Annotated in this window: 212 protein-coding genes, 13 tRNA genes, 1 other RNA gene and 3 pseudogenes (2 of these 229 only partly in view); 117 read left to right on the forward strand and 112 right to left on the reverse strand. The window is 66.3% G+C overall.

From position 1 onward, the window contains the following. Positions 1-1,921, forward strand: partial view of a glycoside hydrolase family 97 protein gene (locus K5K93_RS07355; RefSeq protein ID WP_222390402.1) — the 3' portion only. Its footprint begins 134 nt before the window's first position; the window shows 1,921 of its 2,055 coding nt (coding positions 135-2,055); the start codon falls outside the window, past its left edge; it ends in the stop codon at positions 1,919-1,921. A 196-nt stretch (positions 1,922-2,117) separates the two neighbouring features. After that, positions 2,118-4,877: a TonB-dependent receptor gene (locus K5K93_RS07360; protein ID WP_222390404.1), complete on the forward strand. Its 2,760-nt coding sequence runs from the start codon at positions 2,118-2,120 to the stop codon at positions 4,875-4,877. 405 nt (positions 4,878-5,282) lie between these two features. Here K5K93_RS07360 and K5K93_RS07365 read toward each other — a convergent pair whose 3' ends face one another. Further along, positions 5,283-6,896 (reverse strand): alpha-glucosidase family protein, encoded by a 1,614-nt coding sequence (locus K5K93_RS07365; RefSeq protein WP_222390405.1) that lies wholly within the window; start codon positions 6,894-6,896, stop codon positions 5,283-5,285. Positions 6,897-7,099: 203 nt separating this feature from the next. Here K5K93_RS07365 and K5K93_RS07370 point away from each other — a divergent pair, with 203 nt between their 5' ends. Further along, a complete protein-coding gene (locus tag K5K93_RS07370; RefSeq protein ID WP_080149467.1) occupies positions 7,100-8,098 on the forward strand; it encodes a polyprenyl synthetase family protein in 999 nt (332 codons plus the stop codon). 71 nt (positions 8,099-8,169) lie between these two features. On the opposite strand, the gene K5K93_RS07375 is transcribed toward K5K93_RS07370, so the two are convergent. Beyond that, on the reverse strand, positions 8,170-8,961 hold the full coding sequence (locus K5K93_RS07375; RefSeq protein WP_099783146.1) for a dienelactone hydrolase family protein: 792 nt from the start codon (positions 8,959-8,961) through the stop codon (positions 8,170-8,172). Positions 8,962-9,090: 129 nt separating this feature from the next. On the opposite strand from K5K93_RS07375, the gene K5K93_RS07380 reads away from it, so the two are divergent. Beyond that, positions 9,091-9,678, forward strand: coding sequence for an SMI1/KNR4 family protein (locus K5K93_RS07380; RefSeq protein ID WP_093817577.1), 588 nt, complete (start codon positions 9,091-9,093; stop codon positions 9,676-9,678). A 103-nt stretch (positions 9,679-9,781) separates the two neighbouring features. Here K5K93_RS07380 and murD read toward each other — a convergent pair whose 3' ends face one another. From murD to K5K93_RS07395, 3 genes are all read right to left on the reverse strand, one after another. Then, positions 9,782-11,191 carry a UDP-N-acetylmuramoyl-L-alanine--D-glutamate ligase gene (murD, locus tag K5K93_RS07385; RefSeq protein ID WP_222390406.1) on the reverse strand — a complete coding sequence of 470 codons (1,410 nt, stop codon included), beginning with the start codon at positions 11,189-11,191 and terminating at the stop codon, positions 9,782-9,784. Then, complete coding sequence (gene murL / locus K5K93_RS07390; RefSeq protein WP_222390407.1) at positions 11,172-12,524, reverse strand: UDP-N-acetyl-alpha-D-muramoyl-L-alanyl-L-glutamate epimerase; 1,353 nt, start codon at positions 12,522-12,524, stop codon at positions 11,172-11,174. The genes murD and murL overlap by 20 nt, the downstream gene beginning before the upstream one ends. Positions 12,525-12,614: 90 nt before the next feature. Next, positions 12,615-15,209: a bifunctional aspartate kinase/diaminopimelate decarboxylase gene (locus K5K93_RS07395; protein WP_093817574.1), complete on the reverse strand. Its 2,595-nt coding sequence runs from the start codon at positions 15,207-15,209 to the stop codon at positions 12,615-12,617. A gap of 75 nt (positions 15,210-15,284) precedes the next feature. Between K5K93_RS07395 and K5K93_RS07400 the strand changes: the two genes are divergently transcribed. After that, positions 15,285-16,157: a PhzF family phenazine biosynthesis protein gene (locus tag K5K93_RS07400; protein WP_222390408.1), complete on the forward strand. Its 873-nt coding sequence runs from the start codon at positions 15,285-15,287 to the stop codon at positions 16,155-16,157. A gap of 94 nt (positions 16,158-16,251) precedes the next feature. Beyond that, positions 16,252-17,130 carry a PhzF family phenazine biosynthesis protein gene (locus tag K5K93_RS07405; RefSeq protein WP_222390409.1) on the forward strand — a complete coding sequence of 293 codons (879 nt, stop codon included), beginning with the start codon at positions 16,252-16,254 and terminating at the stop codon, positions 17,128-17,130. Positions 17,131-17,210: 80 nt separating this feature from the next. Here the strand turns inward: K5K93_RS07405 and K5K93_RS07410 are convergent, their stop codons facing one another. Further along, positions 17,211-17,642: an OsmC family protein gene (locus K5K93_RS07410; protein WP_025873972.1), complete on the reverse strand. Its 432-nt coding sequence runs from the start codon at positions 17,640-17,642 to the stop codon at positions 17,211-17,213. A gap of 370 nt (positions 17,643-18,012) precedes the next feature. On the opposite strand from K5K93_RS07410, the gene K5K93_RS07415 reads away from it, so the two are divergent. From K5K93_RS07415 to K5K93_RS07430, 4 genes are all read left to right on the forward strand, one after another. Continuing rightward, a complete protein-coding gene (locus tag K5K93_RS07415) occupies positions 18,013-18,411 on the forward strand; it encodes an HU family DNA-binding protein (protein WP_025873973.1) in 399 nt (132 codons plus the stop codon). A gap of 303 nt (positions 18,412-18,714) precedes the next feature. After that, the gene (locus tag K5K93_RS07420; RefSeq protein WP_025873974.1) at positions 18,715-19,023 is read left to right on the forward strand and encodes a DUF3861 family protein; all 309 of its coding nucleotides are present in this window, start codon (positions 18,715-18,717) and stop codon (positions 19,021-19,023) included. A gap of 181 nt (positions 19,024-19,204) precedes the next feature. Continuing rightward, positions 19,205-19,633 carry a hypothetical protein gene (locus K5K93_RS07425; protein ID WP_314819810.1) on the forward strand — a complete coding sequence of 143 codons (429 nt, stop codon included), beginning with the start codon at positions 19,205-19,207 and terminating at the stop codon, positions 19,631-19,633. Positions 19,634-19,714: 81 nt separating this feature from the next. Next, a complete protein-coding gene (locus tag K5K93_RS07430) occupies positions 19,715-20,311 on the forward strand; it encodes a DUF1439 domain-containing protein (RefSeq protein ID WP_222390412.1) in 597 nt (198 codons plus the stop codon). 101 nt (positions 20,312-20,412) lie between these two features. Here K5K93_RS07430 and K5K93_RS07435 read toward each other — a convergent pair whose 3' ends face one another. Both K5K93_RS07435 and K5K93_RS07440 read right to left on the reverse strand, forming a co-directional pair. After that, positions 20,413-20,955 carry a type 1 glutamine amidotransferase domain-containing protein gene (locus K5K93_RS07435; RefSeq protein ID WP_093817570.1) on the reverse strand — a complete coding sequence of 181 codons (543 nt, stop codon included), beginning with the start codon at positions 20,953-20,955 and terminating at the stop codon, positions 20,413-20,415. Between the two features lie 172 nt (positions 20,956-21,127). After that, complete coding sequence (locus K5K93_RS07440) at positions 21,128-21,595, reverse strand: SET domain-containing protein-lysine N-methyltransferase (RefSeq protein ID WP_010483549.1); 468 nt, start codon at positions 21,593-21,595, stop codon at positions 21,128-21,130. A gap of 210 nt (positions 21,596-21,805) precedes the next feature. Between K5K93_RS07440 and K5K93_RS07445 the strand changes: the two genes are divergently transcribed. From K5K93_RS07445 to K5K93_RS07465, 5 genes are all read left to right on the forward strand, one after another. Then, complete coding sequence (locus K5K93_RS07445; protein ID WP_025873978.1) at positions 21,806-22,261, forward strand: SUF system Fe-S cluster assembly regulator; 456 nt, start codon at positions 21,806-21,808, stop codon at positions 22,259-22,261. A 17-nt stretch (positions 22,262-22,278) separates the two neighbouring features. Beyond that, complete coding sequence (gene sufB, locus K5K93_RS07450; protein ID WP_025873979.1) at positions 22,279-23,754, forward strand: Fe-S cluster assembly protein SufB; 1,476 nt, start codon at positions 22,279-22,281, stop codon at positions 23,752-23,754. A 74-nt stretch (positions 23,755-23,828) separates the two neighbouring features. Next, positions 23,829-24,593 carry a Fe-S cluster assembly ATPase SufC gene (gene sufC, locus K5K93_RS07455; protein WP_025873980.1) on the forward strand — a complete coding sequence of 255 codons (765 nt, stop codon included), beginning with the start codon at positions 23,829-23,831 and terminating at the stop codon, positions 24,591-24,593. Beyond that, positions 24,593-25,855, forward strand: coding sequence for a Fe-S cluster assembly protein SufD (gene sufD, locus K5K93_RS07460; protein WP_222390413.1), 1,263 nt, complete (start codon positions 24,593-24,595; stop codon positions 25,853-25,855). Before sufC ends, sufD begins: the two co-directional genes overlap by 1 nt. Further along, on the forward strand, positions 25,852-27,108 hold the full coding sequence (locus tag K5K93_RS07465; RefSeq protein ID WP_100435925.1) for a cysteine desulfurase: 1,257 nt from the start codon (positions 25,852-25,854) through the stop codon (positions 27,106-27,108). The genes sufD and K5K93_RS07465 overlap by 4 nt, the downstream gene beginning before the upstream one ends. Before the next feature lie 1,129 nt (positions 27,109-28,237). On the opposite strand, the gene K5K93_RS07470 is transcribed toward K5K93_RS07465, so the two are convergent. Genes K5K93_RS07470 through K5K93_RS07480 form a run of 3 tightly spaced genes read right to left on the reverse strand, consistent with a single transcriptional unit; the run spans position 28,238 to position 34,868 of the window. Further along, on the reverse strand, positions 28,238-28,615 hold the full coding sequence (locus K5K93_RS07470) for a hypothetical protein (protein WP_222390414.1): 378 nt from the start codon (positions 28,613-28,615) through the stop codon (positions 28,238-28,240). After that, the gene (locus K5K93_RS07475) at positions 28,605-29,546 is read right to left on the reverse strand and encodes an RHS repeat-associated core domain-containing protein (RefSeq protein ID WP_222390415.1); all 942 of its coding nucleotides are present in this window, start codon (positions 29,544-29,546) and stop codon (positions 28,605-28,607) included. The genes K5K93_RS07470 and K5K93_RS07475 overlap by 11 nt, the downstream gene beginning before the upstream one ends. 3 nt (positions 29,547-29,549) lie before the next feature. Continuing rightward, positions 29,550-34,868, reverse strand: coding sequence for an RHS repeat domain-containing protein (locus K5K93_RS07480; RefSeq protein ID WP_222390416.1), 5,319 nt, complete (start codon positions 34,866-34,868; stop codon positions 29,550-29,552). Positions 34,869-35,110: 242 nt separating this feature from the next. Here K5K93_RS07480 and K5K93_RS07485 point away from each other — a divergent pair, with 242 nt between their 5' ends. The 13 genes from K5K93_RS07485 (at position 35,111) to K5K93_RS07545 (ending at position 48,633) form a co-directional block, all read left to right on the forward strand. After that, positions 35,111-35,650, forward strand: a complete 540-nt coding sequence (locus tag K5K93_RS07485) for a GNAT family N-acetyltransferase (RefSeq protein ID WP_222390417.1) — start codon at positions 35,111-35,113, stop codon at positions 35,648-35,650. Then, a complete protein-coding gene (locus K5K93_RS07490) occupies positions 35,647-35,979 on the forward strand; it encodes a non-heme iron oxygenase ferredoxin subunit (protein WP_025873985.1) in 333 nt (110 codons plus the stop codon). The genes K5K93_RS07485 and K5K93_RS07490 overlap by 4 nt, the downstream gene beginning before the upstream one ends. Before the next feature lie 161 nt (positions 35,980-36,140). Then, on the forward strand, positions 36,141-36,545 hold the full coding sequence (locus tag K5K93_RS07495; RefSeq protein ID WP_222390419.1) for a hypothetical protein: 405 nt from the start codon (positions 36,141-36,143) through the stop codon (positions 36,543-36,545). Between the two features lie 153 nt (positions 36,546-36,698). Continuing rightward, positions 36,699-38,981 (forward strand): TonB-dependent siderophore receptor, encoded by a 2,283-nt coding sequence (locus K5K93_RS07500; RefSeq protein ID WP_222390420.1) that lies wholly within the window; start codon positions 36,699-36,701, stop codon positions 38,979-38,981. Positions 38,982-39,051: 70 nt separating this feature from the next. Next, the gene (locus K5K93_RS07505) at positions 39,052-39,771 is read left to right on the forward strand and encodes a tetratricopeptide repeat protein (RefSeq protein ID WP_222390421.1); all 720 of its coding nucleotides are present in this window, start codon (positions 39,052-39,054) and stop codon (positions 39,769-39,771) included. A 10-nt stretch (positions 39,772-39,781) separates the two neighbouring features. Continuing rightward, positions 39,782-40,459 (forward strand): Fe2+-dependent dioxygenase, encoded by a 678-nt coding sequence (locus K5K93_RS07510; RefSeq protein WP_222390422.1) that lies wholly within the window; start codon positions 39,782-39,784, stop codon positions 40,457-40,459. A 172-nt stretch (positions 40,460-40,631) separates the two neighbouring features. Continuing rightward, positions 40,632-41,027 carry a hypothetical protein gene (locus tag K5K93_RS07515; RefSeq protein ID WP_222390423.1) on the forward strand — a complete coding sequence of 132 codons (396 nt, stop codon included), beginning with the start codon at positions 40,632-40,634 and terminating at the stop codon, positions 41,025-41,027. A gap of 148 nt (positions 41,028-41,175) precedes the next feature. Further along, positions 41,176-43,596 (forward strand): TonB-dependent receptor, encoded by a 2,421-nt coding sequence (locus K5K93_RS07520; protein ID WP_222390424.1) that lies wholly within the window; start codon positions 41,176-41,178, stop codon positions 43,594-43,596. Between the two features lie 282 nt (positions 43,597-43,878). After that, positions 43,879-44,517: a PepSY-associated TM helix domain-containing protein gene (locus K5K93_RS07525; RefSeq protein ID WP_222390425.1), complete on the forward strand. Its 639-nt coding sequence runs from the start codon at positions 43,879-43,881 to the stop codon at positions 44,515-44,517. 40 nt (positions 44,518-44,557) lie between these two features. After that, positions 44,558-45,076, forward strand: a complete 519-nt coding sequence (locus tag K5K93_RS07530; RefSeq protein ID WP_032975835.1) for a DUF2271 domain-containing protein — start codon at positions 44,558-44,560, stop codon at positions 45,074-45,076. A gap of 125 nt (positions 45,077-45,201) precedes the next feature. Beyond that, positions 45,202-46,005, forward strand: a complete 804-nt coding sequence (locus tag K5K93_RS07535; RefSeq protein WP_222390426.1) for a DUF4198 domain-containing protein — start codon at positions 45,202-45,204, stop codon at positions 46,003-46,005. Between the two features lie 55 nt (positions 46,006-46,060). Beyond that, complete coding sequence (locus tag K5K93_RS07540) at positions 46,061-47,032, forward strand: FAD:protein FMN transferase (RefSeq protein WP_222390428.1); 972 nt, start codon at positions 46,061-46,063, stop codon at positions 47,030-47,032. Continuing rightward, positions 47,029-48,633 carry a sulfite reductase subunit alpha gene (locus K5K93_RS07545; protein ID WP_222390429.1) on the forward strand — a complete coding sequence of 535 codons (1,605 nt, stop codon included), beginning with the start codon at positions 47,029-47,031 and terminating at the stop codon, positions 48,631-48,633. Before K5K93_RS07540 ends, K5K93_RS07545 begins: the two co-directional genes overlap by 4 nt. Before the next feature lie 175 nt (positions 48,634-48,808). On the opposite strand, the gene K5K93_RS07550 is transcribed toward K5K93_RS07545, so the two are convergent. The 4 genes from K5K93_RS07550 to K5K93_RS07565 all read right to left on the reverse strand — a co-directional run bounded on the left by K5K93_RS07550 (position 48,809) and on the right by K5K93_RS07565 (position 51,926). Continuing rightward, positions 48,809-49,417: a HutD family protein gene (locus tag K5K93_RS07550; RefSeq protein WP_222390430.1), complete on the reverse strand. Its 609-nt coding sequence runs from the start codon at positions 49,415-49,417 to the stop codon at positions 48,809-48,811. A gap of 34 nt (positions 49,418-49,451) precedes the next feature. After that, entirely contained in the window at positions 49,452-50,177 is a 726-nt protein-coding gene (locus K5K93_RS07555) for a murein L,D-transpeptidase catalytic domain family protein (protein WP_025873996.1), read from the reverse strand. Positions 50,178-50,194: 17 nt separating this feature from the next. Continuing rightward, entirely contained in the window at positions 50,195-51,262 is a 1,068-nt protein-coding gene (locus K5K93_RS07560; RefSeq protein ID WP_093817867.1) for a L,D-transpeptidase, read from the reverse strand. 337 nt (positions 51,263-51,599) lie between these two features. Beyond that, the gene (locus K5K93_RS07565) at positions 51,600-51,926 is read right to left on the reverse strand and encodes a helix-hairpin-helix domain-containing protein (protein WP_261311946.1); all 327 of its coding nucleotides are present in this window, start codon (positions 51,924-51,926) and stop codon (positions 51,600-51,602) included. Positions 51,927-52,124: 198 nt separating this feature from the next. Here K5K93_RS07565 and K5K93_RS07570 point away from each other — a divergent pair, with 198 nt between their 5' ends. The 4 genes from K5K93_RS07570 to murU all read left to right on the forward strand — a co-directional run bounded on the left by K5K93_RS07570 (position 52,125) and on the right by murU (position 55,771). Continuing rightward, complete coding sequence (locus K5K93_RS07570) at positions 52,125-53,618, forward strand: M20 family metallopeptidase (RefSeq protein ID WP_222390432.1); 1,494 nt, start codon at positions 52,125-52,127, stop codon at positions 53,616-53,618. 69 nt (positions 53,619-53,687) lie between these two features. Further along, positions 53,688-53,957 (forward strand): GlsB/YeaQ/YmgE family stress response membrane protein, encoded by a 270-nt coding sequence (locus tag K5K93_RS07575; RefSeq protein ID WP_025874000.1) that lies wholly within the window; start codon positions 53,688-53,690, stop codon positions 53,955-53,957. 66 nt (positions 53,958-54,023) lie between these two features. After that, positions 54,024-55,049 carry a phosphotransferase gene (locus tag K5K93_RS07580; RefSeq protein WP_222390433.1) on the forward strand — a complete coding sequence of 342 codons (1,026 nt, stop codon included), beginning with the start codon at positions 54,024-54,026 and terminating at the stop codon, positions 55,047-55,049. 11 nt (positions 55,050-55,060) lie between these two features. Continuing rightward, positions 55,061-55,771, forward strand: a complete 711-nt coding sequence (gene murU / locus K5K93_RS07585) for an N-acetylmuramate alpha-1-phosphate uridylyltransferase MurU (protein WP_222390435.1) — start codon at positions 55,061-55,063, stop codon at positions 55,769-55,771. Between the two features lie 1,212 nt (positions 55,772-56,983). Here the strand turns inward: murU and hda are convergent. From hda to K5K93_RS07600, 3 genes are read right to left on the reverse strand one after another with little or no spacing between them, the layout of a single operon-like run. After that, positions 56,984-57,691 carry a DnaA regulatory inactivator Hda gene (gene hda, locus K5K93_RS07590; RefSeq protein WP_032977533.1) on the reverse strand — a complete coding sequence of 236 codons (708 nt, stop codon included), beginning with the start codon at positions 57,689-57,691 and terminating at the stop codon, positions 56,984-56,986. Further along, positions 57,691-58,863: an AI-2E family transporter gene (locus tag K5K93_RS07595; RefSeq protein WP_222390438.1), complete on the reverse strand. Its 1,173-nt coding sequence runs from the start codon at positions 58,861-58,863 to the stop codon at positions 57,691-57,693. The genes hda and K5K93_RS07595 overlap by 1 nt, the downstream gene beginning before the upstream one ends. Beyond that, positions 58,860-59,987: a DUF2066 domain-containing protein gene (locus K5K93_RS07600; protein WP_243379943.1), complete on the reverse strand. Its 1,128-nt coding sequence runs from the start codon at positions 59,985-59,987 to the stop codon at positions 58,860-58,862. Before K5K93_RS07600 ends, K5K93_RS07595 begins: the two co-directional genes overlap by 4 nt. 112 nt (positions 59,988-60,099) lie before the next feature. Between K5K93_RS07600 and purM the strand changes: the two genes are divergently transcribed. The 7 genes from purM (at position 60,100) to K5K93_RS07635 (ending at position 65,008) form a co-directional block, all read left to right on the forward strand. Continuing rightward, the gene (purM, locus tag K5K93_RS07605; protein ID WP_222390440.1) at positions 60,100-61,158 is read left to right on the forward strand and encodes a phosphoribosylformylglycinamidine cyclo-ligase; all 1,059 of its coding nucleotides are present in this window, start codon (positions 60,100-60,102) and stop codon (positions 61,156-61,158) included. A 22-nt stretch (positions 61,159-61,180) separates the two neighbouring features. Further along, the gene (locus K5K93_RS07610; protein ID WP_093817553.1) at positions 61,181-61,678 is read left to right on the forward strand and encodes a hypothetical protein; all 498 of its coding nucleotides are present in this window, start codon (positions 61,181-61,183) and stop codon (positions 61,676-61,678) included. Continuing rightward, positions 61,675-62,097 (forward strand): hypothetical protein, encoded by a 423-nt coding sequence (locus K5K93_RS07615; RefSeq protein ID WP_093817552.1) that lies wholly within the window; start codon positions 61,675-61,677, stop codon positions 62,095-62,097. Before K5K93_RS07610 ends, K5K93_RS07615 begins: the two co-directional genes overlap by 4 nt. Positions 62,098-62,191: 94 nt before the next feature. Continuing rightward, positions 62,192-62,803, forward strand: coding sequence for a DUF2238 domain-containing protein (locus K5K93_RS07620; RefSeq protein ID WP_222391012.1), 612 nt, complete (start codon positions 62,192-62,194; stop codon positions 62,801-62,803). After that, positions 62,800-63,456: a phosphoribosylglycinamide formyltransferase gene (gene purN / locus K5K93_RS07625; RefSeq protein WP_093817550.1), complete on the forward strand. Its 657-nt coding sequence runs from the start codon at positions 62,800-62,802 to the stop codon at positions 63,454-63,456. The genes K5K93_RS07620 and purN overlap by 4 nt, the downstream gene beginning before the upstream one ends. A 68-nt stretch (positions 63,457-63,524) precedes the next feature. After that, the gene (locus tag K5K93_RS07630) at positions 63,525-64,322 is read left to right on the forward strand and encodes a DUF3108 domain-containing protein (protein WP_093817549.1); all 798 of its coding nucleotides are present in this window, start codon (positions 63,525-63,527) and stop codon (positions 64,320-64,322) included. A 2-nt stretch (positions 64,323-64,324) separates the two neighbouring features. Next, entirely contained in the window at positions 64,325-65,008 is a 684-nt protein-coding gene (locus K5K93_RS07635; protein ID WP_049470102.1) for a DUF3108 domain-containing protein, read from the forward strand. Between the two features lie 115 nt (positions 65,009-65,123). Here K5K93_RS07635 and K5K93_RS07640 read toward each other — a convergent pair whose 3' ends face one another. Genes K5K93_RS07640 through K5K93_RS07650 form a run of 3 tightly spaced genes read right to left on the reverse strand, consistent with a single transcriptional unit; the run spans position 65,124 to position 66,961 of the window. After that, positions 65,124-65,438, reverse strand: a complete 315-nt coding sequence (locus tag K5K93_RS07640; RefSeq protein WP_222390442.1) for an EF-hand domain-containing protein — start codon at positions 65,436-65,438, stop codon at positions 65,124-65,126. After that, positions 65,435-66,709, reverse strand: a complete 1,275-nt coding sequence (gene murA, locus K5K93_RS07645) for a UDP-N-acetylglucosamine 1-carboxyvinyltransferase (protein ID WP_025874013.1) — start codon at positions 66,707-66,709, stop codon at positions 65,435-65,437. Before murA ends, K5K93_RS07640 begins: the two co-directional genes overlap by 4 nt. Before the next feature lie 21 nt (positions 66,710-66,730). Next, the gene (locus K5K93_RS07650; RefSeq protein ID WP_025874014.1) at positions 66,731-66,961 is read right to left on the reverse strand and encodes a BolA family protein; all 231 of its coding nucleotides are present in this window, start codon (positions 66,959-66,961) and stop codon (positions 66,731-66,733) included. Between the two features lie 54 nt (positions 66,962-67,015). Here K5K93_RS07650 and K5K93_RS07655 point away from each other — a divergent pair, with 54 nt between their 5' ends. From K5K93_RS07655 to K5K93_RS07730, 16 genes are all read left to right on the forward strand, one after another. Further along, the gene (locus K5K93_RS07655) at positions 67,016-68,017 is read left to right on the forward strand and encodes a KpsF/GutQ family sugar-phosphate isomerase (protein WP_093817547.1); all 1,002 of its coding nucleotides are present in this window, start codon (positions 67,016-67,018) and stop codon (positions 68,015-68,017) included. A 66-nt stretch (positions 68,018-68,083) separates the two neighbouring features. Beyond that, entirely contained in the window at positions 68,084-68,632 is a 549-nt protein-coding gene (locus tag K5K93_RS07660) for an HAD hydrolase family protein (RefSeq protein ID WP_093817546.1), read from the forward strand. Further along, the gene (gene lptC, locus K5K93_RS07665; RefSeq protein ID WP_080149498.1) at positions 68,629-69,204 is read left to right on the forward strand and encodes an LPS export ABC transporter periplasmic protein LptC; all 576 of its coding nucleotides are present in this window, start codon (positions 68,629-68,631) and stop codon (positions 69,202-69,204) included. Before K5K93_RS07660 ends, lptC begins: the two co-directional genes overlap by 4 nt. A 105-nt stretch (positions 69,205-69,309) precedes the next feature. Next, the gene (lptA, locus tag K5K93_RS07670; RefSeq protein ID WP_025874018.1) at positions 69,310-69,834 is read left to right on the forward strand and encodes a lipopolysaccharide transport periplasmic protein LptA; all 525 of its coding nucleotides are present in this window, start codon (positions 69,310-69,312) and stop codon (positions 69,832-69,834) included. Continuing rightward, positions 69,834-70,553, forward strand: a complete 720-nt coding sequence (lptB, locus tag K5K93_RS07675) for an LPS export ABC transporter ATP-binding protein (protein ID WP_025874019.1) — start codon at positions 69,834-69,836, stop codon at positions 70,551-70,553. The genes lptA and lptB overlap by 1 nt, the downstream gene beginning before the upstream one ends. Positions 70,554-70,593: 40 nt before the next feature. Then, positions 70,594-72,033, forward strand: a complete 1,440-nt coding sequence (locus tag K5K93_RS07680) for an RNA polymerase factor sigma-54 (protein WP_222390444.1) — start codon at positions 70,594-70,596, stop codon at positions 72,031-72,033. Positions 72,034-72,091: 58 nt separating this feature from the next. Further along, positions 72,092-72,409, forward strand: coding sequence for a ribosome-associated translation inhibitor RaiA (gene raiA / locus K5K93_RS07685; protein ID WP_004147311.1), 318 nt, complete (start codon positions 72,092-72,094; stop codon positions 72,407-72,409). Between the two features lie 21 nt (positions 72,410-72,430). Further along, positions 72,431-72,883, forward strand: coding sequence for a PTS sugar transporter subunit IIA (locus tag K5K93_RS07690; protein ID WP_032977285.1), 453 nt, complete (start codon positions 72,431-72,433; stop codon positions 72,881-72,883). Further along, positions 72,880-73,830, forward strand: coding sequence for an HPr(Ser) kinase/phosphatase (gene hprK, locus K5K93_RS07695; RefSeq protein WP_004147299.1), 951 nt, complete (start codon positions 72,880-72,882; stop codon positions 73,828-73,830). The genes K5K93_RS07690 and hprK overlap by 4 nt, the downstream gene beginning before the upstream one ends. A 26-nt stretch (positions 73,831-73,856) precedes the next feature. After that, on the forward strand, positions 73,857-74,741 hold the full coding sequence (rapZ, locus tag K5K93_RS07700; protein ID WP_177176978.1) for an RNase adapter RapZ: 885 nt from the start codon (positions 73,857-73,859) through the stop codon (positions 74,739-74,741). 429 nt (positions 74,742-75,170) lie between these two features. Then, a complete protein-coding gene (locus K5K93_RS07705) occupies positions 75,171-75,563 on the forward strand; it encodes a PTS fructose IIA component family protein (RefSeq protein WP_025874023.1) in 393 nt (130 codons plus the stop codon). Next, complete coding sequence (locus tag K5K93_RS07710) at positions 75,556-75,825, forward strand: HPr family phosphocarrier protein (protein ID WP_025874024.1); 270 nt, start codon at positions 75,556-75,558, stop codon at positions 75,823-75,825. The genes K5K93_RS07705 and K5K93_RS07710 overlap by 8 nt, the downstream gene beginning before the upstream one ends. 2 nt (positions 75,826-75,827) lie before the next feature. Then, positions 75,828-77,597 carry a phosphoenolpyruvate--protein phosphotransferase gene (ptsP, locus tag K5K93_RS07715; protein WP_093817543.1) on the forward strand — a complete coding sequence of 590 codons (1,770 nt, stop codon included), beginning with the start codon at positions 75,828-75,830 and terminating at the stop codon, positions 77,595-77,597. A 332-nt stretch (positions 77,598-77,929) separates the two neighbouring features. Next, on the forward strand, positions 77,930-79,291 hold the full coding sequence (gene mgtE, locus K5K93_RS07720) for a magnesium transporter (protein WP_025874026.1): 1,362 nt from the start codon (positions 77,930-77,932) through the stop codon (positions 79,289-79,291). Positions 79,292-79,302: 11 nt separating this feature from the next. Beyond that, positions 79,303-79,569 (forward strand): hypothetical protein, encoded by a 267-nt coding sequence (locus K5K93_RS07725; protein WP_025874027.1) that lies wholly within the window; start codon positions 79,303-79,305, stop codon positions 79,567-79,569. Between the two features lie 70 nt (positions 79,570-79,639). Further along, the gene (locus tag K5K93_RS07730) at positions 79,640-80,437 is read left to right on the forward strand and encodes a prolyl oligopeptidase family serine peptidase (protein WP_222390446.1); all 798 of its coding nucleotides are present in this window, start codon (positions 79,640-79,642) and stop codon (positions 80,435-80,437) included. Between the two features lie 54 nt (positions 80,438-80,491). Here the strand turns inward: K5K93_RS07730 and K5K93_RS07735 are convergent, their stop codons facing one another. From K5K93_RS07735 to K5K93_RS07750, 4 genes are all read right to left on the reverse strand, one after another. Next, entirely contained in the window at positions 80,492-80,983 is a 492-nt protein-coding gene (locus tag K5K93_RS07735; protein ID WP_222390447.1) for a transposase, read from the reverse strand. Positions 80,984-81,219: 236 nt separating this feature from the next. After that, the gene (locus K5K93_RS07740) at positions 81,220-82,170 is read right to left on the reverse strand and encodes an aspartate carbamoyltransferase catalytic subunit (RefSeq protein ID WP_089239291.1); all 951 of its coding nucleotides are present in this window, start codon (positions 82,168-82,170) and stop codon (positions 81,220-81,222) included. Positions 82,171-82,186: 16 nt separating this feature from the next. Beyond that, the gene (gene ruvX / locus K5K93_RS07745; RefSeq protein ID WP_093817540.1) at positions 82,187-82,654 is read right to left on the reverse strand and encodes a Holliday junction resolvase RuvX; all 468 of its coding nucleotides are present in this window, start codon (positions 82,652-82,654) and stop codon (positions 82,187-82,189) included. Further along, the gene (locus tag K5K93_RS07750; protein WP_025874032.1) at positions 82,647-83,213 is read right to left on the reverse strand and encodes a YqgE/AlgH family protein; all 567 of its coding nucleotides are present in this window, start codon (positions 83,211-83,213) and stop codon (positions 82,647-82,649) included. The genes ruvX and K5K93_RS07750 overlap by 8 nt, the downstream gene beginning before the upstream one ends. Before the next feature lie 81 nt (positions 83,214-83,294). Here K5K93_RS07750 and K5K93_RS07755 point away from each other — a divergent pair, with 81 nt between their 5' ends. Both K5K93_RS07755 and K5K93_RS07760 read left to right on the forward strand, forming a co-directional pair. After that, positions 83,295-85,106 carry a DUF4153 domain-containing protein gene (locus K5K93_RS07755; RefSeq protein WP_222390448.1) on the forward strand — a complete coding sequence of 604 codons (1,812 nt, stop codon included), beginning with the start codon at positions 83,295-83,297 and terminating at the stop codon, positions 85,104-85,106. Further along, positions 85,103-85,648, forward strand: coding sequence for a DNA-3-methyladenine glycosylase I (locus K5K93_RS07760; RefSeq protein ID WP_025874034.1), 546 nt, complete (start codon positions 85,103-85,105; stop codon positions 85,646-85,648). Before K5K93_RS07755 ends, K5K93_RS07760 begins: the two co-directional genes overlap by 4 nt. 74 nt (positions 85,649-85,722) lie before the next feature. Here K5K93_RS07760 and K5K93_RS07765 read toward each other — a convergent pair whose 3' ends face one another. Both K5K93_RS07765 and K5K93_RS07770 read right to left on the reverse strand, forming a co-directional pair. Continuing rightward, on the reverse strand, positions 85,723-86,430 hold the full coding sequence (locus K5K93_RS07765) for a YitT family protein (RefSeq protein WP_025874035.1): 708 nt from the start codon (positions 86,428-86,430) through the stop codon (positions 85,723-85,725). A gap of 409 nt (positions 86,431-86,839) precedes the next feature. Continuing rightward, entirely contained in the window at positions 86,840-87,052 is a 213-nt protein-coding gene (locus K5K93_RS07770; RefSeq protein WP_222390449.1) for a DUF4287 domain-containing protein, read from the reverse strand. A gap of 384 nt (positions 87,053-87,436) precedes the next feature. Here K5K93_RS07770 and K5K93_RS07775 point away from each other — a divergent pair, with 384 nt between their 5' ends. Next, positions 87,437-88,336, forward strand: a complete 900-nt coding sequence (locus K5K93_RS07775; RefSeq protein ID WP_033830519.1) for a LysR family transcriptional regulator — start codon at positions 87,437-87,439, stop codon at positions 88,334-88,336. Positions 88,337-88,393: 57 nt separating this feature from the next. Here the strand turns inward: K5K93_RS07775 and K5K93_RS07780 are convergent, their stop codons facing one another. From K5K93_RS07780 to K5K93_RS07800, 5 genes are all read right to left on the reverse strand, one after another. Beyond that, a complete protein-coding gene (locus tag K5K93_RS07780) occupies positions 88,394-89,377 on the reverse strand; it encodes an aldo/keto reductase (protein ID WP_222390450.1) in 984 nt (327 codons plus the stop codon). An 88-nt stretch (positions 89,378-89,465) separates the two neighbouring features. Continuing rightward, positions 89,466-90,047, reverse strand: a complete 582-nt coding sequence (locus K5K93_RS07785) for a hypothetical protein (RefSeq protein WP_222390452.1) — start codon at positions 90,045-90,047, stop codon at positions 89,466-89,468. Positions 90,048-90,154: 107 nt separating this feature from the next. Next, positions 90,155-90,808: a PIN domain-containing protein gene (locus K5K93_RS07790; protein WP_222390454.1), complete on the reverse strand. Its 654-nt coding sequence runs from the start codon at positions 90,806-90,808 to the stop codon at positions 90,155-90,157. Between the two features lie 69 nt (positions 90,809-90,877). Then, positions 90,878-91,972: a PilT/PilU family type 4a pilus ATPase gene (locus K5K93_RS07795; protein WP_229291357.1), complete on the reverse strand. Its 1,095-nt coding sequence runs from the start codon at positions 91,970-91,972 to the stop codon at positions 90,878-90,880. 148 nt (positions 91,973-92,120) lie between these two features. Continuing rightward, positions 92,121-93,158, reverse strand: coding sequence for a type IV pilus twitching motility protein PilT (locus tag K5K93_RS07800; protein ID WP_004147099.1), 1,038 nt, complete (start codon positions 93,156-93,158; stop codon positions 92,121-92,123). A gap of 87 nt (positions 93,159-93,245) precedes the next feature. On the opposite strand from K5K93_RS07800, the gene K5K93_RS07805 reads away from it, so the two are divergent. Together K5K93_RS07805 and proC are read left to right on the forward strand one after the other, a co-directional pair. Next, positions 93,246-93,923 (forward strand): YggS family pyridoxal phosphate-dependent enzyme, encoded by a 678-nt coding sequence (locus K5K93_RS07805; protein ID WP_222390456.1) that lies wholly within the window; start codon positions 93,246-93,248, stop codon positions 93,921-93,923. A 16-nt stretch (positions 93,924-93,939) separates the two neighbouring features. Then, complete coding sequence (gene proC / locus K5K93_RS07810) at positions 93,940-94,761, forward strand: pyrroline-5-carboxylate reductase (RefSeq protein WP_222390459.1); 822 nt, start codon at positions 93,940-93,942, stop codon at positions 94,759-94,761. A 54-nt stretch (positions 94,762-94,815) separates the two neighbouring features. Here proC and K5K93_RS07815 read toward each other — a convergent pair whose 3' ends face one another. Next, a complete protein-coding gene (locus K5K93_RS07815) occupies positions 94,816-95,691 on the reverse strand; it encodes a LysR family transcriptional regulator (protein ID WP_222390461.1) in 876 nt (291 codons plus the stop codon). Positions 95,692-95,789: 98 nt separating this feature from the next. Between K5K93_RS07815 and K5K93_RS07820 the strand changes: the two genes are divergently transcribed. Beyond that, a complete protein-coding gene (locus K5K93_RS07820; RefSeq protein ID WP_222390464.1) occupies positions 95,790-96,392 on the forward strand; it encodes a short chain dehydrogenase in 603 nt (200 codons plus the stop codon). A gap of 37 nt (positions 96,393-96,429) precedes the next feature. Here K5K93_RS07820 and soxR read toward each other — a convergent pair whose 3' ends face one another. Further along, on the reverse strand, positions 96,430-96,864 hold the full coding sequence (gene soxR / locus K5K93_RS07825) for a redox-sensitive transcriptional activator SoxR (protein WP_222390467.1): 435 nt from the start codon (positions 96,862-96,864) through the stop codon (positions 96,430-96,432). Positions 96,865-96,893: 29 nt separating this feature from the next. On the opposite strand from soxR, the gene K5K93_RS07830 reads away from it, so the two are divergent. Beyond that, positions 96,894-98,315, forward strand: a complete 1,422-nt coding sequence (locus K5K93_RS07830) for an MFS transporter (protein ID WP_222390470.1) — start codon at positions 96,894-96,896, stop codon at positions 98,313-98,315. A gap of 19 nt (positions 98,316-98,334) precedes the next feature. On the opposite strand, the gene K5K93_RS07835 is transcribed toward K5K93_RS07830, so the two are convergent. Beyond that, positions 98,335-100,377 (reverse strand): alpha/beta hydrolase, encoded by a 2,043-nt coding sequence (locus K5K93_RS07835; RefSeq protein WP_222390473.1) that lies wholly within the window; start codon positions 100,375-100,377, stop codon positions 98,335-98,337. Then, a complete protein-coding gene (locus tag K5K93_RS07840) occupies positions 100,374-101,351 on the reverse strand; it encodes a DUF4105 domain-containing protein (protein ID WP_222391014.1) in 978 nt (325 codons plus the stop codon). The genes K5K93_RS07835 and K5K93_RS07840 overlap by 4 nt, the downstream gene beginning before the upstream one ends. A 164-nt stretch (positions 101,352-101,515) precedes the next feature. On the opposite strand from K5K93_RS07840, the gene K5K93_RS07845 reads away from it, so the two are divergent. Beyond that, positions 101,516-101,920, forward strand: a complete 405-nt coding sequence (locus K5K93_RS07845; protein ID WP_025874047.1) for a GFA family protein — start codon at positions 101,516-101,518, stop codon at positions 101,918-101,920. On the opposite strand, the gene K5K93_RS07850 is transcribed toward K5K93_RS07845, so the two are convergent. From K5K93_RS07850 to K5K93_RS07860, 3 genes are all read right to left on the reverse strand, one after another. Further along, positions 101,917-102,093: a hypothetical protein gene (locus K5K93_RS07850; protein ID WP_167552076.1), complete on the reverse strand. Its 177-nt coding sequence runs from the start codon at positions 102,091-102,093 to the stop codon at positions 101,917-101,919. The genes K5K93_RS07845 and K5K93_RS07850 overlap by 4 nt on opposite strands. Positions 102,094-102,197: 104 nt before the next feature. Next, complete coding sequence (locus K5K93_RS07855) at positions 102,198-105,299, reverse strand: efflux RND transporter permease subunit (protein ID WP_222390474.1); 3,102 nt, start codon at positions 105,297-105,299, stop codon at positions 102,198-102,200. Positions 105,300-105,303: 4 nt separating this feature from the next. Continuing rightward, positions 105,304-106,470 (reverse strand): efflux RND transporter periplasmic adaptor subunit, encoded by a 1,167-nt coding sequence (locus K5K93_RS07860; protein WP_222391015.1) that lies wholly within the window; start codon positions 106,468-106,470, stop codon positions 105,304-105,306. 152 nt (positions 106,471-106,622) lie between these two features. On the opposite strand from K5K93_RS07860, the gene K5K93_RS07865 reads away from it, so the two are divergent. The 3 genes and pseudogenes from K5K93_RS07865 to K5K93_RS07875 all read left to right on the forward strand — a co-directional run. After that, on the forward strand, positions 106,623-107,306 hold the full coding sequence (locus tag K5K93_RS07865) for a response regulator transcription factor (RefSeq protein ID WP_222390476.1): 684 nt from the start codon (positions 106,623-106,625) through the stop codon (positions 107,304-107,306). Next, positions 107,284-108,669 (forward strand): HAMP domain-containing sensor histidine kinase, encoded by a 1,386-nt coding sequence (locus K5K93_RS07870; RefSeq protein ID WP_222390479.1) that lies wholly within the window; start codon positions 107,284-107,286, stop codon positions 108,667-108,669. Before K5K93_RS07865 ends, K5K93_RS07870 begins: the two co-directional genes overlap by 23 nt. A gap of 242 nt (positions 108,670-108,911) precedes the next feature. Further along, a pseudogene (locus K5K93_RS07875) lies at positions 108,912-109,351 on the forward strand (LysR substrate-binding domain-containing protein); the annotation flags it as partial. Positions 109,352-109,867: 516 nt separating this feature from the next. On the opposite strand, the gene K5K93_RS07880 reads toward K5K93_RS07875, so the two are convergent. From K5K93_RS07880 to K5K93_RS07890, 3 genes are all read right to left on the reverse strand, one after another. Continuing rightward, positions 109,868-110,755, reverse strand: a complete 888-nt coding sequence (locus K5K93_RS07880) for a LysR family transcriptional regulator (RefSeq protein WP_222390480.1) — start codon at positions 110,753-110,755, stop codon at positions 109,868-109,870. A 39-nt stretch (positions 110,756-110,794) separates the two neighbouring features. Further along, the gene (locus K5K93_RS07885; protein WP_222390481.1) at positions 110,795-111,676 is read right to left on the reverse strand and encodes an SDR family oxidoreductase; all 882 of its coding nucleotides are present in this window, start codon (positions 111,674-111,676) and stop codon (positions 110,795-110,797) included. A 79-nt stretch (positions 111,677-111,755) separates the two neighbouring features. Beyond that, the gene (locus K5K93_RS07890) at positions 111,756-112,619 is read right to left on the reverse strand and encodes a DMT family transporter (RefSeq protein ID WP_025874055.1); all 864 of its coding nucleotides are present in this window, start codon (positions 112,617-112,619) and stop codon (positions 111,756-111,758) included. A gap of 133 nt (positions 112,620-112,752) precedes the next feature. Between K5K93_RS07890 and K5K93_RS07895 the strand changes: the two genes are divergently transcribed. Then, positions 112,753-114,144 (forward strand): PLP-dependent aminotransferase family protein, encoded by a 1,392-nt coding sequence (locus K5K93_RS07895; RefSeq protein ID WP_222390482.1) that lies wholly within the window; start codon positions 112,753-112,755, stop codon positions 114,142-114,144. Positions 114,145-114,213: 69 nt separating this feature from the next. Here the strand turns inward: K5K93_RS07895 and K5K93_RS07900 are convergent, their stop codons facing one another. Continuing rightward, positions 114,214-114,687 carry a hypothetical protein gene (locus K5K93_RS07900; protein WP_222390483.1) on the reverse strand — a complete coding sequence of 158 codons (474 nt, stop codon included), beginning with the start codon at positions 114,685-114,687 and terminating at the stop codon, positions 114,214-114,216. A 117-nt stretch (positions 114,688-114,804) separates the two neighbouring features. Between K5K93_RS07900 and K5K93_RS07905 the strand changes: the two genes are divergently transcribed. Further along, positions 114,805-115,488, forward strand: a complete 684-nt coding sequence (locus K5K93_RS07905; protein ID WP_222390485.1) for a class I SAM-dependent methyltransferase — start codon at positions 114,805-114,807, stop codon at positions 115,486-115,488. Positions 115,489-115,503: 15 nt separating this feature from the next. On the opposite strand, the gene smqnr is transcribed toward K5K93_RS07905, so the two are convergent. Further along, positions 115,504-116,151, reverse strand: a complete 648-nt coding sequence (gene smqnr, locus K5K93_RS07910; RefSeq protein ID WP_222390487.1) for a SmQnr family pentapeptide repeat protein — start codon at positions 116,149-116,151, stop codon at positions 115,504-115,506. Positions 116,152-116,311: 160 nt separating this feature from the next. Between smqnr and K5K93_RS07915 the strand changes: the two are divergent. Then, positions 116,312-116,668 (forward strand): annotated as a pseudogene (locus K5K93_RS07915) (MFS transporter); the annotation flags it as partial. Here the strand turns inward: K5K93_RS07915 and K5K93_RS07920 are convergent. The 5 genes from K5K93_RS07920 to K5K93_RS07940 form a co-directional block, all read right to left on the reverse strand. After that, positions 116,584-118,179 (reverse strand): PepSY-associated TM helix domain-containing protein, encoded by a 1,596-nt coding sequence (locus K5K93_RS07920; RefSeq protein ID WP_222390488.1) that lies wholly within the window; start codon positions 118,177-118,179, stop codon positions 116,584-116,586. The pseudogene K5K93_RS07915 and the gene K5K93_RS07920 overlap by 85 nt on opposite strands. Before the next feature lie 11 nt (positions 118,180-118,190). Continuing rightward, positions 118,191-120,329 carry a TonB-dependent receptor gene (locus tag K5K93_RS07925; RefSeq protein ID WP_222390490.1) on the reverse strand — a complete coding sequence of 713 codons (2,139 nt, stop codon included), beginning with the start codon at positions 120,327-120,329 and terminating at the stop codon, positions 118,191-118,193. 118 nt (positions 120,330-120,447) lie between these two features. Continuing rightward, the gene (locus tag K5K93_RS07930; RefSeq protein ID WP_222391017.1) at positions 120,448-120,810 is read right to left on the reverse strand and encodes a DUF2946 family protein; all 363 of its coding nucleotides are present in this window, start codon (positions 120,808-120,810) and stop codon (positions 120,448-120,450) included. 227 nt (positions 120,811-121,037) lie between these two features. Next, positions 121,038-121,292, reverse strand: coding sequence for a hypothetical protein (locus K5K93_RS07935; RefSeq protein ID WP_089239227.1), 255 nt, complete (start codon positions 121,290-121,292; stop codon positions 121,038-121,040). Positions 121,293-121,303: 11 nt separating this feature from the next. After that, positions 121,304-121,528, reverse strand: a complete 225-nt coding sequence (locus K5K93_RS07940; RefSeq protein ID WP_222390492.1) for a hypothetical protein — start codon at positions 121,526-121,528, stop codon at positions 121,304-121,306. Between the two features lie 487 nt (positions 121,529-122,015). Here K5K93_RS07940 and K5K93_RS07945 point away from each other — a divergent pair, with 487 nt between their 5' ends. The 23 genes from K5K93_RS07945 to K5K93_RS08055 all read left to right on the forward strand — a co-directional run bounded on the left by K5K93_RS07945 (position 122,016) and on the right by K5K93_RS08055 (position 140,614). Continuing rightward, complete coding sequence (locus tag K5K93_RS07945; RefSeq protein WP_222390493.1) at positions 122,016-124,337, forward strand: VapE domain-containing protein; 2,322 nt, start codon at positions 122,016-122,018, stop codon at positions 124,335-124,337. A gap of 82 nt (positions 124,338-124,419) precedes the next feature. After that, positions 124,420-124,647, forward strand: a complete 228-nt coding sequence (locus tag K5K93_RS07950) for a hypothetical protein (RefSeq protein WP_093817515.1) — start codon at positions 124,420-124,422, stop codon at positions 124,645-124,647. A 41-nt stretch (positions 124,648-124,688) separates the two neighbouring features. Then, positions 124,689-125,225: a hypothetical protein gene (locus tag K5K93_RS07955; RefSeq protein WP_222390495.1), complete on the forward strand. Its 537-nt coding sequence runs from the start codon at positions 124,689-124,691 to the stop codon at positions 125,223-125,225. Positions 125,226-125,403: 178 nt separating this feature from the next. Continuing rightward, positions 125,404-125,787, forward strand: coding sequence for a hypothetical protein (locus K5K93_RS07960; RefSeq protein WP_093817513.1), 384 nt, complete (start codon positions 125,404-125,406; stop codon positions 125,785-125,787). 361 nt (positions 125,788-126,148) lie between these two features. Further along, on the forward strand, positions 126,149-126,577 hold the full coding sequence (locus K5K93_RS07965; protein ID WP_222390497.1) for a Mor transcription activator family protein: 429 nt from the start codon (positions 126,149-126,151) through the stop codon (positions 126,575-126,577). Continuing rightward, positions 126,574-126,924 carry a hypothetical protein gene (locus tag K5K93_RS07970; RefSeq protein WP_093817511.1) on the forward strand — a complete coding sequence of 117 codons (351 nt, stop codon included), beginning with the start codon at positions 126,574-126,576 and terminating at the stop codon, positions 126,922-126,924. The genes K5K93_RS07965 and K5K93_RS07970 overlap by 4 nt, the downstream gene beginning before the upstream one ends. Further along, complete coding sequence (locus tag K5K93_RS07975; RefSeq protein WP_222390500.1) at positions 126,921-127,406, forward strand: glycoside hydrolase family 104 protein; 486 nt, start codon at positions 126,921-126,923, stop codon at positions 127,404-127,406. Before K5K93_RS07970 ends, K5K93_RS07975 begins: the two co-directional genes overlap by 4 nt. A 5-nt stretch (positions 127,407-127,411) precedes the next feature. Beyond that, positions 127,412-127,780 (forward strand): hypothetical protein, encoded by a 369-nt coding sequence (locus K5K93_RS07980; RefSeq protein ID WP_261311949.1) that lies wholly within the window; start codon positions 127,412-127,414, stop codon positions 127,778-127,780. Next, the gene (locus K5K93_RS07985) at positions 127,755-128,033 is read left to right on the forward strand and encodes a hypothetical protein (RefSeq protein ID WP_222390506.1); all 279 of its coding nucleotides are present in this window, start codon (positions 127,755-127,757) and stop codon (positions 128,031-128,033) included. The genes K5K93_RS07980 and K5K93_RS07985 overlap by 26 nt, the downstream gene beginning before the upstream one ends. Before the next feature lie 119 nt (positions 128,034-128,152). Continuing rightward, positions 128,153-128,707 carry a hypothetical protein gene (locus K5K93_RS07990; RefSeq protein WP_222390508.1) on the forward strand — a complete coding sequence of 185 codons (555 nt, stop codon included), beginning with the start codon at positions 128,153-128,155 and terminating at the stop codon, positions 128,705-128,707. Then, positions 128,704-129,294 (forward strand): phage baseplate assembly protein V, encoded by a 591-nt coding sequence (locus K5K93_RS07995; RefSeq protein WP_222390511.1) that lies wholly within the window; start codon positions 128,704-128,706, stop codon positions 129,292-129,294. The genes K5K93_RS07990 and K5K93_RS07995 overlap by 4 nt, the downstream gene beginning before the upstream one ends. Positions 129,295-129,346: 52 nt before the next feature. Continuing rightward, positions 129,347-129,685, forward strand: a complete 339-nt coding sequence (locus tag K5K93_RS08000; RefSeq protein WP_089239202.1) for a GPW/gp25 family protein — start codon at positions 129,347-129,349, stop codon at positions 129,683-129,685. A gap of 2 nt (positions 129,686-129,687) precedes the next feature. Further along, positions 129,688-130,584, forward strand: coding sequence for a baseplate J/gp47 family protein (locus K5K93_RS08005; RefSeq protein ID WP_222390514.1), 897 nt, complete (start codon positions 129,688-129,690; stop codon positions 130,582-130,584). Continuing rightward, positions 130,577-131,356: a phage tail protein I gene (locus tag K5K93_RS08010; protein WP_222390518.1), complete on the forward strand. Its 780-nt coding sequence runs from the start codon at positions 130,577-130,579 to the stop codon at positions 131,354-131,356. Before K5K93_RS08005 ends, K5K93_RS08010 begins: the two co-directional genes overlap by 8 nt. 7 nt (positions 131,357-131,363) lie before the next feature. Further along, a complete protein-coding gene (locus K5K93_RS20275; RefSeq protein WP_261311950.1) occupies positions 131,364-133,469 on the forward strand; it encodes a tail fiber domain-containing protein in 2,106 nt (701 codons plus the stop codon). 1 nt (position 133,470) lies between these two features. Continuing rightward, a complete protein-coding gene (locus K5K93_RS08020; RefSeq protein WP_222390520.1) occupies positions 133,471-134,130 on the forward strand; it encodes a hypothetical protein in 660 nt (219 codons plus the stop codon). 106 nt (positions 134,131-134,236) lie between these two features. After that, positions 134,237-135,439, forward strand: coding sequence for a phage tail sheath C-terminal domain-containing protein (locus tag K5K93_RS08025; protein WP_093817502.1), 1,203 nt, complete (start codon positions 134,237-134,239; stop codon positions 135,437-135,439). Positions 135,440-135,441: 2 nt separating this feature from the next. Continuing rightward, entirely contained in the window at positions 135,442-135,945 is a 504-nt protein-coding gene (locus tag K5K93_RS08030; RefSeq protein ID WP_093817501.1) for a phage major tail tube protein, read from the forward strand. Between the two features lie 83 nt (positions 135,946-136,028). Beyond that, on the forward strand, positions 136,029-136,319 hold the full coding sequence (locus K5K93_RS08035) for a phage tail assembly protein (protein ID WP_093817500.1): 291 nt from the start codon (positions 136,029-136,031) through the stop codon (positions 136,317-136,319). A 189-nt stretch (positions 136,320-136,508) separates the two neighbouring features. Continuing rightward, positions 136,509-138,881 (forward strand): phage tail tape measure protein, encoded by a 2,373-nt coding sequence (locus tag K5K93_RS08040; protein ID WP_261311951.1) that lies wholly within the window; start codon positions 136,509-136,511, stop codon positions 138,879-138,881. A 2-nt stretch (positions 138,882-138,883) separates the two neighbouring features. Then, positions 138,884-139,351, forward strand: a complete 468-nt coding sequence (locus K5K93_RS08045) for a phage tail protein (RefSeq protein WP_093817498.1) — start codon at positions 138,884-138,886, stop codon at positions 139,349-139,351. Then, positions 139,335-139,550, forward strand: a complete 216-nt coding sequence (locus K5K93_RS08050) for a tail protein X (protein WP_093817497.1) — start codon at positions 139,335-139,337, stop codon at positions 139,548-139,550. The genes K5K93_RS08045 and K5K93_RS08050 overlap by 17 nt, the downstream gene beginning before the upstream one ends. Then, positions 139,541-140,614 carry a contractile injection system protein, VgrG/Pvc8 family gene (locus K5K93_RS08055; protein WP_222390524.1) on the forward strand — a complete coding sequence of 358 codons (1,074 nt, stop codon included), beginning with the start codon at positions 139,541-139,543 and terminating at the stop codon, positions 140,612-140,614. The genes K5K93_RS08050 and K5K93_RS08055 overlap by 10 nt, the downstream gene beginning before the upstream one ends. A gap of 82 nt (positions 140,615-140,696) precedes the next feature. Here the strand turns inward: K5K93_RS08055 and K5K93_RS08060 are convergent, their stop codons facing one another. Beyond that, positions 140,697-141,077 (reverse strand): tautomerase family protein, encoded by a 381-nt coding sequence (locus K5K93_RS08060; protein WP_222390526.1) that lies wholly within the window; start codon positions 141,075-141,077, stop codon positions 140,697-140,699. Positions 141,078-141,637: 560 nt separating this feature from the next. On the opposite strand from K5K93_RS08060, the gene K5K93_RS08065 reads away from it, so the two are divergent. Beyond that, positions 141,638-142,066: a hypothetical protein gene (locus K5K93_RS08065; RefSeq protein WP_222390528.1), complete on the forward strand. Its 429-nt coding sequence runs from the start codon at positions 141,638-141,640 to the stop codon at positions 142,064-142,066. Between the two features lie 54 nt (positions 142,067-142,120). On the opposite strand, the gene K5K93_RS08070 is transcribed toward K5K93_RS08065, so the two are convergent. From K5K93_RS08070 to K5K93_RS08135, 14 genes are all read right to left on the reverse strand, one after another. Next, positions 142,121-142,195: transfer RNA gene (locus K5K93_RS08070), tRNA-Val, on the reverse strand. A 114-nt stretch (positions 142,196-142,309) separates the two neighbouring features. Continuing rightward, positions 142,310-142,663, reverse strand: coding sequence for a PilZ domain-containing protein (locus tag K5K93_RS08075; protein WP_025874071.1), 354 nt, complete (start codon positions 142,661-142,663; stop codon positions 142,310-142,312). Then, on the reverse strand, positions 142,660-143,616 hold the full coding sequence (locus tag K5K93_RS08080; RefSeq protein WP_222390529.1) for a DNA polymerase III subunit delta': 957 nt from the start codon (positions 143,614-143,616) through the stop codon (positions 142,660-142,662). Before K5K93_RS08080 ends, K5K93_RS08075 begins: the two co-directional genes overlap by 4 nt. Continuing rightward, positions 143,613-144,278 carry a dTMP kinase gene (tmk, locus tag K5K93_RS08085; protein WP_222390530.1) on the reverse strand — a complete coding sequence of 222 codons (666 nt, stop codon included), beginning with the start codon at positions 144,276-144,278 and terminating at the stop codon, positions 143,613-143,615. The genes K5K93_RS08080 and tmk overlap by 4 nt, the downstream gene beginning before the upstream one ends. Beyond that, positions 144,275-145,336: an endolytic transglycosylase MltG gene (gene mltG, locus K5K93_RS08090; protein ID WP_099841998.1), complete on the reverse strand. Its 1,062-nt coding sequence runs from the start codon at positions 145,334-145,336 to the stop codon at positions 144,275-144,277. Before mltG ends, tmk begins: the two co-directional genes overlap by 4 nt. Positions 145,337-145,545: 209 nt before the next feature. Next, positions 145,546-146,910: an aminodeoxychorismate synthase component I gene (locus K5K93_RS08095; RefSeq protein WP_222390532.1), complete on the reverse strand. Its 1,365-nt coding sequence runs from the start codon at positions 146,908-146,910 to the stop codon at positions 145,546-145,548. A gap of 92 nt (positions 146,911-147,002) precedes the next feature. After that, the gene (fabF, locus tag K5K93_RS08100; protein WP_025874076.1) at positions 147,003-148,265 is read right to left on the reverse strand and encodes a beta-ketoacyl-ACP synthase II; all 1,263 of its coding nucleotides are present in this window, start codon (positions 148,263-148,265) and stop codon (positions 147,003-147,005) included. Between the two features lie 145 nt (positions 148,266-148,410). Further along, entirely contained in the window at positions 148,411-148,650 is a 240-nt protein-coding gene (gene acpP, locus K5K93_RS08105) for an acyl carrier protein (RefSeq protein WP_025874077.1), read from the reverse strand. Positions 148,651-148,802: 152 nt separating this feature from the next. Next, on the reverse strand, positions 148,803-149,546 hold the full coding sequence (gene fabG / locus K5K93_RS08110) for a 3-oxoacyl-ACP reductase FabG (protein WP_222390533.1): 744 nt from the start codon (positions 149,544-149,546) through the stop codon (positions 148,803-148,805). 82 nt (positions 149,547-149,628) lie between these two features. Next, complete coding sequence (gene fabD, locus K5K93_RS08115; protein WP_222390534.1) at positions 149,629-150,573, reverse strand: ACP S-malonyltransferase; 945 nt, start codon at positions 150,571-150,573, stop codon at positions 149,629-149,631. Between the two features lie 166 nt (positions 150,574-150,739). Next, on the reverse strand, positions 150,740-151,522 hold the full coding sequence (locus K5K93_RS08120) for a serine/threonine protein phosphatase (protein ID WP_093817488.1): 783 nt from the start codon (positions 151,520-151,522) through the stop codon (positions 150,740-150,742). A gap of 72 nt (positions 151,523-151,594) precedes the next feature. Next, complete coding sequence (locus tag K5K93_RS08125; protein ID WP_093817487.1) at positions 151,595-152,572, reverse strand: beta-ketoacyl-ACP synthase III; 978 nt, start codon at positions 152,570-152,572, stop codon at positions 151,595-151,597. Positions 152,573-152,663: 91 nt separating this feature from the next. Beyond that, on the reverse strand, positions 152,664-152,858 hold the full coding sequence (rpmF, locus tag K5K93_RS08130) for a 50S ribosomal protein L32 (protein ID WP_025879386.1): 195 nt from the start codon (positions 152,856-152,858) through the stop codon (positions 152,664-152,666). 107 nt (positions 152,859-152,965) lie between these two features. Next, a complete protein-coding gene (locus tag K5K93_RS08135) occupies positions 152,966-153,475 on the reverse strand; it encodes a YceD family protein (protein ID WP_049465184.1) in 510 nt (169 codons plus the stop codon). A 114-nt stretch (positions 153,476-153,589) separates the two neighbouring features. Between K5K93_RS08135 and K5K93_RS08140 the strand changes: the two genes are divergently transcribed. Further along, entirely contained in the window at positions 153,590-154,162 is a 573-nt protein-coding gene (locus tag K5K93_RS08140) for a Maf family nucleotide pyrophosphatase (RefSeq protein WP_093817486.1), read from the forward strand. A 22-nt stretch (positions 154,163-154,184) separates the two neighbouring features. Here K5K93_RS08140 and K5K93_RS08145 read toward each other — a convergent pair whose 3' ends face one another. After that, complete coding sequence (locus tag K5K93_RS08145) at positions 154,185-156,026, reverse strand: glycosyltransferase family 39 protein (RefSeq protein ID WP_093817485.1); 1,842 nt, start codon at positions 156,024-156,026, stop codon at positions 154,185-154,187. Between the two features lie 44 nt (positions 156,027-156,070). On the opposite strand from K5K93_RS08145, the gene K5K93_RS08150 reads away from it, so the two are divergent. Genes K5K93_RS08150 through K5K93_RS08165 form a run of 4 tightly spaced genes read left to right on the forward strand, consistent with a single transcriptional unit; the run spans position 156,071 to position 160,437 of the window. Continuing rightward, on the forward strand, positions 156,071-157,024 hold the full coding sequence (locus K5K93_RS08150) for an AAA family ATPase (RefSeq protein ID WP_093817484.1): 954 nt from the start codon (positions 156,071-156,073) through the stop codon (positions 157,022-157,024). A gap of 2 nt (positions 157,025-157,026) precedes the next feature. Next, positions 157,027-157,971, forward strand: a complete 945-nt coding sequence (locus K5K93_RS08155) for a DUF58 domain-containing protein (protein WP_093817483.1) — start codon at positions 157,027-157,029, stop codon at positions 157,969-157,971. Next, positions 157,964-159,913, forward strand: a complete 1,950-nt coding sequence (locus K5K93_RS08160; RefSeq protein ID WP_222390536.1) for a DUF3488 and transglutaminase-like domain-containing protein — start codon at positions 157,964-157,966, stop codon at positions 159,911-159,913. The genes K5K93_RS08155 and K5K93_RS08160 overlap by 8 nt, the downstream gene beginning before the upstream one ends. Continuing rightward, the gene (locus K5K93_RS08165) at positions 159,910-160,437 is read left to right on the forward strand and encodes a Slp family lipoprotein (RefSeq protein ID WP_025879379.1); all 528 of its coding nucleotides are present in this window, start codon (positions 159,910-159,912) and stop codon (positions 160,435-160,437) included. The genes K5K93_RS08160 and K5K93_RS08165 overlap by 4 nt, the downstream gene beginning before the upstream one ends. Before the next feature lie 121 nt (positions 160,438-160,558). Here the strand turns inward: K5K93_RS08165 and K5K93_RS08170 are convergent, their stop codons facing one another. From K5K93_RS08170 to dnaX, 4 genes are all read right to left on the reverse strand, one after another. Beyond that, the gene (locus K5K93_RS08170; protein WP_222390538.1) at positions 160,559-160,918 is read right to left on the reverse strand and encodes a histidine triad nucleotide-binding protein; all 360 of its coding nucleotides are present in this window, start codon (positions 160,916-160,918) and stop codon (positions 160,559-160,561) included. A 65-nt stretch (positions 160,919-160,983) separates the two neighbouring features. Beyond that, a complete protein-coding gene (recR, locus tag K5K93_RS08175) occupies positions 160,984-161,583 on the reverse strand; it encodes a recombination mediator RecR (RefSeq protein WP_025879377.1) in 600 nt (199 codons plus the stop codon). 111 nt (positions 161,584-161,694) lie between these two features. Then, a complete protein-coding gene (locus K5K93_RS08180) occupies positions 161,695-162,015 on the reverse strand; it encodes a YbaB/EbfC family nucleoid-associated protein (protein ID WP_025879376.1) in 321 nt (106 codons plus the stop codon). Between the two features lie 6 nt (positions 162,016-162,021). Next, positions 162,022-164,100 (reverse strand): DNA polymerase III subunit gamma/tau, encoded by a 2,079-nt coding sequence (dnaX, locus tag K5K93_RS08185; RefSeq protein ID WP_222391019.1) that lies wholly within the window; start codon positions 164,098-164,100, stop codon positions 162,022-162,024. Positions 164,101-164,222: 122 nt separating this feature from the next. Here dnaX and K5K93_RS08190 point away from each other — a divergent pair. Next, a tRNA-Ser gene (locus tag K5K93_RS08190) sits at positions 164,223-164,315 on the forward strand. A gap of 519 nt (positions 164,316-164,834) precedes the next feature. Here the strand turns inward: K5K93_RS08190 and K5K93_RS08195 are convergent. Next, the gene (locus K5K93_RS08195; protein ID WP_314819811.1) at positions 164,835-165,689 is read right to left on the reverse strand and encodes an isocitrate lyase/phosphoenolpyruvate mutase family protein; all 855 of its coding nucleotides are present in this window, start codon (positions 165,687-165,689) and stop codon (positions 164,835-164,837) included. A gap of 63 nt (positions 165,690-165,752) precedes the next feature. Here K5K93_RS08195 and K5K93_RS08200 point away from each other — a divergent pair. Then, positions 165,753-166,195, forward strand: a pseudogene (locus K5K93_RS08200) (GNAT family N-acetyltransferase). Positions 166,196-166,250: 55 nt separating this feature from the next. Here the strand turns inward: K5K93_RS08200 and K5K93_RS08205 are convergent. Together K5K93_RS08205 and sugE are read right to left on the reverse strand one after the other, a co-directional pair. Continuing rightward, on the reverse strand, positions 166,251-175,511 hold the full coding sequence (locus tag K5K93_RS08205; protein WP_222390539.1) for an autotransporter-associated beta strand repeat-containing protein: 9,261 nt from the start codon (positions 175,509-175,511) through the stop codon (positions 166,251-166,253). Between the two features lie 367 nt (positions 175,512-175,878). Further along, positions 175,879-176,196, reverse strand: coding sequence for a quaternary ammonium compound efflux SMR transporter SugE (sugE, locus tag K5K93_RS08210; protein WP_049468377.1), 318 nt, complete (start codon positions 176,194-176,196; stop codon positions 175,879-175,881). Between the two features lie 299 nt (positions 176,197-176,495). On the opposite strand from sugE, the gene ffs reads away from it, so the two are divergent. Beyond that, an RNA gene (ffs, locus tag K5K93_RS08215) (signal recognition particle sRNA small type) lies at positions 176,496-176,592 on the forward strand. 76 nt (positions 176,593-176,668) lie between these two features. Here ffs and K5K93_RS08220 read toward each other — a convergent pair. From K5K93_RS08220 to K5K93_RS08230, 3 genes are read right to left on the reverse strand one after another with little or no spacing between them, the layout of a single operon-like run. Next, a complete protein-coding gene (locus tag K5K93_RS08220; protein WP_222390540.1) occupies positions 176,669-177,058 on the reverse strand; it encodes a nuclear transport factor 2 family protein in 390 nt (129 codons plus the stop codon). After that, positions 177,055-177,822 (reverse strand): MBL fold metallo-hydrolase, encoded by a 768-nt coding sequence (locus tag K5K93_RS08225; protein ID WP_025878163.1) that lies wholly within the window; start codon positions 177,820-177,822, stop codon positions 177,055-177,057. Before K5K93_RS08225 ends, K5K93_RS08220 begins: the two co-directional genes overlap by 4 nt. Then, positions 177,822-178,571 carry a 3-deoxy-D-manno-octulosonic acid kinase gene (locus tag K5K93_RS08230; protein ID WP_025878162.1) on the reverse strand — a complete coding sequence of 250 codons (750 nt, stop codon included), beginning with the start codon at positions 178,569-178,571 and terminating at the stop codon, positions 177,822-177,824. The genes K5K93_RS08225 and K5K93_RS08230 overlap by 1 nt, the downstream gene beginning before the upstream one ends. A 20-nt stretch (positions 178,572-178,591) precedes the next feature. Between K5K93_RS08230 and K5K93_RS08235 the strand changes: the two genes are divergently transcribed. Next, the gene (locus K5K93_RS08235; RefSeq protein ID WP_222390541.1) at positions 178,592-179,638 is read left to right on the forward strand and encodes a glycosyltransferase family 9 protein; all 1,047 of its coding nucleotides are present in this window, start codon (positions 178,592-178,594) and stop codon (positions 179,636-179,638) included. A 118-nt stretch (positions 179,639-179,756) separates the two neighbouring features. Here K5K93_RS08235 and K5K93_RS08240 read toward each other — a convergent pair whose 3' ends face one another. Together K5K93_RS08240 and K5K93_RS08245 are read right to left on the reverse strand one after the other, a co-directional pair. Then, complete coding sequence (locus tag K5K93_RS08240) at positions 179,757-180,161, reverse strand: DUF6165 family protein (protein ID WP_032977378.1); 405 nt, start codon at positions 180,159-180,161, stop codon at positions 179,757-179,759. A 220-nt stretch (positions 180,162-180,381) separates the two neighbouring features. Further along, positions 180,382-180,472: transfer RNA gene (locus tag K5K93_RS08245), tRNA-Ser, on the reverse strand. Positions 180,473-180,641: 169 nt separating this feature from the next. Here K5K93_RS08245 and K5K93_RS08250 point away from each other — a divergent pair. Then, positions 180,642-181,346 (forward strand): protein phosphatase 2C domain-containing protein, encoded by a 705-nt coding sequence (locus K5K93_RS08250; RefSeq protein WP_025878157.1) that lies wholly within the window; start codon positions 180,642-180,644, stop codon positions 181,344-181,346. Between the two features lie 226 nt (positions 181,347-181,572). Here the strand turns inward: K5K93_RS08250 and dnaQ are convergent, their stop codons facing one another. From dnaQ to K5K93_RS08265, 3 genes are read right to left on the reverse strand one after another with little or no spacing between them, the layout of a single operon-like run. Further along, positions 181,573-182,301, reverse strand: a complete 729-nt coding sequence (dnaQ, locus tag K5K93_RS08255; RefSeq protein ID WP_222390544.1) for a DNA polymerase III subunit epsilon — start codon at positions 182,299-182,301, stop codon at positions 181,573-181,575. Positions 182,302-182,305: 4 nt separating this feature from the next. Further along, positions 182,306-182,758 (reverse strand): ribonuclease HI, encoded by a 453-nt coding sequence (gene rnhA / locus K5K93_RS08260; protein ID WP_049468386.1) that lies wholly within the window; start codon positions 182,756-182,758, stop codon positions 182,306-182,308. 12 nt (positions 182,759-182,770) lie between these two features. Further along, complete coding sequence (locus K5K93_RS08265) at positions 182,771-183,415, reverse strand: hypothetical protein (RefSeq protein WP_222390545.1); 645 nt, start codon at positions 183,413-183,415, stop codon at positions 182,771-182,773. Positions 183,416-183,426: 11 nt separating this feature from the next. Between K5K93_RS08265 and gloB the strand changes: the two genes are divergently transcribed. Next, on the forward strand, positions 183,427-184,191 hold the full coding sequence (gene gloB, locus K5K93_RS08270) for a hydroxyacylglutathione hydrolase (protein WP_100551680.1): 765 nt from the start codon (positions 183,427-183,429) through the stop codon (positions 184,189-184,191). Then, entirely contained in the window at positions 184,188-185,390 is a 1,203-nt protein-coding gene (locus K5K93_RS08275) for a lytic transglycosylase domain-containing protein (protein ID WP_222390546.1), read from the forward strand. The genes gloB and K5K93_RS08275 overlap by 4 nt, the downstream gene beginning before the upstream one ends. A 437-nt stretch (positions 185,391-185,827) precedes the next feature. Here K5K93_RS08275 and K5K93_RS08280 read toward each other — a convergent pair whose 3' ends face one another. The 17 genes from K5K93_RS08280 to K5K93_RS08360 form a co-directional block, all read right to left on the reverse strand. Next, the gene (locus K5K93_RS08280) at positions 185,828-187,783 is read right to left on the reverse strand and encodes a peptidyl-prolyl cis-trans isomerase (protein ID WP_222390548.1); all 1,956 of its coding nucleotides are present in this window, start codon (positions 187,781-187,783) and stop codon (positions 185,828-185,830) included. A 184-nt stretch (positions 187,784-187,967) separates the two neighbouring features. Then, a tRNA-Asp gene (locus K5K93_RS08285) sits at positions 187,968-188,044 on the reverse strand. Between the two features lie 107 nt (positions 188,045-188,151). Further along, a tRNA-Asp gene (locus tag K5K93_RS08290) sits at positions 188,152-188,228 on the reverse strand. Between the two features lie 89 nt (positions 188,229-188,317). After that, positions 188,318-188,394 (reverse strand) — tRNA-Asp (locus K5K93_RS08295). A gap of 25 nt (positions 188,395-188,419) precedes the next feature. Beyond that, positions 188,420-188,494: transfer RNA gene (locus tag K5K93_RS08300), tRNA-Val, on the reverse strand. Positions 188,495-188,505: 11 nt separating this feature from the next. Next, entirely contained in the window at positions 188,506-188,778 is a 273-nt protein-coding gene (locus K5K93_RS08305; RefSeq protein ID WP_004146343.1) for an HU family DNA-binding protein, read from the reverse strand. Between the two features lie 218 nt (positions 188,779-188,996). After that, entirely contained in the window at positions 188,997-191,450 is a 2,454-nt protein-coding gene (gene lon, locus K5K93_RS08310) for an endopeptidase La (protein WP_222390550.1), read from the reverse strand. 142 nt (positions 191,451-191,592) lie between these two features. Beyond that, on the reverse strand, positions 191,593-192,882 hold the full coding sequence (clpX, locus tag K5K93_RS08315; RefSeq protein ID WP_025878143.1) for an ATP-dependent Clp protease ATP-binding subunit ClpX: 1,290 nt from the start codon (positions 192,880-192,882) through the stop codon (positions 191,593-191,595). A gap of 126 nt (positions 192,883-193,008) precedes the next feature. Beyond that, entirely contained in the window at positions 193,009-193,635 is a 627-nt protein-coding gene (clpP, locus tag K5K93_RS08320; protein WP_025878142.1) for an ATP-dependent Clp endopeptidase proteolytic subunit ClpP, read from the reverse strand. Positions 193,636-193,711: 76 nt separating this feature from the next. Beyond that, positions 193,712-195,007, reverse strand: a complete 1,296-nt coding sequence (gene tig, locus K5K93_RS08325; protein ID WP_025878140.1) for a trigger factor — start codon at positions 195,005-195,007, stop codon at positions 193,712-193,714. A gap of 191 nt (positions 195,008-195,198) precedes the next feature. After that, positions 195,199-195,283, reverse strand: a tRNA-Leu gene (locus K5K93_RS08330). A 123-nt stretch (positions 195,284-195,406) separates the two neighbouring features. Then, positions 195,407-195,733: a hypothetical protein gene (locus K5K93_RS08335; RefSeq protein WP_222390551.1), complete on the reverse strand. Its 327-nt coding sequence runs from the start codon at positions 195,731-195,733 to the stop codon at positions 195,407-195,409. Positions 195,734-195,988: 255 nt separating this feature from the next. Beyond that, positions 195,989-196,064 (reverse strand) — tRNA-Lys (locus K5K93_RS08340). A gap of 151 nt (positions 196,065-196,215) precedes the next feature. Beyond that, a tRNA-Lys gene (locus tag K5K93_RS08345) sits at positions 196,216-196,291 on the reverse strand. 79 nt (positions 196,292-196,370) lie between these two features. Beyond that, positions 196,371-196,447 (reverse strand) — tRNA-His (locus K5K93_RS08350). 173 nt (positions 196,448-196,620) lie between these two features. Further along, positions 196,621-196,697, reverse strand: a tRNA-Arg gene (locus tag K5K93_RS08355). A 39-nt stretch (positions 196,698-196,736) separates the two neighbouring features. Next, a tRNA-Pro gene (locus K5K93_RS08360) sits at positions 196,737-196,813 on the reverse strand. A gap of 182 nt (positions 196,814-196,995) precedes the next feature. Here K5K93_RS08360 and K5K93_RS08365 point away from each other — a divergent pair. Both K5K93_RS08365 and K5K93_RS08370 read left to right on the forward strand, forming a co-directional pair. Then, a complete protein-coding gene (locus K5K93_RS08365; protein WP_025878135.1) occupies positions 196,996-197,754 on the forward strand; it encodes a Bax inhibitor-1/YccA family protein in 759 nt (252 codons plus the stop codon). A 96-nt stretch (positions 197,755-197,850) separates the two neighbouring features. Further along, positions 197,851-198,483, forward strand: coding sequence for a flavin reductase family protein (locus tag K5K93_RS08370; RefSeq protein WP_222390552.1), 633 nt, complete (start codon positions 197,851-197,853; stop codon positions 198,481-198,483). 4 nt (positions 198,484-198,487) lie between these two features. On the opposite strand, the gene K5K93_RS08375 is transcribed toward K5K93_RS08370, so the two are convergent. The 7 genes from K5K93_RS08375 to grxC form a co-directional block, all read right to left on the reverse strand. After that, positions 198,488-199,258 carry a sulfite exporter TauE/SafE family protein gene (locus K5K93_RS08375; protein ID WP_222390553.1) on the reverse strand — a complete coding sequence of 257 codons (771 nt, stop codon included), beginning with the start codon at positions 199,256-199,258 and terminating at the stop codon, positions 198,488-198,490. A 27-nt stretch (positions 199,259-199,285) separates the two neighbouring features. Then, a complete protein-coding gene (locus K5K93_RS08380; RefSeq protein WP_025878130.1) occupies positions 199,286-200,194 on the reverse strand; it encodes a LysR family transcriptional regulator in 909 nt (302 codons plus the stop codon). A 53-nt stretch (positions 200,195-200,247) separates the two neighbouring features. Continuing rightward, positions 200,248-200,991 carry a cysteine hydrolase gene (locus K5K93_RS08385; protein WP_222390555.1) on the reverse strand — a complete coding sequence of 248 codons (744 nt, stop codon included), beginning with the start codon at positions 200,989-200,991 and terminating at the stop codon, positions 200,248-200,250. Between the two features lie 103 nt (positions 200,992-201,094). After that, the gene (locus tag K5K93_RS08390) at positions 201,095-201,535 is read right to left on the reverse strand and encodes a hypothetical protein (RefSeq protein WP_222390559.1); all 441 of its coding nucleotides are present in this window, start codon (positions 201,533-201,535) and stop codon (positions 201,095-201,097) included. Between the two features lie 127 nt (positions 201,536-201,662). Then, entirely contained in the window at positions 201,663-202,667 is a 1,005-nt protein-coding gene (locus K5K93_RS08395; RefSeq protein ID WP_222390561.1) for an isocitrate dehydrogenase, read from the reverse strand. A gap of 357 nt (positions 202,668-203,024) precedes the next feature. Next, positions 203,025-203,417, reverse strand: a complete 393-nt coding sequence (locus tag K5K93_RS08400; RefSeq protein WP_005408260.1) for a carboxymuconolactone decarboxylase family protein — start codon at positions 203,415-203,417, stop codon at positions 203,025-203,027. Beyond that, positions 203,414-203,704: a glutaredoxin 3 gene (gene grxC, locus K5K93_RS08405; protein ID WP_222390562.1), complete on the reverse strand. Its 291-nt coding sequence runs from the start codon at positions 203,702-203,704 to the stop codon at positions 203,414-203,416. Before grxC ends, K5K93_RS08400 begins: the two co-directional genes overlap by 4 nt. A 92-nt stretch (positions 203,705-203,796) precedes the next feature. Here grxC and K5K93_RS08410 point away from each other — a divergent pair, with 92 nt between their 5' ends. The 9 genes from K5K93_RS08410 to lpxH all read left to right on the forward strand — a co-directional run bounded on the left by K5K93_RS08410 (position 203,797) and on the right by lpxH (position 217,906). Then, positions 203,797-205,497, forward strand: coding sequence for a M48 family metalloprotease (locus K5K93_RS08410; RefSeq protein WP_222390563.1), 1,701 nt, complete (start codon positions 203,797-203,799; stop codon positions 205,495-205,497). A gap of 116 nt (positions 205,498-205,613) precedes the next feature. Beyond that, on the forward strand, positions 205,614-206,303 hold the full coding sequence (phoB, locus tag K5K93_RS08415) for a phosphate regulon transcriptional regulator PhoB (RefSeq protein ID WP_025878121.1): 690 nt from the start codon (positions 205,614-205,616) through the stop codon (positions 206,301-206,303). Positions 206,304-206,408: 105 nt separating this feature from the next. Next, on the forward strand, positions 206,409-207,740 hold the full coding sequence (gene phoR / locus K5K93_RS08420) for a phosphate regulon sensor histidine kinase PhoR (RefSeq protein ID WP_025878120.1): 1,332 nt from the start codon (positions 206,409-206,411) through the stop codon (positions 207,738-207,740). Positions 207,741-207,744: 4 nt separating this feature from the next. Beyond that, a complete protein-coding gene (ppk1, locus tag K5K93_RS08425) occupies positions 207,745-209,832 on the forward strand; it encodes a polyphosphate kinase 1 (protein ID WP_025878118.1) in 2,088 nt (695 codons plus the stop codon). A gap of 669 nt (positions 209,833-210,501) precedes the next feature. Beyond that, entirely contained in the window at positions 210,502-212,028 is a 1,527-nt protein-coding gene (gene ppx, locus K5K93_RS08430; RefSeq protein WP_025878116.1) for an exopolyphosphatase, read from the forward strand. Between the two features lie 312 nt (positions 212,029-212,340). Continuing rightward, complete coding sequence (locus K5K93_RS08435; RefSeq protein ID WP_222390564.1) at positions 212,341-215,310, forward strand: TonB-dependent receptor; 2,970 nt, start codon at positions 212,341-212,343, stop codon at positions 215,308-215,310. 166 nt (positions 215,311-215,476) lie between these two features. Next, positions 215,477-216,622: a glycosyltransferase family 1 protein gene (locus tag K5K93_RS08440; RefSeq protein WP_222390565.1), complete on the forward strand. Its 1,146-nt coding sequence runs from the start codon at positions 215,477-215,479 to the stop codon at positions 216,620-216,622. Further along, positions 216,603-217,142: a phosphatase PAP2 family protein gene (locus K5K93_RS08445; RefSeq protein WP_025878111.1), complete on the forward strand. Its 540-nt coding sequence runs from the start codon at positions 216,603-216,605 to the stop codon at positions 217,140-217,142. Before K5K93_RS08440 ends, K5K93_RS08445 begins: the two co-directional genes overlap by 20 nt. A gap of 17 nt (positions 217,143-217,159) precedes the next feature. Then, entirely contained in the window at positions 217,160-217,906 is a 747-nt protein-coding gene (lpxH, locus tag K5K93_RS08450) for a UDP-2,3-diacylglucosamine diphosphatase (RefSeq protein WP_222390566.1), read from the forward strand. Positions 217,907-217,993: 87 nt separating this feature from the next. Here the strand turns inward: lpxH and K5K93_RS08455 are convergent, their stop codons facing one another. Further along, on the reverse strand, positions 217,994-219,247 hold the full coding sequence (locus tag K5K93_RS08455; protein ID WP_222390567.1) for a zinc-dependent metalloprotease: 1,254 nt from the start codon (positions 219,245-219,247) through the stop codon (positions 217,994-217,996). Positions 219,248-219,473: 226 nt separating this feature from the next. On the opposite strand from K5K93_RS08455, the gene K5K93_RS08460 reads away from it, so the two are divergent. Next, on the forward strand, positions 219,474-220,940 hold the full coding sequence (locus tag K5K93_RS08460; protein WP_222390568.1) for a DUF2235 domain-containing protein: 1,467 nt from the start codon (positions 219,474-219,476) through the stop codon (positions 220,938-220,940). Between the two features lie 74 nt (positions 220,941-221,014). Here the strand turns inward: K5K93_RS08460 and K5K93_RS08465 are convergent, their stop codons facing one another. The 7 genes from K5K93_RS08465 to K5K93_RS08495 form a co-directional block, all read right to left on the reverse strand. Then, complete coding sequence (locus K5K93_RS08465) at positions 221,015-221,839, reverse strand: ferritin-like domain-containing protein (protein WP_222390570.1); 825 nt, start codon at positions 221,837-221,839, stop codon at positions 221,015-221,017. Positions 221,840-221,849: 10 nt separating this feature from the next. Beyond that, positions 221,850-223,316: an amidophosphoribosyltransferase gene (gene purF, locus K5K93_RS08470; protein WP_025878104.1), complete on the reverse strand. Its 1,467-nt coding sequence runs from the start codon at positions 223,314-223,316 to the stop codon at positions 221,850-221,852. A gap of 30 nt (positions 223,317-223,346) precedes the next feature. Beyond that, entirely contained in the window at positions 223,347-224,126 is a 780-nt protein-coding gene (locus tag K5K93_RS08475) for a CvpA family protein (protein ID WP_025878103.1), read from the reverse strand. 46 nt (positions 224,127-224,172) lie between these two features. Continuing rightward, a complete protein-coding gene (locus tag K5K93_RS08480) occupies positions 224,173-225,207 on the reverse strand; it encodes an SPOR domain-containing protein (RefSeq protein ID WP_222390572.1) in 1,035 nt (344 codons plus the stop codon). Positions 225,208-225,288: 81 nt separating this feature from the next. After that, complete coding sequence (gene folC, locus K5K93_RS08485) at positions 225,289-226,560, reverse strand: bifunctional tetrahydrofolate synthase/dihydrofolate synthase (RefSeq protein WP_222390573.1); 1,272 nt, start codon at positions 226,558-226,560, stop codon at positions 225,289-225,291. A 42-nt stretch (positions 226,561-226,602) separates the two neighbouring features. Beyond that, positions 226,603-227,247 carry a histidine phosphatase family protein gene (locus K5K93_RS08490; protein WP_025878100.1) on the reverse strand — a complete coding sequence of 215 codons (645 nt, stop codon included), beginning with the start codon at positions 227,245-227,247 and terminating at the stop codon, positions 226,603-226,605. Positions 227,248-227,469: 222 nt separating this feature from the next. Next, a protein-coding gene (locus K5K93_RS08495; protein ID WP_222390575.1) for a S46 family peptidase crosses the window boundary here: on the reverse strand, positions 227,470-227,626 show its end. 2,006 nt of this gene lie beyond the right edge of the window; only the last 157 of its 2,163 coding nucleotides appear in the window; its start codon lies beyond the right edge, outside the window — the gene reads right to left on this strand; the stop codon is at positions 227,470-227,472.

Below are 227,626 nucleotides of genomic sequence, written 5' to 3' on the forward strand. Positions count from 1 at the left end.
GGTCAGCCTGGTGCTGGACGGCGGTACCGCGCGCTACCGCGTCGAGCGCCTCGGCCAGACCGTGGTGGCCGATTCGAAGCTGGGTTTTGAACTGCGCGATGGTCGCCTCGACCGCGACTTCAGCCTGCTGGCGCAGGAACGGCGCAGTGTCGACGACAGCTGGGAACAGCCCTGGGGCGAGCGCCGGCTCACCCGCAACCACTTCAACGAACTGATCGTGCACCTGGCCGAAACCACCGGCAGCAAGCGCCGGCTGGACCTGGTGTTCCGCGTCTACGACGACGGCCTGGGCTTCCGCTACGTGTTCCCCGAGCAGCCGAACCTGCGCGAAGCGATCATCGATGACGAGCTGACCGAGTTCGCCATCGCGCCGGAGTCCACCGCATGGTGGATACCCGCGGGCGAGCCGATCCATTACGAATACCTGTACCAGCGCACCCCGCTGCGCGAAGTGCCGCTGGTGCACACGCCGATGACCCTGCGCAGCCACGACGGCCTGCACGTGGCCATCCATGAGGCGGCACTGGTCGACTACGCGGGCATGTGGCTGCGCCGCACCGAGGGCCAGCGCCTGCGCGCCCAGCTTTCGCCTTCGGCCGAAGGCTGGAAGGTGCGCCGCGCCCTGCCCTTCGCCACGCCATGGCGTACCCTGCAGATCGCCGACCGTGCCGGCGGCCTGGTCGAGTCCGACCTGATCCTCAACCTCAACGAGCCCAATGCGCTGGGCGATGTGAGCTGGGTGAAACCGGCCAAGTATCTGGGCGTGTGGTGGTCGATGCACCTGGATGAAGAGAGCTGGGCCACCGGACCGAAGCATGCGGCCACCACCGCAAAGACGCGGAAGGTGATCGATTTCGCCGCCGCGCACGGCTTCCGAGGTGTGCTGGTGGAAGGCTGGAACCCTGGCTGGGACGGCAACTGGGTCGGCAACGGTTACGACTTCGACTTCACCCGCGCCACGCCGGATTTCGACATCGAATCATTGTCGGCGTACGGGCGGAAGAAGGGCGTGCACCTGATCGGCCACCATGAAACCGGCTGCGCGATCGAACACTACGAAGACCAGCTGGGTGCTGCGCTGGATCTGTATGCGCGGCTGGGCGTGGACCAGTTCAAGACCGGCTACGTCTGCGACGACGGCCAGGTTGATCGCCGCAATCCGGCCGGTGGCCCGCTGTGGCGCGAGTGGCACGACGGGCAGTTCATGGCCCGCCATCACCTGAAGGTGGTGCAGGAAGCCGCCCGCCGGCACCTGTCGGTGAACCCGCACGAGCCGATCAAGGACACCGGCCTGCGCCGCACCTACCCGAACTGGATTTCCCGCGAAGGCGCACGTGGCATGGAATACAACGCCTGGGGCCAGCCACCGAACCCGCCCGAGCATGAGGTCAACCTGGTATTCACCCGCATGCTGGCCGGGCCGATGGATTACACGCCCGGCATCCTCAGCCTGAAGGGTCGCCACGGCCAGGCCATTCCCAGCACGCTGGCCCGCCAGCTGGCGCTGTATGTGGTGCTGTACAGCCCTATCCAGATGGCTGCCGACCTGCCCGAGCACTACCTGCAGCACCGCCAAGCGTTCCGCTTCATCGAGGACGTGGCGGTGGACTGGGAACAGAGCCGCGTGCTCGATGGCGAGGTCGGCGACTACGTGACGATCGTGCGCCGCGACCGCAACAGCCGTGACTGGTTCCTGGGCAGCATCACCGACGAGAACGGCCGCGTACTGCCGGTGTCGCTGGGTTTCCTGGAGCCGGGCGTGCGCTACCGCGCCGAGGTCTACCGCGATGGCGATGGCGCGGATTTCCGCAGCAGTCCCTTCGCCTTCAAGCGCGAAACACGCGAGGTCAGCAGCACCGATTCACTCACGCTGGTGCTGGCGCCGGGCGGCGGACAGGCCATCCGCTTCACACCGCTGTGAATGCGCAGGTAGTGCCGTAATGATGATCTGGAAGCGATTACAACCCTGCAAACGCCATTGAATACGTATGCAGGGTGATTCCCACGAAGAACGCGCTGCCTACCATAGCGGCGACGACAGCGGCCACCGCGTCGCACGTCCTCGACACCATCGGGACGACCACGAATCGCACTACAACATTGCCTGGGAGGGGAAAATGTTGAACCACAAGCGCAGTGCGCTGAGCATCGCGTTGGCCGTCGTACTGGCGCCATCGCTGGCAGCAGCGCAGTCCACGCAGAGCACGGCAACCCCGCCAACCGGCACCGCCGCCACCAACCTGGACACCGTGCAGGTCACCGGCATCCGTCGCGGCATCGAAAGCGCCATCGCCACCAAGCAGGACGCCACCTCGGTGGTCGAGGCCATCTCCGCCGAGGACATCGGCAAGCTGCCCGACGTCAGCATCGCCGAATCGATCTCGCGCCTGCCTGGCCTTGCCGCACAGCGTGTGGCCGGTCGTGCGCAGGTGATCAGCGTGCGCGGACTGTCGCCGGATTTCGCCACCACCCTGCTCAACGGGCGTGAAGTGGTCAGCACCGGCGACAACCGCGGCGTCGAGTTCGACCAGTATCCGTCCGAGCTGGTCAACGGCGTGACCGTGTACAAGACCCCCGATGCAGCGCTGGTCGGCCAGGGCCTGTCGGGCACCATCGACATGCAGACCGCACGTCCGCTCAGCTTCCCCGACCGCGTCATCGCCGTCAGCGGCCGCTACCAGAAGAGTTCGTTGGGCCGCGCCGCCGACACCGACCCGTACGGCAACCGCTTCAGCGCCAGCTACATCGACCAGTTCCTGGACAAGACCCTCGGCATCGCCATCGGCTACGCGCACAGCGACATGCCGATCCAGGAAAACCAGGTGGGCCTGTACGAGCCGTGGACCACCGAGCACACCACCAACGGCAACCGCCCCGGTGTTGCCGCTGGCACCTACTTCACCGACGGCATCAAGGCGCTGCGCCGCACCGGCAACAACAAGCGCGACGGTGTGATGGCCACGATCCAGTTCCGGCCGAACAACAGCTGGACCAGCACCTTCGACGCGTTCCATACCGAAGCGGAACAGGTCGACACCGCCAACCAGTTCGAGCTCAACCTCAGCAACTACAACGGCGGCTACACCCCGGGACTGCTGGTCAGCAACCCGCAGGTCAACGCCAATGGCACCTTCACCGGTGGCACCGCCAGTGGCGTGTACCCGCTGGTGCGCGGCATGTACAACAAGCGCAAGGACAAGATCGATGCGTTCGGCTGGAACAACGAGTTCACCTTCGGCAGCGTCAAGCTGGTTGCCGACCTGAACTATTCCAAGGCCACTCGCGACGAACTGAACCTGGAAAACAACCTGCAGCTGACCCCGATGCCGCAACTGGATACGGTCGGTGTGCAGTTCCGCCAGGATGGCTTCTCGCAGATCAGCCCCGGCCTGGACTACTCCAACCCGGACGCGCTGTTCCTGACCAACACCATCTACGGTTCTGGTTACGGCAAGGTGCCGCAGGTGGAAGACCGCCTGAAGGGCGGCAAGCTGGCCGCGACCATCGCCCTGCCCGAAGCGATCGCCTCGTGGGCACCGGACCTGGATATCGGCGTGAACCATGCCGACCGCCGCAAGGTGAAGACCCAGTCCGAAGGCAACATCCTGCTGGGCGCGCAGGGCGATGCCAACATCGCATCGGATCTGCAGTACCGCCCGGTCAACCTCGGCTTCGCCGGCCTGGGCACCATCCCGGCCTGGAACGTGCCTGGCGCGGTCGGTCGCTACATGACCTTCAATCCGGTCGACAACCTGGACTACCTGATTCCCAAGTCGTGGACGGTGCAGGAGAAGATCACCACCGCCTGGGCGCGCCTGAACATCAACACCGACATCGGCGTGGTGGGCGTGCGCGGCAACATCGGCGTGCAGATGCAGCACACCGACCAGAGCTCGGACTCGCGCTACTGGGACAGCTCGCAGGCGGCCGGCAACAACATCCAGCCCTACTCGGACGGCCGCAAGTACAACGACTGGCTGCCCAGCTTGAACCTGGCCTTCATGTTCCCGCATGAGCAGACCCTGCGTTTTGCCGCAGCCAAGCAGGTCGCGCGCCCGCGCGTGGACCAGATGCGCGCGGGCCTGGAGTTCGGCGTCGATACCGGTACCGGCCGCCCCGGCGGCAGTGGCGGCAACCCGCGGCTGGACCCGTGGCGCGCCACCGCACTGGACCTGTCCTATGAGAAGTACTTCGGTGAGAAGGCCTATGTGGCTGCCGCGATCTTCTACAAGGACCTGAAGAGCTACGTCTACACCCAGTCGGTGGACAACTACGACTTCACCGGCCTGCTGGGCAACTATGTGCCGCCGCCGGGCATGGTGGTGCCGGTGCTGCCGACCGGCACGTTCTCGACTCCGGTGAATGGCAAGGGCGGCACCCTGAAGGGCCTGGAGCTGACCGCGTCGTTCCCGCTGGAAATGCTGACCGACAGCCTGCGTGGCTTCGGCGTGCAGGCCAGCGCGACCTTCAACAAGAGCGACATCCAGATCCTGGATCCGGAAAGCGCGTCCAGCGTGGGCACCGACCCGATCAGCCTGCCCGGCCTGTCCAAGCGCGTGTACAACTTCACTGCCTACTACGAGCGTAGTGGCTTTGAAGCACGCGTGAGCCAGCGCCGCCGTTCGGACTTCATCGGCGAGATCGGCAACTTCAACGGCAACCGCACCCTGCGCTATGTCGTGGGCGAGAACGTGACCGATGCGCAGATCAGCTACACCTTCAGCGACAGCAGCAGCCTGCGTGGGCTGACCCTGCTGCTGCAGGGAAGCAACCTGACCAACGAGCCGTACCGCACCTACGCCGGCACCAAGGATCGCCCGCTGGAGTACATCGAGTGGGGCCGCACCTACATGCTGGGCGTGAACTACAAGTTCTGAGGTAGCGCCGGGCCATGCCCGGCGACAGGACTCGGTAGTGCCGGCCGCTGGCCGGCACCCCCATCGGTAGCGCCGGGCCATGCCCGGCGACAGGACACAGGGAACAGGACCGGAAACCCGCTGCGCAGGCAGCGGGTTTTCCTTTGTGCGCACAACGCGATGGCCAGTGAAGCGTGATCGGTACGGCCCCATCCACGCATGGCGTGGATCTACCGTTGCATCACTCATCCACGCATGGCGTGGATCTCCCCCACCGCATCGCAATCGATGCGTGGCGGGCATTCATTCGCCCCCCCCCGGTAGATCCACGCCATGCGTGGATACGCTGCACCGGAACCGCACCCACAAAAAAGGGACGGGGCGCTTCGGCCCCGTCCCCGCAAGTACCGCCACCGGAGAAATCGGTCAGCTGCGTCGTGCGCAATACACCGCACGCGGCGGCAGCTGCAGTTCATTGCCCTGCACCGTCCCCGCATCCGGGCCCGGCACAACCACCTGCTGCCAGTTGCCCGCCGGCAGCGGATGGCTCACCGCTTCGGCCGACAGGTTGAAGGCGAGCAGGAGAGTTTCATCTGCAAGCATACGCTCGAACAGCAGCACTGGCTCGGCACTGTCCAGGAACCGGATGTCACCGTGCAGCAGGGCCGGCTGGGTACGGCGCCAGGCCAAGAAGCTGCGGAAGGCCGACAGCACCGAATGCGGATCCTGCGCCTGCACCGCCACGGCCGCCGCCTGGTGCTCGGCCGGGATCGGCAGCCACGGCTTGCCGGTGGTGAAGCCGGCCAGCGGCGCGTCGATCCACGGCAGCGGCGTGCGGCAGCCGTCGCGCCCCTTGAAGTTGGGCCAGAAGGTGATCCCATACGGGTCCTGCAGCGCCTCGAATGGTACTTCGGCCTCGGCCAGGCCCAGTTCCTCCCCCTGGTACAGGCAGACCGAACCGCGCAGTGAACACAGCAGCGCCACCAGCATCCGCGCCAGGCGAGGGTCGGCCGGACGGCCACCCCAGCGGCTGACCGCCCGCTCCACATCGTGGTTGGACACCGCCCAGCACGGCCAGCCTTCGGTCATTGCCGCTTCCAGGCGCGAAACGGTGTCGCGGATGTAGGCCGCGCTGTAATCGTTGACCAGCAGCTCGAAGCTGTAGCCCATGTGCAGGCGGCCATCCTGGGTGTATTCGGCGGTGGTCGCCAGCGAATCCTCCGAGGAGATCTCGCCCAGGCTCACCGCCCCCGGGTACTCGTCCAGCAGGGCGCGCAGCTGCTCCAGGAACGGCAGGTTCTCCGGCTGGGTGTTGTTGTAGTAGTGGTACTGGTAGGCGTACGGGTTGTCCGCGCTGAAACCGCGGCCGACGCGCTTGTCGGCCGGCTTGGGCGGGTTGTCGCGCAGCTGCGCGTCATGGAAGCAGAAGTTGATCGCATCCAGGCGGAAGCCATCCACACCCCTGTCCAGCCAGAAGCGCACGTTGTCCAGGGTCGCCTGCTGCACCTGCGGGTTGTGGAAATTCAGGTCCGGCTGGTCCACCAGGAAATTGTGCAGGTAGTACTGCTCGCGGCGCGGCTCCCACTGCCAGGCGCCGCCGCCGAACAGCGACAGCCAGTTGTTGGGGGGCGTGCCGTCTTCGCGCGGATCCACCCACACATACCAGTCCGCCTTCGGGTTGCTGCGGTCCTGGCGGCTCTCGCGGAACCAGGCATGCTCGATCGAGGTGTGGCTGAGCACCTGGTCGATCATCACCTTCAGGCCCAGGCCGTGGGCCTTGGCCAGCAGCCGGTCGAAGTCGTCCAGGCTGCCGAACAGCGGATCGACATCGCGGTAGTCGGCGATGTCATAGCCGAAATCGGCCATCGGCGATCGGAAGAACGGTGAGATCCAGATCGCATCCACGCCCAGCGCGGCGATATGGTCCAGGCGCTGGATGATGCCGGGCAGGTCGCCTACCCCGTCGCCGTTGGCGTCGAGGAAACTGCGCGGGTAGATCTGGTAGATGACGGCTCCGCGCCACCATGGATAGTGCGACATCGACAGCCCCCCTCCGGGCATGCGGGGCCCGCCGGAAGCGGGCCGAAATCCTGCTCCCGCAAGCTTAGCGGCGGCTCCCCGACGATGGCGCTGCCTGCATACGTATTCACGCCCGGCCGGTCCGGCTCACGCGCCGGTGACGCCATCCGCCCGAATTCACAGGCAACGCCTATAATCAGGGATGAGCCTGAAAGCCTGATCGCATGACCATCACCGAAGACACCCGTCCCGCCCTGGGCCTGTCCCAGATCCAGTCGCTTGCCGCAGCCGACATGGCTGCCGTCGATGCCCTGATCCGCCGCCGGCTGTCCTCGGATGTGGTGCTGATCAACCAGATCGCCGACCACATCATCTCCGCTGGCGGCAAACGCCTGCGGCCGATGCTGGTGATGCTGGCCGGCCATGCGGTCGGCGGCTCCGGCCCCGAGCACCACCAGCTGGCAGCGATCATCGAGTTCATCCACACCTCCACCCTGCTGCACGACGACGTGGTGGACGAATCCAGCCTGCGCCGCGGCCGCAGCACCGCCAATGCACTGTGGGGCAACGCGCCCAGCGTGCTGGTGGGCGACTTCCTGTACTCGCGCAGCTTCCAGCTGATGGTCGAGCTGGACCGGATGCCGGTGATGCAGATCCTGGCAGACACCACCAACCGCATCGCCGAAGGCGAGGTGCTGCAGCTGCTGCACGTGCACAACCCGGATACCGACGAAGCCGCCTACCTGCGCGTGATCGAGCGCAAGACCGCGGTGCTGTTCGCCGCCGGCACGCGCCTGGGCGCACTGGCCAGCGGCGTCGATGAAGCCACCCAGCAGGCCCTGTACGACTACGGCATGCACCTGGGCTACGCCTTCCAGATCGCCGATGACGTGCTGGATTACTCGGCCAACGCCGACGAGCTGGGCAAGAACCTGGGTGACGACCTGGCCGAAGGCAAGGCGACGCTGCCGCTGATCCATGCCATGGCCCACTCCGATGAGGCCACCCGCCAGCGCCTGCGCGCGATCGTGCAGAACGGTGACGCCTCGGCGATGCCGGAAGTGCTGGCGGCGATCCACGCCACCGGCGGCCTGGAATACAGCCGCCGTCGTGCCGAGGAATATGCAGAGGCCGCCGAACGGGCGCTTGACGGCCTGGCCGACAACGATGCCGTCGCCGCCCTGCGCGGCCTGGCCCGCTACGCGGTACAGCGTTCGCATTGATGGAGGAGTGCCGACCAACGGTCGGCACCTGCAAGAACGGGTGGGTGCCGACCGTTGGTCGGCACACCTTTTCAACGCCTCTCGAAACGCTCCTCGAAGAACTCATCCAGTGCCTTCCAGGCGCGCTTGGCGGCGCGTTCGTTGTACTGGCAGCCCGGCGGGCTGTTGGCATCGCGCTCGGCAAAGCAGTGCACCGCACCGCTGTAGTTGGTGAACTCCCAGTCCACCTTGGCCGCATCCATTTCCTTCTGGAAACTGCCGATATCCTCGGCGGTCACGCTCTTGTCGTCGGCGCCGTTCAGCACCAGCACCGACGGGTGGCTGCCGCCGGCCTGCGCCGGCAAGGGGGAGCCGAGCCCGCCATGCAGGCTGACCACGCCCGCCAGCGGCGCGCCGGCGCGGGCCAGTTCCAGCACCGTGGTGCCGCCAAAGCAGAAGCCCACTGCGCCGATCCGGCTGGCGTCCAGCGGCGCCTTGCCCGCCTGCGCCTTCAGTACGTTGACCGCCTCCAGCGCTCGCGCCCGCAGCAGCGGCCGGTCGTTGCGCAGCTTGGTCGCCACCGGTCCGGCCTCGGCATCGGTCTTCGGCCGCACGCCCTTGCCGTACACATCGGCCACCAGCACCACATAGTCATCGCCCGCCAGCTGCTTGGCCTTCTCGATGGCCGATTCGTTCACGCCCTTCCAGTTCGGCACCATCACCAGGCCGGGACGCTTGTCAGCATCTCCATCGTCATAGACCAGCACGCCACTGAAGGTCGTGCCCTGGTGCTTCCACTCCACCGGCTGGGTCTTCATCGCCGCCCACGCTGGCATCGCTGCCAGCCCCAGTACCATCGCCACCCCGCAACGCCAACGGTTCATGCGCCTGCTCCAGAAAAAGGGGACGGAGGGGATTAAGCCGTAATCGCCCCTCCCGCGTCGCATTCTGCATTGGCGGCGTGACGCAGGTGTGGTTGGATACGACTTGATCCCCTCCGTCCCCTTTTCTGCATGAACCTTGTTGATCGCTTTCTGTCTGGATTGATCCCGCGACTGCCCGAGGAAGATGCCCCGCAATGGGCGTGGACCGAAGGCGCCAGCGAGGCCGACCTGCAACGCCTGCGCGCGCAATGGCCGCAGGTGCCCGACAGCCTGGTCGAGCTGCTTTCGCGCGTGGACGGCACGCACTTCCGCGACTATCCGAAGGGCGAGGTCTGCGTGCTGATGCTGGGCTCGGACGTGGGCGACTACCCGTACTACCTGCGCTCCATCGCGCAGATCTTCGAAGACCAGCAGCAATGGGACGACAGCATCCGTTCCATCTACGAGGAATGGCTGGAAGAAGAACCGGAGATCCTCGGTGCCGGCATCGATGCCGACCTGCCGATGAGCCGCCGCCTGTGCTTCTCGCACTGCATGAACAACGGCGGCACCTCGATGCTGTACCTGGATTTCGATCCCGCACCCGGCGGCAGCGTTGGCCAGGTGGTGCGCTACCTGCACGACCCGGACAGCTACGCGGTCATCGCGCCCAGCTTCGATGCGTACCTGCAGCAGCTGATCGATCGCGACTACAGCTTCCTCGACGAGGAACGTTGACCGTGTCGTGGTGACGGCAGCCGGCGTGGGCTCGGCTCTCCAGTAGATCCACGCCATGCGTGGATGAAATCCCCGGGTTGCCGGCCACCGGCCGGCACGGACGTCAGGCGATCCCGATGCCCGGAATCGCGCTGATCGTATCCGGGTCGAACCCGGCCAGCTCGGCGAAATGCCGCCCGCGTGCAACGTAATCGCGGTAGGCGCCATAGCTCGGCGCGCCCGGCGACAGCAGCACCACCCCACCCTGTCCGCCCAGTGCGCGACGCGCCAGCGACATCGCATCAGGCAGATCGGCCGCGGCGTGCAGGCCGAAACGACCGGCGTCGGCCAGCGGCTGCAGCATCGCGTGGATGCGCGGGCCGTTGCTGCCCATCGTCACGATCTCCACCGGCGGCACGTCGTGCGCCATGTGCTGCATGAAATCAGTCCAGTCCAGGCCACGATCGTGCCCGCCCACCAGCAACGCAATGCGCTGGCCGGCAAAGCACTCCAGCGCCGCCAGGCTGGCATGCGGCGTAGTGCTGATCGAATCGTTGACGTAGGTCAGGCCATCGGCCTGGCCGATGCGTTGCAGGCGGTTCGGCAGCGGCCGGAAATCCTGCACCGCCGGCGCCAGCGCCACGGCATCCAGGCCCAGTGCCTCCAGCGCGGCCAGCACCGCGCACAGGTTGCCGCGGTTGTGGCGGCCAGGCAGTGGCGTATTGCGGGTGTCAAATACCGCCTGCCCGCCGCGATGCACGATGTCACCGCGCATGTGCCAGCCCTGCGGCTGGTTGAACCAGACCACCTCGCTGCCGGGCAGCGACAGCGCCGCCAGATGCGGGTCTGCGGCATTGAGCACGGCAACGCGCGGCGCGGCCCCGGTCACCAGCTGCAGCTTGTCTTCGATGTAGCGCTGTTCGCTGCCGTGCCAGTCCAGGTGTTCCGGGAACAGGTTCAGCACCACCGCCACCTGCGGGTGCGCACCACTGCGCGCGACCTCGCCGGTCTGGTAGCTGGACAGCTCCACCGCCCAGTACGCAGGCGCCGGTTGCGGGTCCAGCACTTCCAGCAGTGGCAGGCCGATGTTGCCGACCAGGCCGGTGCGATGTCCCGCTGCGCGCAGCAGGTGCGCGACCAGCGCGGTGGTGGTGCTTTTGCCCTTGGTGCCGGTCACGCAGATCGTGTCGCGCACGGTGCCATCGGCATCGGCATGTTCGGCAAACCACAACGCCGTGCCGCCGATGAATCGGGTGCCCTGCTCCGCCGCCGCCAGCGCGATCGGCAGGTACGGGCTGATGCCCGGCGACTTGATCACCACCTCGAATGCCGCCAGGGCCTCGGCCGACGGTTCACCACGCACGTCCAGCACGCCCTGCGTTTCCGCACGCGCGGCCGCGACCTCGCTGGCCGGGCAGAACAGGCTCAGGCCAAGCGATGGCAGGCGCGCGCGCAGCACCGCATACGCAGCACGCCCCTCACGTCCCCAGCCCCACAGCGCTACGCGCTTGCCTTCAAGCTGCGAAATCTTCACGCACCCGTTCCCACAGCGTCGCCGGAATACGATGGTCGCCCTGCAGCTGCATCAGCGGTGCAAGCTCCAGCTCGGCCGCATCCAGCTGCGGCTGGATTTCATTGCAGAAGCGCTTTACCAGCACGTCTTCCTTCCACTCCGGGCGCTGCGCCAGGGTGGCCATCGCCGCACGCGATTCGCGGCCTTCGCCCACGCATTCGAACGGCTTGTGGTCCTGGAATTCCAGCAGTGCATCGAAGCCACCAGCCTGCTCGATGTCATCCAGCAGGTTGCGCCCGAAGATGCTTACCAGGCGGGTCTTGGGCATGAACGGGGCCAGCGCCAGGAACACGAAGTGGCACTTCGGACAGACGCCGCACCAACGGTTCACCGGGCGCTCGCCGAGGATGTGGAAGTTGCGGTTGCAGCTGGAGAAATGCGCGTCGTAGAAATCACTCTTGGCGAACTGGCGGGCCACCGCCAGCTCCGACATCGGCCGCAGCAGCGAGTAGTACTGCAGGTCAGCGGCCACCTGTTTCTGCAGGTACATGCCGAAGGCCTGCTCGAACGCCCAACCCTTCGACCACTGGTGGTTGACCTCGCCGGTGCCCGGAATCTGGCTGCCGTAGCTGGCCGAACGTTCGTTGGAGAACACCACCTGGTCCACACCCTGCAGCAGCGCCGCCAGTACCATGATCGCCGAGTTCACCGCGGTGACCGGGATATGCCCGTTCCATGCACCCTGGCGGTTGAGCTCGAACAGCTCCGGCGCCAGCGCGCGGCCCAGGTTCAACGTCGGCAGCCCGGTGCGCTCGGCACAGGCACGGATCAACTGCGAACCCCCGATCCAGGTCACCGTCTCGTCCACGCCGGCCCGGCGCAGCGCTTCGATGCTGACCAGCGAATCCTTGCCACCGCCGATGGCCACCAGCGCATGCGCCTGCAGGCCCAGCACCGGCGCCTGCACCGCCTCGCCCTGCACCGGCAGGCGGAAGCGCCCACGCAGGTTCAGGCCGTTGCGGTAGGCGAATTCGCCCAGGCCGTTGAGGTAGATGGTCTCCACCAGCGCTGCGGTATCGGCATCGATGCTGTAGCTGTCGATGCTGACCGTATCGGGCACCCCGGCCTTGTAGTAGCTCACGCCGGCAATCAGGTGCAGCAGCCGCAGCGCGCGCTGCACGGCATCGGCACGGGCCGGTTCCAGCACGAACGGAGCGCCGGGCACGGTAACGGTTTCCACCATTTCCGGGCCGTCATCGAAGGCGTAGACCAGCTTGGCCACGCCGGTGTCCGCGGCGAATTCGCAGCGGACGAAGCGGAAGCGGGAAACCTGGTGTTTATCGAAAGCAGTCATGGTGAATCCAGTTCAAGCACGGTCAGGCACGTGCCCGCGCGCAGGCGCGGGACGTGTCGGTGGGCGGGTGCAGGGCGCGGAAGGCGGCGATCATTCGATCACGTCTTCGCGCGGCATCGCCCGCTGGTTGTAGGTGTTGGACATCACATAGCCGTAGGCACCGGCGTCGGCGATCAGCATCACATCGTCCGGCGCGGTCGACACCGGCAGCTTGCGGCGCTTGCCGAACACATCGCTGGATTCGCAGATCGGGCCGACCACATCGAACGCCGCCTCGGCGTAACCGCCCTGGCGGCTGAGGTTCTCGATGTCGTGCCAGGCGTCGTACAGGGCCGGGCGCATCAGCGTGTTCATGCCGGCATCCAGGCCGACGCGGCGCACGCCATCCTTCTCCACCACCTGGGTGGCGTGGGTCAGCAGCACGCCCGATTCGGCCACCAGGAAGCGGCCCGGCTCGATCGCCAAGCGGAACGCCGGATGCAGCGCCTTGACCTCGGCCAGGCCCTCGGCCCAGGCATCCAGGTCGAACGGCTCGTCTTCCTCGCTGTACGGGATCGGCAGGCCACCACCGATGTCGATGGTGTGCACGCTGCCGATGCGGCGCGCGAAGCCTGCCAGCTCATCGCACATCAGGCGCCAGTGCTGGGCGGTTTCCACGCCGCTGCCAAGGTGCGCATGCAGGCCGACCACGCGGGTGCCCAGCTCGGTGGCCGCGCGCACGAACTCGTCCACGCGCGCGATCGGCAGGCCGAACTTGGATTCCTTGCCACCGGTGCGGACCTTGGCGTGGTGGCCTTCGCCACGGCCCAGGTCCACGCGCAGCCACAGTTCGCGGTTGCGGAACAGGTCCGGCCAGCGTTGCAGGGCTTCGACGTTGTCGACAGTGACGGTCACGCCCAGCGCGAACGCCGCTTCGTACTCGCTGCGCGGGCAGAAGCTGGGGGTGAACAGCACGCGCTTGGGCGACAGTTCCGGAATGGCCTGGAACACATGCTTCAGCTCACCGTGCGACACGCACTCCAGGCCGAAACCTTCGGCCTCCAGCAACTGCAGGATGGCCGGATGGCTGTTGGCCTTGATCGCGTAGTAACGCTGGTCGATCGGCTTGATCGCCGCCAGCGCGCGGGCACGCGCCCGTACCGTCGGCAGGTGGTAGACGTAGCGCGGGGTGCCGGCATCGGCCAGCTGCAGCAGGTGCGCACGCTGGCCGCGCCACCACGGCGTACCACGCGGACGCACGGTGCCGGCGATTTCACGCCAGCGCGGGCCGAACACTTCGGTCTCCTCCACCGGCATCGCGCCGCTGTCGATCAGTTCGGCGTGCAGGATCGGCAGCAGGCCATCGGCATCGGCTTCGTCGATGACGAAGGTCAGGTTCAGGTCGTTGGACGACTGCGAGATCATGTGCACGCGCTCACGACCGAAGGTCGCCCACACGTCCGACAGCTTGTGCAGCAGCGAGCGCATGCCCAGGCCGACCAGGGTGATCGCCGCGCACGGCACGATCACCTTGACCTTGCAGATCTGCGACAGGTCGGCCGACAGCGCGGCCAGCACATCGGTGTTGACCAGGTTCTCGGACGGATCCAGCGATACGGTGACGTTGGTCTCGGCCGAACCGATCAGGTCCACCGACAGGCCGTGCTTCTTGAACAGGCCGAATACATCGGCGAGGAAGCCGACCTGCTGCCACATGCCGATGCCTTCCATCGACACCAGCACGATGCCGTTGCGGCGGCTGATCGCCTTCACTCCGGGCACCGGCGCGGCATTGCCGTCGATGCTGGTACCCGGCAGTTCAGGACGCTCGGTATCGAGGATCGCCATCGGCACGCCCGCATCGCGGCACGGCTTGATCGAGCGCGGGTGCAGCACCTTGGCGCCGGTGGTGGCGATTTCCTGCGCTTCGTAATAGTCCAGGCGGGTCAGTAGACGCGCGTCCGGCACGTCCTTGGGATTGGCGCTGAACATGCCTGGCACATCGGTCCAGATCTCCACGCGGCTGGCGCCGAGCAGCGCACCGAAGTACGCCGCCGAGGTATCCGAGCCGCCGCGGCCGAGGATGGCAGTGCCACCGTCGGCGTGACGGGAGATGAACCCCTGGGTGATCAGCAGGCGCGTGGGCTGCGCGCGGAAGCGCTGCGCCCATTCCGCATCGGCACGCCACTGGCAGTTCACCGACAGGCGCTGCGACCAGTCGCTCTGGTTCGGCTGCGGCGGCAGCGCGTCCAGCCACTGGCGCGCATCCATCCAGCCGAAATCCAGGCCGCTGGCACGCAGGTAGGCCGCGCCCAGGCTGGAAGACAGCAGTTCACCCTGGCCGAGCACTTCGGCCTGCCAGTCCAGAGGTCGGCTGGGCGCACGCGGGTCGTCCAGCAGGCCCTGCAGCGCGGCCAGCCGCTCGGCCAGCACGTCCGCGCCCAGGCCCAGCTCGTCCAGGAAGGCCTGGTGGCGTTCGACCAGCGCCGCCACGCGATCGCGGCTGTCCGGCGCGCCATCGGCAATCGCGGTCAGTTCATTGGTGACCCCGGACAGCGCCGAAACCACCACCAGAACGCGCGAACCGGTCTCTTCGGCCCGTTTTTTCGCCAGCTTCCCGATCGTGTCCCAGCGGTGGCGACGCGACACCGAAGTGCCGCCGAACTTCAGTACGATCCAACGATCGACAAGGGGGGAAGCTGACATGGATAGGCTATGTGTAATGTGGGGAAGCCGCCCTTGGGGGCGGAACCTTCGATTCTAAGCCCAATACACCCGTCAATGACCGCCTACCGCTACCTGCAGCTCGATGTCTTCGCCCACCAGCCCGGTACCGGCAACCCGCTCGGCGTCGTGTTCGACGCGGATGGACTGTCCACCGACCGCATGCAGGCTCTGGCCGCTTGGCTGAACCTGTCCGAGACCGTGTTCTTCCTTCGCCCCACCGCTGCCGGCGCCGACTACCACGTGCGCATCTTCACCCCTGCCAGCGAGCTGCCCTTCGCCGGGCACCCCAGCGTGGGCGCCGCCTGGGCTGCGGTCACCTGCGGCCTGGTGCAGCCACGCGACGGGGCCCTGCTGCAGCAGTGCGCGGCCGGCCTGCTGCCGGTGCAGGTCACCGGGCCGGCCAACGCGCCTACCATCCACCTGGCGAGCCCAGCGGCACGGTCGCTGCCGGCAGTGCCAGACGGCATTCCTGATGCCCTGCACGCTGCTGCCGCCGAGGGCCAGCGCGCCGAGCTGTGGGACAACGGCCCGCGCTGGTGGCTGCTGCCGCTGCGCGACGCCGAGGCCGTACGCACGCTGGCAGCGGACATGGCGGCCCTGCGCGACTGGAGCATTGCCACCAACGCGCTCGGCATCGCCGTGTTCGCGCTCGAAGCCGATAGCGGGCACCACCTGGTGGTGCGCGCGTTCTGCCCCGCCGATGCGCCCAACGTGCCGGAAGACCCGGTGACCGGCAGCGCCAACGCGCTGATCGGCGCCTGGCTTCGGCAGCGAGATGCCCTACCCGGCGAGAACCGGACCTATGTGGCCAGCCAGGGCCGCGAGGTCGGCCGCGACGGCCGCGTCCAGGTCACTGTGGATGCGCAGGACACGGTGTGGATCGGCGGCCAGGTGCAGCTGGTGATAGACGGCAACATCACCTGGTAGCGCCGGGCCACGCCCGGCGGCCTGCCGCGCTGCACGCTCGCGGGGCATGGCCCCGCGTTACCCTATGCCGCCTGTTTCCTGGAGTTCCTGCCCGATGACCACCCGCCGCTTCCTGCAGCTGGATGTGTTTTCCCCGCGCCCGGGCGCCGGCAATCCGCTGGCCGTCGTGCTCGATGCCGAAGGCCTGGACGATGCGACGATGCAGGCCATCGCCCGCTGGACCCGCCTGCCCGAAACGACGTTTGTGTTCCCGGCACAGACGGCCGGCACCAGCTATCGGCTGCGCATGTTCAGTCCGCAGAAGGAAGTGCCGTTCGCCGGCCATCCGAGCGTCGGCACCGCCCACGCGGTGCTGCAGGCGGGCCTGGCCATGCCGGTCGACGGGCTACTGGTTCAGGACGGCATCGCCGGTGCACTGCCGCTGCGCGTAACCGGCGAAGGCGCACAGCAGCGCATCGCCATCCGCACGCCCCGTGCGCAGCTGGCCGAGATCGCCGCCACCGATGACCCACGCCTGCAGGCCGCATTGCGCACCTGGCCGCTGGGTTCGCTGCCGCCGGCCCGCATGCAGGGTGGCCGCAGCTGGTGGGTCGTAGAGGTCGCGGATGAGGCAGCGTTGCGCGCCCTGCACCCGGACTGGGATGCGATCGCCACGCTGGCTGAATCGACCGACAGCATGGGCGTGTTCGCCTATGCCTTTGTCGATGGCAGCGAAGGTTACGACCTGGCCGTGCGCGCTTTCGTCGGCAGTGGGCGCCGCTTCGAGGATGCCGCTTCTGGCGCGGCCAACGCTGTACTGGCGGCCTGGCTGGACCTGCGCGACGCCCTTCCGCGCGGCCGCCAGCCCTTCGACGTCAGCCAGGGACGCGAAGTCGGCCACGATGCGCGGCTGACGCTGCTGGTCGATGAAGAGGGCGAGGTCTGGTCCGGCGGCCAGGTGCAGACGGTGATTTCCGGCACCATCGATTGGTGATCCGTAGGGCGTGGTGGCGCCGGGCCATGCCCGGCGACTCTCCGCTGCGCTCGCCGGGCATGGCCCGGCGCTACCGCCACTCAGCCCAGTTCGGCTTCCAGGCTGATCGGCACCGCGCTCAGCGCCTTGGAAACCGGGCAGTTCTGCTTGGCGTCATCAGCGATCGCGCGGAACTGCGTTGCCTCGATGCCCGGCACCACCGCCTTCACTTTCAGCCGGATCTGCGACAGCTGCGGGCCGCCTTCCATCGACAGATCGACCTTGGCTTCGGTATCCAGCGAGGTCGGGGTAAAGCCTGCTTCGCCGAGCTTGGCCGACAGCGCCATGGTGAAACAACCGGCGTGCGCGGCAGCGATCAGCTCTTCGGGGTTGGTGCCCTTTTCATCACCGAAACGGCTGTTGAAGCCGTAGCGGGTCTTGTCCAGAAGACCACTCTGCGGCGTGCTCAACTGGCCCTTGCCCGACTTCAGGTCGCCTTCCCAATGCGCGGTAGCGTGTCGCGAGATTCCCATGTCCTGCTCCGTTGCGGCTGTGATGAACCGATACCCTGGCACGCGCCGCGTTAGCCCTGCGTCGCCCCGCCGCATGCGGCGCGCCTGTCCCGAGCCAGCGACTGGACACTTCTTCGCCAGCAATCTGGCGATTTTCCCCTTGTTTTCAGTCATTTCGCCCATCCAGGCGAAATCACCGACGTTGCGGTGCAGCGCACCACCGCATCCGCTCCCCCTACTGCCGGCCATGTACTGAATCGGCCTGGATATGAAAAAACATGCACTTTCAGCACTCCAGGCTATTGGCGGCGCCCAAGAGTTGCCCTACATTGCGCTTGCCGACGGGGTTCGGCGCCGACCAAACAACCAACCGTTCACGGAACAGGAAACCATGGCAAAGACCGCTAAGAAGGCTGCCCCGAAGAAGGCAGTGAAGAAAGTCGCGACGAAGGCAGCCGCCAAGCCGGCCGCTCCGAAGCCGATCAAGGAAGTGCTGACCAAGTCGGGCCTGGTTGCACACATCGCTGAAGTCTCCGGCGTTGTCGCCAAGGACGTCCGCGCTGTGCTGGCCTCGCTGGAAGGCGCTGTCGCTTCCTCGGTGCACAAGAAGGGCGCCGGCTCGTTCACCCTGCCGGGCCTGCTGAAGATCACCACCGTCAATGTGCCGGCCAAGCCGAAGCGCAAGGGCATCAACCCGTTCACCAAGGAAGAGCAGTGGTTCGCCGCCAAGCCGGCCACCACCAAGCTCAAGGTTCGCCCGCTGAAGAAGCTCAAGGACGCTGCGCTCTAAGCGCGTGCCCTGCAGCGGATACCTGACGGGACGGCCTTGGCCGTCCCGTTTTTTTTGCCCCGCCTCCGCGCTCGCTCTGCAGTAGATCCACGCCATGCGTGGATGCCGTCCACTGAGCCCCGCAACACAGCGTTTCCCGCGCCTGCGCAATCTCCCGCACAGGCCCGCCGCCCATGGCCGCGCCGCTGTTTTTCCAGCGCAGGAACGAACCGGGTGGAACACTGCGTGCAGCGCCGGCCATCGCCGCCGGCCAACGCCTTGCCTATGGTGGTGCCATTCCTCCCCACCAGCGCGAGCACCCCCATGGCCAGCCCTTCCACCCGCTACCGGATCTCGGTGACCCCGATCGAAAAGGACGGGCACCAGTGCACCGGGCGCTGCACCATCGAACTGGAGCACCGCGCCAGCCGCGACCTGATGCGCCTGCTGGAATCGGCCCCGCGCACGGCAGGCCTGAGCGGTGACGAACGTGCCACCCTGGTGGTGGCCACCCAGCTGCTGCGTGACATCGTGCAGCGCCATGCCGACACCGACGGCCATGCACTGGCAGCGGTCGCCGCGCAGGTCCTGCCGGCGCTGGACGCGCTGGAACAGCTTCCCTCTTCGCGCTGACCACTTCGCGCTGAGCGGCCCCCGGCCGCTACACTGCCGCCTTCCAGGTCGCCTCGGGGAGGAGGCAGACATGCGCGGCTTTATTTCCTTGTTGATCCCGTTGCTTGTGGCGGGGTGTTCCAACCCGGCGCCCCCGGCCGATGACACGGGGCGCGACGCGAGCACCTCCACAACGCCATCAGTGCCAACGACGAAAGCGGCACCGCAGGCCGCTACCGTCGATGCGATCGCCATCGATCCGCTGTATGGCGCCGTTGCCAACGGCAGCGAAACGCCCGCAGCGATGCTCAACCGCTACATGCTGGATCTGCTCAACCGCAACACATCGCGCAGCAATGCGGCCTGGGCCTATGCCCCCGCCGACCCGCGCCGTGCCGACGATGCCGTGCTGCGCCTGCTGCCCGACGTGCGCAACCTGCGCCTGGACAGTGACGTAGCGTTGCCCCGCGACGGTGGGCAGCCACCACGCCTGCTGGAGGTGCCAGTGAAGATCCGCGCGGTGACCGCCAACGGCACCTTCCGCTACCACGGCTGGTACCGCGTGCAGCCCAGCGCCGATGGCCGCAGCTGGCAGATCCAGTCGGCCAGCCTTCAACCAACGCTGGACTGAACCGTTGCAACCGTGTGTACCCGCGATTCAGCGGGCAAAGCTACTCTGTAGGCCTCTTGGATCCTTCTTCCGGTCACCGCCATGCGCCTGCGTTCCCTGATGCCCCGCCTAGCCGCCTCGACCGTGCTGATTGCTGCCGCGATCGGTGCGCAGGCCGCCCCTTCGATCTCCGGTCGTGAACTGGCGGTTGGCGCCAGCGACGTGCAGCAGTATCTGGACGGCAGCTTCCCGCGCACGCAGGACGCGCTGGGCGGCCTGATCGCGCTGACCATGAGCCACCCGCAGCTGAGCCTGCCGGCAGGCGAGCGCTTGAACCTGGGCATGGACGTGGCATTGGCCACCGCCGGCGGCAACCCGGCCAAGCTGGGTACGGTGAAGCTCAGTAGTGGCCTGCGCTATGACGCGCAGACCCAGGGCTTCCACCTGCAGCAGCCGAGCGTGGATGACTTCACCCCGGCCAACCAGGGTGGCCGTCTCGATTCACGGACCCGTGGCCTGCTGAACGCATGGCTGAGCGACTACGCCCAGCGCGAACCGATCTACAAGCTGGACCCGGCCGTGGCCGGACTGCTCGGCGCCCTGCAGGTGCAGTCGGCGCAGGTGAAGAACGGCAAGCTGGTGGTGACCTTCAACCAGAACCTGGGTGACCTGGTGCCGGCGGGCTTCCTCGGCAAATAAGCCCCCGCCAAATACGGTAGCGCCGGGCCATGCCCGGCGGCTTCTGTCATTTCCGCGCTTCGCGCTCGCCGGGCCTGGCCCGGCGCTACCGCATCACAGCATCACGCCGCCAGCGCTTTCACCACCGCCTCGCTGAAGGCTGGAATGTCATCGGGCTTGCGGCTGGTGATCAGGTTGCCGTCCACCACCACTTCCGCGTCGCGCCAGCGAGCGCCGGCATTGGCCAGGTCCTGCTGCAGCGACGGCCACGAGGTGACCTCGTGTCCCTCCGCCAGCCCGCTGTTGATCAGCAGCCAGGGGCCATGGCAGATCGCCGCCACCGGCTTGCCGGCACCGGCCATGCTGCGGATGAAATCCAGTACTGCTTCATTGGTGCGCAGGGTGTCCGGATTGATCACGCCACCGGGCAGCACCAGCGCATCGAAGTGGCCGGCGTCGGCGCCATCCAGTGGTTGATCCACGGCGACCGAATCGCCCCAGTCCTTGTCCTTCCAGCCCTTGATGCTCGCCTCCTTGGCCGGCGACACCACGCTCACGCGCGCGCCCTCGGCTTCCAGCAGGTGCTTGGGTTCGATCAGTTCGGACTGCTCGAAACCATGCGTGGCGAGGATGGCGATCTGTTTGCCGCGTAGACGCTGTGCCATGTCGTGCTCCAGATAGGGGGGAGCGCACAGGGTGGCCGAGTGGCCCTTGAACGGCGGTGACCCTCACGTGCACGGCAGGTGGAGAATCGCCCGGATAGCGCCGGGCCGAGCCCGGCGGCTTCTGGTTCCGCCCGCGCTCCGCGCTCGCCGGGCATGGCCCGGCGCTACCGGATCAGCGCTTGGGCTGCAGCATCGTGCCGGTGCACTTGGGCGAGCCACAGCGGCACTCCCAGATCTTCTTCAGCTTGGCCGTGTGGCGCTCGGCCAGGGTGATGCCGTAGTTGTAGGTCAACTCTTCGCCCGCCTTGATATCGCGCAGCGCCTCGATGAAGACCTTGTCGCCGCGGCTGTCACCGTCTTCGTCTTCCTCGATCACCGCCTCGCAGTTCGGGTCGCAGCTGTGGTTGATCCAGCGCGCGTCGTTGCCCTTGTAGTTGGCATCGATCACCCAGTCGTCGTTGAGGGTGAACAGGAAGGTATGGCCGCTTTCCACGTCGCCACTGTCATCGGCATCGACATCGCCGTGGCTGCGCAGCAGGCCCTTGTACTGGATCACGCGCTCGCCCTGCTTGATCGGGGCCACGGAAAACACACCGTTGCCGTGGATGGCGGACTTGCGGGCTTGGATCTTCTTGGGCATCGGCAAGAGACGTTTGCAGCGGAAGGAACGTTGATTCTCGCCCATTCCGGGTGATTGCGAAAATCACCCCCATGCCGCAGCATGTCGCCCCGATGGCGGCCCTGGGCGACTGCCCTCCGGCCGGGCCCAAGCGCCCGCTGAATGGCCGGGTTGGATGCCGGCGAATAAAAGCGTACAATTTCAGTCCGCTTTAAGAACCACTCGCATCCCATGTTGCGCGTCACCAAGCTCACCGATTACGCCACCGTCGTACTGACCGTACTCGCCGCCCGTCCGGGCGAGGTGCTCAGTGCCACCGAGCTGGCCGAATTCACCGGTCTGGAGCCGCCCACCGTCAGCAAGGTGCTCAAGCCACTGGCCCAGGCCGGCCTGGTCGAAGGCCTGCGCGGCGTCCGCGGCGGCTACCGGCTGACCCGCCCATCAATTGAGATCTCGCTGTTTGAAGTGGTTGAAGCCATGGAAGGGCCGTTGGCCCTGACCGAGTGCAGCCACGACCACCACCAATGCGGCATGGCGCCCAAGTGCGGCGCGCGCAGCAGCTGGCGGCTGATCAACGACGTGGTCTCCGAGGCCCTGCGCGATGTCAGCCTGGCGCAGATCCTGCCCCCTCTTCCCCTTGTCGACGAAGAACAGCGCCGCACCATCGCTGTCGACGTCGTCTCCTGATCCGTAGGCAGCCCCCCATGGCCACCGAAACCATCGAAACCGTCGCCAGCGACGACACCCCCAACCGCGAGATCCATGAGCAGCTCGGCCGCAAGTATTCGGCCGGCTTCATCACGGACATCGAGTCGGACTCCCTTCCCGCCGGCCTGGACGAGGACACCATCCGCGCCCTGTCGGCCAAGAAGGAAGAGCCGGAATGGATGACGCAGTGGCGCCTGGACGCCTACCGCCACTTCCTGACCATGCCGATGCCGAACTGGGCCAAGCTGCAGATCGCCCCGATCGACCTGCAGGCGCTCAGCTACTACTCCGCGCCGAAGGGCCCGAAGTACGCCTCGCTGGATGACGTGCCCAAGGAACTGCTGGACACCTACGACAAGCTGGGCGTGCCGCTGCACGAGCGCGCCAAGCTGGCCGGCGTAGCGGTGGACGCGGTGTTCGACTCGGTGTCCGTCGGTACCACCTTCCGCAAGGAACTGGCCGAAAAGGGCATCGTGTTCTGCTCGATGTCCGAAGCCATCAAGGAGCACCCGGAACTGGTCAAACAGTATCTGGGCACCGTGGTGCCGGTGGGCGACAACTACTTCGCCGCGCTCAATTCTGCGGTGTTCTCCGATGGCAGCTTCGTGTTCATTCCCAAGGGCGTGCGTTGCCCGATGGAACTGAGCACCTACTTCCGCATCAACGCCGGCCACACCGGCCAGTTCGAGCGCACGCTGATCATCTGCGAAGAGAAGGCGTACGTGTCCTACCTGGAAGGCTGCACCGCGCCGATGCGCGATGAGAACCAGCTGCATGCGGCGGTGGTCGAGCTGGTGACGCTGGACGATGCGGAGATCAAGTACTCCACCGTGCAGAACTGGTACCCGGGCGATGAGAACGGCGTCGGCGGCATCTACAACTTCGTCACCAAGCGTGCCGAATGCCGTGGCGCGCGCAGCAAGGTCACCTGGACCCAGGTCGAGACCGGCTCGGCGATCACCTGGAAGTACCCGTCCTGCGTGCTGCTGGGCGACGACTCGGTCGGTGAGTTCCACTCGGTGGCACTGACCCACCATCGCCAGCAGGCCGACACCGGCACCAAGATGATCCACGTCGGCAAGCGCACCAAGAGCAAGATCATCAGCAAGGGCATCAGCGCCGGCCGCGGCCAGAACACCTATCGCGGCCTGGTCAAGGTGGACCGCAACGCAGACGGCGCGCGCAACTACACCCAGTGCGATTCGCTGCTGATCGGCAAGCAGTGCGGCGCCCACACCTTCCCCTACATCGAGGTGAAGAACCCCGGCGCCACCGTCGAGCACGAGGCCACCACCTCGAAGATCTCCGACGACCAGCTGTTCTACTGCCGCGCCCGTGGCATCAGCCAGGAAGACGCGGTGTCGATGATCGTCGATGGCTTCTGCAAGCAGGTGTTCCGCGAACTGCCGATGGAATTCGCGGTGGAAGCCAAGAAGCTGCTGGAAGTCTCGCTGGAAGGTTCGGTGGGCTGATCGCCCACCCTGCCCTCGCACAACGCATTCTCTTTACCGGCGGGCCCCCGGCCCGCACCACGGAAACCCCCACCATGCTGAAGATCGAAAACCTCCACGCCCGCATCGGCGACAAGGAAATCCTCAAGGGCCTGTCCCTGGAAGTGAAGCCCGGCCAGGTGCACGCCATCATGGGCCCCAACGGCGCCGGCAAGTCCACCCTGGGCAATGTCCTGGCTGGCCGCGACGGCTATGAGGTCAGCGAAGGCAGCGTGCAGTTCGAAGGCGTCGACCTGCTCGACCAGGACCCGGAAGCGCGCGCCGCTGCCGGCCTGTTCCTGGCGTTCCAGTACCCGGTGGAAATCCCCGGCGTGAACAACACCTACTTCCTGCGCGCCGCGCTGAATGCACAGCGCAAGGCGCGCGGCGAGGAAGAGCTCGATTCCATGCAGTTCCTCAAGCTGGTGCGGCAGAAGCTGGCCGTGCTGCACCTGAAGGACGAACTGCTGCACCGTGGCGTCAACGAAGGCTTCTCCGGTGGCGAGAAGAAGCGCAACGAGATCTTCCAGCTGGCCGTGCTCGAGCCGAAGCTGGCGATCCTGGACGAAACCGATTCGGGCCTGGACATCGATGCACTGAAGAGCGTGGCCGACGGCGTCAACGCGCTGCGCAGCGCCGACCGCTCGTTCCTGGTCATCACCCACTACCAGCGCCTGCTGGACTACATCAAGCCGGACGTCGTGCACGTGCTGGCCGATGGCCGCATCGTCAAGAGCGGCGGCCCGGAACTGGCGCTGGAACTGGAAGCGCACGGCTATGACTTCCTGAAGGACCGGGTCGTGCCCGAGGCGGCGGTCTGATGAGCGCCCTGCTCGACTCCATGGCCCAGGCCTTCTGCGGCAGCGATGCGCGCCGCGAAGTGCTCGACAGCGTGCTGCGCGACGGCCTGCCCGGCGCACGCAGCGAAACCTGGAAGTACACCTCGCTGCGCCAGCTGGAGCGTCGCAGCTTCGCCGCCGCACCGTTGGCCCCGGCGCTGCTGGATGCCGCCGCGCTGGAGGACATCCCCGCACCGCGCCTGGTGTTCGTCAATGGCCGCCTCAACGACGCGCTGAGCGACGTGCAGGGCCTGCCGGCCGGCGTGCAGCTGGAAACGTTGTCTTCTGCACTGGCCGCTGGCGAGGACGCCGTGCGCTTCCTCGGCCGCCGCTACGATCGCAGCGACGATGTGTTCGCCCGCCTCAACGCCGCCCTCGCCGATGAAGGCGTGGTGCTGCGCGTGGACGACGGCGTGCAGGTCGAGGTGCCGCTGCAGCTGGTATTCGCCAGCGTGGCCGGCGACACCGATCTGGCCTGGCACCACCGCCACCTGATCGAACTGCGTGCCGGCGCCAGCCTGGGCGTGGTCGAGCACCGCTTCAGCGTCGGTGATTCGGCGCATCTGGACAACACGGTACTGCACGCCCACGTCGCCCGCGATGCGGTGCTCAAGCACGCCCGCGTGCATGCCGGCAGCGCGCGCCAGACCAGCTTCCTGCGTACCGACGCGGTGCTGGCCAAGGACGCGCAGTACCACCGCGTGGACCTGGAGCTGGGTGCCGCGCTCAGCCGCCATGAACTGAACGTGCGCCTGGAAGGCGACAACGCCCAGCTGACCGCCAATGGCGTGCTGCTCGGCAACGGTCGCCGCCACGTCGATACCCGCCTGGGCATCGACCACATCGCCCGCGACACCAGCGCCGAGCTGCAGTGGCGTGGCGTGGCCGCCAACCGCAGCCGCGTGGTGTTCCATGGCGGCATCCAGATCCGTGCCGGTGCCGATGGCACCGACGCCAACCTGTCCAACAAGAACCTGCTGCTGTCGGCCGACGCCGAGATCGATACCCAGCCGACGCTGGTGATCGACGCCGACGAAGTGAAGGCCGCACACGGTGCCACCGTCGGCCAGCTCGACGCCAACGCGCTGTTCTACCTGCGCTCGCGCGGCCTGCCGCAGGCCCAGGCGCAGGCGCTGCTGAGCGCCGCGTTCTGCCACGAGCCGCTGAGGGTGCTGCCCGAAGCGCTGCGCGAACAGCTGGCACGCCGGCTGGACAAGGCCCTGGCTGAGGCGGGCGTGGCATGAACCTGTCCACCCCGCGACCGATAGAAGCACCCGCCGACGCCCCCGACTGGGCGCGCGTGCGCCTGGACTTCCCGCTGCTGATGCGCGAAGTGCACGGCAAGCCGCTGGTCTATTTCGACAACGCAAACACCGGCCAGAAGCCGGTGCAGGTGATCGGCGCGGTGGACGAGTTCTACCGCCGCTACAACGCCAACGTCAGCCGTGCCGTGCATGCGCTGGGTACCGAGGCCACCGACGCCTACGAAGGGGCTCGCAACAAGCTGGCCCGTTTCCTCAACGTGCGCAGCAACGACCTGGTGCTGTGCAGCGGCACCACCTTCGCGATCAATCTGGTTGCCTACTCGTGGGCCCTGCCCCGGCTGAAGGCCGGCGACGTGATCCTGGTGTCGCGCATGGAACACCACGCCAACATCGTGCCGTGGCAGCTGGTCGCCCAGCGCACCGGCGCGACCATCCGCGTGGCCGAGATCACCCCCGACGGCGCGCTGGACCTGGACGCACTGCGCGCGGCGATGACCCCCGAGGTCAAGCTGCTGGCCGTGGCCCATGTTTCCAACGTGCTCGGCACCATCAACCCGGTGCGCGAGATCTGCCGCGAAGCGCGCAAGCGCGGCATCGTCACCGTGGTCGACGGCTCGCAGGCCGCCCCGCACCGCAAGGTCGATGTCACCGCGATCGGCTGCGACTTCTACGCCATCACCGGCCACAAGATGTGCGGCCCGACCGGCACCGGTGCGCTGTGGGCGCGTCGCGAGCATCTGGACGCGATGCCGCCGTTCCTGGGCGGCGGCGAGATGATCAAGGAAGTCAGCTTCGACGGCACCGTGTTCAACGACGCCCCGCACAAGTTCGAAGCCGGCACCCCGAACATCGCCGGTTTCATCGGCCTGGGCGTGGCGGCCGACTATCTGCAGAACGTCGGCCTGGACCACGTGGAAGCGCGCGAAGCCGAGCTGCTGGCGCACTTCACCGAAGAGCTGCGCCGGGTCGATGGCCTGCGCATCATCGGCGAGGCACCGGAAAAGGCGGCGGTGGTGTCATTCCTGATCGACGGCGCGCATGCGCACGATCTGGCTACCCTGCTGGATCTGGAAGGTGTGGCCGTGCGCTCGGGCCAGCACTGCGCGCATCCGCTGCTGCAGTACTACGGCGTGGCGGCAACCTGCCGTGCGTCGCTGGCGTTCTACAACACGCATGAAGAGATCGAGCGATTCATGACCGCGTTGACGAAGGTGCGGAAGTTGCTGGGGTAAGGCTTCAGTAACCGCTGGAAAGATACGTACGCCACGGGAGACCGTGGCGTACTTTTTTTCGGCTGACTATGCCGAGCTGCAGCCCCAAGACCGCAAACGTCAGCTGCCCGATCTGGCACTGTGCAGCGCCACGACCTCCGCGATCAATCCGGTGACGTCTGCCGCGGCAGTAGGCCGGGGAGGATCCTGGTCTCGCAAGCCGCAGTCCATGCGACCATATTAGCCCCCGGGCGGCGGTTGCGTGTCCACCCGATCAGCGCATGCCCTTCAAGCATGAAAAAGTACAAGCGCTCGCATTCCTGCAGGCTCATGGACAGTATTCATCCAATGGCCATTTCACAACCCTGCAGTCACTTCAAGTCTTCCAGATCCAGCGCCAATTCCTCGAAAGCGGCACGTGGCACTGGCCCGGGGATCCGCAGAGATCGGACATCAAGCGGAGCATGGATTTCGCCGAGAAGTAGATCGTCAGTCGACTCATCCTTTTTTTCTCAGCCTGAACGCCCCGGCTACGGACACCCACGAATACGCATGCTGATCAAACACGCGGCGCTGTAGATCTACTGGCCCTCGGATTCGAACCCCAGTCTCGTCCGTCACTCCAGCCTCGAACGACTCTTCGCTTGAGCTCAATACAAAGAGTCCCCGACTCACCCCGAGATACCCCTCCACCCGAACGGATTTAACGCAGCGCCTTCGCAGCGGTACACGGGTTCAACAGCGCAAGGAGGCCTTCGGGATGGGGTCCGAGACGAACAACATCCTCGCCATCATCGATCAGATCCGTCCTTGACAATCGCGCATGAAGCACCCATTGCTCAGCCAATAAAACCGCGACGCCTGCGGGCCTTCTTCATCGTCCTCAGGCATCCACCTGATCGAGCACGTCGAGTACCCGAATCGCGCACAGAGGTGTGGTCCCAGCCGCTCTGACGACGTAGAGATCCAGGCATCCCAAGCCACAGTCGGAGCCCTACATCAAACCAGCCGAATAATATCTAGCGCATCGTTAGACCATAGGCAAGCTGCAGCTTGCGGATTCCGCATTAGTTGCAATTCATCATTATGCACAGGTCAAATTTCGACCGCGACACATGCAGATGTGATTTCAGTAAGACCATCAAGCAATTCAATCCAAATCTTCCAAGACGCGGCAAACGCCCCCCCCGATAGCAACCTCCACTCTTACAGCAAGATTATTGGTGAAATACACATCTCCATCACAAACCACCAGCGCATCACCCTCGGCGTAAGAAATCCTCAATGAAGAATCTCCACTCACTTTTGGAGTAACAACCCTACTCCCACCAGCGCCAATCTCGCCCACCTGGATGACGTAACCACCAACTTCCAATTTCACATCATCTATAGAACCAGGCCCAACATTCATCACAGTAACCTTCGAGCTCTCCAGCCAACTACAACCCGACACAACCAACAATAAAAAACCCAAGAAAAACATCACACAAAGAGATTTACAGTGCCGTGAAATATTATCACTTGCCATAATACACCTCAAGAGCGTCATTTTTCGCAGCTTCCAAGCAGTTAGCGGAACACGCTCCAGACATAGAAGACAAATCCCTACCAATCGCATTGTTATTCAGATCCATTTGCCGCCCACCTGGCGAATCAGCACCCCACAACTCATGATTATCCCCAATCAGCCGGGCATTCTCCTCGCCGATATCGCGAGCCATTTGGCAGCTCCAAGTGCAATGCCGCATCGCGTCTCCTCTTCCATGAGACATCCCGGAAAGCCCACTCTTTCTCGCAGATTCCATTGCCTCATCTGCTGCCAACCGAGCTTTTATAGCATCAACTACGCCTACAAGTTTAATGGCGCTACGCGCCTCACTTCCACGACGCTCCCTGCCACCAGCCCCTTCAACTTTTCCAGATATTTTTTGATTGACCCCCGCTTCATCCTTATTATCCAGAGGACTACGAACTGAAGTCCTCAGAATTGCCAATCTAGCGCCTGCAAACCCCCGCCCACCTCGAATCTGGGATCCGGTAACCTTTTCCGACCTCCCATCCGGATCAATGTATCTATAAGGATTGTTCGAAGTATATTTGTAGCGCCCGAATGCGGCCACTGGATCCGCTAGCGCAGATACAGGATCCACACCGAAGAAAATACCCATACTCTGGTCATAATACCGCTGCTGCATGTAACTCAGCCCGGTACCCGAGTCCGTCACATGCCCGGTGTACCCAGGTCCATCCTTCAACGGCCGATTGACCACCGCACCATACGGTTCATATACCGTACGCTCGATGACATTTCCGCTGGCATCGGTGATCGCCACCGGTGAGCCCAGTGCGTCGGTGTGGATGTATTCCACCACTTCCTGGGCCGCAGCCGGAGTAGCACCGGCCAGTGTCGTCACTACAAGAAGCGCTGCGCGAATCAGTAAAGAAGTGATTCCATTCATAGCTCAATCCCAGTTCAGTACGCCTTGCGTGACGGGATGGTCGGCTGACCATGGCGAACAGCCGCCTGCATTGCAGGCGCGCACACGATAGTCACCAGCGCAGTAAGCACCTCCGTTGGCGCTCACATAAGCCTTTGGCCCCGTATACAAACGCTTACCGCCGCCGCCGCTCTCAAGCTGGAACTCGGTGGCATCGGCCACCTGGTTCCAACCCACCGAGCACTGCACCTGATAGGGCGGTTTGCGCGTGGTCAGCCATTCGGCCAGATAGAAGTAAGGCGTCCCGGGAGGAAGTGCGACGACAATAGTCACGATGCCAGAATAAGGGCTACATCCCACGAAGTTGCAGGCACGCACGCGATAGGCGTAGCTGCCTTTGCCACGGTTGGCACCGAAACTATTCGCACCACCGTTATGCACCAGCGTCCATCCACCGCCGTTTGCACTCTCCTCTAGCAGGAAGCTCTCACTATTGGCGGGTACTGACCAGCTGAAGCTGTACTGCGGCACATTCACCAGGCCCGGCGCGCTGATCACCGGCTCGATCGTCGGCGGTCCGATCACTGCGACCCTCACCGTTGCCGACCACGGCCCGCATCCAGCGCCGTTGCAGGCGGCGACGCGGTAGGCATAGCTACCCACTCCACGCGCAGGCGTGGCAAAGGACCCCGCATTGCCATCGAACAGGGTCACCCAACCGCCGCCATTGGTACTTTCCTGAAGTGTGTAACGATCAGCACCGCCAATCCCGTCCCAGCCGATGCCAATGCTGCCGGGTGCCGAACGAGCCGGCGCTGACACGCCTGGAGCGCTGGCTGGCGGGTAAACCACCGCCACCGCAGCATTGCCGCTGTAGCCGGTACACCCCACCGGATTACACGCACGGACACGATAGTTGAAGCTACCTGCCGGTTTGCCACTGAATGCCTTGGATTGGCCCGCCGTATTCTGAACCTGCGTCCAGGCTCCGCCATTGGCACTCTCCTCCAGTTCAAAGCGTTCTGCGCCGGCAGAGGCCGACCAGCTGATGCTGTAGCTGCCGTTGAATGCAGTTGCCGGTACGCTCAGCGCAGGCACTGCAGCCGGCGGCAGCTCGACGGCGACCGTGGCGGTGTTGCTCCACTCGCCACAGACCACGCGGCACCCGCGCACACGGAACTGATAGGTGCCGGTGACCAGACCGCTGCTGGTGAATGCCTGCGCCGCGCCGTCGAAAATCGTGCTCCAGTTACCTGCCTGGGCGCGCTGCAGTTCGTAGCGGTTGGCGCCACCGGCCGGGCTCCACGTCAGGTTGACGCTGCCCTGGGTGATGTAGCCTGGGGCGCTCAGCGCAGGAACACTGGGTGCAGCCTCGCCGTGCACCTGCGCCACCAGACTGCCGGACAGGTACAGATAGTCCGTCTGCTTTCCCGTGCGCTCATTGCGCTGGAAGCGCAGCACGCCGCCATTGTCATAGAACGAGTAGATGACGCCCGACTCGCTATTCCAGGCTTTCAACCGGCGTCCATGCGCGTCATACAGATAGGCCTCCGTCGTTCCCACCGTACGCAGGCGGTTGCCATAGTCGAAACCAAACGTCTGGCCATTGCGGATCGAAAGATTGCCCTGCACGTCATAGCCGAGACCGACAACGGTCGCGCTGCTGCCAGTATCGACAACGTTGACCAGACGATTGGTCGGATCGAAATAATGCGTGCGATCCCGGTTGCCGACCTTGGCCCGGCGCAGGTTGTCCAGTGCGTCGTACTCATACAGCGCGTTGCCAAAGCCCGGCGCGGTAACCGAGCGCAGTCGATCCAGCCCGTCATAGGCCATGTCACGATTGCCTGGCGCACCCGGCAAGCCATCAGAGATGGCCATCACGTTGCCACCCGCATCGTAGTCGTAGCTGTCATCGAGCACTGCGGCCGCAGCTGTGGCATCGCGACTTCGGTCAGGAAGACCGCGAGCATTCTGGCTCATCGTATGGACAATGCCGTTGCCATATACGAAGCGCGCCAAGGCGCCGTTGGCAAAATAGCTGGCCTCCTTCGCATAGCCCCCCACCGATGTGGCGCGGCCGAGGGCGTCCGGGGCATAGCTGACGATGCGCCCGCCCGGGTAGGTGTTGCTGGCAAGCGCGCCGTTGCCATCGTAGCCATAGGCCAGGCTCAGATTGCCGAAGTCTGGATGTTGCAGCGTCTCGCTGCTGAGCAGCCGACGATGGTTGTACTGGTAACGATTGATGACCAGCGGACGGCCGGCATCGTTCTGCGTACTGATTTCTGCGGGCAGGCCATCCGGCGTATACGACCAGGACTGGTTGCCGCGGCCATCGGGGAAGGTCAGCGCCAGCAGTCGATTGGCAGCGTCATAGGTGCGCTGCACGGCGCGGCCAGTCGCGAGTGCTTCGCTGCGGTTGCAGTCTGCGCTGCTGGCAAGGCCCGTGCCGGCAGCCGACCACAGAACATTGCCGGCGGCGTCGTAGTCCTGCACCGTCGCCCCGGTTTCCGGCTCGATGGTCTTGCAGAGTTGCTGGTAATCGTCATAGACATAACGGCGGGTCAGTGCCTGGCTGCCGTCGGCGCTGCGACGGGTGATCGCCAGCGGCTTGCCGAGAGCGTCGCGCTGGATCTCGGTCACTACGCCTTCCGGGTGCTGCAGCGTCAGCGGCATGTCGTAGCTAGGCTGGTCATAGGCCAGATGCCGTGTTGTGGTCGACTGGCCGCGCGGATTGGTCACCTTCACCGACAGGTTGCCCACGTACTCGGTGCGGGTCACCAAGGCACCCAGTTCGGACGACTGGCTGACCATGACCGGTCGGCCCAGCGCGTCGTACTGCGTGGTGGTGCCATCAAACGCCGCATTGATGTCGGAAAGCTGGCGAACCGGATAGGACGCGAACACCGTCTTGCCGGTGGTGTCGTAGCGGGTCACGACTGCGCTATCGAGAGCGTTGTCTGCATTTTCAGTGACCAGCACCGGGCGGAACATGGCATCCAGATAGGTATCGGTCCGTCGCCCGCCCTGGGTTCGTGAATGCTTCCAGGCGCCGGCCGGCACGCCGAACTGCGGCCCGCCCAACCGCTGCAGGTCCATGGTGACCGCATTCCAGCTCACGGTGTCGCCACCGGGGAACTGCTGGCTGCGCAGGCGCCCCATGCTGTCGTAGCTGAAGCTGGTGGTTGCCCCGATTTCATCGGTCAACGAGGTGATCCAGCCGTTGTCATCCACCACAACGGTGCGCGTCGCCCCATTGGGAGATTCAGCCGTGGCCGGCATCCGCAACTGCTGCGGGACACCGCGCTTCCACGCGGACAGGTGGCTGGTGTTGCCACGGGCATCGGCAACCGATGCCACCGTACCATCAGCCGCGTAGGTCACCTGCTGCGCCAACCGGCCGAAGGCATAAGCGCGCAGCGGCAACGCATTGGTCGTGTCGAACTCGGTGCGTGACTGCTCGACACCATTGACTACGCTGCGCGCTGACTGGCCATTCACCCATAGCGCCAGGTTGTCGTAGTAGGTGGTTGTGCTGGCGCGGCTCTGTCCGGCTGAATTGCCCTCGACGACGCTCACCTCGCGTGCAAAGGCATCAAAAGCCTGGACCGTGCGGGTGAACTGCACGCCATCCTGTTCCACCACGGTGGACTGTACGGGCCTGTTGTAGTGTGCCTTGAGGTCGTTCGCACCGTACTTGAAGTCCTTGCCGGCTTCTTTCGGGAATGGCGCCGAGTCAAGCTGGGCGTCGGGATAGTAGTTGTTGCGGTCGATGCGCACGACGGTGCCGCCCGAGCGCGTGGTGGTCGACAGCAGCAGACCGTCGTTGTACGCCACCTCCTTGCCGAATTCATACACACGTACAACGCCGTCAGGCAGAGTCTCGGTGGTGATTTTCGGTTCGGCCTGGCCCGGAGCTATGTCTGGACCGCCCAGATCCTTCGCGTAGGCACCATTCAGATTGGTGTATTGATAGGTCCACTGCGCCGTGGGCATGCCCGGACCACTGATGGTCTTGGCCACCAGAGATTGTGCGTCGCGATAGATGGGCGTGTAGTTCCAACCTTCTGCAATGAGTTGATTGTCGCCGGAAGTCTGGCAATCCAGCTTGACGTTATTGCGTCCATGACGGAACGGCCGGAACAGGAACGTCCCCAAGGCACCCGAAGGATGCTGGACCGTCGCCGTGATTTCGGTTGGCACAATCTTGTTCATGCGTGAACACGTCGCCGGGTAATCCAGGTACTCCCATATGTTCTGACCTGTGTACTCGGGGTACTTGTGCGTGACCCACAGCGGCGGCAGGTTGTAGATCCACTGGGTCCCATCCGGGAGTGTCACCGTACGTAGAATGTTTGCTTCGGTGTAACCGTAGGTCCATGTCCGACCTGCCGCGGTGGCCGAAGCAATCAACCCGTTCGCGGTGTAGGCCAGGCTGATCTCGCGCCCATCACTGGCGACCATGCGCTGCAGCCGGTTGCCGCTCCACTCATAGCGCACCCAGTTGCCAAAGCGATCCACAATCTGCGATGGGTACAGGAACACGCGTTTGCGATTCAGCATCGCATTGCTTTCCGGGCCATACGGTTGCAGGGTTGCTTCGGTGTTGTAGCGGGCGACCATCCAATCGAAGTAGTACTTTGTGCCATCTGGTGCATGGCCAAGAAATCCCTCCCCCGGCTGACCGCTCTTCAATGCGGTCAAGCAGCTGAAGGTCCATCCGCCTTTCGTGTTCCAAGGTGCCGGCTGACCAAACTGCGGCTGCGGCTGGCGCGGGTCGCCGTTGCCGCCGAGCACCGGCTCTCCACCGCCCCCCGGCAGGGAGAGGCGCACGCCGTCCCAGAACGTATGGGTACTGAATGTAACGATCTGGGTGTTGCGGCGATTCCAGACATCGAGCGCCGGCGGCGCGCCTACCGTCGAACAGCGTGCTGCCGGCGCCCAATAGCCGGCAGCAGCAGTTTCCGGCAGGTCGCCGTAGACACCAGACAATGACGGAATATCCAGGCCCCAATCGGAGAACGGGCTCTCGCTACTGCCGTCACCGTCGCTGTAGCTTCGGCTCAGCGTCATCGGCAAGCTGCCATTGCCCGGTATCGAAATATCCGTGGCCTTGAAGCTGATCGAACCGTCATACAGGTTGACCTGCTCGCCAAAGATCTCGCCCTTCAAGGGCTCGACCAGGTCGCCGTACTTCAAGCGTTTGTCGTACTCCTGGCGCCAGGTAGGCACGATCTGGGCGGAGGCGGGAACCGGTGCCAGTACGCAGAAGGCCAGTGCTGTCAGAAACAAGCCCTTGATGGCGTTTGCCGCACGCGGATGAGCAATGAGCCGTGCTTGCATGAAGATCCTCCCTGGATCGACCTTCCTTGAGAGCCCCGCCCACATCGCGCCACTGTCGATGCTCAGATCGGACGTTGCCCACTCAGGCAGACAACCACACGCTTGAACACGGTGGGCGGGCATTGTTTCATTTATGAATGCAAAATGAAGGCCGTGTCAACAAGGCGTATCCGACACACTTGGCAAAGCCAGCCGGATCAGCAACCTCCCCGCCTGCCCCCACGCCACCTAAAATGCCCCTCATGAGCACTCTGACCTTCCGCGCCGCCACGTCGGCCGACATCCCCGCCCTGATCACCCTGGTCACCTCGGCCTACCGCGGCGACGCCAGCCGCGTCGGCTGGACCACCGAAGCCGACCTGCTGGACGGCGCCCGCGTCGATGCCGAAGGCATCCATGGCGACCTGGACCGCCCGCGCTCGACCGTCCTGCTGGCCGAACGCGACGGCCAGCTCGTGGCCTGTGCCCACGTCGCCGACGTCGACGGCAAGGGCTACTTCGGCATGTTCTCGGTCGACCCGGCCCAGCAGGGTGGCGGTGTCGGCAAGCAGTTGATGGACGCGGCCGAAGCCCACGCCGCACGCGAATGGAACGTACCGGTGATGCAGATGACCGTGATCGACATCCGCGACGAACTGATCGCCTTCTATGAGCGCCGCGGTTACCAGCGCACCGGCATCAAGAAGCCGTTCCCGTATGGCGACGAACGTTTCGGCATCCCCAAGCGCGACGACCTGCGCTTCGAGATCCTGGAAAAGCCGCTGGCCGGAGCCACCGCGTGAGCGAGGCCTGGACCTTTGTCTGCGCCGGCGCCGAACTGCTGCCGGGCGAAATGAAGAGCGTCTTCGACGAAGTCACCGGCACGCCGATCGTGGTGTTCAACCTCGACGGCGAACTGTATGCGCTGGAAGACCAGTGCACGCACGAGGAGTTCGAGCTGTCCTCGGGTGAGTTCAACACCGCCGAAGGCAGCGTTGAATGCGTGCTGCATGGCGCGCGCTTCGACGTGCGCGATGGCCGCGCCCTGTGTGCGCCGGCCTATACCGCTGTGCCGAAGTTTCCGGTGAAGCGCGAGCACGACGCCATCTGGACCCGCGACGACCGCGATTGAAGCCCAGGGCATCCACCCATGGGGTGGATCTACTGGAACGGCCTGAGGGCCCTGCCAGGGCCTTTCGGGTCCGCTCCGGGCGGCCTCCCATGCCCGTACATGCGAATCATTATCGTTGATGTTATCCTACGTAACATCTTCGTAACGCCACCGCCTGCGCCATGGCTTCGTCCGCGCCCACTGCCACGCTGTGCCAGCTCGCCCGTCAGGGGTGGCCGCTGCTTGTGGCCGCGCTGCTGACGCTGCTGCTGGGCTGGTCGGCGTTGCACGAAGGGCGTGGCGGCCACGCCACCAACGCCGGCTGGCAGGCGCTTCTGGACAATATGGACCAGGCCGCTCCGCTGCCGGCACCTTCCAGCGACGAATGCCCCCACCACGCTGTGCCGGCCCCGGAACCTCCGCTGGACGGTGAGGGCAGCACGCCCTGTACCGGCGCTGCGCCGCCGCGTGCTGCGCTGGTGGCGCATGTCCCACTGTGGCACTCCGATGCCCTGCGCTGGCAGCGGCACGACCCCTCGCTGCGCCTGAATCCCGGCCACGCACCTCCGGCACCGCACGCCATCTGAGGCGCCCTGCGGCCATTGCCGTGCGCCTCGCCTCGTCTGAACTGCCGCCAGGCATGGCCTGGCACTGCCCGAACCTCACCGCCGCCGTCGCGCCATTGAGTCGTGCTGGCCAGCTCTCGCTCATTCCCGATCCACGCCATCGCCAACCTACCCATGACCCACATCAAGACCCGCAAGTACGCACCTCGCGTTTCCGTACTGGCCACCGCCACCCTCGCCGCCGGCTTCGCGCCGCTGGCCGCGCAGGCCGCCGACGACGCCGGCGCCAGCAAGGCCACCGAGCTGGACAAGGTCCAGGTGCGCGGCAGCTGGTTCAACCCGTCCTCGCCGAAGTTCACCGCCGCGCTGCTGGACACTCCGAAGTCGGTCTCGATCGTCTCGGAGAAGCTGATCGCCGAAACCGGTGCGACCAACCTGCAGGACGCGCTGCGCATGGTGCCGGGCATCACCTTCGGCGCCGGCGAAGGCGGCAACCCGACCGGTGACCGCCCCTTCATCCGCGGCTTCGACTCGCAGAGCAACATGTTCGTCGATGGCCTGCGCGACGTCGGTTCGCAGACCCGCGAGGTGTTCGACCTGGAGCAGGTGGAAGTAGTCAAGGGCCCGAGCTCGGCCTACGGCGGTCGTGACTCCGGTGGTGGCAGCCTCAACCTGGTCAGCAAGACCCCGAAGCTGAAGAACGAGACCAATGCCAGCATGGGCATCGGCACCGACAGCTACGCACGCGGCACCGTGGATGCCAACTACGTGCTGGGCGATGGCATCGCCGCACGCCTGAACCTGATGAAGCACGAGTCGGACATTGCCGGTCGTGACGCGGCCAACGTCAGCCGCTGGGGCATCGCGCCGTCGATCGCGTTCGGCCTGAACGGCCCGGCGCAGCTGATCGCCAGCCACTACCACATGCAGAGCGATGACCTGCCCGACGCTGGCGGCTTCCCGTATGGCAACCCGAACGGCGCGCCGGTGTCGAAGTGGGTCGACGGCCGCCCGATGGTACCCGACCGCAACAATTACTACGGCCTGGTGGACCGCGATTTCCAGCGCACCCGCGCCGACATCAGCACGCTGGACGGCAGCTACGACTTCGGCAGCCACAAGCTGCGCAACATCGCGCGCCTGGGCAACACCAGCAACGATTACCTGTGGACCCAGCCGGACGACAGCCAGGGCAACCCGAACAACTACGGCACCTTGTGGCGTCGTACCAACAGCCGCGCCGTCGACGTCAAGAGCTTCGCCGACCAGCTGAGCCTGACCGGCAGCTTCCAGACCGGTGCACTGAAGCACAGCTACAGCGCCGGCGCGGAATACAGCGACGAGAAGATGACCCGTGGCAGCTACCTGATGACCCCGGGCACCAACAATCCGCTGACCAACAGCAGCAAGTGCCCCACCACCGGCGCGGCCACCGGCTACAACTGCACCAGCTTCGACAACCCGAACCCGAACGATCCGTGGGCGGCCACCCATGCGGTGTACCGCAGCGACAAGGCGCTGGACGTCGAGCAGCGCACCAAGACCAAGTCCGCTTACCTGTTCGACACCATCGAACTGAACGCGCAGTGGATGATCAACGTCGGCCTGCGTTACGACGACTTCTCCACCACCCTGACCACCCCGGTGGCCGGCAAGGCGCCGACCCGCGTGCGCAACGACAATGACTTCCTGAATTACCAGGCCGGCATTGTCTTCAAGCCGGCTGCCAACGGCAGCATCTACCTGTCCTACGGCACCTCCTCCACCCCGCCGGGCATGGACGGTGGCGATGGTTCCGATGGTCTCAGCGCGGCCGTGGCCGACCTCAAGCCGCAGGACACCAAGAACCTCGAAATGGGTACCAAGTGGGACCTGTTCGACAACCGCCTGAACCTGACCGCGGCGATCTTCCACACCGTGATGGACAACGCGCGCGTGACCGTCGACAACGGCACCAGCCAGAACGCCGGCAAGAAGGAAATCAACGGCGTGGAACTGGGCTTCACCGGCCAGCTGACCGACGCCTGGAGCCTGTACGGCGGCTACACCTACCTGGATTCGGAACTGAAGGACAACGGCTTCGTCTGCGCCGTGTCCGGCCGCACCTGCCCGTCCAACATCTACGTGCCCTCGCCGTACAACGGCAACGTGTTCCCGAACACCGCCAAGCACAGCGCCACCCTGTGGACCACCTACCGCTTCCCGTTCGGCCTGACCGTCGGCGCCGGCGCCAACTACTCCGACAAGCAGTACGGTGATGTGGCCAACACCAAGTGGATCCCCAGCTACACCCGCTTCGATGCGATGGCCAGCTACGCGATCCAGGACAACATCAGCCTGCAGTTGAACGTGCAGAACCTGACCGACAAGACCTACTTCACCAAGGCCTACGCGTCGCACTACGCGAGCATCGCCCCGGGTCGTTCGGCCACCCTGGCACTGAACGTGAAGTTCTGATGTAACCCGCAGCACCCACGCGGCGGCAGGATCTCCTGCCGCCGTTTTTGTTTCCGGCGATACTCCGCGCATGGCTTCCAACATCCCCTTTGATTCCGACGCCCTGACCGACCTGCTGCTGCACGACCCGCAGGCTGCCTTCGCGCGCGTGCGCGATGCAGCACAGGCCGGGCAGGTGGAGGCGCAACTGCTGCTGGCGCAGATGCACATGGAAGGCAAAGGCACGCCCCAGGACGCTGCTGCGGCCGTGCTCTGGTACGAGACTGCAGCCAACAACGGCGCGCCGATGGCGATGAACATGCTTGGCCGCTGCCATGAGCTGGGCCAGGGCACCACCGCCAATCCTTCGCTCGCAGCGGTCTGGTACCGGCGCGCCGCCGACACCGGCCTGGACTGGGGCCTGTACAACCTGGCCAACCTGCTGGCCACCGGCCGCGGCGTACCACAGGACCGTGCACAGGCACTGACGCTGTACACCCGCGCGGCCCATCTGGGCCACGCCAAATCGATGAACCTGCTGGCCCGGCATCTGGAAGATGGATTGGACACCGGTCGCGATCCGCAGGCTGCACTGGGCTGGTATCGGCGCGCGGCCGAGGCCGGCGATTTCCGCGGCCAGGCCAACTACGCCGCCATCCTTCTGCAGGCCGGTGAGATCGAACAGGCCGTGCACTGGCTGCAGTTGGCGCTGCAGCACGGCAGTCCCGCGTTCATGGCACATATCGTGCCCGAGCTGGCCGCCTCACCCCACCCGCAAGTGCGCGCGCTGGTCGCACCGTCTGCTTGCTGAGGACTTCCGCATGCTGCTGCACATCCCCGACATCCTCAGCACCGGACAGGTGGCTGACATCCGCCGCAGGCTCGACGCAGCCGACTGGACCGATGGCCGCGAGACCGTCGGCCACCTCGGCGCGCAGGCCAAGCACAACCAGCAGCTGCCTGAAGCTTCGCCGCTGCGCCGCGAACTGGGCGAAACCATTCTGGTGGCCCTGGCACGGCATCCGCTGTTCTTCAGCGCCGCGCTGCCCTTGAAGTACCTGCCACCGCGCTTCAACCGCTACAGCGGCGGCGGCACCTACGGCTTCCACGTCGATGGCGCGGTGATGAACCTGGCCAACGGCGAGCAGCTGCGCTCGGACATCTCCTGCACGCTGTTCCTGTCCGACCCGGACGAGTACGACGGCGGCGAGCTGATCATCAGTGATACCTACGGCGAGCACGAAGTGAAACTGCCGGCCGGTGATCTGATCGTGTATCCCTCCAGCAGCCTGCACAAGGTCAATCCGGTCACCCGCGGTGCGCGCGTGGCCTCGTTCTTCTGGGTGCAGAGCATGATCCGCGACGATGTGCAGCGTCGTCTGCTGTGGGAGATGGATACTTCCATCGAGCGCCTGCGGCAGACCAATGGCGATGCCGATGCAGTGCTGCAGCTGACCGGCGTGTACCACAACCTGCTGCGACGCTGGAGCGAGGTCTGAACCGATCAGGCCACCCCTGCGGCAATTTGGCAATCATTCTCATTTGCAACGGCTAACGGGTCTCATTACAATCACGCCCCGTTGACGCCGGATGTTCCGGCCAGCCAGGGATCTCCGCTTGCGTCGCCCGTTCCGCCCCCGCCCACTTCGGCTTGTACAGCTCGGCACCGCCATGCGCGGCCGTCGGCCTGCGCTGGCCAGCCTGCTGGCGTGGGTGGCGATGTTGACGCTGTTGCTGGGCACCCTGCCGCTGCTGCCGGTCGCCCATGCTGCCGCGCCGCAGGCGCTGCAGCAGCCGCTGGAAGAGCGCGGCGGCGAAGGCCCTTTGCAGGAAGAAGCGCCGGCCAAACTGCGGCGCTGCGCCTCGGCACCGGCCAAGTCCACGGACAAGCCGATACCGCCGCTGTTGCTGGCCAGCCACTGGCTGCGCACCGAACGTGATCTGGTTCCCTCTGCGTCGGTTCCCTCCGGCGCGCGTCCGCACTGGCCGCTGGCCGTACCGGACATGCCCTGGGCCGATGCGCCCGGGCGCCGCCAGCAACGCGGCCAGGCGCCGCCGCTCGCCTGATCCACGGCACGCCGTGACCGCCCGCGCGGTTGCGACGGCTCGCCGCTGCCTGTTTCGCCCCTGCGGCCCCTGACCGGGCCATCCCTGCCCTGCCGTGCGCGCTCCGCGCCCTGCATCGCGCTGCCCTACATCCTTCGAGGTATCTGCCATGGCCCAGCGCCATCGTGTCCGTTCGTCCCTGTCCCGCCATCTGTTGACCAGCGCTGTGCTGGCTGCGGTCGCGGCGCCCGCCTACGCCAATGGTGCCGCCAGCGGCGCGCCGCAGACGCTGGACAAGGTGGTGGTGACCGCCTCCGGTTTCGAGCAGAAGGTAGTCGATGCACCGGCCAGCATCAGCGTGGTCAGCCGCGAAGAGCTGAGCAAGCGCCCTTACACCAGCCTGGTCGACGCCCTGCGCGACGTCGAAGGCATCGACGTCGGCCTGGAAGCCACCGACAAGAACGGCCGCGCCACCATCTCCATGCGCGGCCTGCCGTCGGAGTACACCCTGGTGCTGATCGACGGTCGCCGCCAGAGCAACGCTGGCCAGCTGTATCCGAACAACTTCGGTGGTGGCCAGTTCGCCTACCTGCCGCCGCTGGATGCGATCGAGCGCATCGAAGTGGTGCGTGGCCCGATGTCCACGCTGTACGGCTCGGATGCAATGGGCGGCGTCATCAACATCATCACCCGCCGCAACCAGGACAGTTGGCACGGTGCGGTCACCCAGGGCTTCACCGTGCAGCAGGACGACCAGTTCGGCGACGCGCGCAGCACCGATCTGTACCTGAGCGGCCCGCTGGTCAAGGATCGCCTGGGCCTGGCCGTGCGCGGCAGCTACTACGACGCCAAGGCATCCAATCCCGAATGGGATGCACTGACCCTGCCCGACGGCACGCTGTGGGAACGCAGCATCGGTTTCGGTGGCGGCGGCAAGTCGGTGGCCAACACCAACTGGAACACCGGCGTGCGCCTGAACTTCCATGTCAACGACGACCACGAACTGTGGCTGGACTACGACGTCTCACGCCAGAAGTACGACAACAGCGAAGGCCAGACCGGTACCCTCGACAGCCTGGCCAGCCTGTGGCGCGTGGGCAACGCGGTGGTGCCGAACCCGAATGGAAGCGGCACCGTCACCCGCCGCGTGGTGCAGCCGCGCGTGGGCTACACCGCCTACCAGCGCTATGAGCGCGACCAGCTCTCGCTGACCCATCAAGGCCGCTACAGCTTCGGCACCTGGCAGACTTCGCTGACCCACAGCAAGAGCAACAACCTCGGCCGCTCGCTGCCGCTGACGCTGGACGAGCGCGCCGGCCTGCAGACCCTGTGGAACGACGTCTGCCGCCGCACCGGTGCCGCCAACAACTGTGCCGCCGGCCGCAACAACGGCCTGGCCGCACTCAACGCCAGCGAACAGGCACGCCTGCAGGCGTTCCTGCCGCGGCCGCTGCGTACCATGGAACTGGAAGGCTACGTGCTGGACACGATGCTCGACCTCGACTTCGGTGCGCACAAGCTGACTGTGGGCGGCCAGTACAACGACACCGACATGGTGGACGGCGTGTTCGGCATGGACGGTGCCGGCTACCGCAGCAACACCAAACAGAAGCACCGCATGTGGGCGCTGTTCGCCGAGGACAACTGGTCGCTGACCGACACCCTGACCGCCACCTTCGGCCTGCGCTACGACGACCACAACATCTTCGGCAGCCACCTCAGCCCGCGCGGCTACCTGGTCTGGAATGCCACCGATGCCTGGACCTTCAAGGGTGGCGTCAGCACCGGCTACAAGACCCCGCGTCCGGACCAGCTGTTCCCCGGCATCACCGGCTTTGGTGGCCAGGGCGTGCTGCCGCTGGTGGGCTCGCCGAACCTGAAGCCGGAAACCAGCACCAACTACGAGCTGGCCGCCTATTACGAGGGCCAGCGCTGGGGCTTCAACGTCACCGGTTTCATCAACAAGTTCGAAGACAAGATCGCCAGCGGCGGCACGTTCCCCAACTGTGAAGTCGCCCCGGCCGGCAGTGGCTACTGCGTGGACATCGGCCCGGGCTGGGCGTCGCTGGGCTACAGCACCTTCACCCAGAGCGTGAACATCGACAAGGCCGAGACACGTGGCGCAGAACTGGCCGGCCACGTCGACCTGCTGGACACCCTGCAGCTGCGCGGTAACTACACCTGGACCAAGAGCGAGCAGACCGCCGGTTCCGGCAAGGGCCTGCCGATCACCGGCACCATGCCGGCCAAGCACATGGCCAACGCCAGCCTCAACTGGCAGCTCAACGATGCCATCAGCCTGTCGCTGATCGGCGAAGGCCGCTACGACCGCTACCGCGACACGATCCTTGATGCCGCCGGTGCCAGTCACACCCGTTACTACGATGACTACACCCTCTTCCACCTCGGTGGCAGCTGGAAGGCCACGCAGTGGCTGACGGTCAACGCGCGGGTCAACAACGTGTTCGACAAGAACTTCGTCTCGCAGTCGTGCCTGCTGACCAGCCCCAGCGAATACAACTGCGTGGACGACTACGCCACCAAGGACCAGCGCCGCAGCTACTGGATCTCGCTCAACGCGAAGTTCTGACCTTGCGCTGGTGGATGCCGACCTTGGTCGGCACCGCCCCATCCACGCATGGCGTGGATCTACTGCCGTATTGACCTTGGTCGGCACCTCTCCATCCACGCATGGCGTGGATCTACCGGCCCGTGGTAGTGCCGGCCGCTGGCCGGCCACCACGCGATGCTTGGCATGGGATTGCCGGCCAGCGGCCGGCACTACCCCTTCAGAGATACACAACGACATCTAATTGCGAGCAATTCTCATCAATGATGTAATGGCCAGTATTCATCCGTCCCGAACCGTGCCGTGAGCCGTCCCGCATCTTCCACCGTGCAGCAGCAGCAGAGCCGCGGCTTCTGGCTGCGTACCCTGCACCAGTGGCACTGGATCAGCTCTGCGGTCTGCCTGATCGGCATGCTGCTGTTCGCGGTGACCGGCCTGACGCTGAACCATGCCGCGAAGATCGAGGCCAAGCCACAGGTGCAGAACCAGCACCTGGAACTGCCGGCCGAGCTGCTCGGCGGCCTGGGCTCCCGCGAGGACGGCAATGCACCACTGCCACGCCCGGCCCGGCAATGGCTCGACGATCAGCTGGGCATCTCCATTGGCGGTCGACCCGCCGAATGGTCGGCCGAGGAAATCTATCTGTCACTGCCCCGCCCCGGCGGCGACGCCTGGCTGAGCATAGACCGCGAAACCGGCGCGGTGGAGTACGAATCCACCTCGCGCGGCGCGGTGTCCTATCTCAACGACCTGCACAAGGGCCGCAATGCCGGCCCCGCATGGGGCTGGTTCCTGGACGTGTTCGCCGTCGCCTGCCTGGTGTTCTGCATCACCGGTCTGTTCCTGCTGCACCTGCATGCGCGGCAGCGACGCATGACCTGGCCACTGGTCGGCCTGGGCCTGATGATCCCACTGCTGATCGTCCTGCTGCTTATCCACTGACTTCCACCGTGACTTCCATCCGTTCTTCCGGAGCCGCCCCATGCGCGTCACCCTGACCATCGCCCTCAGCGGCCTGCTGGCCACCTCGCCGGCTTACGCCACCACCCTCGACATCAACGTCGAAGTGCCCAAGCTCAACGTGGCCGAGTACCACCGCCCGTATGTGGCGGTGTGGCTGGAAGGCGCCGACCAGAAGGTCGCCGCCAACCTGTCGGTCTGGTACCAGCAGACCAGCAACAGCGAAGGCCATGGCACCAAGTGGCTGCCCGACCTGCGCCAGTGGTGGCGCAAGAGCGGCCGCACCCTGCAGGTGCCGGTGGATGGCGTGACCGGCCCGACCCGCCCGGCCGGCAAGCACGCGCTGTCGTTCAACGACAAGCAGCCCGCACTGAAGCAGCTGGCCCCGGGCAACTACACCCTGGTGGTGGAAGCGGTGCGCGAAGTCGGCGGCCGTGAACTGCTGAAGATCCCCTTCACCTGGCCGGCCACCGCCGCACAGAACGGCCGCGCGCAGGGCGCCACCGAACTGGGCCAGGTCACCCTCGCCGTCAAACCGTAATTGCCTGAGCCGGGGTCAGAGCCCTTTCCGCTGGAAAGGGATCCGACCCCATCGCAGCACCCCGGGGGTCGGATCACTTCCGCAGGAAGGGCTCTGACCCCATCAATCATCCTGGAGTCTTCCGCATGAAGCGCACGCTCGTCCTCGCCGCCGCTCTGGCCGCTGCCCTTCCCTTCTCTGCCCTGGCCCACAAGGCCTGGCTGCTGCCCTCGCAGACCGTGATCGCCGGCAACGCGCCGTGGATCACCGTCGACGGTGCGGTCTCCAACGACCTGTTCTATTTCAACCACGTGCCGCTGCGCCTGGAATCGGTGGTGATCACCGCCCCGGACGGCAGCACCGTGCAGGCGCAGAACGCGGCCACCGGCAAGTACCGCAGCGTGTTCGACGTCGAGCTGAAGCAGCAGGGCACCTACCGCATCGCCTCGGTCAACGACGGCCTGTCGGCCACCTATGAGCTGAACGGCGAGCGCAAGCGCTGGCGCGGTACCGCCGCCACCTTCGGCGAACTGCCCAAGGATGCGAAGAAGCTGGAAGTGAGCCAGTCGCTCGGCCGCGTGGAGACCTTCGTCACCAACGGGGCGCCGAACGAAACCGCGCTGAAGCCGACCAACCGCGGCATCGAACTGGTGGCCGTCGGTCACCCGAACGACCTGTTCGCCGGCGAGGAAGCCACCTTCCGCGTACTGGTCGACGGCAAGCCGACCGCAGGCCTGGAGTTCGAGATCGTGCGCGGCGGCACCCGCTACCGCAACGCGCAGGACGAGCAGAAGCTGACCAGCGACGCCAAGGGCGAGATCAAGGTGACCTGGCCGGAAGCCGGCATGTACTGGCTGGAAACCGGCACCGAGGACAAGAAGACCTCGGTCAAGCAGGCCGCCAAGCGCCGCCTCAGCTACGTCGCCACGCTGGAAGTGCTGCCGCAGTAAAGACAGCGCTGCGATACCCGGCACGCCCTGGTATCGCAGCCTGCCACGCATGCCCATGACCTCTACCGCACTCGACATCGCCCGGCTGGGCGGCACCACCATGGGCACCACCTGGAGCGTGTCACTGGTCGTACCGCGCCAGCGCGACCTGCATCCACTGCATGCTGGCATCCAGGCACGTCTGGATGAAGTGGTCGCGCAGATGAGCACCTGGGAAGCGGGTTCCAACCTGAGCCGCTACAACCGTGCCGACGCAGGTCAGTACCTCGTGCTTCCCATCGAAACACGCCATGTGTTGGCCTGCGCGCAGGCCATCGCTGCAGCCAGCGGCGGTGCGTTCGACCCCACCGTCGGCCCGCTGGTGGCGCTGTGGGGCTTCGGCGCCCATGCCGGCGCACGGCGCGCACCCGATGCCGCCACGTTGCAGGCAACCCGTGCACGCTGCGGCTGGCAGCGCCTGCACTGGCAGGACGATGCGCTGCTGCAGCCCGGTAGCCTGGAGCTGGATCTCTCGGCGATCGCCAAGGGCTTCGGCGTCGACCACGTCGCCGCCTGGCTGCGCGGCCAGGGTGTCGATGCCGCACTGATTGAAGTCGGCGGGGAACTGGCCGGTTACGGCCGCAAGCCGGACGGCCAGCCGTGGCGCGTGCTGGTGGAGTCGGCGCCGGAAGAAGATGCCCACACCGATACGCCACCGCGTGTCCTGGCGCTGGACGGAAAGGCGGTGGCCACCTCCGGCGATCGCTGGCACCACTATCACGACGATGACGTGGCCTACAGCCACAGCCTTGACCCGCGCAGCGGCACGCCGGTACGGCAGGTCGCAGCCGCCGTCACCGTGGTCGCCAGCGACGCGATGCACGCTGACGCGTGGGCCACCGCGCTGACGGTGCTCGGCCGCGACGCAGGCATCGCGCTGGCAGAGCGTGAGGGGCTGGCCGCACGCTACCTGGAACGCACCACCACCGGCCCACGCGAAACCCTCAGCAGTGCCTTCCAGCAGCTGCTGGATGAGCAGGCTGGATGAGCATGCGTTTCCCGCGCGCGACCGTTGGCAACGTCATGTTGCTGGCCCTGCTGGCCGTGATCGGCGGGGCACTGCTGCGCCTGCACCTGGGCGAAGCGTGGTGGCAGGGTGCACCGCCGGCCCGGCAATGGGGCATCGCGCTGGCCGCCACCGCGCTGTATCTGCTGGCGTGTGGCGTGCTGTGGTGGCGCAGCCGTCCACGCGACGACACGCCCGAAGGCGGCGACCCACCGATGCTGCTGGCCTGGTCCAGCCAGACCGGCTTCGCCCGCGAACTGGCCGAGAGCAGTGCGCAGGCTCTGCGCTCAGCCGGCATGCCGGTGCGCCTGCGCGGACTGCACGAAGTCGATGCCACACTGCTGGCGGACAGCGCGCGTGTACTGTTCATCGTCAGCACCACCGGCGAAGGCGATGCACCCGACCACGCCCTGCCCTTCCTGCGCAAGGTGATGGGCACGCCGCCGCCGCTGCACCACGTGCAGTACGGGGTACTCGCACTGGGCGATCGCAGCTACGGGCATTTCTGCGCGTTCGGCCACCAGCTGCACGACTGGCTGCGCCAGCACGGAGCACATCCGCTGTTCGATGCCATTGAAGTCGACAACGCCGATCCAGCTGCCCTGCGCCACTGGCAGCAACTGCTTGGCCAGCTCGGCGGCGGCGCGAGCGAACTTCCCGATTGGACACCGGCCGAGTATCAGCCGTGGACATTGCTGCAGCGTACCCACCTCAACCCCGGCAGCGCCGGTGGTCCGGTCCATTGGCTGCGCCTGCAGCCCCCGACCGGCAGCGACGCACAGTGGCAGGCCGGTGACATCGCCGAAGTCGGTCCGCAGCATGCCGAACAGAGCACGCGCGACTGGCTGCAGACGCAGGGCTTCGATGCGGACACCGTGTTGGACGACGGCACTACGCTGCTCGCCCGCGTTGCGCGCTCGCACCTGCCGTCATTGGTTGCAGCAGGCGATCTGCCTGGGCTGCTGGCGGCACTGCAGCCCCTGCCCCATCGCGAATACTCCATCGCCTCGGTGATGGACGACGGCGCGGTGGAACTGCTGCTGCGCCGGCAGCTGCGTGCCGATGGCACGCCGGGCATCGGCAGTGGCTGGCTGTGCGACCACGCCGCCATCGGCGGGCCGGTTCAGATGCGCCTGCGCCGCAACGAGAATTTCCATGGCGTCGGCGCCGATGTTCCACTGCTGCTGATCGGCAACGGCACTGGTATCGCCGGCCTGCGCGCACACCTGCACGAACGCGCACGCATTGGCGGTGGCCGCACCTGGCTGTTGTTCGGCGAACGCTCGGCCGCGCATGACTTCCACTTCGGCGATGAACTACGGGCGATGCTCGGCAACGGCACGCTGACCCGCCTGGATACGGTATTCAGCCGTGATGGCGGCACACATCGCTACGTGCAGGATCGCCTGCTGGCCGAAGCATCCACGCTGCGGCAGTGGGTCGATGACGGCGCGACGATCCTGGTGTGCGGCAGCCTGCAGGGCATGGCCCCGGCAGTGGATACGGTGATCGAGCAGGTGCTCGGTGCCGACGGCAAGGAAGCGCTGCTGCTGGCCGGTCGTTACCGGCGCGACGTGTATTGAGCGAACGCGTGGGGCAAATTGCCTCCTGGTGGGTGCGAACCTTGGTTCGCACCCTGCTGCGGCATCGGTTGCCGCATCCACGCATGGCGTGGATCTACGCGGATCCAGGGTGACAACCATGCTGCAGTAGATCCACGCCATGCGTGGATGATTGCTTCCGGGCGCCGACGCTGGCTCAGCCGCCCGCCGCGCTCACCCGTATCGCCAGCAACTCGCCACCGCCCTGCAATGCATGCCGCTGACGCTCACCGGCGGCCAACCACGCGGTATCGCCGGCCTGCATCGCAGGCAATCCGCTGTCCGCGCCGAACATGGCCTGCCCGCCCAACAGGTGCAGGGCCCAGGCCACGCCCGGCTCGCAGAAGAAGAACATCGGCCCGACCAGTGGACGATGCAGCAGCTCGGCCTGCAGCAGCCCGCGCTTCCACATCAGGTTGAAATCGTGGGTGGTGCCGTCCACCAGCTCGCCGTGCAGCGCAGTTTCACCGGCAAAACGCACGCGCCCATGCGGTGGCAGCACCTCGGCTACGCGGCCGTCCTCGAAACGCAGGCGCACGCCATTGCCCTGCAGCAGCACCAGTTCGCGTTCGACGCCCGGGAATGCGGAAAACGCGGCGTCCTGCTCGATCTCGGCCACCGACAGGCGCAACGCCCAATCATCGCCCTGCGCTGGCAACCGCAGGATCTCGCGGGTCCAGCCGAGGCCGTTGCGCCAGCGTTCGCGGCGGTAGTCCAGGCTGGAAATCACCTGGCTCGGGGTCTGCAACAGGGAGTCGATGTTCATGCGCGCATTGCATCATGCCGCGCGCCGCAACGCATCAACGCGTTGCAAGACCCGCAGCCGTACCGCAATCGCCGCCCAGCAGCTGTGAGTGCTTGAGCCAGTCCTTGTCGGGGTAGTACGCAAACACCATCGTGCCGCCTCGCAACGCGTCGATCAGCGGCTTGGCCACCGACAACCGCACCGCCGGGCAGCCCAGACTGCGCCCCAACCGCCCCTGCAACTGCGCAGTGGACGGATTCACATACGGCGCACCGTGGATGACGATGGCGCGCTCGCGTGCACGATCGTTGAACCCCGGCTCCAACCCTGCCAGCCGCAGCGAATAGCCGTTGCCGCCCATGTAGGTTTCCTGCGCGGTGAACGCACCGATGCTGGACATGAAGCTGCCATCGCGGTTGGAGAAATGTTCGGTGCGGTTCTCGCCGCTGTTGCGGCCGTGCGCCACCCACTCCTCGAACAACAGCCGCTGGCGGGCCAAGTCGAAGACCCACATGCGCGGCTCGGTGGACGGCCGCGAGTAATCGATCACGCTCAGGCGTTCACTGCTGACTCCCAGCTCCGGCCGCTGCAGTGCGCAGCGCATGGCGTGGGCAGCCAACTGCAGAACCCGACGGTCGGCCTTGGGCGCGGTGCGTGCCAGCTGCGCGGCGAGGTCGTCGGCGCTGATGGCGGCAATGGGCGTCTGTGCCCCGGCCGGGGCGCTGGCAGTGGTTGCCAGCAGGCCAAGGGCGGCCAGCCGGCACAGGCGGGAAGCAGACATGGGCACGTCGGGAGGTCTCAGGATCCCTTGAGGGTGGACGCTGGCGGCTCCGATTCCAAGACCGGCTGCATTCCCGATTCAGCCGCGCTTGGGCGCACCGCCGGCAGCGACGTCACCAGCAGGGTCGTGCCCGGCACCAGCACCTGGTACAGCTGGCGGGCGAAATCGGCCGGCAGGGCCATCGGCAACGACGGCGTGGCCAGCAGGTCCGGCGTGGCCTGGGCGCGGTCCTGGCCGAGCAACGGATAGGCCGTCCACTGGTGCAGGCGCTGCTGTGCATCAAGCGGGCTGGGCGTATCGCTGTAGCCCTGGCCCATCACGAACAGGGTGGTGCCCTGGAACGCTGGCAGCGCGTCGGCCTTCAACGGCGACTCACCGATCATCACACCGTCGCGCAGCACATACAGGCGCTGGTCGTGCAGGCTGACCAGGATGCCGACCTGGCCACTGGGTGCGGCCGCATCATCCCACCAGGCCTTGTCGGGAGCACCGCCCTCGCTTTCCGGCAGGGCCTGGCCGCGTGCATTCACCGGCGCCAGCACCGCCGGATAGGCCAACGTCATCGGCGCGCTCTTGGCATCGGCCACGACCACCGTATCGCCGCGCTTGGTTTCGCTGAACAGCTTCTGGGCGAAAGCCTGCGGCAGGCGCACGCAGCCATGCGAGGCCGGGTGCCCGGGCAGGCTGCCGCCGTGAAGGGCGATGCCGTCCCAGGTCAGCCGCTGCATGTACGGCATGGGCGCGCTGTTGTAGAGGTTGGAGCGGTGGTCCTTGTCCTTCTGCAGGATGGTGAACACACCGGTCGGCGTCTCATGGCCGGTCTTGCCCGAGCTGATCGTGGTCAGGCCGATGGCAATGCCATTGCGGTACACGTAAGCCCGTTGCTCATCCAGGCTCACCACCAGCACGATCGGACCGGCCGGCGAGACTTCCGGATGCCACAGGTACTCGCCCGGCTTGAGGTCGGTCGGTCCGCGTACTTCGGAGGTCGTGGCCGCAACGGGCCTGGAGGGGGCGGCCGCCTGTGCGGCGCACGGCAGTGCCAAGGCCACGGCGAGCAGCAAGGTCAAACGGTGCAGGTGCATCCAGCCGGTTCCATTCCATGCGAAGTCCCCACCGTACACCATGGGCACGTCGCAGCCGCGCCAAAAGAAATTGCCCGGCGACACAGCCATGTGTCGTACCGGGCAATCGTCACGTCCCTGTCGGCCTGCTGCCACCCCCTCGCATCCTGCGAAGCGGGGGCGGCGTTGCATCCTGCACGCGGCCGCGTCTGTCCTGTTTGTATCTCAGCCCCTTCCACAGGTCTGTGATGCCACCATCCTGGTGATTGGTGCCGCATCCCTGCGACGGTCGGCGGCTGCAGCCATCCTGTCCACAGCCATTGAACCTGCATCCTGCAGATTCCGACGATTCCTGTTGTCAGCGCCTGGGTACGGTTCGCACCGGTACCGATCCGGGTACCGGATCCGCAGGCAACATCGTGTTGCCAACGGTGATCCGTCGTCGATTCCGTTCGACGATCGATGTCCCTATCCCCTTCACCTGCGTCAGGTCCTCGACGCGGTGAAACGGGCCGTGTCTGCGCCGGTGCTCGACGATCGCCGCAGCCTTGGTGGCCCCGACCATCGTCAATCCCTGCTGCAGCGCCTGGGCATCGGCCCGGTTGATGTCGATCGGCTCGGCAGCTTGCGCCGCCGCGATCCACACTCCCAGCACCAGCACCCTAAACACGACAAACCAAGGCACGACGTGTATCTCCTTGTGGTTCTGACCGTCCCGACCGGCAATCCCGTCGGTCGAAACAGTGTCCGTCACCACATGCACACAGCGTATAGGGTTCACGGATTTCTAAAAGCCAGCCAAATACCCGACGTGATGTAGGGAAAACCCTACCCTTGGCCGAGGCGTAGAATGGTCGGATCAGCCATGCAACCGGAGTTTCAGATGGACAGCGCCAAGCTCGGCCAATTCGTCAATGACAAGTGGGACAGCGAAATCGTCCCGCAGTTGGTCGACTACATCCGCATTCCCAACAAGTCGCCGATGTTCGACGCCAACTGGGTGCAGAACGGCTACATGGATCAGGCGGTCACCCTGATGGAAACCTGGGCCAAGGCCCAGGACCTGCCCGGCCTGAAGGTCGAAGTGGTACGCCTGGAAGGCCGTACCCCGCTGATTCTGCTGGAAATTCCGGCTACCGGCGCCGAAACCGGCGACGACACCATCCTGCTCTACGGGCACCTGGACAAGCAGCCGGAGATGACCGGCTGGGACGACGACCTGGGCCCGTGGACCCCGGTCCTGCGTGGCGACAAGCTGTATGGCCGTGGCGGTGCCGATGACGGTTACGCCATCTTCGGCTCGCTGGCCGCCGTACTGGCACTGCAGGCCCAGGGCCTGCCGCATGCCCGCTGCGTGGTGCTGATTGAAGCCTGTGAAGAGTCGGGCAGCTACGACCTGCCGGCCTACGTGGACCATCTGGCTGACCGCATCGGCAAGCCGTCGCTGGTGGTCTGCCTGGATTCGGGCTGTGCCAACTACGACCAGCTATGGTGCACCACCTCGCTGCGCGGCCTGACCGGCGGCAACTTCTCGGTGAAGGTGCTCAACGAAGGCGTGCACTCCGGTGATGCCTCCGGCGTGGTCCCGTCCAGCTTCCGCCTGCTGCGCCAGCTGCTGTCGCGCATCGAGGACCAGGACACCGGCCGCATCCTGATCGACGGCATGAACGTGGAGATCCCGGCCGAGCGCCTGGAACAGGCCAAGCGTGCCGCCGACGTGGTCGACACCGCGATCTTCGAGAAATTCCCGCTGGTCGATGGCCTCAAGCCGATGAACGACGACCTGACCGAGCTGGTGCTCAACCGCACCTGGCGCCCGGCGCTGTCGGTGACCGGCATCGGCGGCATGCCGCCGCTGGAATCGGCCGGCAACGTGCTGCGCCCGCATACCGCAGTGAAGCTGTCGCTGCGCCTGCCGCCCACTGCCGACGGCAAGACCTGCGGCGAGCTGCTGAAGGAAGCGCTGCTGCGCGATCCGCCGAACGGCGCGCAGGTCACCCTGGACCTGGAAAAGGCCTCCACCGGCTGGAACGCGCCGGCGATGGCACCGTGGCTGACCAAGGCCATCGACGATGCCAGCCAGACCTTCTTCGGCAAGCCGGCGATGTACATGGGTGAAGGCGGCTCGATCCCGTTCATGGGCATGCTGGGCGAGAAGTTCCCGGGCGCCCAGTTCATGATCACCGGCGTGCTCGGCCCGCACTCCAATGCCCACGGCCCGAACGAGTTCCTGCACATCCCGATGGGCAAGAAGGTCACCGCGTGCGTGTCCAAGGTGATCAGCGAGCACTACGCGGCCAGCCTGCGTGGCGAGACCAGCGGTTCGCCGGTGGCCGCCGACAGCGGCACCCGCCACGGTGACCACGGCTGCTGCTGATCCATCACGCAGTGACGGACGCAGCCTGGCCTTGCTAGGCTGCGTCCAACCTTCCAGAGCACTGATCGCATGAACGGTCTGTTTGGCAGCACCAGCTGGCTCTACATCATTCTGGTCGGCTTCTTCGTCGGCCTGCTGGGACGCTTCTTCATGCCCGGCAACAACCGCATGGGCTGCCTGCTGACCATCGTGCTGGGCATCATCGGCGCGCTGCTGGCCGGCTGGTTCGGCCAGTACATGGGCTGGTACGCGCCCGGTGAACCGGCCGGCTTCCTCGGCGCGGTGCTGGGTGCGGTGGTCGTGCTGGCGATCCTGCGCCTGTTCAGCGGCCGCCGCTGAGCCGCCCTCTCTTTTTCCCATTCCGCCCCCGACGTTGGCGCGCCCGGCGCGCCCGGATCTGCCTGCATGACCGAACCCGCCTCCGATCCCCAGCGCAGCGCACAGCGCCTGCAGTGGGCCCGTACCCAGCTTGACGATGGCAACGCCGTGGTCGAACGCGCCTCGGTCGACGCCGGCATGCGCAGCTACTGGCGCACCACCAGCCAGCGCGGCAGCCACATCGTCATGGACGCCCCGCCAGGGCTGGAAGACCCCACGCCGTGGCTGCGCATGCGCGGCCTGCTGCACGATCACGGCCTGCGCGTGCCCGCCCTGCTTGCCCAGGACCTCGACGCCGGCTTCCTGCTGCTGGAAGACCTGGGTGGCCCGACGCTGGCCAAGATCCTCGACGAACGCAATGCCGACGCGTGGTTCAGCCGATCCATCGATCAGCTGCTGCGCCTGCAGGCCATCCCGGTGCCGGGCGATTTCGGCCGGTTCGGCGAAGCGCTGCTGCAGCGTGATGCGGGCCTGTTCGACGAGTGGTTCCTGCAACGCCATCTTGGCCTTGAACTGGACTGCGGCGAGATCGAAGGCCTGCAGCTGGTGCACCGTCGGCTGATGGACAACGCGCTGGGCCAGGCCCAGCTGATGACCCACCGCGACTACATGCCGCGCAACCTGATGCCGGTGGATGGCGGCCCGGCAGTGCTGGATTTCCAGGACCTGGTGCGTGGCCCGATCGCCTACGACGCGGTAAGTCTGTTCAAGGATGCCTTCCTGAGCTGGCCGCTGCAGCGCGTGGACGAATGGCTGGCGCAGTATCACCAGCGCGCACGCGATACCGGCCTGCCGGTACCCGACCGTGCCACCTTCCTGCGCGATGCCGACTGGATGGGCATCCAGCGCCACGTGAAGATCCTCGGCCTGTTCTGCCGCCTGCGTTACCGCGACAACAAGGGCCACTACCTGGACGATGCGCCGCGCTTCATCGCCTACCTCGATGAAGTACTGCCGAGGTACCGCGAACTGGCGCCCCTGCAGCAGTTGCTGGAAACGCGCATCAAACCGGCGCTGGCCGAGTTGGCCGCGCCGATGCGCGTGCAGCGCTGAAGGCCGCATCGATGAAGGCACTGATTTTTGCTGCGGGTCTGGGCGAACGCATGCGTCCGCTCACCCTGCACACGCCCAAGCCGCTGCTGGCGGTGGCCGGCAAACCCCTGATCGTGTGGCATCTGGAGCGGTTGGCTGCACTCGGCGTCCACGACGTGGTGATCAACACCGCGTGGCTCGCCGAGCAGTTCCCGGCCGCATTGGGCGATGGCAGCCAGTGGTGCCTGCGCCTGCATTTCATGCACGAAGGCGATACCCCGCTGGAAACCGGTGGCGGCATCCTCAATGCACTGCCGGCGCTGGGGGACGATCCGTTCCTGGTAGTGAACGGCGATATCTGGACCGATTTCGATTTCGCCACGCTGCCGCGTGAACCGGCCGGCCAAGCGCATCTGGTGCTGGTCGACAACCCGGCGCAGCACCCCAATGGCGACTACCGGCTGGACGCGCACGGTGTGCTGCATCATGACCGCGAAGGCCCGTGCCTGACGTATGCGGGCATCGGCGTCTATCGCCCGTCGATCGTGGCCGATTGGCGCGCGGTGATCGGCCAGGCACCGGGCAGCGAGCGTGTGCCACCGAAGTTTTCGGTGGTGCCGTTGCAGAAGCATTTCATGGCACAGGGGTTGATGACGGGGCAGCATCATCGCGGGCGCTGGACCGATGTCGGGACCGTTGATCGCCTGCATGCGCTGGATGCGGAGTTGGCCGCGAACGGCTGAGCCCCTCGTGGTTGGTCGCGCAGAGCGGATCGCGTGCTTGGCCGGACGGGTGGGCCATGCAGGGGACGCTGCAAGTACGCCCATGTAAGCTCGATGGCGCCATCCATGGCGCCAACGCCCCTGCATGGCCCACCCGTCCGGCCTCTGACAGTCTGCGTGTGGGTCCAGCCACGGAAAAGAAGGAAAAGCAGAAGCGGGTCGCATCGCTGCGCTTGCTCTGGTGACGACCAACGGTCGTCACCCACCACAAGCAGAGAACGTCGGATCCAGGGGCAGTCCTTCCCCGGAAAATCTCATCCACGCATGGCGTGGATCTACTTGTCGCCATCCATGGCGCCAACGCCACTGCATGGCCCACCCGCCCGACCTCTGACAGTCTGCGTGGGCGTCCAGCCACGGAAAAGAAGGAAAAGCAGAAGCGGGTCGCATCGCTGCGCTTGCTCTGGTGACGACCAACGGTCGTCACCCACCACAAGCAGAGAACGTCGGATCCAGGGGCAGTCCTTCCCCGGAAAATCTCATCCACGCATGGCGTGGATCTACTTGTCGCCATCCATGGCGCCAACGCCACTGCATGGCCCACCCGCCCGACCTCTGACAGTCTGCGTGGGCGTCCAGCCACGGAAAAGAAGGAAAAGCAGAAGCGGGTCGCATCGCTACGCTTGCTCTGGTGACGACCAACGGTCGTCACCCACCAAAAGCCGAGCACGTCGGATCCAAGGCAGTCCTTCCCCGGAAAATCTCATCCACGCATGGCGTGGATCTACTTGTCGCCATCATGGCGCCAACGCCCCTGCATGGCCCACCCGTCCGGCCTCTGACAGTCTGCGTGTGGGTCCAGCCACGGAAAAGAAGGAAAAGCAGAAGCGGGTCGCATCGCTACGCTTGCTCTGGTGACGACCAACGGTCGTCACCCACCACAAGCAAGACACGTATCGACCAAGGTCGACACCCACCAACAGCAGCGCAGAACGCCGACCCGACAGGTCGCGGGAACCTGTCGAAGGCGGGGTGGCTCAGGTTGCGGGGGCGTGAGCGCCATGGATGGCGCGACCGAGGCTACAGGGACGTACTTGCGCCGTCCCCCGCAACCTGAGCCACCCCGCCATGCCACGGATAGCGAGCTTTTGCTGTTGACGTTGACGTTGACGTTGCCCTGGCTTCGGCGGGTGCAGGGCGCAGCCCTGCCTAACACCCAACACCCAACACCCCTCAGTAACGAGGACGGCCTTCTTCCAGCACCTGGCGCAGGAACGGCACGGTGATCCGCCGCTTCGCCGCCAGCGATTCGCGATCCAGCCAGTCCAGCAACGTGATCAGCCCACCCAGCTCGCGCCCGGTGTGCGACAGCAGCCACTCGATGGCGGCCTCGTCGATGGCCAACCCACGGCGCAGCGCGCGCTCGCGCAACACCGCCGCGCGGCCTTCCTCGTCCAACGGCTGCAGCAGCACGCGCACGCATTGGCCCAGGCGCGAACGCAGGTCCGGCAGCACCAAGCCAAGTTCGCCCGGCGACTTCTGTGCGGTGTACAGCACCGTCACGTCGGCAGCGCGCGCGCGGTTGTGGAAATCGAACAGCGCGATTTCGTCCTCACGATTGCCTGCCACCGCATCCAGGCCATCCAGCGCCACCAGCTCGCGCTGCTCGAGCCCTTCCAGCGCCACCCGCACCCGGCCGACCACGCTGGCCAGCGGTACATAGGTCGGCAGGCGCCCGGCCTGCTCGGCGCTGGAACACATCGCCAGTGCCTGGTGGGTCTTGCCGGTGCCGGCCGCGCCTTCCAGGTACACCCAGTCGTGGCTGGCCCCTACCGCGATGGCATGCAGCTGCGCCAGCGCGCCGTCCGGCGCGCCGATGAAGCTTTCCAGCCGCTGGTCCCGCGGGTAATGCAGGGCCAGCGGAAGTTGCGGCACACCAATCACTTCAGTTCCGGACCCTTGTCATTGCCAGGCACGATGAGATGGGGCTGGTCGATCACCCCGTCAAGCACGATCGTGGGCTTCTCGCCAGCGTACAGCTCACTCTGGCGGTAACGCTGGTGCGCATAGCGCAACAGCACATTGCTCACCGCCGCCACCGGCAGCGCCAGCAGCATGCCCAGGAAGCCGAACAGCTGGCCGCCTGCCATCACCGCGAAGATCACCGCCACCGGGTGCAGGCCGATCTTGTCACCGACGATGCGCGGGGTCAGCACGTAGCTCTCCAGCAGCTGGCCGACGGTGAACACCACGCCCACCAGGATCAGCAGCTTCAGGTCGAACCCCTGCGCCTGTACCAGTGCGGCCACGATCGCCATCAGGATGCCGGTGGTCGCGCCCAGGTAGGGAATGAAGCTGATCAGGCCGGCGATCAGGCCGATCAGCAGGCCCAGCTTGAGCCCGACCAGCGAAAGGCCACCGGCGTAGATCACGCCCAGCGCCAGCATCACCAGGAACTGACCGCGGATGAAGGCGCCGAGCACCTCGTTGGATTCACGCGCCAGCGTAGTGATCGTGCCGATCTGGTTGCGCGGGATCACCGATGCCACGCGCTCGACCAGCTTGTCCCAGTCACGCAGGAAGTAAAACGCCAGGATCGGCAGCAGCAACAGGTTGACCACCCAGGTAACCACCGTGAAGCCCGAGCGCGATACGTAGCCCATGAAGGTCGTGGCGAATCCGCCGGCCTGCTGCCAATGGCTGCGCACCCATTCGATCAGACGGTCCGGATCCATCCACTGCATCACTTCCAGCCCGGTCTTCTGCTCGAACCAGGGAATGCCCCTCTCCATCAGCCAGGCCTGTGCCTGCGGGGCCGCGGCGATCAGGGTGGTGATCTGGCGCTCGATCATCGGCACCAGCACCAGCAGCAGGGCAACGATCACCAGCACCATTGCCACGAACACCAGCACCACGCCGGTCATGCGCGAACGGCCGGTGTCCTCGATGCGGTCCACCAGCGGATCGCCCAGCCAGGCCAGCGCCAGCGCCAGCACGAACGGCGTCAGGATCGGCGCCAGCAGCCACACGACCCAGCCGATCAGGCCGGCCAGCAGGATGAACTTCAGCCGCCGCAGGAACTGCGCGATTTCCGCTTCCGGGGACAGGATCATCGCAGGCGGTACTCGTTGCTGACCGGTGCCGGTGCCGGTGCACCGGTCGTATCGTCGATCGGCGTTGGCAGGGCCGGCAGTGTCGCCGACGGCACCAGCACGCCATTGTCGCCAAGCATGCGGTTGAAGCCGGCCAGGCCGGTGGTCATTTCCAGATTCAGTTCCAGATGGTCGGCGGTCGCGCGCAGCGGGGTGACGTTGCGCACCACCGCCACTTCACGCAGGCCGGCCGCCAGACGCAGGTACTCGTCAGCGCTGTTGATGCCGGTCACCACCACGCGGTAGGTGCCCGCCTGGCCGGTGGCTGCACCGGCCTTGGCATAACGCTTGACCAGCGCGTCGGCAGCGCCATCGGCACCGGCGGCCATCGCGCGCATGGCGTTGGCGTCCTTGCTGGTCCACTTGTTCAGTTCACGGCCGTTGTCGACGAACACCCAGTCCGCCTGCCAGCCGCCATTGGCGCGGTAAAGCTTGCCGATCAGCTGCATTGGCGGCGAATAGCGCGACGAGGCCCGGGCCACAGCGGCGCTGTCCTGGCGCCAGATGGCACCGGCCAGGGCCTGTTCGGCGGCCCCACCGCTGGGCAGGCCGAGCTTGTAGCCGCGCTCGATGGCCCGGCTCAGCAACGGCCTGGCGGCATTGGCCTGCTGCACGCTGACCAGGCGCGGACCACTGCCGTCGTCAACGGCCAGCCACAGCACCGGCTTCGGCCGCGGCTGCGGCCACAGCGGCAGGCCCAAGGCCGACACCAGCCCGTCCACGTCATCCTCGCGGAAGCGCGCGACCAGCAGGGTACGGAAGCTCGGCGCACCGCTGGCGCCCACGCTCTGGTCCTGCTTGTAGTCGTAGCTGGCCACATAGTCCTTGGCATTGCGCAGCGCCTGGACCACGCCAGGGCGCGACATGACGCTGCGATCACCGGACAATTTGCCCAGTACCACGCTCAACGCGCGGGCAAGTGCACCGTTGCGGTCAGCCTCGGCTTGGCTGTTGACGGGCACTTCGGCCTCGTACGCACCACTGGCAGTGGCAACATCCCCCTCGGTTCGCATGCCGCTCTGGGCCATCGTGGCCACCGGCAGGCACAGCGCAAGGAGCAGGGTCAAAAACAGGCTGCGGCGCATCAGGACATCCATTGGCTCGACGTATCCGGGGGGAATTGTTGCCCGAATACGGCCTTTGCGCCAATGCGGCCTGTTAAAATCGGCGATTCAACCCCTGCCAGCGCCGACGCCCGTGACCAACAGCCCGTCTTCCGCCCCTTCTCCCCTCACCTACCGTGACGCGGGTGTCGACATCGACGCCGGCAACGAACTGGTCGAGCGGATCAAGCCCCTGGTCAAGCGCAGCTTCCGTCCGGAGGTGATGGGCGGCCTGGGTGGCTTCGGCGCCCTGTTCGATCTGTCCAACAAGTACCGCGAGCCGGTGCTGGTGTCGGGCACCGACGGCGTCGGCACCAAGCTGAAGCTGGCCCACCAGCTGAACCGCCACGATACGATCGGCATCGACCTGGTCGCCATGTGCGTGAACGACGTGCTGGTGCAGGGCGCCGAGCCCTTGTTCTTCCTGGACTACTTCGCCACCGGCAAGCTGGACATCGACACCGCTGCCGCGGTCGTGGGCGGCATCGCCAATGGCTGCACCGAGGCCGGCTGCGCCCTGATCGGCGGCGAAACCGCCGAGATGCCTGACATGTACGCGCCGGGCGAGTACGACCTGGCCGGCTTCACCGTCGCGGCCGTCGAAAAGAGCGAACTGAAGGACGGCGCCAACGTCGCCGCCGGCGACGTGCTGATCGGCATCGCCTCGTCCGGCCCGCACTCCAACGGCTATTCGCTGATCCGTCGCATCTATGACCGCGCCGGCCGCCCGGCCGAGCTGGAACTGGAAGGCGGGGTCAAGCTGGTCGATGCACTGATGGCCCCCACCCGCCTGTACGTCAAGCCGATCCTGTCGCTGCTGAAGTCGCACGGCGATGCCATTCACGGCATGGCCCACATCACTGGCGGTGGCCTGACCGAGAACATCATCCGCGTGGTGCCCGAGGGTCTCGGCCTGGACATCCAGGCCTCGTCGTGGACCCTTCCGCCGGTGTTCCAGTGGCTGCAGAAGGAAGGCGCGGTGGCCGACAGCGAGATGTGGCGCACCTTCAACTGCGGCATCGGCTTCGTGCTGATCGTCGCTGCGGACCAGCTCGAGGCCGTATCCACGGCGGTCAAGGCAGAAGGCCTGGAGCACTGGACGATCGGCCAGGTGGTCACCGCCCAGGGCGGCGAACGCGTCCACATCGCCTGATCCACAGGACAAAGGAACCCGCATGGACGCTCCTCCCTCCTCGTCAACGCCACCGGCGCCGCCGGTGCTGCCGCCGAACCCGGCCGTGCCGGTGTTCGGCCCGCAGGATGCCACCCAGCTACGCCAGCTGGCGATCGGCCACTACGTGGTCGCTGGCCTGATGGCGGTGTTCTCGCTGATCTTCATCCTGCACATCGTGCTGGGCATCGCCATGCTGTCCGGCTCGCTGCCGATGAAGTCCGGCGGTGAGCCGTCATCGCCGGAAGAGCAGCAGGTCGTCGGCTGGCTGTTCACCGTGATGGGCGTCTGCATCGTGCTCGGTGGGCTGACACTGGCAGGCTTCGTGGCCTATGCCGGCCGCTGCCTGTCACGGCAGCGCCGCTACCTGCTATGCATGATCGTGGCGGGTCTGTCGTGCCTGTTCACGCCCATCGGCACCATCCTCGGCGTGTTCACCCTGGTCGTGCTGTTGCGCCCCCAGGTGAAGGCCGCCTTTGCTGGCCAGGCGGGTGTGGCATGAGTGATGGAATGAACCCGCCGCCGCTGCCAAGGCAGGCCCTGGCAGACCTGCAGACCGCCAGCCACCTGCACACCCTGAAGATCCTGTTCTACGCACTGGCCGGCTTCCATTGGCTGGCGGCACTGGTGTTCCTCGGCTTTGTCGGCATCGTCGCCTTCGAACGCGGCATGGACGACGGCGCCGTGCTGGCGACGGTGTACGGCGCGGTGTCGCTGCTGGCCATCGGCTTGGGCTTCCTGCAGCTGCGCACCGCGCGGCTGCTTGGCCATCGCAGCCACCTGGCCTGGTGTCGCGGCGCGGCCTGGGCAGCGGTGATGGCCGGCCCTCTGGGCATGGCCCTGACCGCCTACGCGGTGTATTTCCTGCGCAAGCCGGAGATCGCCGCCCTGTTCGACCGCGGCGACCACGTCAGCGTCTGAGCTGGCAAGCGCATGCTCCGTCTCTTCTGCTGATCGCCCCGACATGCCCACGCCCGCTGCCCCCGCCTTCGCACGCAACCGCGCCAGCCACTCACTGTCGGCACCGAAGAAGGCCACACTGGTCGCGGTGCTGGGCATATTCGCGGCAACCTGGATCCATCCGCTGTGGCCGCTGGAGCAGGCCCTGCACAGTTCGCTGACCGTGATCGGCCTGCTGGCCCTGTGGTGGGTGGACCGGCGCTGGCAGCTGGGCAACGGTGCGTTCATCGCCATCTGCGGCTTCATCGCCATCCACTGCGTGGCCGCGCGCTGGCTGTACTCCAACGTGCCGTATGACGCGTGGCTGCAGGCATTGCTGGGATGGTCGCCGGACGCAGCCTTTGGCTGGCAGCGCAACCACTTCGATCGTCTGATCCACTTCCTCTATGGCGTCTGCTTCACCCCCGCATTGCTGCAGTTGGCGCGACATGCCTGGCCTGCGCTGCGCATCGGCCAGGCATTCACCCTGGCGGTGATGGCGGTGATGTGTTCCAGCCTGGTGTATGAGTGGCTGGAATGGGGCATCGCCCTTGCCCTGTCGCCGGAAGCGGCTGAGGCCTACAACGGCCAGCAGGGCGACATGTGGGACGCGCATGCGGACATGCTGCTGGCGACCTTGGGCAGCCTGTTGCTGTGGCCGCTGGTGCGCCGGAGCGTGGTGCGATGAGCATCCGCCGAATCGCCGTGCTGGCATCCGGGCGCGGCAGCAACCTGCAGGCCATTGTCGACGCCATCGCGGCAGGGCGACTGCAAGCCGAGATTGTCGGCGTGTTCTCCGATCGTCCCGATGCGACCGCCCTGGAGCGGGTGGCAACGGATCGGCGCTGGGGGCATGCGCCGAAGGAATTCAGTGACCGCGCGGCCTACGAGCAGGCGCTGGGGGATGCGCTGGCAGCATCCACGCCGGACTGGATCGTCTGCGCCGGCTACATGCGCATCCTCGGCGCCGATTTCGTGCAGCGGTTCAATGGCCGCCTGGTCAACATCCACCCCTCGCTGCTGCCGCTGCACAAGGGCCTGCACACCCATGCACGGGCGCTTGAGGCCGGTGACGCCGAGCACGGCGCCAGCGTGCACCTGGTGGTGCCGGAACTGGATGCCGGCGCGGTGCTGGCGCAGGCCCGGGTTCCGGTGCTTGCCGGCGACGATGCGCAGACCCTCGCCGAACGCGTGCTTGCGGTGGAGCATCCCCTGCTGATCGCCACCCTGGAGCTGCTCTGTGCGGGCCGCCTGGCTGAACGGGAAGGCCAACCGATGTTCGACGGTCACCCCCTGTTTAGCCCGTTGGCTCTAGATTCCGCCGGAAAACTGAACCGGTAACGCCCGTGCACACGCCCCGCTGACTGCGGGGCTGGCATCCTGCTCCCCTCCTGCGGTTCCTGTCGGCCATGAAGACCACGTCCCTGCTGCGTACAACTCTGCTGCTGCCGTTTGCCGTCCTCGCCTGTGCGGGCTGGGGCCAGGCAACAGCGCCTGCTGCGCCGGCACCTGCCGAAGCGGCACCGCCGGTGTTGCCTGCCCTGGCGTGGGAGCCGCCGCCGCTGCAGCCGTTCAGCGCGACCTACCAGGCGTTCTACAAGGGCAAGGAAGCGGGCGATGCAACCATGCAGGTCACCCACACCGGCGGCAGCCAGTGGCGGGTGGACATGCAGGTGGTCGGCCGCCGAGGCTTTGCCAGCGTGCTGGGCCTGAACATCGAGCAGAGCACGGTGTTCGAGGAGCGCAGCGGTGTGTATGCGCCGCTCAGCCAGAGCACGGTGCGCAAGGGCCTGTTCCTGGGCAAGAAGGCGGTCGGCACCTACAACTGGCAGGCCGGCACCGCGCAGTGGAGCGGCGACGTGGAAAAGAAGCGCGCCCAGCCGATTCCGCTGCAGGCCGGCGACCAGAGCGCGTTGCTGATCAACCTGGCGATCATGCGCGACGCGCGTCCCGGCGCAGCCATGCACTATCGCTACGTCGACATGGGCAAGGTGCGCCAGCACGATTACCAGGCCGCGCCGCAGACCGAAAACGTCGAGGTCGGCGACCTGTCCTACAACGCGCTGCGGGTGTATCGCACCAACGGCGGCAACAATGAAACCATTCTCTGGATCGCCAACGGTGTCCCCACGCCGGTGCGCATCCTGCAACGCGAAGACGGCGAAGATCGCGTCGATCTGCGCCTGATCGAATACCAAGGAGTCTGAGCATGAACACCCTGACCCGCCCCCTGACCTGGATCGCCGCTGCCGCATTGTCGGTGGCCAGCCTGCCGGCCATGGCCCTGCAGCCATTCAAGGCCGACTACCTGGCCAGCTACATGGGCATGCAGGCCAATGGCAGCATGACCCTGGCCAGCGAAGGCGCCAACAAGTGGCGCTACAGCCTGCAGGTCAAGAACCAGCTGGCGGACCTGAGCCAGAGCACGGTGTTCGAGGAAGTGCGCGGGCAGCTTCGCCCGCTCAGCAGCCAGGACCGCTCTGCGCTGCTGGTGAAGAAGCGCAATGTGCAGGCCAACTACAACTGGGCCAGCAACCAGGCCACCTGGACCGGCGACATCAAGCCCGACCGCGCCGGCCCGATCGCCCTGAAGGCCGGCGACATGGACGCGCTGCTGATCAACCTGGCCATCGCCCGCGACCTGGCCGCCGGCAAGCCGCTGACCTATCGCATGGTCGACGAGGGCCGCATCAAGAACATGACCTACCGCGTGGTGGGCAAGGAATCGGTCACCGTCGGCGGCAAGAGCTACGAGGCCACCAAGGTGTCGCGCGTGGACGGCAACAAGGAGCTGATTGCGTGGATCGTGCCGGAGTTCCCGGTGCCGGCGCGCATGCTGCAGCGTGAAAGCGGCCGCGATGCGCTGGACCTGACCATCAAGGCGATGAACTGACCGACCGCGCTGCGCGCTCGCCGGGCATGGCCCGGCGCTACCGCCCAACGTCGATCCACGCCATGCGTGGATTCACGCCCCGCAGACAAAAACGCCCGCTTTCGCGGGCGTTTTTTCATTTCTTCGTTTCTTCCGCCGGCTTGAACTCGGTGCGGCAGTCCACCCGGATCTGCTCGCCCGTGGATCGGCGCACGAACGTGCGGCAATGGCGGTTGCCCTCCTGGCTGTCGTTCACCGCCACCGCGTAGAACGACTGGATGATCTCGTCACGGGTCACCGTGCCGTCGCCATTCCAGTCCATGTCCTTCTGCTCGATGCCCTTGGTGATGGCGATGTTGGCGTACCAGGCGTAGCCCAGCCACGTCAGCACGATCAGCACCAGCACCAGCAGCGCCTTGCGGCGACGGCTGAACCTGCCGCGCAGGATCATGCGGCCACGCGCCGGATGGTGGCGCCGAGCGAAGACAGCTTCTCTTCGATGTTCTCGTAGCCGCGGTCAAGGTGGTAGATGCGATCGATGGTGGTATCGCCATCGGCCATCAAGCCGGCCAGGATCAGCGACGCTGACGCGCGCAGGTCGGTTGCCATCACCGGTGCACCGCTCAGGCGCTCGTGGCCACGCACGATGGCCGTGTGGCCTTCCACCTGCACATCCGCGCCAAGGCGCAGCAGCTCGTTGACGTGCATGAAACGGTTCTCGAAGATCGTTTCATTGATCACGCCCACGCCGTCGGCCACGCAGTTGAGCGCCATGAACTGCGCCTGCATGTCGGTCGGGAACGCCGGATACGGTGCGGTGGTCAGGTTGACTGCCTTCGGCCGCTTGCCGTGCATGTCCAGGGTGATGCTGTCTTCGGTGGTCTCGATGGTCGCGCCGGCCTCCACCAGCTTGGCCAGCACCGCATCCATCGTGTTCGGGCGCGCGCGGTTGACGGTCACCTTGCCGCCGGTCATCGCTGCGGCCACCAGGAAGGTACCGGTTTCGATGCGGTCGGGCAGCACTTCATGGCGCCCACCGGACAGGCGTTCGACGCCTTCGATGACCAGGCGGGCGGTGCCCAGGCCTTCGATCTTCGCGCCCAGCGCGATCAGGCAATGCGCCAGGTCGGTGACTTCCGGTTCCATCGCCGCGTTGTCGAGGATGGTGGTGCCTTCGGCCAGCACTGCGGCCATCAGCACGTTTTCGGTACCGGTCACGCTGACCATGTCGAAGGTGAAGTGGCCACCCTTCAGGCGCTTGGCGGTGGCCTTGATGAAGCCGTTCTCGACCACGATGTCGGCACCGAGTGCCTGCAGGCCCTTGATGTGCTGGTCGACCGGGCGCGAACCGATCGCGCAGCCGCCGGGCAGCGATACTTCGGCGGCGCCGAAGCGGGCCAGCAGCGGGCCCAGCACCAGGATCGAGGCGCGCATGGTCCTGACCAGCTCATACGGCGCCACATGCTGGTTGACCGGACGCGGGTCGACCACGATCGCACTGCCACGCGACAGCGTGCCCTGGTCGATGGTCACGTTCGCGCCCAGTTCGCCCAGCAGCTTCACCGTGGTGACCACATCGTGCAGATGCGGCACGTTGGTGATCTCCACCGGCGCGTCGGCCAGCAGGGTCGCGCAGAGGATGGGGAGGACGGCGTTCTTGGCGCCGGAGATGCTTACTTCACCGTGCAGCGCAGCGCCGCCGGTCACAACGATCTTGGCCATGTATTGGGGATCTTCTGCGGTTCAGCCGGCTTCGGCCGGGGTCACGGTTTTCAGTGCGAGCGCGTGGATCGCGCCGCCCATCAGGTCACCCAGAGTGGCATACACCATCCGGTGGCGGGCCAGCGGCAGCTTGCCGGCAAAGGCCTCGCTGACCACGGTCGCTTCGAAATGCACGCCATCGTCACCCTGCACGTCGGCGCGGGCGCCGGGCAGGCCGGTTTCGATCAGATTGCGGATGGTGTCGGCGTCCAACGGGCTTTCCTAATAAAATGTGCGTCCATTCTACTTCCGCTGCGTGGCGTCCGCATGGCCGAATCCCTGTTGCCCCCCCGTTCCGCCGACCCTGCCGCCCTGGTCGCCAGTGGCCGGCGCGTGTTCGAGATCGAACGGCAGGCGCTGGACGCCGTGGCCGACCGCCTCGGCGACGCCTTCCAGCAGGCCTGCCGGGCGATCCTGGGCAGCCGTGGCCGGGTGGTCGCCACCGGCATGGGCAAGTCCGGCCATGTGGCACGCAAGATCGCCGCGACCCTGGCCTCCACCGGCACCCCGGCGTTCTACGTGCACCCGGGCGAGGCCGGCCACGGTGACCTGGGCATGATCACCGAGGACGACGTGGTGCTGGCCCTGTCCTATTCGGGGGAATCGGATGAGCTGCTGATGCTGCTGCCGGTGCTCAAGCGCCAGGGCAATGTGCTGATCGCCATGACCGGCCGCCCGCAGTCGAGCCTGGCCAGCGCCGCCGATTTCCACCTGGATGTGAGCGTGCCGGCCGAAGCCTGCCCGCTGGCGCTGGCGCCCACCTCCAGCACCACCGCCTCGCTGGCGATGGGTGACGCGCTGGCGGTGGCTCTGCTGGATGCACGCGGCTTCACCGCCGACGATTTCGCCCGTTCGCACCCGGCCGGCAGCCTCGGCCGCCGCCTGCTGCTGCACATCACCGACGTCATGCACACCGGTGAGGACCTGCCCAAGGTCGATGTCGGCGCCAGCCTCAGCGAAGCGCTGATGGAGATGAGCCGCAAGCGCCTGGGCATGACCGCCGTGGTCGACGACCAGGGCGTGCTGATCGGGCTGTTCACCGACGGCGACCTGCGCCGCGCCCTGGACACCGACCTGGACGTGCGCACCGCGAAGATCGCCGATGTGATGACCCGGCAACCGCGCACCATCAGCGCCGACAAGCTGGCGGTGGAGGCTGCGCGGCTGATGGAAACCCACAAGATCACCGGCCTGATCGTGGTCGACAGCCAGGGGCGTGCGGTCGGCGCCCTGAACATTCATGACCTGTTGCGGGCGCGGGTGGTTTAACCGACAGTCCGTAGACCCCATTCAGTCTGTACCAACGAGCCCGCAACCACCGAGTCCGATGCCCTGATGCCCTGGTCCCCCCTGCCCGCCTTCCCCGCCCACCTGCATGCCGCTGCGGCCGGTATCCGCCTGGCCTGCTTCGACGTGGACGGCACCCTCACCGACGGTCGGCTGTACTACGACAAGGACGGCAACGAGAGCAAGGCGTACTTCGTGCAGGATGGTCTGGGCCTGAAACTGCTGCAACAGCACGGCATCCACCCCGTGCTGATCACCGCGCGCAACAGCCAGTCCGCGCTCAAGCGCGGCGCCGACCTGGGCATCGACACCCAGATCGCCGTCGGCGACAAGCTGGCCAGCGTGCAGGCGCTGTGCGTCCAGCACGGCATCGGCCTGGAGCAGGTGGCCTTCATGGGTGACGACCTGCCCGACCTGGCGCCGCTGGGCGCGGTCGGCCTGGCGGTGGCTCCGGCCAATGCCCATCCTTGGATCGCCGAGCGCGTGCACTGGATCACCCGTGCTGACGGTGGCCGTGGTGCCGCGCGCGAGCTGTGCGACGTGCTGCTGGCCGCGCAGGGCCGCGTGGACGCTGTGCTGGCGAGGTTCGGCGCATGAATGCCCCCACCCTGAACTGGCGGATGATCCTCGGCGTCGGCCTGCTGCTGGCCGCCCTGCTGAGCAGCTGGGCGGCGCTGCGCAACCGCGAAAAGGCACCTGCCGCCGAAGGCCAGGACGCTGGCGTGGACTACATCCTGCACGACTTCCAGATCGTCGCCCTGGACGAACACGGCAAGGAATCGACCACCCTGCGCGCGCCCCTGCTGGAACGCCAGCGTGGCGACCAGACGCTCAACATCACCACGCCGCTGTTCGAAATGCCCGACAAGGACGGCAAGCACTGGACGCTGCGCGCCCAGACCGGCTGGCTCAGTGCCAAGGGCGACGAGATGAAGCTGCGGGGCAACGTCGCCGGCGACAGTCCGGCCGGCCCGGGCGTGGTCCCGACCACCTTCCGCACCGACCACTTGGATGTATTCCCGAAGGACAACCGCGCCCGCACCGATGCCCTGGTGACCATGACCCGGCCCGGCATGGAGCAGTCCGGCGTCGGGTTCGAGGTGGATTCGAAGAACAACACGTATCATTTCCTCAGCCAGTCCAAGGGCCGTTACACGCCCAAGCGCTGATTCCGCCGCCTGCCCGCGACGTCTTCCCGACAGGCGCGAAGCCGGCAGCCCCCACCCGCCGCCCCCGGTCCCGCCGGAGGGCCACCACCGGTAGAACGGACCCCGATGAAGATTCCCTTTGCAGCCGTGCTCGCACTCAGTCTTCTTGTCCCCGCTGTCGCCTTTGCCAAGTCGACGGACCGCAACGAAGCGATGAACATTGATTCCGGTGCGCAGTCCGGCACCCTCACCGGTGATGGCAAGACCGTGCTGTCCGGCGGCGTGATCATCACCCAGGGCACCCTGGACCTGCGCTCGTCCGAAGCGGAGATCTACCTCAAGGGCGGCGAAGCCGTGCGTGCGGTGTTCACCGGCAAGCAGGCCAAGATGAAGCAGCAGCTCGACGATGGCACCTGGATGGATGCGGTGGCCGACCGGATCGACTACGACATCACCACCGAGATCATCACCCTGACCGGCAACTACAAGGTCACCAGCGCGCGCGGCACCAATGCGGGCCAGCGCATGGTCTACAACACCCGCAGCGGTGAAATGAACTCCGGCGGTGATGGCAGCCGCGTGCGCACCGTGATTCCGCCGAAGAACAAGACGCCTGCTGCCGCTCCGGCTCCGGCTGGAGGCAAGAAGTAATGCTCGTCGCAACTGGCCTGCGCAAACGCTACAAGCAGCGCGAAGTCGTCAAGGACTTCGGGCTGACCCTGGACGCCGGTGAAGTGGTCGGCCTGCTCGGTCCCAACGGTGCCGGCAAGACCACCTGCTTCTACATGATCGTCGGCCTGGTCGGTGCCGATGCCGGCAGCATCGTGCTGGACGGCAAGGACATCACCGGCGACCCGATGTACACCCGCGCCAAGCAGGGCGTGGGCTACCTGCCGCAGGAACCGTCGGTGTTCCGCAAGCTGACCGTGGCCGACAACCTGCGCCTGGTGCTGGAACTGCGCGAGGACCTGGATTCAGCAGGCCGCGAGCGCGAACTGAACAGCCTGCTCGACGAACTGCAGCTTGGGCATGTCTCCGAACAGCTCGGCGCCAGCCTGTCCGGTGGCGAGCGCCGTCGCTGCGAGATCGCCCGTGCACTGGCCGCCAAGCCGCGCCTGATCCTGCTCGACGAACCTTTCGCCGGTGTCGACCCGATCTCGGTCGGTGAAATCCAGCGCATCGTCACCCATCTCAAGCAACGCGGCATCGGTGTGCTGATCACCGACCACAACGTGCGCGAGACCTTGGGAATCTGCGACCGCGCGTATATCCTCGCAGAGGGCACCGTACTGGCCCAGGGCTCGCCCGAGGCGATCCTGGACAATGCCGACGTGCGTCGCGTCTACCTTGGGGACTCCTTCAAGCTGTAAGCGCGGCCGCCGGGCCCTCTCCCTTCCGTTCGGCACAGGCATGAAGACTCGGCTGCAGACATCGTTGGGACAGCAGCTGGTGCTTACGCCCCAGCTGCAGCAGGCGATCAAGCTGCTGCAGATGTCCACGACCGAGCTGGAGCTGGAAATCGCCCAGGCGGTGGAGAGCAATCCGCTGCTGGACTGGTCCGACAGCAGCGACGAAGGCGCCGGTGTCGACAAGGACGGCAGCAGCGAGGACGCGGGCGGCGACAATGACGCCCCGCCCAACAACGCTGAAAGCAGCGGCGACGACTGGGCGCCTGCCGAGCTGGACTGGAGCAGTAGCGGCAGCGGCGGTAGTTTCGATGACGACGACGACAACGGCAGTGCCGCCGAACGCGTTGCCGAAACCGAAACCCTGGCCGACCACCTGCTGTGGCAGCTGCACCTGACCCACCTGTCCAAGCGCGACCGCAGCATCGGTGCCGCGCTGATCGATTCATTGGAAGACGACGGCTATCTGCGCGAGCCGCTCTCGGCCATCGCCGAAGCGCTGTTGCCGGCGATCCACGCCGGTGAAGACGAAATCCTGACCGTGCTGCACCAGATCCAGCGCTTCGACCCCGTCGGCGTGGCCGCACGCAGCCTTGGCGAATGCCTGCAACTGCAGCTGGACGTGCTTCCTGCTGATACCCCTTGCCTGGCCCTGGCCCGGCAGGTTGCTGCCGGCCCACTGGAACAACTGCCGCGCTCGGGCGTGACCGGCCTGGCCCAGCAGTTGAAGCAGCCGCTGGCCGAGGTCGAGACCGCCGTGGCCCTGCTGCGCTCGCTGGACCCACGCCCAGGCACCCAGATCGCCCCACTCGCCCAGGACACCTACGTGGTGCCCGACGTCGTCGTATGGCGGCAGAATGGCATCTGGCGCGCCGCGCTGGCCGCCCATGCCGGCCCCAAGCTGGTGATCCACCGCGGTTACGAGCAGATGATCCGCCGCTGCGGTGACGCCGATGCCGGTTATCTGCGCGGCCAGCTGCAGGAGGCGCGCTGGCTGCTGAAGGGCCTGCAGGCGCGAGGTGAGACGCTGTTGCGGGTAGTGCGAAGCCTGATCCAGCAGCAGGCCGGCTTCCTTGAATTCGGCGAACAGGCACTGCGCCCGTTGACCCTGCGCGAGATCGCCGGCGAACTGGGCCTGCACGAATCCACCGTATCGCGCGCGATCGCCCGCAAACATGTGCGTACGCCACGCGGCACCTTGCCGCTGCGCGCCTTCTTCGCTTCGGGCATCGACACCGACGGCGGCGGCGAAGCGTCCAGCACCGCCATCCAGGCCATGATCCGGCGCCTGATCGATGACGAGAACCCACGCAAGCCGCTTTCTGACGCCAAGCTGGCTGACCTGCTCAAATCGTCGGGAATCCCAGTAGCGCGGCGCACCGTGGCGAAGTATCGTGAGGCCATGAACATCTCCGCCTCGCACGAAAGAGTCAGAATCGTTTGACGCGCCGCCGCGCCCGGCGGAGAGGTTCATTGGCACATCCGATCAAAGGAGAAACCCGATGCGCATCGAAACGTTTGGCAAAGATGTCGAAGTCACCCCGGCCCTGCAGTCCTATGTAGAGGAGAAGCTGGCCCGGATCGGCAAACACTTCGACCAGCACTGCGAAGCGCGGGTGACGCTCAAGCTGCAGAAGACCGAGCACCACGTCGATGCCAGCCTCAATATTCCGGGTCAGACCCTGCACGCTGAAGCCAATGCGCAGACCATGTATGCGGCGATCGACCTGCTGGCGGACAAGCTTGACCGCCTGGTGATCAAGCACAAGGAGAAAAAACAGCAGCACGCACCGCTGCCGGTGGGCGACAATGGTGGCTGATCGCCACCGCTCCCCGCAGACATGCCCCTGACTGACCTCCTGGCGGCCGTGCAGACCCAGCTCTGCACGGCCACCGACCGCGACAGCGTCCTGCAGGCCGCGGCCGGATTGCTGGCCTGCCGCCAGGCCAACGCCGAACAGATCTATCTCAACCTGTGCCAGCGCGAGGCGTTGGGCAGTACCGCGATCGGTTACGGCATCGCCATCCCGCATGGTCGTGCGCCGACCCTGGATCGCCCCCGTGGCGCGCTGCTGCGCCTGCAGACCCCGGTCGATTTCGGTGGTGACGAGCCGGTGGACCTGGTGTTCGCCATGGCCGTTCCCGCCCACTACACCCATCAACACCTGATGCTGCTGTCCGAGCTGGCCGAGCTGTTTTCCGCGCCCTGCATCCGCCAGGCGCTGCGCGAGGCCGGTGATGCACGGGAGCTGCGCCAGGCCCTGGACCTGACCCCACCGGCGAGCGCCGCATGAATACCAGCATCACTGCCCGCGAACTGTTCGAACAGCAGCGTGAGCGGCTCGGCCTGCGTTGGGCAGCGGGCAAATCCGGCGAGAAGCGTGAGCTGGAGGCCGGCAATACGGTCTCGCGACGCCCTTCGCTGGCCGGCTATCTCAATGCGATCTATCCCAACAAGGTGCAGATCCTCGGTACCGAGGAACTGTCCTGGCTGGACGCGCTGGAACCACGCCAGCGCTGGGAAACCATCGAAAAGATCATGCAGTCGCATCCGCTGGCGCTGGTGCTGACCCGCAACCAGCCGTGCCCGGAAGACCTGCGCGCGGCCGCCGATGAATCCGGCACGCCGCTGTGGTTGTCACCCAAGCGCGGCCACGAACTGCTCAACCATCTGTCCTACCACCTGGCCCGGACGCTGGCGCCGCGGGTGATCCTGCATGGCGTGTTCATGGAGATCTACTCCATCGGCGTGCTGATCACCGGTGAAGCGGGATCAGGCAAGAGCGAGCTGGCCCTGGAACTGCTCAGCCGCGGTCACCGCCTGGTGGCCGACGACGCTCCCGAGTTCACCCAGATCGCCCCCGACGTGCTCGATGGCACCTGCCCGGAACTGCTGCAGGACCTGCTGGAAGTGCGCGGCCTGGGCGTGCTGAACGTGCGCGAGATGTTTGGCGACACCGCTGTAAAGAAGAACAAGTACCTTCGGCTGATCGTCCACCTGACCAAGCCGATGACCGAGCCCACCCCCCACGGTTACGAGCGCCTGACCGGCGACTCGGGCACGCGCCACGTGCTGGACCTGGACGTGCCGCTGATCACCCTGCCGGTGATGCCCGGCCGCAACCTGGCCGTCCTGACCGAGGCGGCCACCCGCCTGCACATTCTGCGTACCAAGGGTATCGACCCGGCGGCGATGTTCATCGCCCGCCACAGCAACCTGCTGGAACGACGAACGCCCTGACCCCCTGCCCTTCGAAGAGCCCGTCCATGAGCACCGTCACTCCCACCGCCCCGACCCTGATCATCGTCAGCGGCCTGTCCGGCTCGGGTAAATCCGTCGCCCTGAAGACCTTCGAGGACCAGGATTACTACTGTTCGGACAACCTGCCGATCCAGCTGCTGCCGGATTTCGTGCGCAATGTGCTGAGCCACCACGACGGCGCAGCATCGCGCCGGTTGGCGGTGGGCATCGACGTGCGTGGGCAGAGCGACCTGACCCAGTTGTCCAGCTGGCGGCAGCTGGCCACCGATGCCGGCGTCGACGCCAAGGTGCTGTTTTTCGAGGCCAGCGATGAAACGGTGCTCAAGCGCTACGCCGACACCCGCCGCCGGCACCCGCTGAGCCAGCTGGGCCTGTCGCTGCCCGAAGCGATTGCCCGTGAGCGCGAGCTGATCGCGCCGCTGCGCCGCGAAGCCGATGCGGTAATCGATACCAGTGCGTTGAACGTGCACCAGCTGCGGCGCCGGATCATCACTGAATTTGCGATGGGCCATGCCAGCCGCCTGTCGCTGCTGTTCGAATCGTTCGCCTACAAGCGTGGCGTGCCGGCCGAGGCCGACTTCGTGTTCGACGCGCGCGTGCTGCCCAACCCGCATTGGGATCCGGAACTGCGTGCGTTGAGCGGCCGCGAGCCCGGCGTGCGCGATTACCTGGAGGCGCAGCCGGATGTGCAGCGCTACCTGGCGCAGCTGATGGATTTCCTGGACACCTGGCTGCCCAAGCTGGGCGATGGCACCCGCAGCTATGTGACGGTGGCCTTCGGTTGCACCGGCGGCAAGCACCGCTCGGTGTTCCTGGCCGAACGCCTGGCCCGCCATGCGCGTGAGATGGGCTGGGAAGACGTGGCGACGTACCACCGCGAACAGGATTGACAGGGTCGGCCTGGCTGCGCCCGGCCACCGCAGAAACCACGGCAACGTCAACAGCAACAGCCGAAGCAACAGCAACATCGGATTCCCTGGGATGGCGAGGCGGTGTGGGCGCGCAGGACATGCCGTAAACCCGTCCTTGGGGGCTCGATGGCGCCATCCATGGCGCCAACGGTCCTGCACCCCCACACCGCCCCGCCTCTGACGGATCGCGGCGGGTCGGAGTTGCACTGTGGATAGGTGTCGACCTTGGTCGACACGGTAGATCCATGCCATGCGTGGATGAATCTCTGTCAGGCATCGAAAAAACGGATGGGGTCGGGGCCCTTTTTCAACGAAAAAGGGCTCTGACCCGAACAACGCTGAATACGGGACACAGTGCCCCTCTCCTGCTGCTATCGCCAATTCACCTTGACCTGTTAACGTGCAGTAATGACCTGTGGCATTCTCCTCGTAACACATCCTGGGGTCGGGATCGCCCTGCTCGACGTGGCGACCCGGCTTCTGCGGCAGTTGCCGCTGAAGACCGAAGCTTTCGAAGTACCGTTCGACGCAGACCTGGATGCTCTGCTCCCGCTCGCCTCGGCCGCTCTGCGGCGGGTCGATGGGGGCGATGGCGTGCTGATCCTGACCGACCTGTACGGCGCCAGCCCTGCCAACCTTGCCGGGCAGCTGGCCCGGCTGGGGACCCCGGTTCGCCGGGTGTCGGCGCTGAGTCTGCCGATGTTGCTGCGGGTGATGAATTATCCGGAACAGGGACTGGATCAACTGCCCGCCACTGCGGCGGCGGGCACCCGTAATGGAGCGATAGTCGACGATGCTTGAACGAGAACTCACTGTGAGCAACCGCCTGGGCCTGCATGCCCGGGCCACCGCCAAGCTGGTGCAGACCCTGGCGCCGTTCCGCTGCAACGTGACCATGGCCGCCAAGGGCCGTGAGATCAACGCCAAGAGCATCATGGGCGTGATGCTGCTGGCGGCCGGGCAAGGCACGCCGGTCACCATCCGCATCAACGGCGAAGACGAAGTCGCCGCGATGGACGCGGTGGTCGACCTGTTCGAGCGTCGCTTCGACGAGGACAACTGAGCGTGCCGCGCGCGCGCGCCGGCCAAACACCTACCGGCCAACGGCCGGTACAGCTGCTGGCCGGCCACGGCGCCGCCCGCGGCACGGCAATGGGCCGCGCCCGCGTGCGCCTGCCGCATGCGCTGGAAGTGGCCGAACAGCGCGTCGCCCCCTCCCAGGTTGAATCCGAGCTGGCGCGCCTGCACCACGCAGTCGACGCGGCGCGCACGGAAATGCACGACCTGCGCCAGCGCCTGCATGGCGCGCTGAACCAGGAGGTCGGCGAGTTCCTCGACCTGCATGCGCTGCTGCTGGACGATCCCGAACTGCTGTTCGGCCTGGACGAACTGATCCGCAGTGGTCCCTACAGTGCCGGCTACGCGCTGCGCCTGCAGCGCGACCGCCTGGCCAAAGTCTTCGATGGCATGGACGATGCCTACCTGAAGAGCCGCATGGACGACCTCGACCATGTGATCGGGCGCATCCATGCGTTCCTGCAGCCCGAGCGGCCCGCAGCGGTGAAGGGCCTGGCCGGCGAAATCCTGGTCTGCGACAACATCGCCCCCTCCGAGCTGGCCCAGCTGCAATCGCACGGTGTGGTCGGCATCGTCACCAGCGCTGGCAGCGCGCTTTCACACAGTGCGATCCTCGCCCGCAGCCTGCACCTGCCGTTGATCGTCAGCGTGCCGCAGCTGCTGAACAAGGTGATCGACGGCGACGTGCTGATCATCGATGGCGCCGACGGCAGCGTCACCGTCAACCCGCAGGCCGACAACCTGCGTGATTACCGCGCGCGCCTGAAGGAGCACGCACGCGAGCAGCGCGAGCTTGGCCGCCTGCGCAGCAAGCCCAGCCGCACCCGCGACCAGGTCGACATCGCACTGCTGGCCAACGCCGAATCGCTGGAAGATGTGACCCAAGCGCATGCGCTGGGCGCCCATGGCCTGGGCCTGTACCGCACCGAATTCCTGTTCCTGCAGCGCAACGAGCTGCCGGACGAAGAAGAACAGTTCCAGACCTACCGCGATGCGGCGCTGGGCATGAGCGGCCGGCCGGTGACCATCCGCACCCTCGACCTGGGTGCTGACAAGGCCGACCGCACCGGCCTGACCCTGAGCAACGAGGAAAACCCGGCGCTGGGCCTGCGCGGCGTGCGCCTGTCGCTGGCCCGGCCCAAGGTGGCCGATACCCAGATGCGCGCGATCCTGCGCGCCTCGGCCTACGGCAAGCTGCGCGTGCTGGTGCCCATGGTCAGCACCCGCGACGAACTGCTGGCGGTACGCCGGCGCATGCTGAAACTGGGCGAGCAACTGCGCGCCGAGGGCCACATGGTGGCCGAGCACGTACCACTGGGCGCGATGATCGAAGTACCCGCCGCCGCGCTGGCGCTGGAGAGCTTCATCGACCTGGTCGACTTCCTGTCGATCGGCACCAACGATCTGGTGCAGTACCTGCTGGCCGCCGACCGCAACAACGAAGCACTGGGCGAACTGTATTCGCCGCTGCATCCGGCGGTGCTGCGCCTGCTGCAGATGGTGATCGAGACCGGCGCACGCCATCGCATTCCGGTAGCGGTATGCGGCGAAATCGCCGGCGACGCACGGATGACCCCGCTGCTGCTGGCACTGGGCCTGACCGAGTTCAGCCTGCACCCGGGCACCCTGCTGGAAGTACGCCGGGCCGTCCGTGATGCCGACCTGGGGGCCCTGCGCGCACGCGCACCGAAGCTGCTGGGCATGCGTGACCGCCGCGGCATCGAGCGCTGGCTGGCGCTTGTGGCGGACGCGTCCTGACCCCCGCGCTACGCGCTCGCCGGGCACGGCCCGGCGCTACCGCCGCGTGCCACCTTGGGTAGCGCCGGGCCATGCCCGGCGGATTCGATACCGCCGCGTGCCACCTTTGGTAGCGCCGGGCCATGCCCGGCGGATTCGGTCTGGAGCAGCAGCCCCTTGTTGTTCAAGGGGCGCGCCGACAGGCGGGGGATCAGGTGGCATGCGTGGACCCCTGTGGCCTGTGGCCAGCGGGGTATGCGCTGAAACATCCCCTTGCGATAATGACGCGCTGAACACCCCTGTTGCCGCATCCTTGCTGGGATCGCGGCTTTTCTTATCCCGCGGGAGCTGCGATGGCTGAGGCCGTACGCCACGACAAGACTGCGCGCCAACTGCGGATGCTGTCCGATGCACTGGACAGCGGCCGGCTGGGCCCGGTACGCCGTCTGGTCAATACCCTGGCGCCGGCCGAGATCGGCAACCTGCTCGAATCGCTGCCGCCGGGCAAGCGCGAGATCGTCTGGGGCCTGGTCGATCCGGAAGATGACGGCGAGGTGCTGGTCCACGTCGGCGACGACGTGCGCGAAAGCCTGCTCGCGGACATGGACCCGGACGAAATCATCGCCGCGGTCGAAGACCTCGACATCGACGATCTGGCCGACCTGGTTGAAGACCTGCCGGATACGGTCATCGACGAAGTCCTCAAGTCGATGGACCGCGAGAACCGCGAGCGCCTGGAGCAGGTGCTGTCCTACCCCGAGGACAGCGCCGGCCGCCTGATGAACCCGGACGTGGTGACGGTACGCGCCGACGTCAACGTCGATGTGGTGTTGCGCTACCTGCGCCTGCGCGGCGAACTGCCGGACCACACCGATCACCTGTTCGTGGTCAGCCGCCGCCACCAGTACCTGGGTCGGGTGTCGCTGGCCTCACTGGTGACCCATGAAGACACCACCCCGATCAACCGCCTGATCGACGATGAGCAGCCTGCCATCGATGTCGGCGAGAGCGACCAGGAAGTGGCGCGGCAGTTCTCCGACCATGACTGGATCTCCGCGCCGGTGGTGGATGACAACAACATCCTGATCGGCCGCATCACCATCGATGACGTGGTCGACATCATCCGTGGCCAGGCCGAGCACCAGGCGCTGGGCGCCGCCGGCCTGGACGAGGATGAAGATCTGTTCAGCCCGGTCTGGCGCGCGATGCGCCGCCGCTTGATGTGGCTGTCGGTGAATCTGTGCACGGCGTTCCTGGCCTCCAGCGTGGTCGGCCACTTCGAGGGCACCATCGACAAGCTGGTCGCCCTGGCGGTGTTGATGCCGATCGTCGCCGGCCTTGGCGGCAACGCCGGCACCCAGGTGCTGGCGCTGATGGTACGCGGCCTGGCACTGGGCCAGGTCGGCAGTTCCAACGCACGCACGCTGCTGTGGAAGGAAGTGCGGGTGGCCCTGCTCAATGGCGTGGTGCTCGGTTCTGTGCTGGGCCTGATCGTGCTCGCCTGGTTCCACTCACCCGGGCTCTCGGCCGTGATCGCCATCGCGTTGACCTGCAACCTGTTGTTCGCGGCGCTTGCCGGCGTGCTGGTGCCCCTGGGCCTGAAGCGCTTCGGCTTCGATCCGGCGCTGGCCAGCGGCATCTTCCTGACAGCGGTGACCGACTCGATGGGTTTCTTCACCTTCCTCGGCCTGGCCACCATGGTCCTGCTGCACTGACTGGAACTGCCATGGCAACGACGATCGAAAACTACTTTGCGCCGGGTTGGCGCGACCAGCTGCACACCTGTGCCGCCTGCGAGTGGAAAGGCAGTTCGCGGGCAATGGTGATGGAACTGGACGAGGACGCCACCGAGTACGTGTGCCCGGTGTGCGAGAACCCGTTGCTGGTGGTGCTGCACCCGGACATGGCGCAGGTGCAGGCCGCGGCCGCAGGCGGCAATGCCGAAGCACAGGAGCAGCTGGAGATCATCGCCAGCTTCCCGCGCCCGCAGTGATGCGGCGCACGATGCCGGGCCGGTCGCGGCGCACTACCATCGAGGCGACATCGCCCTCATGGGAACCGCCATGCTTCGATCGCTTCTGCGCTGGCTGCCGCTGCTGGTCCTGCTGATGTTGACCGGGTGTGCCAGTACGCCGCCCGGTGCGCGCGGCCACTTCGAGGCACGCGCGGTGAAGGTGGACGGCGACACCGCCTACTACCAGGTGTTCATCCCGGCCGCTGCCGCGCGCGCGGCCGGTCCGCTGCCGGTGGTGCTTTTCCTGCACGGCTCCGGCGAGCGCGGCGGCGATGGCGTGAAGCAGACCCACGCAGGCCTGGGCCCGTACCTGCGCCGGCACGCGGCCGACTTCCCCGCGCTGGCGGTGTTTCCGCAGGTCCCCGGCGCCGAGGAATGGAGCGGCCGCAACAACCGGGTGGCGATCGCGGCACTGGACGCCACAATCGCTGAATTCGGCGCTGACCCGGCAAGGCAGTACCTGACCGGAATGTCGATGGGTGGCTATGGCAGCTGGAACATCGCGCTGGACGATCCGAAGCGCTTTGCCGCGATCGTGCCGGTCTGCGGTGCGGTGCTGGCACCACGTGCGGTACGCCCTACCCTGTTCGTTGAGCAGGTGGCGAACGTAGCGGACCCTCATGCGGTGATCGCGCAACGGTTGCAGCGCACCCCGATCTGGATCTTCCACGGCGCGCTGGATGATGTGGTGCCACCGGATGATGATCGCCGGCTGCATGCCGCGTTCCAGACCGCCGGCGCGCGTGACGTGCGCTATACCGAGTACGCGGAGGGCAACCACAATGCCTGGGATGCCACCTACGCCGACGCAGCGATGTGGGCGTGGTTGTTCGCCCAGAAGCGCTGAACCACGGCCCCTGCTGGAAAACGTATGTCGGTGGGTGCCGACCGTTGGTCGGCACTATCTCTCCAATCCAATGTGTTCAATTGCCTGGAACCTCCCTTCGATCTGCCATCGACACCACGCATGGGGATATTCACCAAGCTGTGCGGTCAGCCCTGCCCTGATCGGATTCCCCAACACGTACATCGCATGCCGGTACAGTGATTCATCGGAGCGGATCGCGTGGTCGTGATAGCTCGATTGCCAGAATCGCCCTGATCGGCCGAACATGCGGTTGATCCGCAATGCACTGCTCGATTTGAAGCGTTGCATGATGTAATCCAGCGAGAATGCGCGGAGTTCCACAAGGCAATGGATGTGGTCCGGCATGACCACATAGGCAAGTGAGTGTGTCAGGCCGTCAGCATCAATGCGGCGGACCACGTCCATCACCACCTTCGCGGCAGTGGCATCGTCGAAGTAGCGTCGACGCCCCTGAGTGACGGTGGTCAGGATGTAGGATTGCCCGATCCGGGAATGGCGGCCAAGGCATAGACGTGCACGGTTCATGGGCACAAGCGTGTGCCTGCCGGCAGTGCCCTTCTATCGGGCAACTACTCCGATGCAGGTAGGCCTGTAGCCAATCAATGGTTGCGCCCAGCGCTTCATGGGACTGATTGCTCTGTGCCGACCAACGGTCGGCACCTACCGAGGCAGTTCGAGGTGATTCCCCTATGTGCCGACCAACGGTCGGCACCCACCAAGGTAGTTCAAGGCAAATTCCCACCCAACCGGGTCTCGGGGTATCAACCCAGCAGGGTTTCCAGCACGGCCATGCGTACGGCGACGCCGTTGGCGACCTGGCGCAGCACCCACGACTGCGGGCCGTCGGCCACGTCATCGGTCACTTCCACGCCGCGGTTGATCGGGCCCGGGTGCAGCACGGCTGCGTCCTTGCCGGCGCGGGCCAGGCGTGCGGTGTTCAGGCCGTACTGTGCGTGGTACTGCTCCAGCGACGGCACCAGGCCTTCTTCCATGCGCTCGCGCTGCAGGCGCAACATCATCAGCGCATCGACGCCTTCCAGCATCGCGTCGAAATCATCACCGACCACGCAGCCCTTGAGGGTGTCGTCGTCGGGCAACAGCGATTGCGGGCCGCATACGCGGATCTCGCCCACGCCCAGCGTGCGCAGGGCATGCAGGTCGGTGCGGGCAACGCGTGAGTGCTTGACGTCACCGACGATCACCACCTTCATCTTCGAGAAGTCCGGGCCCTTGGCCTGGCGCAGGGTCAGCATGTCCAGCAGGCCCTGGGTCGGGTGCGAGCTGCGGCCGTCGCCGGCATTGACCAGCGCGGTGCCCTCGCCCGCCACGGCAGCCAGTGCCGCCACGGCGCCGTCATCGGGGTGGCGCACCACGAAACCACGCACGCCCATCGCTTCCAGGTTCTTCAGCGTGTCGCAGGCGGTTTCGCCCTTGCGCGTGGACGAGGTGGAGGCGTCGAAGTTCAGCACGTCCGCCCCCAGCCGCTGCGCCGCCAGATGGAACGAGCTGCGGGTACGGGTGGAGGGTTCGAAGAACAACGTGCACACCGCCGATCCGCCCAGCACGTGGCGCTTGTTGCCGACACGGCCGACCGCGGCATCGCGGATCTGGCCAGCGCGGTCGAGCAGTTGCACCAGGGTGTCGCGGGGAAGACCTTCAAGCGTCAACAGGTGGCGCAGGCGGCCGGAGTCATCGAGTTGCTGGGCGGTCATGGCGGGGTTCGTATCGTCAGGGAATGGGAATGGCGTCGTCCGGCGACGACAACCAGCGGTCGATGATCACCGCCGCAGCCACGGCATCGAGCGCAGCCGCGTCGCGACGACGCTTGCGCCCTTCGGCGCGCTCGACGGCGAAGCGGCGGGCGGCCTCGACCGAGCTGGAACGCTCGTCGATCATCTCCACCGGCAGCTTGAAACGTTCCCGCAGCTGGCGGGCAAAGCCCTGCGCGCGCTTGCGGTTGGGCTGGTCTTGGCCGTCCAGGGTCAGCGGATCGCCGACCACCAGGCCATCGGGCTTCCATTCCTTGAGCAGGCGTTCGATCGCCGCCCAGTCGGGGCCATTGCCGTGCACATCGACCACGGCCACCGCGCGTGCATGCGCGGCGAAGGCACTGCCGATCGCCACGCCGATCCGGCGCGAGCCGACATCGAAACCGAGTACGGTGCCATCGCGACGGATGAGGGCCGGCTCAGACATGGCCGCTGTAATCGGTCAGCCGGAACAGATCGACGCCAATGCGCGACGCGGCGCCCTGCCAGCGCTGTTCCAGCGGCAGCTGGAACACCAGTTCGGCATCGGCCGGCACGGTCAGCCAGCTGTTTTCGGACAGTTCGCTTTCCAGCTGGCCGGCACTCCAGCCCGCGCAGCCCAGGGTGACCACGGCATTGGCCGGGCCTTCGCCGCGCGCCATCGCCTCGAGGATGTCACGCGAGGTGGTCAGGTACAGGCCGTCACCGACGACGAGGCTGGAATCCCACGCGCGCGCGTCGTCATGGATGACGAAGCCACGCTCGGGATGCACCGGTCCGCCATTGAGCACCGGACGCGCCTGCAGGACGCCATCGCCGGTAGCGATATCCATCTGCGCAAGCACTTCGCCCAGGGTGTACTCGGACGGCTGGTTGACCAGCACCCCCATTGCCCCGTTCTCGTCGTGCTGGCAGATCAGCGCGACGGTGCGGGCGAAGGTGGCGTCGATCAGCGACGGCAGCGCCACGAGCAGGTGATTGGCGAGGGAAGTCGGCGTTACTGGCATGGGCGCCATTCTAACCGCTGCGACCGGATGCGGGCGCGAAGGGATGGGCTAGGATGGCGCTCTTGCAAGGAGGACGACCCGATGCAGCAGGATGCAACGCTGTCATGGCCCACCCGCAGCATGATCGTGTTGATCGCACTGCTGCAGGGATTGATGCTTTTCGCGGCCCAGGAACTGGCGGATCAATGGCCGTTCCGGGACATCGGCTGGCGCTACTGCTGGTATGCCTGGGTATTGACCGTGCCCACCGCAGTGGCCTTGACGCTGGTCGATCTGAAGGCCTGGCGCCTGTGGCTGCACGCCGGGTTGGCCTCGTTGCTGGTCCTCGCGCTGGCCGCCTGGACCGCTTGGAACCTGAGCGGAGAAACCGCGCTGTATGCGGCCGTGCTGCAGGTTCCGCTCTCGATCTGCCTGGCCGTTGCCACGTTCATTGCCCTGCCGTGGTGGCAGTTCCGCTTGCATGGCGGACATTGGCGGGCCGACTATGGCGCGTTGTTCGAACGCGCCTGGCAGAACGGGCTGACCCTGGTGCTGGCGGCGGTGTTCACCGGCTTGACCTGGCTGCTGCTGTGGCTGTGGGCGGCGCTGTTCCGGATGGTCAAGGTCGACTTTTTCCACGTCCTGTTCGGCAGCGATGCCTTCATCGCCTTGGCCACCGGCATGCTGGCAGGCTTCGGCGTGCTGATCGGGCGCACCCAGCATCGTGCGATGCAGATCACCCGCCAGGTGCTCTTCGCGATCTGCCGCGGCCTGCTGCCATTGCTGTCGTTCATCGCGGTGCTGTTCGTGCTGTCGCTGCCGTTCACCGGGCTGGCGCCGCTGTGGGCCACGCGCTCGGCCGCCAGCCTGTTGCTGGTGCTGGCGGTGCTGCTGATCAGCCTGGCCAACGCGGTCTACCAGCACGACGACGGCACCCCGCCCTACCCGGCATGGCTGCGCCGGCTGGTCGAGGCCAGCCTGCTGGCACTGCCGATCTACGCCGGCCTGGCGCTGTATGCGATGTCCCTGCGGGTCAGCCAGTACGGCTGGACCCTCTCGCGCTTCTGGGGCGTGGCGGTCGCCGTGCTGATTGCCGGCTATGCCATCGGCTACGCCTTCGCCGCACTGCGTCGGCACGGGCGTTGGCTGCATCGGCTTGAGCCGGTCAACCGCTGGATGTGCTGGGCCGTGCTGGCAACCGCCCTGCTGGCGATCTCGCCGGTGATCGATCCGGTGCGCATCACCCTGGCCAGCCAGATGAAGCGCCTGCGCGCCGATCCGGCGTTGATGACCGCGGACGCTGCAGACCAGCTGCGTTTCGAGCTGGGCCGCCGCGGTGTGCAGGCGCTGCGCACGCAGCAGAAAGCACCGTCATTGGCGGCCGACACCCGCGCCTCCAGCATCATCGTGCAGGCCCTGGCCCGGCAGAAGCGTGAGTCACGCTGGGACAACGACATCGACGATGGCGTGCGCGACCTGGCGAGCCTGAAGTCCCGGATCGTGCAGGCCAAGGGCACCGCATCGCCAGCCGATGACTGGTGGCAGGCGGTACTGGACCGTCGCTTGGATGCGGGCGATTGCCTGGACGACGACAAGACCGGCGACAACCGCTGCGTCACCCTGCGCCGTGACCTGGATGGCGATGGCCAAGACGACGTGCTGCTGTGCCTGACCAGTGTGTACAGCGGTCCGCGCTGCCAGCTGCACGTGCGTGAACCGGCTGGCTGGAGAAAGGAGGGTGAGGTTTCCTTCCAGGACGTTGACCAGCGCACCTCGGACGGGGCCGCACAGGCCCTGCGCGACGGCCGCCTGACCATGCAGCCGCCGCGCTGGCCGACGCTGCTGCTTGACGGCGCGGCAGGCCAGCTGGAGATTGACCGCAGCAACGACCGCGCGGAGGCGGCCACACCATGAGCGGATACTGCCGCATCGCCCCGGGCCATCCGGTGCACGAGTACTACCACGCCAATGAATATGGCTTCCCGCAGCGCGATGAGCGTGAACTGTTCGAGCGCCTGCTGCTGGAGATCAACCAGGCCGGCCTGAGCTGGGAGACCATCCTGAAGAAGCGCGAGGGATTCCGCGCGGCCTATGACGCGTTCGACGTTGATCGCGTCGCCGCCTACGCCGAGCAGGACATCGAGCGCCTGCTGTCGGACCCGGGCATCATCCGCAACCGCTTGAAGGTGCTGGCGGCGATCCACAACGCGCAGGTGATCCAGCAGCTGCGCCAGAGCCACGGCAGTTTCGCCGCCTGGCTGGACGCACACCATCCGCGCAGCAAGGCCGACTGGGTCAAGCTGTTCAAGAAGACGTTCCGCTTCACCGGCGGCGAGATCACCGGCGAGTTCCTGATGAGCCTGGGCTACCTGCCGGGCGCGCATGCCGAGGACTGCCCGGTGCATGCAACGCTGCTGAAGCTGGCACCGCCGTGGGTACAGGCAGCGCGCGGCTGATGCGCATCCGCCGGGCATGGCCCGGCGCTACCGGGGCGCGTGGCGCCTGGGCAGGCGATCCGCCGAATGCGGAATCAGACGCCCATGTAGCGGCCCGGGCGGTGGTTGAACATCAGCACCAGGCTGAGCACCACCGCACCGATGGCCGAGTACATCACCTTCGACGGCGACAGCACGAAGAACGCGGCCACCATCAGGCACGCATCGAAGGACATCTGCACCTTGCCGGCGCTCCAGCCGCGGGTGCGCTGCAGGTACACCGCCAGGATGCCGATGCCGCCGAGGCTGGCGCGGTGGCGGATGAAGAACAGGATGCCCAGGCCGGACAGCGCGCCACCGACCAGCGCCGAGTACAGCGGCGCGATATGCGAAAAGTCCGCCCAGCGCGGCAGGATGTCGGTGAGCAGGCCGCAGGCGGTGACCGCTGCGAACGTCTTCAGGGTGAATTCCCAGCCCATGCGGCGCACGGCCACCCAGTAGAACGGCAGGTTGACCAGCACGAACACCAGGCCGAAGTTCCAGCCCATCGAATAGTGCAGCAGGAAGGCCATGCCGGCCATGCCGCCGATCATCAGCCCGCCCTTGGCGAAGATCGCCAGGCCCAGTGAGGCCACGAGCATGGCCAGCACCATGCCCTGCACGTCCTCGGCGACCGAGTGGCGCAGCGCCTTCTCATCGGCGGGGGTGCCGGCAACATCGGGCGGCGGGGTCAGCGGGCCAGCGGTGACCAGGTGGCCGTCAGCGTCGTCGCACGGCGCCGGGCCATGGGATTGGAGGGACATACAGGTGGGGGCACTACGGGTGGGGAGCGGTATTAGACACGATCTGCATGACAGTTGCAGATGAAATCGTTCAGTTGGGAGTTGCGGCGAACGGCGCAGCCGCTCGTGGCTGGGCGGCATACTGCCTCCGAATCTGGCAGTGGGCCGGGCGGGTGGGCTGTGCAGGGGGCGCTGCAAGTACGTCCATGTAAGCTCGGTCGCCGCTTGCTCGTGCGCGCTATCCCGCGCGCACGGCAAGACCGGGGTTGAGCGTCCTGCCCAACCCGCCCGAGGCATGCCTCGGGCCCATGCGGCTCACGCCCCTGCACAGCCCACCCACCCGGCCCCCGGACAGGTTCCGTGCGCGTCCAGCCACGTAGAGAGAAAAGAAGAGCAGAAGCGGGTCGCTGCGCTCGGTGGAGCGGTTGTCTCAGCGCCGGGTGGCCAGGTGGTGGGCGACCAGGGCGTTTGCGTGGCCATGGCCCAGCCCGTGCTCGGATTTCAGGAAGCTGACCAGCTCCATATGCTTCAAGCCCGGCCGTTTGGCCAGCAGCCCCAGCCAATGCGTCACCGGCTGCCCGTAGGTCTTTTCGATGGAAGGAAAATAGGACGCCGGGCCCTTGGGTTTGCTATCGGTGCTCATGTGCTGCTCCCTGTTGTTTGGAAAGTACCCATTCGACGAACCACGGAACCACAAATCGACATCGGCATTTACCGACCAGCGCCGGTACCACCGGGTACGCATCCACGCATGGCGTGGATCTACGTGTCGACCAAGGTCGACACCTACCAACAGCACCGGGAAACTGTCGAAGGCGGGGTGGGTCCGGTTGCAGGGGCGTGAGCGCCATGGATGGCGCGACCGAGCTTACAGGGACGTACTTGCAGCGTCCCCTGCAACCGGACCCACCCCGCCATCCCACAGGAACCAGCTTTTGCTCTTGCTTCGGCTGTTGCTGTTGAGGTTGCCGGCCAGCGGCCGGCACTACTGCGGGCGCCGGGCGCAGCCCGGCCGTATCATCCCCTCATGCCGCGTGAAAACCTCAACGATCTGCAAGCCTTCGTCCACGTTGCCCGCGAAGGCAGCTTCACCAAGGCCGCTGCCCAGCTGGGCGTCTCGCAATCCGCCCTCAGTCACGCCATGCGCGGGCTGGAAGAGCGACTGGGCGTGCGCCTGCTGACCCGCACCACCCGCAGCGTCGCCACCACCGAGGCCGGTGCCCGCCTGCTGGAAACCCTGGCGCCGCGCCTGGCCGAGATCGAAGACGAACTGGCCGCGCTGGCCGAGTACCGCGAGCGCCCCGCAGGCACCATCCGCATCAACGCCACCGGCCACGCCGCCGAGTACCTGGCCTGGCCCAGGCTGGCACCGCTGCTGCAGCAGTACCCGGACCTGAAGGTCGAGCTGACCACCGATTACGGCTTGGCCGACATCGTCGCCGAGCGCTACGACATCGGCATCCGTCTCGGTGAGCGCCTGGCACGCGACATGGTGGCGCTGCCGATCAGTCCGCCGCTGCGCATGCGCGTGGTGGGCGCACCGTCGTACTTCCGCCAGCACGTGGCGCCGGTGCATCCGCACGATCTGGCCGCGCACAACTGCATCACCCTGCGCCTGCCCACCCATGGCGGCCTGATGCCGTGGGATTTCGGCCAGGACGGCAACGAACTCAGCATCCGTGTCTCCGGCCAATGGACCTTCAACACCATGGGCATGACACGGGCTGCAGCGCTGGCCGGCAGCGGACTGGCCTGGTTGCCCGAAGACCAGGTGCAGGCGGCCCTGCTGGAAGGCCGCCTGCAATCAACACTGGATGACTGGTGCCCGCACTTCGATGGCTACTACGCGTATTACCCGTCACGCCGGCATGTCACCGTGGCGATGCGTACGGTGCTTGATGCGCTGCGCGGGCCGATGGTGGGGTGAGGCGTGCGGACCAACGGTCCGCACCCAGCACAGGACGAAAGTCCGCACCCACTGCGATCAGCCCTTGGCCTGCGCTGCGCGCTGCGCGTTGTAGCGCTCGCCGACGATGGCGATCTCCTGCAGCGTCTGCGCGATGCGCTCCAGCTCCGCGGGAGACAGCTGCAGGTCGGCGGCGGCAAGGTTCTCTTCCAGGCGATGGATCCTGGTCGTACCCGGAATCGGCACGATCCACGGTGCCTGCGCCAGCAGCCAGGCCAGCGCGACCTGTGCCGGGGTGGCGCCCCGCGCTGCCGCGATCGTGGTGATGCGGTCAACCAGCGCCTGATTGGCGCGACGCGCTTCCACTTCGAAGCGTGGCACGGTGTTGCGGAAATCGTTGTCGGCGAAGGTGGTGTCGGCATTGATCGCGCCGGTCAGGAAGCCGCGACCGAGCGGGCTGAACGGCACGAAGCCGATGCCGAGTTCCTGCAGCGCCGGCAGCAGTTCGCGTTCCGGTTCGCGCCACCACAGCGAGTACTCGCTCTGCACTGCAGCCACCGGTTGCACGGCATGCGCGCGACGCACCGTGGCGGCACTGGCTTCGGACAAGCCGAAGTGGCGCACCTTGCCCTCGGCGATCAGGTCACGCACGGTGCCGGCCACATCCTCGATCGGCACGTTCGGATCCACGCGGTGCTGGTAGAACAGGTCGATGTACTCGGTGCGCAGGCGCTTGAGGCTGGCTTCGGCCACCGCACGGATGTTCTGCGGACGACTGTCCAGGCCGGTGTCGACCTGTGCGTCCTTGAAGCCGAACTTGGTGGCGATCACCAGCTTGTCGCGGTGCGGTGCCAGCGCCCTGCCGAGCAGGTCTTCGTTGGTATGCGGTCCATAGACCTCGGCGGTGTCGAAGAAGGTCACGCCGCGCTCGACCGCCGCGTGCAGCAGAGCGATGCCCTGGCTCTGCTCGACGGCGGGACCGTAGCCGTGGCTCAGGCCCATGCAGCCCAGGCCCAGGGCGGAGACTTTCAGGCCGCTGCGGCCGAGTTCACGTGTCTGCATCGTCGTGCTCCAGTAGGGGAGCGATGACGATACGCCTGCGGGGGCAGCGGATTGAACGACCTGGATGGCAGTCGGTCATGACTGGATTTCATGAATGCAGTTCGCCCGCCACAATCGCCAGGATCGCCAGCAACAGCAGCGCGACGCCAGGCAGCAGCATGAGGACGTGCCAGACGCCGAAGCGGTCCATGCGCCGCATGTCCACCTTCTCGTCCAGATGGTAGCGGCGCAGCAGGCTGTTGACCGGCAGCAGCGGCACAAAGGTGCACAACGAAAGCAGCGCGCCGCCATGGGGCAGCCGACCGGCGAAATTGAGCAGGAAGAACAGCGCCCCCAGCAGACCTGGCGCAAAGGCCAGCTGCCGGCGGCGCGACTGCGCGATATCACGCAGATCGCTGAAGCAGAAAAATGCCCAGATCGGTGAGAACAGCGCGCGCGCCCATGGCCACTGGTTGCCGTCGGTTTCGCGCTTGATGGCGCGCCAGTTCTGCCAGAACCAGTAAAGCGGATACAGGCCCAGCGTGGCCAGCGACAGCGCGGCGATCTTCATCGTCGGCGGCGAGTAATACACCGCTTGGTTGGATCTGGCGAAGCTGTCCTGCGCGGACTGCAGTACCGGTGGACGCGCAGGCGTTGCCGCCGGCGCACGGTACGGATCGTGCATTTCCATATGCGAACCTCGTGTTGTCACGCCGGCAGGGTGCCGGCTCCCCCTGTCCCGCGAGCGCGGTGACCGCGCGACTATCGCAGAGCCTGCAGGGGCGACGCCAGTGCCGCTCAGGCGCGCATGGCGGCTACCTGGTAACAGACCTTGTTGCCCTCCAGCACGATCCACTTCTTCTGCTGCAGCTGCTGCACCAGCGCGTTGACTTCACCCGCAGGCAAAGCCTTCTGGAACAGGTTGTTGATGGAGTTGTGCAGTGCCGCCTTTGAACCGGGTCGCGCCTTGTCCTGCCGCACCAGCCAGTCGCGCAGATGCACCAACCGGGTATCCGGCGGCATGGTTTTCGTTGCAGGCGATGCAGCTGCAGCAGCCTTCTGCCGCGCGGAGCGGAACATCGGCAGATCGGCCACGGAGGTACAGCGGCCTGCCTGCAGGCCACGCGACCTCAGGTGTGCCACCAACGGATCGAAACCGGTGTCCTTGGAAATGATGTGAAAGAACACCTTGGGATCGCTGGCCGCCATCTCGCCGATATAGAACGCGATGTGGAAATCCAGCGCGTTGGGGCCGCTGCCATGGCAGCGTATGTAACGACCCTGGCTGCCCAATGCCTGCATGGCCTCAGCCACATCCATGCTGATGCGTGCCTGCGATGCACCGACGAATACCAGAACCGTGAACCCCGGCGCGGCCAGCTCCTTCAGGGAAGGCGGCTGGACGTTCTCGAAATCAATCAATACCACGTTGCGGGCCAACGGCATATCCATATGCACTCCCCTGTAGTGCTCGCCATGGCACAGGCCCCCGCATGCCGGGGACCGCCATGTACGCGGTGATCAACGGACCTCTGAAATCTCCACGCCATCCAGCCCCTGCGACAGGGTGCGGGCATCGCCGCCCTGGCTGAGCTTGATGCGCAGGCGCACCTCGTTCTGCGAATCGGCGTAGCGCAGTGCGTCCTCGTAGCTGATCTCACCGGCCTGGTACAGTTCGAACAGGCTCTGGTCGAAGGTCTTCATGCCCAGCTGGACCGATTCCTTCATCAGCTCCTTCAGCTTGTGGATCTCGCCGTCGCGGATGTAGTCCTGCACCAGCGGCGTGCCCAGCAGGATCTCCATCGCCACCTTGCGCGAGCGGCCATCCGGCGAAGGAATCAACTGCTGCGCGACCACGCCCTTGAGGTTCAGCGACAGATCCATCAACAGCTGGTTGCGGCGATCTTCCGGGAAGAAGTTGACGATGCGGTCCATCGCCTGGTTGGCGTTGTTGGCGTGCAGCGTGCACAGCACCAGATGGCCGGTTTCGGCGAAGGCGATGGCATGGTCCATGCCCTCGCGGGTACGCACTTCGCCGATCATGATCACATCCGGCGCCTGGCGCAGGGTGTTCTTCAGCGCGGCTTCCCAGCTGTCGGTATCGATGCCGACTTCGCGCTGGGTGATGATGCAGCCCTCGTGCTTGTGCACGAACTCGATCGGATCTTCGATGGTGATGATGTGCCCGGTCGAATTCTGGTTGCGGTAACCGATCATCGCTGCCAGCGAGGTTGATTTACCGGTACCGGTAGCGCCGACGAACAGGATGATGCCGCGCTTGGTCATCGCCAGCGTCTTGATGATCGGCGGCAGGCTCAGCTCTTCCACGGTCGGGATGCGCGTCTCGATGCGACGCAGCACCATGCCGACCTGGTTGCGCTGGTAGAAGCAGCTCACGCGGAAGCGGCCGACGCCGGACAGGCCGATGGCGAAGTTGCATTCGTGGGTCTTTTCGAATTCTTCGCGCTGCGCCGGCGTCATCACGTTCAGCACCAGGTCGCGGCTCTGCTGCGGCGTCAGTGGCGTCTGGGTGATTGGCGAAATCTTGCCGTTGACCTTGATCGCCGGCGGCATGCCGGCAGTGATGAACAGGTCCGAGGCGCGCTGGTGCGCCATCAGCTTGAGGAACGAGGTGAAATCGATGGTGGTCGCGGTGGTGTTCACGGCGGGCTCCCAATGGGGCATGTACCAGGAATCGGTCGGTGGAGGAAACAGCGCGGGGCCGGCCACGTATTCGCGCGCCCTGCCCCGCCATTGCCTCGCCTTACTCGAACAGACGCTTGTCCTTGGCGTATTCGCGGGCCTGGTTGCGGGTGATCAGGCTGCGCTTGACCAGGTCCTGCAGGTGCTGGTCCAGGGTCATCATGCCGTACTGCTGGCCGGTCTGGATGGCCGAATACATCTGCGCCACCTTGTCCTCGCGGATCAGGTTGCGGATGGCTGGGGTGCCGACCATGATTTCCCAGGCGGCGGTACGACCGCCACCGACCTTCTTCAGCAGCGCCTGCGAAATGACCGCGCGCAGCGATTCGGACAGCATCGAGCGCACCATCGGCTTTTCGCCGGCCGGGAACACGTCGATGATGCGGTCGATGGTCTTGGCCGCCGAACTGGTGTGCAGGGTGCCGAATACCAGGTGGCCGGTTTCCGCGGCGGTCAGCGCCAGGCGGATGGTTTCCAGGTCACGCAGTTCGCCGACCAGGATGATGTCCGGGTCCTCACGCAGTGCCGAACGCAGCGCTTCATTGAAGCCGTGCGTATCGCGGTGCACTTCGCGCTGGTTGATCAGGCACTTCTGCGAGGTGTGCACGAATTCGATCGGATCCTCGACGGTGAGGATGTGGCCGTACTCGTTCTTGTTGATGTAGTCGATCATCGCCGCCAGCGTGGTCGACTTGCCCGAACCGGTCGGGCCGGTCACCAGGATCAGGCCCTGCGGCTGCTGGATCACCTCGCGGAACAGCGGCGGGCAGGCCAGGTCTTCCAGGGTCAGCACTTCGGACGGAATGGTACGGAACACCGCACCGGCGCCACGGTTCTGGTTGAACGCATTGACACGGAAGCGCGCCAGCGACGGGATCTCGAAGGAGAAATCGACTTCGAGGAACTCCTCGTAATCGCGGCGCTGCTTGTCGGACATGATGTCGTACACCAGCGCGTGGACCTGCTTGTGGTCCAGGGCTGGAATGTTGATCCGGCGAACATCGCCGTCCACGCGGATCATCGGCGGCAGGCCTGCGGACAGATGCAGGTCGGACGCTTTGTTCTTTACGGAAAACGCCAACAGCTCGGCGATATCCATGAGCGGCTACTCCCCAATAACGGCTTCGACTGGAAGGATCTTTCCCCGGGCGGCAGTATAGCCTCCTGATTGAACGGAACGCGTTACGTGGCCACTCCCCTGCCCCAGATCCTGAGCAACCTGCACAACGCCGCCGCTGCCGCCGGGCGGCCACCGCCGCGCCTGCTGGCGGTGTCCAAGACCCAGCCGGCCGAGGCCGTGGCTGCGCTTGCCGCGCAGGGCCAGACCGCGTTCGGCGAGAACTACGTGCAGGAAGCGCTGGCCAAGATGCAGGAACTGCAGCCGCTGGGCCTGGAATGGCACCTGATCGGCCACCTGCAGTCGAACAAGGCCGAACCGGTGGCCACGCACTTCGATTGGGTGCAGAGCGTGGACCGGCCCAAGCTGGTCGGCGCGCTGGCCCGCTACCGCCCCGCTGAACGCGGCCCGCTGAACGTACTCATCCAGGTCAACATCGATGACGAGTCGAGCAAGCACGGCTGCGCGCCGGACGACGTGGACGCGCTGGCGACAACCATCGCCGCCGAGCCGAACCTGCGCCTGCGCGGCCTGATGGCGATTCCCGCGCCATGGCCCGACACCGAGCGCCGGCGCGACGCGTTCGTGCGCATGCGCACACTTTTCGAGGCGCTGGCTGCCGCTCATGCCCAGGTGGACACCCTGTCGATGGGCATGAGCAGCGACTACGCTGAAGCGATCGCCGAAGGTGCCACCCTGGTGCGCATCGGTACCGCCCTGTTCGGCGCGCGTCCGCGCCCGGCCTGATTCCAAGGAGATTCCCATGGCAGCTGATCCCATCACCTTCATCGGCGGCGGTAACATGGCCCGCAGCCTGATTGCCGGCCTGATCCGGCAGGGCGTGCCGGCCACCCACATCCACGTGGCCGAGCCAGTGGCCGAACTGCGCGAAAAACTGGCTGCCGATTTCGGCGTGCAGACCTACGACAACGCGGCCGCTGCGGCGGCGCAGGGCAACACGTGGCTGCTGGCGGTGAAACCGCAGGTGCTGCGCGAGGTCTGCCAGTCACTGCAGGTGTTGGCGCAGGCACAGGAGCCGTTGGTGATCTCGATCGCCGCCGGCATCACCAGCCCGCAGCTGCAGCGCTGGTTGGGTGGCACGCTGCCGGTGGTGCGCGCGATGCCCAACACCCCGGCCCTGCTCGGCGCCGGGGTCACCGGCCTGTATGCCACGCCAGCGGTGGATGCGCAGCAGCATGCGCAGGCCGAACGCGTGCTGGCCAGCGCGGGACGCACGGTGTGGATCGACGACGAAGCGCAGATGGATTCGGTCACCGCCGTATCCGGCAGTGGCCCGGCCTATGTGTTCCTGCTGGCCGAAGCAATGGAAGCGGCCGGCATCGCACAAGGCCTGCCTGCAGAAGCGGCGCGCACGCTGGTGGTGCAGACACTGCTGGGCGCCTCGCGCATGCTGGACGAAGCCGGTGAAAGCCCAGCCGAACTGCGGCGCCGGGTGACCTCCCCCAACGGCACCACCCAGGCGGCGATCGAGAGCTTCCAGGCCGGCGGGTTTGAAGCGTTGGTGGAAAAGGCACTGCGTGCGGCGCAGGTGCGTGGGCAGGAACTGTCTGCGGCCAATGATTGAAACAGGTGTGCCGACCAACGGTCGGCACCCACCGCCATCCACGCATGCGTGGATCTACGCGCCCAGCCTGGCCATGACGAAATCAACGAAACACTGCAGCCGGGGTCGTGGGCGACGGTCGGGCAGGTAGATCAGGTGCATCGGCCGTGGCTCGGGCAGATGGTCGCGCAGCAGCGGCTTCAATCGTCCCGCTGCGATTTCGCCGGCAAGCAGCGCGGTCGGCTGCAGCACCAGGCCTGCGCCCGCCACGGCTGCTTCGCGGAGCACGTAGCCGTCATTGCTGGTCAACCGCGCTTCCCAATCGACCTGTTCGCCATTGGCCAGCTGCCAACCGTGACCGCCGCGCCAGGCCAGGTGGCTCAGGCAATCATGTCCTTCAAGATCGGCGGGCGTGCGCGGCGTACCACGGCGGCGCAGGTACGACGGTGATGCACACAGACTCATCGCATACGGCGGCAGCGGCCGCGCCACCAGTTCCTGCGACGGCAGCGGACCGACGCGGATGGCTGCATCGAAGCCATCCTCGATCAGGTCGATGCGGCGATTGCTCAGGTCCAGCTCGATGTTCAGCAGCGGCTGTGCCCGCAGCAGCTCGCTCAACACGGGAGCCAGCACGCAGCTGCCCCAGGTGGTCGGCGCACTGACCCGCAACAGCCCGCGTGGCTGCACCTGCAGCCCGGCCACGTCCGCCTCGGCCTGCTGCACCTGTTCCAGCACCTGCCGGCAACCGGCCAGGTAGGCAGTGCCGGCTTCGGTCAGGCGTTGGCGCCGGGTGTTCCGCTGCAGCAGCGCGGTGCCCAGGTGCGCTTCCAGCTGCTGGATGTACTTGCCGACCATCACCGCCGAGACCTGCAGGCGGCTGGCGGCGGCGGAAAAACTACCGTGCTCGGCCACGGCGACGAAGGCCTGCATGCAGCGCAAGGTATCCATTGCAAACCCATGGTTCGGAATATGCGAATCATACGCCGCTTACCAAACCAGCCGGTGACGGCGCAGACTGCATCCATCCCCTCTCGCAAGGAGCTGTCATGAAGATTCTTCTCGTCGGTGCCAGCGGCACCCTCGGCCAGGCGGTCGCCCGCCACCTGGGCCAGCAGCACGACATCCTCGCTGCCGGCCGCCACAGCGGCAACCTGCGCGTGGACCTCACCGACGACGCCAGCGTGCGCGAGCTGTTCGCGCAGACCGGCCCGGTCGATGCGGTGATCTCCACCACCGGCAAGCTGCATTTCGGCCCGTTGCAGCAGATGACACCCGAACAGTTCAACGTCGGCCTGCAGGACAAGCTGCTCGGCCAGGTACGCCTTGCACTGGCCGCGCAGCACCATCTCAACGCTGGCGGCTCGATCACCCTGACAAGTGGCATCGTCAGCGCGCAGCCGATCCGCGATGGCGCCAACGCCACTGCCGTCAATCATGCGCTGGAAGGTTTCGTGCGGGCGGCGGCGCTGGAACTGCTGCCGCGCGGGCTGCGCATCAACGTGGTCAGCCCGAACGTGCTGGTGGAATCGATGGAAGCCTACGGCCCCTACTTCCCCGGCTTCGAAGCGGTGACCGCACAGCGCGCGGCACTGGCCTTCCAGCGCGCGGTAGAAGGCATCCAGAGCGGCGAAACCATCACCGTCTGGTAACGAGCGTGCCGACCACGGTCGGCACCCACCCGCACGGTCAGCCCCAGCGCATCGGGCCGTCGCCGCGCTCGCCGAGCACGTCATCCGGGTTGGCCAGGCGGCAGCGCTTCAGTGACAGGCAACCGCAGCCGATGCAGCCGGTCAGCTCGTCGCGCAGCAGCTGCAACACGTGGATACGTTCCTCCAGCTCCACCTGCCAGCGTGCCGACAGCTTGGCCCAGTCGGCCTTGGTCGGCGCCCGCCCCTGCGGCAGGCTCTCGAACGCACGTGCCACCGCTTCCAGCGGCATGCCCACGCGTTGCGCCACACGGATCACCGCCAACCGGCGCAGTACGTCGCGGGCGTAGCGACGCTGGTTACCCGACGTGCGCAGGCTGCTGATCAACCCCTTGCGCTCGTAGAAATGCAGCGCAGAGACGGCCACGCCGCTGCGACGGGCGACATCGCCGACGCTCATGTCCTGTGCCAGCATCGATTGACCTCAACTTTGGTTGAGGTGGCATGCTGCTACCATCGCCGCCAGATGACAAGCGCGGCCCGTCCGCCCCCCGCAGGAACCCGATGCCCTCCCCCGCTGCCACGGCCGATCCGGTCGATTCCTCCATCCTGTCCGCGCGCTACCGCGCCACCACCCTGGGCATGGTCGCCCTGGTCTCCCTGCATGCCTTCGAGGCACTGGCGGTGGCCGCGGCAATGCCGACCGTGGCCGAGGCCCTGGACGGCCTGCGCCTGTATGCGTTGGGCTTCGGCGGCACCTTGGCCACCAGCGTGATCGGCATGACCCTGGCCGGCCGCTGGGCCGACCGCCACGGCCCCGCACGCCCGCTATGGTGGGGCCTGGCCTGCTTCGTGCTGGGCCTGCTGCTGGCGGGCTTCGCCCTGCGCATGGGCATGCTGGTGGCCGGACGCCTGCTGCAGGGCCTGGGCGCAGGCGCCATTTCGGTGTCGCTGTATGTGATGGTCGGCCGGACCTATCCCGAGCATCTGCGGCCGAAGGTCTTCGCCGCGTTCTCTGCCGGTTGGGTGGTGCCGTCGATGATCGGCCCGGCGCTGAGTGGTGTGATCGTGCAGCATCTTGGCTGGCGCTGGGTGTTCCTGGCGGTGCCGCTGCTGGCGATACCGGCCGGCCTGCTGCTGCGACCGGCGCTGGCGCGCATGCAGGCTGCAGCCACGGATGTTGCCGATGATGGCCGCGGCAACATCGTGCGCTGGGCCAGTGGCGCCTCCCTGGCTGCCCTGCTGCTGTATCTGGGCGGGCAACAACAGGGCGTACCGGCACTGCTGTGCATCGGCGTGGCGATGCTGGCGCTGCTGTTCTGCGTGCATCGGCTGTTGCCCGCCGGCACCCTGCGCCTGCGCCGTGGCCTGCCCAGCGTGATCGCATTGCGTGGTGTGGCCGCTGCCGCGTTCTTCGCCTGCGAGGCCTACCTGCCCCTGCTGCTGCAGCGCGAGCGTGGGCTGTCACCCAGTTGGGCCGGTGCCGTGCTGAGCCTGGGTGCGCTGGGCTGGTTCACCGGCTCGTGGCTGCAGGGTCACCAGCAGCGCGGCTGGTCGCGGCAGCAACTGCTGCGCGTGGGCGCACCGCTGATGACCGTGGGCATCGCCGCGACGCTGGCGGTGCTGTTCACTGCGGTGCCACTGCCGGTCGCCCTGGTCGGCTGGACGTTGACCGGCTTCGGCATGGGCATGATCTACGCCAGCCTGTCGGTACTGACGTTGTCACTGTCACCGCCGCACGAACAGGGCGCGAACACCTCGGCCCTGCAGTTGAGCGAAGCATTGTCGGTGACCACCGCACTGGCGGTATCCGGCGCGCTGTTCGCACTGTTCGTGGAAAGCGCCCCGCATACCGGTTACATCCTGTGCCTGGCCATCACCCTGGGCCTGGCGGTGTTCGCCACGGTGATCGCACGTCGCGTGTAGACGCCTGGAGAGCGTTACGTCATGGCCTCGCCACCGTACCCACTTCATCGATGTCCTGGTGCAGGATGCGGCGCACTTCCAGCACCGCCTGCGGCGTCTCCTGCACGCTGTGGCCGGAGATGATCACCTTCTCCGACAGCGCGCCCGGCAGGTGCGAGCTCCAGTACGGCACCAGCCCATCGTCGGATTTCTCCACCGGCAGTTCCGGTTTGCGCTGGGCGATGATGGAGTGGTACTTCAGGCCCGGCGTGATCGGCAGCTGCGCAGCGGCTTTCACGAACGGGTCGCTGGCCTTGAGGTTGTCGATGCTGTTGGGAATCTTCGGCTTGGCCGTGCCATCGGCCTGCTGCTCGGCCTGTGCCAGTGCCAGGAACACATCCTCGAACTTGCCGAGGATGGTCAGCGGCAGGCGCACCAGGCGGCCGATCAGGCGGCCGACCTTGTTGCCGGCGATGTCCGTGCCCTGGTGCGGGGCGGCGATGAAGATCGCACGCTCCACGTTCGGTTCGGCCCTGAAGTGCAGCAGCGGACCCAGCTTGGACTGCACCCGCTTCAGGCGTTCGCCCTTCAGGTTGTAGTTGGCCAGCAGATCGTTCCACAGCACGTCGCCCGAGTCGCTGACCAGCAGGCGCGCCAGCACGCCACCCATGCTGTGGCCGATGTAGACCATGTCCTTCGAGGCGCGCGTGCTGCCGTTGGGGTCGAAGTGCTTCAACGTGTCGTTGAATGCGTTGGCGATCTCATAGCGGTTCAGCGCGATCGGCGCATTGGTCGGATAGTACACCTGCCACACCTGGAACTGCTGGCGCAGCTCGGGGTCACCCATGATCTCGTTGGCCAGGTTCACCCACGCTTCCGGGCTGCTGCCCAGGCCATGCAGCATGAAGATGATGCGGCGGTTCGGGTCCCACGGCTGCATCAGGTAGATGTGCGGCTCGCCGATGCCCTCGCTCATGCCGAACAGGGTACGCAGCGACTGCGTGGCGAACCCGCTCTGCGCCAGCCACAGGCCGTAGGCGGCGGTGAAGTTGCCCGCCAGCGGCACCTCTTCGCCATGCAGGGTGATGCGCTCGGTGGCCTCGGGCGAATAGCCATCCAGCAGCACCTGGCGGGTGCGCATCACGTCTTCCAGCGTGTTGCCTTCAAAACGCAGCAATGCCGTGACGTTGATCGAGGACATCTCGCTGTACTCGGGCACCGAATCATCGTGCTGGTGGCGTCGTCCGCGGCGGACGCCCTCCTCCTGCTCGTCCTTGCTGGCCTGCGCCTGTGCCGTTTCGGCCTTGGCCCCTTCGGCGGCGACGGCCGGCACCACCAGCTTCGGCGGGTCCATCACCATCACCAGCTCGGCGCCGAAACCATCGCGGCGATAGGTGCTGCGCATGCCGACGAAGCTGACGGTACCGGCCGGCACCAGCTGCTTGGGGATGCTCTTCAATGAAAGGCGCTGGAAATCGGAAGCCAGCGTCCAGCTGCCCGCCGATACCGGCTTGGTGTAGTCCTCGCCGGCCAGCGCTGCGGCACGGGCACGCGCGAACAACACCACGGCGGCCTTCTCGGCAGCATAGTTGTAGTAATCGCGTACCTGCGTCTGCCGGTCTTCGAACGCGCGATCGGAGGGCGAGCGCCCGCTGTAGAACAGATAGGCGTAGCCATAGCGCGCCGCCTCCAGCCATGCATCCAGCGCTGCATCGCTCATCGGCGGTTCGTTGGCCGCCTGCTTCTTCGGCGTCAATGCCAGAGCGGCCTTCACCCACAGCTCGGACAGCGTCGACAACCGCTGCTCGACGTTGAGGTCATCGGTCATCAACAGCGTGCTGCGGCAGACCAGGAAGTCCTTCTCGCACTGCGATTCGTCCAGCCCGGCCGCACTCAGCGTCTCGCGCGAGGCGGGGCTGAGCTTGCCGGTGTTGAGCACATCGGCACGCTTGTTGACCAGGTAATCGCTGGACGCCACCTGCTTGACGGTGACCATCGCGCAGCCGCTGCCGCCCAGCAGCAGGAAAGCAGCCAACAACGCCGGCAGCACGCGCTGCCAGCGGAACAGGATCATCGGGGTCATTGCTGCGGGTCCTGCTCGGTGCCGGGAATGCCCTGGCGGATCACGGTGGAGAAATCATCGTCGGGTGCCATCTTCAGCGCGCGCTCGGTGATGCGGCCCTTGGCATGCAGTTCGGCGTACGGCACGCCAGGCGTGAGCGCGCCCACCTCCTGCGCGTACTCGGCCAGGTAGCCCGAGGCCAGCAACCGGTAGTCCAGCGGCAGGCGCGGGGCGATATGCCGCGCCAGGTCGAACACGATCGTGGTGCAGTTGCTGGTCAGCGTGTTGTAGAAGCCGGGCGTGGCATCAAGCTGGCGTGCCTGGTCGATGTAGGCAGCAAACAGGGTCTTGAGCTGGTTGCGGTCCAGGCCGTGCAGGCGGTACAGGTAGACGTCCTCGCCGCGCGCGTTGGTGCGGGTGCGGATGATGTCGGTTTCTTCGGACGCGACCAGCGTCATCTCGAACTTGCGGAAGAAGCCGCCCAGTGCCGAGAACGATTCACCGCGCTCCTTGCGGATTTCCAGCGAGAACACCAGGTGGCGCCCGTCCTCGAATCCGAACGAGACCAGGGTGTGGGCGATCGCCGGGCCCATCCAGTACGACAGCACCAGGTCGGCCGAACGCAGCTGGTCCAGGTCGTAGCTGCGGCGCACCCAGCGCGCGTCGTAGTCGGTCTCGCTGCGCCAGGTGAAATCGCGCACGTTGTCCAGCACCACGTGGCGGCCATCGAAGGATTCCACGTGCAGGCGCTGCGCCACGTCATCGGCCCAGTCGCGGTCCTGGCGTGGGGTCAGCAGCAGCCACCACAACCCCGCCAGCGCCAGAGCGCCGGCAAAAGCCGCCCATAGCCGGCGTGTGCCACGGCCGCGCGCCACCTGCCACACCGCCCAGGCGGCGGCCAGCAGCCACAGCATCGCTGCGGTCACGCCCAGCCAGCCCGGCCCGGGCATCTGGTAGGTCAGCAGACCGGCCACCCACAGCGCCAGCAGCACCATCACACATCCTGTCATCCATCGTCCTGCGGCTTTCACTGGCATCCTGTCGGGGTCCCGGGGCGGCATAGTTAGCCACAAGCCGCCTCACGGCGACATCCACGACGGTTCAGGCTGGCGCCGGCGGGCGCATACTGGCGTCCACCAAGGGTATACAGGGAGCGAGGATGGGCATTACCACCGTGGCCGGCGTCGCCGTACAAGCGCAGCACCGGGCCAGCTGTCATTGCGGCACCGTCGAGCTGCTGCTGGACCTGCCCGAGGGCATCGTCGACCCGCGCCGCTGCGACTGTTCGATGTGCCGGCGCCGCGGCGCCATCGCCGCCAGCGTGGCCGAAGACGGGCTGCATATCGTGCGTGGCCAGGCCCATCTACGCCTGTACCAGTTCAACACGCACGTGGCCGAGCACTACTTCTGCGACGTCTGTGGCATCTACACGCACCACCGCCGCCGCTCCAACCCGGACCAGTACGGCTACAACGTAGCCTGCCTGGAAGGCATCGATCCGTTCGCGCTGGGAACCGTTCCGGTCAGCGACGGGGTCAACCACCCCTCTGATCGCACCGGTTAGTGGCGGCTGCGCCGGGGTGGCGGCGCGATCTTCTGCCAGGGGGCCATGCTGGCCCGGCCGACGCGCAACGGACGCTTCAACGGCGTTCGACGCGCGGGCAGGTCCGCTGCAGGCGGCAGCGTCGCGGCGGGCAGCGCAGGGCGCGAGGGCCAGAGTCGGTCAAGCAACCACATGGCAGGTCTCCGTGGGGGGACGGGGACGATCAACCCTACCGATGCCCGGGCCAAGACCGGGTGATGGCGCTGCGGCAGGAAGGTGACAGCCGACGCCCCTGCCCTCAGTGCACCGGCCGCGCCCTGCCCACCCGCCGTACCAGCACGAAGAACAGCGGCACCAGCACCACCGCCAGCACCGTTCCGGAGAGCATGCCGCCGATCACGCTCATGCCGATTTCACGCCGGCTGACCGCGCCGGCGCCGGTGGCCAACGCCAGCGGGATGACGCCTGCCACGAAGGCCAGCGAGGTCATCACGATCGGCCGCAGGCGCAGGCGCGCGCCCTGCAGTGCCGCTTCCACCGCTGAACTGCCGGCGCGGTAGCGTGCTTCGGCGAACTCCACGATCAGGATCGCGTTCTTTGCCGACAATCCAATCGTGGTCAGCAACCCCACCTGGAAGTAGATGTCATTGACGAAGCCCGCAGCCGTGGTCGCCAGCACCGTACCGATCACGCCCAGCGGAATCACCAGCACCACCGCCACCGGGACCGTCCAGCTCTCGTAGAGCGCGGCCAGGCACAGGAAGATGAAGGCAATCGAAGCGGCGTACAGGTACAGCGTCTGGTTGCTGGCCAGTTGTTCCTGATAGGACAGCCCGCTCCATTGCAGGTCGAACCCGGGTTGATCAGCCACCAGCGCCTGCATGCGCTGCATCGCTTCACCCGAGCTGCGCCCCTCGGCCGCGCTGCCCTGGATCTGCATCGCCGGCAGGCCGTTGAAACGCTGCTGCAGCTGCGGCCCACGCGCCCAATGGCTGCTGGCAAAGCTGGCGAACGAGGCCATCTGACCATTGCCGCCACGCACGTACCACTGGCCGATGTCGTCGGGCACGCTGCGGTAGGGCTGGTCGCCCTGCATGTAGACACGCTTGACCCGGCCGCGATCCAGGAAATCATTGATGTAACTGCCACCCCAGGCGGCAGACAGCGTGGAATTGATGTCGGCCTGTGCCAGGCCCAGCGCGCTGGCCTGGGCGTGGTCGATGTCCAGCCGCAGCTCGGCCTTGTCGCCCAGCCCGTTCAAGCGCACGGAGGTCAGCCCGTCGTCTTCGCCGGCCGCGCGTACCACCTGCTCCTGCGCGGCCTGCAACGCTACGCGTCCGGCCGCGCTGGTGTCCTGCAGCCACAGTTCGAAACCGCTTGACTGCCCGAGGCCGCGCACTGCCGGCGGCGCCAGCACGTTGACCTTGGCATCGGGCAGCTTGCGGAAATAGGCATTGGCGCGCGCGATGATCGCCGCTGCGGTGTTGTCGCCCTTGCGCTCGTCCCAGGGCTTGAGTGCCAGGAAGCCCTGCCCCGCATTCTGGCCGGTACCGGCGTTGTTGCGACCGACCACCACGAACACCACGTCCAGGTTCTGCTTCTCGTGCTCCATGAAGTAACGGCTGATCTGCTCGCCCAGCGCCTCGGTGCGCGCCATCGGCGTGCCTTCCGGCGTGGAGAACTGGAAGGTCACCTGGCCCTGGTCCTCCACCGGCAGGAAGCCGGTGGGCATGCGCGCGTACAAGGCAATCATGGCGATCACCAGCAACAGGTAGAACGCCATCCAGCGCCGCGGACGTGACATCACGCCACCGAGCTTGCCCTGGTAGGCCGACTGGCTGCGTTCGACGCCGCGGTTGAACGCGGCGAAGAAGCGCCCCGGCGGCTTCTGCGCCGACGAGGGCTTGAGCAGGGTCGCGCACAGCGCTGGAGTCAGGGTCAGCGCGACCAGCGCCGACAACGCCATGGCCGATGCAATCGTGATCGAGAACTGCCGGTAGATGATGCCGGTGGAGCCACCGAACAGCGCCATCGGCAGGAACACCGCACCGAGCACCACGGTGATGCCGATCAGCGCACCGGTGATCTCGCCCATCGACTTCTCGGTTGCCTCGCGTGGCGGCAGATGCTCTTCGTGGATGATGCGTTCCACGTTCTCCACCACCACGATCGCGTCATCGACCAGCAAGCCGATGGCCAGCACCATCGCAAACAGCGTCAGGGTGTTGATGGTGAAACCGGCCACCGCGAGGACGCCGAAGGTACCCAGCAGCACCACCGGCACCGTGATCGCAGGTATCAGGGTGGCGCGCAGGTTCTGCAGGAACAGGAACATCACCACCACGACCAGTACGATCGCCTCGATCAGGGTGTGGATGACCCCTTCGATGGAGACCCGTACGAACGGCGTGCTGTCGCGTGGATAGGCCACCTGCAGCCCGGGCGGGAACGTAGGCCGCAGCCGTTCAAGCTCCGCGCGTACTGCATCGGCAGTGGCCAGCGCGTTGGCGCCGGAGGCCAGGGTCACCGAGAAACCCGCAGCCGGATAGCCGTTGAGGAAGCTGCTGGTCTGGTAATTCTCCGCGCCGATCTCGACCCGCGCCACGTCGCCCAGGTGCACCGCCGCGCCGCTGGGCAGCGTGCGCAGGATGATCGCGCGGAACTGTTCCGGAGTCTGCAGGCGCGACTGCGCGGTGACGGTGGCATTGAGGCTCTGCGTCGCACTGGACGGCAACGCCCCCAGCTCGCCGGCAGTGACCTGGGTGTTCTGTGCCTGGATCGCGCTGCGCACATCCGACGGCATCAGGTCGTAGGCACGCAGCTTGTGCGGATCCAGCCACACCCGCATCGCATAGGCCGAGCCGAACACATTGATCTCGCCGACGCCGGCAATGCGGCTGATCGGATCCTGCACGTTGCTGACCAGGAAATCGGAAACGTCCACCCGCTCCATGCGCCGGCTGGTGTCGTACAGCGAAACCACCATCAGCGAGTCGCCCTGCGACTTGGCCACGGTCACGCCCTGCTGCTGCACTTCCTGCGGCAGGCGGTTGATGGCCTGGTTGACGCTGTTCTGCACCTGTACCTGGGCGATATCGGGGTTGGCGCTCTGGTCGAAGGTGACCGTGATCCGCGCCTGCCCCGAAGACGAACTGGTGGAGGAAAAATACAGCAGGTGGTCGATGCCCTTGATCTGCTGTTCGATCACCTGGGTGACGCTGTCTTCCACCGTCTGTGCAGACGCGCCGGTGTAGTTGGCGGTGATGTTGACCTGCGGCGGTGCGATGTCCGGGTACTGCTCGACCGGCAGCTGGGTCACCGCAATCGTGCCGAACGCCATGATGCAGATCGCCAGTACCCAGGCGAATACAGGGCGGTGGATGAAGAAGCGCGGCAGCATGCGCTCAGTCCTTTCCGGCCGGCGCAGCCACGGGCGCCGTCTTCATCCGCACCAGCATGCCGTCGGCAAGGCCCTGCGCCCCCGCCACCACCACCTGCTCGCCAGCGCTGATGCCATCAAGCACCAGCCACTGGTTGCCCACCGCGCGGGCAGTGCGGAAGGTGCGCAGCCGCGCCTTGCCCTCCCTGTCGACCAGCCACGCCTGCGCCTCGCCCTTGGCACTGCGGTCCACCGCCGACTGCGGTACCAGCAGCGCCTGCTGCTGCGTACCCTGGCCCACCTGCGCGCGCACGTACATGCCCGGCAACAGCTGTCCCTCGGGGTTGGGGAACTGCGCGCGCAGGGTGATGCTGCCGGTCTCCTGCTGCACATCGATGTCGGCAAATTCCAGCGTGCCCGGCAGCGGGTAGTCGGTGCCATCGGACAGGCGCAGCCGCACCGGCGCGCTGTTGGCCTGCACGCCCCCCTCGGCAATGGCGCGACGCAGCGCCAGGTACTCGTTGCTGGACTGGGTGATGTCCACGTTCATCGGGTCGACCTGCTGGATCCGCGCCAGCGGATCGGCCTGGGCGGATGTCACCAGTGCCCCCGGGGTGAACAGCGCGCGCCCGATGCGACCGGCAATCGGTGCGGTGACCGTGGCAAAACCCAGCCGCGTGCTGGCGGTATCGCGCGCTGCCTGCGCAGCCTGCACGGCCGCAGCCGCCTGCTGGCCACTGGCGATGGCATCGTCCACGTCCTGGCGCGCGGCCAGCTGGTCCTTGCCCAGCGCCTGCATCCGCTGCGCCCGCAGGCGAGCGGTCACGGCGGCCGCTTCGGCGGTCTTCAGGTTGGCCTGCGCCTCGTTCAGGGCGGCCTGGTACAGCGCCGGCTCGATCTGGAACAGGGGCTGCCCGGCCTTCACCAGCTGCCCCTGCTCGAACAGGCGCTTCACCAGCACCCCGTCCACCTGCGGGCGCACATCCGATTCCTGCGAGGCAATGGTGCGTCCCGGCAGTTCCTGCTCCAGCGCCAGCGTCTGGTTCTGCAGCGTCAGCACGGTCACTTCCGGCGTCGTCTTGCCTGGTTTGGGTGCGTCCCTGCCGCAGCCGGCCAGCAGGCTGGCCAGGGCAAGCACCAGCAGCGACCGGCACCAGTTGGCGGCAGGCACGGAGAAGTACGGAAGGGTCATCGGCAGCAGGTTCCACGCGCGGGGGGAGCGTTCGGCGCCGAATATAGAAGACAGCGCGCCGCGATCCAGCGAAAAACGCATGAAACATTTTTCATTTGCAGTGCACGCCCGTGGTTGCGAGGATGCGCAGGTCCCAATCTGCAAAGTGGCCCATGCCGCGCGTACTCACCATCGAGGACGACCTTGTCACCGCGGAGGAAATCGCCACCGAGCTGCGCAGCCACGGCTTCGAGGTGGACCTGGCCAGCGACGGCAGCAGTGGCCTGGCGCTGGCACGTTCAGGCGGCTACGCGGTGATCACCCTGGACCGCATGCTGCCCGGCATCGACGGGCTTGCCCTGGTCACCACGCTGCGCAATGAAGGCATCGCCACGCCGGTGTTGATGATCAGTGCGCTGTCGGACGTGGATGAACGTGTGCGTGGCCTGCGTGCAGGTGGCGACGACTACCTGACCAAGCCGTTCGCCTCCGATGAAATGGCCGCGCGCGTGGAAGTGCTGATCCGGCGCCAGGGCCAGGCCGCTGCCAGCGACAAGGTGCTGCGCGCCGGCGACCTGGAACTGGACCTGATGAGCCGCTCGGTGCGCCGTGGCGGCCAGGAGATCAACCTGCTGCCGACCGAGTTCAAGCTGCTGGAATTCCTGGTCCGCAATGCCGGCCAGGTGGTCACCCGCACCATGTTGTTCCAGGAAGTCTGGGGCTACCACTTCGACCCGGGCACCAACCTGATCGACGTGCATATCGGCCGGGTGCGCAAACGCATCGAACAACCCGGCCGGCCGCAGCCGATCTTGACCGTACGTGGAACCGGTTATGTCTTCGACGCGCAATCCTGACCATTGGCGATCATCCAGCAGCCGCCTGCTGGGCCTGTACTGCATCCTGTTCGTGGCCTGGTCCAGCCTGCTGCTGGGCGTGATGTACTGGCGCATCTCGGACTACCTGAACGACCTGACCGAATCGGGCCTGCAGCAGCGCGCCCATCTGTTCATGAGTTTCGACGGCCCGGCGCTGGATGACGCGCTGCGCGACAGCCAGCGCTTCGACCTGCACCAGGTATATACGTACGGGCTGTTCGACAAGGCCGGCGTGGCGATGGCGGGCCCGCTGACGGCCATCCCCGAAGGACTGCCGCTGGATGGCAACTCGCACCAGGTAGCGGGTTGGACGCTGGTCGATGGCCGCCACGAGAGCGGTGGCAGCGCGCTCGGCGTGGTGACCCGGGATGGCCGGACACTGGTGTTCGTGCGCCAGAACGGCAAGCTGATGGCGGTCAACAGCATCATCCTCGATGCACTGCTGTGGGGCGTGTCACTGACCGTCATCCCCGGGCTGGTGGGCTGGCATCTGCTGCGCCGGCGCCCATTGAAGCGGATCCAGCAGATCGAAGCGGCCACCAACCGCATCATTGCCGGCGACCTCGGGCAACGCCTGCCGGTATCCAACCGACGCGATGAGATCGATCGGCTGTCGAGCATCGTCAATGCCATGCTGGAACGCATCGAACAGCTGATGACCGAGGTCAAAGGCGTGTGCGACAGCATCGCGCATGACCTGCGTACACCGCTCACGCGCCTGCGTGCACACCTCTACCGCATGCGCGTGGGTCTGGACGAACACGACCCGCATGCGGACCCGCTGGACAAGGCGCTGGCGGAGACCGACATGCTGATGGCGCGCTTCGCCGCCCTGCTGCGCGTGTCCGAGCTGGAAAGCCACCAGCGCCGTTCGGCCTTCGACGAGGTCGACATCGCCGACCTGCTGCAGGAGCTGCACCAGTTCTACCTGCCGTTGGCCGAAGAGAAGCAACAGGATCTGCAGCTGCAGGTGGCGCCGCAGATCGGCATGCTGCGCGGCGACCGCGAACTGCTGTTCGAAGCGGTGGCCAACCTGCTGTCCAACGCCCTGCAGTTCACGCCTGCGCACGGGCGCATCCTGCTGCGCGCGATGGACGACCACGGCGCGCCCCGGATCGATGTGATCGACAACGGGCCGGGCATCCCGCCGCAGGACCGCACCTTGATCTACCAGCGCTTCTTCCGCGGCAGCAGCAGTGCCGGGCAAGGGCCCGGCTTTGGCCTGGGGCTGTCGATCGTGGCCGCCATTGCCGGGCTGCACGGTTTCCGTGTCCGCGCCGGCAGCGCGCCCGGCGGCGGCGCCTGGATGAGCATCCGCGGCGCCGCAGATGGTCTGCCCTGAGCGGAGCCCCGGTACCATCAGCTGCCGGTTCCGAGCACGGCAACGGCCGACGACCGCCGCAGCAGCATATGCTGCAGAGCACCGCCTGCGGTCAGTGCTGACAGCCCCAGCGCACGGAGCAGCACCCCCTCCACACACAGCGGGTGCTTGCCATCCGGCCGGCACAGCGCGCGGCGAGCAGTGGCAGCACCTGCGTCGGCGCGGACAGCGCCAGCATCCGCAGGCCGAGCTGGCGACGCCGCGGCCTGCTGCCGATTGGCCTGCACACCATCGGCTACCGTTTTCTGCCGCCGGTGCTGCCAGGCCTCCAGCAGCGCTACCCTCAGGTGCAATTGGAACTTGATTTCAATGACCGCCTCGTGGATGTAGTCAGCAAAGGGTTGTCTGCGGTGATACACAGCAGTGAACTGGCCGATTCCAGCCTGATGTCGCGTCGCCTCGGCAGTTTCCACTTCGAGCTGTGCGCAGCGCCGGCCACCTGCAAACACACCGCTGGCGCCGGTCGCTGGTGGAACTGCGTTCACTGCAGGCGCTGCATTTGCGCGTCCCGACCACCGGCACGGCGCAGCCCTGGAGCCTTCCCGGCGTGGATCGCGACGCCGGTGCCGCCCTGGCTACGGCAATGACCTGCAACAACATGGAAGCGCTGCTGGTTGTTGCGATCGGTGCCATGGGCGTGGCCCGGGGGCATCATCGATTGCATGGCCGAACATCCGTTCACCCGTCCCCGTTGAGCAGATAGATGCACCGCCCGCCGCCACTCCCCATGCACGACGCGCATTGCCACCCCCGAGGCAAGCGCCATCAGCGCATTCGTGGCTGACCACGAACAGGCGGCGGGCGATGCGGGTTGGCGTACCGGACAACTCTGGGACTGACCGGCGGATCATTGTGATCCCCACACATCGCCCACCACGGACAGCGGGTCACGAGATCCGCAGGCGCCATCCGTGCGCCTGCCGATCACGTGCCAGAGTTGATTGTGGGACGCCAATCCCAGCCGGCCGATGATGGCCGACGGGGGCATGCTGATTGCTGTCGCCGAGGCGGTATGTAGGGGTTGTCCGCGCCCGCGCATCAGGCTTGCCGCAGGTGCGATTTCCAAGGGCAGAACTGCAGGACGAGTCACACTCCGCAGGCATGCACGACGCCGATCAGCGTCGCACCACTGCACGCAGCACAGATGCTCAGCTGGCAATCACGACACTACCGGTTGCGCTGCCATCGCCAGGAAATTCTGCAGCACCGGCGCAGGCGATTCCGGGCGCATGCAGAACTGCAGTTCGAACGCAGCGCTGCCGCCATCCAGTGGTCGATAGACGATTTCTTCGGGACGGAACCCGGCCATGCTGGCCGGCACGATCGCCACGCCCGCTTCCACGGCCACCAGCGACAGCACTGCGTGCATGCCCTGCGCTTCCTGCACGACCCGTGGCGTGAAGCCGGCAGCAGTACACAGGCCCAGCACCTGCGCGTGGAAGCCGATGCCTTCGGCCGATGGCCATGAAACGAACGGCTCGTCCACCAGCGCGGCGACGTCCAGCCGTTGCCGTGCGGCCAACCGATGCGCGCGCGGCAGGGCAATGGCCAGTCGATCGTGGTCGAACGCCTGCAGATGCAGCTCTGCGCAAATGATCGGCGGAATCAGGATACCCAGGTCGATGCGCCCCTCGCGCAGCCACTGTTGCTGCTGCCGCGAGGTGGCTTCGTGCAGGTGCAGCTGCACCTGCGCAAACGCATGGCGGAACTGGCGGATCAGTGCCGGCAGGCGCCCATAGAGTGCGCTGCCGACGTAGCCGACGCGCAGGCTGCCGGTCTGCCCTGCCGCCGCTTCCCGCGTGCGCTGCAGCGCCTGTTCGGCGTGCTGCAGGGTTGCACGCGCCTCCACCAGCAGCGTCTGCCCCGCCGCGGTCAGGCCCAGCGTGCGGTTGCCGCGTACGATCAGCCCGGTACCCACCTCGTCTTCCAGGCGCCGCATCGCCGCCGTCAATGGCGGCTGCGACATGTGCAGGCGTGCAGCAGCGCGATGGAAGTGCAGTTCTTCGGCCACCGCCACGAACTGGCGGAGCAGGCGCAGATCGATCATTTCATCGCAGGCAGGGGGAGACCTGCCTAGGGTACGCGTTCAACCGCGCGCATCGACACTCGGCCGTGCAATGACCGGCCACTGCAGGGCCACCGATTCGATGCTGTCCGCTGCCACCGCACGCAGGTCGCGCGGATAGGCCACGTGTTCGGCTTCCTGCAATCGCAATGCATGGAACTGGCCGTTGCTGGCCCGCAGGGTCCAGCCCCCCTGCCGGCACCGCGTAGAGGCAAGGAAGGCGACCCCGGGTGCCACCGCCTCTGGATGCAGTTCATCCGGCTCCCCGTCGATGCCCCACATGCGGGTCTTGGCCACCGGCGACACCGCGTTGACCACGATGCCATGCTCGGCGCCTTCCAGGGCCAGCACATTGACCAGCCCCTGCGCAGCCAGCTTGGCCATCGCGTAGCCGCACAGGCCGCGCTGCGCATACTGCGGGTACAGCGCGCGATCGGAGGTGGTCAGCACGATGCGGCCGCCGCCGGCAGCACGCATCGCAGGCCATGCCGCCTGTGCCAGCCACAGCGGTGTCTTCGCCGCCAGGCACAGCATCTGCTCCAGCGCATCGTCTTCCACCACTTCAATACCGGCGTAGGCCACCCAGCCGGCGTTGTGGATGATGAAGTCCAGGCGACCATGCCGCTGCAGGATGTCCTGCACGAGCGCGTGGCAACCGCTGCGCTGGTTGATGGGGCCGCTGGCGGCTTCGACCGGCAGGCACTGGGCATGCAGTGCCGCCACCGCCTGGGCGATGCGCTGCGGATCGGTACCCGTGCCGTCCGTCGCGGCGCCCACGTCATGCATCACCACGTGCGCGCCACGCTGGGCCAGCAGGCGGCTGTAGGCCAGGCCGAGGCCACCGGCGGCACCGGTTACCAGGCCCACCTGGCCTTCGAACGAGATACTGGAACTGGGTTTCATCGGCACAGCTTCAACCAGGCGCGCCGGCCCCGGCCAATACTGTTGGCGGCACGCCACGATACGCCGGCGCTATCGCGCGTCATCGGCTGAAGCGGCGGGCGCCGGCCACGCAGATCACCGCTGCCACGGTCACCAGCAACATGCCGGCGCTGACGGTCTCGTGCAGCAGCAGCGCCGCCAGCGCCAGGCCGAAGAACGGCTGCAGCAGCTGCAGCTGGCCGACCGCAGCGATACCGCCCTGGGCCAGGCCGCGATACCAGAACAGGAAACCGACCAGCATGCTGAACACCGCCACGTACCCCAGCGCCCACCAGGCCGACGCGGCGACCGCCGTGAACGAGGACGGGCGCATCGCCACCATCAGCGGCAGCATCACCGGCAATGCCAGCAGCAGTGCCCAGCTGATTACCTGCCAGCCACCCAGATGCCGGGCCAGGCGGCCGCCCTCGGCATAGCCGAGTCCGCACACCACGATCGCTGCCAGCATCAACAGGTCGGCCTGCAGAGAGGCTTCGATGCCGTTGCGCGCGGCGTAGCCGACCACACAGGCACTGCCCAACAGCGAGAACACCCAGAACGCCGGGCGTGGCCGGTCACCGCCGCGCAGGACGCCGAATACCGCCGTGCTCAGCGGCAACAGGCCCAGGAACACGATGGTGTGTGCCGAGGAGGCGTGGCGCAGGGCAAGCGCGGTCAGCAACGGGAAGCCCACCACCACGCCCAGGCTGACCAGCACCAGACCGGGCAGATCGCTTCTGACCGGGCGCGGCTGGCGCAATGCCAGCAGCAGCACCAGCCCCAGCAACGCGGCGATGCTGGCGCGTGCGGCGGTGACGAAGCTGGCGTCCAGCTCCATCACTGCCAGGCGGGTGGCCGGCAACGAGCCGGCGAAGATCACCACACCGATGAAGCCATTGATCCACCCGCTTGCCGACCGTTCCACACCCTGCTCCAGAATTGCCGGGCAATGGCCGGCCGTGCCCGTCATTGGGCCACCGGGCACGGGCGATACACAGCTACAATCCAGTACAGTCACAAGTAACTGTACTGCCCACAATCCCCTTACAGTCACGCGCATGTCCCGACCGCCCAGCCGCATCGACAGCGTCATCCACGCCGTCCGCTCCCGCATCAGTTCGCGCCTGGATGGCCCGGGCAGCCGCCTGCCCTCGGTGCGCGCGCAGGCCACGGCGATGGGCGTTTCGGTGTCCACCGTGGTCGAGGCCTACGAACGTTTGGCCGCCGAAGGCGTGATCACCGCGCGCGCCGGCTCCGGCTTCTACGTGGCTGGCCCGGCGGCACCACTGGCGCTGGCCGAAATGGAACCGCGGCTGGATCGCGCGGTGGACCCGCTGTGGGTATCACGGCAATCGCTGGAAACCCCGCCGGGACACCTCAAGCCCGGCTGTGGCTGGATGCCCAGCGACTGGCTGTACCACGATGGCCTGCGCCGTGGCCTGCGCCGCATGGCCCGCGCCGACTCCGCGCAGCTGGTGGACTATGCAGGACCGCTGGGCCTGCCGGCATTGCGGCAGACGCTGCAGCGACGCGCGGCCACGCTGGGCATCGACGCGTCGATGGAGCAGTTGCTGCTGGCCGAATCGGGGACGCACGCGGTCGACCTGATCTGCCGCTTCCTGCTGAAGCCCGGTGACTGCGTGCTGGTCGACGACCCGAGCTATTTCAATTACCACGCGATGTTGAAGGCCCATCAGGTGCAGGCCATCGGCATACCGTACACGCACACCGGGCCGGACCTGCAGGTGTTTGCCAGCGCGCTGCAGGAACACACGCCACGCCTGTACATCACCAACGCCGGGCTGCACAACCCGACCGGCGCGGTGCTGTCGGCGACCACGGCACACCGCCTGCTGGGCCTGGCCGAACACAGCGAACTGATCATCATCGAAGATGACATCTTCGCCGACTTCGAGCTGCGCCCGGCGCCGCGGCTGGCGGCGCTGGATGGATTGTCTCGGGTGATCCATGTCGGCAGCTTCTCCAAGACCATTTCCGCGGCATCGCGCTGCGGCTACATCGCCGCGCGCCCGGACTGGATCGAGGCACTGACCGATCTGAAGCTGGCCACCAGCTTCGGCGGTGGGCACCTGGCGGCGCACCTGATGCAAATTGCACTGACCGACAGTGGCTACCGCCGCCACATGCAGGCGGTGCGCACGCGCCTGGCCGATGCGCGCAAGCACACGCTGCGGCAGGTGCAGAAGCTGGGCATCACGCCATGGCTGCAACCCGATGCAGGGCTGTTCCTGTGGTGCCAGCTGCCCGATGGTCGTGATGCATCGGCGGTGGCCAGGCAGTGCCTGCGCGAAGGCGTCGTGGTGGCGCCGGGCAATGCCTTCAGCCAGTCGCAGCGGGCTGCCGACTACGTGCGTTTCAATGTATCGCAGTGCCAGGACCCGAAGATCTGGCAGGTGCTTGGGAAGGCGTTGCAGACGCGTACACGATGACTGGCGATTGACCGGCCTGTATCGCCTGGAAGCAGACGGGATGAAGCCCGCGCTCTGAAAACCCCGGGCTCAATGGGCGAGGTAGGTCTCTGCCGGGATGTCCAGAAGCTCCGGACCCGAAAGCGCGGCGCCCTGCAGATCGGCGCCGGTATTCAAGGCGTTGTCGATCGCATTGAGCGACGAACTGCGCTGGCAGATCGCCCGGAACGCGGCGCGTGGCCCTTCGTGGCACATGGCCAGGGCGCGCTGGAGACCGGCAGCGAATACAGGCTCACGGTCGAGCGGCAGTTCATGCAGCTCGCCTTGTGCGTCGGAGGCGGTGAAGGTACCGGGCAGCTGCACGCCCAGTTCCATATGACCGATCAGGGCCATGGCGAAGGCTTCAGGCAACCACACCAGCAGGCGTCGCATCTGCCAGTGTTCGCTGCCGAGCGCGAGCAGCGCCCGCTCGGCCTGCTCCTCATCCACGCCCTCCCGTCCCAGCATTGTCAGCGCCAGTTCAAAGGCTTCCGCCGATGGCATCGAAGGGCTGCGAGGGTCCATTCCCGATCTCTTCAATGCATGCAGGCGCAGACCTCAAGCAAAGGCGGGCCACTGTGCAATCGACACTTGCCGGGCACGGTAAAGTGGATGTTCGCCATTGCCGCAGGAATCCTTCCGATGTCCTTCTCCGATCCCCACGCCGTGGCCCGCTACGCGGAGGGCCCGCTGCGGCAGGTACCCGGTTTCCTCGGACTGCAGCAGATGAGCCACCTGCTGCTGGCCGAACACGTACCCGATGATGGCCAGGTGCTGGTGCTCGGCGCAGGCGGCGGCCTGGAACTCAAGGCCTTCGCAGAAGCGCACCCGCAATGGCGGATGCTCGGCGTCGATCCTGCCGCGCCAATGCTGGCGCTGGCCGAACAGACCCTGGGGCCGTTGATGGCCCAGGTGACGCTGCTGGAAGGCTACATCGACGATGCCCCGCAGAGCGTCTTCGACGGCGCCACCTGCCTGCTGACCCTGCACTTCCTCACCATTGAACAGCGCCTGCGCACCCTGCGCGAACTGCGGCAACGGCTGCGTGCAGGTGCGCCTTTGGTGGTAGCGCACCACAGCGTGCCGCAGGACGCGGCCGGCAAGCATCGCTGGCTGCAGCGCTACGCCGCGTTCGCCGAGGCTTCCGGCATTCCACGTGCCGATACACAGCGCGCGGCCGAGGCGATCGCCGAACGCCTGCCGCTGCTCTCAGCCGAACAGGAAGTGGCGCTGCTGCAGGAGGCCGGCTTCGAGAACGTGGAACTGTTCTACGCCGGCTTCAGCTTCAGGGGCTGGGTGGCACATGCGCCGGCCACACCGGCATAGCGCCGCGACGCACGCTCATGGCACCACGGTGATGCCGATCCGCTGCATCAGCAGCGCCACCTGCTGCACATCCAGCGTGGCGCCACGCAGGTTGGTGCTGCGCAGGTCCAGTTCGCCCAGTTCGGAGTTGGTCAGGTCGCAATCGGTGAAGTTGGCGGAATTCCAGTCGACGCCATCGAACTGGCCGCCGGACAGGTCCGACCCTGCAAAACTGGCGCCGCTCACGTTGGCACCGTCCCAGCGGTTCTCCCACAGCTCGCACTTCTCCAGCGTCACCCGCGAAAAGTTGGCATAGCGCAGGTTGCTCTTCTTGATGAAGGCACTGCAGAACCAGCTGCGCGTGGTGATCTGGTTCATGAAACTGGCGTTGCTGAAATCGGCACCCTGTGCGCGGCATTCGCTGATTTCCAGCCCCAGCGCCTTGATGAAGTTGAAGTTGCACATGCTGAGGTCGCACTGGCGGAAGCTGGCTTCCTTCAACGTGGCACCACTGAAACGGCACCCGGTGCGCGTGTCGGCATCGTAGAAAACGCAGTTCACGAACTCGGTGGCGGTGAGGTCAGCGCCGGAGAAATCGCATTCGAGGAACTGCTGGTCGACCACCTTCTGGCCGGTGAACTGATCGGCGCCGATGCGCAGCTTATGGTGAACAGTGGAGGGCATGCAGGGTTCCGTGCCGGGTGCCTTGCCATGATGCCGCGCTGGAAAGGCGATGGACAGCACCAACTCGCGCGCGATTCACCAGCGCTGCAGCCGCAGTGTGTACAGGCGTCCCTACGAGTCGCCACCAACTCCCGCTCCTGCACATCAATGCACAGACAACCTGGTGGAGCGCATCGGCCGGCAGAAGGCGATCGTGGTCGGTGCGCTGCTCGCCTGCGCCGGCGTGCTGGTGCTCACCCTGGTCACGCCATGGCAGGCGTCGTTGGTCGGCTACGTGCTGGTCGGCCCGGGCTGCGCCACCATCGCACCGGCGCTGTTCTCGCTGGCTGGCAGCCAGAACCGGATGCCGCGGGCGATCGCCATCACCGCCGTGTCCACCCTCGGCTTTGCCGGCATTCTTGCCGGCCCGGCGCTGATCGGTTTCGCCGCCAATCATTTCGGCCTCATTGCCGCCTTTGTAGGCGTGGCGATGGCGCTGTTGCTGGTGGCAGTGTCGACGCGCTGGCTGCGGGCGTGATGCGCATGGCGGCGCTTGCGCCGGAATGTCATGCGCAACCGCCGGTAACCGATGACGGTTGCCGTTGCACATAACGCGGTGCCTGCCAGGCTGAGCAGGAGCAGCACGACCAGCCGCGCACTGTGCTGCTGCAGCATTGCCGGCAAGTCCCAGCTGTGCAGGAAGGAGAACAGCCAGCGACCTGCGCGCTCGCGCTTGCCCAGCGTCAACAGCGGATCGCCGGTGGCCAGGTCGACATAGACGCGGGTTGCCTCAGCGTCATCGAAATCAGCCATCGCCACCGGAAAGCGGCGTACCGCGGCGCCGTTCATCGCCTCTGCAGCGCGTGGGTAGAAGTAGGCATCGGGCGCCTGCAGAATGGTGAATCCGCGCAGCCCCGCGTCGGACATCGCCGCGACCCTGCCCCGCAACCATTCTGCACCGAACGCAGTGGACACCAGCAGTGCGCCGCCCCGCTCTCTGACCATGCGCGAACCGGCATTGCCATCCAGCACCACCGCGAACAATTCGCCACCAATGCGTCGCCACTGGATCTCGACCGGCACGAACCGCGGCGTGTGCACTGCGGCCAATACTGCAGCCGGCTGGGCAATGGCACCTGTATCCATCGGCACCTCACCCTGATAGCGCCCCACGTCAAGCGAGGCGCGAGAGCTGCTGAACACCCCCAGCGGATTCATCGACATCAATCCACTGAAGATCCAGGTGAACACGAATGCGCTCGCCATCAAGCCGATCAGGTGATGCCAGCGCATCCACGGCTCCTGGTACGGCGTCTTCGACCCTGACCGGTACTGTCCGCGAAACCGCCAGCGCCAGATGCCGACCACGACCCCGCTGATCGCGGCCACCGTGCACAGCGCCGACAGCACGATCACCGTCCAGGTCCAAACCGGGTCCACCGACTGCATGCGCAGGAAGTACAGCCAGTGCAACCACGCACCCACATAGTTCCAGCGCTGCTGCAGGCGCGGTGCATCCAGCACGACTTCGCCGGTCCGCGAGGATACGTAGACATCATCGGGCTGCGCACCACCGACGCCGACGCGGTACAGCGGTCGATGCGGATCCAGCGCGCGCGAATGCGTCCAGCGGTCTTCGTCCAGCGGCATGGCGCCAACGAAGGCAGGGCCGCCGGCGAATTGCGCGGCGGAAACCTCGGCCAACTGCGCCGATACCGGCGGCAATGCCTGTCCGGTAAGCGCCGACCACGCGCCCATGTTCGCGCCGGAGCGCACCACGTAGGCGGGCTCGCCACGCAGCGTCGTCAACACGACCCGCTCGGGCGCCTGTCGAACGGCTTCCGGCAACACGGAAAGTGCCTGCCAACCGCGCGCGTCGGCCAATGCGGGCAGCGCGGCCAACCGCTCCGCTGGCGTCAGCTTCGGGTAGCCGACGAACAGCATCACCATGCCGCTGACGAACCACAGCAGCATCAGCAGGCACCCGCCGATGCCCAGCCAGCGATGCGTCAGGTAGGTCCAGCGTTTGGCGGTGGATCGCAACGACATGGCCTGCGTCCTCAGAAGCGATGGTCGAGGCTGAACTCGACGCGCCGGTCCGCGCCCAGCAACCACTGCGTGCTGGTGTAGTACGCCGTGGCGTAGTACGCCTTGTCGAACATGTTGAACACGCGCGCGGTCAGCCGTGTGCGCGGCGCGGCCTGCCAGGTCAGGGCCAGGTCGGTGGTGGCGTAACCCGGAAGCTGCAGCGTGTTGGCGTTGTCGGCATAGCGCTTGCCCACGTAACGCACGCCACTGGCCACGCTCCAGTCGGGCTGGAACTGCCAGCTCAACCAGACGTTGGCCAGGCGCTCGGCCACGTTCGGCGGCACGTTGCCATCGCGCGAGACGATCACCGCCGGCGTGCCGGTGGCTTCCAGGAAATCCTCGAACCCGGCATTGAGCACGGTCGCGTTGGCATCCAGCGACCACTGTGGAGCGAAGTTCCAGTTCAACGAAGCTTCGATTCCCTTTGAGGTCTGTGCCCCCACCTGCACCCGCCGGTCGGGCTGCAACGGGTCACGGCTGAGCAGGCCGGTCTTGCGGATGCGATAGGCCGCCAGCGTCCACTCGCCTCCGTCAAAGGCCTGCTTCATGCCAACCTCGACCTGCTTGCCCGTGGCCAGATCAAACACGCCATTGGCCGGGCTGATCATCAACAGGCCACTGACCGGGTCGGCCGCCTGCGAGTACTGCGCATAGAGGGTCAATGTTGGTTGCAGCGCGAAGACCGTGCCCGCGCGCCAGCCGGTGCTGTTGTAGGTCCTGGAGAACGCACGCCGGCCGCTGACCAGGTCATTGCGGTCGATCGTGGTGCGGTCGTGACGCAGGCCAGCGAGCACCGACCAGCGCTCGCCCAGTTCCAGCCGGTCTTCCACGAACAACGCGACCTGTTTGGCGCTGTTGCGGTAGCGCGGAAGGTTGGGGGCGTCGCTGCTGAACCCACCGGGCACCGGGTTGAAAGGATCCACCGGCCCCGAGCTGCCCGCATAGGTGTTGTTGGTGTGCTTGAAATGCGCACGGTTGGCATCGAAACCGACGGCGAAACTGTTCGGCAGCCCACCCGCATTGCCCAGCAGGCGCAGCGTGGAAGTCAGTCCGGTCTGGTCCTGGTTGTGGGTGATCTGGGTGTTGCCGGAACGGTCGATCAAGCCGGTGCGCCCGTTGTAGACATAGGCCTCGGCATTGCGCCAGTCGCGCTGGCTGTCGATCTGGTAGACGCGTGTGCGCCACTCCACGTTGTCGTTCGGCGTCCAGGCCGCATCGAGCTGGGTCCAGCGGTCGCGGAAGCGGATCACGCTGTCGGCCACGTTGTAGTTCTCGTGGCGTAGCGCGCCCAGCTGCCGCCCATCGATCAATGGCGTACCGAAGTAGCGCATCGGCTTCTGGTAGCCCTGCGCATGGGTCAGCGTGAACTGCAGATCCGTTCGTGGCTGCCATAGCAGCGCAGCAGAGAACGTGGCATCGCCGTTCTGGCCGCGATCGACCCACCCGCTGCTGTAGTTGCCGCTGACATCCACGCGGTAGGCCAACACGGGCGTAAGTGCGCCACCGCTGCCGAATCCAAGCCGCGCAGTATCTTCGCTGCCCACGGTCACGCTGACCTCATTCTCGATGGCGCCGCGCGAAGGCTTCTTCGGCACGATGTTGACCACGCCGCCGATGGCGCCATCGCCGTGGATGACCGAGGCCGGCCCGCGCAGCACCTCGATGCGCTCGACCGACCAGGTGTCGAACGGAAAGGTGATGCCCACACCACCATACTGGCGCAGGCCGTCGTACAGGCGCATCACCGAGGCGCCATCGGTGAAGCCACGGCTGGACAGCGCACTCAGGCCGTTGCCGGGATGGGGCATGGCACTGATCGCGCCGGCGCGGATGATCGCGTCGTTGAGATTGGAATCGCCGCGCTGTTCCAGCTGCTCGCGTGAAATCACCGTCAGGCTGGCCGGCGTCTGCAGCACGCTCAGCCCGAGCACCGAACCGGTACTGGCGGCGGAGGACAGCGAGCCGCTGCCGGTATCGACCACGCGGACGGTATCCAGGGTCGTTGGAGGTACCGCATCGTCGGCAAGGGCGGGCACGGTGTACAGCAGGGACATACACAACGCAGGCAGCGCGGCCCTGCGCAGACGCGCAGGGTTGGGGATTGTTTTCATTTGTTCACGGCATGCTGGGCCGCCCCGCACTGCGAGGCAGCAGAAAGAAGGGCGCACGCGGTAATGCCAGGCCACGCCTGGCAACCCGGGAAAATCAATCAGCGCGTGCGCAGAGCGCTCAGACGGCCAGCAGCAGCGGTGGCCCGCGCGCTCCCAACGTGCCGCAGATCCGCTGCGGCAACGTCTGCACCGCACCGCGCAGCGCACGGCACACTGGTGCCAGCGGAATCATCAACAGCAGCGCCGCCACCAGCAGGGTGATCAGTCGTGCGGCAATCAGGCAGTAATCGCAGTCCACGCCCATCTCGTGGTCGGCGTGTGGATCGGCCGGCGGCTTCGGTCTCGCTTCGCCATGCTGCATTGCCATCGCGTGCTGGGTGTGTGCGGCGTGGTCCATGGCCGCCACCGGTGCGGCAGACGCAACCATGTGCCCATGTACCAGCCAGCGGCTCACCAGAGGCGCAAACAGCACCAACAGCATGGCAAGCCATGCCAGGGTCTGGAACCGGCGGTGGAGAACGGAACGGCGCACCCGGCCATTCTACGAGCCCGGGGCCAACCTTGGACCACGTTCAGGGTTGCCACCCCCGTCCTGCGACATCGTGTCGCAGGCGACTGCATGCTGATCCTTGCCCTGTACCGATATCGCCGGAGAGGGACGGAAGGACGCCTGGTGTGACCGCCCCCTTCCGTCCCCTGGCGGCAACGCTAGAACCGCGCCGGTTGCTGCACAGCGCGTTCCAGGAACATGACGCCCGCCTGCAGGCTGTTGCGGGCGTTCTCCAACCAGCGCTCCGGATCGGCTACCGCGAACCGCTCCTGTGCATCCACATCCCCGGAGTCAGCCAGGTCGGCCAACTGCAGATGGATATGGTGCTCCACCAGGCTCATCAATACAGCGAGCTCGGCCGATACCCCGGCGATGCGTTCGGTGAAGCCAGCGTCGTTGCTGTTCAGAGACATGTCCCCTGTTCCTATGCGTTGCGGTGTTGATGGATGGCTTCAAAACGCTCGGCACAGGCAGGCCCACAGAACAGTCTGGCCGGATCGTTTTCGAAGTCTTCGCTGCAGTCCGGGTTTTGGCACTCCCCAGTAGGTATGAGAGAAACAACGTTGCCGGCCCGCACTGCGTGCTGGGCCAAGGCGCGTTGCAGGTGGCGCGCTTCCAGTTCCTGCGCTTCGTCGATGGTGTCCGTCATGCCAGTCGTATTTTATCGGGGGGTGGTCGCACCGATTGAGAACGTCGCGACCGTCGTGCGCGGCATCAGCACGGCATTGGACCGGCGTACTTCATAGGGTTCGTTTTCAGACATGCGGACTCCTTGTGCATGGGGCCCGGGCCGGGCGTTGAGAGAGGGCGGAGGGCCGTATCGAACGGCACCGGCATCATCGGAAAATGCGTTCTCGCTGGCTGCGACGCATCGTTGCGATGAGAACGATCTGCGACTGTCATTCCAGATCCCTCGCGGACAAGGACGCCCTGCGAAGCCAGGGATGCAAGGTGTCAAAAGGTGTTGCAAAAACAAGCCCGCTCCGACACCATGATGACGTCACCACCTTCCATCACCCACTGGCCACGTCGCGCCGGGCAGCCGCCGCATGTCCCGCGTACAGCGGGCAGCACACAGCACGTTGGCCACAACCGGCCGCTGTGAACCGAACCACGCTTCAAGGGGACCCCGCCGAATGCATACACCGCACCCAGTGCAGGACATCGTTCCCGCATTCCTGCAGGCCATGCACGCACACGGCATCGTGCCTGATGCGCGTGGCCGAGATGCACTCAATGCGGACGGCACGCTGGTGCGCTTCCACGTCGAAGGGGATCGCCGCGGCACCCGCAATGGCTGGGCCGTGCTGTTCGGCGACAACGTGCCCGCCGGCGAGTTCGGCAGCTGGCGGACCGGCCTGCGCCAGGGCTGGTGCGCTAAGTCGCCGACCTCCCTGACCGCCGCCGAACAACGCGCGATCCGGCAGCGCCAGGATGCCGCCCGCGCGGAGCGGGAAAGACAGCAGCGCGAAAGCGAGGACGCGGCGGCCAAGGCGGCCAATGTCCTGTGGAACCGGGCGGTGCCTGCCGATGCCAGCCACCCGTATCTTGTGCGCAAGGGCATCCAGGCGCACGGGCTGCGCGTAGCGGCGTGGCCGGTGCGCAACAGCGATGGTCTGGTCTTCCGGCACGTCGACAACGCACTGCTGGTCCCGGTGACCAATACCGCGGGCCGAATCGTCTCGCTGCAGGCGATCTTTCCACGCATGGACCTGGCGCTCGGTCGCGACAAGGACTTCCTGGCGGGCGGCCGCAAACAAGGCTGCTTCCATGTCATCGGCAAGCCGCTGTCCGGCCAGCCCATCGCCATCGCTGAGGGCTACGCCACGGCGGAATCCATCCATCAGGCGACCGGTTGGTGCGTGGTGGTCGCCTGGGACGCCGGCAACCTGGCCGCGGTTGCACGCGCATGGCGCACCGCCATGCCGGACGCAGACCTGGTGATCTGCGCCGACAACGACCAATGGACCCGGCAACCGCTGGACAACCCCGGCGTCACCCAGGCAACGCATGCCGCTGCGGACATCGACGCACGCGTGGTATGGCCGGAGTTCGCCGTTCTGCATGGCGAGGATGACCGCCCCACCGACTTCAACGACCTGCATCTGCGCGAAGGCATGGAGGCACTGCGTGCGCAGCTGATGCCCGCCCCTGCCGCCACCGGGGATGAAGCGGCCACGGAGGATGATGCTCCGGCAGCGGCTTCCGCGCGCTATCTGGTGCCTGGCAACCTCTCCGCCTTCGACACCTTCACCCCGTTCCCCGACTGCAGCGCACGTGGCCGGCCGTTGCCGACCGCGCGCAACCTGGCCGAACTGTGCCGGCGCACCGGCGTGATCGTGCGCTACAACGTCATCCGCAAGGATCTGGAAATCCTCGTTCCCGGCCTGCAGACCACCGTGGACAACGCCAAGGAGGTCGCCGCCGGCGAAGTGATGGACTGCATGCACCGCGCCGGGATGGCCGTCGCCAGCTTCGAGACCAACCTGTGCCAGGTGGCCGAGGCCAATCCGTACAATCCGGTCGCCAGCTGGATCACCTCACGGCCATGGGATGGGCAATCACGCCTGCAGGCGTTCTTCGACACAGTGCAGGAAGCCCAGCCCACACGCATGGCCGACGGCCGCGTACTGAAGGAGATCCTGATGCGACGCTGGTTGATCTCCGGCGTTGCCGCCGCATTCGAGCCCGATGGCGTGGTTGCCCGCGGCGTACTGACCTTCGTGTCGAAGCAGAACCTGGGCAAGACGCGCTGGGCGCGGCAGCTGGCACCGGCTGAGCTGCAGCTGATCGCCGATGGCGTGGTGCTCGACCCCGCCAACAAGGACAGCGTCAAGCAGGTCATTTCCAAGTGGATCGTCGAGCTGGGCGAGGTCGATGCCACGTTCCGCCGTACCGATATCGCGGCATTGAAATCATTCATCTCCCGCAGCCATGATGAAATCCGGCGGCCCTACGCGCGTACCGAGTCGCGCTATGCGCGGCGTACGATCCTGTTTGCCAGTGTCAACGACGAACGCTTCCTGCGCGATGCCACCGGCAATACGCGCTGGTGGACCGTGCATGCAGTGGCGCTGGGCGAGCCCGCCCGGATCGACATGCAACAGGTCTGGGCCGAAGCGCATGCGCTCTATTGCAACGGCGAAACCTGGCATCTGGCGAGTGATGAGCTGGACGCGCTGAACGCCACCAACAGCGAACACGAGCCGATCTCGCCGATTGCCGAACTGATCGACCGTCACTTCGACTGGTCGCTGCCTGCCGAGCAGCGGAACGTGCCCTATCGCGCCACCGAGATCGCCATTGCCGTGGGCATCGACAAACCCAACCGCCGTGACGTCAACGAGGCAGCAGCCTACGTGGTCAAGCGCCATGACGTTCGCACCAGGCTGATCGGCAAGGAACGGGCGAAAGTGTGGCTGATGCCACCGCGCAGCCGCAGCGCCGGCGAGGGGTGACAGTAGATGAAAGGTGTTGACTAAGAAATACGGCAAAGGCAAGATACCGGCAACGGCCACGCCACCTTCCAGGAGCCCAGCCATGCCTCGCGCCCGCCTGCACGCCTTCGAAGGCGAACAGCTGACCGTGCAGCAGATCCATCAACGCGTACCGGTTCTATCGCAACGGACCATCCGCGCCCACCTCGCCGCCGGGCGCCGCACGTCCACGGCCATGCTGTGCTTCGACCCGATCGCCGCCGCAGCACGCGGTGGCCGCATCACCCAGCGCATCCTGCGCGCCCGCAATACCACCGGCAGCGAGTGCTGACTGCCGACGCGCCTGCGCCTTCCCCCAGGAGTACTTACCGCATGATCCCCGCCTCGCTCGACAGCAGCCAGCGCATGATTGCCGACACACTGGCCGCATTCCGCTGCGGTTCCGCCTTTGGCAGCGTGCCGCTGCGCCCCGCCCCTCTGACGCGGCCACCGCTGTACATCGGCATCGCCGGTGGCAGGGGCGTAGGCAAGGACACCCTCGCCAACGGCCTGGCCTCCGCGCTGGCCCTGCGCTGCGACACCTTCGCGGCCCCGGTACGGCCACGTGCCAGCGCCGGATGTCGTCGCGAGCATGTCCATCCGGAGCTCTGGGTACGCTCGTTGTTCTCGCGCCTGCCCGAAGGTGGCCTGGTTCCCGATGTCCATTCCGCTGACGAGGCGCGCGCCATCCGCCGTCAGGGCGGCGTTGTGATCCGCATCACCCGCCCCGGCCACGACAGCGTGGACCTGCATGCCCGCGTCCAGCCGCTGCCCGCCGCGCTGATCGATTTCGAGCTGCACAACGACCGCAGCGTGGCCGATCTGGTGCGCATGGCACTGGACCAGTTAATGTGCCGTGGCGTGATCTGAACGGCCTGCCGGAGCCGCGCCGGAGCCCCCACCGTGCGGCGGGCCGGACCGTTGCTTCCTCACCCATAACGCAGGTTCCGGCCCATCACCGGCGAAAATGATGTAAGGTCGTCCCCCAACAATGACGGCACCTGCCGTCACCCTGCATCCCCAACCGCTTTCGCAAAGAGGAAATGTCATGGAGGTCGAACAGTTCACGTCGACACGCCAGAAGGCCATCGCGTTGTTCAAGTCGCAGCCCAAGGGTGGCAAGGACATCGTGAGTCTGGATGCGATCTTCATTTCGCTGTGCTCGCTGGCCAGCGCCCAGCCCGAGGCAACTGCCGCCAGGCAGGCACGTACCAATGCCCGCCCCGGCAGCCAGCAGCCCCCCGCTCCGTGGTTCATCGAGACGCTGGCCGCGCTCAAGGGCAAGGGCGAGTCGATCACCGTGGCACGCTTCCTGATGTTCGCCAACCGTTTCCCGGTCAAGCGCATGGACCAGGTCAATGCAGCCCGCTGGCTGCGTGATGCCGGCTACATCCCGCGCAAGACCGGCGGCAACCTGGTGTTCGACCTTTGACCCAGCACCACCTGCAGTCCTGAAGCCCCGGCATCGTCCGGGGCTTTTTCGTTTAAGACACTCAAGCACCCGGCACGAGCATCAACAGCGTGGCCGTCCTCACCCTGTACCTGCCGTGCCCTATTGCCCTGTCTCCGTTTCCAGCAGGTGAGGACAAGGAGTACGGGAGAACCAGCGAAACCACAGGCAAGTCCGGATAGCATGGCAGGGCCGCATTGCAAACCTGCGCATGCGAGTACTCGCCGGTCCTCGCGCACGCATCTGAATGCTTTCAGTCGCGCGCCCCGAAAGTAGATGAAAGGTGTTGACGTGATCGACGGGATGGCAACAGTGGATACCAATGTCACTGACCAACCTTTCCATGAACGCCCTGCCCGACAGCATCCAGACCCTTGCCGAGGTCATCGGCGAATCCGCAGCCCTCACGCTGGTGCGTGCATGGCCGCCGACCACCTCCAGCACCACCGGACGCCACCGCGTCATCGTCTACGTACCCTCCACCCTGCCCGATCAGCATCGACTGATCGACATTCTTGGCCTGGAGGTGGCACAGCGTCTGGTCGCCCACTTCGGCGGTGAGCTGCTGTTCCTGGCGTCCTGCTACGCCGCCAGTGCGCATGAGCGCCGCGAGCAGATCGCCCGGGCAGTGGCCAGCGGCATGCCCCGTGAGCACGTCGCGCAGGAGTTCGGTGTATCGCAGACCACCATCAAGCGCGCCGTGCGCGGTGCCCGCTCCGCGCCGGTCCCGGCCGTCCATCCGGCCCTGCTGAAGGGATACGCGCGCGCATGAACGAGACCGACCTGCTGGCCGGCGTGCCGGACTGGGCCAAGTACCTCGGCGGCACCTCCGGGGTATTGATCGCAGTTTCGTTGTGGCTGCGGCAATGGCTGTCATCGGCCAAGGTCGACCGCACCGCCGATGAAGCCACCAGCAACACCCTGCGCACCCTGCAGGAACAGCTGTCTGCCGAACGCACACGCGCCGATGGGCTGATGCACGAACGCGAGGCCATGGCCCAGGAGATCGGCCAGCTGCGTGGTGAAGTCAGCGCCCTGCGCGCACAGATCGCCCAGCAGAGCGTGCAGATCGATGCGCTGCTGGACCTGGTGCGCAAACGGTCGGGAGCAGCCGCATGACCGCCGCCACAGCAAGCACCCTCGGCGGCGCCAACGTGGCCGCGTTCCTGGACATGCTGGCCCTATCCGAAGGCACCGACATTCCCGGCCAGCGCTCCCGCGATCGCGGTTACGACGTGATCGTCGGCGGCCAGCTGTTCAATGACCATCGCGACCACCCACGCGTACTGGTGTCGCTGCCGCGCTACGGCATCAAATCCAGCGCCGCCGGCCGCTACCAGTTCCTGCGCAGCACCTGGGACGACCTGCGTGCGCGCCTGGACCTGCCGGACTTCGGCCCGGTCTCGCAGGACCGCGCGGCAGTGGCGCTGCTCAAGCAGTGCGGCGCCTACGACCTGATCCGCCTGGGCCGCTTTGACGCTGCAGTCGCCGCCGCCCGGCGCATCTGGGCGTCGCTGCCGGGCGCCGGCTACGGGCAGAAGGAGCATGCACTGGAAACGCTGCGCGCCGCGTATCGCGCCGCTGGAGGACTTCTGCAGTGATGCCGATGCCGCTGAGGCTGCGCATCGCCCTGCTGGGCCTGGTTGCCAGCCACGCGTGCTGTGCCTGGCTGGGCTGGGAGCTGCGCGACCGCAGCGCGGATCTCGCCGCCGTCCGCGTACAGGCCGCGCAGGAGACCGGCCGTGCCGACACCACACTCGCCGCGCGCCAGCAGGACCACGCCAACGCACAGGCCGGTGTACAGGCTGAATCGCAGCGCCTGGCCATGCAGTCCGTGCGCACCCAGGAGTTCACCACCCTGCAACAGGACATCGATACCCATGCCAAGACTCCTCGCCGCGACTGCGGCGATGCTGATGCTGAGTTCGTGCGCATCTGGCGCGAAGCCAATGCCGGCCGCCCTCTTCCTCCCTGACCTCAGCATCGCACCGGCACAGCTGCACGCACCGCAGGAACTGCCCGATCTGCAGGCTGCCGACGACGAGGCGCTGCTGCGCAACCACGTTGCCGTGGCGCGCCAGTACCACGAACTGGCCGACCAGATGCGCGCCCTGCTGTGCAGCCTCGGCAGCCAGCACGGCTTCACCATCAATGGTGCAGCACCGCTGACGCCTGTCGGTTGCATCCCCGAGCGCAACACCAGCCGACACGACCCACACCCGCACTGAGCGGGCCCGTCACGGCCGCGCGTGCAATGTCCCGCGCCCCGGGCAATGGCAACACTGCCTGCAGAAAGCGCGTGCTGCGGCCAGTCGCGTTCTTCCTTCCATTCATCGCATGAGCTGACATGGCAACCGATACCCCTTCCTCCACCCTCGACGCGCTGCACGCCGCCATCGAAGCGGCGATCCGAACACGCTTTGCGGACTTGGCGACCGTCGAGTTCTATCGCGACGCCAACAGTGGTGCGCCGCCCACGCCCGCCTGCCTGCTGGCGATGACCCGCTGTGATCGCGGCAAGGACAGCGATGATGGCAGCGGCCAACTGCAGGCCGTGCTGCGCTTTGAAGCACGCATCTCCGTGCAGTCGGCGGCAGCCGATTCTGCCCTGCAGCTGCGCCGGATCGCTGTAAACCTCGCCACCTGGCTGCATCAGCTCGGCCGCTTTCCGGGTGCGCCCAGTGGCGCGATCGAGGTGATCGCAGCGCTTCCAGAGGATGCCGCAGCGGCGCAGCCCGACCTGCGCACGTGGATCGTGGAATGGTCAGTGCCCATCGCGCTGGGCGGCAATGCCTGGGAGGACGGCGATGGCGTGGTACCGCACGCGTCCTACAGCTTCGCACCGGAGATCGGCCGGACCCATGAGCGGCGCTACCAGCCGCTTGCGGAGGGCACGCCATGAGCGCCGAACACGCCCGGCTGATCGGCAACCTGTTGATGATCGGCGTCGTGCGCGAACTTGATGAAGCCGGCGGCCGCGTGCGCGTCGATGCTGACGGCATGCTCACCGATTGGATTCCCTGGCTGGAACGCCGTGCGGGACCCGGCGTGCGCAGCTGGTGCGCACCGGAGCCGGGTGAACAGGTGATGCTGGCCTGCCCGTATGGCGACCCTGGCCAGGCCCTGGTGCTCGGCAGCCTGTACCAGGACCGCTTTCCCGCACCCGCCGACACGCGCCAGCTGCAGCGCACGCAGTACGCCGACGGCAGCCTCGTCGAGTACGACCGCCAGACCACCACGCTGACCCTCACCGTCGGCAGCGGCAAGGTCATCGTCAACTGCGCAAACGCGGAAGTGCATGCCAGCGAATCGGTGTTGCTCGACACGCCGGTGCTCAAAGCCACCGGCGATCTGGACGTCACCGGTGCGATCACAGCGGGCAAGGACATCAGCACATCGGCCGACGTCAAGGCCGGCGCCATCAGCCTGAAGTCACACAAACACACCGCCCAGGGCGCGACCGCACCCACCACGCCTGCACAGCCGTGATGGGCCATCGCTGCAATGCCCTGAAAACCCGTACTCCACGACGATAGAGACCATGCGAGGAATCGACGCCAACACCGGCAAATCCCTGGATGGGCTGGCCCATCTGCACCAGTCCGTGCGTGACGTTCTCACCACGCCCCTTGGCTCCCGCGTCCTGCGTCGCGAGTACGGCTCGCGCATCTTCGAACTGATCGATGCGCCGACCAACCGCTCGCTGCGCATGGACCTGATCGCGGCCACCGTCGACGCACTCGCGCGATGGGAACCGCGGCTTCACGTCGAGAACGTCGACGTCTCCCTCCCCGCCCCCGGTGTGATGATCCTGGCAGTAACCGGGATCCACCTGCCGGACGGCGAGGCCATCACCATCGAAGGAATCGAGGTTCGCTAACCGTGGCATCCGGCTCGTTCACCAGTGTCAATCTCTCCCAGCTGCCGGCCCCGGCGGTCATCGAAGTGCTCGATTTCGAAGCCATGTTCGATGAATCGCTGACGGCATTGCAGGCCCTGGACCCCACGTTCGACGCGCTGCTGCCGTCGGACCCCGCCTTCAAGATTCTCGAAGTCTGCACCTACCTGCGTCTGCTCGATCGACAGCGCGTCAACGATGCCGCGCGCGGTGTCATGCTCGCCTACGCGGTGGGCAGCGATCTGGATCAGCTGGCGGCACTCTTCGGCATCGCACGCCTGGAGCTCGATCCGGGCAAGCCGCAGGAGGGCATCCCTCCCCGCCATGAAAGCGACGGGGACTTCCGTCGCCGCATCCAGCTGGGGCCGGAGGGCTTCAGCGTGGCAGGACCGGAAGGTGCCTATGTATTCCATGCACTAAGCGCGGATCCGCGCGTGCTGGACGCCAGCGCCACCAGCAGCACGCCTGGCGAAGTGGTGGTGTCGGTGCTGTCGCGTGAAGCGGACGGCACCGCTACCCAGGGCCTGCTAGATGTGGTCGAGGCGAAGCTGAGCGCGGATGACGTGCGCCCGTTGACCGATCACGTGCTGGTGAAACCGGCGAGCATCATCAACTACGCCGTCACCGCCACGCTGTACACCTTCGCTGGCCCCGACTCGCAGGTTGTGCTGGCCGAAGCGCGCACGCGCCTGGACCGCTACATCGTCGAATCGCATCGGCTTGGCCGCGACGTTACCCGCTCGGGGCTGTTCGCTGCACTGCATGCCGAAGGCGTACAGCGCGTGGTGATCGACAGCCCCGCCGCGGACGTGGTGGTGGACCGCACCCAGGCCACGTATTGCACCGCCGTCACGTTGGCGCATGGTGGCAACGATGAGTGAGGCCACCACGCGCCTGGTCAATGCGCGTCTGCGTGGCGCGGTTGATGGGAAGAACCAGGTATTCCGCCATCCCGGCGGCATGCTGGCAACGGTGCAGGCCGTGTATCTCACGGATGCGCAGGGACGCCGGCGCCTGAACGACGCTTCCGTCAGCGGTAGCGCGGTCACGCTCGCAACCGCACCTGCCCCTGGCGTGATCATCGACGGCGACGCACAGGTCCGCGTGCCGTCATCGGCCAACCTGCTGCCGCCCAATGCCACTCATGCCGAGCGCGCACTGTCGCGGGCGATCGTTGCCCGCCCGCTGCCGGTGGACATCACCGCCCTGTGGGACGCCGATCGCTGTCCGGCCGCGTTGCTGCCCTGGCTGGCATGGGCGCTCTCGGTGGACGAATGGAAGGCGTACTGGCCAGAACCGGTCAAGCGCGCCCGCGTGCGTGCCGCCATCGCCATTCAGCGCCGCAAGGGCACCGCCGGCAGCGTCCGTGATGTGGTTGCTGCGTTCGGTGGTTCGGTGTTGATCCGCGAGTGGTGGCAGCTGCAGCCGAAGGGACCGCCGCACACCTTCGAAGCGGTGATGACCATTGCCAACCAGGGCGGCACCTCGGCCACCGCCATGTTCGTCGACGACGTCATCGGCGAGATCACCCGCACCAAGCCGGTGCGATCGCACTTCACCTTCACCCAGGGCATGCAGGCCGACGCAGCAATCGGCGCGCTTGCAGCCGCACACGCCACGGCCTTCCGCCGCATCCAACTGATCGGAGAGTAAACCCCGCATGCGCTTGAAAATCACCGACGCCGGCTTCGCCAAGCTGGTCAATCCGCCGAACACCGGCACCAATGCCGTTCTGATCACCCAGATCGGCCTGACATCCACGGCATTCGCACCTTCGGGCGACCTGACCGCGCTGCCAGGCGAGATCAAGCGGGTCGCGACCTTCGGCGGCCAGGCCGTGGGCGATGACACGCTGCACGTGACCATCCGCGACGACAGTGCCACCGCCTATTCGCTGCGCGGATTCGGCCTGTACCTGGCTGACGGCACGCTGTTCGCCACTTACGGCCAGACCGATCCGATCATGGAAAAGTCGGCTGCGTCGATGCTGCTGCTGGCCACGGATGCGCGTTTCACCGACGTGGACATCACGCAGATCCAGTTCGGCAACGCCGAGTTCATCTACCCGCCGGCCACCACCGAGGTTCTGGGTGTGGTCGAGCTGGCCACCAACACCGAAGCGGAAGACGCGGCTGACACCCAGCGCGCGGTGACGCCGCGCGGCCTGCGTGCATTCACCGACAAGCGCTTTGGTGCTGCTGCGCCTACTGCACTGGCCAGGACCTTGCTGTCTGCCGCAACCACGGCCGCCGCACGCACCGCGTTGGAGCTGAAGGGTGCCGCACTGAAGGACACTGGCCATGGCAACGGCTTGGATGCCGATACCCTGGATGGCAAGCACGCATCCGCGTTCGCCCTGGCGGGTGACTTCGCTACTGTCGGCCACAAGCATGTCATCGCGGATGTGACCGGGCTGCAGGGAGTGTTGGATGCCAAGGCGGTCAAGGGAACCAATAGTTTCACCGATCAACAGTTCGTAGGCGGTAGCGCGCCCCTGGTTGGCTTCGGCTCGGCCGGCGCGGAACAGTCGTTTATCGGTGGCTGGGCCAACACCGGCATCTGGCGCGTCTACAACACCGACCGCACGGCGAACGGTGAGTTGACCATCAGGCACGGCGATACCCCGCGCTGGAACGGCTCGGCGATGTGGCATGCCGGGAACTTTGCGCCGGACACCAAAATGGACAAGACGGGGGGTACGTTCACCGGCCACGTCGCTGTGAACGGAAACTCGCTGCGCTCGTATGGCTGGAACGGTGTCGCCAACGATGGCGTGCTGGTCCTGGGCGACGCGAGCTCGTACCTGTTCAAGAACGGCGCGAACTTCACCTTCGCCAATTCCGCAGGTGGCTATACCACCACGTTGAATGCAGGCGGCTCGATCTGGACGAGCGGCAACTTCGACCCGGCGGCGAAGATCAGCAACACTGGCGGCGACATGAGCGGCCCGCTAAGGATGCGTGGAAATGCCGCCGGCCGCATTGCGTTGTATGACGACAATCTAGATGTCGCGAACATCGAGATTGGTGCAGGGCTCAACACGGGAACCGATCGTAATGGGTTCCTGGTGAACCGGAACGCAAATGGATCGATCTCGCTCTTGGCAGGAAACGGAAAGTCGAAGCTGACGGTAGACGGCGCTGTTGGTTACACCACGATCGCTGCCCCCACCTTGGGCACTGGTCTGTGGAACAGTCAGACGGCGCTGCATTGCGCCATTCCACATGGTGGAAACGTGGACGGCATGAAGGCTACGCTGTTGCGCACAGTCAATGGTGGAAATGGCTGGTCGTCCGCACGTTGGCGGCTGTTCCGTGAGGTCGACTCCACGACTCAGGGTTACATCGATTTCCATGGTGATGCATCCGATGGCGACCGTGTATTCACCTTCGCCGGCTACGGACAATCGTTCTGGCTCGCCAAGTCCGGCGCTGTGGAAGCACCTGCGGGCTTCAACAGGCCGTCATCTCGCAAGCTGAAGTCAGACCGTCCGCTGGTTCCCTTGACCTATGGTCTGGCTGAAGTCGAGAAGATCCAGACATTCTGCGGCCAGTACAACAGCGACTTCGTAAAGGACGAAAGGCGTCGGCTCTTCCTGATTGCTGAGCAGCTCGCAGAAATCATTCCTGAGGCTGTGTACGAGAATTCCATCGACTATCGCGGTGAGAAAGTTCCGTCTGTTCAGGACGCCCAGCTGATTCCGGTCCTGGTCCGTGCCATCCAGCAGCTCGCGGCCGAAGTCCGCTCCATCAAGGCGGCCGTCTGACATGGCAAGTGGATACTCATCGGGCGGTGTTGACCTGGACGATCTGTTCGACTCCTACGTGGAGGGCCCGTTCGCCGCCGACTCCGGCTTGATGCTGGGCGGCACCGACCTCAGCCGTCGCTACGCCCACATCCAGTACGGCAGCAAACGCGGTGACGTGGGTTATCGCATTGGCGGCATGGACGTATCGAACCTGTGGGCGGCGCGTGGCAGCGCCAGCTATCGCCTGCCGTTCCATGGCCAGGGCTATTCGGCAGGCAACAGCGCCAAGACCAACTCGACCGGCTCAGCGTCGGCATCGATCTCGATCGACATGCTGTCCGACGGCAACTACAGCATCCGTCGAAGCGTCACCGGTGGCGGCAACAACAGCAACACCGTGGTTGCCTCCGGCCGCTGGCTTCCGGCCGGCGCCAGTGCGTCCGAGTACGACGTGCAGTTCAGCGTGAGCAACCAGGGAGCGGCGTACTTCAGCAACAGTGCACCGTCGTTCGCCTCGTTGGCATCTTCGCAGTCTGCAGGCGTGTCCGTCAGTGTGCCGGCCAGGTCCACCAGTTTTGAAAGTGCCTCCACCAGCATCAACGTCCACCTGCGTCGTGCCGGCGGCAACCCGCAGGTCTCCAGCTTCAGCGCCAGCGTCAGCGCCTCCGGCTGGGTCTGATCGATCACCGGGCCACCGCTGCAATTATCGCCGTCGTCGCCTTTTCCGAAGATATACCCGTCGCCTGCGTCTGCAGGCACACCACCACACCGAGGAACCTCTCCGAATGACCGAATTTCTCCACGGCGTACAGGTCGTCAACATCGACACCGGTGCGCGCTCGATCGCTGTTGCATCCACCAGCGTCATCGGCATCGTCGGCACTGCGCCGCTGGCCGACGCCGACGCTTTCCCCATCAACACGCCTGTCCTGGTGACCTCGCCATCGCAGGCCGCCAAACTGTCGGCCAAGACCGGCACCGAAGCCGGTACCCTGCCCGGCGCACTGGATGCGATCTTCGACCAGTCGTCGGCGGTCGTGGTGGTGATCCGCGTCGAGACCGGCGCCAATGAAAGTGCCACCCAGGCCAACGTGCTCGGCGGCGTGAACGCACAGACCGGTGCCTACTCCGGCGTGCATGCACTGCTCGCCGCCAAGTCCATCGTCGGCGTGAAGCCGCGCATCCTGGTCGCCCCGGGCTTCACCCACCTGCACCCGGCCGATCCGGCCAGTCCGGACACCGTGCTGGCCAACCCGGTCGTGGCCGAGCTGCTCGGCATTGCCGACAAGTTGCGCGCGATCATCATCAAGGATGGCCCGAACAGCAACGACGATGCAGCCAAGACCACCACCGCACTGACCGGTTCCAAGCGTGTCTACGTGGTCGATCCGGCCGTGCTGGTGCAGCAGGGTGAAGCGATCGTCAGCCGTTACGCCTCCGGTGCCGTGGCCGGTGCCATCGCCCGCAGCGACAACGAACGCGGCTGGTGGGCATCGCCGTCCAACCAGGAGCTGTACGGCATCGTCGGCACCGCTCGTGCGATCGACTTCGGCCTGTCCGATGCGACCAGCCGCGCCAACCTGCTGAACCAGGCCAACGTGGCGACCATCATCCGCGAAGGTGGCTTCCGCCTGTGGGGCAACCGCACCGCCAGCATCGATCCGAAGTGGCAGTTCCTGTGCGTGGTGCGCACCGCCGACATCATCGCCGACAGCCTGGAGGCTGCCCACCTGTGGGCCGTCGACCGCGGCATCAGCAAGACCTACGTCGATGACGTGCGCGAGGGTGTCAATGCCTTCCTGCGCGGCCTGAAGACGCAGGGCGCGATCCTGGGCGGCAACTGCTGGATCGACCCCGAACTGAACGCAGCCGACAGCGTGGCCGATGGCCGCTTCTACTGGGACTTCGACTTCACCCCGACCTACCCGGGTGAGCAGCTGACCTTCCGCATGCACATGAACAACAACTACGTCTCGGAGATCTTCTAAGCATGGCGCGCAAGATCCGCAAGAACTTCAACTTCTACGTCGACGGCAAGGGCTTTGCCGGCAGCGTAATGTCCTTCACCGCCCCCAAGCTGTCGCTGAAGACCGAGGACTTCCAGGCCGGCGGCATGCTCGCCCCGACGGAAATCGTGCTCGGCCACGACAAGCTGACCGCCGAGGTCACCTTCGCCTCCGATGACGCGGAGATCATGTCCAAGTTCCACGTCATCGAGAGCAAGGAGTATGGCTTCACCGCCCGCGAGGCGCTGGAAGCCGACGATGGCTCGGTCACTTCGGTCGTGCACAACATGCGCGGCAAGGTGAAGACCCTCGACCGCGGCGAAACCAAGGTCGGCGAAAAGGGCACGGTCAAGGTCTCCCTGGCACTGAGCTACTACAAGCTGACCCATGGCGTGCAGGTCGTGCAGGAGATCGACGTGACCAACATGATCGCCCGCCAGGGCGGCGTGGACGCACTGGCCGGCATCCGCGGCGCCCTGGGCATCTGATTCCCGGCATCGCTTCGACGTACACGGGGGCGCACAGCGCCCCCGGATCCACCGCACCTTCATCGACATCCGGGAACACAGCCATGTCCAGCAAGACCAAGACCACCGCCGACACCGTCATCGAACGCGACGGTTATGCCGAAATCACCCTCTCCCGCCCGCGCCAGGTCAACGGCGTGGACACCGCCGTGCTGCGCATGCGCGAACCGACCGTGGAAGACATGGAGCGCTACCAGGACGACAAGGGCACTGACGCCCAGCGCGAAGTGCGCATGATCGCCAACCTGTGCGAGATCGCACCGGATGACGTGCGCAGGATGCCGCTGCGCGACTACGCCCGCCTGCAGGCCGGCGTCGCGCTTTTTACCACCTGACCCTGCCGCAGATCAGGCAGGGAGCGCTCGCCCTGGCCGGCCACACCGGCTGGGGCCTGCGCGAGATCATGACGCTGCGGGTGTCGAAGTTCATCTGGTGGATACAGGGATTGCCGGTACATGGCGAGTAACGTTCAAACGACAACGATCACGATCGGCGGTTCGGTTTCCCGGTCGTTGCAGGACGCATTGTCCTTCAGCAACGATGGCCTGAAGCGCCTTGGCGATGAGGCCGACAAGCTCGAGCGCAAGCTCAATGTCATGGGCAGGTCGAGCAACCAGTTCGCCCGCATGCGTGCCGAGGCCGATGCGTTGCGCGCTTCCCAGGAAGCGTTGCAGCGGATCGAAGACAAGCGCACGGCGAATCTTGAGAAGCGCGAAAAGCTGGGCTCGGCGTTTGGCGATGCGCGCGGCATGCTCGGCAGCGCCATCACCACGCTGGCCAAACCGGTGGAGAACGCCGCCGGCTTCGCGCGCGAGAACCAGGCCATCGGCAACGCCGCCAACCTGACCCGCGCCCAGGTCGTTGCGCTGGGCCAGACCATCCTGGCCGAATCCAGCCGTACCCACCAAGGCGCGGGCGAACTGCAGCGCGCGGTCAGCCAGCTGGTCGCTGCAGGACTGGATGCGCAGACCGCGCAATCCAGCCTGGGCGCGATCGGCCGCACCACTACCGCTACCGGCGAGAGCATCGACGACGTCACGTTGGCGGCGTCGGGACTGCAGCAGGCACTGAAGATCAATCCGGCCGGCCTGCAATCGGCGCTTGATGTGCTGGTGGTGGCAGGCAGGAACGGTGGCCTGGGCCTGAAGGACATGGCCGGTGCACTGCCGGTGCTCGGCGGCGCATTCCAGTCGCTGCAGATGCACGGCAACGCGGCCGCCGCCACCATGGGCGCTGCGCTGGATGTCGCCCGGCAAGGCGCCGGTGGTGCCGACGAAGCGGCCGGCAACATGCAACGCTTCATGGCCAGCATCCTCTCGCCCGACCTGCAGGCCCGTGCCAAGAAAGGCTTCAAGCTGGACCTGCGCAGGATCATCAGCGAAGCGCAGAGCAGCGGTGGCAATCCGTTCGACGCGGCGATGCAGGCGATCATCCAGGCCACCGCCGGTGACCAGGCGAAGATCGGCAAGCTGTTCGGCGATGCGCAGGCGCAGGACTTCGTGCGTCCGATGATCCAGAACTGGGATGAGTACATCCGCATCCGCGACAAGGCGCTCAACAGCTCGGCGGGTACCACCGACAGCGGCTTTGCGGCCAAGCTGCAGACCGACCCGGAAAAGATCGAAGGCGCCAAGATCGCCGTCGACAACCTGTCCAAGGCCTTCGGTGCCGCGCTGCTGCCGGCCGTGGGTGAGGCGGCGGTGAAGCTGACCGAACTGCTGAACGGCGTTGCGTCGTTCGTGCAGGAAAACCCGAAGCTGATCGCCAATACCACCCAGGTCGTGGTCGGCTTGATGGGCATGCGCACTGCAGTACTCGGCGTGCGCTATGCGTGGACGTTCCTGCAGGGCCCGATCCTGGCGGTGCAGAAGGCCTTCGAGCTGTTCCGCGGCGGCAGCCTGCTGGCGCAGATGGGGCAGTTCGGTCCGACGGCAATGCGCCTGGCATCGGGGTTCCGCGTGGTCGCCACCGCCGTTGGTGCCATCGGCGGCGGTCCGATCGCCATCGCCATCGCTGCCATCACCACTGGCGCCCTGCTGGTGCGCAAGTACTGGGAGCCGATCAAGGCCTTCCTCGGTGGCGTCTGGGATGGCCTCAGCGGCGCAGGAACCGCCGCCATGGGCGAACTGATGCGCGCCGTCGAGCCGCTGCGCCCGGCATGGGAAGCGGTCGGCGGGCTGCTGGGCCAGGCATGGGACTGGCTCTCCAAAATGCTGGCTCCCGCGCAGTACACCGGCAACGAACTCTCGCGCGTAGCGGAGATCGGCTCGCTGGTGGGCACGGCGTTGCTGGCCAACTTCCGTCTGGTCATCCAGGTAGTCGGGGTTGTGGTTGAAGCCATCTCCCTCCTCGGTGATGTCATCGGTACGGTCGCTGGATTCATCTCCGTCACGTTGGGCGGCGTATGGGATTGGATCTCCGAAAAGGCAACGGCGGCGATCGGCTACATCATGGCCGAGCTGGCTCCGCTGATGAACTTCGTCGGCGGAGTGATGGACAAGGTCGGTAGCGCCCTGGGCATGGCCAAAGATAAAGCAGTGGATGGTGCGCGTATGGCAGTGGGTGTGGCCCACGGCGCGGCCGCCGGCTACGCCGCCGTGAGGGATGGAAAGGTCGCGATGCCACCCGTGCGTCTTGCCGTGGGCGGTTTGCACAGCGCCGTCGTGGAGCGCCGCGCACCTGGATTGCCCGCGCCGTCCCAAGGCCGCGCCGCACCGCCGATGCCCTCCTCTGCCACCGCGCGCACCCCCACCACCGTGCAGCAGCAACAGACCAACAACATCACCATCCACCAGCAACCGGGTGAATCCAGCGAGGCGCTGGCACGGCGTACCGCCAATGCGCTGCAGCACCAGCAGGCCGTGCAGGCCCGCGCCACCCTGGGAGACAGGAACTAAGCATGAAGCGCGAGTTCGTAACCGGCGCAGTAGACAAGCTGCTGTCGCAATTCAAGGGCAATGATTCCGGCAACGCGCCGGTGCTGCTGATGCTGGGCGGCTTCAAGTTCAGCCTCAACACGGCCGTATTCCAGCAGATCCAGCAGTCCAACGATTTCCGCTGGCAGGCCCAGGATCGCATCGGCCAGATGCCTGCACTGCAGTACACCGGCCCGGGCTCGGCCACCATGACACTGCCGGGCGTTGTCTACCCGCTGTTCCGTGGCGCTGGCAACGAGATGTCGCAACTGCGCAAGCTGGCCAGCCAGGGGAAGCCGCAGCGTCTGCTGACCGGCAAGGGCGGCAACCTGGGTCTGTGGGTCATCGAGAAAATCGACGTCACCTCCAGCGAGTTCACCGTCGACAGCCAGATCCAGAAGCAGGACTTCACACTCACTCTCCGGAAGCACAGCGATGGCACGAACGTATAACACCCGCGATGGCGATGTCGTCGACCGCGTTGCCTACGCGCACTATGGCGAACAATCGCCGGCGATCCTGCGCGCGGTGTTCGATGCCAACCCCGGCCTGGCCGCGCGCGGCGCGGTGCTCACGGCTGGCGTGGCGATTGTCCTGCCGGACGTGCAGCGCCCCGCCAAGGAACGCAAGGGAGTTTCGCTGTGGGATTGAACATCGCACCTGCGTTCCGCGTGGTGGCAAACAGCCAGGACATCACCGACAAGATCATGTCGCGCTTCAAGTCACTGCGCATCACCGACGAGACCGGCAACAGCTCGGACACGTTGGAGCTGCAGTTGGCCGACCACGATCCGAACGATCCGATCCAGCTGCCGCCGGTGGGCGCGGAGCTGGAGGCCTTCATCGGCTACGACGGCGAAGTGCGGCGAATGGGCCTGTACGTCTGCGACGAGGTGGAGATTTCAGGCTATCCCGGCAGCATGACCCTGCGCGCACGTGCCGCGCCGTTTGAAACCAGCAAAGGCGGCAAGAACGATCTGCAGACGCAGAAAACACGCACGTGGAAAAAAGGCACGACGATTGGCGACATGGTCACGCGGATGGCCGCCGAACACGGCCTGACCGCTGCGGTAAGTGCGTCGCTGGCATCCATCGGGCTGCCGCTGACGGTGCAATCGCAGGAGTCGGACATGAACCTGCTGCTGCGCTTGGCCAAACAGCACGACGCCATCGCCAAACCGGGCGGCGGCCGGCTGATGCTGGTCAAACGTGGCGAATCGACCACCGCCAGTGGCGAGCGCATTCCGGAGGTGACACTTACGCCGGCCGATGGCAGCAGCTACCGCGTCACCATCGCCGCCCGCGACGATGCCGGCACCACCATCGCCTACTACCGCGATGTGCGTGGCGCGCAGCGCCAGGAAGTGAAGGTGGGCAGCGGCGAGCCGATCGTGCGCCTGCGCATGGCCTATGCCGACCGCGAAACCGCCGAAGCCGCAGCACGCGCCAAGCACCGCGAGCAGGCGCGGCAGACGCGTACGCTGAGCTACAGCCTTCCAGGCCGCGAGACGCTGATGGCCGAGGCTACGGTGATCATGCAGGGCTTTCGCGATGGCGTGGATGGCGAGTGGCTGGTCAAGCGCGCCGAGCACAGCATCGGCAGCGACGGCTATCGCACCAGCATCGAGTGCGAGCAACCCAACAGCGCCGAATCGGTGAAGGCGGCCAGCAGCGCAGCGGTCAAGCAGACCCCGCAGGTGGGCAGCGAAGTGTAGATCCACGCCAAGCGCAGATTGGCCTCCCAGCCTCTGCCCTGCCCGCAGTAGATCCACACCATGCGTGGATGCTCTTCGCGCATCAACTCACGTACTGCGCCACCCCATTACCGAACGACCAGTTCTCACGCTTCACTTCCACCAGGTTGATGAACACATCCTCGCGGCGGATCCCCACCGCCGCGTGCAGGCCATCGGCAATGCCGGCATACAGCGCCTTCTTCTGCTCCAGCGTGCGCCCTTCGTTCCAGGTGATCTGGATGCAGATGAAATCATCGGTGCGGGCGATGCCCAGGTAACCCGGGTCGTACACCAGCGTGCCGGCATCGTGCTCCTGGAAGATCTGGAAGCGATCGTTTTCCGGCACACCGGCGGCGCGCATGGCCTGGTAGATCGCTTCGCCGACACGCTGGCGATACTCGACGGATTTACCTTTGCGAAGATCGATACGGGCGAGCGGCATGGTGGCACTCCAGGGATGGGAGGGGGCGCGGCAATGGGCCGAGATTACGCCCGCCGAGGCCGGCGGGACAGCGCACGGATGGAACCCTCTGCTTCCATCGATGGCATGCGCCGCGCGGAGTGACGTGATCGCCACGTTCGTGCATGCAGGGTGACGCCAAGCCCAGGGACAGCGCGGCCGGTGGTTTACGCCATCAGTGATGCGCCGCACGGCGTGCGGGTGCTGTCACGCACAGATCGGGGAACTCGCGGTACGCCCGGGTGCAGTTGCGAAATTTCCTTACAGACCAGTGTGATTGTTCGACTCGATGATCGCCGGGCCGAGGCAGGTTGCCTTGGCCGGGATTGGCGTCTCGAATAAACGAACAGGCTCACTGGATGCTGCGATTTCTATCGCAGCAATGAGAATGCACCGACTGCCTTCAATGGCGGGCGGTGTGTGGGGATCGCAAGATCCGCCAGGCCTTTTCTCCCAGTGAGCTTTTCTGCCTTGGCACGCCAACCCGCACCGTCCGCCACCTTCTCTTTGGAAGGTGGCCCTATGCCAGTGAGGGTTCCACCATGACCAACAACACCGTCCTCATTCCCCGCCTGCACGCTCTGATCGGCGACATCGCCAGCAACGTTCCCGAAGACCTCGCACGCGAGATCGAGTGCGCACTGAAGGAGCAGCAGTTCCCTCCCGCGCAGCCGATGTTCTTCACCTTCCTGGATGCGATCCGCAGGGGAGATGGCGAAGACGGCCAGCCGTGCACCACGCAGAGGCTCAACGCACAGACCCTCGCCTCCCTCGGCCGTTCACTGTCCGCACTGAGCGCCGTGCTCGATCTTCTGCACGCGGCAGAGCGCGCACGCGTGGACGGAAGTATCGACGAGCAGATCGGCGACTTCCATCGAAATGGTCTGCTGCTGGCCGCGCGCCAGATCGCGCATGCCGCGCAGACAGGTCTCGGCGATGCGATCACAGCGGTGGCAAACCAGCCCGGGTAAATCGCAGGCAACAAAAAAGCCCCCATCGCTGGAGGCTTTTTTCGTTCTGCAACATGGTGGGCGGTACAGGGATCGAACCTGTGACCCTTGCCGTGTGAAGGCAATGCTCTACCGCTGAGCTAACCGCCCGGTGTGTTGCTGAGCCGCTCATTATAGGGGCTTTTCAGAGACCGTCAACAGTTTTCACATTCGTGTTCACGCGCGTTTCCAGGGGCCGCCGGGCATGGCCCGGCGCTAGCGGAATCACATCGTATGCGTCGGCTTGTCCGAACCGGTCAGGCCGGCCAGGATCGTTTCGATCTTGTGGCGCACCGTCTCGCCTTCCTGGCCATCGGCCAGCTGCACGCCGATGCCGGCGGTGCGGTTGCCCTGCGCACCGGCCGGGGTCACCCAGATCACCTTGCCGGCCACCGGCAGGCGCTCGCTGGAATCGGGCAGGGTCAGCAGCAGGAACACCTCATCGCCCAGGAAATAACGCTTGGGCGTGGGCACGAAGATGCCGCCATTCTTCACGAACGGCATGTACGCGCTGTACAGCGCGGCTTTGTCCTTCACTGCCAGGGACAGGATGCCCTGGCGGGCGTTGCTGGCACTCATCGATTTCCCCTTGCGGCAGGCCGCTCGTTCACCTTGTTCCAGGCCAGCAGCAACTCGACCACCGCAAGGTCTGCGCGCACGGTGGTGCGCAGCAGGTCGCGGGTGCGGTTGGCCGCATCGAACCAGGCTGCAAGCTTGTGCAATCGCTCCGGCGTGGTCAAGGCATCGGTGCTGGCCTGGGCCAGCGCCAGGTCGGCGGCGAAGCGCAGGCGCAGCGCCGCGTTGTCATCGGCGCACCACTTCTGCGCCAGCTCCACCGCGCCGGCCTTGCCGGCAGCCAGCTGTTCCAGCTCACGGCCGACCTCCCGACGCAGGCTCAGGCCATCCTCGCGCAGCCAGTTGTCGGCCTGCCCGGGATGGCCGCGTGCTGCATCCAGTGCCTCGCGCGCGGCCGCTTCGCTGTGGCCCTGCTGCTGCAGCCAGGCCAGCGCTTCCTCGCGCGGCGGCAGCTTGAATTCCAGGCGCTGGCAGCGGCTGCGCACGGTCTGCGGCAGGCGCGCCGGGTCACTGCTGATCAACCATAGGTAACGCCCGGGCTGCGGTTCTTCCAGGGTCTTCAGCAGCGCATTGGCGGCCGAACGGTTGATGGCATCGGCCGGGTCGACGATCACCACCTGCGCCACGCCGTACTGCGGGGTCAGCGCCAGCTTGTTGCTGATCTCGCGCACCTGCTCGATCACGATCTCGGTGCGCAGCTTGTCGCCGCTCTTGTTGGGAATGAAGCTGATCAGCTGCAGGTCGGGATGCGTGCCGGCGGCAATCAGCTGCCGGGTGCGGGTGGCATGCGCGCCATCCCCGCGTGCCAGCACGTGGTCGGCCAACGCCAGGGCCACCTCCCGCTTGCCCAGCCCGGCCGGGCCACAGATCAGCAGGCCATGGCCCAGCCGATCCGCATCCAGTGCAGCCACGGTCTGGTCGAACGCGCGCTGCTGCCAGGGCGAGAACGTACTCATGCGCCCTCCCCTTGCTGCAGCCAGCGCTCGACACGCGCAACCACATCGGCGGCCACGCGCTCCTGCACCTGGCCTGCATCAACCAGCGCGAAACGCTGCGGGTCCTGCTGTGCGCGGCCGCGGAACACTTCGCGCACGCGCTGGAAGAAATCGTCCTGCTCGCTTTCGATGCGGTCCGGCCACAGGTCGCGGCCATTGGCACGCGCACGGCCGACGGCCACGTCCACATCCAACAACAGGGTCAAGCCGGGCAGCAGGCCCACGGCGCGGCGCTCGAGATCGGCGATCCACTGCGGGTCGAGGCCGCGGCCACCGCCCTGGTAGGCATAGCTGGAATCGGTGAAGCGATCACTGAGCACATAGGCACCGCGCTGCAGCGCCGGCTGGATCACCTGGCGCACATGCTGCGCGCGCGCAGCGAACACCAGCAGCAGCTCAGCCTCGGCGCTGAGCGGCTCGGCGGCGATCTCGGCATCGGGCTTCAGCACCAGGCCGCGGATGCGCTCGGCCAGCGGCGTGCCACCGGGCTCGCGGGTCAGCACGACCTCATGGCCGTGGCCGCGCAGGCACTCGCGGATGGCGTTGATGGCGGTGGTCTTGCCCGCGCCCTCGCCGCCTTCCAGGCTGACGAAACGGGGATGGCGAAGCAGCGCGGAACTCATTGCGCCGGAGTCTCCTGGGTGCGTTGCTGGCGCAGCTGCTGCAGGTAGCGGGCTACGGCGGCGTTGTGTTTGTCCAGGCTGGGCGAGAACACGTGCGCGCCACTGCCATCGCCCACCGCGACGAAGTACAGCGCATCGCCCGGTGCCGGTTGTGCGGCGGCCATCAGCGCGTCGCGGCTGGGCATGGCGATCGGGGTCGGGGTCAGGCCAGAGCGGGTGTAGGTGTTGTAGGGCGTATCGGTGGTCAGGTCGCGGCGGCGGATGTTGCCGTCGTACGCCGCGCCGATGCCGTAGATCACGGTCGGATCGGTCTGCAGGCGCATGCCGATCTTCAGGCGGCGCATGAACACGCCGGCAATCTGCGGTCGCTCGCTGGCCAGCGCGGTTTCCTTTTCGATGATCGACGCCAGCGTCAGCAGCTCGTAGGGCGTGTTGATCGGCAGATCCGGGGCGCGGCTTTCCCAGGCTTCGTCCAGCGCTTTTTCCATCGCGCCGTGGGCACGCTTGAGCACGTCCAGGTCGCTGTCGCCGCGCTGGTAGACGTAGGTTTCCGGCAGGAACCGGCCTTCCGGATGCTGGCCGGCGAAACCGAGGCGATCCATCAGCGCTGCGTCATCGAGGGTATCGGTGGTGTGCAGCAGCGGATCGGCACGCTTGAGCGCGGCGCGCAGCTGGCGGATGTTCCAGCCTTCGATGATGGTGACGCGGTGCTGCAGCACCTTGCCCGCGCGCATGCGCAGCAGCAGCTCGCGCGGGGTCAGGTCCTTGCTCAGCGCGTACTCGCCCACCTTCAGCTTGCCGGCGGCATCGAGCTGGCGCGCCAGCAGCTGCCACTGGGTGTCCTGGCCCTCGTCCACGCCGGCCTCGCGCAGCTTGCGCAGCACGCTGTTCATGCCATCGCCGCTGGCGATGACCACGCTGTCCGCACTGGGGGTCAACGGCACGTCGGCAAACTGGCTCTGCTTGTAGAAGAACCACGCGCCCGCGCCGGCCACGATGGCGGCCAGCACCAGCAGCAGCGTTACCACCAACAGACACCCGCGCTTGGCTCCCGCCATGGACTACCTCTGAACTCGATTCCGTCGTGCAGGATACCGTGCCCGGTGGGGCGGGGTCATGACCGGGGGCACGCGTCCGTGCCGACCAACGGTCGGCACCCACCCGCCATCTCCAGTAGATCCACGCCATGCGTGGATGAACGGCCATGGGGGCATCCGTGCCGACCAACGGTCGGCACCCACAAGCCATGCCCGGCGGCGGCAATCGATCAACCCTGCTGCCCCAGCGCCCGCAGCAGGCCGCGGGCCTTGGCCCGGGTTTCGTCCAGTTCCTTGTCCGGGTCCGAGTCGACCACGATGCCGGCTCCGGTGCGGAAGCTGACCTCGTTGCCGTCCACCTCGGCGGTGCGGATCAGGATGTTCAGGTCCAGGTCGCCATCGCGGTTCAGCCAGCCGAACGCACCGGTGTACGCGCCGCGTGGCACCTGCTCCAGTTCGTTGATGATCTGCATGCAGCGCACCTTCGGGCAGCCGGTGATGGTGCCGCCGGGGAAGGTGGCGGCGATCACCTCGCCCGGGGTGACGTCCGCGCGCAGCTGGCCGCTGACGTTGCTGACGATGTGGTGCACGTGGGCGTAGCTTTCCACGGTCATCAGCTCGTCCACCACGACCGTGCCGGGCAGGCAGATGCGCCCCAGATCGTTGCGCTCCAGGTCGATCAGCATCACGTGCTCGGCGCGCTCCTTGGGATGGCCGACCAGTTCCTGGATGCGCGCGGCATCGTCGTCGCCCTCGAAGCGCGGGCGGGTGCCGGCGATCGGGCGGGTCTGTGCGTGGCCGCCATGCACCGACACCAGCCGTTCCGGCGACGAACTGACCACATGCCGGCCGTGCGCACTGAACAGGCCGGCAAACGGCGCCGGATTGGCCCGCCGCAGCTGCGCGTACAGCGCCTGCGGGCTGACCGGTGCTGCAAAGTGCGCGCTCCAGCGCCGCGACAGGTTCACCTGGAACACGTCGCCGGCGCGCAGGTAGTCGATCACCCGGCGCACACCCTCGGTGAAGCGCTGCGGTTCGTCTTCGCTGACCGACTGTGGCGGGCGCCAGCCCTGCCCGGCCGGCGGCAGTTCACCCGCTACCAGCGCTACCAGCGAGTCCAGCAGCGCTTGCTCACCCGCTTCGGCAACGAGGAAGCTGGCGTCGGCCTGGTGGTCGTGCAGCACGGCGGCCGGGCAGCGCAGGGCAAGTGCGGTCGGCCGGCCGTCATCGCGCGCGCGCGCCGGCAGCACTGGTTCGACCTGGCTGGCCACTTCGTAATCGAGCATCAGCGCCCAGCCACCGCGGAACGGCAGCGCGTGGCCGCCGTCATGCGGCAACCGCTGTGCCTGCCATGCGCGGTCCAGCGCCTGCAGGAAGCTGCCGAGCTGCACCGCGCCGTGCTGGTCGCGCACCTGGCCATCGGCGTCCAGCTGCAGCGTATCGCCCTGCGCGGCCAGCAGCAGGCTCCAGCGGCCCTGCGCAGTGCCCGAGGCGGTGGACTCCATCAGCAGCGGGAAACGCGCCGGGTCGCGCTGCTGCAGGGCCAGCAGGTCGATCGGGTGCGGCAGCGGGTGGATCAGCGGGGCGTGGGTCATGGCAGCCAGTTCGGGAGACGGATACACGGAAGCCGCCTTGCGGCGGCCTCGTGGTTGGCCGAGCCGAGCATGGCTCGACCCTACCGGTGCGATCAGACGCGCTTGAAGATCAGCGTGCCGTTGGTGCCGCCGAAACCAAAACCATTCGACATCACCACGTCGACCTTGGCCTGGCGTGCTTCGTTGGGCACGTAGTCCAGGTCGCAGCCTTCGCCCGGCTGCTGCAGGTTGATGGTCGGCGGAATCACGTTGTCGCGCATTGCCAGCACCGAGAAGATCGCTTCCACGCCGCCGGCAGCGCCGAGCAGGTGGCCGGTCATCGACTTGGTGGAGCTGACCATCATCTTGTAGGCGTGGTCGCCGAAGGCGGTCTTCATCGCCATGGTCTCGCCGAGGTCGCCCAGCGGGGTCGAGGTGCCATGCGCGTTGAGGTAGCCGACCTGTTCCGGGGTAACACCGGCGTCCTTCATGGCCATGGTCATGCAGCGCGCAGCGCCTTCGCCGTTCTCGCTCGGCGCGGTCATGTGGTACGCGTCGGAGCTGGCGCCGAAACCGGCCAGCTCGCAGTAGATCTTCGCACCACGCGCCTTGGCGTGCTCGTACTCTTCCAGGATCAGGATGCCGGCGCCGTCGCCCAGCACGAAGCCGTCACGGTCCTTGTCCCACGGGCGCGAGGCCTGTTCCGGAGCATCGTTGCGGGTGCTCATCGCCTTCATCGCGCAGAAGCCGCCCAGCGCCGTCGGCGAGGAGCCGCGCTCTGCACCGCCGGCCACCATCACGTCCGCATCGCCGTACTGGATCATGCGCATGGCGGTGCCGATGGAATGGTTGGAGGTGGCGCACGCCGAGACCGCCGAGAACGACGGGCCCTTCAGGCCGCTGATGATGCTCAGCTGGCCCGGCAGCATGTTGATGATGGTCTTGGGCACGTAGAAGGGAGAGATCTTCTTCCCTTCGTGGAATTCGATGGTCTGCTCTTCGATGCCGAGCAGGCCGCCGATGCCAGCGCCAACGATGGCGCCGATGCGGTCGGCATTGGCGTCGGTGATCTCCAGGCCCGAATCATGCAGGGCCATGAAGGCGGCACCGAGGCCGTAATGGATGAACGGGTCCATCTTCTTGGCATCCTTGCCGCTGACCCGGTACTTGCCGAACAGTTCGTTGTCGGCGGTGATGTCAAAGCCTTTGACCTCACCTGCGATCTTGGTGGTGAACCGTTCCAGGTAGGCATCAGAAACGTTGGTCAGCGGACCGATGCCCGAACGACCGTGGGTGATGCCTTCCCAGCTGCTGGCCAGATCATTGCCCAACGGCGAGACCATACCCAGGCCGGTTACGACGACGCGACGCTTCATTGCTGATTCTCCTGACCCGAACGTTCTTTGCGGGTAACGCGGTTTACTTCGGTGTGGTGCGCAAACACACGGGGCCGCAAACAGCGGCCCCATGGGGTGTCGTGCGCGCCGGACGCAACGCCCGCACGCGCACTGACGTCCTGCATCAGGCCTTGACGTGGGCCGTGATGTAGGTGATCGCAGCCTGCACGGTGCTGATCTTCTCGGCTTCTTCGTCCGGGATCTCGCACTCGAATTCTTCTTCCAGCGCCATCACCAGCTCGACGGTGTCCAGCGAGTCAGCGCCCAGGTCATCGACGAACGATGCGCTGTTGGTGACTTCTTCTTCCTTGACGCCAAGCTGTTCGATGACGATTTTCTTGACGCGTTCTTCGATGGTGCTCATGGGATATCGCTCCAGATGGAGTAGTGGTTCAAAAGTGGTCGCCATCAAAGGCGATGGCCGTGGGATAGTGTAGTGGAAACCGGCGTGACCTTGCATTGCAGCAAAAATCCTCGCAGATCAACCACTTGCGGCGCGATCCCTGCGCCCCTTGCTTACGGCATGTACATGCCGCCGTTCACATGGAGAGTTTCGCCGGTGATGTAGCCGGCAGCCGGGCTGGCCAGGAACGCCACCGCATGGGCGATGTCCTCCGGCGAACCCAGGCGTTCGAGGGCGATGTCGCCGATCAGCGCGATACGCGCTTCTTCCGGCAGCGCCTTGGTCATGTCGGTGTCGATGAAGCCCGGCGCGACCACGTTGACGGTGACCCCGCGCGAGCCGATTTCCTTGGCCAGCGACTTGGAGAAACCGATGATGCCGGCCTTGGCGGCGGCATAGTTGGCCTGGCCGGCGTTGCCGGTCACGCCCACCACCGAGGCGATGTTGATGATGCGGCCCTTGCGCGCCTTCATCATGCCGCGCATGACGGCCTTGCTGGTACGGAACACGCTGGTCAGGTTGGTGTCGATGATCGACGCCCAATCGTCTTCCTTCATGCGCATCAGCAGGTTGTCGCGGGTGATGCCGGCGTTGTTGACCAGGATCGAGATCGGGCCGAATTCCTTGGCGATACCGTCAAGCACGGCATCGAGCGCAGCGGCGTCGGTGACGTTCAGCGCGCGGCCGTGACCGCCGTGGGCAGCCAGGCGCTCGCCGATCGCGGTGGCGCCGGACTCGGTGGTGGCGGTACCGATGACGGTGGCGCCCTGGGCGGCCAGCAGATCGGCGATGGCGGCACCAATGCCACGGCTGGCACCGGTAACCAGTGCGATTTCACCCTGCAGGGGCTTGCTCATGATGTTTTCCTCAGGCTGGGGCGGCCGCCGCACCCGTGCCGCTTGCAGCGGCCACCGGCACGGTCGGCAGGAACAGGGGCAATCAGGCCGACCACGTCTCGCGGGCGGTTTCGAAGTCGCCCGGGGTGACCAGGGAACGGCCGTCGATGGCCTTGTCGATGCGCTTGACCAGACCGGTCAGCACCTTGCCCGGGCCGCACTCGGCAATCCGGGTGACGCCACGGGCGGCCAGCGCCTGCACGCAGCCGGTCCACTGCACGGGCTGGTACAGCTGCTGCACCAGCGCGGCGCGGATCGCGTCCACGCCGTCGTGCACCTTGGCATCGACGTTCTGCACCACCGGCAGCTGCGGCAGCTGCCAGGACAGGCCGGCCATCACTTCGGCCAGGCGGTTGGCGGCTTCGCGCATCAGCGGGGTGTGCGAGGGCACGCTGACGGCCAGCTTGACCGCCTTGCGCACGCCCTTCTCGGCCAGCAGCGCCAGCGCCCGGTCGACCGCGGCAGCGTCGCCGCCGATCACGATCTGGCCCGGCGAATTGAAGTTGGCCGGAACGACCACCTGGCTGCCGGCAGCTTCGGCGCAGACGTCCAGCACCAGCTGGTCTTCGGCACCGAGCACGGCGGCCATGGCGCCGACACCCGCCGGAGCGGCGTCCTGCATCAGCTGGCCACGCAGGCGCACCAGGTGCGCACCGTCGTGCAGGCTGAGGGCGCCGGCGGCGACCAGGGCGGTGTACTCACCCAGGCTATGGCCGGCCAGGACCGACGGACGCGGACCGCCCACGGCGTTCCAGGCGCGCCACGCACCGATGCTGGCGGCCAGCAGGGCCGGCTGGGTGTATTCGGTACGGTTGAGCATTTCCTCCGGGCCGCCCTGGGACAACGCCCACAGGTCGACGCCGGCACCATCGGATGCCTCGGTGAAGGCCTCACGCACCTGCGGGTGCAGTTCGGCCAGCTCGGCCAGCATGCCCACAGACTGCGAGCCCTGGCCGGGGAAGACAAAAGCGAGGGTGGATACGGTCACGCGGTCATCCGCTTGTTGCAATCGAAGCGGGCCATGATAAGGGGGAACATGCCGTGTCGTCTGTACGTGCGCGTATGCACGGCGTATGGACAGTGCCGCGATACGGGGTCCGCCGGGCATGGCCCGGCGCTACCGGTAGCGCCGGGCCATGCCCGGCGGACCGCGATCAGCAGAGCAGCTGCAGGATGTCCAGCTCGCCGTCGGCAAACCAGTCCATGCACAGGCCGACCACCATCAGCAGGCCCAGCGTGGTGGCACCGTGGGTGATGAAGATGGAGTGGGCCAGCGCACGCGCCGACCGCCCCAGCTTCATGCACACCCGCGCCAGGCGCTGCAGACGGCCACTGACGGCGTGCACATGCGCACGCACCGGTGCCTGCACCCCGTTCATCGCCTCGGCCATCATCGCCTGCAGGCGTTCGGGGCGGTCCGCGTAGTACTTGGCCACGCCGTAGCCGAACATCAGCCAGTCACGCGCCTGCGCTTCGGCCAGGTCCATGACTTCCAGCGGGTCTTCCTCGAAGTCGATGAAACCGACGTTCTGGCCATCCCAGGTCAGGTTACGCGGCAGCGGCTGGCCGAAATAGGCGCCACGCGCGTGTGCTTCGGCGATGGCCTGCATTGCCGCGGCCACGAGGCGATCGCGACCGGCATCATCGGCCTCGCGCAGGCAGGTATTGAACGAGCTGCCGTTGTCGCCGATCACCAGCGCGGCATGGCCGCTGCCGATCACCGCGGGCACGTTCACCCCCTGCGCCTGCAGTTCCGCCAGCCGGCGGGCCTCGGTTTCGCGCGCGGCGTCGCCACCGCGGTGCGGCGGCGGGCGCAGGGCATCGAGATGGAACCGGCGGGCAACAAAATTGAGCAGGCCCAGGGCCACTGCTCGGCTTCCTTCGCCGTACTGCTTCAGCCAGGCGCGCTGCCCTTCGATGACGATGGGCTCAACCATGACAGTCTCCTTTAACGCATTACGGCCCCAGAGGGGCCGTAACGACGGTTCACGATGTCGTAACTGGCACTATCAATAGCGCAGCAGGGCCGAACCCCACGTGAAGCCACCACCGAAGGCTTCCAGCAGCAGCAGCTGGCCGCGCTCGACCCTGCCGGAACGAACGGCAGCATCCAGTGCCAGCGGCACCGAGCCGGACGAGGTATTGCCGTGCTTGTCGACGGTGACCACGACCTGGTCCATCGACATCTCCAGCCGCTTGGCGGTGGCCTCGATGATGCGCAGGTTGGCCTGGTGCGGGATCAGCCAGTCCAGGTCGGACTTGGTCAGGCCGTTGGCATCCAGGGTTTCGTCCACGACCGAGTCCAGCGCCTTGACGGCGTACTTGAACACGTCGTTGCCCTTCATGTTGATGGTGCCGCCACCGTTGGTGCCTTCACCGAAACCGACCGAAACGCCGACCGGATTCCACAGCAGCTCTTTCTTGCTGCCATCCGAATGCAGGTGGGTGCTGAGGATGCCGGTTTCTTCGTCGGCCTTGAGCACGACAGCGCCCGCGCCATCACCGAACAGCACGCAGGTGGTGCGGTCTTCCCAGTCGACGATGCGGGTCAGGGTTTCCGCGCCGATCACCAGCACATGGCGGGCATCACCGGAGCGGATGAATTTGTCAGCCACGCTGAGCGCGAACACGAAGCCCGAACAGGCTGCGTTGACGTCGAAAGCGGGGCAGCCGCTCACACCGAGCTTGGCCTGGATCAGGCACGCGGTGGAGGGAAAGATCAAATCAGGAGTGGTCGTACCGACCACGATCATGTCGAGCTGCGAAGCGTCGATACCAGCGGCTTCGATCGCACGCAGCGCGGCCTGGTAGCCGAGATCGCTGGTGGTTTCGCCTTCGGCAGCGATGTGCCGTTCACGGATACCGGTGCGCGTCTGGATCCACTCGTCCGAGGTCTCGACCATTTTTTCCAGGTCGGCGTTGGTCAGGACTTTTTCCGGCAAATAGCTGCCGGTGCCCGCGATCCTCGAGTAGATCCGCTTGCTCATCATGTTTCCTGTTGCACGAGCCGCCGTTCACCGGCGGGCCCGGGAAAGAAGGCGAAGGCCGCTGCCCAGCGGGCAGCGACCTTCCGGCACATCAGTCTTCCTGGACAGCCGAAGACTTGGTCTGGATGACCTTCTTGCCGCGGTAGAAACCGTCAGCAGTGATGTGGTGACGCAGATGCACTTCGCCGGTGGTCGGGTCGGTCGACAGCTGCTTGGCGCTCAGGGCGTCATGCGAACGACGCTGGCCGCGACGGGACGGGGTAACACGGGATTTCTGGACAGCCATGGGATTGCTCCAAACTCGGTTCGTTTTGCTTCGTCGTTTCGTCGCACAGGACGCCAGCGCCCAGCACACTTTTCGCTTTCGCCGCAGCCGCCGACGACAACCGGCTGCTATTGTTTCTTCAATGCCGCCAACGCCGCGAACGGATTGGCCTTTTCAGTTTCTTCTTCGGTCGGCGCCCAGTCCTTGTCGACTGCCTCGCCGTCCGGCGACAGCGGTACCACAGGCACCGCCAGCACCAGTTCGTCTTCGACCAGGTCCAACGGACGCAGCTGGCCATCTTCCGGCACCAGCAACGCCTCGTATTCCTCCGGCAAGGACGATTCCTCGTCCTCGTCGCGGATCAGGCCAAGCCTCTGGGTCATCTTCACCGGCAACAGGAAACGCTGCATGCTGCGCTGACAGGTCAGCGGCAACGCGGTATCGATGGTCAGTTCCACATAGGATACCCGCAAGATCTCGTCGCGACCGAATTCGAGCGAGTAATTACACTCACCCTCGGTATCGGCGACAAGCCCCTGCAGGCGAGTCAATTCAGCCAGGGCTACCTGACCGTCGAAGCGCCTTCGCGCTACGACCATCCGCCAGGCATCCAGCGTTTCGGGCACGTTCGCGGACATAAGCCGCCGAATATTAAGGATCGGCCGCTCCTGTGTCAAATGACTGCCACGAAAGGCTTGCTGTGGCTGGCGTTGGCGGGCCAGACTGCCGCGCCCCCGCCCCGGAATTCCCGCATGCCTGCCCTGGTCCTGGCCTCCACCTCCCGCTACCGCCGCGATCTGCTGGAACGGCTGGGCCTGCCCTTCGACTGCGCACGCCCGCAGGTGGATGAGACTCCGGAGACCGACGAGGCGCCGCTGGCGCTGGCGGCACGCCTGGCCGGCGCCAAGGCGGCCGACGTGGCCGCCCGCCATCCCGGCAGCTGGGTGATCGGCTCGGACCAGGTGGCCGACCTGAACGGGCAGGCGCTGGGCAAACCGGGCACGGTGCAGGCCGCCTGTGCGCAGCTGGCGGCGATGTCCGGGCAGACAGTGCGCTTCCACACGGCCATCAGTCTCACCCGTGACGGAGAATCTTTTTCGGCAATGGATATGACCCAGGTGCGCTTCCGCGCGCTGCAGGCAGCAGAGATCGCCCGCTACGTGGCCAGCGAGCAGCCACTGGACTGCGCTGGCAGCTTCAAGTGCGAAGGCCTGGGCATCAGCCTGTTCGAGGCCATCGACAACCGCGACCCGACCGCGCTGATCGGGTTGCCGCTGATCGCGCTGTGCGGATTGCTGCGCCGGGCCGGATTCGCGGTGCCATAACCCCGGCACGAGGCACGCTGCCTCAGCGCGTTTCAACCACGAAGGGCTGCTCCTGCCACAGCTCCACGCTGCCATCGCGACCGTGCAGGCGCAGGCCCAGCCAATGCTTTCCCGGTGCCAGCGCCGTGGTATCGAGTGTTGCATCGAAGCCGACAGCCGGGTGGTGCGGATCGGTGCTGTCCGGCCAGGCGTGGCGGATATCGAACACCCGTCCATAGGTGGCGTCGCCGATCGAACGACCATCCACCAGCACTTCAACCCGCGACAGGCCAACGCCCTCCTTGAATGCCCAGCCCTTGATCGCCAGCGTCCCGTTCACCACGTCTCCATTGGAGGGGGTATCCAGCCAGGCCAGCGCAGGTGCGACGCATGGCCCCTGGGCGCGCTGCACCGGCAGGCGGAACAGCAGGAAGCGCTGGAATCCGTGATCGCTGCTGACCACGCGCGGTGGCGGCAGCGGCCCGACCTGTTCGCAGATGGCGTGATAGCGGGTGAGCAGATCGCGGAAACGCTGATCGCTGGGCGACAGCACCAGCAGCATCGGCACGTCGCGCTCGCCCTCATGCACCTGGCCCCATTGCGCCAACTGCGCGGTGCGGCCGTGTTTGTCGTTGAGCGGATGCGGCAGCACGTCGATGTCACCACGACCCAACTGGAAGCCCAGTTCGGCGCCCACCTTGAAGTTCCCGGCCAGCACGCGGCTGCCTTCCGGCATCTGCTGCAGTTCCTCGCGGACCGCAGCAGCCAGCGGCTGCCAGCCGGCGAAGTTGCGCGGGTAGTACTTGTCGCCTGCCAACTGCTCGCGCAGCGATGACGAGGACGCCATCAGGTAATAGCCGAAGGCCAGCACCATGCCCAGCCCGGCCAGCCACCAGCCGGTACGCCGCAACCAGCGTGGCCAGCCGTTGAGGATCACCGGCACCGCCACCAGCAGGGCCAGGTAACCCGGCAGCGGCCAATGGAAGCTGATGCGTTCGACATCGGTGAAGAAGCCCAGGGCGAAGATGCCCAGCGTCGATACGCCACCGACCAGGCCGAAATAGCGCCACTGCACGCGCGCGCCGCCGCCGTTGCGGGTACCGGCCAGCGCAACTTTCCACATCGCGATGCACAGGACGGGTGTCACCAGCATCGGCTGGATGATCAGGAACCACAGGCCACGCCACTCGAATGCCCACGGGTGGCGCTCGACCACCTGGAACTTCAGGCCGGCATCGTGATTGTCGGCATTCCAGGCCAACAGCGGCAGCCATGCCAGTACGCCAACGGCCAAGGCCACCCATACGCGCGGATCGGCCAGCATGCGCCGGCCCTGCGGCAGCGCCAGCAAAGCGATGAAGCCGACCCCGATCACGCCGATGAAGCGATAGTGGCTGAGCGCACCGATCAGCAGGCCCAGCGCCAGCTTCACTGCCGAGGAGGCATCAACGTTGCGCAGCAGGCGTGCGCCAGCGTCCAGGCACAGCACCGCCGCCAGTGCCATCGGCACATCCGGTACGGCCAGCAGGCCCAGCGTGGCCGACAAGGGCATCAACAACGTCAAGCTGCCGGCCTGCCAACCGGCAACATTGCCGAACCAGCGTGCCGCAATGCGCGATACCAGCAGCGGCAGCAGTGCGCCAATGGCCAGGAACGGCAGTCGCAGCGCCAGCACATGCTGGCCTCCGACCTCGACACCCAGCCGGGTCAACCACGCCGTCAGTCCCGGCAGATCCGAGTAGGCGGCAGCCAGATGCTGGCCTTCCTGCCAGTAGAACGCCTCATCGACGAACAACGGCAGGCGTGCGGCCACGGCAAGCTTGGCCGCTGTGACGAGCGTCCATAACCAGAGAAAAATCGTACGTGCGCGCTGTTCGCCCTGCATTGCTCTATGGATAGAATCGACCGGTTACCGAACTTGAGACGACCATGACAGCTTCGTCCCCCATGCCCAGCATGCTAACCGATCAACTGCGCCAGTCCCTGCGCAATGCGCAGGACCAGGTCAATGCACTGGTGCTGGGCAAGGCGCACGAGGTGCGGTTGGCCTTCGTGGCTCTCCTCTCTGGCGGCCATCTGCTGATCGAAGACCTGCCTGGTCTCGGCAAGACCACATTGGCCCACGCACTGGCCAGCAGCCTGGGGCTGAGCTTCCAGCGCGTGCAGTTCACCTCCGATCTGCTGCCTGCCGACGTGCTCGGCGTATCGGTGTACGACGCCGGCAGCCGCCAGTTCCAGTTCCATCCCGGGCCGGTGTTCACCCATGTGCTGCTGGCCGACGAGATCAACCGGGCGCCGCCGCGCACGCAGAGCGCCCTGCTGGAAGCGATGGCCGAACAGCAGGTCACCCTCGACGGTCAGACACACGCCCTGCCCGATCCGTTCTTCGTGATCGCCACGCAGAATCCGGTGGATCTGTCGGGCACCTTCCCGTTGCCCGACTCGCAACTGGATCGGTTCCTGCTGCGGCTGGCGATGGGCTACCCCAGTGCGCAGGCCGAGCGTGAACTGCTGCGCGGCAGCGATCGTCGCGACCTGATCGCCCGCGCGCTGCCGCAGTTGGACGACAACCAGGTCCGCACGCTGCGCGAAGCCGTCGGCCAGGTGCATGTCAGCGATGCGCTGGTGGACTACGTGCAGGCCCTGCTGACCCGCAGCCGCCAGCACGCTGGCGTACGCGTGGGCTTGTCGCCGCGCGCCGGCCTGGCCCTGCTGCGTGCCGCCAGGGCACATGCGCTGCTGCTCGGCCGTGGCCACGTCGTGCCCGAAGACGTGCAGACCCTGTTCGTGGCGGTGGCAGGCCACCGCCTGGTGGGCGAAGCCGAATCCAGCACGGGGCCGGCGCTGGCACGGGCGATCCTGCAGACCGTCGCGGTCGATTGACGATGGCATCGCATGCCCGGCGACTGTTGCAGCTGGCACGCCCACGTACGCCGGAATCGCTGCCGCAGCGACTGGACCGCCGGCGCATCTATGTGCTGCCCACCCGTTTCGGCCTGTTTGTGGCCTGCCTGCTGGTGGCGATGCTGCTGGGCGCGCTGAACTACAACAACAACCCGGCCCTGTTGCTGGCGCTGCTGCTGGCCGCAGCGGCGATCGCCAGCACCATCGCCGCACACCTGCAGCTGTCGGGCGTGCATATCGATGCGATCTCCGCCGAGCCGGTACCCGCCGGGCAACCGCTGCGCCTGCGCATGGACCTGTCGTTGCGCGACCCACGGGCACGCCACGGCCTGCACCTGCAACTGGGGAACAGCCAAGCGTGGCTCGACCTGCCCGCCCACGGCCGCGGTGAAGCCGAGCTGGAAGTACCCAGCGAACGCCGTGGCTGGCTGGAACTGCCCCGCATCCGCCTGTCCAGCACCCAGCCGCTTGGCCTGGTCAGGGCATGGTCATGGGTGTGGCCTGAAGAACCCCTGCTGGTCTACCCGCAGGCCGAAGCGAAGGCGCCGCCGTTGCCACAGCAGGGTAACGACCCTCTGCACACCCGCGCCCACGCCAATGGCGAGGAACTGCACCAGCTGCGCCCATATCGCGCCGGGGACCCACCGCGCAGCATTGCCTGGAAACATTCGGCACGCCGCGACACGCTGCTGGTACGCGAGTATGAAAAGCCGATAGGGATCGAGGTCGTGCTGGACTGGCGCGCACTGGCCCCCTTGGGCCAGGAGGCCCGCATCGCGCGCCTGGCTCGCTGGGTGGAGAGCGCCGAGCGAGAAGGGCGTCGCTACACGCTGCTGCTGCCGATGCAGCCGCCGATCGGCCCCGGCCAGGGCGCCGGCCACCACCATCTGTGCCTGCGTGCGCTGGCGCTGCTTCCCCATGACTGAGCCTGCCCTGCTGCTGGACCGCAATACCCGCACGTGGACGCTGGCCAGCGCCGCACTGGCCTTGTTGCCGCTGCTGCTGCAGCTGCCCACCACATTGGCCGCGTTGATCGCCGTGGCGGCGCTCGCCACCGCGGCGCTGTCACAGCGCGGCATGCTGCCGATACCGGTGCGGGTACTGCTGGTGCTGGGAATGCTTGCCGCCATCGTCTGGCAGATGGGCGCGGTGCGCCCCGGCCGCGATACCGGATGCGCGCTGCTGGCGGCGATGCTGGCGATCAAATCCAGCGAGCTGCGCAGCCTGCGCGATGCACGCAGCCTGCTTGGCTTTGCCTTGTTCTCACCATTTGCTGCCTTCCTGCTCGACCAGGGGCCGCTGACCACCGTGCTCGCCGTGCTGGCCGGCGTCAGCGCCCTGATTGCGCTGCAGCGGCTGGCGCAGGGTGAAGGCCGCAGCGCGCCGCCGCCGCTGACCACGCAGCTGCGTGGCGTTGGTCGCCTGCTGCTGATCGGCCTGCCGTTGGCGCTGGCCTGCTTCTGGCTGTTCCCGCGGTTGGCCACGCCGCTGTGGGGCATTCCCGAGCGCGCCGTCGGCACACCGGGGCTGTCGGACACGATGGAGCCGGACAAGTGGCTGGACCTGATGGCCGACGACACCCCGGCCCTGCGCGCGCAGTTCTTCGGCGCGGTTCCAGCGCCGGCACAGCGCTACTGGCGCGGTCCGGTACTGACCCGCTTCGATGGGCATGTCTGGCGACGCGACCGCCGTACCGAAGGCCTGCCGCCAGCGATCGTCGAACACGGCACGGAGGGCTGGGACTACCAGATCGATTACGAACCCACCGACCGTCGCCAACTTGTCGCGCTGGATCTCCCCACCGCCGCACCAGAGGGCAGCCGGCTGGATGCAGCCCTGAGCCTGAGCAGCGACCGCGCATTGTCCGCACTGAGCCGGTGGCGCCTGCACTCGGCTCCGCCGCAGCGCTTCGATGCCACGCTGTCGCCGTACCAGCGTCGCGCTGCGCTGCAGTTGCCGGAAGGCTTCAACCCACGGACGGCAACCCTGGCCCGGCAGTGGCGGCAGGAAGCGGGAAGCGACGATGCCGCCGTGGTCCGTCGCGCCCTGGCGTGGATCACCGCGGACTTCTCGTACACGCTGGAAACACCGGCCGCCGGGCGCGATCCGGTCGATGCATTCCTGTTCGACTACAAGGCCGGCTACTGCCAGCATTTCAGCTCGGCCTTCGTGGTGCTGATGCGCAATGCCGGCATTCCGGCGCGGGTGGTCACCGGGTTCGCCGGCGGCACGCGCAACCCGATCGGCGACTACTGGGTGCTTCGACGGATGGACGCCCACGCCTGGGCTGAGGTGTGGCTGCCGCAACGCGGCTGGGTACGCATCGATCCGACAGCGGCAGTCGCACCCGAGCGCATCCTGGACACGCTCGACGATCGCCTGCAGGCCGGGGCCGATACCGGCCTGCAGCACCGCTGGCTGCAACTGGGCCAGGTCGGCGACTGGATGCGCAGGGGCTGGAACGAGCTGGTGCTGTCGTTCGACGCGCGCCGCCAGCAGCAGCTGCTGCAACCGTTCGGGCTGGACGACCTCGGCCCTGGACAGCTGCTGGCCGGCTTCGTGATGGCCGCGTTGCTGGCGCTGGCATGGATGGCATGGCTGCTGGCCCGTGGCGAACGCGAGGGTGACCCGCTGCTGCGCGCCTGGCACCGGTTGGGGCAGCGCTATGTGCGGCTGGGGTTGGGCCGCGAACCGCACGAACCGGCCCTGCACTGGGCCCGCCGGGTCCACGCGCAGCGCCCCGACCCGGCCCTCATCACACTCAGCCAGCGTTTCGCTGATGCACGCTACGCTGGCACTTGTACCGAGCTCGCCCCATTATTGCGGGACCTGCGCAGGCATCGCCCGACTTCCGGAGCCTCCCCATGAATACCAAGTTCCTCCTCACCGCCGTGGCCGCCCTGGCCCTGTCGGCCTGCGCCACGGCCCCCAAGCCGCTGCAGGGACAGTTCAGCCTGGTTTCCCCGCGCGACTCGGTTGCCACCCAGCAGGTCGGCACGCCGGTGCGCTGGGGTGGCCGGATCATCGAAACCAAGCCTGGCCAGGGCGAGACCTGTTTCCAGATCATCTCGCGCCCGCTCAACGGCAGTGGCCGCCCGAACACCACCTCTTCCGATGCCAGCGACGGCCGCTTCATCGCCTGCCGCGCCGGCTTCTACGATCCGGCCGTGTTCGAAGCCGGCCGCGACGTGACCTTCATCGGCAAGATCGATGGCTACGCCAACACCCGTATCGGCGATTACGACTACCGGCTGCCGAAGCTGTCTGCCGACGTGATCTACCTGTGGCCGGAGCAGCGCCAGGTCGATGTGGTGCCCTACCCCTACGGGCCGTGGGGCCCGGGCCCGTATGGCCCGTACTGGGGTGGTTACCGCGGCTGGGGCTGGTGGTAGTCCAGGCCCGGTACGCATGATGCACAAGGCCGCCCATCGGGCGGCCTTTTTTCATCCACGCATGCCATGGATCGACAGGGCACCAACAACAGTAGATCCACGCCATGCGTGGATGGCCGCCTCAACGCCCTGGCGTACCGAAGTGACCCAGCGGCGCGCCAGCCAGCAGATGCATGTGGATATGGAACACGGTCTGCCCGGCATCTTCGCGGCAGTTCATCACGACGCGGTAGCCGTCCTGCGCGAAACCTTCCCGACGCGCATACTCGGCGGCGGCCAAGGCCAGCTTGCCGATCAGGTGCGCCTGCGATGGCTGCAGGTCATCCAGGGTCGGAATGATCTCGTTCTTCGGAATGAACAGCACGTGCACCGGCGCCTGCGGTGCGATGTCCTTGAACGCCAGCACGTCGTCGTCCTCATAGACGATGGTGGCCGGGATCTCGCGACGGATGATCTTGCTGAAGAGGGTTTCGCTGCTCATGGTCGGCCTCGGCGGGGTGTCCCCGCATTGTAGGCCGGTAACGCCGGGGCATGCCCGGCATCGACTCAATCGCGCACTTCGCTGCGGGTGCCGAACGCGTGAGACAGCGTGCCGCGATCGACATACTCCAGCTCACCGCCGAGCGGCAGGCCCTGCGCCAGTCGACTCGGCCGCACCTGGCGGGCACGCGCCAGCTGCGCGAGATAGTGCGCGGTAGCTTCGCCTTCGACGGTGGCGCTGGTGGCAATGATCAGTTCCTGCACTTCCGCCTCGGCCAGGCGCTGCTCCAGCTGCTCCAGACCCAGCTCGCGCGGGCCGATGCCATCCAGCGGCGACAGGCGCCCCTGCAGCACGAAGTAAACACCGCGATAGCCGGTGGCGTTCTCGATCGCCAGGCGGTCAGCCGGCGATTCCACCACGCACAACTGGCTGCGCTCGCGGCTGCCATTGGCGCAGGTCGGGCACAGCTCGGTTTCGCTGAAGTCGCGGCACTGCGCACAGTGACCGATGCGTTCAACCGCCTGCGCCAGCGTCTCGGCAAGGCGTTTGCCACCTTCGCGCTCGCGTTCGAGCAGGTGGTAAGCCATGCGCTGCGCCGTCTTCTGGCCTACGCCAGGCAACACCCGCAGTGCATCGATCAGTTGTTCAAGCAGGGGTGCGGACACGGCGGCGTGTTCTGTAGAGCCGAGCGTGCTCGACTGGAAGTTGCGGGCAATCGAGCACGCTCGACGCTACACAGTGCATGGCACCCGGCAGCGCGGGTGCCACGCAGGACATCAGAACGGCATCTTCATGCCCGGCGGCAGCTGCATGCCGGCGGTGGCCGAACCCATCTTCGACTTCGACTCGGCGTCGATCTTGTTGGACGCGTCGTTGAAGGCGGCGGCGATCAGGTCTTCCAGCATTTCCGGGTCACTGGCCAGCGACGGATCGATGCGTACCTTGCGGCACTCCTTGGCGCCGGTCAGGGTGACGCTGACCATGCCGCCACCGGCGCTGCCGGTCACTTCGATCTTGGCGATTTCTTCCTGGGCCTTCTGCAGGTTTTCCTGCATCTTCTGGGCCTGCTGCATCAGTTGGGCGATATTGCCGCGCATGTCGTCTTACTCGTCAAAAGAACGGATGGAATCGGAAACAACCCGGGCGCCGTGCTGCTGGATCAGCAGCTGGACTTCCGGGTCGTCCATGAAAATGGCCTCGGCAGCCTGCTGCCGCTCGCCACGCTGGCGGTCGGCGCGCTGGTGCAGGGTCTCGGCCGGGACCTGCTCGGTTTCCACGGTTTCGACCACGATCTTCAGCGCGTGGCCAAGGGACTTTTCCAGCACCTCGCCCAACGCTGCCAGCGCGCGCTCGGAGCGCAGGTATTCAAATCCGGGCGAAAGGCCCAGTTTCAAGACCCCATGCTGGCAACTGATGAAGGCCGCGTTGGCCGCAAGCTGCCGCGACGGACCGCTGAGGCCACTGTTGGCGACCAGGTCCAGCCAGTCCTCGGCACAGGCCAGCTCGCTGACAGTGCCTGCCGGCGAGGCTTTTTCCCTCGCCGCAACCGGTGCCGGGGCGATGTCGATACCTTCGGCACGGAACGGACGCTCCGGCGCGGCAACCGCCTCTGCACCCGGCCGCGAAGCCGGCGCCGGCGGCTCGTGCCACGGCGCGACCATGGCCGCGTCGGGGGTTGCCATTTCCGCCGCCAGCGCTTCATCGCGCGCGCCAGCCGCGTCGGTCGCCCACGGCGGCAGGTCATCTGTCTCGGCAGGTGCCTTGGGCGTGGCCGCCTCGGGAGCCAACTGCGCCTTCATCGGCAGCGGGGATCCGGGTTCCTCGACCGGAGCCGGTTCAGGTTCCGGGGTCGGCTCGGGCTCCGGCTCGGGTTCGCGCTGTGGCGCCGGGTTCGGCGTCTGCGCGGTCGCCTCCGCCAACACGGGGGCCGCAATTGCCCGGGTGCCCGCTGCGGCTTCTGGTGCCGCAGCAGCGGCCGGTGCAGCTCCTTCGTGGCTGCCAGCAAGGCCGCCCCCGGCCTGACCCATACCGGTCGGCGCGCTGCCACCGGTGGATTCCGGCGCACGCGGCACCGACGGCACGGCAGCCGCAGGGCGGAACGCCAGCATGCGCAGCACGGCCATTTCAAAGCCGGCGCGCGGGCTGGGCGCCAACGGCAGATCGCGACGGCCATTCAGCGCCATCTGATACCAGAGCTGGACCACTTCCGGGCGCAGGCGTTCAGCAAACGCGCTGGCATCCAGTCCCTCGGCAGCGGCGGGCGCGCCCGGCACCAGTTGCTGCACCTGGATGCGATGCAGGCCCTCGGCCAGCGCATCGAGCACCCCGCTCCAGTCCGGCGAGAACTCGGCCAGCGCCGCCACCACCTGCAGCAGGCGCGGGCCATCGCCATCGGCCAGGGCATCGAGCATGGCCGCCACCTGGGTGCGGTCGACCGTGCCCAGCATGGTGCGCACCACGTCCTCGCGCAGCGCACCGCCGGCATAGGCAATGGCCTGGTCGAGCAGCGACAGGCCATCACGCAGGCTGCCGTCGGCGGCCTTGGCCAGCTGCACGATGGCGGACGGGTCCGACTCGATCTCCTCGGCGGTGAGGATGCGGGTCATCTGCCCCTGGATCTGGTCTTCATCCAGGCGTTTGAGGTTGAACTGCAGGCAGCGGCTGAGCACGGTGACCGGCAGCTTCTGCGGGTCGGTGGTGGCCAGCAGGAACTTCACATGTTCCGGCGGTTCTTCCAGGGTCTTCAGCAGCGCATTGAACGCGGCCTTGGACAGCATGTGCACTTCGTCGATCAGGTACACCTTGTACTTGCCACGCGAGGGCATGTACTGGGCGTTTTCGATCACCTCGCGCACATCGTCCACGCCGGTGTTGGACGCGGCATCGATTTCCAGCAGGTCGATGTAGCGACCGGCGTCGATGTCCAGGCAGGCCGCACACTGGCCGCAGGGATCGGCACTGGTGCCCTGTTCGCAGTTCAGCGACTTGGCGAAGATGCGCGCGATCGTGGTCTTGCCCACGCCGCGGGTACCGGTGAACAGGAACGCATGGTGGACCCGGCCGCTGTCGAGCGCATTGCTGAGCGCACGGACCACGTGTTCCTGGCCCACCAGCTCGGCAAAACGCTTCGGACGCCACTTGCGGGCAAGGACGAGATAGGACATCAGGCCACCGTCTTCCATCGGATGTTCCATTGTGCCACGCCTGTCCAGCCCTCTCGCCCTGCAAACCAGTGCTTGTGTCCTGCCGCTGCGCCCGCTAGAATCTGCGCCCCTGCTGAGGCGTTTGCCGATGGCAGGGATCCGGAGAGGTGTCCGAGTGGTTGAAGGAGCACGCCTGGAAAGTGTGTAAGCGTCTAAACCGCGCTTCGGGGGTTCGAATCCCCCTCTCTCCGCCAGATAACTGAAAAAGGCTGCCCTTAGGGGCGGCCTTTTTCAGTTATCTGGCTGGGGATGCGAAGTGCGCTGCGCGCGCTTCGCCGCAAACGTTGCTGCGCAACGTTCGGGCCCCTCCCTTCGCCTGCCTCTCCCCGCCCCTGTCGGGGCAGCCCCTCAACAGAGGGGCTTGTTCCTCCAGCTACGGCAGTAGATCCACGCCATGCGTGGATGACCGAAGGAACCGCGCCCGCCCAGGTTCGACGGCCTGCAGGAGTAGAGCCGGACAGCAGCACTTTTTTTATTTATCTGGCGGGGGACGCGAAGTGCGCTGCGCGCGCTTCGCCGCAAACGTTGCTGCGCAACGCTCGGGCCCCTCCCTTCGCCTGCCTCTCCCCGCCCCTGTCGGGGCAGCCCCTCAACAGAGGGGCTTGTTCCTCCAGCTACGGCAGTAGATCCACGCCATGCGTGGATGCCTCGGCCCGGTCGCATCGACTACCCGCCCGTGGTCGAGCCTGTCGGCGCGCACCGCCTTGGCGCCCTCACCTGTCGCTGAACAGCTGGTTCAAGGCCGCATAGCCCGGTGCGCCCTCGGGCATCGCCATCACTCCGCCGAGAAAATCCGTGGTCGCCGCAGCCATCGCCGCCCATGCATGCATGAACAAGGCCGGGCCCGCGCTCAGCCGCCGCACGCCGGCCTGCGACAGCGCAGCGAACGGCGCCATCCCTGGCAGCCACATCAGGTTGAGAGGCAGCGACACGCCGCTGGCAACTGCAGCAGCCTCGTCCAGCGCGCGAAGCCCGGGCACGAAGCCGCCGTCGGCACCGGCACGTGCATAGGCCTGCAGCCGATCGATGCTCATTCCCACCGCCTCATTTCCTTCGGCCAGGCCGCGCAGATACACATCGGTGCGCGCATTGATGAACAGCGGTCGTCCGCCCAGCGCCGAACGGATGGCGGTGATCTTGTCCACCAGCGCCGCAGGGCTGCCGGCACCGTCTTCAATGTTGATCCCTGCCGCACCCGCCTCCACCAGGCGCAGCACCCGCTCAGCGACCGCATCGGGGACATCGCTGTAACCGTCCTCGATATCGACCGTGACCGGCAGCGAGGTCACACCAACCATTTCTGAAACCCGCTGCAGCAGCGCGGCCTCCGGCAGCGAACCGCCATCGGCATAGCCGCAGGACCAAGCCATGGCAGCACTCGACGTTCCCACCGCGAGAGCCCCCTGCTGCTGGACCAGGCGGGCGCCACCGGCATCCCATACGTTGGGCAGCACATAGAGACCGCCTCGTTGGTGGAGTTGAACGAAGTTCTGGTGAACGTAGGACATGGATCCTCCTGATGACGGGCACCCGCAGTCTGCGCCCGGACCGGTTTCCGGGCTCGCCATATCCGGACATCAATGGTCCGGACCTCGCGCACAATGTGCCCGCCACCACGATGACAGTCATTCATGACACCCCGCCCCTACCGCTGCACCGACACCACCGCCTGCCTGTCGATCTTCGACAGCAACGTGCCCACCTCCTTCGCACCGGCAGAGCGGAGTGACTTCGAGCGCTTCCTGCACGAACACGCCGTGCAGCGCGCCTTCCAGGTGATCGAGGTCGAGGGCCAGGTGTTGGCCTGCGGCGGCCTCTGGCACTGCGGCGATGGCAGCGCCAGCTTGTGCTGGGGCATGGTTGAACGAAGTCGCCACAGACAGGGGCTGGGACGCGCGCCGCAGTGGCCCACTTGCATCAGGCTGAAGCAGCCCCATCGGTCCGGCGCATCACGCTCAGCACCAGCCAGCATACGCACAGCTTCCATGCCGGCCTCGGCTTCCAGGTGGTACGCGTGGTAGCCGATGGCCACGGCGCCGGAATCGACGCCGTGGAGATGCAGCGGGTGCTGTAACCCGGCTCTCGACGGATCCACGCATGGCGTGGATCCGTCGAAGACACGCGCTGGCTCAGAACCCGACGCGCAGGTTCAACTGGCCACCGATATCGTTGCGACCGTCGCCATGCTGGCCCTGCACGAACAGCGACAGCTGGCTGCTGCGTCCCAGGCCGACGGCCACACCGGCCTGGCTGACCAGCGCGTTGCGCGCCATCACGGCACTGTAGGCATCGAACGCCGTGCCACCGACGGCGAAGCTCTGCCGGCTGGCCACGTCGGTGTCACCGGACGCATGCTGCCAGCCCAGGCCGACCGTCAGCTGTGCCGGATAACGCTCGCCGCTGCCCACATCCCAGCGGCCGCGTACGCCGACGGTGCTGACATTGAGCGTGTCCTTGCCGCCCTCCATCATCAGCGCCGCGCTGCCGCCCTGCTCCACCGCGCGATCGCTGTCCACCCAGTGCTTGGTGAACTGCACATACGGTTGCAGTTGCGTCCTGCCATGGGTCCAGGTCCAGCTGCCTTCGATCTGGGCGATGGTGACATCCGAATCCTGGCGGCTGTGCAGCGTCTGTGCCAGCAGCGGCACTTCACGCGTGGTGCGCGTGCGGTAATCGCCGCGCGACACACTGCCACCGACCGCAAATCCGTTGCTCCACTCGCCCTGCGCATACAGTCCATAGGTGTTGCCACGCAGGCGTGCACGCGACTGGCGATCGTACAGCCGCGTATCCAGCCGCTCGCTGCCCGCCGCCGCACCCAGCACCACATGCTCGCCGAGCTTCCAATCGACGCCGGCCATCAGTGCATTGCGGTTGGCACGGATCTGGTCACCGTTGCCATCGCCGTCCTGCTTGAACACCTTGCCGCTACCCGCCAGCCATGCCGAAGCACGCTCGCCACGCACCGTCGGCAACTCGCTGCCAAGACGCTGGCGGATGCCCTCTTCCAGGTAGTTGTCGTACAGCAGCACTGCACGGCTGGCTGCATGCACTTCACCGGAGAGCTGGTTGAACGCGTTGCGCGCGGTGGCGGTGTCGTAGGCCAGCAGCGTGTTGTACAGGCCCAGCGCCGCGCCGGTCTGCGGCAGGCTGTCCAGCGCCGATGCCACGCCCAGCTGGTTGCGGGTCTGCGCAGCCGTGACGAAGGCCGCTGTCTGCTTCACATCGATCTTCAGCTGCGCGGCATTCGCGGTGTAGACCGGGCTCAGTGAGAGGAACGCCGAGGTGGTGGTGGGAGGCACGAACTGCCCGCTGACGCCGCCGCCTGCGTTGATGATCGTGTACTGCTGGCCCTGCTGGTAGCTGGTGTTCGGGTCGATGGCGTTGACCACCACCGATGCACCACCGATGTTCGCGCTGCCGCCCACCTGCACCACGTCACTGCCGGTAGCGCCCAGGTCGACCGACAGCGTGCTGCCCGGTGCCAGGGTCAGGTTGCCGCCCACGGTGATCGCGCCCGTACCGTTGCCGCCACTGCTGCCATTGCCCGGGCCGTTGCCCGGCGATACCACACCGCCGCTGCTCACGGTGACGCCGCCAGCGCTGCCGCCGATGGTGCCGGTACCCGACAACGTGGTGCCGCTGCCGATGGTCCATTGGCCACCGACGGTGCCGGTGACATTCAGGCCACCACCGGTGACCTGACCGGTACCAGTGAATCCGCCACTGTTGCCGCCCAGGTTGAGCAGGCCAGGGCCGGCCTGCACGATGCTGCCCGCGCCACTGATGCTGCCACCCAGCGTGGTGGTGCCGCCGGTGTTGACCACCAGGCCACCGTTGTTGGTGATGTTGCCGGTGACCGCGCCGCTGGCGCCGCCGTTGCCGATCTGCACGGTACCGCCGGCATTGATCGTGGTGCCACCGGTATAGGTGTTGTTGCCGGTAAGGACCAGCGTGCCGCTGCCGGCCTGGGTCAACCCGCCGCTGCCACTGACCACGCCACCAAGCGTGGTATTGCCGCCGACGTTGAACACCAGGCTGCCGTTGTTGCTGACGTTGCCGGTGATCGCACCGCTGGCCCCGCCATCGCCGACCTGCAGCGTACCGCCGGTGTTGATGGTGGTACCGCCGGTGTAGGTGTTGTTGCCGGTCAGGGTCAGCGTACCGGCACCGGCCTGGGTCAGACCGCCGCTGCCGCTGACCACGCCCGCGAGCGTGGTGTTGCCACCCACGTTGAACACCAGGCTGCCGTTGTTGCCGACGTCGCCGATGATCGACCCCGTTGCACCACCATTGCCCACCTGCAGGGTGCCACCGGTATTGATGGTGGTGCCGCCGGTGTAGGTGTTGTTGCCGGTCAGCGTCAGCGTGCCGCTGCCGGCCTGGGTCAGGCCACCGCTGCCGCTGACGGTGCCACCGAGTGTCGTGTTGCCCGACAGGTTGACCACCAGTGCGCCGTTGTTGGTCACGTCGCCGACGATCGCACCGGTCGCGCCGCCATTGCCGATCTGCAAGGTGCTGCCACCGTTGATGGTGGTTCCACCGGTGTAGGTGTTGTTGCCGGTCAGGGTCAACGTGCCGGTGCCGGTCTGCACCAGGCCACCGCTGCCACCGATGGTGCCACCGAAGGTGGTGCTGGCATTGCTGCCGCCGGTGGTCAGGGTGGAACCGCCGAGCACCACGTTGCCGCTGGCAACACCGGCCAGGCCACCAATGGCCTGGTCGCCGGCCGCACTGATGTCCAGCGTTCCGGCGCCGGCCAGGTTCACTGTGCTGGCCGAGGACAGGCTGCCACCGGCGGCGACTGCCAGGGTGCCGCTGTTGATCGTCGTGGTGCCGGTGTAGCTGCTGGCACCGCCCAGGGTCACCGTCGCCGCACCATCCTTGAGCAGGCTGCCATTGCCGGCGATATCGCCGTCCAGCGTCAGCGGCGTGCCCCCCAGCAGGGTCAACGTGCCGCTTGCCAGCTGCACGTTGTTGCCCAGGGTCAGCGGCACACTGCCGTCCAGCGTGGCGTCACCGCCCACGGTCAGCGTGCCGGTGCCCAGGGCACCACTGCCGCCCAGCGACAGGCCACCGGCGTTGAGCGCCACTCCGCCACCGAAGGTGTTGTTGCCGGTGAGGCCGAGCACGCCCGCACCGTTCTTGACCAGGCCACCGGCGCCACTGATGTCGCCGGCAAAGGTGCTGTTGCCCGCCGCGTTGGTGGTCAGTGTGTTGCCGCCAAGGCTGATCGTGCTGCCGGCGACGCCGGACAATGTACCGATGGCCTGGTTGCCACCGCTGGAGATGTCAAAACCGGTACCGGCGTTGGCCAGGTTCACTGCGCCGGTAGCGGCCAGGCTGCCACCGGCGCCGATCGCCAGCGTGCCGGCGTTGATGGTGGTGCCGCCCGTGAAGGTGTTGGTGCCGGTCAATGTTTCGGTACCGGTGCCCTCCTTGATCAGTCCACCGGTGCCGCCGATCGAACCACTGAATACGCCATTGGTGGCATCGCCGATGGTCAACGTGTTCGCGCCGAGGTTGACCGTGCCATTGCCGATCAGCGTGCCGAATACCTGCGTGCCGCTGCCGGCCGAAAGATCGAAGGTGGCGCCCGTGGCCAGATTGACGATGCCGCTGGCGGCCAAGCTGGCACCGGCACCGAGCGCGAGCGTGCCCGCGTTGATGTAGGTGCCGCCGGTATAGGTGTTGGTGCCGTTGAGCGTGAGGGTAGCAACGCCGTCCTTGGTCAAGCTGCCGGCCCCCGACAGATTGCCGTTGAGGGTGAGATTGTTGCTGCCGAGCACGGTCAGGCCCGCGTTGAGCACCATGTTGTTGGCCAAGGTCACCGCACTGCTGGAATCAAGCGTGGAAGCGCCCCCCACCGTCAGCGCGCCAGTTCCCAGCGCAGCGTTGTTGCCCACCACCAGGCCGCCAGCATTGAGGGTGACGCCGCCCCCGAACGTGCTGGCACCGTTGAGGGTCTGCACGCCGGAGCCGTTCTTTACCAGCCCACCGCTGCCGGTCAGGGCACCGTTGAAGGTCGCGTCGGTGGTACCTCCCAGCGTCAGGCTGTTGCCCCCCAACGACACCGTGCTGCCGGCCACACCCGCCAGCGAACCGATGCTCTGGTTGCCGCCAGCGGAGATGTCGAAGGTGCCGGTACCGGCCAGGTTCATCGCGCCGGTCGGCGACAGGCTGCCGCCCGCCCCGATCGCCAGCGTGCCGCTGTTGATGACCGTGCCGCCGGTGAAGGTGTTGCTGCCGGTCAGGGTGACCGTCGCCGCGCCATTCTTGATCAGGCCACCATCGCCGGTGACCGCCCCGCCCAGCGTCAATGCATTGCTGCCAAGCAGGTTGAGCGTGGCACCGGCCAGCAGGCCGATGTCGTTGCCGAGGTTCGCAGCGATGCTGCTGTCCAGCGATGCGTTGGCGCCCACGGTCAGCGCGCCGGTACCCAGCGCGGCATTGTTGCCCACCACCAGGCCGCCACCGTTGAGTGCCACCCCGCCACCGAACACGTTGGCGCCGCCCAACGTCTGGATGCCCGTGCCGTTCTTGACCAGCCCGCCGGTCCCACCAATCACGCCATCGAAGGTACCGTTGCCAACACCGCCGAAGGTCAGCGTGTTTCCGCCCAGCGCCACGGTGCTGCCGGCGACGCCGTTGAGCGCGCCGATGGTCTGGTTGCCAGCAGCGGAGATGTCGAAGCCGGTGCCCGGCGCGGAAAGCGTGACTGCACCGGTTGCCGCCAGGCTGCCACCGGCACCGATCGCCAGCGTTCCCGCATTGATCAGAGTGCCACCGGTGAAGGTGTTGGTACCGGTCAGCGTTTCAGTACCGGCCCCCTCCTTGATCAGGCCGCCGGTGCCGGCGATGGAGCCGCTGAAGACACCGTTGGTCGGCCCGCCGACGGTGATCGAGTTCGCGCCCAGGTTGACCGTGCCACTGCCGGTCAGGGTACCGAAGGTCTGCGCACCGTTGCCTGCCGAGAGATCCAGCGTAGCGCCGCTGGCCAGGTTGACAGTGCCGCTGGCGGCCAGGCTTGCACCTGCTCCCAGGGCCAGTGTGCCGGCATTGACGTTGGTGCCGCCGGTATAGGTATTCACGCCGTTCAAGGTAAGCGTGGCAGCACCATTCTTGATCAGGCTGCCTGTGCCGGAGATCACCCCGTTGAGCGTCAGCGCATTGCTTCCGAGCACGGTCAGGCCGGCGTTGAGGGCGATGTTGTTGACCAGTGTTGCCGCCAGGCTGGTGTCGAGGGTCGCCGCGCCACCCACGGTCAGCGCACCACTGCCCAGCGCCCCGTCATTGCCGAGCAGCAGGCCACCGGCATTGAGGCTGACGCCGCCGCCGAAGGTGCTGGCAGCCGACAACGTCTGCACGCCTGCCCCCACCTTGACCAGCCCGCCGCCTCCACTGATCACGCCATCGAACACCGCATCGGCTGCCGTACCGAAGGTCAGCGAGTTCCCTCCCAGCATGACCGTCGAACCGGCCACGCCATCCAGCGTGCCGATGGTCTGGTTGCCGGTTGCCGCCGATAGGTCAAAGCCCGCGCCGGCGCCGCCGAGGGTGACGTCACCCCCTACAGCCAGGCTGCCGCCTGCGCCAAGCGCCAGGGTTCCGGCATTGATCGTGGTGCTGCCGACGTAGGTATTCGCGTTGGTCAGGGTCAGCGTGGCCGCACCGTTCTTGACCAGTGCGCCATTGCCCGACACCACACCGCCGAGCGTCAGCGCATTGCTGCCCTGCAGGGCGAGCGTCGTGCCCGAAGCCAGGTTGATCGCGTTGCCCACGGTGTAGGCAGCGGCAGTATCCAGCGTTGCATTGCCGCCGACGTTGAGCGCGCCCGTTCCCAGCGCGCCTGCGTTGCCCAACTGCAGGTTGCCGCCGTTCAACGTCAGGCCGCCACTGAAGCCGTTGGCGTTGCCGAGGGTCAACGTACCGGCGCCGTTCTTGACCAGACTGCCGGTGCCGGAAATCACACCATCGAGCGTGAGTGCGTTGCTGCCGATCAGCGTCAGTGCCGAGCCTGCGCCAAGGTTGACCACATTGGTCAGCCCAAGCGCAATGCTGTTGTCCAGGCTGGCATTCGCAGCTACGTTCAGCGCGCCGGTTCCCAGGGCTCCACTGTTGCCCAGCAACAGGCCGCCGCCCGCCAGGTTCAGGCCGCCCCCGAAGGTATTGGCACCGTTGAGCGTCAACACCGTGGCGCCGTTCTTCGCCAGGCCACCGTTGCCGGACACCACGCCGCCCAGCGTGATGTTCTGGCTGCCGGGGAGCGTAAGAATCGCACCGGTACCCAGGGCCACGTTGTTGCCCAGGTTCAGCGCAACCGCCGCGTCCAGCGACACGTTGCCACCGATGTTCAGCGCGCCGGTGCCCGCCGCCGTACTGCTGCCCAGCAGCACGCTGCCGGCATTGAGGTTGAGGCCACCGCTGAAACCATTGGTACCGTTCAAGGTCAACAGCGAGGCGCCGTTCTTGGTCAGGCTGCCGACGCCGGAAATGTCGCCGTTCAACGTGATGTTGTTGCTGCCGCCCAAGGTCAGTGCCGCACCGAGGTTGACCGCGTTGCCCAGGGTCAGCGCAGTGCTGCCGTCCAACGTCGCGGCACCGTTGACGCTGAGCGCGCCGGTGCCCAGTGCACCGCTGTTGCCCAGCAGCAGACCGCCAGCATTGAGCGCGACGCCGCCGGTGAAGGTGTTTGCGCCGGTCAACGTCTGTACGCCACTTCCGTTCTTTACCAGGCCTCCGCCGACGCCACTGATCACTCCAGCGAAGGTCTGGTCGGTCGCACTGCCAAAGGTGAGCGTATTGCCGCCCAATGCCATGGTGGAACCTGCAACGCCGGACAGTGCACCGATGGTCTGGTTGCCACCCAGGGAAAGGTCCAGCGCCGCCCCAGCCCCCGACAGGCTGACCGCGCCGGTCGCGGCGAGGCTGCCACCACTGCCCAGCGCCACCGTACCGGCAGCAACGTTCAAACCGCCAGTGAAGGTATTGGCGCCGTTGAGCGTCAGTGTCGAAGCCCCGCTCTTTATCAGGCCGCCACCACCGGAAATCGCCCCGCCCAGTGTCAGCGCGTTGCCACCCAGCACGTTCAACGAACCTGCCGCGCCGATGATCACGTCATTGCCCAGGGTCAGGGCTGCGAAGGTATCCAGCGTCGCGGCGTTGTTGATGTCCAGCAGGCCGGTACCGAGCGCACTGCTGTTGCCCAACAGCAGGCCGCCACCGTTGACGACCAGGCCACCACTGAACGTGTTGGCGCCGTTCAAGGTGAGCAGCGATGCGCCGTTCTTGCCAATGTTGCCGACGCCGGAGATCACCCCGTTCAGCACCACGGGCTGGCCGCCCTGCAGCGCGAGCGAGCCGCCAGCGCCGAGCGCGATGTCGTTGGCCAGGCTGAGCGCCGCAGTAGTGCCATCCAGCGTGACCTCGCCGCCCACGCTCAGCACACCCGTTCCCAATGCACCGCTGTTGCCGAGCAGCAGGCCGCCGCCATTGAGGGCAACGCCCCCACCCAGGCTGTTGCTGCCCGACAACGTCTGCACCCCTGCACCGACTTTGACAAGGCTGCCGGTGGTGCCGGTGAAGTTGCCGGCGAAGGCCGTATTGCCGAGGCCACCCAGAGTCAGTGCATGGGTGCCAACGTTGACCGTGCCACCTGCACCGGCCAGCGAGCCGATGGTCTGGTTGCCAGCGGCGGACAGATCCAGCGTCGTACCGGTGCTCAGCGAGATCGCGCCCGTCGGTGACAGGCTGCCACCCGCCCCCAGCGCCAGCGAGCCGCCGGTAATGGAGAAGTTGCCGGACAGCGAATTGGCACCGTTCAAGGTCAACGTTCCCGCGCCCCCCTTGATCAGGTTGCCAGCGCCGGAAATCGAGCCGCCCAGGGTCAGCGCCTGGCTGCCGAGCAGATTCAGCGTCCCGCCACCATTGACCACGACATTGTTTCCGAGAGTGAAACCGGCCGTGGTATCCAGCGTCGCCGCCCCACCCACGGTGAGGTTGCCGCTGCCAAGCGCGCCAGCGTTGCCCAGCAGCAGGCCACCTGTGTTGAGGTTGACGCCACCGCTGAACAGGTTGGCCCCTCCCAGCGTGACAATGCTGCTGTTGCTGACCGTCAGCCCACCGGTGCCACTGAGTACGCCCCCCAGGGTAAACGCGTTGGTGCCGGCCAAGGTCAGCCGTCCACTCCCGTTCAGCGCGAACGCATTGGCAAGCGAGAGACCGGCGGTAGAGGCCGCAATGGCGCCGCCGTTGACGTCCAACAGGCCGCTGCCGAAGGACCCGCCATTGTTGAAGGTGACCAGGCCGTCATTGAGCGTGGCGCTGGTGCCAGCCCAGGCACCGACAAGGTTCCAGGTGCCGCTGTTGACGGTCAGGTTCTCGAATCCGGTGTAGCCGGACCAGTTCACTGTGGTCACCGCACCGCCGGTGCCACTGCCCGGGCCGGTTGCGCTGTTCTGCAGCAGCAGGCGGTCGCCGGTACCGGTACCGCCATCGACGATGCCCGCCGCTGCGAGGTTCACGCCTGCAGCGCCGAACACGCCTGCGATACCGGTCGCCAGCGGCCCCAGCGCCACGCTGGAGCCGGACACTGCAGTGAAGCTGTTGCCGGTCGTGGTGGAGTTGCCCAGATGCACGCTGCCAGTGATGGTGCCGGCGTTGATCACGGTGTTGCCAGCAGCCGAGCTACCCAACCCGATGCGCCCGGTGATGGTGCTGGTATTGACGAGGTTCGCCTGGGCACCGCCGTAGGTGACGATCGCCGCAGCATCGGCGGTGGTCAGCAGGCCCGCTCCGAGAATGGACATGCCCACGGTGCCGTTGTTGGTGATGTTGGTTACCCCGCCAGCAGCGTTCTCGGCGATCAGCGCCTGCCCGCCCAGCCCCAGGATCGAGCCGATGTTGACCAGGCCCTTGATGCTGCCGCCCGCCTGGTTGGTGACGTTGATCGTGTTGCCACCGGCAGTGTTGTTGCCCAGCACCATGCCAGAGGCAGCCAGACTGATACCTCCGTTGAGAGTGGGATCAATCGAGCCTGCGTTGTTCACAGTGATACCGTTGCCGGTCAGCGCCACTGCGTTGCCGCCGACGATGGGCAGCACGCTCAGCACCGCGCCGGTGGCGATGTTCAGGGTCACGCCATTGGCGGTACTGGAAAAATTGTTCTGGTTCGTCGTGCCATCGCAGGTAATCACCGCACCGGCCGTGGTGCAGGCTGCAAACGCCGAACCGCTGGCCAGTGTGGCCGCCAATGCCACTGCCAATCGCTGTAGTTTCATCCCGCGCCGTGTTGCCGTGATACCGCCTCCCGTCGGATTCCGGGTGATTTCCGAGGCCACCTGCATCACACCCAGGGCACGGTTGAAAACCAGACGGTAAATGCGGTTCATCGGTAAATCTCCATGAAATGACCGGTGGCACAGCAGGCATATTTTTTGGAGGTGATGTCGTCCTGCCCTGCTCCACCCGGGAACAAGACCTGCGGTATCAACCTTGAAAAACAGTCACACTTTCACGTGCAAGCGCTGCAGGAACTGCGCGCGCCTGCCTGTCCGTCAGCGCGAAAACCCCCCGGTTTCGCTTGACGAATGGGCGCACTGTGCGGCCGTCAACGCCAGCACCACGTGAATCCGGAACTTTATTTTCATGATGGCCGTCAAATAATCACGGCAGTCGTCACGACTTTGCCGAAAATGCATATTCTCTTGTTTCTGCAGAACGGGAATATCCATATTCCCGCCGCATTCGTAACCGGCCTCAGCTGCTGGAGAGTTTCATCAGCACCAGGCCGGCGACGATCAGTACCGCCGCGCCAATCCGCATCGGGCTGACCTGCTCGCCCAGGAACACGATGCCGACCACGAAAGCACCGACCGCGCCGATACCGGTCCAGATCGTATAGGCGGTGCCCAGCGGCAGGCTGCGCATGGCGACGGCCAGCAGCCAGAAGCTGGCGATCATGCCGACGATGGTGATGACGGTGGGGGTGAGTCTGGTGAAGCCTTCAGACTGCTTCATCGACACGGCCCAGACGATTTCCAGCAGGCCGGCAAACAACAGATAGATCCAGGCCATGACAGCCCTCCTTTGGTAGGGCCAGGCCGTCCTGGTCATTGCATCCCGATGTGGGGGAGGTCGTTCCTCCTGGGACCGGATTCTAGCAACGGCGGCAGCCACCGGCCGATGCTGGGGGCACAGGGTTACATCGGATTCAGTGCATGAAGCTGGCATCAACGCACCTGCCTGCGCTAGAATGCGCCTCTGCCATCGGTAAGCCGATGTGCAGTCCGGCGGTGGTCTCCGGCGCACAACGCGCTGCTTTCCCTGATCCGTGAATCGGCCGCCTCCGGGCGGCCAATGTCTCTATGGTGGCCCCGTCGGCCCCTCGCGACGCTAGGTCGAAAACTCCGCCAGGGCCGGAAGGCAGCAACGGTATCGATCGACGCGGGCGCCGAGGTCAGCCGGCGGGGCCACCGCCTTTTCGGCGAAACCCCGCTCCGGTAGATGCCAACCTTGGTTGGCGCCCTTCGCCGGGCATGCCCTGGCGCTACCGCGCCTCAGGCGTACCCTGATGGAATGCCACCCGCCAGCCCGTTGAATGCTGACGCCACAGCGAGCTGCGCAGCACCCAGCGCTGTGGTTGGTCATCGACGTGATAGCGACTGCGGTAACGCACCTGGGCCAAGCCCTCTGCCAGCATCCACACGGCGTACCGGTCCGACTCGATCACCACCTGCGCACGCTCCAGCGGGATCTCTTCCAGCGCGGCCTCACGGCCGTAGCACTGGCCGGAGCTGCCGATCTCGCTGAAATCCTCATCCAGCAACGCCGCCAGACGCTCATGGTCTGCGCGCACCTGCGGGCAATGCAGTGCGCGTTCCAGCCCCTCCAGTTCGGCGGCCAGCGCCGGTGTAGCGGCGGCGCCAGCGCTGCTCACGGCGGATCCTGCGCCAGCACGTGCGGCGCCGTGGGTGCGGCCAGCACAACGCACTGGCCCGGCTGTGCCACCCGGTGCCCGCGCGCGGCCAGGGCCTGGCCATCGGCCACGCTGGCGTAGTGGTACAGCATCATCCGTGCCTGCAGTTCGGCGCTGTACTCGCGCTCCAGGTCATCCACCCCGGTATGCGAAGGATTGCCGTGCAACCCGCAGTCGTGGGCGATCAGTTCGTTGTCACTGGCATAGCGCGCCAGCATTTCCGGAATCGGCCGGGTGTCCCCGCTCCAGGTCAGCGCGCCCTGCAGGCGCAGGCCATAGGCCGTCTCCGGCCAGTGGTGGCGCACGGGGAACACCTCCAGCCGCACACCCTCGTGCCAGAACGCATCGCCCACCACGATCAGCTGGAAGGCATCCCAGAAGTTGGCGCCGCCCTCGGCCAGCACGTTCGGGTAATCGCCGATGCGCTTGTGCAGCAGCGGCACCACCGTGGCCGGCACGTACAGGCGCACCTTGCCGCGCCGCTGCGCGCTGAAGAAGGTATCCACGAACAGCCGCTCGAAACCGGCCACGTGGTCCAGGTGTACATGGGTGACGAACAGCGCCTGCGGCATATGCCCGTAGTGGGCCTTGAAGGCAGTCAGGCCTTCGCCGCCGCAGTCGATGGTCAGCCAGGGCCGGCCATCGCGCTCGATCACCGACATGGGCGAACCCAGCTCGACCGCCGACGCATTGCCGACGCCGAGGAAACGCAACGACCAGTCCATCAGGTGCCCCGGTTCCAGGCCATGTCATAGGCGCGGCGCAGGCGCGCATAGTCTTTTTCCACGTCTTCCACGCTGCGCTCACCGCGCAGCTTGATCAGCGAGCGCAGCAGGCGCTTGAGATTGCGCTCGCGCCAGGCCGTGGCCGGGATGCGGATCACCCCGCGATCGAAGTCGATCAGCCAGCCATGCCCGTTGCCATCGAACAGGATGTTGTGCGCATTGAGATCGGCATGGTCCAGCCCGGCACGGTGGAAGCGCGCGATCATCCGCCCGGTTTCCTCCCACGGCGCCCCGCGCCCGGCCACCAGTGCGCGGTCGGCCAGCGAGCGCACCCCTTCGATCCGTTCCATCAGGATCGCGGCGCGGTAGCGCAGGCCTTCACGCATGTAGAAGGCGGCAATCGGCCTGGGCACCGGCAGCTTCTTCTCGCGCAGCGCGCGCATCAGCCGGAATTCGGCAAAGCTGCGGGTCCGGTCCGCCCCCCGCCAGATGTACTGGTCGTGGCTGATCCGGGCCGCCAGCCCCCCGCGCAGGTAGTGCCGCAGTACGCTGGCGCCGAACGGCGCATCCACGAACCAGGCGCTGCCACGGCCGCCCTCACCCACCGGCCGGGCCTTGCCGGCCCAGTGCTGTGGCGAGAACAGACCGATGTCGGCTTGCCGCAGCCGCTCGCGGTCGAACAGAATGGCCCCGATGCCGCGACCCTCGCGGCATGGCGTCAGCGCTTCATTGGCGTCGAATGCGACCATTCCTTTGAGTCTAACAACACATGGCATCAGCGTCCTCCTCCTTGTGTCTTCTGCGCCTGTCCGCTCTTGGCGATGTGACCCACGTAGTGCCGCTGGTGCGCACCCTGCAGGCCGCGCGACCGGACACGCCGATCCACTGGATCATCGACAAGGTCGGGCAGAAGCTGCTCGATGGCCTGCCGGGCGTCTCCTTCCACGCCTACGACAAGAAGACCGGCATGGCCGGAGTGAAGGAGCTGCGCAAGCAGTTGCCGCCCGGGCGTTTCGAGGCCCTGCTGCAGATGCAGGTGGCGTTCCGCGCCAACGTGCTGTCGGCCTTCATTCCCGCCGAGCGCCGCATCGGGTACGACCGCAGCCGCTCCAAGGACCTGCACGGCCTCTTCATCAACGAACGCATCCCCGATCGCCCGGGCATCCATGTGCTCGATGCCATCGGCAGCTTCTGCGAGCCACTGGGCTTTCGCCAGACCGACGTCAGCTGGGACCTGGCCGTGCCGCAGGCCGCCTATGACTGGGCCGCTGCGCAATGGCAGGACGATGGTCGGCCGGTGCTGATGATCTCGCCCTGCTCCAGCCATGTGCGCCGCAACTGGTACGCCGACCGCTATGCCGAGGTTGCCAACCATGCCGTCGCGCGCGGATGGCGGGTCGTGCTGTGCGGCGGCCGCAGCGAACTGGAGCGCAGCATGGCCGACGCCATCCAGGCCCAGCTGGATGTTCCGGCGCTGGACCTGGTCGGCAAGGACACGCTCAAGCAGTTGCCGGCCCTGCTGGCCCGCGCCAATCTGGTGATGACCCCGGACTCTGGCCCGATGCACATTGCCAACGCAATGGGTTCCAAGGTGCTGGGCTTGCATGCGGCCAGCAACCCGAACCGCAGCGGCCCGTATTCGGACCGCCGCTACTGCGCGGACCGCTACGACGACGCGGCGCGCAAGTATCTGGGCAAGCAGGCAGCCGACCTCAAGTGGGGTACCAAGATCGAATTCGACGATGTGATGGAACTGATCACCGTCGAGGACGGCATTGCCGCGTTCGAGCGTTACGTCGCCGACCACCTGGGGTGAGTGGCACGCCGGGCGGCCGAGCGCTGCCTACTGGGTGCGGACCTTGGTCCGCACCGTCCCGCAACCCGGGAGATCCATCCACGCATGGCGTGGATCTACTGCGTCGGGCCGCCCGGGATTACGCGCGCTGCGTGTAATCCTGGTAGGACTTCTCTTCCACGTACGCCGAACCCAGCGCCAGGTTGATCGCCTTCTTGATGCGTGCGCGTTCGTCGTTGCGCAGGTACACGCTGCGCGCCAGGTCGATGAACCCCTGATCGAACGCCTGCGCCTTGTCCTTCAGGCGGATGTCGTCCTCGATCTCCCACAGCTGCTCGTTGACCGCCTTCAGCTCGGCGCGCAGCTTGGCGATGTCCTTCACTGCCGCCGGGTGCGCCATCCACGTGGTTTCCAGCGCGGACAGCTCCTTGCGTACGTTGGCCAGCTTGCCTTCGTCACTGATGCGCTCGGACTTGATCTGCAGGATCGAGATCTTGTCCAGCAGCTCGCCGAATGAAACGGGGACGAGGATTTCAGCGGTCATCGTGGCGGCTCCAGCAGGTGATGACGTACATGGTAACCCGCCGCACGCGAACGGTATCCACGCATGGCGTGGATCTACTCAAGCATCCGGGAGATGGTCGGCAAAGGGAGGGGCCCGAACGTTGCATCGCAACGTTTGGGGCGACGCGCGAAGCGTCGTCGCATCCCCGCGCCAGATTAAAAAAGAAGGGCTGCCTTTCGGCAGCCCTTCTTTTTTAATCTGGCGGAGAGGGGGGGATTCGAACCCCCGAGGCGCTATAAACGCCTGCCTGATTTCGAGTCAGGTACATTCAACCGCTCTGCCACCTCTCCAGATGTTCCCCGGCGAACCGGGGACGCGCATCATACGAGGAAGCGCGGCTGACGACAAGTCATTGCGCCCAATGAAGTGAAATTTTCCTGACTGCATGGCTTGCCGGATGTCCGCTTGGCCGTGATGATGCCGTTCTCCCCGGCATTACCCCCTCGCCCAGCACCCACCATGATCGAATTCGGACATCTCACCCACCCCGGCCTGCGCCGCGAGCTCAATGAGGACACCTATTACGGTGACGGCGAGCTGGCCCTGTGGCTGGTAGCCGACGGCATGGGCGGGCACGCCTGCGGCGAGGTGGCCAGTGCACTGGCGCGCGAGACCATCGTCCGTGAGATCCGCCGTGGCGCGCCGTTGGCGCAGGCGATCCGCACCGCCGACGAAGAAATCATCCGCGCCTCGCGCCGGCGCAACGACAGCCTGCCGATGGGCACCACCGTGGTCGCTGCACGGGTGCAGGGCAACCGTTACGAAGTGGCCTGGGTCGGCGACAGCCGCGCCTATCTGTGGCGCGATGGCCAGCTTGCCCAGCTCAGCCAGGACCACAGCGTGGTGCAGGAACTGGTCGCGCAGGGCAACCTGACGGCCGAGCAGGCGCGCGCCCATCCCCACCGCAACGTGGTCACCCAGGCACTGGGCGTCACCGACCCGGCACACCTGAACGTGGCGACCACCAGCGGCGAGCTGCGCCCGGGCATGCAGTTGCTGCTGTGCAGTGATGGCCTGACCGAGGAAGTGGATGACCGCGGCATCGCCCGCACCCTCGCCTTCGACGACGCCAGCGCACAGGAATGCGTAGACAGCCTGGTCGCCTCCGCCCTCGACGGCGGCGGCTCGGACAACATTACCGTGATCCTGGTGCGCTGCCACTGAAGCCGGCTGGAGGCGAGCCCCCTGAGTCAGGGGGCGGCCGCGAAGCGGTGGGGGTATGGACGCTGGTGAGACGGGGCCCACGATTTGCAACGCAAATTGTGGGGCGCCAGCGCGATTGCGCTGGCGCGTCATCGGACAACATCACCGTGATCCTGGTGCGCTGCCACTGCCCCATGCAGGCCGTGGATCTACAGTAGAGCCACGCCATGCGTGGCTACCGCGGCGCCTACGCGCTCGCGGCCTCTTCCACCTTCGGGCCGTCCCACAACGCGTGGCCGGCCTTCTTGCGCAGCCGCTCCAGACGCGCCGCATGCGCTTCCTGCTCCGACGGCGTGGCTACCACGCGCGGCCGCGGCAGCAGCTTGGACGCATCGAACGCCTGCAACGCCGCAGCGCCACCGGCATCGTCATCGCCCAGCCCGAAGCCGATCTCCTCCTGGCCCGAGGTCAACGCGATGTACACATCACCCAGGATCTGCGCATCCAGCAGACCGCCATGCAGGGCGCGGTGCGAGTTGTCCACGCCCAGCCGCTTGCACAGGGCGTCGAGCGAGTTGCGCTGGCCCGGGAAGCGCTCGCGCGCCAGCGCCAGTGTATCGATCACCGTACAGCGATCGGTGATCTTCCCGTACTGCTCTCCCAACAGGGAAAGCTCATTGTCGAGGAAGCCCAGGTCAAACGCGGCGTTGTGGATGATCAGCTCGGCGCCATCGATGAAGGCCAGGAACTCCTCCACGACCTGCGCGAACGCCGGCTTGTCGGCGAGGAATTCCAGGGTCAGGCCGGTCACTTCCTGCGCACCCTGTTCGAATTCGCAGTCCGGCTTCAGGTACTGGTGATAGGTATTGCCGGTCGGGCGGCGCTTGAACAACTCGACGCAGCCGATTTCGACGACGCGGTTGCCCTTCTTCCACTCCAGGCCGGTGGTTTCGGTATCAAGGATGATCTGACGCATGGGCTCAGTTTACCGGGCTGCCGTCGCGGATCTGGATCGCGGCGTTGCGGGCCAGGGTATCCACGCGTTCATTGTCCGGGTCGCCGGAATGGCCTTTCACCCAGCGCCAGTCGATCTGGTGCCGCAGCGTGGCGGCCTGCAGGCGCTCCCACAGTTCGCGGTTCTTCACCGGGTCACCGCCGGCGGTCTTCCAGTTCTTGCGGATCCAGCCCGGCAGCCACTGGGTCAGGCCCTGCCGTACGTACTGCGAATCGGTGTAGAGGACGATCTGGCAGGGCTCGGTCAACGACTCCAGGCCGGAAATGGCCGCCATCAGCTCCATCCGATTGTTGGTGGTATGGGCTTCACCACCGCTCAGTTCGCGCTCGTGCCCCTTGTAGCGCAGCAGCGCCGCCCAGCCACCAGGACCGGGATTGCCGAGGCAGGAACCGTCGGTGTGGATTTCGATGGTTTTCAATACAACTCCAGATCAGGTAGCAACGGTGCCGTGCCAGCGCACGGGCAACGGGGTCGGCCCGGGCAGGGCCAGCGTGCGTTTTTCAGCGTGGAACAGGCAGGCCGCGCGCAGGGGGGCCCAGCCGCCGCGACGGCGGCTGCCGGCACCCTGCCACATCGGCCCCAGGTAACGCATGTCCTCGCATTCCAGCCCATGGCGCTCAAGCAGCTGGCGGATCCGCTGCGGCGTGCGCACCACCAGCCCGTGCTGGCGCCAGCGCGTGCGGAACGGGCTGAACGGGTTGAGGCTGGTCAGCCACAGATGGCCGCCGGGCATCAGCACGCGCTCGCATTCGTCCAGCAGATGGTCGGCATCGCCGACGGTCACATGCTGCAGCACGATGGCGTTGACACTCTCGTTGGGCAGCGGCAACGGCAGGCCACAGCGGGTATCGCCGGCATAACCAGTGCCCTGGCGATGCAGGCGCAGGCCCCGACCGCCCAGCTGCGCATCGGCCAGCCAGGCGGCGCTGGGAGCGATCCACAACCAGGGCCGAGTCGGCAGCAGCGACAGCTGCGGCAGCAGCAGCTGACGTTCGAGCACGCGCAGGGCCTCCGCCGGTTCACTGTCGAACCACGGGGCCTGGCTCGCTTGACGGGTGCTCTGCAGCGCGGGCATGGTCCAATTCTATGCGACTGACTGCCCTGCCCGCATTTGCGGACAATTACATCTGGATGCTGATCGCCGACGACGGTGCTGCCGTGGTCGTCGATCCCGGCGACGCTGCACCGGTACTGGCGCTGGCGGCCCAAGGCGTGCGCGTGGACACCATCCTGCTCACCCATCACCACGACGATCACATCGGCGGAGTACCGGCGCTGCAGGCGCGTTTCCCCGGGGTGCGCGTGGTCGCACCGGTCGAAGAGCGCATCCCGATGGCCACCGAGCGGGTCGGCGAAGGTGAACGTGTTCAGGCACTGGGCCAGATGTTCCACGTACTATCCGTCCCCGGGCACACCCGCAGCCACATCGCGTTTCACACCGCTGAACAGCTTTTCAGCGGAGATTCGTTGTTCAGCCTGGGCTGTGGACGCCTGTTCGAAGGTACGCCGTCCCAGCTGCTGGCATCGATGCGCAAGCTGGGTGCCCTGCCCGCGCAACTGCTGCTGTGTTGCGCTCACGAGTACACCGTGTCAAATGCCGTCTTCGCGCGGCATGTCGACCCCGCCAACGCTGCGTTGTTGCAGCGCCAAGAGGAGGCTTTGGCCATGCGCCGCGATGACCGTTCCACCCTGCCAGTGTCCCTGGCCGATGAAATTGCCTGCAATCCGTTCCTGCGTACCCACACGGCGCCCATCCGCGCGGCCGTGTCGGCGCACCTGGGGCGCGAAGTCGTGGACGACGTCGACGTCATGGCCGGTCTCCGGCACTGGAAAGACGGCTTCCGCGCATGAGTCGCCGAAGTCTGCCGCTGGCCCTGGGTCTCGTCCTGGGGTTGGCCGGAACTGCCGGCGCACAATCGCTGGGCGCCGGCATCAGCCAGAACCTGACCGCCGCCTCGGCCCTGCCGCTGGATCCGTCAACGCTGCCGGCCGCATCGGTACGTAACGGCCAGGAGATCTTCTCCAGCTTCCGCGACGGCCTGGCAGAACCTACCTGTGACGCCGAAGCCACCAGCCCGCGCTGGCAGAAGCAGTTCGCCCATGCGCCTTCGCGGTTGGCCAACCAGGATGACGACGCGCTGGTGCTGTTCGGCTATGTGGTCGAAGAGCTGCGCAAAGCCAACCTGCCCACCGAATTCGCCCTGATTCCCTTCGTCGAAAGTGGTTACCGGCCCAATGCCCGCAACGGCAGCGGCCCGACCGGGCTGTGGCAGTTCATCGCCACCACGGCACGCAACCATCGCGTACCGATGAGCAACAACTATGACGGCCGACTGTCGGCAGTGGAGTCCACCCAGGCCGCCGTGCGCTACCTGAAGACCCTGCATGGCATGTTCGGCGGTGACTGGCGCCTGGCCACGATGGCCTACAACGCCGGTGAATACCGCGTGCTGCAGTCCATGCGCAAGGCCGGCATGAATGCGCAGAACGCCAAGCCGGCCGGCCTGCCCGGGCTGTCGCCGGTCACCCATGCCTACGTCGAGAAGCTGCATGCCCTGGCCTGCGTGCTGGAAGACGTGGAAGACCAGCCGGGCGTGATGGCCTCGCTGGACCGCACCGTACCGGTGCTGAAGGACCACACCCTGCCGGCGGGCACCAGCGTCCAGCAGTGGGCCGCCCAGCGCGCCCTGGACCCGGCCAAGATCGCCCGCCTGAATCCGGCACTGGCCGCCGGCAACCGCCCGTCGGGCGCGGCCCGCGTACTGGCCCCGGTTTCGGCGTCCAACGCGGACGTTGCCGACATCACCAGCACGGCCGTTGCCACCGCAGTGGCCAGCACCTCCAGCGCCGCGCCGAGCCCGCAGGTGGCCAAGGTGGTCGCCTCGGCTGCCGATCGCCCGCGCAACCGTCGCCACACCGTTCGCAATGGCGAATCGGCATGGACCATCGCCCGCCGCTACGGCATGCCGGTAAAGGCGCTGTTGTCGCTGAACGGCTTGAGCGGCAGCAGCGTGCTGAAGCCAGGCGCGGTACTGCGCGTCGAGGATTGAGGTCGGCGCGGCGGCGCCGCGTGGTTTCCGGCCAACGGCGGAGCCCCTCGCGGGCGGCCGTGATCGCTCGTGTGCGGCCGGGCAGATAGGCTGCGCAGGGGCCGCTGCAAGCACGTCCCTGTAAGCTCGGTCGCCGCCTGCTCGCGTGCGCTGTCCTGCGCACACGGCAAGACCGGGGTTGGGCGTCCTGCCCAACCCGCCCGAGGCATGCCTCGGGCCCATGCGGCTCACGCCCCTGCACAGCCCATCTGCCCGGCCGCGGGCAAATTCGGGTGGCACCCACCGATTGAAGGATGAAGAGCAGGAGCAGGTCGTTTCGCTTCTGGTAGGGGCCGACCTTGGTCGGTACTCATCGCGCAGGTCACGGATCGATCAGGTTGCGACAACAAAAAAGGCCCGGCAATGCCGGGCCTTTTCGTTCCTGCTCGCCAGAGGGCTTACAGGTTCGCTTCGGTGGTCTGGATCAAGAACTTCTTGCGCATCGCCTCGATGTAGGCCTTGGCAGCGGCCATGCCGTCGATCTGGCTCAGCTGGTCCTTCAGCTGCTTCTGCTGCTCGGCGGTCACTTCCTTGATGTCGCCCGGGTTGACCTTGTTCACCGCGAAGACCAGCGCATGGCCGTTGACGTCGACCTTGCCGTAGCTCGGCTTGCCTTCGGCAGGCAGCGGCGCACTGAAGATCGCACGGTTGATCTCCGGGGTCGGCACCGGCTGGCTGCGCGGCAGACCCGGCATCGGGCTCAGCTGCAGCTTCTCGCTGGCAGCCAGCGACTGCAGGGTCGCGCCTGCCTTCAGCTTGGCCAGCAGGGCATCGGCGGCCTTGTCACCGGCCTGGCGCTGACGGTCGGCACGGATCGCGGCGATCACCTGCTCACGCGCCTTGTCCAGCGGCAGCGCCTGCTCCGGGGTATGCGCGGCAACACGGATCACCACGCTGTGGTTGCTGCTGCCACCCAGGGCGATCGGATCGCTGGCGGTACCGTCCTGCACCAGGACGTCGGAGAAGGCGGCACGCAGCACGGCCGGATCAGCGGCAATACCGGTGGCGGTCGTGCGCGTGATCGGGCCCAGCGTCTGCATCGACAGGCCGACCGCCTTGGCGGCTGCAGCCAGGTCGCTCGGGCTCTTGTTGATGGCATCGACCAGGCGGCCTGCCAGATCGTTGAAGCCGCGCTCGCCATCGGCCTTCAGCTGCTCGGCAGCCAAGGTGTCGCGTACTTCTTCAAACGACTTGCCCTCGCCGCCACGAACCGCAGCTACCTTGATGATGTGGTAGCCGAAGTCGGTCTTGACCGGGCCGATCACCTCACCCGCCTTGGCACCAAACAGTGCGTCTTCGAACGGCTTGACCATCGCACCCCGTTCCACCCAGCCCAGGTCACCGCCCTGTGCCTTGGAGCCGGGATCTTCCGAGTTCGCCTTGGCCAGCGCGGCAAAGTCGGCGCCTGCCGCCTTGGCTTCGACAGCCAGCTTGGCGGCCTTGGCTTCCGCACCGTCGCCGGTGATCAGGATGTGCGCCGCCTGGCGCTGTTCCGGCGTGGTGAACTTGGCCTTCTCGTCTTCATAGCGCTTGCGCAGCGTCGCTTCGTCAGCTGCGGTCGGCGCCGGCAGGTTGGCACCATTGAGCTCGACATATTCCAGCGACACCGATTCGGCCTGGCGGAAATCCTTGCCATGGCTGTCGTACCACTGCTTGATCTGCGCGTCGGTCACCGGCGCGGTATCCACCGGAACTTCCGGCAGTGCGGCCAGTTCCACATCGCGGGTTTCGCCCAGCAGCTTCAACAGACGCTCGGTCTCGGCCTGGGTGACAAAGCCGGAATTCTGCAGGCCCGACGGGATCACCGACTGCTGCAGGCTCTCACGCACCAGTTCCTGGAACTGGGTCGGCGTGCGCGGCGGATTGCCACCGGCCAGGGCCAGACGGTAATTGCTTTCACTGAACTTGCCGTCGGCGCCCAGGAAGCCCGGGATGGTGGTGATGTATTCACGTACAGCGCCGTCGCCAATCACGACACCGGCCTGCTCACCAACCAGGCGCACGACCTGCTCGTCGATCAACTGGTCGAGCACGGCCAGCTTGTTCTCGGTGCTTTCGAACGCGCGCGGGTCGAAGTTCTCGCCCTGCTGCTGGCGTTCGCGCATGCGTTCCTGCTCGAAACGGGTGCGGAAGTCCTGTGCACTGATCTCATGGTGCTGCCACATCATGCGCACCGGCCACCAGGACGGTGCCGAGCGCCACCAGGTCGGCGGTGCCGAAACCTTGGCGACGTTCTGTGCGCCGACGCCACCGAGGTAGCTGTTGTCGATCACGAACAGGAACGGAATCATCAGCAGCCCCAGGATCACGGTGACGATCCAGCCTGAGGTCTTGTCGCGGAGTTTCTGCAGCATGGTGAGGAATCACAAGGCTTGATTGGCGAGCCCGGCAGTGTAACCCGCTTCGCGGCGTGGACCAAAAGCAGTGGCAGCAGGGCCTGGCGCCATCCCGCCCAGGCGATCTACAGGTTCGCGCGCATCGAATGATGGAAACGGCACAAAGAAAAAGCCCCCGACTTGCGTCGAGGGCTCTTAGAGTTGGCGGAGCGGACGGGACTCGAACCCGCGACCTCCGGCGTGACAGGCCAGCATTCTAACCAGCTGAACTACCGCTCCGCGCTTGAAACTTTGCAGGCGCTCAGTATATCCGAAGACTTCCTGAAAACCTACCCCGCTGAACACTTTTTTCAAAGTTTTTTCACGAGGATTTAAGAGTTGTGCAATGGCGGAGCGGACGGGACTCGAACCCGCGACCTCCGGCGTGACAGGCCAGCATTCTAACCAGCTGAACTACCGCTCCGTATTGCAGACCTCTTTGTTTTCCCTACAACCCATTGGTTGGAGAGAAAACAAGGCCCCCAGCTTTTCGGCCGGGGGCCTCGTTGAAAATGGCGGAGCGGACGGGACTCGAACCCGCGACCTCCGGCGTGACAGGCCAGCATTCTAACCAGCTGAACTACCGCTCCACATTTCAAACTTACCGCGGTGCTGTGGTGGGTGCTGAGGGTTTCGAACCCCCGACCCTCTCCGTGTAAAGGAGACGCTCTACCGCTGAGCTAAGCACCCCAGCGAGCCGCTTAGTTTACAGCATCCTTCAGGGCCTTACCAGCCTTGAACGACGGATTCTTCGAAGCAGCGATCTTGATGGTGTCGCCGGTCTTCGGGTTGCGGCCGGTGCGGGCAGCACGGTCGCGGACCTGGAAGGTACCGAAGCCAACCAGGGTGACCGCATCGCCGTCCTTCAGCGCCTTGGTGACGGCAGCAACGACGGCATCGACAGCGCGGCTGGACTCGGCCTTGGTCAGGTCGGCGGCTTCAGCAACGGCATCGATCAATTCGGTCTTGTTCATTCTGTACAACTCCTTTGGCGGTGGGTTCCGCGTATTCGACAGGGAAGCAACCGCACGACGTCTGCATGCGGTTGCCATGTGGAAACGGTTCGCCGAATTCAGTGAGCGCTGACTGCGATCACTCATTCGCGAGTGCTGCTTTTATACCAGCGGCCCTACCCCCACGCAAGCTGGAAAGCCAGCAACGACGCGGGTTTCAAGCATTTCGACAGGACGCATCAATGCTTGACGCGCGCGTTTCCACTCGGTTTGGCCTTGCTGCGCACCGTGACGCGCTGCGCACTCTTGCGCGTCTTCTTCGGTGCCAGCGGACGTTCCAGGGCCAGATCGAGCACTTCCTCGATGTACTTCACCGGCACGATCTCCAGGTCGCGGGTGACATTGGCCGGAATGTCGGCAAGATCCTTGCGGTTCTCATCGGGAATGATCACCGTGCGGATTCCGCCGCGCAGGGCCGCCAGCAGCTTCTCCTTCAGGCCGCCGATCGCGGTGACGCGCCCCCGCAGAGTGATTTCGCCGGTCATCGCCACATCGGCGCGCACGGCGACCTTGGTCAGCATCGACACCAGCGAGGTCACCATCGCCGCACCGGCACTGGGGCCATCCTTCGGCGTGGCACCATCGGGCACATGCAGATGCACGTCGTGCTTCTGCAGGAAGTCCACATCAATGCCGAAGCGCTCGGCGCGCGAACGTACCACCGACAACGCCGCCGACGCCGATTCCTTCATCACGTTGCCGAGCTGGCCGGTCAGGATCAGCTGGCCCTTGCCCGGTACCAGCGTCGATTCGATCTGCAGCAGATCGCCACCGACTTCGGTCCAGGCCAGGCCCGTGACCAGGCCGATCTCGTTCTCTTCTTCGGCACGGCCGAAGTCGAAGCGACGCACGCCCAGGTACTTGTCCAGGTTCTTGCTCGACACGCTCACCAGCGCCTTGGACTTGCGCGCGCCCTTCTTCGCCTTCGCCACCGGCTGCGGCCCGGCCAACGCGATTTCCTTCACCACCTTGCGGCAGATCTTGGCGATCTCGCGTTCCAGGTTGCGCACGCCGGATTCGCGCGTGTAGTAGCGCACGATGTCCTGGATCGCGTCGCTGCCGATCTCCAGTTCTTCCGGCTTCAGGCCGTTGGCCTTGATCTGCTTCGGCGACAGGTAACGGGTGGCGATGTTGAGCTTCTCATCCTCGGTGTAACCGGGGATGCGGATCACTTCCATGCGATCCAGCAGCGGGCCGGGGATGTTGAGCGAATTGGAGGTCGCCACGAACATCACTTCGGACAGGTCCAGGTCCACTTCCAAGTAGTGGTCGTTGAACGCGTTGTTCTGCTCGGGGTCGAGCACTTCCAGCAGCGCCGAGGACGGATCGCCACGGAAGTCCATCGACATCTTGTCGATCTCGTCCAGCACGAACAGCGGGTTCTTGCTGCCGACCTTGTTGAGGTTCTGCACGATGCGGCCCGGCATCGAACCGACATAGGTACGACGGTGGCCACGGATCTCGGCTTCATCGCGCACACCGCCGAGCGACATGCGCACGAACTTGCGGTTGGTGGCCTTGGCAATGGACTGGCCCAGCGAGGTCTTGCCCACGCCCGGCGGCCCGACCAGGCACAGGATCGGCCCCTTCATCTGCTTCACCCGCGACTGCACCGCCAGGTATTCAAGGATGCGTTCCTTGACCTTCTCCAGGCCGTAGTGATCGGCATCCAGGGTGTCCTGCGCGGCCTTCAGGTCCTTGCGCACCTTGCTGCGCTTCTTCCACGGCACGCCCAGCAGCCACTCCAGGTAGTTGCGCACGACCGCTGCTTCGGCAGACATCGGCGACATCTGCTTGAGCTTGTTGAGTTCGTTGCGCGCCTTGGCTTCCACCGGCTTGGGCATGCCCGCTTCGGCAATCTTGCGCGCCAGCTCTTCCAGTTCGCCCGGCGCATCGTCCAGGTCACCCAGTTCCTTCTGGATGGCCTTCATCTGTTCGTTGAGGTAATACTCGCGCTGGCTCTTTTCCATCTGCGACTTCACGCGGCCGCGGATGCGCTTTTCCATCTGCTGCACGTCGATCTCGCCGTCGACCAGGCCGACCAGCATCTCCAGGCGTTCGCCCACCGCCAGCGTTTCCAGCAGGCGCTGCTTGTCCGACAACCGCACGCTGATATGGGCGGCGATGGTATCGGCCAGGCGTGTCGGCTCATCGATGCCGGCCAGGGTCTGCAGCAGTTCCGGCGGCAGCTTGCGGTTGGTCTTGACGTACTGCTCGAACAGCGACATCAGCGAGCGGGCGATGGCCTCGATTTCGCGCGGCTCGCGTGCATCGGCGGCCTCGATTTCAACGGCCTGGCCGTGCAGCGATCCATCGCGTTCGCTGACGCTGGTCACCTGCACGCGGGACAGGCCTTCGACCAGCACCTTGATGGTGCCGTCAGGCAGCTTCAGCAGCTGCAGCACCTGCGCCAGCGTACCGACCTGGTAAAGGTCGGCGGCCTGCGGGTCATCGGTCTCGGCCGACTTCTGCGCCAGCAGCAGGATGCGCTTGTCTGCTTCCATCGCCTGTTCCAGCGCGTGCATGGACTTGTCGCGGCCGACGAACAGCGGGATGACCATGTGCGGGAATACCACTACGTCGCGCAGCGGCAGGACCGGCAGGTCGAGGGTCTCACTTGGGGAACGGGCCATGGGGGCTCCAGGGAAGGGGAAAACCGTCTCCGGGAGGGCATCTTCCGGAGACAAAAAAAGCCGATGGCCCCGTTATGGGGCCATCGGCTTTCAGATGCAAGACGTTCCGAGAAAATTCTTTCTATTCAACAAGTTGAAAGAATCATTCGGCGCCAGCGGCCTTCTGTTCAGGGACCGGCGGGGTCTGGTAGATCAGGTACGGCTCGGACTTGTGCTCGATCACCGATTCATCCACGACAACCTTGCTGACGTTTTCCTGCGACGGCAGGTCGTACATGGTGTCCAGCAGGACCGATTCGACGATGGTGCGCAGGCCACGGGCACCGGTCTTGCGCTTGAGCGCCTTCTTGGCGATGGCCGACAAGGCGTCCGGCCGGAACTCCAGCTCGACGTTCTCCATCTCGAACAGCTTCTTGAACTGCTTGGTGATGGCGTTCTTCGGCTCGGTCAGGATGCGGATCAGGGCCGGCTCGTCCAGCTCCTCCAGGGTCGCGACCACCGGCAGGCGGCCCACGAACTCGGGAATCAGGCCGAACTTGATCAGGTCTTCCGGCTCGACTTCAGCCAGCACCTTGCCCACTTCCTGCTTGCGCTCGCTGCTCTTCACCTTGGCGCCGAAACCGATGCCGCCGGCGTCGTTGGAACGCTGCTGGATCACCTTGTCCAGGCCGGCAAACGCGCCGCCGCAGATGAACAGGATGTTCTTGGTGTCCACCTGCAGGAATTCCTGCTGCGGATGCTTGCGCCCACCCTGCGGCGGAACGCTGGCCACGGTGCCTTCGATCAGCTTCAACAGGGCCTGCTGCACGCCTTCGCCGGACACATCGCGGGTGATCGACGGGTTCTCGCTCTTGCGCGAGATCTTGTCGATTTCATCGATGTAGACGATGCCCTGCTGTGCCTTCTCGACGTCGTAGTCGCACTTCTGCAGCAGCTTCTGGATGATGTTCTCCACGTCCTCGCCCACGTAACCGGCTTCGGTCAGCGTGGTGGCGTCGGCCATGGTGAACGGCACGTTGAGCAGGCGGGCCAGGGTCTCGGCCAGCAGGGTCTTGCCCGAACCGGTCGGACCGACCAGCAGGATGTTCGACTTCGCCAGTTCGACTTCGTCGTTCTTCTGGCGGCTCTCGATGCGCTTGTAGTGGTTGTACACGGCCACGGCCAGAGTCCGCTTGGCGCGGTTCTGTCCGATCACGTACTGGTCGAGCACCTCGAGGATCTCGCGCGGCTTGGGCAGCGAACTGCGCGCCGACTGCGCCTTTTCCTCAAGCTCCTCTCGGATGATGTCGTTGCACAGCTCCACGCACTCATCGCAGATGAACACGCTCGGACCGGCAATCAGCTTGCGCACTTCATGCTGGCTCTTGCCGCAGAAAGAGCAGTAGAGGATCTTGCCGGTGTCCGTGGAACGACCTTGGCGGTCTTCGCTCATGCTTCGCTTACCCAGTTACCCCACCCGCTGAACGGGGGTTCGATTCGAGAATAACACAGGGCCGGAAGGACATCAGTCCACCCGACCCTGCAGGAACGGGGCCTGCCATGGCCCCGTGAGTGCCGGTCAGCCGGCCTGGATCGACTCTTCCGGACGACGCTCCAGGACCTGGTCGACCAGGCCGTAGGCGACCGCATCGACCGCGCTCTTGAAGTTGTCGCGCTCGGTATCGCGCGCGATGGTCTCCAGCGACTGGCCGGTGTGCTTGGCCAGCACTTCGTTCAGGCGCGCACGCAGGGTCAGGATCTCGCGTGCGTGGATGTCGATGTCGGTGGCCTGGCCCTGGAAGCCACCCAGCGGCTGGTGGATCATCACCCGCGAGTTCGGCAGCGCATAGCGCTTGCCCGCCGCACCGGACGCCAGCAGCAGCGCGCCCATCGAGGCGGCCTGGCCAACGCAGATGGTGCTCACGTCCGGCTTGATGTACTGCATGGTGTCGTAGATCGCCATGCCGGCGGTGACCACGCCACCCGGCGAGTTGATGTAGATGCTGATGTCCTTTTCCGGATTTTCCGCTTCCAGGAACAGCAGCTGCGCCACCACCACGTTGGCCATGTGATCGTCGATCGGGCCAACCAGGAAGATCAGGCGCTCCTTCAACAGGCGCGAATAGATGTCGTAGGCACGCTCGCCGCGGCTGGTCTGCTCGACCACCATGGGAACCATGTTCAGGGCTTTGGTTCGGTTGTCCATTTCGTGAGGTACCTATCTTGGGGGGAAACACCCCCGCGCCAGGGCTGGCGCGGGGAATCCGGGGATCCGCCCGGGATTACTGGCGGATCGCGTCCTGGAACGACAGCTTTTCTTCAGTGTGCTGGGCGCGCTCGGCGATCCAGTCGATCACCTGCTCTTCCATCACGCGGTTCTGCAGGCCAGACATCAGCTGGGGGTCGTTGCGGTACATCTCAATGACCTGTTCCGGCTCTTCGTAGGTCGAGGCGATCAGACGCATCGTTTCATTCAGGCGCTTCGGCTCCAGGCGCAGGTCGTTGCTGCGGGCCACTTCGCCGACCACCAGGCCGACCAGCACGCGCTTGGCAGCAGCGTCCTTGAAGCCTTCGTGGGCGTCGGCCGGGATTTCACCCGGGTTGCGGCCACTGCGGCGGATCTGCTCGACCTGCTGGGCCAGCATGGCGCGGGCTTCGTTCTCGACCAGGCGCGGCGGCATTTCCACCGACGAATAGGCCGCGATCAGCTGCTCGCCGACTTCACGACGCAGGCGGTTCATCAGTGCGCCCTTCAGCTCACGCTCGAGGTTGGCGCGGATGTCGCTGCGGAACTGCTCGACGTCGCCACCCTTCACGCCGAAGCTCTTGATGAAGGCTTCATCGACGGCCGGCACGACCGGCTCGGAGACATCGCTGACCTTCACGGTGACCTGCACGGTCTTGCCCGCCAGCGCCGGCACGCGCCAGTCAGCCGGGAACTCGACGTCCAGGGTCTTCTCTTCGTCCTTGGCCATGCCGACCAGGCCCTGCTCGATGGTCTCGAACATCATGCCCTGGCCGAGCACGATGCTGCCCTTCTCGGTGCCTTCGGCCGGCAGGCGCTCGTCACCGGCCTGCGACCAGGTTTCCAGTGCGACCAGGTCGCCGTCCTGCGCGGCACGGGTGACCGGCGACCAGCTGCGACGCTGCGTCTGCAGGTTCTCGATCATCTGGTCGATGTCGGCATCGGTGATTTCGGCGGTGTGGCGCACCACGGTCAGCTTGCTGACGTCGATGTCACCGAAGTCCGGCACCACTTCGACGGTGGCCACGAAGGAGAACTCACCCTCGTCACCCTTGTCGATGCGCGGGCTGCCGACGATGCGCAGGTCGTGCTCACGCACGGCGGCGTCGAAGGTTTCGCGCAGCAGGCCGTCCAGCGCCTCGCCACGGACCTGCGCGCCGAAGCGCTGCTCGATCACCTTGGCCGGCACTTTGCCCGGACGGAAACCCTTGATGCGGGTGGTGCGGGCGATTTCGCCCAGGCGGCCGTTGATGTGGCTCTGCAGACGGTCTTCCGGCAGCGAGAAGCTCAGGCGGCGTTCCAGGTTGCCGATGGTTTCGATCGAAGCTTGCATGTTGACTCCTGCCACCGGTGGCGCCCTGGCCCCCGGCTCGATGATGGATGAAACGGTTGTAAGGACACGACGTCGATGACGCGCCTGCTTGCCGCAGCCCTTTAGTTTCGCCCAATTCGGGCGGCGCCGCCAGCACGGCCGGGCGCAGGGGTTGACGCGGAATGCCCGACTGGGCGGGGGACGGGCCGGCCTGGTGCGAAAGGGGGGACTCGAACCCCCACGCCTTGCGGCACTGGAACCTAAATCCAGGGCGTCTACCAATTCCGCCACTTTCGCGTGGCCGGCTCAGGTGTTCATTGTTGCAGGCGGGGGCGGAAAGCGGAAGGCTTCCACAAAACTGAACAGGGAAATTGCCCTTTGGGGTCGGCCTGGGCGCATCCCGCCCCATGCCGATCCGGGTCAGCGGGCGGCCGGCGCGGGCTCGGGTGTTTCGCCCGCAGGGACGCCGGCCGCATCATCACTGGGCGTTTCCAGCGTGGCGCCATCGACGGAGCGCGCCACTTCAACCGCGCCAGCAGGCAGCGCCACCCCTGTCGCCCCGGTCGACTGCGTGGCGTCGCGACCCTCCACCGGCTGTGCAGCGACGTGGTCGACATCCGCAGATCGCTCGACCGTCCGCGCGTAGTCCGGCGCAGCGGCGGTGGCCGCCTCGTCCGCCCTGCAGCCTGACAGCGCGATCACCACCAGGCCGGACAGCATTGCGCCCGTGCTCTTGTTGAACGTCATCGAAGCACTCCTCATGCATGCGCCTTCGGCGCGGAACACCTATTGGGAGCGATGCCGACGGCAACCGGTGAGAAGCAGCTCACAGCATTGAACATACTGATGACGCATGTGACGCTGATTTCAGCCACGCTTCAGTAGAGCCAGGCGATGCGTGGACTGCGCGCTTCGTGCGGCCTTCATCCACGCATGGCGTGGGTCTACCGAAGCTGTTGCAGGCAAGAAAAAAGCCACTTGGCGGACCAAGTGGCTTTCGTCTGGTGGGCTGTCAAGGATTCGAACCTTGGACCTATTGATTAAGAGTCAACTGCTCTACCAACTGAGCTAACAGCCCGAAATCGGGGGGCGAATTATGACCCGATCCGCGAGGGCGTTGCAAGCACTTTCTTCAACGTCGTTGAAACAAGCACTGCAACCGGCGATCCATCGCGAAGGGTTACATCTTGAAGAAAAAAGCCACCGGGCGAACCCGATGGCTTCTGTCTTGGTGGGCTGTCAAGGATTCGAACCTTGGACCTATTGATTAAGAGTCAACTGCTCTACCAACTGAGCTAACAGCCCTTGAAACTCAGGCGCACATTATAGCCGGCGACCTGTTTATTGCAATACCGTTTCGGCGATGCCGATGCGGTTGAATCAGTGGGGTGGCTGAGGGGATTCGAACCCCCGACCACCGGAATCACAATCCGGTACTCTAACCAACTGAGCTACAGCCACCACTGAAACTTTCGCTTCACCGCCGATGCTGCCGACGCTGCCGCTTGATACGTTGCCCGAGGACTGTCACCGAAGTTCAGGTCCGCCGAAGCGAGTCCGACATTCTGGTGGAGTCTGCATGCTTTTGCAAGCACTTCTTCACATCCGCCAGCTACGTTCCGGTGTCGCACCAATGGCGCGCCCGACAGGAATCGAACCTGTAACCGCCGGCTTAGAAGGCCGGTGCTCTATCCAGTTGAGCTACGGGCGCCCGAACCGGAACGGCGTCCAATCCGACGTGACGTGGGATTGGTCGGGGTAGAGGGATTCGAACCCCCGACATCCTGCTCCCAAAGCAGGCGCGCTACCAGACTGCGCTATACCCCGGTGTTGCAATCCCCTCGGGTATGGACCCGGGGAGCTGACCATTGTGGCCAAGCGCCCTGCGAACTGTCAACGCGCAATCCCAGCCCTGCCCCCGCCATGACCACGGCCTGCGCAGTCATCGGCTATGCTCGCAGCCAGCGGCCGGATGGCCCAATCGCCCCCTTTTCGCACGGAGACCTCGCATGCGCAGCGGCAACCCGGCTCTTTCCGAGTCGACCTTCCTCGATCTGGCCAGTGGCTCGGTGGTGACCAGCCCCGACCAGGCCATGACCCTCAATGGCACCGTCAACAAGACCGGCTTCCTGCTGCTGCTGACCGTGCTGACCGCGGCCTTCGCCTGGAACCAGACCGTGGACGACTACGGCCAGGTGATGGCCGGCGCCAAGCTGTACGCCATGGGCGGGGCGATCGGTGGCCTGGTGCTGGCCCTGATCACCGTGTTCAAGAAGGAATGGTCGCCGGTCACCGCACCACTCTATGCGCTGGTGGAAGGCCTGTTCCTGGGTGCCATCTCGGCCGTGTTCAACATGAAGTTCCCGGGCATCGTGTTCCAGGCCGTGCTGCTGACCTTCGGCACCCTGTTCGCACTGCTGTTCGCCTACCGCAGCGGCCTGATCAAGGCCACCGAGAACTTCAAGCTCGGCGTGGTCGCCGCCACCGGCGGCATTGCCCTGCTGTACCTGGCCTCGTTCGTGCTGGGCTTCTTCAACATCAACGTGCCGGTGATCCATGACGCCAGCTGGCTGGGCATCGCCTTCAGCCTGTTCGTGGTGGTCGTGGCCGCGCTGAATCTGGTGCTGGATTTCGACTTCATCGAAACCGGCGTGGCCCAGCGCGCGCCGAAGTACATGGAATGGTATGGCGCATTCGGCCTGATGGTGACCCTGGTCTGGCTGTATGTGGAGTTCCTGCGCCTGCTGTCGAAGATCCAGCAGCGCTGATCCTGGCCATGCCGTAAACGACAAGGCCGCGATCCGTCGGGATCGCGGCCTTTTTTTGTAGCGTCGAGCACGCTCGACTCCCGCGGAAACACGCCCATGGCAGACCCCATCCGTCCCCGCTTCCACAGCTATCGCCCGGCCGATGGCCATCGCCTGCCACATGATCCGTTCAACGCCATCATCGGCCCGCGCCCCATCGGCTGGATCTCCAGTCGTGATGCCGACAGCAATGTGAACCTGGCGCCCTACAGCTTCTTCAACGCGTTCAACTACACGCCGCCGATCATTGGTTTCAGCAGCCAGGGCCGCAAGGACTCGCTGCGCAACATCGAAGCCACCGGCGAGTTCGTCTGGAACCTCGCCACATTCGATCTGGCCCAGGCAATGAACGAAAGCTGCCGCGCAGTCGCGCCCGGCGTGGACGAGTTCGTATTGGCCGGGCTGACGGCACTGGCCTCGGAGTTGGTTGCACCGCCGCGCGTTGCGCAGAGCCCGGTGAGCATGGAGTGCCGCTGCACGCAGATCGTGCGTCTGCGTGATGCGGTCGGCAATGACACCAATGGCTGGCTGGTACTGGGAGAAGTGGTCGCCGTGCATATCGATACGCGGTTGCTCGTCGACGGCATCTACGACACCGCAGCGAGCGACACCATCCTGCGCGGTGGCGGACCGGCCGACTACTTCCGGATCACCGCCGATCAACGCTTCCGCATGCTGCGGCCCACCTGACCCCTCATCCCGCCGCCCCACGGGACAGCAGGATCGGCAGCGACGAGGCCAGCATGGCCACGCCGGAAGCGGTCAGCAGGCCAAGGACGATCTGCCGGAAACGCGCCTCACTGATACCGATATACAGCTTCGCCCCCAGCAGCGTGGGTACCAGCATCGCCGGCGCGACAATGGCGAAGTACGGCAGCATCTGCCGGGTGACCATGCCGGTACCGACGTAGGTGGCCATGGTCACCGCCAGCATCGCCAGGTTGAAGTTCTGGATGACCGCGCGCTGCTCGTCCTTGCCGAAGCCCCGCAGCGTGCTCCACAGGGTCGGTATCGGCCCGGCGAAGCCACCGATGCCACTGAGTACACCACCGGCCATGCCGGCCAGCGCGTCGCCGAACCGGCCGCCAACGGTGACCGGTGGCAACGAACGCGCCATCAGCATCACCGGGCACCACAGCGCCAGGAAACCTCCCAGCAGCGCCTTGAACCAGGCCATGTCCAGCTGCGGCAGCACCAGCACGCCAAGAGGAATGCCCGCCAGCCCACCGAGCACGAACGGCAGCAGCAGGCGCAGGTTGAAGCCACGGCGCACGGTGAATACCGCCAGCAACTGGCCGACCAGCGCGCCGAACACCGACAGCGTCGCCGCAAGCCGGGGATCCAGCCCCCACGCCCAGAACGACATCGCGACCATGCCGAACGCGAATCCCGACAGGCCCTGCACGAACCCCGCGACGATCGCGCCCAGCGCGACCAGCGCGACCAGCAGATACACCGGCTCCATCCCCACTCCTCACCACTGCCGTGCGACTTACCCTGCCGCACCCGACGCTGCAGCGTAATGCGTGGCGAGATGATCGACCAGCGCGCGCACCTTCGGCGCCAGCGCACGCGCATGGGGATACAGCGCGAAATAGCAGCGCGTGCCACCGTGCCAGCTGGGAAGCACGCGGATCAAGCGGCCGGCGCGAAGATCTTCCTGCACCGTAAGCGCGGTGAACAGACTGATGCCCATACCGGCCAGCACCGCCGCATACAGTGCCGGCGTGGCGTCCACGCGCAGTCGTTGTCCGGCCTCCACGCTGGCGATGACACCGCGCGGTCCGTGCAGCTGCCACGGCGTCATCGCCGCAACAGGGTTGAACCCCAACAAGGTGTGGTTCTGCAGGTCGGCCACCTGTCGAGGCAGTCCCTGCCGGGCGAGGTACGCCGGTGCCGCAACCAGGATGCGCGGGCATCGCGCCAGTTCACGGGCGACCAGTTGGCTGTCAGGCAAGGACGGCGCGATGCGCAGGGCGAGGTCGAAGCCCCCGCCGACCACATCGACGAGCTGATCGTCGGCCGACAGTTCCAGCGCAACCTGCGGATAGCGCGCCAGGAAGCCAGGCAGCCAATGCGGCAGCTCCTGGCTGGCGACCACCTGCGGCACGCTGACCCGCACGCGCCCGCTGGGCTGGGCCTGGCCGGCCCGCGCACGGTCATCGGCGGCCTCCAGCCGGTCAAGCAGCGCCACCGCCTCGCGGTAGTAGTCGCGCCCGGCCTCGGTCAACGACAGCCGCCGGCTGTTGCGATCCAGCAGCCGCACCTGCAGGTGCTCTTCAAGTTGACGCAACTGCCGCGACATCGCCGAATGGGTGGTACCCAGCCGCTCGGCGGCGGCAGTGAAACTGCCGGCGTCGACGATCGCGCGCAGGGCTCGCAGGGCGGCGAAATGGTCCATCGGCAGCGCGCTCCAGTCGGCGGGGCCCGCAGGCTGCGGACCCCGCCAGCTTATCAAGTGCCGTTGCCTGCCTTGCGCACCGGCAGGGCCAGAATCGCCGAGGTGGTCATGACCTCGCCAAAGGCATCCTCGATCTGCGCCAGCGACGCCTCATGCAATGCTCGATGGCCGATGGTCCCGCCATTGGCCAGATCCAGATCACGGCTGGCAGAGGCATCGGAAGCCACGATCACCCGGTAGCCGCGCGGCGCCGCAGCAGCATCGCGTGCAGCACCGGCAACGCAGGCATGGGTCTGCAGCCCGGTGACGATGAGGGTGTCGATACCGGCATCCTTCAGCACCTTGTCCAGTGCTGCTGCCGAGGCACCGGCGAACACGCTGACGTTGTCCTTCTGCACCACGGTCTCGCCCTTGCGCGGTTGCATGTCACGGTGGAATGCCGCGTTGACACTGCCTTCTGCAAACAGCGGCGCGCCTGCCGGCAATACGTGCTGCACATGGATCACGCGGATGCCGTTGGCATCAGCGAAGTCGACCACGCGACGCGTCTGCCGCAGGGCCGCCACGCCATCGGGAATGACCATGCGACCACCGGCGAAACCGGGCGCGGCGCTGGCGTCGAAGTACTCGTTCTGGAAGTCGATCACCAGCACGGCCGTCTTCGCTGCGTCGAGCGAGATGGCAGCCGCAGCGCCGGCCATATGCCGGATGGTGGGGTGGACCGGCTCGGCGGCGACAACCGGGGCGGTGGCAGCCATGCCGATCAGGCCGGCCAGGCCGAAAGCAGTGAGGTTCATGGTCAAGCTCCTGTGCGGTGGAAAGTGTGGGCACAGGATGAGGAGCGGAAGGCGCACGAACCAGCCATCGGTCGGCACACGATCTGTGCACAAATCGCACAGATCACCCCCATACCGTTGAGCTTGGGCGATGGTGCGAGGTCAGCGTTGCCCCATTGAGCCGTACGATCATCGCGTACTCGCGCCCGAGCACGACTTCGGCGGTATTGTTACCGGCGCGCACGGCATGCTGCAGGCCGGCCGGATACTTCACCGGCACGCCAGCCAAGGTGTGGACATGCCGGGGAGGAAAACCGGCACTCCTGATGACGAACTCCGCGCAGTGCCCCTCCAGCAGGAGAACCGGAGCTCCTGCCGGAAACTCGATCAACTGCAGGATGCGCGCCTCGGACCGCCGCATGCTGCGAACGGGTGCCCCCACCCTGCGCAGGCGGCCCAGCGCGCGCTGCGAACGGGACCATGGCCAGTAGCAGACGAAGTAGATGGCCACACCCAGAACGTAAACAGCAGCAGCCACCAGGACCCACACAGCCGTCTCAGGCATCCATGAAACCCTGTCGGTAAAAAATGCGCAGCTCGAAACACAGACGGGCCGTACAAGGACGGCCCGTCTGCGAGTATCCGAGCCCTGCAGGAATCTCCTGCGACGCTCCCAGCAGGACAGCCGCCGCTTACAGGCGGCTGGCGATCGCCTTGGCGAAGCCCATCGTGTTGCCGGTGCCGCCGAGGTCGCCGGTCAGCGAATCCTTGGCTTCCATCGTGGCGACGATGGCCTTGCGCAGGCGCTCGGCGTTTTCCGGCTGGCCGACGTGGTCCAGCATCTGTGCCGCCGCCAGCAGCAGGGCGCACGGATTGGCCTTGCCCTGGCCGGCGATATCCGGCGCGGTGCCGTGCACGGCTTCGAAGATCGCCGCGTCCTTGCCGATGTTGGCGCCCGGGGCCAGGCCCAGGCCACCGACCAGACCGGCGCACAGGTCGGAAATGATGTCACCGAACAGGTTGGTGGTGACGATCACATCGAACTGTTCCGGACGCATCACCAGCTGCATGCAGCAGTTGTCGACGATCATTTCCTGGAACTCGATGTCCGGGTACTGCGCGGCGACTTCGCGCGCCACGGCCAGGAACAGGCCCGAGGTCGACTTGATGATGTTGGCCTTGTGCACGGCGGTGACCTTCTTGCGGCCGGTGCTCTTGGCCAGCTCGAAGGCGTAACGCACGATGCGCTCGGAGCCCTTGCGGGTGATGCGGGTGCCGGAGAAAGCGGTCTCGCCGTCGGCCGACACTTCCTGGCCTTCGGCCAGGTACGCACCTTCGGTGTTCTCACGAACAGTGATCAGGTCGACGTTTTCAAAGCGCGACTTGGTGTTCGGGAAGGTGTGGGCCGGACGGACGTTGGCGTACAGGTCGAAGTGGCGGCGCAGGCTGACGTTGATCGAGGTGAAGCCGCCACCGACCGGGGTGGTCAGCGGGCTCTTCAGCGCGACCTTGTTGCGCGCGATCGATTCCAGGGTCACCGCCGGCATCAGGTCGCCGTGCTTCTCCAGGGCCACCAGGCCGGCGTCGGCATCTTCGTACTCCAGGCCAGTGTTGAGCTGGTCGAGCACGAACAGGGTGGCGTCCATGATTTCCGGGCCAATGCCGTCGCCGCGGATGACCGTAATTTTCTGCGTCATTGATCGATGTTCCGAACAGGGGGAAAAACGCCGTCCGGACGTGCCCGGAAACGCCGGCGCAAAGGAAGTTTCACCCGCAATTATGCCTTAGCCGGGCCCGGCTACCCAAGTAGACCATGGTCCCGACCCCGGCAAAGGCATAATTGCCCGCGCATTCGTCCTTATTCCCGCGCCTTCGGCGCGCCCCCTTGAACAACAAGGGGGCTCCTGGGCTGCGGGATCGCGGGGAAGGCGCCGGTGCAGGCATTTACCGGGTAGTGCCGGCCGCTGGCCGGCAACCTCTGCCGATTTGGGTCCACCAGATGCCGGCCAGCGGCCGGCACTACCAGAGAGCCCGGTTCGCGGTAGCGACCGTGCTCAGTGCTCGTGCGCTGCCGGGGCGGCGGCGCCACCTTCAAGCTGGTCGAGGAAGTCCACCGCGCGGCGCAGGTGCGGGATCACGATCGAGCCGCCGACCACCAGGCCTACCGAGAAGGTCTCGAAGAACTCCTCACGGGTGACGCCGGCGTCCTTGCACTGGGCCACGTGGTAGCTGATGCAGTCGTCGCAGCGCAGCACCATCGAGGCGACCAGGCCCAGCAGTTCCTTGGTCTTCACGTCCAGCGCGCCGGCCTGGTAGGTCTGCGTGTCCAGCGCGAAGAAGCGGCGCACCACCTGGTTCGGCTCGCCCAGGATGCGTTCATTCATGCGCTTGCGGAAGTCGGTGAACTCGGCGATCCGGTCCTTGCTGCCGTCATCTGCCGCGCTCATGCCTGGCCCTGCCCGGCCAGCAGCGGCTCGAGCTTGCCTTCACGATGCAGGGCCATCATGTCGTCGTAGCCGCCCACATGGACGTCGCCCACGAAGATCTGCGGGACGCTGGTGCGGCGGGTCCTGGCCATCATCTTCTCGCGCTCGACCGGGTCCAGGTCGATGCGGACCTCGGTCCATTGCTGGCCCTTGCTCTTGAGAAAGTTCTTGGCGGCCACGCAGTACGGGCAGACGGCGGTGGAATAGATGGTGATGGCGGGGGTAGCGCCGGCGGACTGGACTGTCACGGGAAACTCCACGATGGATCGACGGTCCATATATGGTACCGGTGCGCTGGAATTTCCACGCCACGCCCGCAACACTGTGGATTGATTAACGAATGGTTGCCCCCTGCCCTGCCACGCTGGGCCGACCCTGCCCGAGGACCGACCGCTTGCGACCCCTGCTGCTCACCGCTGCCCTGACCCTGGCCCTGGCCGCCCCGCTGGCGCAGGCCCAGGAGAAGCTGCCGGACATCGGCTCCTCGGCGGGCGAACTGCTGACCCCGGCCCGGCAGGCCGAGTACGGCGCGATGATGCTGCGCGAACTGCGCAACTATGGCTACCTGCTGGACGACCCCCTGGTCAACGACTGGCTGCAGACCATGGGCACCCGCCTCGGATCCAACAGCGACCAGCCACGCCAGCCCTACACGTTCTTCGTGATGAAGGACCGCCAGATCAATGCCTTCGCCACCCTCGGCGGCTACATCGGCGTCAATGCCGGCCTGGTATTGACCGCCGAGCGCGAAGACGAGGTGGCGGCGGTGCTGTCCCACGAAATCGCCCACGTCACCCAGCAGCACGTGCTGCGCGGGGTCGAGCGCGCCCAGCGCGACCAGATCCCGATCCTGCTGGGCATGCTGGCGGCGGTGGTTGCCGCCCAGGCCAGCAACAGTTCGTCCTCGGGCAATGCGACCATGGCTGCGATCAGCTCGGGCATGGGCCTGATGCAGCAGCGGCAGATCGACTACACCCGCTCCAATGAATCCGAGGCCGACCGGCTGGGCATCCGCACGCTGTCGCGCAGCGGCTACGACGTGGATGCGATGGCGGGCTTCTTCGAGCGCATGTCCTCGGCGATGCGCGGCAACGATGGCGGCTACAGCGTTCCCGACTTCCTGCGCACCCACCCGGTCAACACCACCCGCATCAGCGAGGCCAAGGCCCGCGCCGAACAGATGAAGAAGGACACGGTGCTGCTGACCACGCGCACGCCCAGCGGCGAGCGCAAGGAACGAGTGGATCCCGCCGACCCGACCCTGGGCGATCCGCTGCTGCGCGGCATCAACCCACTGCTGCCCGGCAGCGTGCTGCGGATTCCGATCGGCCAGCTCAGCCGCGGCGCCAGTGGCGATTTCAACTGGGCCCGTGAGCGCCTGCGCGTGCTCAGCGCCGACAGCCCGGCCGACCTGCAACGCGAGTACACCGATCTTGCGCGCAGGCAGAAGGACGGTCTGGATGACGCCCAGCGCTATGGCCAGGCGCTGGCCACGATGCGCGGTGGCCGCAGCGGTGCCAGCCAGGCCCGGCAGACCCTCACCGACCTGCTGAAGACCCACCCGGACAGCCTGTGGGTCGCCCTGGCGCTGGCCGAAGCGGAATCGCGCACCGGCCAATCCACCCAGGCCAATGCGCGCTTCGAGCAGCTACTGCACGAACACCCCAACAGCCGGCCGGTGGCCCTGACCTACGCCGAGATCCTGAACGAGCAGGGAGGCCAGGCCGCGGGCCAGCGCGCGCAGGCGATGCTGCGCCCCCTGCTGTCGCAAAGCGGTAACGATCCGGTCTTCCAGCAGCGCTACGCCCGCGCCAGTGAACTGGCCGGCGACAGCGTGCGCGCCAGCGAGGCCTATGCCGAGGCGGCGTTCCTGGGCGGGCGCCCGGAACAGGCCCTGATGCAGCTGCAGGCACTCAAGCGCAACCCCGCGCTGGACTATGTCGGTCGGGCCCGGGTGGATGCGCGGATCGAGGCGATCACGCCCACCGTGCTCGAGCTGCGCCGGCAGGGCGTGCAGGACCCGGATCTGGACCGCCGCTGAGTGCGGCATGACCGGCAGATGGCAGCAATGCCAGATGCCGGCCAGGCAGTCACAAACATGTCATCAAACCGTAGTCTACTGGCACCACTCCAGTAACTGAGCCCTACGGTGCCCTCGTGCAGAAACGCATCCTGATCGTCGATGACGAGCCCGCGATCCGCGAAATGGTCGCCTTCGCCCTTCGCAAGGGCGATTACGAACCTGTCCACGCCGGTGACGCCCGCGAGGCCCAGACCGCCATCGCCGACCGCGTCCCCGACCTGATCCTGCTGGACTGGATGCTGCCCGGCACCAGCGGCCTGGACCTGGCCCGGCGCTGGCGCAAGGAAACCCTCACCCGCGAAGTGCCGATCATCATGCTGACCGCGCGCGGCGAAGAGAACGACCGCGTCGGCGGCCTCGAAGCCGGGGTCGACGACTACGTGGTCAAGCCGTTCTCGGCGCGCGAACTGCTGGCGCGTATCCGCGCGGTCATGCGCCGCGCCCGCGACGATGACGAGGACGGCAGCGTGGCGGTGGGCGCGATCCGCATCGACGGTGCCGCCCATCGCGTGTTCGCCAACGACCAGCCGGTGCCGATCGGCCCGACCGAGTACCGCCTGCTGCACTTCTTCATGACCCACCCCGAGCGCGTGTATACCCGCGCGCAGCTGCTGGACCACGTGTGGGGCGGCAGCGTGTATGTGGAAGAACGCACCATCGACGTCCATATCCGCCGCCTGCGCAAGACGCTGGAACCGTTCAACGCCGAGAACATGGTGCAGACCGTGCGCGGCGCCGGTTACCGCTTCTCCACCGCAACCTGAGCCTCGTCGTGCCGGCGCCGTGCACCCCACGGTGCCGGCGTCGGCAACTCTGCTATAACTTCCGGTTCACCTGCGTGAACCGCCGCAACCCACGACGAGACCGCAATGCCCCGCCACATCCGCTCTGCCTGGTTGAAGACACTGGCCACCGTGGCCACCGTGTTGCTGTTGGCCGGTCTGGTCGGTTGGTTCACTGGCCACCTGTGGCTGTGCATCGCGCTGGCGGCACTGGCGACGCTGGTCTGGCACTACTGGCGGCTGCGCCGCGTGCTGCGCCGGCTGACCGCGCGCCAGCGCTGGGATACCGCCGCCGAAGGCACCGGCGTCTGGAACGAGCTGGACCGCCTGCTGTACCGCAACCAGGTCGAGATGCGCGTGCGCAAGCGGCGCCTGCTGGACATGCTGCGCAGCTATCGCGCTGCAGCGGCCGCGCTGCCCGACGCAGTGGTGGTGCTGGACCGCAACAGCCAGCGCGTGCAGTGGTTCAACGAAGCGGCCACGGCGCTGCTCGGCCTGCATCATCCGGGCGATCTGGGTGAGGCCCTGGTCGAACGCCTGCAGCCGATGCCGCTGGCCCACTGGCTGGCCGGTGGCCGCAACGCCGAACCGATCCTGGACGTGCCCTCGCCGGTCGATCCTGCGATCCGCCTGAACCTGCGCCTGATTCCCTATTCGTCCGACTACTGGCTGCTGATCGCCCGTGACGTCAGCAAACTGCTGCGCCTGGAACAGGTACGCCGCGACTTCGTGGCCAACGTTTCACATGAGCTGCGCACGCCGCTCACCGTGGTCCACGGCTACCTGGACATGATGGACCCGGAGGATTTCCCGGGAACCGGACCGATGCTGGAGGAAATGCGCAAGCAGAGCCAGCGCATGGCCCAGCTGGTGGAGGACCTGCTGACCCTGTCGCGGCTGGAATCGCAGGAACACAGCGAGGCCGAGACGGTGGCCATGCAGCCCATGCTGGCCACGCTGCGCCGTGAAGCCGAAGCGCACAGCCAGGGCCGCCACCAGATCAGCATCGACGACCTTGCCGGCGTGGACCTGCAGGGCTCGACCAAGGAACTGCACAGCGCGTTCTCCAACCTGGTCACCAACGCGGTGCGCTACACCCCGGCCGGTGGCCGCATAGCGGTGGAGTTCCGCCGCGAAGGCGACGGCGTGGTGCTGGCGGTGCGTGACACCGGCTACGGCATTCCGGCCACCCACCTGCCACGCCTGACCGAACGCTTCTACCGCGTCTCCAGCAGCCGCTCGCGCGAAAGCGGCGGTACCGGCCTGGGCCTGTCGATCGTCAAGCACATCCTGGGTCTGCACCACGCGCGCCTGGAAATCGACAGCGAGGTCGGCAAGGGCTCGGTGTTCGCCTGCCATTTCGATGCCGACCACGTGCGACCGCGTGAGTCCGCCCCCCTGACCTCCTTCGAAGAATGACGCCATGAGCAGCCTCGGATCCCTCCCCCTCCCCGTGAGCACGGACAGCGATCCGTTGCGCGACCCGGCGCTGTACATCAACCGCGAACTGTCGCAGCTGGATTTCAACTTCCGCGTGCTGGCGCAGGCGATGGATCCGCAGGTGCCGCTGCTGGAGCGCCTGCGCTTCATGTGCATCTCCTGCACCAACCTGGATGAATTCTTCGAGATCCGTGCCGCTGCGGTCCGTCATGCACAGGAGTTCGGCCTGCCGCCGGCACCGGACGGCATGAGCCCGCAGGCCATTCTCAATGCCATCCACGAGCGCGCTGCCGAGCTGGTGGACCAGCAGTACCGCTGCTGGAACCAGACGCTGCGCCCGGCGCTGATGGAGGCCGGCATCGGCGTGCTGGGCCGCAACTCCTGGACCCACCGCCAGAAGCGCTGGCTGCGCGCCTACTTCCGCAACGAGATCATGCCGGTGCTGTCGCCTCTGGGCCTGGACCCGGTGCATCCGTTCCCGAAGATCCTCAACAAGTCGCTGAACATCGTGGTGGTGCTGAAGGGCACCGATGCGTTCGGCCGCAGCGGCCACCTGGCCATCGTGCGCGCACCGCGTTCGCTGCCGCGGATCATCCAGTTGCCGGAAAAACTCGGCGGCCCGCAGAACTTCGTGTTCCTGTCCTCGGTGCTGTCCACCTTCGTGGACGAGTTGTTCCCGGGCCTGGAAGTGCTGGGCGCCTATCAGTTCCGTGTCACCCGCAACTCCGAGCTGGTGGTGGATGAAGAGGAAGTGGAAAACCTGGCGCTGGCCCTGCGCGATGAGCTGGTGGACCGCGGCTACCGGCCTGCCGTGCGGCTGGAGATCGCCCACGACATGCCGCGCGACATCGTACGCACCCTGCTGCAGAACTTCGGCCTGACCGAGAACGCGGTGTACCGCATCGACGGACCGGTCAACCTCAACCGCATCATCCAGCTGTACGACCTGATCGCCCAGCCGGACCTGAAGTATCCGCCGATGACCCCGCGCACCCTGCGCGACAGCGACGGCATCTTCGAGACCGTGGCCCGCCAGGACCTGCTGCTGCACCATCCCTTCGACGCGTTCGCGGCGGTGCTGGACCTGATCCGCCAGGCCGCGCTCGATCCGAACGTGCTGGCGATCAAGCAGACCCTGTACCGCACCGGCAAGGACTCATTGATCGTCGATGCACTGATCCAGGCAGCACGCGCCGGCAAGGACGTGACCGTGGTGGTCGAGCTGCGCGCGCGCTTCGATGAAGAGGCCAACCTGGGCCTGGCCGATCGGCTGCAGGAAGCCGGCGTGCAGGTGGTGTACGGCGTGGTCGGCTACAAGACCCACGCCAAGATGCTGCTGATCGTGCGCCGCGAAGGCCGCAAGCTGCGCCGCTACGTGCACCTGGGCACCGGCAACTACCACAGCGGTACCGCGCGCGCGTACACCGACCTGAGCCTGATCACCGCCGATGCGGACATCGGCAACGACGTGCACCTGCTGTTCCAGCAGCTGTCCGGGCTGGCGTCGAAGATGAAGCTCAAGCGCCTGCTGCAGTCGCCCTTCACCCTGCACACCGGGATCCTGGCGAGGATCGAGCGCGAGACGCGCATCGCCGCCGCCGGGCGACCGGCGCGGATCATCGCCAAGATGAACGCCCTCAACGAAGCGCAGGTGATCCGTGCGCTGTACGCCGCCTCGCAGGCGGGTGTGCAGATCGATCTGATCATCCGTGGCGCCTGCACCCTGCGCCCGGGCGTACCGGGCGTGTCGGACAACATCCGCGTGCGCTCGATCGTCGGCCGTTTCCTGGAACACAGCCGGGTCTACTGGTTCGGCAACGACGGCGCACCGGAGCTGTACTGCGCCAGCGCCGACTGGCTGGAACGCAACCTGCTGCGCCGGGTGGAAACCTGCTTCCCGATCCTCGACCCGGCGCTGGCCAAGCGGGTGTACCGCGAGGTGCTGCAGAACTACCTGGACGACAACCTCAACGCCTGGGAGCTGGATGCCGAAGGCATCTACCACAAGCGCGCACCGGCCCACGACGAAGCCCCGCATTCGGCGCAGATGGCGTTGATGCAGGGCCTCTGACCCGGTAGGTGGCCAGGTAGGTGCCAACCTTGGTTGGCACGTTTGGATTCATCCACGCATGGCGTGGATCTACCGTGTCGACCAAGGTCGACACCCACCAACAGCCGCGTGAACCTGTCAAAGGTCGACATATGCAGGCCCTTTGATCCGATAGATGCCAACCTCGGTTGGCACGTTTGGATTCATCCACGCATGGCGTGGATCCACCGTGTTGACCAAGGTCGACACCCACCATGCGCAGGCCATGCCATTCCGACAGATCGCGAAAAACTGTCAAAGGCGGGGTGGGTCCGGTTGCGGGGGTGTCCGCGGCATGGATGCCGCGGTCAAGCCCCCATGGGTGAGGGCCCTTTGCTTGCGAAGCACTGCTTCGCAAGCGCCCGAACGCACAGCCGCCAGCGGCTGGGCCGGTCTGGGGGTTTACGGCGTCCCCCGCAACCGGACCCACCCCGCCATCCCACAGGAAGCCAGCTGTTGCTGTTGCTGTTGCTGTTGCTGTTGCTGTTGCTGTTGCTGTTGCTGTTGCTGTTGCTGTTGCGTTGAGGTTGCCGGCCAGCGGCCGGCACTACCGCTTCGGCAGGTGCAGGGCGCAGCCCTGCCGCACTCCCCCTCCAAAATGTGAAGGCCGCGCGGTGACGAGCACACCGCCCCTTCGGCTAACATTCGCCCATGCCGCATACCACCACGACTCCGCCCGCATTGCAGGATGGCGACCTGCTGGCCGCCATCGACCTTGGCTCCAATAGTTTCCACATGGTCATCGCGCGTTACACGCTTGGCCAGCTGCGGGTGATCGACCGCCTGCGCGAAACCGTGCGCATGGCCGACGGCCTGGACGGCAAGGGCGGACTCTCCGCCGCAGCGCGACAGCGCGCGCTGGAGTGCCTGGCCCGGTTCGGCCAGCGCATCCGCAACGTCCCGCCGCATCGCGTGCGTGCACTGGCCACCAACACCGTGCGCCAGCTGCGCTCGCCGCAGGCGTTCCTGATGCCGGCCGAAACCGCGCTCGGGCACGCCATCGAAGTGGTCAGTGGCCGCGAAGAGGCGCGCCTGATCTACCTGGGCGTGGCCCATGCACAACCGCCCAAGCCCGATCAGCATCGCCTGGTGATCGACATCGGTGGCGGCTCGACCGAGTTCATCATCGGCAAGGGCATGCAGACCCTGGAGCGCGAGAGCCTGCAGGCCGGCTGCATCGCCAGCACCCGTCGCTTCTTCCCCGGCGGCAAACTCAGCAAGAAGCGCTGGAAGGATGCACTGGCCGAAATCGGCCGGGAATTCCAGCCCTTCGCCAGCAAGTACCGCGCGCTGGGCTGGCAGGAGGCACTGGGGTCGTCTGGCACCCACAAGGCCATCAGCGAAATCTGCGCGACGATGAAGCTGAGCAAGGGTGCGATCACCGCCGAGGCGTTGCCGCAGCTCCGCGATGAGCTGCTGAAGGCCAAGAAGATCGACGACATCGTGCTGCCTGGCCTGTCCAGCGATCGCCGCCCGATCATCGCCGGCGGCATCCTGGTGCTGGAAGCCGCCTTCCAGGCGCTGGGCCTGCAGAAGCTGCTGGTCAGCAAGGCCGCGATGCGCGAGGGCATCCTCTATGACATCCTCGGCCGTGCCGGCGACAATGACCCGCGCGATGAATCGGTGGCCGCCCTCACCCATCGCTATGGCATCGACACGGTGCAGGCCGGCCGTGTGCAGGACACCGCACTGTCGTTGCTGGAGCAGGTGCAGGAGCGCTGGAAGCTGGATGCCGATGACGCACGCATGCTCGGCTGGGCCGCACGCCTGCATGAGCTGGGGTTGATGATCGCCCACAGCGGTTACCACGTGCATGGCAGCTACGTGCTGGAAAACTCGGATATCGCCGGCTTCTCGCGGCAGGAACAGCAGATGCTGGCGACGCTGGTGCGCAATCACCGCCGCGGCATCAGCAAGACCGCCTTCGATGCCATTCCCGAACGCCTGCTGCTGACCGCACGGCGCCTGGCTGCCCTGCTGCGCTTGGCGGTCCTTCTAAACCGTGCGCATGAAGACGCACCGCTGCCGGTGCTGGAGCTGACTGCCGACGACAGCCGCCTGTCGCTGATCGTGCCGCAGGACTTCATCGATGCGCGCCCGCTGCTGCGCGCCGACCTGATCGGGGAGACCGAGGGCATCGCTGGACTCGGCATCCAGTTCCGTCCGTTCGTGGTCTGAGCAGGGCGCCGGCCGTCCGATCGCCGGCCGGCGCCCGATTACATTTCGTTACAGTTCGCGCAATCGACCGCCAATTCCTGCTGCAACGCAGCAGCCTGCGGTGGGCATGCCTGCCGCGCCTTCACGTAAATCCCTGCTTTTGTTCACATTTCGTGAAACCACGTGATGTGTAACGACATAAACCGACACACCCTCTTTACATAGCATTAACCAACGAGACTACTATCGGGTCATCGGCTCGGTCCTGGACCTGCCGATTCCTTCGACGCCCGTTTTGGCGTCCTTTGCACGACCCGAGAGAGAGAGCTCGTCATGACTTCACGCACCACCGCACTGGGGCAGGCCATCCGCTACGCCCTGGCAACCACCGCGACGCTGGCTGCCCTGCCCGCGTTCGCCCAGAGCGGCAGCGCCGCTTCGCCGACCAACCTGGACCGCATCGAGATCACCGGTTCGCGTATCCGCCAGGTGGACGTTGAAACGGCGCAACCGGTGCTGGCCCTGAGCCGTACCGATATCGAACGCCAGGGCTTCAGCTCCGTTGCCGACATCCTGCAGAACGTGACCGCGATGGGCAGCCCGGCGATCAGCCGCGCAAACGCGCTGAGCTCGGGCGAAAACACCGGCGGCACCTACATCGACATGCGCAACCTGGGTGCGCAGCGCACCCTGGTGCTGGTCAACGGCAAGCGTCTGGGCATCAGCACCTCGGGCCTGCAGGACGTGTCCTCGCTGCCCGTCTCGGCGGTGGAGCGTATCGAAGTACTGAAGGATGGCGCTTCGGCCATCTACGGTTCCGATGCAATGGCCGGCGTGATCAACATCATCACCCGTTCCAACGTCAATGGCGTGACTGCCAACGTCTACCACGGCCAGTACAGCGAAGGCGACGGCGCGCGCGACCGCTTCGACGTGGTGGGTGGCTGGAGCAACGACCGCGTGTCGCTGACGCTGGCGCTGGAACACTCCGAAGAAAAGAGCGTGTGGGCACGTGACCGCTGGTTCAGCAAGTACGGTACCAGCGACCACAACCCCAATGACCCCTCCAACTGGACCACGCTGAGCCAGTACGGCCAGATCACCGGCCTGAAGGGTCGCCCGGGCTGCACCGATACCAGGCTGGGCTGCGGCTACTCGCTCAACCGCGGTGCCGACCCGACCAACCCGGCCAATTACCACCTGACCGATGCGACGCCGTTCACCGGTGACGTCAGCAATGCCAACGACCAGATGCACGTCATGTACCCGATCAAGCGTGATTCGGTGTACTTCGACGGACGCTTCAAGCTGACCGATGACATCAACCTGCGCACGGAGTTCGGCTACAACAAGCGTTCTTCCGAGCGCCAGATCGCCGGCTACCCGACCCAGTCCAGCTCGGTGTCGATTCCCAACGACCCGAACGCCACTGGCCAGATGTCCAGGGACAGCTACTTCAACCCGTTCGGCAGCCAGCATGGCTATGCCAACCCGACCGCGGTGTCCTGGAACCGCCGCACCTGGGAAGTGCCGCGCGTGAGCACCAGCGAGCTGAAGACCTATCGTGCGGTGGTGTCGCTGGATGGCACCTTCGAGATCGGCCAGCGCTACTTCGACTGGGACGTGGGCTACCAGTACAACCGCAACGAGCTGACCGCCACCGCCACCGGCAACCTGCACAAGAAGCGCGTGCGTGATGCCGTGGGCCCGTCGTTCCTCGACCCGGCCACGGGCAAGGTGATGTGTGGACGCCAGGGCGCGGTCATCGATGGCTGCAAGCCGTGGAACCCGCTGGTGCCGTTTGGCAAGAATGACCCGTACGGCCTGACCGGCAATGAGGAGCTGCTGTCCTGGCTGTTCCCGGCCGAAAAAACCACCGGCCGCACCACCACCAAGAACGCGTTCGCCAATCTGTCGGGCAGCATCATGACCCTGCCGGCCGGCGACCTGGGCTTTGCCTTCGGCGTCGAAAGCCGCAAGGAAGATGGCCAGTACACGCCTGACGCGCTGGCCCAGACCGGTGCCACCACCAACCTGGCCGCTGGCCCGACCGGTGGCAGCTACACGGTGAAGGAAGCGTACCTGGAGCTCAACGTGCCGATCCTGGCCGACCTGCCGGGTGCACGGGAACTGAGCTTCAGCGCCGCGACGCGTTTCTCCGAGTACAACACCTTCGGCAACACCCTCAACAGCAAGTTCGGCTTCAAGTGGAAGCCGATCGACCAGCTGCTGGTCCGCGGCACCTGGGCCGAAGGTTTCCGTGCACCGACCATCAGTGACCTGTACGGTGGCGGTTCGGAAACCTTCGCGCAGTTCAGCGATCCCTGCGACACCGTGTTCGGCGCTTCCAGGAACAGTGCTGAAGTCCGCGCACGTTGTGCTCGCGACATCGCCGACGCCGGCAACTTCCGCCAGCTGCGGCAGGGCAATACGCCGGTGACCACCGCGCAGGACGCTACTCCGACGCCGTTCGTATCCGGTTCCAACCCCCAGCTGACCCCGGAAACCTCGACCAGCAAGACGCTGGGCCTGGTGTGGAGCCCGACATTCGTCAGCAACCTCAACGTTGCACTGGACTGGTGGAAGATCCGCATCGACAACACCATTGTCGATGACAGCCCGAACCAGATCCTCACCGACTGCTACGAGCAGGGTATCCAAGCACGCTGCAGCCGCTTCACCCGCGATGCGGCCACCGGCATCGTCACTGGCCTGAAGTTCGGCAACCGCAACGCTGGCTTCGCCGAGACCGAAGGTTACGACCTGGACGTCAGCTACCGCGTGGATACCAGCTACGGCAAGCTGAGCGCTGGCTGGACCAGCACCTACGTCAGCAAGAACGTGTACCGTTCAACCAACGATACCGGCGTGGTTCCCACCCCGATCAATGGCGTGGCCAACACCATCGGCACCAGCACCAGCCTGGCCTTCCGGGTGCGTTCGAACCTGGTGCTGGGTTGGGATATCGGGGACTTCGGCGTCAGCTGGACCGCACGTTACTACTCCGGCGTGAAGGAGCGTTGCCTCAACGCCACCCGCTACGCCGATGAGTGCTCCGACCCGGGCTTCATGGCACCGTGGATCAAGGGTACCCGCGATTACAACCAGCGTGGCGCGGTCACCTTCCACGACGTGCAGTTCCGCTACAACCTGCCGTGGGATGCCACCGTGTCGGTTGGCGCCAACAACGTGTTCGGCAAGGAAGGCCCGGTGATGTACAGCAAGCCGAATTCGTCGTTCTCCTACTACGGTGGCTACGACATCGGTCGTTTCATGTACATGAAGTACCAGCAGCGCTTCTGATCCACGCGCTGTCGCACCACCACGACCACGGCCCTTCGGGGCCGTGGTTTTTTTGTGCCGCTGAACTGCACAGGCACCGCCCTGCCCGACCGTCATCGCGCTGTCGCAAAGCGGTCATGTCGGCTACATCGCCAGGCCCGAGCATGCGTAAAACCGGAGGCCCGCCATGCGCTATGCCATCGTCACCGAAACCTACCCGCCGGAGATCAACGGCGTCGCACTGACCGTGCAGGGCCTGGAGCAGGGATTGCGCACGGCCGGCCACGAGGTCGACCTGATCCGTCCGCGACAGGTCAGCGAAGCATTGGATGCGGCGCCGGGCACCCTGCTGGTACCGGGCGCGGCCTTGCCGCGCTACCCTGGCCTGCGCTTCGGCCTGCCGGCACCGATCCGGCTGGGCCGGCACTGGCGGCAGCAGCGCCCCGATGCGGTCTACGTGGCGACCGAAGGTCCGCTGGGCTGGTCGGCACTGCGCACCGCGCGCCGCCTCGGCATTCCGGTGGCTACCGGATTCCACACCCGCTTTGACGAGTACCTGCCCGACTATGGCGTGGCGTGGCTGCAGTCGGCGGCAATGCGCTGGATGCGCCGTTTCCACAACCAAGCCGACGCGACCCTGGTGCCCACCCGCGAACTGCAGGAATTCCTGACCGACCAGGGCTTCGAGCGCGTGCGCCTGCTCGCCCGTGCGGTCGACAGCCAGCAGTTCGACCCGTCGCGCCGCGACCCGGCGCTGCGCGAGGAATGGGGCATCGATGGCACGGGCCTGGCGGCGATCTACGTTGGCCGCATCGCCGCCGAAAAGAACCTCGGCCTGGCGGTGAAGGCCTTCCGCAAGCTGCAGCAGGTGCGCCCGAAAGCGCGTTTCATCTGGGTCGGCGATGGCCCGGCACGCGAGAAACTGGCGCATGAGAATCCCGATTTCATCTTCTGCGGCATCCAGCGCGGTGATGCCCTTGCCCGGCATTTCGCCAGTGGTGACCTGTTCCTGTTCCCCAGCCGCAGCGAGACCTTCGGCAACGTGACCCTGGAAAGCATGGCAAGCGGCCTGGCCACGGTTGCTTTCGACTACGGCGCGGCCCGCGAGTACCTGCGCAACGGCGAGAACGGTGCCGCAGTGGAGGACGACGAGCAGTTCGTGCAGGCAGCGGTGCAACTGGCTGCCGATGATGCCCAGCGCCGCGCGTTGGGTGGCAACGCGGCACGCGCGATGAAGCGGCTGCACCCGCAGCAGGTGGTGGCGGAGTTCGAAAGCCTGCTGGCGGAACTGGCCAGCGCACGGAGGAGCGGACATGCGCACCACGCCGCTTGAACTGCTGGCCGGCCGCGAAGCCCGGCTGTGCCGCCGCGCCAACCACTACTGCCGACGTCGTCGTGTGCGACGCGTCTTTTCGATCATCAGCCGGCTCGGCGATGGCGTGTTCTGGTATGTCCTGATGGGCGCGCTGGTGCTCATCGATGGCTTCGACGGCCTGCGCGCATCAGTGCACATGGCCGCCACCGGCCTGGCCGCGCTGCTGCTGTACAAGGGCCTGAAACGCTGGACCAGGCGGCCACGGCCGTACGCGGCCGACCTGCGTATCCGTGCCTGGGTGGCGCCGCTGGATGAGTTCAGTTTCCCGTCCGGCCATACCCTGCACGCGGTGTCGTTCACCATCGTCGCGCTGGCCTACTACCCTTGGCTGGCGCCGCTGCTGGTGCCGTTCACCTTCGGCGTGGGCCTGTCGCGCGTAGTGCTGGGCCTGCACTACCCAAGCGACGTCCTGGCTGCCACCGGCATCGCTGCACTGCTGGCCTCGGCCAGCCTGGCCTGGCTGCCGTTGCCGGTGTGATGCCCTAGAATGTCCGCATGACCACGCTGTTCATCTCCGATCTGCATCTGGACCCCAGCCGTCCGGCCATCACCGACCTGTTCCTGCGCTTCCTGCGCGAGGAAGCGCCTGGCGCCGATGCGCTGTACATCCTCGGCGATCTGTTCGAAGCCTGGATCGGCGATGACACCCCCTCGGCCGCAGCCGACGCGGTGGCCGATGCGCTGAAGGTACTGTCCGACAGCGGCGTGCCGGTCTTCTTCATCCGTGGCAACCGTGATTTCCTGCTGGGCGAAGACTATGCCCGCCGCGCCGGGCTGCGCATCCTGCCGGACCCGTGCATGATCGATCTGTACGGCCGCCCGGTGCTGCTGCAGCACGGTGACCTGCTGTGCACCGATGACATCCCCTACCAGCAGTTCCGTGCCCAGACCCGCGACCCGGTCTTCCAGGCGCAGTTCCTGTCGCAGCCGCTGGAAGCGCGTATCGCCTTCGCGCAGAAGGCGCGTGATGCCAGCCAGGCGCGCCAGTCGGAAATGAAGCAGGGCGACCGTGCGCAGTTCGAAACAGTCACCGACGTGGCCCCGGCCGAAGTGGAAGCCACTTACGTGCGCCATGGTGTGGACACGATGATCCATGGCCACACCCATCGCCCGGCGATCCACACCCTGCAGGCCGGCGGACGCAGCTGCACCCGCATCGTGCTGGGCGACTGGTACGAACAGGGTTCGGTGCTGCGCGTGGATGCCAACGGCTGGACCCTGGATACGCTCAGCCGCGCATGATGGATCGCCTGGAGCCAACCAAGGTTGGCATCTACCAGAACAGGTGCACGCGCCCTGGTAGACGCCGACCCTGGTCGGCGCCTGGACTCAGCGGAAGGCCGCGATGGTGGCCTTGGTATTGACCAGCACGCGCTGGTTGTCGGCACTGCTGGCGATGCCCATCGGCACGCCGTTGTAGCTGATGTTCGGATTGGACCAGTAGTTCAGCCGCGGGCAGCCGGCCGAGCAGTCATAGGCCATGATCGTGCGCCAGCGCGATCCGCTGGCCGGCTCATAACGATAGCCATGGCCATAGGCATACGGCGACGTGCTCGGATCACTGGCGATGTCGTGCCGTGCGCTCTGCAGGTGGCCGATTTCATGGGCGAACGAGTAGTAGCCGGTGGCGCAATCCCAGTACACCGCAGCAAACGCGGTCGATGCGGTGGAACCGATGCCCGAGGCCAGTCCGCAGTAACTGGTGTTGTTGATCAGCAGTACGCCGACGTCGGCAGCCGTGTTGTTGCGGCTGGTGTGGATGCTGTCCATGTAGCCGTCGCTGGTGCCACGGAAGCGCGACAGATCGGTGGTGAAATTGCCGGACTCGGTGTAGCTGGTGGTCTCATAACCGGCCAGCTGCAGGGTGAGGCCTACGTTGCTGTTGGTGTAACCCTGGTTGGATTCGGCAACCGCCAACTGCACCAGCGACTGCATGTTGCCACCGTAGGCGGTCACTGCAGCATTGGTTGCCACCACCAGCACGCGGATGGTCGCCGGACTGCCCGACGAGGCCTGCGCAGTGCCGAGGCGCTCATTGGCCGGCATGGCGATCTTCGGCAACTGGTTGTAATCGGCCGGATGATCGGCCGGCATACGCGATTCATCCACCTCGACCAGCACGTGGCGATTGCCCAGCGGACGCAGACGATAGAGTTTGCCGTCCTTGCGGATCGAGCCGGTGAGCGTATTGCCCGAGCGCACCAGGATCAGCGAATTGCCCGGATCGTCCTGGCCATTGGACGTGGCCGCCTGCAGGCGATCGGACGGCGCGCGCAACTGGCCGTACCAGATGCTGCCGCCATCGGGCAGCGCCTCGACCTTGCTGCGAACGGCCTGCACCTTCTGCCCGAGCAGCTCGAATTCCAGCTGCGGCTGCGCGGTGGCGGCAGCATCGACACGCACTTCCTGTACGGCGGCGGTGGACGGGGTGGCCAGCAATCGCCCCAGTACCGGCTCGCTGGTGGCCGATGCACGGCTGAGCACGGTGACCGGCTCGAACAGCGGCGCCGCATGGGCGGCCGCCGCTACCGACAATCCCAACAACAGACCACCTGTCGCTTTACCTATCGATCTGGACATCATCTTGTCGCTCCTTGAAGTGAAGTGGACAGCGTTGATGCAGCACGACCCGGGGTGCCGGGTCCGGCCATCAGGCCTGCGCAGGGCGTGTGAATTCAATAGACGAGAGGAATGGAAATCGCGATCTGTGATCGACCGCATCTGCGTTCAGTCAGGTCAAAAGCGTCAGTACACTTCGCCAACACATGGCTTTCGCGCTACCGTGACGTGGCAATGACAGGGGATGCACATGGCGCCAGCGCAGCACAGCGGTGACACGACGGCTGATCCGGGCCTGCTGCGGATCGGACTGTTCTTCGATGGCACCCGCAACAACGCCCACAACCTGGCGCAGGGTCACCGGCAGGTGCCGCGACCGCGCCCCGCCCTGCTCCGCGCCGATGATGATTCGACCTACCAGAGCCGGTTGACCAGCAGCTACGACAACGGCGCCACCAACATCGCGCGCCTGCATCAGTTGTATCCGGACAGCCGGCGCACGCCCGGCAGTACACCTTCGCTGGCGATCTATGTGGAAGGCGTCGGCACCCGCGATGATGCCGAGGACGACCTGATCGGCCTGGCCTTCGGTATCGGCGCCAGTGGCGTGCAGGCGAAGGTGCAGCGTGCGTTGCAGGTGCTGCTGCCGGCGGCACTGTCGGCGATTGCGTCGCAGTGGCGCGCACCCCTGGACAGCGTGCAGCTGGATCTGTTCGGCTACTCGCGCGGCGCGGCCTCCGCGCGCGATGTGGCCAACCATCTGCGCGGATGGGACGGCGCGCGCTGGCGGCAGCTGCTGCAGCAGGCGGGGCTTTCATGCAGCGCCGATTTCACCCTGCCGCGGCCGGTACTGCGCTTCATCGGCCTGTTCGACACGGTGGTCGCCGTCAGCGGCGGCCGCGCCGACGAACACCCCCGCATCGCCCTGCCCGCAGGCATCGCCGAGACAGTACTGCAGCTCAGTGCACGCGACGAGCATCGCCAGCACTATGCGCTGACCACGGTGGCACCAGCCCATCCCGAAATCGCACTACCCGGCGTGCACGCCAACATCGGCGGTGGCTACGACCAGGTGGAAGAAGGGCCCAAGCTGCTCAGCCGGCCGCGGCGGCAGCAGTTGCGCCGACCTGGCGTGGAGGACTACCAGACACCGCCCCTGGCACTGCTGCAGGCGACCACCGCGTACGCTGAAGCGCAGACCGACGCCGAACGCTGGCGGCAGCAGCTGGGGCTGAGTCCGAAGGAAGTATGGGTCGATGTCTGGCACCAGTGGCAGCAGCAGCGACGCGCGGGCAGCCGCAGCGTGCTGATGTCGCCGGTGCTGTACGTCACCGCTGCGGTGGTGCTGCACCGGCGCATCGATTGGCGCTACCAGCTGGTTGCGCTGCAGGTGATGCAGCAGCACGCCATCGCTGCCGGCGTGACCTGGACTACCGACGCGGCCAAGGTGGCGGGTTGGGAACTGCCCAGCGCGCTGCAGCCGATCGCGCGCCGCCTGATTGCCGGCCAGCCGTTGACCCCGACGCAGGAAGCGTTGCTGCGCCGCCGTTACCTGATGCAGTCCGCACACTGGAATTTCGATGCGCTGGGCGATACCGCCCTGACCTACACCGCCGACGCCGGTGTCAGCGAGCTGCCGTATCGCCCCGGGCCGGGGCTGTTCTACATCAACCGGCCGACGGTGGATGGCAGACGCCTGGTGTTGCCGAACGCATGAGAACCAAAATGGGGACGGAGTGAATCACGCCGTTTGTGCCACAAACGCCTTGATTCCCTCCGTGCCCTTTTCCTTCAACCCGCCTGTTCGACCAGGTTGGCGAGCTCATCTGCATCGAACCCGGCCAGCAGGCGTGCCTCGATATTGAACGGCCCATGCAGGTAGCCACCGGCATACTCGACCAGCAGTTCCTTGAAACGCGCTCGTGGCTCGACGCCGGCGCGCTCGCAGTACCAGCGGAACCAGCGCGATCCGGCGGCAACATGTGCAACCTCCTCGCGCAGGATCACCTCCAGCACGTCGGCGGTTTCGCCATCGCCGACGTTGCGCAGCTTGTCGATCATGCCCGGCGTCACGTCCAGCCCGCGCGCTTCCAGCACGCGCGGCACCAGCGCCATGCGCGCCAGGCCGTCGTGCGCCGTCTTCTCGCACATTTCCCACAGGCCGTTGTGCGCAGGGAAATCGGCGTACTCATGGCCATGTGCCAGCAGACGCTCGCGCAGCAGCATGAAGTGGCGCGATTCGTCGTCGGCGCAGCTCACCCAGTCGGCATGGAACGCCGCCGGCAGACCGCGGAAGCGGTACACCGCGTCCCAGGCCAGGTCGATCGCATTGAGCTCGATATGGGCGATGGCATGGATGAACGCCGCACGCCCTTCCACACCGCCCAGCCCGCGCCGGGGCACTTCACGCGGATGCACCATCAGCAACTGCGGCGGCCGGCCCGGCATGCGGATCGGATCGGCCGGCGGTGCATCGGCCGATATGTTCAAGCGGCCGGCGCGGAACGCAGCGGCGTAGGCCTGGGTCAGCGCGACCTTGCGCAGCGGATCGGCTTCGGCCAGGCACTGCTGCGCGGCGCGCAGCAGATTGCCGCCGACGTCAGGCACGTCGATCACCGCCTGGACCTCAGGCGCGGCGCTTGTGCTTGGCGTCGTCCGAACGCAGCTGCTGGATGCGCTCGAAGTAGCCCGGCTCGATGCCCGTCGGATAATGGCCGTTGAAGCACGACGAATCGAAGTTGCGCAGCGCCGGATTGCCTTCGCTCACCGCCGCTTCCATGTCTTCGATGTCCTGGTAGATCAGCCAGTCACAGCCCAGGTGCGCTTCGATTTCCTCGATGCTGCGGTTGTGCGCGACCAGCTCTTCAGCGGCCGGCATGTCGATGCCGTAGATGTTCGGGTAACGCACCGGCGGCGCGGCGCTGGCCAGGTAGACCTTGCGTGCGCCGGCGTCACGCGCCATCTGCACGATCTGCTGGCTGGTAGTGCCGCGCACGATGGAGTCGTCCACCAGCAGCACCACGCGGTTGCGGAATTCCAGGTGGATCGGGTTGAGCTTGCGGCGCACCGACTTCACCCGTTCGCCCTGCCCCGGCATGATGAACGTGCGGCCGATGTAACGGTTCTTGATGAAGCCTTCGCGGTACTTCACCCCGAGCACGTTGGAGATCTCCAGCGCGGCGTCGCGCGAGGTGTCCGGGATCGGGATGATGGTGTCGATGTCGTGGTCCGGGCGCAGGCGCAGGATCTTCTCGCCCAGCTTGATGCCCATGCGCATGCGCGCCTTGTGCACCGACACGTTGTCGATCATCGAATCGGGGCGTGCGAAATACACGTACTCGAAGATGCACGGAGTGTGTTCGGCCGGCTCGGCGCAGATTTCCGAGAACAGCTCGCCGCGCGCGGTGATCACCAGCGCTTCGCCCGGCTGCACGTCACGCACGCGCTGGAAGCCCAGCACGTCCAGCGCAGCCGACTCGGAGGCAACGATGTATTCGTCACCCTCGGCATGGCTGCGCTTGCCCAGCACCAGCGGGCGGATGCCATGCGGATCGCGGAACGCGACCAGGCCCAGGCCCAGCACCACGCTGACCACCGCATAGCCGCCCTTGCAGCGGCGGTGCACGCCGGCAACCGCGCGGATGGCGGCTTCCGGGCTGAGCTGGCGCTGCTGTTCCAGTTCGTAGGCGAACACGTTCAACAGCACTTCGCTGTCCGAATCGGTATTGACGTTGCGGCGGTCCTGCTCGAACACCTGCTGGCGCAGGTCCTCGGTGTTGATCAGGTTGCCGTTGTGGGCCAGCGCGATGCCGTACGGCGAATTGACGTAGAACGGCTGTGCCTCGTCCATGCCTTCCGAACCGGCGGTCGGATAGCGCACATGGGCGATGCCGACGCTGCCTTCCAGGGTGGACATGGTGCGTGCATCGAACACATCGCGGACCAGGCCGGTGGCCTTCTGCACCCGCAGGCGGCTGCCGTTGACGGTGGCGATGCCCGCCGCGTCCTGGCCGCGATGCTGGAGGACGGTCAAGCCGTCATACAACTGCCCGGCGACGTTCTGGTTGCCGACGATTCCGACGATGCCACACATGATGCGAGGTCTCCGCTGGGCTGTGCCCAGTTACAAGGAAGGTGGCCGTGCCTGGCCAGAGTTGTCGCCGCGTCTGCGGTCGACATTGGCCGGGTCGTCCGGCTCGATGCTGCCCGGTAGTGCTGGGGCGTCCGGGCGCACTTCGGCCGGATCGTATGCCTCGCCCTGTTCCGCCTTCGCAGGCCGCAGCCATCCGCTGCCCGCCACTATCTGACCGAGTACGCCATTATCGCCTGTCGCTCCCGGCTTGCCCACTCCGGCGCCGGCGCTCTTGCCCAGCTCCATCAACGCAGATGGGGACAGCGCGTCCATCGGCAAGGCCTTGGGCAGCAGGTCGGTGCCCGGCACCTGCCACTGTGGCAGCTTGCTGTTCATCCAGGCCACGGCCGGGTTCAGCACCGGGCGCAGCGCCGAGCCGCGCCAGGAGGGTTCGGCGGTAAGCGGGGTGAAGCCGGCCAGCAACAGCAGCACGGCCGCGATCAGCCCGCCACGCACGGCACCGAGGACCCCGCCCAGCAGGCGGTCCAGGCTGCCCAGCATGTTGCGGTGGACGATGGCCTTGATGACCATGCCGATCACAGCGACCACGACCATCACGCCGATGCCGACGCTGAGGTAGCCGCCGATGAAATGCTCGCCGCCGGGCGCAGCCGGTGCGGCCCACCAGCGGGCGGCGTCATTGCCGAAGGCGAAGGCCGCCCAGGCGGCCACCAGCCACGATACGGTGCCGATGACGATGCCCACGAAGCCGCGCAGCAACCCAAGCAGGGTGGAGGCGGCGATCACGATCAGCAGCACCACGTCGATCATGGCGCCCCGCTCCTTCGGCGGCGCTGGCAACGGGGCTGCGTACAGGTCATGGGTGCGGTCGCACCATGCCGGCCACGCCGACCTTGGCGGCGACCTGCGCCTTCAACTGTTCAGCATCGGCGCGGTTGGCGACCGGCCCGACACGGACGCGGTGCAGGCTACCCTTTTCGGTACGCACCTGCTCGACGAAGGCGCTGAAGCCTGCCGCGCGCACCTTGTCGCGCAGGGCGTTGGCATCGTTGGCCTGGCCGAATGCGCCGAGCTGTACGGCAAACCCCACTCCGCTGGCGGCCGGTGCGGCCGGCGTGCTCGGCGGCGTGGCCGGCTTGCTGGCGGTCGCTTCGGGCTTGGGCTCGGGCTTGGGTTCGGGCTTCGGTTCCGGCTTGGCCACCGGCTTGGCGGCCGGCGGCGCTGCTGCAGTCGGCGTACTCGGCGGCAGACTTTCACTGCGCACCGGGTTGCCGGTCGCCGACGGCGTGGCCGCCGCGACGGGAGTACTGGCGCTCGGCGCGGGCGTCGGCGTGCTTGCCACCGGTGCGCTGGTGGAGGGTTTCGCATCGAGCGTGATGACTTCTGCCTTCACGTCGGCACGCACCTTCACCGCCTGCAGCCGGGCCGCTTCGGCCTGGGCACGGTCGGCATACGGCCCAACGCGCACGCGCCAGGCCGGGCGACCGTTGATCGATGCGGTCTCGATGAAGCCCGGAAGCTGCGAACGCTTGAGGTAGGCGATCACCGCATCGGCGTCGGCCTGGCTGCCGTAGGCGCCGAACGTCACCGCGTAGTTGCCGGCGGCGACGGCTGGCGAAGTGTCCTCGGTCGGCGGTGTTGCCGGGGCGGCAGCCTCCTCGACGGGACGGGCCTGGCCACTCTGCAATCCGGTGGCGCCACCGGCCGGTGCGACCAGCGGCAGTTCACGGGTTTCAAACTGGCCATCGGCCGGCGCATCGGGCGCGGCGATCGGCACAGAAGCGACACCGCTGTCCGGGGCCGGGCCCTTGACGAGCATCGGCAGGAAAATGACGGCCAAGGCCACCAGGACGATGGCACCAATCAGACGCTGTTTCAGGGGCGTATCCACGTAGGGCAGGCGGCAGGCTGGACGTTGCGGTCGATTATACGGGTGCGCGACCGCACGGCGTCGGTAATGGCTGAACGGCGGTCAGGCGTGGGCCTGCAGCCATTGCAGCGCAGCGGCGGCGGTATGGAAGGAACCGAATACCAGCACCCGGTCGCCGCGCTCGGCGCGGGCCAGCACCTGCGCCAGCGCCTGTTCGACCGTGCCGGCCAGCGCCGCAGTTGCTGCCGCGGTAGCGGCCAGCCGTGCCTGCAGTTCTCCCGCACTCTGCCCACGCGCGCCATCCAACCCGGCCAGCGTCCAGTCGCCCACTACCTCCTGCAGGGCCTGCACCACGCCCACGGCGTCCTTGTCCTGCAGCGCGGCGTACACCGCCAGGGTGCGCCCGGGCGATGCTTCGGCCTTCAGCGCGCGCGCCAGCTGGCCGGCTGCCTGCGGGTTGTGGCCGACATCGACGCGAACCTGCACGCCATCGCGCTCGAACGCCTGCAGGCGCCCGGAGATGCGCGCCGCTGCCACGCCTGCGGCCCATGCCGCGCGCGGCACCGGCCTGTCCAGCGCGCGCAGCGCCGCGATCGCCGCACCGGCGTTGGCCAGCTGGATCGGCCCGGCCAGCGTCGGCGTCGGCAGCTCCAGGCGGGTGCCGACATCGCGCCAGCGCCAACGCTGCGCGTCGATCGGTTCGTAGAAATAGTCGCTGCCGCCGCGGATCGCATTGGCACCCACCAGGTAGGCGCGCGCCAGCACGCTCGACGGCGGATCGGTCTCGCCCAGGATCACCGGCTTCCAGCCGCGGATGATGCCGGCCTTCTCGGCACCGATGGCCTCGCGATCCTCGCCCAGCCATTCGGCGTGATCGATGTCCACGGTGGTGATCACCGCCACGTCGGCGTCGACGATGTTGACCGCATCCAGGCGGCCACCGAGGCCCACTTCCAGCACGGCCAGATCAAGATCGGCATCGGCAAACAACTGCAGCGCGGCCAGCGTTCCGTACTCGAAGTAGGTCAGCGTCACATCACCGCGCGCTGCCTCGACCGTGTTGAACGCGGCCACCAGTGCGGCGTCATCGACATCCTGGCCATCGATGCGCACGCGCTCGTTGTAGCGCAGCAGGTGCGGCGAGGTGTACGCGCCGACCTTCCAGCCCGCAGCACGCGCGATGGCCTCGATGAAGGCGACGGTGGAACCCTTGCCGTTGGTACCACCGACCACGATGGTGTGCCTGGCCGGCGTGCCCAGGCCCATCGCGGTGGCCACGGTGCGCACGCGCTCCAGTCCCATGTCGATGCTGGCTGGATGCTGGCGTTCAATGTAGTCCAGCCATTCGGCCAGAGTGGTCGGGGTGTTCTTCACGGCAAGGCTTCCAACAGGTGCAGGTGGTTCAGGGCAGAAGATTCAGAGTGCGCGGTGCTTGGCTTCACCGAAGAACGGCGTGTGGTGGGCGCAGTCGTTCAGGCGCACCACTTCCAGGCTGTCCAGGTCGGCGCCTTCAAGCAGGTTGAGCGTGGTCGGCGCCTGGCGGAAGGTCCACAGCCGCGACAACGGCAGGCCCAGCACCTTGCACAGGATCACCCGGTTGACTGCATCGTGGGCGACCACCAGCAGGGTGTCGTGTTCGCCAAGGCCTTCGGCGGCGCGGGCCAGGCCGCGCCAGCTGCGCTCCAGCACCAGGCGCAGCGATTCGCCACCGGGCATCAGCACGGTGTCCGGTTCATTGCGCCACGCCTGCAGGCGCGACGGGTCTTTTTCGTTGATTTCGCTGGCCAGCAGGCCTTCCCACTCACCGTGGGCGATTTCCTGCAGCTCCGGCTCGGTCAGCAGCATGTCGGCGCGTGCAGCACCCAGGGCCAGTTGCGCGGTGCGTTGGGCGCGTGACAGCGGCGAGGCCACCGCGCGGGTGATGTCCACCGAAGCCAGGCGGGCGCCCAGCGCCTGGGCCTGGGCCTCACCGATGGGCGAAAGCGGGATGTCGATCTGGCCCTGGTAGCGGCCTTCGGCGTTCCACGGCGTTTCGCCGTGACGGGCAAGCAGGATGCGCATGCGAACAAGGGGTCCTTGGGGGAGGAGTTCCGGCGCATTGTTCACATCCTGTGAAGTGCGCGGAACAGGGATGATACCTGTTCGGCGGACCCGGCCGGTCGGACCATGAAAAAACCCCGCGACAGACGTCGCGGGGTTTCAGGATGGCGGTAGATCCACGCCATGCGTGGATGCACCGCCCGGCAGAGCCTGCCGGGTTGCCGGCCAGCGGCCGGCACTACCTTATTTGGCCAGGTTCAGTTCCTTCAGCAGCTGCGGCGCCGGCGCCACTTCCTGCATGATCCACTGCATGTAGCGACTGTCGACGGCGATCATGCGGGTCATCACCGGATCGAACACCCAGTTGGAGCTGACCGATTCCCAGTTGCCGTCGAAGGCC

Source organism: Stenotrophomonas sp. DR822 (assembly GCF_019793815.1).
In the GTDB taxonomy this organism is placed as follows: domain Bacteria; phylum Pseudomonadota; class Gammaproteobacteria; order Xanthomonadales; family Xanthomonadaceae; genus Stenotrophomonas; species Stenotrophomonas indicatrix.

Bases quoted from the DNA above. Each gene is read 5' to 3' on its own strand.
- K5K93_RS07360 (WP_222390404.1), top strand. From the start codon at position 2,118: ATGTTGAACCACAAGCGCAGTGCGCTGAGCATCGCGTTGGCCGTCGTA.
- K5K93_RS07365 (WP_222390405.1), bottom strand. From the start codon at position 6,896: ATGTCGCACTATCCATGGTGGCGCGGAGCCGTCATCTACCAGATCTAC.
- K5K93_RS07370 (WP_080149467.1), top strand. From the start codon at position 7,100: ATGACCATCACCGAAGACACCCGTCCCGCCCTGGGCCTGTCCCAGATC.
- K5K93_RS07375 (WP_099783146.1), bottom strand. From the start codon at position 8,961: ATGAACCGTTGGCGTTGCGGGGTGGCGATGGTACTGGGGCTGGCAGCG.
- K5K93_RS07380 (WP_093817577.1), top strand. From the start codon at position 9,091: ATGAACCTTGTTGATCGCTTTCTGTCTGGATTGATCCCGCGACTGCCC.
- murL (WP_222390407.1), bottom strand. From the start codon at position 12,524: ATGACTGCTTTCGATAAACACCAGGTTTCCCGCTTCCGCTTCGTCCGC.
- K5K93_RS07395 (WP_093817574.1), bottom strand. From the start codon at position 15,209: ATGTCAGCTTCCCCCCTTGTCGATCGTTGGATCGTACTGAAGTTCGGC.
- K5K93_RS07400 (WP_222390408.1), top strand. From the start codon at position 15,285: ATGACCGCCTACCGCTACCTGCAGCTCGATGTCTTCGCCCACCAGCCC.
- K5K93_RS07405 (WP_222390409.1), top strand. From the start codon at position 16,252: ATGACCACCCGCCGCTTCCTGCAGCTGGATGTGTTTTCCCCGCGCCCG.
- K5K93_RS07410 (WP_025873972.1), bottom strand. From the start codon at position 17,642: ATGGGAATCTCGCGACACGCTACCGCGCATTGGGAAGGCGACCTGAAG.
- K5K93_RS07415 (WP_025873973.1), top strand. From the start codon at position 18,013: ATGGCAAAGACCGCTAAGAAGGCTGCCCCGAAGAAGGCAGTGAAGAAA.
- K5K93_RS07420 (WP_025873974.1), top strand. From the start codon at position 18,715: ATGGCCAGCCCTTCCACCCGCTACCGGATCTCGGTGACCCCGATCGAA.
- K5K93_RS07430 (WP_222390412.1), top strand. From the start codon at position 19,715: ATGCGCCTGCGTTCCCTGATGCCCCGCCTAGCCGCCTCGACCGTGCTG.
- K5K93_RS07435 (WP_093817570.1), bottom strand. From the start codon at position 20,955: ATGGCACAGCGTCTACGCGGCAAACAGATCGCCATCCTCGCCACGCAT.
- K5K93_RS07440 (WP_010483549.1), bottom strand. From the start codon at position 21,595: ATGCCCAAGAAGATCCAAGCCCGCAAGTCCGCCATCCACGGCAACGGT.
- K5K93_RS07445 (WP_025873978.1), top strand. From the start codon at position 21,806: ATGTTGCGCGTCACCAAGCTCACCGATTACGCCACCGTCGTACTGACC.
- sufB (WP_025873979.1), top strand. From the start codon at position 22,279: ATGGCCACCGAAACCATCGAAACCGTCGCCAGCGACGACACCCCCAAC.
- sufC (WP_025873980.1), top strand. From the start codon at position 23,829: ATGCTGAAGATCGAAAACCTCCACGCCCGCATCGGCGACAAGGAAATC.
- sufD (WP_222390413.1), top strand. From the start codon at position 24,593: ATGAGCGCCCTGCTCGACTCCATGGCCCAGGCCTTCTGCGGCAGCGAT.
- K5K93_RS07465 (WP_100435925.1), top strand. From the start codon at position 25,852: ATGAACCTGTCCACCCCGCGACCGATAGAAGCACCCGCCGACGCCCCC.
- K5K93_RS07470 (WP_222390414.1), bottom strand. From the start codon at position 28,615: ATGGCAAGTGATAATATTTCACGGCACTGTAAATCTCTTTGTGTGATG.
- K5K93_RS07475 (WP_222390415.1), bottom strand. From the start codon at position 29,546: ATGAATGGAATCACTTCTTTACTGATTCGCGCAGCGCTTCTTGTAGTG.
- K5K93_RS07480 (WP_222390416.1), bottom strand. From the start codon at position 34,868: ATGCAAGCACGGCTCATTGCTCATCCGCGTGCGGCAAACGCCATCAAG.
- K5K93_RS07485 (WP_222390417.1), top strand. From the start codon at position 35,111: ATGAGCACTCTGACCTTCCGCGCCGCCACGTCGGCCGACATCCCCGCC.
- K5K93_RS07495 (WP_222390419.1), top strand. From the start codon at position 36,141: ATGGCTTCGTCCGCGCCCACTGCCACGCTGTGCCAGCTCGCCCGTCAG.
- K5K93_RS07500 (WP_222390420.1), top strand. From the start codon at position 36,699: ATGACCCACATCAAGACCCGCAAGTACGCACCTCGCGTTTCCGTACTG.
- K5K93_RS07505 (WP_222390421.1), top strand. From the start codon at position 39,052: ATGGCTTCCAACATCCCCTTTGATTCCGACGCCCTGACCGACCTGCTG.
- K5K93_RS07510 (WP_222390422.1), top strand. From the start codon at position 39,782: ATGCTGCTGCACATCCCCGACATCCTCAGCACCGGACAGGTGGCTGAC.
- K5K93_RS07515 (WP_222390423.1), top strand. From the start codon at position 40,632: ATGCGCGGCCGTCGGCCTGCGCTGGCCAGCCTGCTGGCGTGGGTGGCG.
- K5K93_RS07520 (WP_222390424.1), top strand. From the start codon at position 41,176: ATGGCCCAGCGCCATCGTGTCCGTTCGTCCCTGTCCCGCCATCTGTTG.
- K5K93_RS07530 (WP_032975835.1), top strand. From the start codon at position 44,558: ATGCGCGTCACCCTGACCATCGCCCTCAGCGGCCTGCTGGCCACCTCG.
- K5K93_RS07535 (WP_222390426.1), top strand. From the start codon at position 45,202: ATGAAGCGCACGCTCGTCCTCGCCGCCGCTCTGGCCGCTGCCCTTCCC.
- K5K93_RS07540 (WP_222390428.1), top strand. From the start codon at position 46,061: ATGACCTCTACCGCACTCGACATCGCCCGGCTGGGCGGCACCACCATG.
- K5K93_RS07545 (WP_222390429.1), top strand. From the start codon at position 47,029: ATGAGCATGCGTTTCCCGCGCGCGACCGTTGGCAACGTCATGTTGCTG.
- K5K93_RS07550 (WP_222390430.1), bottom strand. From the start codon at position 49,417: ATGAACATCGACTCCCTGTTGCAGACCCCGAGCCAGGTGATTTCCAGC.
- K5K93_RS07555 (WP_025873996.1), bottom strand. From the start codon at position 50,177: ATGTCTGCTTCCCGCCTGTGCCGGCTGGCCGCCCTTGGCCTGCTGGCA.
- K5K93_RS07560 (WP_093817867.1), bottom strand. From the start codon at position 51,262: ATGCACCTGCACCGTTTGACCTTGCTGCTCGCCGTGGCCTTGGCACTG.
- K5K93_RS07570 (WP_222390432.1), top strand. From the start codon at position 52,125: ATGGACAGCGCCAAGCTCGGCCAATTCGTCAATGACAAGTGGGACAGC.
- K5K93_RS07575 (WP_025874000.1), top strand. From the start codon at position 53,688: ATGAACGGTCTGTTTGGCAGCACCAGCTGGCTCTACATCATTCTGGTC.
- K5K93_RS07580 (WP_222390433.1), top strand. From the start codon at position 54,024: ATGACCGAACCCGCCTCCGATCCCCAGCGCAGCGCACAGCGCCTGCAG.
- murU (WP_222390435.1), top strand. From the start codon at position 55,061: ATGAAGGCACTGATTTTTGCTGCGGGTCTGGGCGAACGCATGCGTCCG.
- K5K93_RS07595 (WP_222390438.1), bottom strand. From the start codon at position 58,863: ATGATCCTGTCCCCGGAAGCGGAAATCGCGCAGTTCCTGCGGCGGCTG.
- K5K93_RS07600 (WP_243379943.1), bottom strand. From the start codon at position 59,987: ATGCGCCGCAGCCTGTTTTTGACCCTGCTCCTTGCGCTGTGCCTGCCG.
- K5K93_RS07610 (WP_093817553.1), top strand. From the start codon at position 61,181: ATGGACGCTCCTCCCTCCTCGTCAACGCCACCGGCGCCGCCGGTGCTG.
- K5K93_RS07615 (WP_093817552.1), top strand. From the start codon at position 61,675: ATGAGTGATGGAATGAACCCGCCGCCGCTGCCAAGGCAGGCCCTGGCA.
- purN (WP_093817550.1), top strand. From the start codon at position 62,800: ATGAGCATCCGCCGAATCGCCGTGCTGGCATCCGGGCGCGGCAGCAAC.
- K5K93_RS07630 (WP_093817549.1), top strand. From the start codon at position 63,525: ATGAAGACCACGTCCCTGCTGCGTACAACTCTGCTGCTGCCGTTTGCC.
- K5K93_RS07635 (WP_049470102.1), top strand. From the start codon at position 64,325: ATGAACACCCTGACCCGCCCCCTGACCTGGATCGCCGCTGCCGCATTG.
- K5K93_RS07640 (WP_222390442.1), bottom strand. From the start codon at position 65,438: ATGATCCTGCGCGGCAGGTTCAGCCGTCGCCGCAAGGCGCTGCTGGTG.
- murA (WP_025874013.1), bottom strand. From the start codon at position 66,709: ATGGCCAAGATCGTTGTGACCGGCGGCGCTGCGCTGCACGGTGAAGTA.
- K5K93_RS07655 (WP_093817547.1), top strand. From the start codon at position 67,016: ATGGCCGAATCCCTGTTGCCCCCCCGTTCCGCCGACCCTGCCGCCCTG.
- K5K93_RS07660 (WP_093817546.1), top strand. From the start codon at position 68,084: ATGCCCTGGTCCCCCCTGCCCGCCTTCCCCGCCCACCTGCATGCCGCT.
- lptC (WP_080149498.1), top strand. From the start codon at position 68,629: ATGAATGCCCCCACCCTGAACTGGCGGATGATCCTCGGCGTCGGCCTG.
- lptA (WP_025874018.1), top strand. From the start codon at position 69,310: ATGAAGATTCCCTTTGCAGCCGTGCTCGCACTCAGTCTTCTTGTCCCC.
- lptB (WP_025874019.1), top strand. From the start codon at position 69,834: ATGCTCGTCGCAACTGGCCTGCGCAAACGCTACAAGCAGCGCGAAGTC.
- K5K93_RS07680 (WP_222390444.1), top strand. From the start codon at position 70,594: ATGAAGACTCGGCTGCAGACATCGTTGGGACAGCAGCTGGTGCTTACG.
- raiA (WP_004147311.1), top strand. From the start codon at position 72,092: ATGCGCATCGAAACGTTTGGCAAAGATGTCGAAGTCACCCCGGCCCTG.
- K5K93_RS07690 (WP_032977285.1), top strand. From the start codon at position 72,431: ATGCCCCTGACTGACCTCCTGGCGGCCGTGCAGACCCAGCTCTGCACG.
- hprK (WP_004147299.1), top strand. From the start codon at position 72,880: ATGAATACCAGCATCACTGCCCGCGAACTGTTCGAACAGCAGCGTGAG.
- rapZ (WP_177176978.1), top strand. From the start codon at position 73,857: ATGAGCACCGTCACTCCCACCGCCCCGACCCTGATCATCGTCAGCGGC.
- K5K93_RS07705 (WP_025874023.1), top strand. From the start codon at position 75,171: ATGACCTGTGGCATTCTCCTCGTAACACATCCTGGGGTCGGGATCGCC.
- K5K93_RS07710 (WP_025874024.1), top strand. From the start codon at position 75,556: ATGCTTGAACGAGAACTCACTGTGAGCAACCGCCTGGGCCTGCATGCC.
- mgtE (WP_025874026.1), top strand. From the start codon at position 77,930: ATGGCTGAGGCCGTACGCCACGACAAGACTGCGCGCCAACTGCGGATG.
- K5K93_RS07725 (WP_025874027.1), top strand. From the start codon at position 79,303: ATGGCAACGACGATCGAAAACTACTTTGCGCCGGGTTGGCGCGACCAG.
- K5K93_RS07730 (WP_222390446.1), top strand. From the start codon at position 79,640: ATGCTTCGATCGCTTCTGCGCTGGCTGCCGCTGCTGGTCCTGCTGATG.
- K5K93_RS07735 (WP_222390447.1), bottom strand. From the start codon at position 80,983: ATGAACCGTGCACGTCTATGCCTTGGCCGCCATTCCCGGATCGGGCAA.
- K5K93_RS07740 (WP_089239291.1), bottom strand. From the start codon at position 82,170: ATGACCGCCCAGCAACTCGATGACTCCGGCCGCCTGCGCCACCTGTTG.
- ruvX (WP_093817540.1), bottom strand. From the start codon at position 82,654: ATGTCTGAGCCGGCCCTCATCCGTCGCGATGGCACCGTACTCGGTTTC.
- K5K93_RS07750 (WP_025874032.1), bottom strand. From the start codon at position 83,213: ATGCCAGTAACGCCGACTTCCCTCGCCAATCACCTGCTCGTGGCGCTG.
- K5K93_RS07755 (WP_222390448.1), top strand. From the start codon at position 83,295: ATGCAGCAGGATGCAACGCTGTCATGGCCCACCCGCAGCATGATCGTG.
- K5K93_RS07760 (WP_025874034.1), top strand. From the start codon at position 85,103: ATGAGCGGATACTGCCGCATCGCCCCGGGCCATCCGGTGCACGAGTAC.
- K5K93_RS07765 (WP_025874035.1), bottom strand. From the start codon at position 86,430: ATGTCCCTCCAATCCCATGGCCCGGCGCCGTGCGACGACGCTGACGGC.
- K5K93_RS07770 (WP_222390449.1), bottom strand. From the start codon at position 87,052: ATGAGCACCGATAGCAAACCCAAGGGCCCGGCGTCCTATTTTCCTTCC.
- K5K93_RS07775 (WP_033830519.1), top strand. From the start codon at position 87,437: ATGCCGCGTGAAAACCTCAACGATCTGCAAGCCTTCGTCCACGTTGCC.
- K5K93_RS07780 (WP_222390450.1), bottom strand. From the start codon at position 89,377: ATGCAGACACGTGAACTCGGCCGCAGCGGCCTGAAAGTCTCCGCCCTG.
- K5K93_RS07785 (WP_222390452.1), bottom strand. From the start codon at position 90,047: ATGGAAATGCACGATCCGTACCGTGCGCCGGCGGCAACGCCTGCGCGT.
- K5K93_RS07790 (WP_222390454.1), bottom strand. From the start codon at position 90,808: ATGGATATGCCGTTGGCCCGCAACGTGGTATTGATTGATTTCGAGAAC.
- K5K93_RS07795 (WP_229291357.1), bottom strand. From the start codon at position 91,972: ATGGCGCACCAGCGCGCCTCGGACCTGTTCATCACTGCCGGCATGCCG.
- K5K93_RS07800 (WP_004147099.1), bottom strand. From the start codon at position 93,158: ATGGATATCGCCGAGCTGTTGGCGTTTTCCGTAAAGAACAAAGCGTCC.
- proC (WP_222390459.1), top strand. From the start codon at position 93,940: ATGGCAGCTGATCCCATCACCTTCATCGGCGGCGGTAACATGGCCCGC.
- K5K93_RS07815 (WP_222390461.1), bottom strand. From the start codon at position 95,691: ATGGATACCTTGCGCTGCATGCAGGCCTTCGTCGCCGTGGCCGAGCAC.
- K5K93_RS07820 (WP_222390464.1), top strand. From the start codon at position 95,790: ATGAAGATTCTTCTCGTCGGTGCCAGCGGCACCCTCGGCCAGGCGGTC.
- soxR (WP_222390467.1), bottom strand. From the start codon at position 96,864: ATGCTGGCACAGGACATGAGCGTCGGCGATGTCGCCCGTCGCAGCGGC.
- K5K93_RS07830 (WP_222390470.1), top strand. From the start codon at position 96,894: ATGCTGCTACCATCGCCGCCAGATGACAAGCGCGGCCCGTCCGCCCCC.
- K5K93_RS07835 (WP_222390473.1), bottom strand. From the start codon at position 100,377: ATGACCCCGATGATCCTGTTCCGCTGGCAGCGCGTGCTGCCGGCGTTG.
- K5K93_RS07840 (WP_222391014.1), bottom strand. From the start codon at position 101,351: ATGGTGCTGCTGGCGCTGTGGGTGGCCGGTCTGCTGACCTACCAGATG.
- K5K93_RS07845 (WP_025874047.1), top strand. From the start codon at position 101,516: ATGGGCATTACCACCGTGGCCGGCGTCGCCGTACAAGCGCAGCACCGG.
- K5K93_RS07850 (WP_167552076.1), bottom strand. From the start codon at position 102,093: ATGTGGTTGCTTGACCGACTCTGGCCCTCGCGCCCTGCGCTGCCCGCC.
- K5K93_RS07855 (WP_222390474.1), bottom strand. From the start codon at position 105,299: ATGCTGCCGCGCTTCTTCATCCACCGCCCTGTATTCGCCTGGGTACTG.
- K5K93_RS07860 (WP_222391015.1), bottom strand. From the start codon at position 106,470: ATGACCCTTCCGTACTTCTCCGTGCCTGCCGCCAACTGGTGCCGGTCG.
- K5K93_RS07865 (WP_222390476.1), top strand. From the start codon at position 106,623: ATGCCGCGCGTACTCACCATCGAGGACGACCTTGTCACCGCGGAGGAA.
- K5K93_RS07870 (WP_222390479.1), top strand. From the start codon at position 107,284: ATGTCTTCGACGCGCAATCCTGACCATTGGCGATCATCCAGCAGCCGC.
- K5K93_RS07880 (WP_222390480.1), bottom strand. From the start codon at position 110,755: ATGATCGATCTGCGCCTGCTCCGCCAGTTCGTGGCGGTGGCCGAAGAA.
- K5K93_RS07885 (WP_222390481.1), bottom strand. From the start codon at position 111,676: ATGAAACCCAGTTCCAGTATCTCGTTCGAAGGCCAGGTGGGCCTGGTA.
- K5K93_RS07895 (WP_222390482.1), top strand. From the start codon at position 112,753: ATGTCCCGACCGCCCAGCCGCATCGACAGCGTCATCCACGCCGTCCGC.
- K5K93_RS07900 (WP_222390483.1), bottom strand. From the start codon at position 114,687: ATGGACCCTCGCAGCCCTTCGATGCCATCGGCGGAAGCCTTTGAACTG.
- K5K93_RS07905 (WP_222390485.1), top strand. From the start codon at position 114,805: ATGTCCTTCTCCGATCCCCACGCCGTGGCCCGCTACGCGGAGGGCCCG.
- smqnr (WP_222390487.1), bottom strand. From the start codon at position 116,151: ATGCCCTCCACTGTTCACCATAAGCTGCGCATCGGCGCCGATCAGTTC.
- K5K93_RS07920 (WP_222390488.1), bottom strand. From the start codon at position 118,179: ATGTCGTTGCGATCCACCGCCAAACGCTGGACCTACCTGACGCATCGC.
- K5K93_RS07925 (WP_222390490.1), bottom strand. From the start codon at position 120,329: ATGAAAACAATCCCCAACCCTGCGCGTCTGCGCAGGGCCGCGCTGCCT.
- K5K93_RS07930 (WP_222391017.1), bottom strand. From the start codon at position 120,810: ATGCTGTTGGTGCTGTTTGCGCCTCTGGTGAGCCGCTGGCTGGTACAT.
- K5K93_RS07935 (WP_089239227.1), bottom strand. From the start codon at position 121,292: ATGTCTCTGAACAGCAACGACGCTGGCTTCACCGAACGCATCGCCGGG.
- K5K93_RS07940 (WP_222390492.1), bottom strand. From the start codon at position 121,528: ATGACGGACACCATCGACGAAGCGCAGGAACTGGAAGCGCGCCACCTG.
- K5K93_RS07945 (WP_222390493.1), top strand. From the start codon at position 122,016: ATGCATACACCGCACCCAGTGCAGGACATCGTTCCCGCATTCCTGCAG.
- K5K93_RS07950 (WP_093817515.1), top strand. From the start codon at position 124,420: ATGCCTCGCGCCCGCCTGCACGCCTTCGAAGGCGAACAGCTGACCGTG.
- K5K93_RS07955 (WP_222390495.1), top strand. From the start codon at position 124,689: ATGATCCCCGCCTCGCTCGACAGCAGCCAGCGCATGATTGCCGACACA.
- K5K93_RS07960 (WP_093817513.1), top strand. From the start codon at position 125,404: ATGGAGGTCGAACAGTTCACGTCGACACGCCAGAAGGCCATCGCGTTG.
- K5K93_RS07965 (WP_222390497.1), top strand. From the start codon at position 126,149: ATGAACGCCCTGCCCGACAGCATCCAGACCCTTGCCGAGGTCATCGGC.
- K5K93_RS07970 (WP_093817511.1), top strand. From the start codon at position 126,574: ATGAACGAGACCGACCTGCTGGCCGGCGTGCCGGACTGGGCCAAGTAC.
- K5K93_RS07975 (WP_222390500.1), top strand. From the start codon at position 126,921: ATGACCGCCGCCACAGCAAGCACCCTCGGCGGCGCCAACGTGGCCGCG.
- K5K93_RS07980 (WP_261311949.1), top strand. From the start codon at position 127,412: ATGCCGCTGAGGCTGCGCATCGCCCTGCTGGGCCTGGTTGCCAGCCAC.
- K5K93_RS07985 (WP_222390506.1), top strand. From the start codon at position 127,755: ATGCCGGCCGCCCTCTTCCTCCCTGACCTCAGCATCGCACCGGCACAG.
- K5K93_RS07990 (WP_222390508.1), top strand. From the start codon at position 128,153: ATGGCAACCGATACCCCTTCCTCCACCCTCGACGCGCTGCACGCCGCC.
- K5K93_RS07995 (WP_222390511.1), top strand. From the start codon at position 128,704: ATGAGCGCCGAACACGCCCGGCTGATCGGCAACCTGTTGATGATCGGC.
- K5K93_RS08000 (WP_089239202.1), top strand. From the start codon at position 129,347: ATGCGAGGAATCGACGCCAACACCGGCAAATCCCTGGATGGGCTGGCC.
- K5K93_RS08010 (WP_222390518.1), top strand. From the start codon at position 130,577: ATGAGTGAGGCCACCACGCGCCTGGTCAATGCGCGTCTGCGTGGCGCG.
- K5K93_RS20275 (WP_261311950.1), top strand. From the start codon at position 131,364: ATGCGCTTGAAAATCACCGACGCCGGCTTCGCCAAGCTGGTCAATCCG.
- K5K93_RS08020 (WP_222390520.1), top strand. From the start codon at position 133,471: ATGGCAAGTGGATACTCATCGGGCGGTGTTGACCTGGACGATCTGTTC.
- K5K93_RS08025 (WP_093817502.1), top strand. From the start codon at position 134,237: ATGACCGAATTTCTCCACGGCGTACAGGTCGTCAACATCGACACCGGT.
- K5K93_RS08030 (WP_093817501.1), top strand. From the start codon at position 135,442: ATGGCGCGCAAGATCCGCAAGAACTTCAACTTCTACGTCGACGGCAAG.
- K5K93_RS08035 (WP_093817500.1), top strand. From the start codon at position 136,029: ATGTCCAGCAAGACCAAGACCACCGCCGACACCGTCATCGAACGCGAC.
- K5K93_RS08045 (WP_093817498.1), top strand. From the start codon at position 138,884: ATGAAGCGCGAGTTCGTAACCGGCGCAGTAGACAAGCTGCTGTCGCAA.
- K5K93_RS08050 (WP_093817497.1), top strand. From the start codon at position 139,335: ATGGCACGAACGTATAACACCCGCGATGGCGATGTCGTCGACCGCGTT.
- K5K93_RS08060 (WP_222390526.1), bottom strand. From the start codon at position 141,077: ATGCCGCTCGCCCGTATCGATCTTCGCAAAGGTAAATCCGTCGAGTAT.
- K5K93_RS08065 (WP_222390528.1), top strand. From the start codon at position 141,638: ATGACCAACAACACCGTCCTCATTCCCCGCCTGCACGCTCTGATCGGC.
- K5K93_RS08075 (WP_025874071.1), bottom strand. From the start codon at position 142,663: ATGAGTGCCAGCAACGCCCGCCAGGGCATCCTGTCCCTGGCAGTGAAG.
- K5K93_RS08080 (WP_222390529.1), bottom strand. From the start codon at position 143,616: ATGAGTACGTTCTCGCCCTGGCAGCAGCGCGCGTTCGACCAGACCGTG.
- tmk (WP_222390530.1), bottom strand. From the start codon at position 144,278: ATGAGTTCCGCGCTGCTTCGCCATCCCCGTTTCGTCAGCCTGGAAGGC.
- mltG (WP_099841998.1), bottom strand. From the start codon at position 145,336: ATGGCGGGAGCCAAGCGCGGGTGTCTGTTGGTGGTAACGCTGCTGCTG.
- K5K93_RS08095 (WP_222390532.1), bottom strand. From the start codon at position 146,910: ATGACCCACGCCCCGCTGATCCACCCGCTGCCGCACCCGATCGACCTG.
- fabF (WP_025874076.1), bottom strand. From the start codon at position 148,265: ATGAAGCGTCGCGTCGTCGTAACCGGCCTGGGTATGGTCTCGCCGTTG.
- acpP (WP_025874077.1), bottom strand. From the start codon at position 148,650: ATGAGCACCATCGAAGAACGCGTCAAGAAAATCGTCATCGAACAGCTT.
- fabG (WP_222390533.1), bottom strand. From the start codon at position 149,546: ATGAGCAAGCCCCTGCAGGGTGAAATCGCACTGGTTACCGGTGCCAGC.
- K5K93_RS08120 (WP_093817488.1), bottom strand. From the start codon at position 151,522: ATGGTTGAGCCCATCGTCATCGAAGGGCAGCGCGCCTGGCTGAAGCAG.
- K5K93_RS08125 (WP_093817487.1), bottom strand. From the start codon at position 152,572: ATGAGCAAGCGGATCTACTCGAGGATCGCGGGCACCGGCAGCTATTTG.
- rpmF (WP_025879386.1), bottom strand. From the start codon at position 152,858: ATGGCTGTCCAGAAATCCCGTGTTACCCCGTCCCGTCGCGGCCAGCGT.
- K5K93_RS08135 (WP_049465184.1), bottom strand. From the start codon at position 153,475: ATGTCCGCGAACGTGCCCGAAACGCTGGATGCCTGGCGGATGGTCGTA.
- K5K93_RS08140 (WP_093817486.1), top strand. From the start codon at position 153,590: ATGCCTGCCCTGGTCCTGGCCTCCACCTCCCGCTACCGCCGCGATCTG.
- K5K93_RS08145 (WP_093817485.1), bottom strand. From the start codon at position 156,026: ATGCAGGGCGAACAGCGCGCACGTACGATTTTTCTCTGGTTATGGACG.
- K5K93_RS08150 (WP_093817484.1), top strand. From the start codon at position 156,071: ATGACAGCTTCGTCCCCCATGCCCAGCATGCTAACCGATCAACTGCGC.
- K5K93_RS08155 (WP_093817483.1), top strand. From the start codon at position 157,027: ATGGCATCGCATGCCCGGCGACTGTTGCAGCTGGCACGCCCACGTACG.
- K5K93_RS08160 (WP_222390536.1), top strand. From the start codon at position 157,964: ATGACTGAGCCTGCCCTGCTGCTGGACCGCAATACCCGCACGTGGACG.
- K5K93_RS08165 (WP_025879379.1), top strand. From the start codon at position 159,910: ATGAATACCAAGTTCCTCCTCACCGCCGTGGCCGCCCTGGCCCTGTCG.
- K5K93_RS08170 (WP_222390538.1), bottom strand. From the start codon at position 160,918: ATGAGCAGCGAAACCCTCTTCAGCAAGATCATCCGTCGCGAGATCCCG.
- K5K93_RS08180 (WP_025879376.1), bottom strand. From the start codon at position 162,015: ATGCGCGGCAATATCGCCCAACTGATGCAGCAGGCCCAGAAGATGCAG.
- dnaX (WP_222391019.1), bottom strand. From the start codon at position 164,100: ATGGAAGACGGTGGCCTGATGTCCTATCTCGTCCTTGCCCGCAAGTGG.
- K5K93_RS08195 (WP_314819811.1), bottom strand. From the start codon at position 165,689: ATGGCGAGCCCGGAAACCGGTCCGGGCGCAGACTGCGGGTGCCCGTCA.
- K5K93_RS08205 (WP_222390539.1), bottom strand. From the start codon at position 175,511: ATGAACCGCATTTACCGTCTGGTTTTCAACCGTGCCCTGGGTGTGATG.
- sugE (WP_049468377.1), bottom strand. From the start codon at position 176,196: ATGGCCTGGATCTATCTGTTGTTTGCCGGCCTGCTGGAAATCGTCTGG.
- K5K93_RS08225 (WP_025878163.1), bottom strand. From the start codon at position 177,822: ATGGACTGGTCGTTGCGTTTCCTCGGCGTCGGCAATGCGTCGGCGGTC.
- K5K93_RS08230 (WP_025878162.1), bottom strand. From the start codon at position 178,571: ATGGTCGCATTCGACGCCAATGAAGCGCTGACGCCATGCCGCGAGGGT.
- K5K93_RS08235 (WP_222390541.1), top strand. From the start codon at position 178,592: ATGGCATCAGCGTCCTCCTCCTTGTGTCTTCTGCGCCTGTCCGCTCTT.
- K5K93_RS08240 (WP_032977378.1), bottom strand. From the start codon at position 180,161: ATGACCGCTGAAATCCTCGTCCCCGTTTCATTCGGCGAGCTGCTGGAC.
- K5K93_RS08250 (WP_025878157.1), top strand. From the start codon at position 180,642: ATGATCGAATTCGGACATCTCACCCACCCCGGCCTGCGCCGCGAGCTC.
- dnaQ (WP_222390544.1), bottom strand. From the start codon at position 182,301: ATGCGTCAGATCATCCTTGATACCGAAACCACCGGCCTGGAGTGGAAG.
- K5K93_RS08265 (WP_222390545.1), bottom strand. From the start codon at position 183,415: ATGCCCGCGCTGCAGAGCACCCGTCAAGCGAGCCAGGCCCCGTGGTTC.
- gloB (WP_100551680.1), top strand. From the start codon at position 183,427: ATGCGACTGACTGCCCTGCCCGCATTTGCGGACAATTACATCTGGATG.
- K5K93_RS08275 (WP_222390546.1), top strand. From the start codon at position 184,188: ATGAGTCGCCGAAGTCTGCCGCTGGCCCTGGGTCTCGTCCTGGGGTTG.
- K5K93_RS08280 (WP_222390548.1), bottom strand. From the start codon at position 187,783: ATGCTGCAGAAACTCCGCGACAAGACCTCAGGCTGGATCGTCACCGTG.
- K5K93_RS08305 (WP_004146343.1), bottom strand. From the start codon at position 188,778: ATGAACAAGACCGAATTGATCGATGCCGTTGCTGAAGCCGCCGACCTG.
- lon (WP_222390550.1), bottom strand. From the start codon at position 191,450: ATGGCCCGTTCCCCAAGTGAGACCCTCGACCTGCCGGTCCTGCCGCTG.
- clpX (WP_025878143.1), bottom strand. From the start codon at position 192,882: ATGAGCGAAGACCGCCAAGGTCGTTCCACGGACACCGGCAAGATCCTC.
- clpP (WP_025878142.1), bottom strand. From the start codon at position 193,635: ATGGACAACCGAACCAAAGCCCTGAACATGGTTCCCATGGTGGTCGAG.
- tig (WP_025878140.1), bottom strand. From the start codon at position 195,007: ATGCAAGCTTCGATCGAAACCATCGGCAACCTGGAACGCCGCCTGAGC.
- K5K93_RS08335 (WP_222390551.1), bottom strand. From the start codon at position 195,733: ATGACGTTCAACAAGAGCACGGGCGCAATGCTGTCCGGCCTGGTGGTG.
- K5K93_RS08365 (WP_025878135.1), top strand. From the start codon at position 196,996: ATGCGCAGCGGCAACCCGGCTCTTTCCGAGTCGACCTTCCTCGATCTG.
- K5K93_RS08370 (WP_222390552.1), top strand. From the start codon at position 197,851: ATGGCAGACCCCATCCGTCCCCGCTTCCACAGCTATCGCCCGGCCGAT.
- K5K93_RS08375 (WP_222390553.1), bottom strand. From the start codon at position 199,258: ATGGAGCCGGTGTATCTGCTGGTCGCGCTGGTCGCGCTGGGCGCGATC.
- K5K93_RS08380 (WP_025878130.1), bottom strand. From the start codon at position 200,194: ATGGACCATTTCGCCGCCCTGCGAGCCCTGCGCGCGATCGTCGACGCC.
- K5K93_RS08385 (WP_222390555.1), bottom strand. From the start codon at position 200,991: ATGAACCTCACTGCTTTCGGCCTGGCCGGCCTGATCGGCATGGCTGCC.
- K5K93_RS08390 (WP_222390559.1), bottom strand. From the start codon at position 201,535: ATGCCTGAGACGGCTGTGTGGGTCCTGGTGGCTGCTGCTGTTTACGTT.
- K5K93_RS08395 (WP_222390561.1), bottom strand. From the start codon at position 202,667: ATGACGCAGAAAATTACGGTCATCCGCGGCGACGGCATTGGCCCGGAA.
- K5K93_RS08400 (WP_005408260.1), bottom strand. From the start codon at position 203,417: ATGAGCGCGGCAGATGACGGCAGCAAGGACCGGATCGCCGAGTTCACC.
- K5K93_RS08410 (WP_222390563.1), top strand. From the start codon at position 203,797: ATGGTTGCCCCCTGCCCTGCCACGCTGGGCCGACCCTGCCCGAGGACC.
- phoR (WP_025878120.1), top strand. From the start codon at position 206,409: ATGCCCCGCCACATCCGCTCTGCCTGGTTGAAGACACTGGCCACCGTG.
- ppk1 (WP_025878118.1), top strand. From the start codon at position 207,745: ATGAGCAGCCTCGGATCCCTCCCCCTCCCCGTGAGCACGGACAGCGAT.
- ppx (WP_025878116.1), top strand. From the start codon at position 210,502: ATGCCGCATACCACCACGACTCCGCCCGCATTGCAGGATGGCGACCTG.
- K5K93_RS08435 (WP_222390564.1), top strand. From the start codon at position 212,341: ATGACTTCACGCACCACCGCACTGGGGCAGGCCATCCGCTACGCCCTG.
- K5K93_RS08440 (WP_222390565.1), top strand. From the start codon at position 215,477: ATGCGCTATGCCATCGTCACCGAAACCTACCCGCCGGAGATCAACGGC.
- K5K93_RS08445 (WP_025878111.1), top strand. From the start codon at position 216,603: ATGCGCACCACGCCGCTTGAACTGCTGGCCGGCCGCGAAGCCCGGCTG.
- lpxH (WP_222390566.1), top strand. From the start codon at position 217,160: ATGACCACGCTGTTCATCTCCGATCTGCATCTGGACCCCAGCCGTCCG.
- K5K93_RS08455 (WP_222390567.1), bottom strand. From the start codon at position 219,247: ATGATGTCCAGATCGATAGGTAAAGCGACAGGTGGTCTGTTGTTGGGA.
- K5K93_RS08460 (WP_222390568.1), top strand. From the start codon at position 219,474: ATGGCGCCAGCGCAGCACAGCGGTGACACGACGGCTGATCCGGGCCTG.
- purF (WP_025878104.1), bottom strand. From the start codon at position 223,316: ATGTGTGGCATCGTCGGAATCGTCGGCAACCAGAACGTCGCCGGGCAG.
- K5K93_RS08475 (WP_025878103.1), bottom strand. From the start codon at position 224,126: ATGATCGACGTGGTGCTGCTGATCGTGATCGCCGCCTCCACCCTGCTT.
- K5K93_RS08490 (WP_025878100.1), bottom strand. From the start codon at position 227,247: ATGCGCATCCTGCTTGCCCGTCACGGCGAAACGCCGTGGAACGCCGAA.